General features: G+C 63.1%; 233 protein-coding genes and 10 tRNA genes (2 of these 243 running past the window's edge). 117 read left to right on the top strand and 126 right to left on the bottom strand.

Annotated features, from left to right (window positions below; genetic code table 11):
* Together ACFQJC_RS13885 and gap are read right to left on the bottom strand one after the other, a co-directional pair.
* On the bottom strand, window positions 1–1,121 hold the 5' portion of the coding sequence (locus ACFQJC_RS13885; protein WP_390224448.1) for a phosphoglycerate kinase. 85 nt of this gene lie to the left of the window's left edge; the window shows 1,121 of its 1,206 coding nt (coding positions 1–1,121); its start codon is at window positions 1,119–1,121; the stop codon falls past the left edge of the window.
* Window positions 1,122–1,215: 94 nt separating this feature from the next.
* Window positions 1,216–2,268, bottom strand: a complete 1,053-nt coding sequence (gap, locus tag ACFQJC_RS13880) for a type I glyceraldehyde-3-phosphate dehydrogenase (RefSeq protein ID WP_390224446.1) — start codon at window positions 2,266–2,268, stop codon at window positions 1,216–1,218.
* 248 nt (window positions 2,269–2,516) lie between these two features.
* On the opposite strand from gap, the gene ACFQJC_RS13875 reads away from it, so the two are divergent.
* Window positions 2,517–2,879 carry an Hsp20/alpha crystallin family protein gene (locus tag ACFQJC_RS13875; protein ID WP_390224445.1) on the top strand — a complete coding sequence of 121 codons (363 nt, stop codon included), beginning with the start codon at window positions 2,517–2,519 and terminating at the stop codon, window positions 2,877–2,879.
* A gap of 11 nt (window positions 2,880–2,890) precedes the next feature.
* On the opposite strand, the gene ACFQJC_RS13870 is transcribed toward ACFQJC_RS13875, so the two are convergent.
* Both ACFQJC_RS13870 and ACFQJC_RS13865 read right to left on the bottom strand, forming a co-directional pair.
* Entirely contained in the window at window positions 2,891–3,766 is an 876-nt protein-coding gene (locus ACFQJC_RS13870; protein WP_390224444.1) for an ATP-grasp domain-containing protein, read from the bottom strand.
* Window positions 3,767–3,812: 46 nt separating this feature from the next.
* Entirely contained in the window at window positions 3,813–4,343 is a 531-nt protein-coding gene (locus ACFQJC_RS13865) for a 50S ribosomal protein L16 (RefSeq protein WP_390224443.1), read from the bottom strand.
* Window positions 4,344–4,495: 152 nt separating this feature from the next.
* Between ACFQJC_RS13865 and ACFQJC_RS13860 the strand changes: the two genes are divergently transcribed.
* Complete coding sequence (locus ACFQJC_RS13860; protein WP_390224441.1) at window positions 4,496–5,146, top strand: type 1 glutamine amidotransferase; 651 nt, start codon at window positions 4,496–4,498, stop codon at window positions 5,144–5,146.
* Here ACFQJC_RS13860 and nucS read toward each other — a convergent pair whose 3' ends face one another.
* Entirely contained in the window at window positions 5,147–5,941 is a 795-nt protein-coding gene (gene nucS, locus ACFQJC_RS13855; protein ID WP_390224439.1) for an endonuclease NucS, read from the bottom strand.
* 123 nt (window positions 5,942–6,064) lie between these two features.
* Here nucS and ACFQJC_RS13850 point away from each other — a divergent pair, with 123 nt between their 5' ends.
* Window positions 6,065–6,520 (top strand): pyridoxamine 5'-phosphate oxidase family protein, encoded by a 456-nt coding sequence (locus ACFQJC_RS13850; RefSeq protein ID WP_390224437.1) that lies wholly within the window; start codon window positions 6,065–6,067, stop codon window positions 6,518–6,520.
* A gap of 82 nt (window positions 6,521–6,602) precedes the next feature.
* Entirely contained in the window at window positions 6,603–7,793 is a 1,191-nt protein-coding gene (locus ACFQJC_RS13845) for an MFS transporter (protein ID WP_390225627.1), read from the top strand.
* Between the two features lie 266 nt (window positions 7,794–8,059).
* Here ACFQJC_RS13845 and ACFQJC_RS13840 read toward each other — a convergent pair.
* The 7 genes from ACFQJC_RS13840 to ACFQJC_RS13810 all read right to left on the bottom strand — a co-directional run bounded on the left by ACFQJC_RS13840 (window position 8,060) and on the right by ACFQJC_RS13810 (window position 12,739).
* Window positions 8,060–8,133, bottom strand: a tRNA-Phe gene (locus tag ACFQJC_RS13840).
* A 44-nt stretch (window positions 8,134–8,177) separates the two neighbouring features.
* Entirely contained in the window at window positions 8,178–8,903 is a 726-nt protein-coding gene (locus ACFQJC_RS13835) for a DUF2270 domain-containing protein (protein ID WP_390224435.1), read from the bottom strand.
* Between the two features lie 170 nt (window positions 8,904–9,073).
* Window positions 9,074–9,268, bottom strand: a complete 195-nt coding sequence (locus ACFQJC_RS13830) for a cold-shock protein (protein WP_390224433.1) — start codon at window positions 9,266–9,268, stop codon at window positions 9,074–9,076.
* A 348-nt stretch (window positions 9,269–9,616) separates the two neighbouring features.
* The gene (locus ACFQJC_RS13825; protein ID WP_390224431.1) at window positions 9,617–10,630 is read right to left on the bottom strand and encodes a hypothetical protein; all 1,014 of its coding nucleotides are present in this window, start codon (window positions 10,628–10,630) and stop codon (window positions 9,617–9,619) included.
* Between the two features lie 843 nt (window positions 10,631–11,473).
* Window positions 11,474–11,547: transfer RNA gene (locus tag ACFQJC_RS13820), tRNA-Phe, on the bottom strand.
* 61 nt (window positions 11,548–11,608) lie between these two features.
* The gene (locus ACFQJC_RS13815) at window positions 11,609–12,280 is read right to left on the bottom strand and encodes a hypothetical protein (RefSeq protein ID WP_390224429.1); all 672 of its coding nucleotides are present in this window, start codon (window positions 12,278–12,280) and stop codon (window positions 11,609–11,611) included.
* Window positions 12,281–12,343: 63 nt separating this feature from the next.
* Window positions 12,344–12,739 carry a VanZ family protein gene (locus ACFQJC_RS13810; RefSeq protein ID WP_390224427.1) on the bottom strand — a complete coding sequence of 132 codons (396 nt, stop codon included), beginning with the start codon at window positions 12,737–12,739 and terminating at the stop codon, window positions 12,344–12,346.
* A 978-nt stretch (window positions 12,740–13,717) separates the two neighbouring features.
* Between ACFQJC_RS13810 and ACFQJC_RS13805 the strand changes: the two genes are divergently transcribed.
* Entirely contained in the window at window positions 13,718–14,200 is a 483-nt protein-coding gene (locus ACFQJC_RS13805) for a hypothetical protein (RefSeq protein WP_390224426.1), read from the top strand.
* Between the two features lie 127 nt (window positions 14,201–14,327).
* Here ACFQJC_RS13805 and ACFQJC_RS13800 read toward each other — a convergent pair.
* Window positions 14,328–14,401, bottom strand: a tRNA-Val gene (locus tag ACFQJC_RS13800).
* Between the two features lie 92 nt (window positions 14,402–14,493).
* On the opposite strand from ACFQJC_RS13800, the gene ACFQJC_RS13795 reads away from it, so the two are divergent.
* The 4 genes from ACFQJC_RS13795 to ACFQJC_RS13780 all read left to right on the top strand — a co-directional run bounded on the left by ACFQJC_RS13795 (window position 14,494) and on the right by ACFQJC_RS13780 (window position 18,078).
* The gene (locus tag ACFQJC_RS13795) at window positions 14,494–14,988 is read left to right on the top strand and encodes a DUF192 domain-containing protein (RefSeq protein ID WP_390224424.1); all 495 of its coding nucleotides are present in this window, start codon (window positions 14,494–14,496) and stop codon (window positions 14,986–14,988) included.
* 40 nt (window positions 14,989–15,028) lie between these two features.
* A complete protein-coding gene (locus ACFQJC_RS13790) occupies window positions 15,029–15,298 on the top strand; it encodes a DUF7538 family protein (RefSeq protein WP_390224422.1) in 270 nt (89 codons plus the stop codon).
* A gap of 71 nt (window positions 15,299–15,369) precedes the next feature.
* A complete protein-coding gene (locus ACFQJC_RS13785; RefSeq protein WP_390224420.1) occupies window positions 15,370–17,307 on the top strand; it encodes an ABC transporter ATP-binding protein in 1,938 nt (645 codons plus the stop codon).
* Between the two features lie 48 nt (window positions 17,308–17,355).
* The gene (locus tag ACFQJC_RS13780) at window positions 17,356–18,078 is read left to right on the top strand and encodes a creatininase family protein (RefSeq protein ID WP_390224419.1); all 723 of its coding nucleotides are present in this window, start codon (window positions 17,356–17,358) and stop codon (window positions 18,076–18,078) included.
* A 12-nt stretch (window positions 18,079–18,090) separates the two neighbouring features.
* Here ACFQJC_RS13780 and ACFQJC_RS13775 read toward each other — a convergent pair whose 3' ends face one another.
* The 3 genes from ACFQJC_RS13775 to ACFQJC_RS13765 all read right to left on the bottom strand — a co-directional run bounded on the left by ACFQJC_RS13775 (window position 18,091) and on the right by ACFQJC_RS13765 (window position 19,497).
* Window positions 18,091–18,609, bottom strand: a complete 519-nt coding sequence (locus ACFQJC_RS13775; protein WP_390224417.1) for a DUF5790 family protein — start codon at window positions 18,607–18,609, stop codon at window positions 18,091–18,093.
* 88 nt (window positions 18,610–18,697) lie between these two features.
* On the bottom strand, window positions 18,698–19,156 hold the full coding sequence (locus tag ACFQJC_RS13770) for an NUDIX domain-containing protein (protein ID WP_390224415.1): 459 nt from the start codon (window positions 19,154–19,156) through the stop codon (window positions 18,698–18,700).
* Window positions 19,153–19,497 carry a dihydroneopterin aldolase family protein gene (locus tag ACFQJC_RS13765; protein WP_390224413.1) on the bottom strand — a complete coding sequence of 115 codons (345 nt, stop codon included), beginning with the start codon at window positions 19,495–19,497 and terminating at the stop codon, window positions 19,153–19,155. The genes ACFQJC_RS13770 and ACFQJC_RS13765 overlap by 4 nt, the downstream gene beginning before the upstream one ends.
* A gap of 100 nt (window positions 19,498–19,597) precedes the next feature.
* Between ACFQJC_RS13765 and azf the strand changes: the two genes are divergently transcribed.
* On the top strand, window positions 19,598–20,386 hold the full coding sequence (gene azf / locus ACFQJC_RS13760; protein ID WP_390224411.1) for an NAD-dependent glucose-6-phosphate dehydrogenase: 789 nt from the start codon (window positions 19,598–19,600) through the stop codon (window positions 20,384–20,386).
* Here azf and ACFQJC_RS13755 read toward each other — a convergent pair.
* Window positions 20,383–21,000: a DUF309 domain-containing protein gene (locus ACFQJC_RS13755; RefSeq protein ID WP_390224409.1), complete on the bottom strand. Its 618-nt coding sequence runs from the start codon at window positions 20,998–21,000 to the stop codon at window positions 20,383–20,385. The two genes, azf and ACFQJC_RS13755, sit on opposite strands and share 4 nt — an antisense overlap.
* 146 nt (window positions 21,001–21,146) lie before the next feature.
* Here ACFQJC_RS13755 and ACFQJC_RS13750 point away from each other — a divergent pair, with 146 nt between their 5' ends.
* On the top strand, window positions 21,147–21,362 hold the full coding sequence (locus ACFQJC_RS13750; RefSeq protein ID WP_390224407.1) for a DUF7564 family protein: 216 nt from the start codon (window positions 21,147–21,149) through the stop codon (window positions 21,360–21,362).
* A 255-nt stretch (window positions 21,363–21,617) separates the two neighbouring features.
* Here ACFQJC_RS13750 and ACFQJC_RS13745 read toward each other — a convergent pair.
* Window positions 21,618–21,690: transfer RNA gene (locus ACFQJC_RS13745), tRNA-Arg, on the bottom strand.
* 156 nt (window positions 21,691–21,846) lie between these two features.
* Between ACFQJC_RS13745 and ACFQJC_RS13740 the strand changes: the two genes are divergently transcribed.
* The 4 genes from ACFQJC_RS13740 (at window position 21,847) to ACFQJC_RS13725 (ending at window position 25,519) form a co-directional block, all read left to right on the top strand.
* Complete coding sequence (locus tag ACFQJC_RS13740; RefSeq protein ID WP_390224405.1) at window positions 21,847–22,347, top strand: hypothetical protein; 501 nt, start codon at window positions 21,847–21,849, stop codon at window positions 22,345–22,347.
* 200 nt (window positions 22,348–22,547) lie between these two features.
* Complete coding sequence (locus tag ACFQJC_RS13735; protein ID WP_390224404.1) at window positions 22,548–23,990, top strand: single-stranded DNA binding protein; 1,443 nt, start codon at window positions 22,548–22,550, stop codon at window positions 23,988–23,990.
* Between the two features lie 84 nt (window positions 23,991–24,074).
* Window positions 24,075–24,506: a histone gene (locus tag ACFQJC_RS13730; RefSeq protein ID WP_390224402.1), complete on the top strand. Its 432-nt coding sequence runs from the start codon at window positions 24,075–24,077 to the stop codon at window positions 24,504–24,506.
* On the top strand, window positions 24,506–25,519 hold the full coding sequence (locus ACFQJC_RS13725; protein WP_390224400.1) for a histone deacetylase family protein: 1,014 nt from the start codon (window positions 24,506–24,508) through the stop codon (window positions 25,517–25,519). The genes ACFQJC_RS13730 and ACFQJC_RS13725 overlap by 1 nt, the downstream gene beginning before the upstream one ends.
* On the opposite strand, the gene cca is transcribed toward ACFQJC_RS13725, so the two are convergent.
* Window positions 25,498–26,859: a CCA tRNA nucleotidyltransferase gene (gene cca / locus ACFQJC_RS13720; RefSeq protein ID WP_390224398.1), complete on the bottom strand. Its 1,362-nt coding sequence runs from the start codon at window positions 26,857–26,859 to the stop codon at window positions 25,498–25,500. The genes ACFQJC_RS13725 and cca overlap by 22 nt on opposite strands.
* Window positions 26,860–26,992: 133 nt before the next feature.
* Between cca and ACFQJC_RS13715 the strand changes: the two genes are divergently transcribed.
* A tRNA-Asn gene (locus ACFQJC_RS13715) sits at window positions 26,993–27,096 on the top strand.
* Window positions 27,097–27,109: 13 nt separating this feature from the next.
* Here ACFQJC_RS13715 and ACFQJC_RS13710 read toward each other — a convergent pair.
* The gene (locus tag ACFQJC_RS13710; protein WP_390224397.1) at window positions 27,110–27,592 is read right to left on the bottom strand and encodes a group I intron-associated PD-(D/E)XK endonuclease; all 483 of its coding nucleotides are present in this window, start codon (window positions 27,590–27,592) and stop codon (window positions 27,110–27,112) included.
* Window positions 27,593–27,675: 83 nt separating this feature from the next.
* On the opposite strand from ACFQJC_RS13710, the gene ACFQJC_RS13705 reads away from it, so the two are divergent.
* The 6 genes from ACFQJC_RS13705 to ACFQJC_RS13680 all read left to right on the top strand — a co-directional run bounded on the left by ACFQJC_RS13705 (window position 27,676) and on the right by ACFQJC_RS13680 (window position 31,629).
* Window positions 27,676–27,779: transfer RNA gene (locus ACFQJC_RS13705), tRNA-Asn, on the top strand.
* Window positions 27,780–27,868: 89 nt separating this feature from the next.
* Window positions 27,869–27,943 (top strand) — tRNA-Ile (locus tag ACFQJC_RS13700).
* A 172-nt stretch (window positions 27,944–28,115) separates the two neighbouring features.
* Window positions 28,116–28,535 (top strand): class I SAM-dependent methyltransferase, encoded by a 420-nt coding sequence (locus ACFQJC_RS13695; RefSeq protein WP_390224395.1) that lies wholly within the window; start codon window positions 28,116–28,118, stop codon window positions 28,533–28,535.
* Between the two features lie 160 nt (window positions 28,536–28,695).
* Window positions 28,696–29,964 carry a multicopper oxidase domain-containing protein gene (locus ACFQJC_RS13690; RefSeq protein ID WP_390224393.1) on the top strand — a complete coding sequence of 423 codons (1,269 nt, stop codon included), beginning with the start codon at window positions 28,696–28,698 and terminating at the stop codon, window positions 29,962–29,964.
* Window positions 29,965–31,197 carry a ZIP family metal transporter gene (locus ACFQJC_RS13685; RefSeq protein ID WP_390224391.1) on the top strand — a complete coding sequence of 411 codons (1,233 nt, stop codon included), beginning with the start codon at window positions 29,965–29,967 and terminating at the stop codon, window positions 31,195–31,197. It abuts the gene before it with no gap.
* A gap of 24 nt (window positions 31,198–31,221) precedes the next feature.
* The gene (locus ACFQJC_RS13680) at window positions 31,222–31,629 is read left to right on the top strand and encodes a plastocyanin/azurin family copper-binding protein (RefSeq protein ID WP_390224389.1); all 408 of its coding nucleotides are present in this window, start codon (window positions 31,222–31,224) and stop codon (window positions 31,627–31,629) included.
* A 7-nt stretch (window positions 31,630–31,636) separates the two neighbouring features.
* Here ACFQJC_RS13680 and ACFQJC_RS13675 read toward each other — a convergent pair whose 3' ends face one another.
* The 3 genes from ACFQJC_RS13675 to ACFQJC_RS13665 all read right to left on the bottom strand — a co-directional run bounded on the left by ACFQJC_RS13675 (window position 31,637) and on the right by ACFQJC_RS13665 (window position 32,867).
* On the bottom strand, window positions 31,637–32,062 hold the full coding sequence (locus ACFQJC_RS13675) for a DUF6069 family protein (RefSeq protein WP_390224387.1): 426 nt from the start codon (window positions 32,060–32,062) through the stop codon (window positions 31,637–31,639).
* Window positions 32,063–32,135: 73 nt separating this feature from the next.
* On the bottom strand, window positions 32,136–32,396 hold the full coding sequence (locus ACFQJC_RS13670; protein WP_390224385.1) for a glutaredoxin family protein: 261 nt from the start codon (window positions 32,394–32,396) through the stop codon (window positions 32,136–32,138).
* 45 nt (window positions 32,397–32,441) lie between these two features.
* Window positions 32,442–32,867, bottom strand: coding sequence for a CopG family ribbon-helix-helix protein (locus tag ACFQJC_RS13665; protein ID WP_390224383.1), 426 nt, complete (start codon window positions 32,865–32,867; stop codon window positions 32,442–32,444).
* Between the two features lie 259 nt (window positions 32,868–33,126).
* On the opposite strand from ACFQJC_RS13665, the gene ACFQJC_RS13660 reads away from it, so the two are divergent.
* On the top strand, window positions 33,127–33,633 hold the full coding sequence (locus ACFQJC_RS13660) for a DUF7344 domain-containing protein (RefSeq protein WP_390224381.1): 507 nt from the start codon (window positions 33,127–33,129) through the stop codon (window positions 33,631–33,633).
* Between the two features lie 202 nt (window positions 33,634–33,835).
* Here ACFQJC_RS13660 and ACFQJC_RS13655 read toward each other — a convergent pair whose 3' ends face one another.
* The 7 genes from ACFQJC_RS13655 to mutS all read right to left on the bottom strand — a co-directional run bounded on the left by ACFQJC_RS13655 (window position 33,836) and on the right by mutS (window position 42,800).
* Entirely contained in the window at window positions 33,836–34,429 is a 594-nt protein-coding gene (locus tag ACFQJC_RS13655; RefSeq protein WP_390224379.1) for a class I SAM-dependent methyltransferase, read from the bottom strand.
* Between the two features lie 135 nt (window positions 34,430–34,564).
* Window positions 34,565–35,230, bottom strand: a complete 666-nt coding sequence (locus ACFQJC_RS13650) for a DUF6663 family protein (RefSeq protein ID WP_390224377.1) — start codon at window positions 35,228–35,230, stop codon at window positions 34,565–34,567.
* 102 nt (window positions 35,231–35,332) lie between these two features.
* Window positions 35,333–36,463 carry a PGF-CTERM sorting domain-containing protein gene (locus tag ACFQJC_RS13645; protein WP_390224375.1) on the bottom strand — a complete coding sequence of 377 codons (1,131 nt, stop codon included), beginning with the start codon at window positions 36,461–36,463 and terminating at the stop codon, window positions 35,333–35,335.
* 147 nt (window positions 36,464–36,610) lie between these two features.
* Window positions 36,611–37,567, bottom strand: coding sequence for a bifunctional 2-dehydro-3-deoxygluconokinase/2-dehydro-3-deoxygalactonokinase (kdgK1, locus tag ACFQJC_RS13640; protein WP_390224374.1), 957 nt, complete (start codon window positions 37,565–37,567; stop codon window positions 36,611–36,613).
* A 54-nt stretch (window positions 37,568–37,621) separates the two neighbouring features.
* Window positions 37,622–37,924 carry a hypothetical protein gene (locus tag ACFQJC_RS13635; RefSeq protein ID WP_390224372.1) on the bottom strand — a complete coding sequence of 101 codons (303 nt, stop codon included), beginning with the start codon at window positions 37,922–37,924 and terminating at the stop codon, window positions 37,622–37,624.
* Between the two features lie 26 nt (window positions 37,925–37,950).
* Window positions 37,951–40,122, bottom strand: coding sequence for a DNA mismatch repair endonuclease MutL (gene mutL, locus ACFQJC_RS13630; protein WP_390224370.1), 2,172 nt, complete (start codon window positions 40,120–40,122; stop codon window positions 37,951–37,953).
* Window positions 40,119–42,800 carry a DNA mismatch repair protein MutS gene (gene mutS / locus ACFQJC_RS13625; RefSeq protein ID WP_390224368.1) on the bottom strand — a complete coding sequence of 894 codons (2,682 nt, stop codon included), beginning with the start codon at window positions 42,798–42,800 and terminating at the stop codon, window positions 40,119–40,121. The genes mutL and mutS overlap by 4 nt, the downstream gene beginning before the upstream one ends.
* A gap of 230 nt (window positions 42,801–43,030) precedes the next feature.
* Here mutS and ACFQJC_RS13620 point away from each other — a divergent pair, with 230 nt between their 5' ends.
* The 3 genes from ACFQJC_RS13620 (at window position 43,031) to ACFQJC_RS13610 (ending at window position 48,565) form a co-directional block, all read left to right on the top strand.
* Window positions 43,031–44,275: an ABC transporter substrate-binding protein gene (locus tag ACFQJC_RS13620; RefSeq protein WP_390224366.1), complete on the top strand. Its 1,245-nt coding sequence runs from the start codon at window positions 43,031–43,033 to the stop codon at window positions 44,273–44,275.
* Window positions 44,272–46,713: a methyl-accepting chemotaxis protein gene (locus ACFQJC_RS13615; RefSeq protein ID WP_390224364.1), complete on the top strand. Its 2,442-nt coding sequence runs from the start codon at window positions 44,272–44,274 to the stop codon at window positions 46,711–46,713. Before ACFQJC_RS13620 ends, ACFQJC_RS13615 begins: the two co-directional genes overlap by 4 nt.
* 184 nt (window positions 46,714–46,897) lie before the next feature.
* Window positions 46,898–48,565 (top strand): methyl-accepting chemotaxis protein, encoded by a 1,668-nt coding sequence (locus tag ACFQJC_RS13610; protein WP_390224362.1) that lies wholly within the window; start codon window positions 46,898–46,900, stop codon window positions 48,563–48,565.
* Window positions 48,566–48,596: 31 nt separating this feature from the next.
* Here ACFQJC_RS13610 and ubaA read toward each other — a convergent pair whose 3' ends face one another.
* Window positions 48,597–49,409, bottom strand: coding sequence for an SAMP-activating enzyme E1 (gene ubaA, locus ACFQJC_RS13605; RefSeq protein ID WP_390224360.1), 813 nt, complete (start codon window positions 49,407–49,409; stop codon window positions 48,597–48,599).
* Window positions 49,410–49,504: 95 nt separating this feature from the next.
* On the opposite strand from ubaA, the gene ACFQJC_RS13600 reads away from it, so the two are divergent.
* On the top strand, window positions 49,505–49,849 hold the full coding sequence (locus ACFQJC_RS13600) for a rhodanese-like domain-containing protein (protein WP_390224358.1): 345 nt from the start codon (window positions 49,505–49,507) through the stop codon (window positions 49,847–49,849).
* A 117-nt stretch (window positions 49,850–49,966) separates the two neighbouring features.
* Here the strand turns inward: ACFQJC_RS13600 and ACFQJC_RS13595 are convergent, their stop codons facing one another.
* Window positions 49,967–50,557, bottom strand: coding sequence for a 50S ribosomal protein L15e (locus ACFQJC_RS13595; protein WP_390224356.1), 591 nt, complete (start codon window positions 50,555–50,557; stop codon window positions 49,967–49,969).
* A gap of 245 nt (window positions 50,558–50,802) precedes the next feature.
* Between ACFQJC_RS13595 and ACFQJC_RS13590 the strand changes: the two genes are divergently transcribed.
* Window positions 50,803–51,681: a hypothetical protein gene (locus ACFQJC_RS13590; RefSeq protein ID WP_390224354.1), complete on the top strand. Its 879-nt coding sequence runs from the start codon at window positions 50,803–50,805 to the stop codon at window positions 51,679–51,681.
* 62 nt (window positions 51,682–51,743) lie between these two features.
* Here the strand turns inward: ACFQJC_RS13590 and ACFQJC_RS13585 are convergent, their stop codons facing one another.
* From ACFQJC_RS13585 to ACFQJC_RS13575, 3 genes are read right to left on the bottom strand one after another with little or no spacing between them, the layout of a single operon-like run.
* Window positions 51,744–52,820: a sugar ABC transporter permease gene (locus ACFQJC_RS13585; RefSeq protein ID WP_390224352.1), complete on the bottom strand. Its 1,077-nt coding sequence runs from the start codon at window positions 52,818–52,820 to the stop codon at window positions 51,744–51,746.
* A complete protein-coding gene (locus ACFQJC_RS13580) occupies window positions 52,817–53,752 on the bottom strand; it encodes a carbohydrate ABC transporter permease (RefSeq protein WP_390224350.1) in 936 nt (311 codons plus the stop codon). Before ACFQJC_RS13580 ends, ACFQJC_RS13585 begins: the two co-directional genes overlap by 4 nt.
* A gap of 3 nt (window positions 53,753–53,755) precedes the next feature.
* The gene (locus ACFQJC_RS13575; RefSeq protein ID WP_390224348.1) at window positions 53,756–55,054 is read right to left on the bottom strand and encodes an extracellular solute-binding protein; all 1,299 of its coding nucleotides are present in this window, start codon (window positions 55,052–55,054) and stop codon (window positions 53,756–53,758) included.
* A 225-nt stretch (window positions 55,055–55,279) separates the two neighbouring features.
* Between ACFQJC_RS13575 and ACFQJC_RS13570 the strand changes: the two genes are divergently transcribed.
* Window positions 55,280–56,422, top strand: a complete 1,143-nt coding sequence (locus ACFQJC_RS13570) for an ABC transporter ATP-binding protein (protein ID WP_390224346.1) — start codon at window positions 55,280–55,282, stop codon at window positions 56,420–56,422.
* Between the two features lie 37 nt (window positions 56,423–56,459).
* Here ACFQJC_RS13570 and ACFQJC_RS13565 read toward each other — a convergent pair whose 3' ends face one another.
* Complete coding sequence (locus ACFQJC_RS13565; RefSeq protein WP_390224345.1) at window positions 56,460–58,487, bottom strand: DUF7997 domain-containing protein; 2,028 nt, start codon at window positions 58,485–58,487, stop codon at window positions 56,460–56,462.
* Window positions 58,488–58,630: 143 nt separating this feature from the next.
* On the opposite strand from ACFQJC_RS13565, the gene ACFQJC_RS13560 reads away from it, so the two are divergent.
* Complete coding sequence (locus ACFQJC_RS13560; RefSeq protein ID WP_390224343.1) at window positions 58,631–59,680, top strand: TrmB family transcriptional regulator sugar-binding domain-containing protein; 1,050 nt, start codon at window positions 58,631–58,633, stop codon at window positions 59,678–59,680.
* A gap of 25 nt (window positions 59,681–59,705) precedes the next feature.
* Here ACFQJC_RS13560 and ACFQJC_RS13555 read toward each other — a convergent pair whose 3' ends face one another.
* The 3 genes from ACFQJC_RS13555 to ACFQJC_RS13545 form a co-directional block, all read right to left on the bottom strand.
* Window positions 59,706–61,985 carry a methyl-accepting chemotaxis protein gene (locus ACFQJC_RS13555; protein ID WP_390224341.1) on the bottom strand — a complete coding sequence of 760 codons (2,280 nt, stop codon included), beginning with the start codon at window positions 61,983–61,985 and terminating at the stop codon, window positions 59,706–59,708.
* A gap of 246 nt (window positions 61,986–62,231) precedes the next feature.
* The gene (locus ACFQJC_RS13550; RefSeq protein ID WP_390224339.1) at window positions 62,232–63,143 is read right to left on the bottom strand and encodes a serine/threonine-protein kinase RIO2; all 912 of its coding nucleotides are present in this window, start codon (window positions 63,141–63,143) and stop codon (window positions 62,232–62,234) included.
* A 179-nt stretch (window positions 63,144–63,322) separates the two neighbouring features.
* Window positions 63,323–63,967 carry a VOC family protein gene (locus tag ACFQJC_RS13545; protein ID WP_390224338.1) on the bottom strand — a complete coding sequence of 215 codons (645 nt, stop codon included), beginning with the start codon at window positions 63,965–63,967 and terminating at the stop codon, window positions 63,323–63,325.
* An 82-nt stretch (window positions 63,968–64,049) separates the two neighbouring features.
* On the opposite strand from ACFQJC_RS13545, the gene ACFQJC_RS13540 reads away from it, so the two are divergent.
* Window positions 64,050–64,871 (top strand): lipoate--protein ligase family protein, encoded by an 822-nt coding sequence (locus tag ACFQJC_RS13540; protein WP_390224336.1) that lies wholly within the window; start codon window positions 64,050–64,052, stop codon window positions 64,869–64,871.
* A 16-nt stretch (window positions 64,872–64,887) separates the two neighbouring features.
* Here ACFQJC_RS13540 and ACFQJC_RS13535 read toward each other — a convergent pair whose 3' ends face one another.
* Window positions 64,888–65,412, bottom strand: coding sequence for a redoxin domain-containing protein (locus tag ACFQJC_RS13535; RefSeq protein ID WP_390224334.1), 525 nt, complete (start codon window positions 65,410–65,412; stop codon window positions 64,888–64,890).
* A gap of 95 nt (window positions 65,413–65,507) precedes the next feature.
* Here ACFQJC_RS13535 and ACFQJC_RS13530 point away from each other — a divergent pair, with 95 nt between their 5' ends.
* The 3 genes from ACFQJC_RS13530 to ACFQJC_RS13520 are packed head-to-tail and all read left to right on the top strand — an operon-like array spanning window position 65,508 to window position 68,596.
* A complete protein-coding gene (locus ACFQJC_RS13530) occupies window positions 65,508–66,389 on the top strand; it encodes a deoxyribonuclease IV (protein WP_390224332.1) in 882 nt (293 codons plus the stop codon).
* 56 nt (window positions 66,390–66,445) lie between these two features.
* Window positions 66,446–67,753, top strand: a complete 1,308-nt coding sequence (locus ACFQJC_RS13525; RefSeq protein WP_390224331.1) for an endonuclease/exonuclease/phosphatase family protein — start codon at window positions 66,446–66,448, stop codon at window positions 67,751–67,753.
* A gap of 48 nt (window positions 67,754–67,801) precedes the next feature.
* Entirely contained in the window at window positions 67,802–68,596 is a 795-nt protein-coding gene (locus tag ACFQJC_RS13520) for a class I SAM-dependent methyltransferase (RefSeq protein WP_390224330.1), read from the top strand.
* 46 nt (window positions 68,597–68,642) lie between these two features.
* Here the strand turns inward: ACFQJC_RS13520 and ACFQJC_RS13515 are convergent, their stop codons facing one another.
* Window positions 68,643–68,858, bottom strand: a complete 216-nt coding sequence (locus ACFQJC_RS13515) for a zinc ribbon domain-containing protein (RefSeq protein ID WP_390224328.1) — start codon at window positions 68,856–68,858, stop codon at window positions 68,643–68,645.
* Between the two features lie 74 nt (window positions 68,859–68,932).
* On the opposite strand from ACFQJC_RS13515, the gene ACFQJC_RS13510 reads away from it, so the two are divergent.
* Window positions 68,933–69,121 carry a hypothetical protein gene (locus ACFQJC_RS13510; protein WP_390224326.1) on the top strand — a complete coding sequence of 63 codons (189 nt, stop codon included), beginning with the start codon at window positions 68,933–68,935 and terminating at the stop codon, window positions 69,119–69,121.
* Here ACFQJC_RS13510 and ACFQJC_RS13505 read toward each other — a convergent pair.
* Window positions 69,118–69,762 carry a DUF7095 family protein gene (locus tag ACFQJC_RS13505; protein ID WP_390224324.1) on the bottom strand — a complete coding sequence of 215 codons (645 nt, stop codon included), beginning with the start codon at window positions 69,760–69,762 and terminating at the stop codon, window positions 69,118–69,120. The two genes, ACFQJC_RS13510 and ACFQJC_RS13505, sit on opposite strands and share 4 nt — an antisense overlap.
* A 102-nt stretch (window positions 69,763–69,864) precedes the next feature.
* On the opposite strand from ACFQJC_RS13505, the gene ncsA reads away from it, so the two are divergent.
* Window positions 69,865–70,842: a tRNA 2-thiolation protein NcsA gene (gene ncsA / locus ACFQJC_RS13500; protein ID WP_390224322.1), complete on the top strand. Its 978-nt coding sequence runs from the start codon at window positions 69,865–69,867 to the stop codon at window positions 70,840–70,842.
* A gap of 115 nt (window positions 70,843–70,957) precedes the next feature.
* Here ncsA and ftsZ (ACFQJC_RS13495) read toward each other — a convergent pair whose 3' ends face one another.
* The 3 genes from ftsZ (ACFQJC_RS13495) to ACFQJC_RS13485 form a co-directional block, all read right to left on the bottom strand.
* Window positions 70,958–72,142 (bottom strand): cell division protein FtsZ, encoded by a 1,185-nt coding sequence (ftsZ, locus tag ACFQJC_RS13495; protein WP_390224321.1) that lies wholly within the window; start codon window positions 72,140–72,142, stop codon window positions 70,958–70,960.
* 4 nt (window positions 72,143–72,146) lie between these two features.
* Window positions 72,147–72,332 carry a ribbon-helix-helix domain-containing protein gene (locus tag ACFQJC_RS13490; protein WP_390225625.1) on the bottom strand — a complete coding sequence of 62 codons (186 nt, stop codon included), beginning with the start codon at window positions 72,330–72,332 and terminating at the stop codon, window positions 72,147–72,149.
* A 205-nt stretch (window positions 72,333–72,537) separates the two neighbouring features.
* Window positions 72,538–73,119: a double zinc ribbon domain-containing protein gene (locus ACFQJC_RS13485; RefSeq protein WP_390224319.1), complete on the bottom strand. Its 582-nt coding sequence runs from the start codon at window positions 73,117–73,119 to the stop codon at window positions 72,538–72,540.
* Window positions 73,120–73,235: 116 nt separating this feature from the next.
* On the opposite strand from ACFQJC_RS13485, the gene ACFQJC_RS13480 reads away from it, so the two are divergent.
* Window positions 73,236–73,309: transfer RNA gene (locus ACFQJC_RS13480), tRNA-Tyr, on the top strand.
* 410 nt (window positions 73,310–73,719) lie between these two features.
* Here the strand turns inward: ACFQJC_RS13480 and ACFQJC_RS13475 are convergent.
* Entirely contained in the window at window positions 73,720–74,748 is a 1,029-nt protein-coding gene (locus tag ACFQJC_RS13475) for an AI-2E family transporter (RefSeq protein ID WP_390224317.1), read from the bottom strand.
* Window positions 74,749–75,017: 269 nt separating this feature from the next.
* Here ACFQJC_RS13475 and ACFQJC_RS13470 point away from each other — a divergent pair, with 269 nt between their 5' ends.
* Window positions 75,018–76,001, top strand: coding sequence for an aldo/keto reductase (locus ACFQJC_RS13470; RefSeq protein WP_390224315.1), 984 nt, complete (start codon window positions 75,018–75,020; stop codon window positions 75,999–76,001).
* 48 nt (window positions 76,002–76,049) lie between these two features.
* Here the strand turns inward: ACFQJC_RS13470 and ACFQJC_RS13465 are convergent, their stop codons facing one another.
* Both ACFQJC_RS13465 and ACFQJC_RS13460 read right to left on the bottom strand, forming a co-directional pair.
* A complete protein-coding gene (locus ACFQJC_RS13465) occupies window positions 76,050–76,805 on the bottom strand; it encodes a potassium channel family protein (RefSeq protein ID WP_390224313.1) in 756 nt (251 codons plus the stop codon).
* 256 nt (window positions 76,806–77,061) lie between these two features.
* On the bottom strand, window positions 77,062–77,541 hold the full coding sequence (locus ACFQJC_RS13460) for a peroxiredoxin family protein (RefSeq protein ID WP_390225623.1): 480 nt from the start codon (window positions 77,539–77,541) through the stop codon (window positions 77,062–77,064).
* Between the two features lie 122 nt (window positions 77,542–77,663).
* On the opposite strand from ACFQJC_RS13460, the gene ACFQJC_RS13455 reads away from it, so the two are divergent.
* The 12 genes from ACFQJC_RS13455 to ACFQJC_RS13400 all read left to right on the top strand — a co-directional run bounded on the left by ACFQJC_RS13455 (window position 77,664) and on the right by ACFQJC_RS13400 (window position 87,287).
* A complete protein-coding gene (locus ACFQJC_RS13455; protein WP_390224311.1) occupies window positions 77,664–78,299 on the top strand; it encodes an HAD family hydrolase in 636 nt (211 codons plus the stop codon).
* Window positions 78,290–79,192: an adenosylcobinamide-phosphate synthase CbiB gene (gene cbiB / locus ACFQJC_RS13450; protein WP_390224309.1), complete on the top strand. Its 903-nt coding sequence runs from the start codon at window positions 78,290–78,292 to the stop codon at window positions 79,190–79,192. The genes ACFQJC_RS13455 and cbiB overlap by 10 nt, the downstream gene beginning before the upstream one ends.
* Window positions 79,183–79,947, top strand: a complete 765-nt coding sequence (gene cobS, locus ACFQJC_RS13445) for an adenosylcobinamide-GDP ribazoletransferase (RefSeq protein ID WP_390224307.1) — start codon at window positions 79,183–79,185, stop codon at window positions 79,945–79,947. Before cbiB ends, cobS begins: the two co-directional genes overlap by 10 nt.
* Window positions 79,932–80,585: an NTP transferase domain-containing protein gene (locus ACFQJC_RS13440; RefSeq protein WP_390224305.1), complete on the top strand. Its 654-nt coding sequence runs from the start codon at window positions 79,932–79,934 to the stop codon at window positions 80,583–80,585. The genes cobS and ACFQJC_RS13440 overlap by 16 nt, the downstream gene beginning before the upstream one ends.
* Window positions 80,576–81,577, top strand: a complete 1,002-nt coding sequence (locus tag ACFQJC_RS13435; RefSeq protein WP_390224303.1) for a nicotinate-nucleotide--dimethylbenzimidazole phosphoribosyltransferase — start codon at window positions 80,576–80,578, stop codon at window positions 81,575–81,577. Before ACFQJC_RS13440 ends, ACFQJC_RS13435 begins: the two co-directional genes overlap by 10 nt.
* A complete protein-coding gene (gene cobD / locus ACFQJC_RS13430; RefSeq protein WP_390224302.1) occupies window positions 81,567–82,574 on the top strand; it encodes a threonine-phosphate decarboxylase CobD in 1,008 nt (335 codons plus the stop codon). The genes ACFQJC_RS13435 and cobD overlap by 11 nt, the downstream gene beginning before the upstream one ends.
* Window positions 82,567–83,292, top strand: coding sequence for an adenosylcobinamide amidohydrolase (locus ACFQJC_RS13425; RefSeq protein WP_390224300.1), 726 nt, complete (start codon window positions 82,567–82,569; stop codon window positions 83,290–83,292). The genes cobD and ACFQJC_RS13425 overlap by 8 nt, the downstream gene beginning before the upstream one ends.
* Before the next feature lie 98 nt (window positions 83,293–83,390).
* Window positions 83,391–84,404: an aminotransferase class I/II-fold pyridoxal phosphate-dependent enzyme gene (locus ACFQJC_RS13420; protein ID WP_390224298.1), complete on the top strand. Its 1,014-nt coding sequence runs from the start codon at window positions 83,391–83,393 to the stop codon at window positions 84,402–84,404.
* A 41-nt stretch (window positions 84,405–84,445) separates the two neighbouring features.
* Window positions 84,446–85,132 carry a cob(I)yrinic acid a,c-diamide adenosyltransferase gene (locus tag ACFQJC_RS13415; RefSeq protein WP_390224296.1) on the top strand — a complete coding sequence of 229 codons (687 nt, stop codon included), beginning with the start codon at window positions 84,446–84,448 and terminating at the stop codon, window positions 85,130–85,132.
* Between the two features lie 267 nt (window positions 85,133–85,399).
* A complete protein-coding gene (locus ACFQJC_RS13410; RefSeq protein ID WP_390224294.1) occupies window positions 85,400–86,173 on the top strand; it encodes a nucleotide-binding protein in 774 nt (257 codons plus the stop codon).
* The gene (locus ACFQJC_RS13405) at window positions 86,170–86,724 is read left to right on the top strand and encodes a DUF8054 family protein (protein ID WP_390224292.1); all 555 of its coding nucleotides are present in this window, start codon (window positions 86,170–86,172) and stop codon (window positions 86,722–86,724) included. Before ACFQJC_RS13410 ends, ACFQJC_RS13405 begins: the two co-directional genes overlap by 4 nt.
* 86 nt (window positions 86,725–86,810) lie before the next feature.
* The gene (locus tag ACFQJC_RS13400; protein WP_390224290.1) at window positions 86,811–87,287 is read left to right on the top strand and encodes an OsmC family protein; all 477 of its coding nucleotides are present in this window, start codon (window positions 86,811–86,813) and stop codon (window positions 87,285–87,287) included.
* Window positions 87,288–87,335: 48 nt separating this feature from the next.
* Here ACFQJC_RS13400 and ACFQJC_RS13395 read toward each other — a convergent pair whose 3' ends face one another.
* From ACFQJC_RS13395 to ACFQJC_RS13360, 8 genes are all read right to left on the bottom strand, one after another.
* Window positions 87,336–87,854: a chemotaxis protein CheD gene (locus ACFQJC_RS13395; RefSeq protein WP_390224288.1), complete on the bottom strand. Its 519-nt coding sequence runs from the start codon at window positions 87,852–87,854 to the stop codon at window positions 87,336–87,338.
* Window positions 87,851–89,149 (bottom strand): chemotaxis protein CheC, encoded by a 1,299-nt coding sequence (locus ACFQJC_RS13390; RefSeq protein WP_390224286.1) that lies wholly within the window; start codon window positions 89,147–89,149, stop codon window positions 87,851–87,853. Before ACFQJC_RS13390 ends, ACFQJC_RS13395 begins: the two co-directional genes overlap by 4 nt.
* On the bottom strand, window positions 89,146–89,799 hold the full coding sequence (locus ACFQJC_RS13385; RefSeq protein WP_390224284.1) for a chemotaxis protein CheC: 654 nt from the start codon (window positions 89,797–89,799) through the stop codon (window positions 89,146–89,148). Before ACFQJC_RS13385 ends, ACFQJC_RS13390 begins: the two co-directional genes overlap by 4 nt.
* A complete protein-coding gene (locus tag ACFQJC_RS13380) occupies window positions 89,796–92,846 on the bottom strand; it encodes an ATP-binding protein (RefSeq protein ID WP_390224282.1) in 3,051 nt (1,016 codons plus the stop codon). The genes ACFQJC_RS13385 and ACFQJC_RS13380 overlap by 4 nt, the downstream gene beginning before the upstream one ends.
* A gap of 55 nt (window positions 92,847–92,901) precedes the next feature.
* Window positions 92,902–93,279 carry a response regulator gene (locus tag ACFQJC_RS13375; RefSeq protein WP_390224280.1) on the bottom strand — a complete coding sequence of 126 codons (378 nt, stop codon included), beginning with the start codon at window positions 93,277–93,279 and terminating at the stop codon, window positions 92,902–92,904.
* Between the two features lie 67 nt (window positions 93,280–93,346).
* Complete coding sequence (locus ACFQJC_RS13370) at window positions 93,347–93,850, bottom strand: chemotaxis protein CheW (RefSeq protein ID WP_390224279.1); 504 nt, start codon at window positions 93,848–93,850, stop codon at window positions 93,347–93,349.
* A 46-nt stretch (window positions 93,851–93,896) separates the two neighbouring features.
* Window positions 93,897–95,759: a methyl-accepting chemotaxis protein gene (locus tag ACFQJC_RS13365; RefSeq protein ID WP_390224277.1), complete on the bottom strand. Its 1,863-nt coding sequence runs from the start codon at window positions 95,757–95,759 to the stop codon at window positions 93,897–93,899.
* A gap of 323 nt (window positions 95,760–96,082) precedes the next feature.
* Window positions 96,083–96,631, bottom strand: a complete 549-nt coding sequence (locus tag ACFQJC_RS13360) for a heme NO-binding domain-containing protein (RefSeq protein WP_390224275.1) — start codon at window positions 96,629–96,631, stop codon at window positions 96,083–96,085.
* Window positions 96,632–96,869: 238 nt separating this feature from the next.
* Here ACFQJC_RS13360 and ACFQJC_RS13355 point away from each other — a divergent pair, with 238 nt between their 5' ends.
* Together ACFQJC_RS13355 and ACFQJC_RS13350 are read left to right on the top strand one after the other, a co-directional pair.
* Window positions 96,870–97,235, top strand: a complete 366-nt coding sequence (locus ACFQJC_RS13355) for a group I truncated hemoglobin (RefSeq protein WP_390224273.1) — start codon at window positions 96,870–96,872, stop codon at window positions 97,233–97,235.
* 295 nt (window positions 97,236–97,530) lie between these two features.
* Complete coding sequence (locus tag ACFQJC_RS13350) at window positions 97,531–97,986, top strand: MaoC family dehydratase (RefSeq protein WP_390224271.1); 456 nt, start codon at window positions 97,531–97,533, stop codon at window positions 97,984–97,986.
* 19 nt (window positions 97,987–98,005) lie between these two features.
* On the opposite strand, the gene ACFQJC_RS13345 is transcribed toward ACFQJC_RS13350, so the two are convergent.
* The 8 genes from ACFQJC_RS13345 to ACFQJC_RS13310 all read right to left on the bottom strand — a co-directional run bounded on the left by ACFQJC_RS13345 (window position 98,006) and on the right by ACFQJC_RS13310 (window position 105,688).
* A complete protein-coding gene (locus ACFQJC_RS13345; RefSeq protein ID WP_390224270.1) occupies window positions 98,006–98,452 on the bottom strand; it encodes an ester cyclase in 447 nt (148 codons plus the stop codon).
* A 117-nt stretch (window positions 98,453–98,569) separates the two neighbouring features.
* Window positions 98,570–99,097 carry a DUF7261 family protein gene (locus tag ACFQJC_RS13340; protein WP_390224268.1) on the bottom strand — a complete coding sequence of 176 codons (528 nt, stop codon included), beginning with the start codon at window positions 99,095–99,097 and terminating at the stop codon, window positions 98,570–98,572.
* Window positions 99,094–99,522 (bottom strand): DUF7262 family protein, encoded by a 429-nt coding sequence (locus ACFQJC_RS13335; RefSeq protein ID WP_390224266.1) that lies wholly within the window; start codon window positions 99,520–99,522, stop codon window positions 99,094–99,096. The genes ACFQJC_RS13340 and ACFQJC_RS13335 overlap by 4 nt, the downstream gene beginning before the upstream one ends.
* On the bottom strand, window positions 99,509–100,204 hold the full coding sequence (locus ACFQJC_RS13330; protein WP_390224265.1) for a DUF7263 family protein: 696 nt from the start codon (window positions 100,202–100,204) through the stop codon (window positions 99,509–99,511). The genes ACFQJC_RS13335 and ACFQJC_RS13330 overlap by 14 nt, the downstream gene beginning before the upstream one ends.
* Window positions 100,194–100,736, bottom strand: a complete 543-nt coding sequence (locus ACFQJC_RS13325; RefSeq protein ID WP_390224263.1) for a DUF7266 family protein — start codon at window positions 100,734–100,736, stop codon at window positions 100,194–100,196. Before ACFQJC_RS13325 ends, ACFQJC_RS13330 begins: the two co-directional genes overlap by 11 nt.
* The gene (locus tag ACFQJC_RS13320) at window positions 100,729–101,472 is read right to left on the bottom strand and encodes a DUF7289 family protein (protein ID WP_390224261.1); all 744 of its coding nucleotides are present in this window, start codon (window positions 101,470–101,472) and stop codon (window positions 100,729–100,731) included. Before ACFQJC_RS13320 ends, ACFQJC_RS13325 begins: the two co-directional genes overlap by 8 nt.
* Window positions 101,469–103,394, bottom strand: coding sequence for a type II secretion system F family protein (locus ACFQJC_RS13315; RefSeq protein ID WP_390224259.1), 1,926 nt, complete (start codon window positions 103,392–103,394; stop codon window positions 101,469–101,471). The genes ACFQJC_RS13320 and ACFQJC_RS13315 overlap by 4 nt, the downstream gene beginning before the upstream one ends.
* Window positions 103,391–105,688 (bottom strand): type II/IV secretion system ATPase subunit, encoded by a 2,298-nt coding sequence (locus ACFQJC_RS13310; protein ID WP_390224257.1) that lies wholly within the window; start codon window positions 105,686–105,688, stop codon window positions 103,391–103,393. The genes ACFQJC_RS13315 and ACFQJC_RS13310 overlap by 4 nt, the downstream gene beginning before the upstream one ends.
* 284 nt (window positions 105,689–105,972) lie before the next feature.
* On the opposite strand from ACFQJC_RS13310, the gene ACFQJC_RS13305 reads away from it, so the two are divergent.
* A complete protein-coding gene (locus ACFQJC_RS13305) occupies window positions 105,973–106,473 on the top strand; it encodes a VOC family protein (RefSeq protein ID WP_390224255.1) in 501 nt (166 codons plus the stop codon).
* A gap of 25 nt (window positions 106,474–106,498) precedes the next feature.
* On the opposite strand, the gene ACFQJC_RS13300 is transcribed toward ACFQJC_RS13305, so the two are convergent.
* A complete protein-coding gene (locus tag ACFQJC_RS13300; RefSeq protein ID WP_390224253.1) occupies window positions 106,499–107,383 on the bottom strand; it encodes a halocarboxylic acid dehydrogenase DehI family protein in 885 nt (294 codons plus the stop codon).
* Between the two features lie 77 nt (window positions 107,384–107,460).
* Between ACFQJC_RS13300 and ACFQJC_RS13295 the strand changes: the two genes are divergently transcribed.
* The 4 genes from ACFQJC_RS13295 to mobA all read left to right on the top strand — a co-directional run bounded on the left by ACFQJC_RS13295 (window position 107,461) and on the right by mobA (window position 113,123).
* Window positions 107,461–107,589: a hypothetical protein gene (locus ACFQJC_RS13295; protein ID WP_390224251.1), complete on the top strand. Its 129-nt coding sequence runs from the start codon at window positions 107,461–107,463 to the stop codon at window positions 107,587–107,589.
* 89 nt (window positions 107,590–107,678) lie between these two features.
* The gene (locus ACFQJC_RS13290) at window positions 107,679–109,235 is read left to right on the top strand and encodes an NADH-ubiquinone oxidoreductase-F iron-sulfur binding region domain-containing protein (RefSeq protein ID WP_390224249.1); all 1,557 of its coding nucleotides are present in this window, start codon (window positions 107,679–107,681) and stop codon (window positions 109,233–109,235) included.
* Between the two features lies 1 nt (window position 109,236).
* Complete coding sequence (gene fdhF, locus ACFQJC_RS13285; protein ID WP_390224248.1) at window positions 109,237–112,503, top strand: formate dehydrogenase subunit alpha; 3,267 nt, start codon at window positions 109,237–109,239, stop codon at window positions 112,501–112,503.
* Window positions 112,500–113,123, top strand: coding sequence for a molybdenum cofactor guanylyltransferase (mobA, locus tag ACFQJC_RS13280; RefSeq protein WP_390224246.1), 624 nt, complete (start codon window positions 112,500–112,502; stop codon window positions 113,121–113,123). Before fdhF ends, mobA begins: the two co-directional genes overlap by 4 nt.
* 39 nt (window positions 113,124–113,162) lie before the next feature.
* Here mobA and yqeC read toward each other — a convergent pair whose 3' ends face one another.
* The gene (gene yqeC / locus ACFQJC_RS13275; RefSeq protein WP_390224245.1) at window positions 113,163–113,897 is read right to left on the bottom strand and encodes a selenium cofactor biosynthesis protein YqeC; all 735 of its coding nucleotides are present in this window, start codon (window positions 113,895–113,897) and stop codon (window positions 113,163–113,165) included.
* 114 nt (window positions 113,898–114,011) lie between these two features.
* On the opposite strand from yqeC, the gene ACFQJC_RS13270 reads away from it, so the two are divergent.
* Window positions 114,012–114,434: a MoaD/ThiS family protein gene (locus ACFQJC_RS13270; RefSeq protein ID WP_390224243.1), complete on the top strand. Its 423-nt coding sequence runs from the start codon at window positions 114,012–114,014 to the stop codon at window positions 114,432–114,434.
* Window positions 114,435–114,516: 82 nt separating this feature from the next.
* Window positions 114,517–115,122, top strand: coding sequence for a class I SAM-dependent methyltransferase (locus ACFQJC_RS13265; protein ID WP_390224241.1), 606 nt, complete (start codon window positions 114,517–114,519; stop codon window positions 115,120–115,122).
* Between the two features lie 76 nt (window positions 115,123–115,198).
* On the opposite strand, the gene ACFQJC_RS13260 is transcribed toward ACFQJC_RS13265, so the two are convergent.
* Complete coding sequence (locus ACFQJC_RS13260) at window positions 115,199–116,590, bottom strand: hybrid sensor histidine kinase/response regulator (RefSeq protein WP_390224239.1); 1,392 nt, start codon at window positions 116,588–116,590, stop codon at window positions 115,199–115,201.
* A gap of 263 nt (window positions 116,591–116,853) precedes the next feature.
* Window positions 116,854–118,086: an orc1/cdc6 family replication initiation protein gene (locus ACFQJC_RS13255; RefSeq protein WP_390224237.1), complete on the bottom strand. Its 1,233-nt coding sequence runs from the start codon at window positions 118,084–118,086 to the stop codon at window positions 116,854–116,856.
* A gap of 625 nt (window positions 118,087–118,711) precedes the next feature.
* On the opposite strand from ACFQJC_RS13255, the gene ACFQJC_RS13250 reads away from it, so the two are divergent.
* From ACFQJC_RS13250 to ACFQJC_RS13225, 6 genes are all read left to right on the top strand, one after another.
* A complete protein-coding gene (locus ACFQJC_RS13250; protein ID WP_390224235.1) occupies window positions 118,712–119,731 on the top strand; it encodes a DUF4129 domain-containing protein in 1,020 nt (339 codons plus the stop codon).
* Window positions 119,728–120,348, top strand: a complete 621-nt coding sequence (locus tag ACFQJC_RS13245) for a DUF7269 family protein (RefSeq protein ID WP_390224233.1) — start codon at window positions 119,728–119,730, stop codon at window positions 120,346–120,348. Before ACFQJC_RS13250 ends, ACFQJC_RS13245 begins: the two co-directional genes overlap by 4 nt.
* Window positions 120,345–121,610: a DUF58 domain-containing protein gene (locus ACFQJC_RS13240; RefSeq protein WP_390224231.1), complete on the top strand. Its 1,266-nt coding sequence runs from the start codon at window positions 120,345–120,347 to the stop codon at window positions 121,608–121,610. The genes ACFQJC_RS13245 and ACFQJC_RS13240 overlap by 4 nt, the downstream gene beginning before the upstream one ends.
* Window positions 121,598–122,104, top strand: coding sequence for a DUF7519 family protein (locus tag ACFQJC_RS13235; protein WP_390224229.1), 507 nt, complete (start codon window positions 121,598–121,600; stop codon window positions 122,102–122,104). The genes ACFQJC_RS13240 and ACFQJC_RS13235 overlap by 13 nt, the downstream gene beginning before the upstream one ends.
* Before the next feature lie 48 nt (window positions 122,105–122,152).
* Window positions 122,153–122,548, top strand: coding sequence for a hypothetical protein (locus tag ACFQJC_RS13230; RefSeq protein ID WP_390224227.1), 396 nt, complete (start codon window positions 122,153–122,155; stop codon window positions 122,546–122,548).
* A 203-nt stretch (window positions 122,549–122,751) separates the two neighbouring features.
* Entirely contained in the window at window positions 122,752–123,216 is a 465-nt protein-coding gene (locus ACFQJC_RS13225) for a GNAT family N-acetyltransferase (protein WP_390224225.1), read from the top strand.
* A 5-nt stretch (window positions 123,217–123,221) separates the two neighbouring features.
* Here ACFQJC_RS13225 and ACFQJC_RS13220 read toward each other — a convergent pair whose 3' ends face one another.
* On the bottom strand, window positions 123,222–124,172 hold the full coding sequence (locus ACFQJC_RS13220) for an AAA family ATPase (RefSeq protein ID WP_390224223.1): 951 nt from the start codon (window positions 124,170–124,172) through the stop codon (window positions 123,222–123,224).
* A 103-nt stretch (window positions 124,173–124,275) separates the two neighbouring features.
* Between ACFQJC_RS13220 and ACFQJC_RS13215 the strand changes: the two genes are divergently transcribed.
* Window positions 124,276–124,360 (top strand) — tRNA-Ser (locus tag ACFQJC_RS13215).
* 185 nt (window positions 124,361–124,545) lie between these two features.
* A complete protein-coding gene (locus tag ACFQJC_RS13210) occupies window positions 124,546–124,713 on the top strand; it encodes a hypothetical protein (protein ID WP_390224221.1) in 168 nt (55 codons plus the stop codon).
* A gap of 138 nt (window positions 124,714–124,851) precedes the next feature.
* Here the strand turns inward: ACFQJC_RS13210 and ACFQJC_RS13205 are convergent, their stop codons facing one another.
* Complete coding sequence (locus ACFQJC_RS13205; protein ID WP_390224219.1) at window positions 124,852–125,181, bottom strand: DUF8081 domain-containing protein; 330 nt, start codon at window positions 125,179–125,181, stop codon at window positions 124,852–124,854.
* A 174-nt stretch (window positions 125,182–125,355) separates the two neighbouring features.
* On the opposite strand from ACFQJC_RS13205, the gene ACFQJC_RS13200 reads away from it, so the two are divergent.
* Entirely contained in the window at window positions 125,356–125,532 is a 177-nt protein-coding gene (locus tag ACFQJC_RS13200) for a hypothetical protein (protein ID WP_390224217.1), read from the top strand.
* Between the two features lie 20 nt (window positions 125,533–125,552).
* On the opposite strand, the gene ACFQJC_RS13195 is transcribed toward ACFQJC_RS13200, so the two are convergent.
* Both ACFQJC_RS13195 and ACFQJC_RS13190 read right to left on the bottom strand, forming a co-directional pair.
* Entirely contained in the window at window positions 125,553–127,094 is a 1,542-nt protein-coding gene (locus tag ACFQJC_RS13195; protein WP_390224215.1) for a (R)-citramalate synthase, read from the bottom strand.
* Between the two features lie 249 nt (window positions 127,095–127,343).
* A complete protein-coding gene (locus ACFQJC_RS13190) occupies window positions 127,344–127,691 on the bottom strand; it encodes a DUF192 domain-containing protein (protein WP_390224213.1) in 348 nt (115 codons plus the stop codon).
* Window positions 127,692–127,841: 150 nt separating this feature from the next.
* Here ACFQJC_RS13190 and ACFQJC_RS13185 point away from each other — a divergent pair, with 150 nt between their 5' ends.
* From ACFQJC_RS13185 to ACFQJC_RS13175, 3 genes are all read left to right on the top strand, one after another.
* Window positions 127,842–128,363, top strand: a complete 522-nt coding sequence (locus ACFQJC_RS13185) for a DUF7097 family protein (RefSeq protein ID WP_390224211.1) — start codon at window positions 127,842–127,844, stop codon at window positions 128,361–128,363.
* 87 nt (window positions 128,364–128,450) lie between these two features.
* A complete protein-coding gene (locus ACFQJC_RS13180; protein WP_390224209.1) occupies window positions 128,451–129,002 on the top strand; it encodes a GMP synthase subunit A in 552 nt (183 codons plus the stop codon).
* A 135-nt stretch (window positions 129,003–129,137) separates the two neighbouring features.
* Entirely contained in the window at window positions 129,138–131,051 is a 1,914-nt protein-coding gene (locus ACFQJC_RS13175) for a DUF2070 family protein (RefSeq protein WP_390224207.1), read from the top strand.
* A 45-nt stretch (window positions 131,052–131,096) separates the two neighbouring features.
* Here the strand turns inward: ACFQJC_RS13175 and ACFQJC_RS13170 are convergent, their stop codons facing one another.
* The 6 genes from ACFQJC_RS13170 to ACFQJC_RS13145 all read right to left on the bottom strand — a co-directional run bounded on the left by ACFQJC_RS13170 (window position 131,097) and on the right by ACFQJC_RS13145 (window position 132,766).
* A complete protein-coding gene (locus tag ACFQJC_RS13170) occupies window positions 131,097–131,303 on the bottom strand; it encodes an HVO_0649 family zinc finger protein (protein WP_390224205.1) in 207 nt (68 codons plus the stop codon).
* A gap of 82 nt (window positions 131,304–131,385) precedes the next feature.
* Window positions 131,386–131,640 carry a DUF3194 domain-containing protein gene (locus tag ACFQJC_RS13165; protein ID WP_390224204.1) on the bottom strand — a complete coding sequence of 85 codons (255 nt, stop codon included), beginning with the start codon at window positions 131,638–131,640 and terminating at the stop codon, window positions 131,386–131,388.
* Entirely contained in the window at window positions 131,641–132,015 is a 375-nt protein-coding gene (locus ACFQJC_RS13160) for a prefoldin subunit beta (RefSeq protein WP_390224202.1), read from the bottom strand.
* Window positions 132,016–132,058: 43 nt separating this feature from the next.
* On the bottom strand, window positions 132,059–132,328 hold the full coding sequence (locus ACFQJC_RS13155; protein ID WP_390224200.1) for a KEOPS complex subunit Pcc1: 270 nt from the start codon (window positions 132,326–132,328) through the stop codon (window positions 132,059–132,061).
* 1 nt (window position 132,329) lies between these two features.
* On the bottom strand, window positions 132,330–132,464 hold the full coding sequence (locus ACFQJC_RS13150; protein WP_151110295.1) for a DNA-directed RNA polymerase subunit P: 135 nt from the start codon (window positions 132,462–132,464) through the stop codon (window positions 132,330–132,332).
* A gap of 32 nt (window positions 132,465–132,496) precedes the next feature.
* Window positions 132,497–132,766 carry an eL43 family ribosomal protein gene (locus ACFQJC_RS13145; RefSeq protein WP_390224198.1) on the bottom strand — a complete coding sequence of 90 codons (270 nt, stop codon included), beginning with the start codon at window positions 132,764–132,766 and terminating at the stop codon, window positions 132,497–132,499.
* A gap of 102 nt (window positions 132,767–132,868) precedes the next feature.
* On the opposite strand from ACFQJC_RS13145, the gene ACFQJC_RS13140 reads away from it, so the two are divergent.
* The 3 genes from ACFQJC_RS13140 to ACFQJC_RS13130 all read left to right on the top strand — a co-directional run bounded on the left by ACFQJC_RS13140 (window position 132,869) and on the right by ACFQJC_RS13130 (window position 135,678).
* Entirely contained in the window at window positions 132,869–133,861 is a 993-nt protein-coding gene (locus ACFQJC_RS13140) for an NAD-dependent epimerase/dehydratase family protein (RefSeq protein WP_390224197.1), read from the top strand.
* A gap of 75 nt (window positions 133,862–133,936) precedes the next feature.
* The gene (locus ACFQJC_RS13135; protein WP_390224195.1) at window positions 133,937–134,296 is read left to right on the top strand and encodes a hypothetical protein; all 360 of its coding nucleotides are present in this window, start codon (window positions 133,937–133,939) and stop codon (window positions 134,294–134,296) included.
* Window positions 134,297–134,424: 128 nt separating this feature from the next.
* Complete coding sequence (locus tag ACFQJC_RS13130; protein ID WP_390224193.1) at window positions 134,425–135,678, top strand: outer membrane protein assembly factor BamB family protein; 1,254 nt, start codon at window positions 134,425–134,427, stop codon at window positions 135,676–135,678.
* Between the two features lie 6 nt (window positions 135,679–135,684).
* Here the strand turns inward: ACFQJC_RS13130 and ACFQJC_RS13125 are convergent, their stop codons facing one another.
* Complete coding sequence (locus tag ACFQJC_RS13125; protein ID WP_390224191.1) at window positions 135,685–136,416, bottom strand: DUF2103 domain-containing protein; 732 nt, start codon at window positions 136,414–136,416, stop codon at window positions 135,685–135,687.
* Window positions 136,417–136,517: 101 nt separating this feature from the next.
* Here ACFQJC_RS13125 and ACFQJC_RS13120 point away from each other — a divergent pair, with 101 nt between their 5' ends.
* Window positions 136,518–137,279, top strand: coding sequence for a hypothetical protein (locus ACFQJC_RS13120; RefSeq protein WP_390224189.1), 762 nt, complete (start codon window positions 136,518–136,520; stop codon window positions 137,277–137,279).
* A gap of 34 nt (window positions 137,280–137,313) precedes the next feature.
* On the opposite strand, the gene truD is transcribed toward ACFQJC_RS13120, so the two are convergent.
* Entirely contained in the window at window positions 137,314–138,654 is a 1,341-nt protein-coding gene (truD, locus tag ACFQJC_RS13115) for a tRNA pseudouridine(13) synthase TruD (RefSeq protein WP_390224187.1), read from the bottom strand.
* On the bottom strand, window positions 138,654–138,992 hold the full coding sequence (gene pth2, locus ACFQJC_RS13110; RefSeq protein WP_390224185.1) for a peptidyl-tRNA hydrolase Pth2: 339 nt from the start codon (window positions 138,990–138,992) through the stop codon (window positions 138,654–138,656). Before pth2 ends, truD begins: the two co-directional genes overlap by 1 nt.
* 86 nt (window positions 138,993–139,078) lie before the next feature.
* On the opposite strand from pth2, the gene ACFQJC_RS13105 reads away from it, so the two are divergent.
* The 5 genes from ACFQJC_RS13105 to ACFQJC_RS13085 all read left to right on the top strand — a co-directional run bounded on the left by ACFQJC_RS13105 (window position 139,079) and on the right by ACFQJC_RS13085 (window position 143,711).
* Entirely contained in the window at window positions 139,079–139,819 is a 741-nt protein-coding gene (locus ACFQJC_RS13105) for a Yip1 family protein (protein ID WP_390224183.1), read from the top strand.
* A gap of 40 nt (window positions 139,820–139,859) precedes the next feature.
* On the top strand, window positions 139,860–140,447 hold the full coding sequence (gene dcd / locus ACFQJC_RS13100; protein ID WP_390224181.1) for a dCTP deaminase: 588 nt from the start codon (window positions 139,860–139,862) through the stop codon (window positions 140,445–140,447).
* Complete coding sequence (locus ACFQJC_RS13095) at window positions 140,444–141,343, top strand: thiamine-phosphate synthase family protein (RefSeq protein ID WP_390224179.1); 900 nt, start codon at window positions 140,444–140,446, stop codon at window positions 141,341–141,343. The genes dcd and ACFQJC_RS13095 overlap by 4 nt, the downstream gene beginning before the upstream one ends.
* Window positions 141,343–142,032 (top strand): class I SAM-dependent methyltransferase, encoded by a 690-nt coding sequence (locus tag ACFQJC_RS13090; RefSeq protein WP_390224177.1) that lies wholly within the window; start codon window positions 141,343–141,345, stop codon window positions 142,030–142,032. The genes ACFQJC_RS13095 and ACFQJC_RS13090 overlap by 1 nt, the downstream gene beginning before the upstream one ends.
* A 77-nt stretch (window positions 142,033–142,109) precedes the next feature.
* Window positions 142,110–143,711, top strand: coding sequence for a 2-oxo acid dehydrogenase subunit E2 (locus ACFQJC_RS13085; RefSeq protein WP_390224175.1), 1,602 nt, complete (start codon window positions 142,110–142,112; stop codon window positions 143,709–143,711).
* 3 nt (window positions 143,712–143,714) lie between these two features.
* On the opposite strand, the gene ACFQJC_RS13080 is transcribed toward ACFQJC_RS13085, so the two are convergent.
* Genes ACFQJC_RS13080 through ACFQJC_RS13070 form a run of 3 tightly spaced genes read right to left on the bottom strand, consistent with a single transcriptional unit; the run spans window position 143,715 to window position 146,752 of the window.
* Window positions 143,715–144,710, bottom strand: coding sequence for an NAD(+)/NADH kinase (locus ACFQJC_RS13080; RefSeq protein ID WP_390224173.1), 996 nt, complete (start codon window positions 144,708–144,710; stop codon window positions 143,715–143,717).
* Window positions 144,711–145,721, bottom strand: coding sequence for an alpha-ketoacid dehydrogenase subunit beta (locus ACFQJC_RS13075; RefSeq protein WP_390224171.1), 1,011 nt, complete (start codon window positions 145,719–145,721; stop codon window positions 144,711–144,713).
* Window positions 145,718–146,752 carry a thiamine pyrophosphate-dependent dehydrogenase E1 component subunit alpha gene (locus tag ACFQJC_RS13070; protein ID WP_390224169.1) on the bottom strand — a complete coding sequence of 345 codons (1,035 nt, stop codon included), beginning with the start codon at window positions 146,750–146,752 and terminating at the stop codon, window positions 145,718–145,720. Before ACFQJC_RS13070 ends, ACFQJC_RS13075 begins: the two co-directional genes overlap by 4 nt.
* 233 nt (window positions 146,753–146,985) lie before the next feature.
* On the opposite strand from ACFQJC_RS13070, the gene ACFQJC_RS13065 reads away from it, so the two are divergent.
* The gene (locus tag ACFQJC_RS13065) at window positions 146,986–147,963 is read left to right on the top strand and encodes a glutathione S-transferase family protein (protein WP_390224168.1); all 978 of its coding nucleotides are present in this window, start codon (window positions 146,986–146,988) and stop codon (window positions 147,961–147,963) included.
* A 28-nt stretch (window positions 147,964–147,991) separates the two neighbouring features.
* Here ACFQJC_RS13065 and ACFQJC_RS13060 read toward each other — a convergent pair whose 3' ends face one another.
* Window positions 147,992–148,471, bottom strand: coding sequence for a putative immunity protein (locus ACFQJC_RS13060; protein ID WP_390224166.1), 480 nt, complete (start codon window positions 148,469–148,471; stop codon window positions 147,992–147,994).
* A 122-nt stretch (window positions 148,472–148,593) separates the two neighbouring features.
* On the opposite strand from ACFQJC_RS13060, the gene ACFQJC_RS13055 reads away from it, so the two are divergent.
* Entirely contained in the window at window positions 148,594–149,664 is a 1,071-nt protein-coding gene (locus ACFQJC_RS13055; RefSeq protein ID WP_390224164.1) for a molybdopterin-dependent oxidoreductase, read from the top strand.
* Here ACFQJC_RS13055 and ACFQJC_RS13050 read toward each other — a convergent pair.
* The 4 genes from ACFQJC_RS13050 to ACFQJC_RS13035 all read right to left on the bottom strand — a co-directional run bounded on the left by ACFQJC_RS13050 (window position 149,661) and on the right by ACFQJC_RS13035 (window position 152,127).
* Window positions 149,661–149,915, bottom strand: a complete 255-nt coding sequence (locus ACFQJC_RS13050) for a hypothetical protein (RefSeq protein ID WP_390224163.1) — start codon at window positions 149,913–149,915, stop codon at window positions 149,661–149,663. The two genes, ACFQJC_RS13055 and ACFQJC_RS13050, sit on opposite strands and share 4 nt — an antisense overlap.
* A gap of 42 nt (window positions 149,916–149,957) precedes the next feature.
* A complete protein-coding gene (locus ACFQJC_RS13045; protein WP_390224161.1) occupies window positions 149,958–150,707 on the bottom strand; it encodes a 4-phosphopantoate--beta-alanine ligase in 750 nt (249 codons plus the stop codon).
* A gap of 82 nt (window positions 150,708–150,789) precedes the next feature.
* Window positions 150,790–151,623 (bottom strand): pantoate kinase, encoded by an 834-nt coding sequence (locus ACFQJC_RS13040; protein ID WP_390224159.1) that lies wholly within the window; start codon window positions 151,621–151,623, stop codon window positions 150,790–150,792.
* Window positions 151,624–151,692: 69 nt separating this feature from the next.
* A complete protein-coding gene (locus ACFQJC_RS13035) occupies window positions 151,693–152,127 on the bottom strand; it encodes an SHOCT domain-containing protein (RefSeq protein WP_390224157.1) in 435 nt (144 codons plus the stop codon).
* 243 nt (window positions 152,128–152,370) lie between these two features.
* Here ACFQJC_RS13035 and ACFQJC_RS13030 point away from each other — a divergent pair, with 243 nt between their 5' ends.
* On the top strand, window positions 152,371–153,399 hold the full coding sequence (locus ACFQJC_RS13030; RefSeq protein WP_390224156.1) for a sensor histidine kinase: 1,029 nt from the start codon (window positions 152,371–152,373) through the stop codon (window positions 153,397–153,399).
* Window positions 153,400–153,846: 447 nt separating this feature from the next.
* On the opposite strand, the gene aspS is transcribed toward ACFQJC_RS13030, so the two are convergent.
* Window positions 153,847–155,151 carry an aspartate--tRNA(Asn) ligase gene (aspS, locus tag ACFQJC_RS13025; RefSeq protein ID WP_390224154.1) on the bottom strand — a complete coding sequence of 435 codons (1,305 nt, stop codon included), beginning with the start codon at window positions 155,149–155,151 and terminating at the stop codon, window positions 153,847–153,849.
* A gap of 128 nt (window positions 155,152–155,279) precedes the next feature.
* Between aspS and ACFQJC_RS13020 the strand changes: the two genes are divergently transcribed.
* Window positions 155,280–155,825, top strand: a complete 546-nt coding sequence (locus tag ACFQJC_RS13020) for a cupin domain-containing protein (protein WP_390224152.1) — start codon at window positions 155,280–155,282, stop codon at window positions 155,823–155,825.
* A gap of 75 nt (window positions 155,826–155,900) precedes the next feature.
* The gene (locus ACFQJC_RS13015) at window positions 155,901–156,635 is read left to right on the top strand and encodes a DUF4013 domain-containing protein (RefSeq protein ID WP_390224150.1); all 735 of its coding nucleotides are present in this window, start codon (window positions 155,901–155,903) and stop codon (window positions 156,633–156,635) included.
* A 20-nt stretch (window positions 156,636–156,655) separates the two neighbouring features.
* On the opposite strand, the gene ACFQJC_RS13010 is transcribed toward ACFQJC_RS13015, so the two are convergent.
* Window positions 156,656–157,381 (bottom strand): phosphoglycerol geranylgeranyltransferase, encoded by a 726-nt coding sequence (locus ACFQJC_RS13010; protein ID WP_390224148.1) that lies wholly within the window; start codon window positions 157,379–157,381, stop codon window positions 156,656–156,658.
* 368 nt (window positions 157,382–157,749) lie between these two features.
* Between ACFQJC_RS13010 and ACFQJC_RS13005 the strand changes: the two genes are divergently transcribed.
* Window positions 157,750–159,324, top strand: coding sequence for an AAA family ATPase (locus tag ACFQJC_RS13005; protein WP_390224146.1), 1,575 nt, complete (start codon window positions 157,750–157,752; stop codon window positions 159,322–159,324).
* Between the two features lie 490 nt (window positions 159,325–159,814).
* Complete coding sequence (locus ACFQJC_RS13000; RefSeq protein ID WP_390224144.1) at window positions 159,815–160,663, top strand: hypothetical protein; 849 nt, start codon at window positions 159,815–159,817, stop codon at window positions 160,661–160,663.
* On the opposite strand, the gene ACFQJC_RS12995 is transcribed toward ACFQJC_RS13000, so the two are convergent.
* The gene (locus tag ACFQJC_RS12995) at window positions 160,660–163,182 is read right to left on the bottom strand and encodes a DNA topoisomerase I (RefSeq protein ID WP_390224142.1); all 2,523 of its coding nucleotides are present in this window, start codon (window positions 163,180–163,182) and stop codon (window positions 160,660–160,662) included. The genes ACFQJC_RS13000 and ACFQJC_RS12995 overlap by 4 nt on opposite strands.
* 164 nt (window positions 163,183–163,346) lie before the next feature.
* Complete coding sequence (locus tag ACFQJC_RS12990; RefSeq protein WP_390224140.1) at window positions 163,347–164,042, bottom strand: hypothetical protein; 696 nt, start codon at window positions 164,040–164,042, stop codon at window positions 163,347–163,349.
* A 97-nt stretch (window positions 164,043–164,139) separates the two neighbouring features.
* Here ACFQJC_RS12990 and ACFQJC_RS12985 point away from each other — a divergent pair, with 97 nt between their 5' ends.
* Both ACFQJC_RS12985 and ACFQJC_RS12980 read left to right on the top strand, forming a co-directional pair.
* The gene (locus tag ACFQJC_RS12985; RefSeq protein WP_390224138.1) at window positions 164,140–165,570 is read left to right on the top strand and encodes an MATE family efflux transporter; all 1,431 of its coding nucleotides are present in this window, start codon (window positions 164,140–164,142) and stop codon (window positions 165,568–165,570) included.
* A 75-nt stretch (window positions 165,571–165,645) separates the two neighbouring features.
* On the top strand, window positions 165,646–165,825 hold the full coding sequence (locus tag ACFQJC_RS12980) for a hypothetical protein (RefSeq protein WP_390224136.1): 180 nt from the start codon (window positions 165,646–165,648) through the stop codon (window positions 165,823–165,825).
* A 36-nt stretch (window positions 165,826–165,861) separates the two neighbouring features.
* Here the strand turns inward: ACFQJC_RS12980 and gatB are convergent, their stop codons facing one another.
* The gene (gene gatB, locus ACFQJC_RS12975) at window positions 165,862–167,352 is read right to left on the bottom strand and encodes an Asp-tRNA(Asn)/Glu-tRNA(Gln) amidotransferase subunit GatB (protein WP_390224134.1); all 1,491 of its coding nucleotides are present in this window, start codon (window positions 167,350–167,352) and stop codon (window positions 165,862–165,864) included.
* A gap of 120 nt (window positions 167,353–167,472) precedes the next feature.
* Here gatB and ACFQJC_RS12970 point away from each other — a divergent pair, with 120 nt between their 5' ends.
* The 4 genes from ACFQJC_RS12970 (at window position 167,473) to ACFQJC_RS12955 (ending at window position 173,998) form a co-directional block, all read left to right on the top strand.
* Entirely contained in the window at window positions 167,473–168,837 is a 1,365-nt protein-coding gene (locus ACFQJC_RS12970; RefSeq protein WP_390225621.1) for an amidohydrolase, read from the top strand.
* Window positions 168,838–168,974: 137 nt separating this feature from the next.
* Window positions 168,975–169,262 carry a DUF7518 family protein gene (locus tag ACFQJC_RS12965; RefSeq protein WP_390224132.1) on the top strand — a complete coding sequence of 96 codons (288 nt, stop codon included), beginning with the start codon at window positions 168,975–168,977 and terminating at the stop codon, window positions 169,260–169,262.
* 76 nt (window positions 169,263–169,338) lie between these two features.
* On the top strand, window positions 169,339–172,932 hold the full coding sequence (gene smc / locus ACFQJC_RS12960; RefSeq protein WP_390224130.1) for a chromosome segregation protein SMC: 3,594 nt from the start codon (window positions 169,339–169,341) through the stop codon (window positions 172,930–172,932).
* The gene (locus ACFQJC_RS12955) at window positions 172,925–173,998 is read left to right on the top strand and encodes a segregation/condensation protein A (protein WP_390224128.1); all 1,074 of its coding nucleotides are present in this window, start codon (window positions 172,925–172,927) and stop codon (window positions 173,996–173,998) included. The genes smc and ACFQJC_RS12955 overlap by 8 nt, the downstream gene beginning before the upstream one ends.
* Before the next feature lie 26 nt (window positions 173,999–174,024).
* On the opposite strand, the gene ACFQJC_RS12950 is transcribed toward ACFQJC_RS12955, so the two are convergent.
* The 4 genes from ACFQJC_RS12950 to ACFQJC_RS12935 all read right to left on the bottom strand — a co-directional run bounded on the left by ACFQJC_RS12950 (window position 174,025) and on the right by ACFQJC_RS12935 (window position 177,168).
* On the bottom strand, window positions 174,025–174,399 hold the full coding sequence (locus ACFQJC_RS12950; RefSeq protein ID WP_390224126.1) for a CBS domain-containing protein: 375 nt from the start codon (window positions 174,397–174,399) through the stop codon (window positions 174,025–174,027).
* Between the two features lie 96 nt (window positions 174,400–174,495).
* Window positions 174,496–175,356, bottom strand: a complete 861-nt coding sequence (gene mtnP / locus ACFQJC_RS12945; protein ID WP_390224124.1) for an S-methyl-5'-thioadenosine phosphorylase — start codon at window positions 175,354–175,356, stop codon at window positions 174,496–174,498.
* A gap of 45 nt (window positions 175,357–175,401) precedes the next feature.
* Window positions 175,402–176,373, bottom strand: a complete 972-nt coding sequence (locus tag ACFQJC_RS12940) for an AEC family transporter (RefSeq protein WP_390224122.1) — start codon at window positions 176,371–176,373, stop codon at window positions 175,402–175,404.
* A gap of 84 nt (window positions 176,374–176,457) precedes the next feature.
* Window positions 176,458–177,168: a phosphoribosyltransferase gene (locus tag ACFQJC_RS12935; RefSeq protein ID WP_390224120.1), complete on the bottom strand. Its 711-nt coding sequence runs from the start codon at window positions 177,166–177,168 to the stop codon at window positions 176,458–176,460.
* Window positions 177,169–177,379: 211 nt separating this feature from the next.
* On the opposite strand from ACFQJC_RS12935, the gene ACFQJC_RS18250 reads away from it, so the two are divergent.
* Window positions 177,380–177,550, top strand: coding sequence for a DUF7563 family protein (locus ACFQJC_RS18250; protein WP_465261514.1), 171 nt, complete (start codon window positions 177,380–177,382; stop codon window positions 177,548–177,550).
* Window positions 177,551–177,649: 99 nt separating this feature from the next.
* Entirely contained in the window at window positions 177,650–178,549 is a 900-nt protein-coding gene (locus ACFQJC_RS12930) for a PhzF family phenazine biosynthesis protein (protein ID WP_390224118.1), read from the top strand.
* A gap of 18 nt (window positions 178,550–178,567) precedes the next feature.
* Here ACFQJC_RS12930 and ACFQJC_RS12925 read toward each other — a convergent pair whose 3' ends face one another.
* The 5 genes from ACFQJC_RS12925 to ACFQJC_RS12905 are packed head-to-tail and all read right to left on the bottom strand — an operon-like array spanning window position 178,568 to window position 180,855.
* Window positions 178,568–179,329 (bottom strand): proteasome assembly chaperone family protein, encoded by a 762-nt coding sequence (locus ACFQJC_RS12925; protein WP_390224116.1) that lies wholly within the window; start codon window positions 179,327–179,329, stop codon window positions 178,568–178,570.
* Window positions 179,330–179,379: 50 nt separating this feature from the next.
* Window positions 179,380–179,559 (bottom strand): RNA-protein complex protein Nop10, encoded by a 180-nt coding sequence (locus tag ACFQJC_RS12920; RefSeq protein ID WP_390224114.1) that lies wholly within the window; start codon window positions 179,557–179,559, stop codon window positions 179,380–179,382.
* Complete coding sequence (locus ACFQJC_RS12915) at window positions 179,559–180,359, bottom strand: translation initiation factor IF-2 subunit alpha (protein ID WP_390224112.1); 801 nt, start codon at window positions 180,357–180,359, stop codon at window positions 179,559–179,561. Before ACFQJC_RS12915 ends, ACFQJC_RS12920 begins: the two co-directional genes overlap by 1 nt.
* Before the next feature lie 18 nt (window positions 180,360–180,377).
* Window positions 180,378–180,569, bottom strand: coding sequence for a 30S ribosomal protein S27e (locus ACFQJC_RS12910; protein ID WP_390224110.1), 192 nt, complete (start codon window positions 180,567–180,569; stop codon window positions 180,378–180,380).
* A 4-nt stretch (window positions 180,570–180,573) separates the two neighbouring features.
* Window positions 180,574–180,855, bottom strand: coding sequence for a 50S ribosomal protein L44e (locus tag ACFQJC_RS12905; RefSeq protein ID WP_390224108.1), 282 nt, complete (start codon window positions 180,853–180,855; stop codon window positions 180,574–180,576).
* Window positions 180,856–181,026: 171 nt separating this feature from the next.
* On the opposite strand from ACFQJC_RS12905, the gene ACFQJC_RS12900 reads away from it, so the two are divergent.
* Window positions 181,027–181,290, top strand: coding sequence for an HAH_0734 family protein (locus tag ACFQJC_RS12900; protein WP_390224106.1), 264 nt, complete (start codon window positions 181,027–181,029; stop codon window positions 181,288–181,290).
* On the opposite strand, the gene ACFQJC_RS12895 is transcribed toward ACFQJC_RS12900, so the two are convergent.
* A complete protein-coding gene (locus tag ACFQJC_RS12895) occupies window positions 181,287–183,623 on the bottom strand; it encodes a DUF2298 domain-containing protein (protein ID WP_390224104.1) in 2,337 nt (778 codons plus the stop codon). The two genes, ACFQJC_RS12900 and ACFQJC_RS12895, sit on opposite strands and share 4 nt — an antisense overlap.
* 92 nt (window positions 183,624–183,715) lie before the next feature.
* Between ACFQJC_RS12895 and ACFQJC_RS12890 the strand changes: the two genes are divergently transcribed.
* From ACFQJC_RS12890 to ACFQJC_RS12880, 3 genes are all read left to right on the top strand, one after another.
* Entirely contained in the window at window positions 183,716–184,498 is a 783-nt protein-coding gene (locus ACFQJC_RS12890; protein ID WP_390224102.1) for a glycosyltransferase, read from the top strand.
* Window positions 184,491–184,958 (top strand): GtrA family protein, encoded by a 468-nt coding sequence (locus tag ACFQJC_RS12885; protein WP_390224100.1) that lies wholly within the window; start codon window positions 184,491–184,493, stop codon window positions 184,956–184,958. Before ACFQJC_RS12890 ends, ACFQJC_RS12885 begins: the two co-directional genes overlap by 8 nt.
* 60 nt (window positions 184,959–185,018) lie before the next feature.
* Window positions 185,019–185,093: transfer RNA gene (locus ACFQJC_RS12880), tRNA-Met, on the top strand.
* Window positions 185,094–185,452: 359 nt separating this feature from the next.
* Here the strand turns inward: ACFQJC_RS12880 and ACFQJC_RS12875 are convergent.
* Window positions 185,453–186,049 (bottom strand): hypothetical protein, encoded by a 597-nt coding sequence (locus ACFQJC_RS12875; RefSeq protein ID WP_390224098.1) that lies wholly within the window; start codon window positions 186,047–186,049, stop codon window positions 185,453–185,455.
* A 321-nt stretch (window positions 186,050–186,370) separates the two neighbouring features.
* On the opposite strand from ACFQJC_RS12875, the gene ACFQJC_RS12870 reads away from it, so the two are divergent.
* Together ACFQJC_RS12870 and ACFQJC_RS12865 are read left to right on the top strand one after the other, a co-directional pair.
* Window positions 186,371–186,982, top strand: coding sequence for an alpha/beta hydrolase (locus tag ACFQJC_RS12870; RefSeq protein ID WP_390224097.1), 612 nt, complete (start codon window positions 186,371–186,373; stop codon window positions 186,980–186,982).
* A gap of 78 nt (window positions 186,983–187,060) precedes the next feature.
* Window positions 187,061–187,477 carry a Rieske (2Fe-2S) protein gene (locus ACFQJC_RS12865; RefSeq protein WP_390224095.1) on the top strand — a complete coding sequence of 139 codons (417 nt, stop codon included), beginning with the start codon at window positions 187,061–187,063 and terminating at the stop codon, window positions 187,475–187,477.
* On the opposite strand, the gene ACFQJC_RS12860 is transcribed toward ACFQJC_RS12865, so the two are convergent.
* The 5 genes from ACFQJC_RS12860 to ACFQJC_RS12840 are packed head-to-tail and all read right to left on the bottom strand — an operon-like array spanning window position 187,478 to window position 192,072.
* On the bottom strand, window positions 187,478–188,353 hold the full coding sequence (locus tag ACFQJC_RS12860; RefSeq protein ID WP_390224093.1) for an aminotransferase class IV: 876 nt from the start codon (window positions 188,351–188,353) through the stop codon (window positions 187,478–187,480).
* Complete coding sequence (locus tag ACFQJC_RS12855; protein WP_390224092.1) at window positions 188,350–189,051, bottom strand: anthranilate synthase component II; 702 nt, start codon at window positions 189,049–189,051, stop codon at window positions 188,350–188,352. The genes ACFQJC_RS12860 and ACFQJC_RS12855 overlap by 4 nt, the downstream gene beginning before the upstream one ends.
* Window positions 189,051–190,553 (bottom strand): aminodeoxychorismate synthase, component I, encoded by a 1,503-nt coding sequence (gene pabB, locus ACFQJC_RS12850; protein WP_390224090.1) that lies wholly within the window; start codon window positions 190,551–190,553, stop codon window positions 189,051–189,053. Before pabB ends, ACFQJC_RS12855 begins: the two co-directional genes overlap by 1 nt.
* 54 nt (window positions 190,554–190,607) lie before the next feature.
* On the bottom strand, window positions 190,608–191,219 hold the full coding sequence (locus ACFQJC_RS12845; RefSeq protein ID WP_390224088.1) for a helix-hairpin-helix domain-containing protein: 612 nt from the start codon (window positions 191,217–191,219) through the stop codon (window positions 190,608–190,610).
* Window positions 191,220–191,265: 46 nt separating this feature from the next.
* On the bottom strand, window positions 191,266–192,072 hold the full coding sequence (locus ACFQJC_RS12840) for a shikimate dehydrogenase (RefSeq protein WP_390224086.1): 807 nt from the start codon (window positions 192,070–192,072) through the stop codon (window positions 191,266–191,268).
* A gap of 150 nt (window positions 192,073–192,222) precedes the next feature.
* Here ACFQJC_RS12840 and ACFQJC_RS12835 point away from each other — a divergent pair, with 150 nt between their 5' ends.
* The 6 genes from ACFQJC_RS12835 (at window position 192,223) to ACFQJC_RS12810 (ending at window position 198,164) form a co-directional block, all read left to right on the top strand.
* Complete coding sequence (locus tag ACFQJC_RS12835) at window positions 192,223–193,194, top strand: calcium/sodium antiporter (RefSeq protein ID WP_390224084.1); 972 nt, start codon at window positions 192,223–192,225, stop codon at window positions 193,192–193,194.
* Window positions 193,195–193,341: 147 nt separating this feature from the next.
* Window positions 193,342–194,694, top strand: a complete 1,353-nt coding sequence (locus ACFQJC_RS12830; RefSeq protein WP_390224082.1) for a sodium:calcium antiporter — start codon at window positions 193,342–193,344, stop codon at window positions 194,692–194,694.
* An 83-nt stretch (window positions 194,695–194,777) separates the two neighbouring features.
* Window positions 194,778–196,097 (top strand): D-aminoacyl-tRNA deacylase, encoded by a 1,320-nt coding sequence (locus tag ACFQJC_RS12825; RefSeq protein WP_390224080.1) that lies wholly within the window; start codon window positions 194,778–194,780, stop codon window positions 196,095–196,097.
* Between the two features lie 155 nt (window positions 196,098–196,252).
* Window positions 196,253–197,386, top strand: coding sequence for a cell division protein FtsZ (gene ftsZ / locus ACFQJC_RS12820; protein ID WP_390224078.1), 1,134 nt, complete (start codon window positions 196,253–196,255; stop codon window positions 197,384–197,386).
* A 150-nt stretch (window positions 197,387–197,536) separates the two neighbouring features.
* A complete protein-coding gene (locus ACFQJC_RS12815; protein WP_390224076.1) occupies window positions 197,537–197,710 on the top strand; it encodes a protein translocase SEC61 complex subunit gamma in 174 nt (57 codons plus the stop codon).
* A 1-nt stretch (window position 197,711) separates the two neighbouring features.
* Window positions 197,712–198,164, top strand: a complete 453-nt coding sequence (locus ACFQJC_RS12810; RefSeq protein WP_390224074.1) for a transcription elongation factor Spt5 — start codon at window positions 197,712–197,714, stop codon at window positions 198,162–198,164.
* Window positions 198,165–198,198: 34 nt separating this feature from the next.
* On the opposite strand, the gene ACFQJC_RS12805 is transcribed toward ACFQJC_RS12810, so the two are convergent.
* Window positions 198,199–198,501: a DUF7565 family protein gene (locus ACFQJC_RS12805; protein ID WP_390224072.1), complete on the bottom strand. Its 303-nt coding sequence runs from the start codon at window positions 198,499–198,501 to the stop codon at window positions 198,199–198,201.
* A gap of 97 nt (window positions 198,502–198,598) precedes the next feature.
* Between ACFQJC_RS12805 and ACFQJC_RS12800 the strand changes: the two genes are divergently transcribed.
* The gene (locus tag ACFQJC_RS12800; RefSeq protein ID WP_390224071.1) at window positions 198,599–199,363 is read left to right on the top strand and encodes a PHP-associated domain-containing protein; all 765 of its coding nucleotides are present in this window, start codon (window positions 198,599–198,601) and stop codon (window positions 199,361–199,363) included.
* 19 nt (window positions 199,364–199,382) lie between these two features.
* Here the strand turns inward: ACFQJC_RS12800 and ACFQJC_RS12795 are convergent, their stop codons facing one another.
* On the bottom strand, window positions 199,383–199,910 hold the full coding sequence (locus tag ACFQJC_RS12795; RefSeq protein ID WP_390224069.1) for a metal-dependent hydrolase: 528 nt from the start codon (window positions 199,908–199,910) through the stop codon (window positions 199,383–199,385).
* A 57-nt stretch (window positions 199,911–199,967) separates the two neighbouring features.
* Window positions 199,968–200,495, bottom strand: coding sequence for a CinA family protein (locus ACFQJC_RS12790; RefSeq protein ID WP_390224067.1), 528 nt, complete (start codon window positions 200,493–200,495; stop codon window positions 199,968–199,970).
* Between the two features lie 96 nt (window positions 200,496–200,591).
* Between ACFQJC_RS12790 and ACFQJC_RS12785 the strand changes: the two genes are divergently transcribed.
* Window positions 200,592–201,809, top strand: coding sequence for an ArsA family ATPase (locus ACFQJC_RS12785; RefSeq protein WP_390224065.1), 1,218 nt, complete (start codon window positions 200,592–200,594; stop codon window positions 201,807–201,809).
* Between the two features lie 31 nt (window positions 201,810–201,840).
* Here the strand turns inward: ACFQJC_RS12785 and ACFQJC_RS12780 are convergent, their stop codons facing one another.
* The 4 genes from ACFQJC_RS12780 to ACFQJC_RS12765 all read right to left on the bottom strand — a co-directional run bounded on the left by ACFQJC_RS12780 (window position 201,841) and on the right by ACFQJC_RS12765 (window position 205,126).
* Window positions 201,841–202,683, bottom strand: coding sequence for an SDR family oxidoreductase (locus tag ACFQJC_RS12780; RefSeq protein WP_390224063.1), 843 nt, complete (start codon window positions 202,681–202,683; stop codon window positions 201,841–201,843).
* 81 nt (window positions 202,684–202,764) lie between these two features.
* Window positions 202,765–203,541, bottom strand: a complete 777-nt coding sequence (locus ACFQJC_RS12775) for an endonuclease V (protein WP_390224061.1) — start codon at window positions 203,539–203,541, stop codon at window positions 202,765–202,767.
* Window positions 203,542–204,459 carry a rhomboid family intramembrane serine protease gene (locus tag ACFQJC_RS12770; RefSeq protein WP_390224059.1) on the bottom strand — a complete coding sequence of 306 codons (918 nt, stop codon included), beginning with the start codon at window positions 204,457–204,459 and terminating at the stop codon, window positions 203,542–203,544. It abuts the gene before it with no gap.
* Window positions 204,460–204,592: 133 nt separating this feature from the next.
* On the bottom strand, window positions 204,593–205,126 hold the full coding sequence (locus ACFQJC_RS12765) for an inorganic diphosphatase (protein WP_390224057.1): 534 nt from the start codon (window positions 205,124–205,126) through the stop codon (window positions 204,593–204,595).
* A gap of 335 nt (window positions 205,127–205,461) precedes the next feature.
* On the opposite strand from ACFQJC_RS12765, the gene ACFQJC_RS12760 reads away from it, so the two are divergent.
* A complete protein-coding gene (locus tag ACFQJC_RS12760) occupies window positions 205,462–205,821 on the top strand; it encodes a PadR family transcriptional regulator (RefSeq protein ID WP_390224055.1) in 360 nt (119 codons plus the stop codon).
* A 15-nt stretch (window positions 205,822–205,836) separates the two neighbouring features.
* Here the strand turns inward: ACFQJC_RS12760 and ACFQJC_RS12755 are convergent, their stop codons facing one another.
* Together ACFQJC_RS12755 and rnhA are read right to left on the bottom strand one after the other, a co-directional pair.
* Window positions 205,837–206,400, bottom strand: coding sequence for a DUF7108 family protein (locus tag ACFQJC_RS12755; RefSeq protein WP_390224053.1), 564 nt, complete (start codon window positions 206,398–206,400; stop codon window positions 205,837–205,839).
* The gene (rnhA, locus tag ACFQJC_RS12750; RefSeq protein ID WP_390224051.1) at window positions 206,393–206,986 is read right to left on the bottom strand and encodes a ribonuclease HI; all 594 of its coding nucleotides are present in this window, start codon (window positions 206,984–206,986) and stop codon (window positions 206,393–206,395) included. Before rnhA ends, ACFQJC_RS12755 begins: the two co-directional genes overlap by 8 nt.
* 108 nt (window positions 206,987–207,094) lie before the next feature.
* On the opposite strand from rnhA, the gene ACFQJC_RS12745 reads away from it, so the two are divergent.
* The 4 genes from ACFQJC_RS12745 to ACFQJC_RS12730 all read left to right on the top strand — a co-directional run bounded on the left by ACFQJC_RS12745 (window position 207,095) and on the right by ACFQJC_RS12730 (window position 210,353).
* On the top strand, window positions 207,095–208,075 hold the full coding sequence (locus ACFQJC_RS12745) for a transcription initiation factor IIB (RefSeq protein ID WP_390224049.1): 981 nt from the start codon (window positions 207,095–207,097) through the stop codon (window positions 208,073–208,075).
* 60 nt (window positions 208,076–208,135) lie between these two features.
* Entirely contained in the window at window positions 208,136–209,398 is a 1,263-nt protein-coding gene (nreA, locus tag ACFQJC_RS12740) for a DNA repair protein NreA (protein ID WP_390224048.1), read from the top strand.
* A 63-nt stretch (window positions 209,399–209,461) separates the two neighbouring features.
* The gene (locus tag ACFQJC_RS12735; protein ID WP_390224046.1) at window positions 209,462–210,127 is read left to right on the top strand and encodes a hypothetical protein; all 666 of its coding nucleotides are present in this window, start codon (window positions 209,462–209,464) and stop codon (window positions 210,125–210,127) included.
* A 61-nt stretch (window positions 210,128–210,188) separates the two neighbouring features.
* Window positions 210,189–210,353, top strand: a complete 165-nt coding sequence (locus ACFQJC_RS12730) for a hypothetical protein (RefSeq protein ID WP_390224044.1) — start codon at window positions 210,189–210,191, stop codon at window positions 210,351–210,353.
* A gap of 24 nt (window positions 210,354–210,377) precedes the next feature.
* Here ACFQJC_RS12730 and ACFQJC_RS12725 read toward each other — a convergent pair whose 3' ends face one another.
* The 4 genes from ACFQJC_RS12725 to ACFQJC_RS12710 are packed head-to-tail and all read right to left on the bottom strand — an operon-like array spanning window position 210,378 to window position 212,451.
* Window positions 210,378–210,833 (bottom strand): DUF302 domain-containing protein, encoded by a 456-nt coding sequence (locus ACFQJC_RS12725; RefSeq protein ID WP_390224042.1) that lies wholly within the window; start codon window positions 210,831–210,833, stop codon window positions 210,378–210,380.
* 57 nt (window positions 210,834–210,890) lie between these two features.
* Complete coding sequence (locus tag ACFQJC_RS12720) at window positions 210,891–211,499, bottom strand: GrpB family protein (RefSeq protein ID WP_390224040.1); 609 nt, start codon at window positions 211,497–211,499, stop codon at window positions 210,891–210,893.
* Window positions 211,496–212,167, bottom strand: a complete 672-nt coding sequence (locus ACFQJC_RS12715; protein ID WP_390224038.1) for a CPBP family intramembrane glutamic endopeptidase — start codon at window positions 212,165–212,167, stop codon at window positions 211,496–211,498. Before ACFQJC_RS12715 ends, ACFQJC_RS12720 begins: the two co-directional genes overlap by 4 nt.
* A 2-nt stretch (window positions 212,168–212,169) precedes the next feature.
* Window positions 212,170–212,451, bottom strand: coding sequence for a DUF5789 family protein (locus tag ACFQJC_RS12710; RefSeq protein WP_390224036.1), 282 nt, complete (start codon window positions 212,449–212,451; stop codon window positions 212,170–212,172).
* A 148-nt stretch (window positions 212,452–212,599) separates the two neighbouring features.
* On the opposite strand from ACFQJC_RS12710, the gene ACFQJC_RS12705 reads away from it, so the two are divergent.
* Entirely contained in the window at window positions 212,600–213,583 is a 984-nt protein-coding gene (locus ACFQJC_RS12705; RefSeq protein WP_390224034.1) for a cell division protein CdpA domain-containing protein, read from the top strand.
* Window position 213,584: 1 nt separating this feature from the next.
* Here the strand turns inward: ACFQJC_RS12705 and ACFQJC_RS12700 are convergent, their stop codons facing one another.
* The 3 genes from ACFQJC_RS12700 to ACFQJC_RS12690 are packed head-to-tail and all read right to left on the bottom strand — an operon-like array spanning window position 213,585 to window position 216,300.
* Window positions 213,585–214,118, bottom strand: a complete 534-nt coding sequence (locus ACFQJC_RS12700; protein ID WP_390224032.1) for a Mut7-C RNAse domain-containing protein — start codon at window positions 214,116–214,118, stop codon at window positions 213,585–213,587.
* Entirely contained in the window at window positions 214,115–215,863 is a 1,749-nt protein-coding gene (polX, locus tag ACFQJC_RS12695) for a DNA polymerase/3'-5' exonuclease PolX (RefSeq protein ID WP_390224030.1), read from the bottom strand. Before polX ends, ACFQJC_RS12700 begins: the two co-directional genes overlap by 4 nt.
* The gene (locus ACFQJC_RS12690) at window positions 215,860–216,300 is read right to left on the bottom strand and encodes a DUF5788 family protein (RefSeq protein WP_390224029.1); all 441 of its coding nucleotides are present in this window, start codon (window positions 216,298–216,300) and stop codon (window positions 215,860–215,862) included. The genes polX and ACFQJC_RS12690 overlap by 4 nt, the downstream gene beginning before the upstream one ends.
* 141 nt (window positions 216,301–216,441) lie before the next feature.
* Between ACFQJC_RS12690 and ACFQJC_RS12685 the strand changes: the two genes are divergently transcribed.
* Both ACFQJC_RS12685 and ACFQJC_RS12680 read left to right on the top strand, forming a co-directional pair.
* Complete coding sequence (locus ACFQJC_RS12685) at window positions 216,442–217,284, top strand: hypothetical protein (RefSeq protein ID WP_390224027.1); 843 nt, start codon at window positions 216,442–216,444, stop codon at window positions 217,282–217,284.
* Between the two features lie 174 nt (window positions 217,285–217,458).
* Window positions 217,459–218,632, top strand: partial view of an alkaline phosphatase family protein gene (locus tag ACFQJC_RS12680; protein WP_390224025.1) — the 5' portion only. 176 nt of this gene lie beyond the right edge of the window; the window shows 1,174 of its 1,350 coding nt (coding positions 1–1,174); it begins with the start codon at window positions 217,459–217,461; its stop codon lies off the right edge, out of view.

Genomic DNA, 218,632 nt, shown 5'->3' with positions numbered 1-218,632 from the left:
CCGAAGTCGTCCTCACTCATGCCGTACATCTCGATCGCGCGCGAGGTGTCGCCGCCGCCGACGACGGAGAAGCAGTCGGTCTGCGCGATGGCTTCGAGGACGCCGACGGTGCCGACAGAGAAGCGCTCGTCTTCGAACAGGCCGAGAGCGCCCTTCACGAAGACGGCCTCGGAGTCGCGGATGATGGGGTCGTACTGGTCTACGGTCATCGAGCCGACGTCGAGGTACGGGCGGTCCTTCCCGGTGATGTTGGCGACGGCGATTTCGCCGCGTTCCTCCGTCTGGTCTTCGTAGGCGAGGTCAACGGCGAGTTTGATTTGGTCGCCGCGTTCGTCCAGCAGTGACTCGATAGTCTCTCGGTTCGCTTCCCACTGGTCGTCGAAGAAGTCCATGCCTTCGAGGTCGTAGCCGACCTCGTTGCCCGCGGCCCGGAGGAACAACTCGCCCGCGATGCCGCCGAGTAAGAACTGGTCCACCTTGTCGCCGAGGTTGTTCATCACGTCGATGACGTCGGTGGCTTTCGTCCCGCCGACGACCATCGTCACCTGTCCGTCGAACTCCCGCGTCGCAATCGAGGAGTTCGCCTGATACTCGGATTCCATCACGCGACCTGCGAAGGCGGGCAGTTCGAGCGCGAACCCGACGAGCGAGGCGTGCGAGCGGTGGGCCGCCGAGTAGGCGTCGTTGATGTAGGCGTCGAAGTGGGGCGCGAGCGTCTGGACGAACTCGGTGTCGGCTTTCACCTCGGGGTCTTCTTCGGGGAGTTCGTCGTCGCACATGCGGACGTTTTCGAGGAGGAGTACCTCGCCCGAATCGAGCGATTCGATGGCCTCGATGGCCTCGTCGCCGTAGGTGTCGGCGACGAACTGGACCTCGCGGTCGATGTGTCCAGAGAGGATGTCGGCGTGCTGTTCGAGCGAGACGAAGTCGTCGCCGCCGGGGCGGCCCTGGTGCGCCATGAGGACGACGCGATGGCCCTCGTCGGCGAGTTCGCGGACCGTCTCAGCGTGGCGGTCGAATCGTCGGTTGTCCTGTACCTGTCCGTCTTCGACCGGCGAGTTGAGGTCGAGGCGGACGAGCACGCGTTGCTCCGGGTCGAGGTCGTCGAGCGTGTTGAACATAGTTTGGAAAACGTGGAGGTGTTACTTAGTGGTGGGGAGGTTGGCCCGGAAACCGGGCCGGGTCAGTCAGTCCGGGGAACCAGTGGTGTGGTGCTTACTGGTGGGTGATGAAGTGGGCGACGTCGAGCATGCGGTTGGAGAAACCGTACTCGTTGTCGTACCACGTCAGAATCTTGTAGAGACCGCCGTCGTTGACCTGGTTGGTCGTGTTGAGGTCCACGGTGCTGGAGAAGGGCAGGCCGAGGATGTCACGCGAGGTGACTTCGTCGTCGGTGTAGCCGAGGACGCCCGCGAGCGGGCCGGAGTCGGCCGCGGCGCGGAAGGCGTCGTTGATTTCATCGACAGACGGCTTGTCTTCGAGTCGGACGACGAGTTCGGTGAGCGACCCGTTGACGACGGGGACGCGAATCGCCATGCCGTCGAGTTTGCCGTCGAGTTGTGGCAGAATCTCGGTGGCGGCCTGTGCGGCACCGGTCGTCGTCGGGACGATGTTCTCGGCGGCCGAGCGGCCACGGCGCTGCTTCGCGTGGGGTCCGTCGATGAGGTTCTGGCTGCCCGTGTAGGCGTGGACGGTCGTCAAGAGACCGTTCTCGATGCCGAACTCCTCGTCGAGGACCTTTGCGATGGGCGTGACGGAGTTCGTCGTACAGGAGGCGTTCGAGACGATGTCTTCGCCCTCGTACTCGTCGTGGTTGACGCCGTAGACGAGTTGCTTGACGGGTTCGTCGCCTTTCGGTGGTGCCGAGATGACGACCTTGTCAGCGCCCGCTTCGAGGTGCGCGGAGGCGTCTTCTTTCGTCCGGAAGATGCCGGTACACTCCAGTGCGACGTCCACGTCGAGTTCGCCCCACGGCAGTTCAGCGGGGGACTGAACGTTGTAGAGACTCACCGAGGTGCCGCCGATGGTCAGCGTGTCGCCGTCGAGTTCGAGTCCATCGAGACGGCCGAGGACCGAGTCGTACTTGGCGAGGTATCGCATGTCCTCGAAGTCCATGACGTCGTTGATGCCGACGAGTTCGACCTTCGGATTCTCGAGGACGGCACGGAAGATGTTCCGGCCGATTCGTCCGAATCCGTTGAGTCCGACCCGCACCACGTCCGATTCGTCCACGTTCGCGCCCGCACTAAGGTAGGATTTTTCACTCATGTTCGAGTAGTATCCACCTAGCTATCGGAGAGGAATCAGTATATCTGTTTCGGTAAATCCGGCGTAATCGAACGTTACCTTTCAAACACAGTCATGAATCTCACTCAAACAATCATATTCGCGCACCAACCGGCGGTGTGTGCCAGTTCGACCCCAGTAAATGGGCGGGTTCAGGGCATATGGCGGCGTTCTTTCATGTGATTGTCGTAGCCAGAAGCGTTATAGCCTCAGATTTCATAGCGCCCCGCATGGTCAGAGACGACCGTGACGACCCGTTCGATAACATCTTCGACGAAATCGAACGGATGATGAATGACATGACCGGAGGCAACGCCGGGTTCGCCTCCGATACCCACATCGACGTCTATGATGAGGGTGACACACTCCGACTCGTCGCGGACCTCCCGGGCATCGATAAAGACGCTATCGACCTCAAGTGCGATGGAGAGACGCTCACGATTAGCGCCGCTGGCGACCTTCGAGAGTTCGACGAGCGCATCCGCCTGCCGGTCCGCGTGGACGAACACTCCGCCAAAGCGACGTACAACAACGGCGTGCTACAGGTCACACTCGACCGGGCAGAAGACTCCGCCGCAATCGACGTCGAGTAACGAATCGCGTCTCACGCTGCATTTTTCGCAACCCGCTCGATGAGCGCCGCGAGCGCGTCGAAAAAACCGTCTTCGTACTTTCCGGCGTCGTCGATGGTCGGCCGGGCGTTCGTCTCCGAGACGACGAGCCGGCCGTTCGATTCGAGCAAATCGACACCGAGATAGCGAATCCCCAACGTCTCGGCCACCGCCTTCGCCAACTCCCGGTGCTCGTCGGGCACGTCGATACCGACCGCGTCGGCCCCGCGATGGACGTTGTGTTTCCAGCGCCCGTCCGCTCTCGCCTCGTCGGAGAGTCGCCGTTCGACACCGCCCACGATCTCGCCGTCGAGCAGCATGATTCGGTAGTCGCGGGCGTCAGGAAGCCACTCTTGGACGAGATAGGACTTGTCGCCTGTCGCCCGGAAGTCGTGGACGAGGTTCTGGTGGTCCACGATACCGAGCAGTGAGTCCACGTCGTGGGCTTTTGCGATGCCGACGCCTCGGGTAGTCGAGTTGGGTTTGACGACGAGCGGAAAGTCGAGACCGGCGGACTCGACGGCAGAAACGAGTTCGTCGTCCTCGACTGGGTTCGAGACGGCGACGGTCTTCGGGACGGGGATGTCCGCGCGCGAGAGCGCCGCGATGACGCCCCCTTTGTTCCGCGACGCCAGGATATCTTCGCGCGTGTTGACCCACGGGATGTCGTATCGCGCGTCGATGACGCCGCCTTCCATCATCCGCGAGGGGTAGACGAATCCGACGTCGAACTCCTCGGTGGGCGGGCGAGTGAGGTCGAGCGCGAACTCCTTGGCCGGGAGGTGTCCGACCTCGATGCCGCGCGCTGCGAGCGGGCCGCGCATGCGCGCGAAAGTTTCGCTCGAAGTCGTCACTGCGAGTCGGCGCATACGCTACGAGAGAAGCGGTGACAGAAAAGTTGGATGGTTCGTGCGATTACGCGACGAGGAGTTCCTCACCACGCTCGACGGTGATGCGGCACGGCGGCGACATCTTGTTGTAGGCGCGGCGGAGGGCGTCCTTCGCGGTTGCGGCGTCTTCGACCTTGCAGTAGATGCTGAAGACGGTCTCGCCGCGTGGGATGCGGGCGGCCGTCCCGACGACCTTACCGAACGACTGGCGCATCCCGTCGGAAACACGGTCTGCACCTGCGCCGGTCGCCTGCTTGTTCTCGCGGATGACGTGGTGCGGGAACTTGCGCAGAATCATCTTGTACTGCTTCTCGCCCGCGTGCTTGAGCATGAGACGGTTTGCCGACAGACGTGCGGATTCGAGCGAGCCGTGGCGAATCTGGACGTCTTCGTCCACCTTCAGGCTGATCTCGACTGGGTAGTCTTCGGCGTCCGCCTGCAGGTCGCCCATGTTGTGCTGTGCGATTTTGGAACCGGGAATGCCCGTGATGTACTCGCGTCGCGTGTACGCCGGGTTCTTGATTTCCCGGTACATAGAGGCGGGTTTGTCTGACATAGTTACTTGTGAGGTCTGAGGGTCACACGGGCTAAAAACGCTTCGAAGCATCGTTCCGAAAACGCCGTCTGCGACCGCACGGCACCTCGGTTTTATCCGCCTCGTGGTACCAAGAGACATACTTATCAGACCGGTTCGCTTCGATTCACCCGATGATTCTCGTCTGCGATACGATGCCGACCGACGGCCCGCAGTACTTCACCGACGCGCTCGCCGCCCTCGCGCTCGACGGCCGCGAGGGAGTGGTCCACTCCATCCCTCAAGACGGGATTCCGGACCTCTCGGGCGTCGATGCGGTCGTCATCACTGGCAGCACCGCGGGCGTCTACGAGACGGCCGACCGACCGTGGATAGACGACGGTCGCCGACTCGTCCGCGAACTCGTCGAACGCGAGATTCCGACCTACGGCGTCTGTTTCGGCCACCAACTCGTCAACGACGCACTCGGCGGAACCGTCGAAGCAGGCGAGCAAAAACGCGGTATCGTCGATGTCGAACTCGCGGACGACCGGATTTTCGACGGCATCTCCAGCCAGATTCCGATGGTTCACGGCGACTACGTCCGCGAACCCGGTGACGAGATGGAGACCATCGGCTCCGCATCGTACTACGAGCACCTCGCAACGCGACACGCCTCCGCGCCAATCTGGACCACGCAGTACCATCCCGAGTTTACCGTCGCGCTCCTCGACCGCATCGCCGACGACTTCGGGTGGCCCGAAACTGACACCGACCGCGACTTCACGGGCGTCACCGCCAACGAGACAGTCGCCAACTTCGCTCGACTCGCCGGACTCGACTGATTAGGACGTGTCTTTGCTTTCTTCGTCCACTTCGTTTCGTTCGTCTTCGTCACCCTCCAATTCGACCGGTGGCGTTCCAGTTCCGGGGTCGAGTGCGACGAACTCCAGTCCTTCGCGCTCCAACATGGCCGCCGCGCGGTCGGTGAGCGAGGGCGCGACGAGAATTCCGCGAATCGGTTCGTCGTCGCCGAACTCGCGTTTGAGCGCGTCAACGTACCGCCGGAGCTGACTCGCCGCGGAGGGGCCGACGCGCCGCCGCTTCAACTCCACGACGACCGGCACACCATCGCTGTCTTCGCCGAAGATGTCGAGCGCGCCGGCGTCGCTCTGACGCTCGGTTTCGAGCGGTTCGAAGCCGGCTTCGAGAATCGACGGGTCGGCGAGGATGTGCTGGCGAAGGTCCTCTTCGCTTCCGGCGAGTTCGAGGTCGCTGCGGTCGTTGACGGCGTAGGCCGAACACTGCTCGATTCGGTCGAACCACACGTCCAGTCGCTCGTCGGGAGTCGAGCGCGTGCTCCGGACTCGCAGTTGCCCATCCCTGACGTTCGCCGTGTGGGTACACCCCGGTGGTTGCCAGTTGACCGGCGTGCGCTTCTCGTCGGTGTGGACGAGAATCGAGCCGTCCGGCTTCAAAACGACCAACCGGTCGCCCGGACCGAGTTCGCTCGTCGCTCGACCGTCGTACTCGACCGTACACCGACCGAACATCGTGATGAGGTCGCCGCGCTCGATGGCCGCTTCCAGATGAACGAGTGCGTCTCGATGCGTCGGTCGATGGAGTGTGTTCACCGTCATCCGGGTGTCGGCTTGCGCTTTGTCGCCGCCGGAGATAAGCCCCTCGTCGCAAGCGGTACCACGGTCTGGTCATCTTCCGGCAATCGTTGTCATGTTTATGCCGATTCCGTGCGTACCTTTCCCATGGTCCCGGATTTCGCAGAACTCAGTGGTACCGAGATGGACGACGAGGACATCGCACGCCTCCTCCGTGACGAGGGCGTCGGCGTCCTCTCGCTCGCCGACGAGGGTGTCGCCTACGGCATTCCGCTGTCGTTCGGGTACGACGAAGCGAACGGGTCGCTCTATTTCGTCTTCCTCCGGCCCGGCGAAACGTCGAAGAAGGTCAGTTTCGCCGAGCAGACCGAACGCGCGTGTTTCACCGTCTGGACCGCCGCATCTCGACACGAGTGGCGGAGCGTCGTCCTCGACGGCACACTCCACCCCATCGAAGACCACGACTGGGACCGCGTCCAAGAGACGCTCGGCGACAACGCGTGGTACCCGAGTCTCTTCTCTGAGGTCGAACCGATGCAGGACATCCTCGGGTGGGAGTTCCGTATCGAAGAACAGTCCGGCCAACAGAGTCGAGAGATATAACGCGGCCACACCGATGCACACCCGTGATTTCCACTCGCTTCGCACAGCCATTACTGCGGGTGTGAACGAACCGAAGTGGCGGATGCTCGCGCTCCTCTCGCTCGCGGAGTTGTTTGCGATGTCTCTGTGGTTTAGCGCGAGCGCCGTCGCGCCGCAACTCGCCACGGTGTGGGGACTCTCTTCGACGCAAGCGGCGTGGTTGACCACCGCCGTCCAGTTCGGGTTCGTCGTCGGCGCGCTCGCGTCTGCCGCGCTCACGCTGTCGGATGTCATCCAGACTCGCTACCTGTTCGCCGGGTCGGCGCTGATTGGCGCGGGCGCGACAGTGGCTCTCGGGACGGTCGTTCAGTCGGCTCTCGTCGCAGTCGGACTTCGGTTCCTGACTGGCGTCGCGCTCGCAGGCGTCTACCCACCGGGCATGAAACTCATCGCGGGATGGTTCGAACAGGGCAGAGGGCTAGCGATTGGCGCACTCATCGGTGCGCTCACTATCGGCACGGCGCTCCCGCATCTCTTGCGCGCTGTCGGCGGCATCGACCAGCCGCGACTCGTTCTCGTCGGCGCGGCCGGGTTCGCCACGCTCAGTGCGATTCTCGTCCTTCGCGTTCGACCGGGTCCGTATCAGTCGCCCGCCGCACCGTTCGACCCGAGTGCCGTTCGCCGCATCCTCGGCGACCGACCGACACTCCTCGCCAACATCGGCTACTTCGGCCACATGTGGGAGTTGTACGCCGTCTGGACGTGGATTCCGCTCTATCTGACGATTTCGTACGGGGCGTCTGAGAGCCCACTCGCCACGCCGACGACCGCTGCGTTGACTGCCTTCGGGACGATTGCCATCGGCGGACTCGGCGCGCTCGTCGCCGGGCGGGCCGCCGACCGATGGGGGCGGACGACCATCACTGCCGCGAGTTTGCTCCTCAGCGGGTCTGCCTGCCTCCTCGCGGGGTTCATCTTCGGGGCATCTCCGCTCGTCGTCGCTCCGTTCGTCCTCCTGTGGGGCTTCGCAATCGTCGCCGACTCGGCACAGTTCTCGACTGCGATTTCCGAACTCGCGGACCCGAATTACATGGGTACCGCGCTCACCCTACAGACCGCGCTCGGGTTCCTCTTGACCGTCTTCTCGATTCAACTCACGCCCATCGTCGCCGAGCGAATCGGCTGGCAGTGGGCGTTCGCACCCCTGATTATCGGACCCGTCGTGGGCGCACTGGCGATGTGGCGACTTCGGGGCCTTCCGGCGGCAGCGAAGTTGGCGGGCGGACGCGGGTAATCGCTGCCTTGATTCAAATCCGTCCGTTTCTGCACTCACAGACTCCGCCACGCTCGCTTCGCTCGATGGTCGGCCTCAGAGAAGTATGCCGCCTCCCGCATTTGAACGCCGTGAGACGCGCCTCTCACGTATTCACGCTCACTCCGTTCGCGTGAACCTCACTCGCAACGCTTCGCGCTGCTCGCTGGTTCAGAATCCGTCCGAGGGCAGATTTCCTGCTCATAGACTCAGTCGCTTCGCTCCTTCGTCGAATCGCAGAGAAATCATGCCGCCTCCCGGATTTGAACCGGGGACAGCTCGATCTTCAGTCGAGTGCTCTCCCAGTCTGAGCTAAGGCGGCGCATCCACACAGAGGCGAAGGGCAGTAAAAAACGATTCGAATCTCTATGCGTCGTCGCGGTCCGGTCGGGTCCACCCGGTCACTTCGCTCGGGATGAGTTCGCCGTTGACCTTCCAGTCGCGCGGTCGGAACGTGATCGCCATGATCCCCACGTAGAACAGGGCCACCAGAGTGGTGACGACGACCCCGGAGACACTTCCGATTCCCGCACTCACGAGGAGGTTCGACGTGTCTGCATACGCCGTGAGTTGGATGACCCACGCCGCGAGCATCACGACGAAGAGCGGGAGGTACACCCGTCGGAGACGGTGTGCTAACGCCTCTTCGAAGGACATCTTCATGTTCGGCATCCGGTAGTCGTTTCCGAGTTTCTGCCGCCAGTTCTCGTCTACGACACCACCGTCCGGGTCGAGCGCGTAGGCGAAGACGTTCTGTTGGAACATCCGCACGCGTGACCGCCAGATGTCGTAGGCGCGGAAGCGCCGGGCCTCGATACACAGGAAGATGCTGAGCGTGACGACGCCGAGCAAGATGATGTAGTGCGGGTGCGTTTGTGCGGAGAACGACCACGTCAGGATACCGGCCATGAGCGTAATCGCCCAGTTGCTCGTTCTGTCGAGGCGCTCTCGCCACAACTTCATTCGGTGGATTTCTCCACGGTAGAGGTGTGCAAAGGACGAACCGGGACCCATCGACTCCTCGAACAGGCCCTTCCCAATGTGTGAATCGTCGTGACCAAGGGCGTGTTGTTGCTCCTGCTCGTCGGGCATTGTTGTTCATTTCATGCACAACTGCCAATGGATATGAGCCTTCTGACTCGTCCGAAATTATCGGCGCGAGAGACGGCGGTCTATCCAGACCCTGTCTCGCCAGTAGTTGGTGTGAAAAACGGAAGAAAGTTCGTCAGTGTGTGAGATTCAGCGGTGGAACGTCGGCCTGTTTAGAGGCGGGTGACGTTCTTCGCGCGGGGGCCCTTGGGGGCCTGTTCGATGTCGAATTCGATTTCCTGACCCTCTTCGAGGTCTGGACCGCCAACATCTTCCATGTGGAAGAAAACGTCGTCGTCCGCGTCCTCAGTCGAGATGAAACCATAGCCGCCAGTGTCGTTGAAGAAATCAACCGTACCTTTCGCCATTGCTTTTGAACAGTGCCGGGTGAGACGGATAAGTCTTGTGCAATTTCGTGCCAACGAACAGACGTGTGTTGGATGGAGTTTCCAAAACAGCCTGAAACGGCCATACTTGTGCCTATTCGAACGTAATTCGGCACGCCGACCTAGATATCTCTTATAAGTTGTTTGTCCTGCCTCAGAATTTCTATTTTCGGTTTTGGGAGTCGCTTCGATTTCTCTTCACTTATCTTCGCACAGAAAGTGCCCGTAGTGTGCTCGAACCGCGAGAGGGCAATCGACGCTCATAGACGAGCGTCCGGAGACGCAGTCTGTCACACCTGAGGTACATTCAGCGTGTTTCGAAGTGGATCTCTACGATTGGACTTCGCAGATTTCACCACCGTCGTCTCCGTCATCTTTCCCGTCTTCTTCGTCTTTCTCGTCGTCGTCGTCGTTGTTGTTGCCACCGTCGTTATCGTTGTCGTCGTCGTTGTTGTCGCTGCCGTTGTCGTTGTCGTCGTTGTTGTCGTTGTCGTCGTTACCGTTCCCGTTGTCTTCCCCATTCTCGCCTTCGTCGTCGGAGGGTTCCTCACAGGTGATGGTGATTGGCTCGTCCAAGTCGAGCGAGATACGGTTGGGTGATTCGAGGTCACCGGAGAGGATTTCCCATCCAGTGAAGTCGGCAAACCCGTCTTGGTACAGCGAGGCGTCTTCGTTGAAGAACGGGGTGACGGTGATGGAGAACGGGCCATCGAAGTATCCGAGGACGCCACCGTCGGTTCGGGCCGCCGCCCAGCGCCAGTCGATTAGTCGGGTCGCTCCAGTCGTGTCCCAGTTGTCGTAGTTCGTACTCGCGCGTTGGCCGGTGTTGGGGTTGATGTAGTAGTCGTCTCTGACGAGCCATTCGAGGTCGGTCGGGAGGTTGGCGTACTCCATCGTGACCGCGCTCTCGCCACCTTCGTACAGCTTTCCGTGCACGATGACGAGGCTCAGGCCGTTCGGCCCTTCGTACAGGAACAGCACCGACGTGGCTTCACGCTGGAGGGACTCAGTCCCGACTGAGGCGAAGTACGGTCCCTCACCGGGGTCCGTTCCGCCGTTGTCTGCCGCATTCAACTCCGGGATTCGAAGGTCGTAGAACTCCTCGACTGGCTCGGTCCCAACCAACGGGGTTAGTTCGTACTCCGTGTCGCCTTGTGTTACCGTACACACGAGACCGTCCCCGTTCGACTGCTCGTCGAGCGAGAACAGAGTTCCTTGACCAGAGACCTTTCCGGCTACTTGGCCAGCGAAGAGACCACTGCCGAGCAGCACGCCGATTCCCTGCAGTAGTGTTCGCCTTCGAGCCGACGGGGTCCGTCCCGGCACTTGCTGTTCCTGAGACATACCCGTACTGTTGGTCTATCCTCACATTGTTATGGAGACTCCCAAAACACTGTATTTCGTGGTTACAATACTGATAAGATTCTTAATACCTACTTGCCGGCGTTCGGCAGCGACTTCCTCTGGCCGGATGTCACTGTTCGTTCTCTCCTGTTACGTCCGGGCTGAATTCGACTTACTTCGGCCTTGGAAGGTCTCACTCAGGAGAATTAAGCCGTGCCGAAGCGTTCCTTTGCGGGCCTAATCGATTATAGCCCCTTTACTAACTCTCCGTCAACGGACGGCCGATGTTTTTACCAGTTACTCACTCGTCGCATTACCCTCGGGGAGTGCGTTTTTCCTGCTCACCTCTCCTCGAATTGTCCCCGTTAAACGATGCTCTGTCCGTTTCCGTGGCCTGCTAAAAGCTCGTTAGTGACTGATTCAACTCCACCACCGATTCGTCCGAATTTATTCCTCAGTTGATGTTCTCGAATGAATCGATTTGGCAGGCTCTCTCACGGGTCGCTCTCATGAGAAGTATCGCCTCCCGGATTTGAACCACAGTCGCTCCTTGATTCAAATCCGCTCGGGAGCATTTTCACTGCTCACGTTGTTCGCAGGAAAATGCCGCCTCCCGGATTTGAACCGAGTCGAGACGGACCGCTCGTTGCACTCGCGGTTGCGACTCGCCGGGTTCAATCGGTCGTTTTCGCACTTACAGAACCCACCACGCTCGCTTCGCTCGGTGGGTGGGTTCAGAGAAGTACCGCCTCCCGGATTTGAACCACAGTCGCTCCCTGCGGTCGCTCTTTGATTCAAATCCGCTCGGGAGCATTTTCACTGCTCACGTTGTTCGCAGGAAAATGCCGCCTCCCGGATTTGAACCGGGGACAGCTCGATCTTCAGTCGAGTGCTCTCCCAGTCTGAGCTAAGGCGGCTTGCATTCACCCGAAGCCGGACAGAGGGAAAAAGACTTTCGAATCGACCGTCCGCGAAGGGTTAGCTTCGCCGGCCGCCGCGAGGGACTGACTGTGCCCGCTCTGCCCGTTCTCGGACGCCTTTGAGCAAGGCTCGCTCGCGCGCGAACTGGAGGGGTTCGCCCACGAGTCGGTTGCGCACTCGCTCTCGAACTGTCCGTGATTGACTCTGGAATCGAATGATGAGTCTCGTCGCACCGGGACCGACTCGCCGGAGTGCAAACGTCCACGTCGCCGCACTCGACCTCGTCTCCCACCCCGGCGTGCTCAGTACGAGGGTTCGACCCGGGTCGATAACCGCAACCGAGAACACCGGCAGCCCCGAAACTGCCGGCCCGAGTCGGAGTTCGTCTCCCAACGAGAGCTGTCCGTCCGCGCCGTGTGGGTTCTGTCTCCGAACAGAGAGACCGAGCCACTCGTCGAATCGAGTCGCGCCGACGGAGTCGTACGTTTCGTGCCCCAGTTGAATGATTCGCGCCCAAACCGCCAGCGGGGGTGCCGCAATCGTGATTGCCCGGGTCGTACTCGACGTCGCGTCCGCGACGAAGTCGTCGCCCGGAAGCGGAGTGCCTGTTTCGTCGTCCGTCGCGCCCCACCGGCTGTGCCACGGCCGGAGTGCCAACAGATACGTTCCAGCGGCAGCAGCGCCCGCGAGTCCCAGTGTTTTCGCCGTCCGTTTCGTGCCAATGCCCATTTGTTGCCCTCGCGTTGCGCCTCTTCGAGTGAGACCTTGATAATCCTACTCACGAGATGTTTATCATCTGTTTGATGTCCGACAGACGGCGACCCAAATCGCCACCCCCAGCGCGGCACCCAACGCGTTGGCCCCGAAGTCGGCGATACTGAGGCTCCGATACGGGAGGAACCCTTGAACGACTTCGATTCCCGCCCCGTAAATCACTGCACCTGCCGCGCTGGCCAGTAGCAGTCGTCGAGTTCGGGCGTCGAGCGCCGACGCGAGACCGACACTCAGAACGGTGTATCCAATCGCGTGGAGCCACTTGTCCACACCGACGAGACCGAAGGGACCTGTGGTCGCCATCTCTTGACCACCGCCGGGTGGGTTGACCACCGAGGCGACGAAGACCGCGAGGGCGTAGCCGACGACTGCGAGGGTTCGGCGTGGTCGTTGTTTGAGGGCTTTGGGTGTCACGATTGATGTGGGTCGGGGAGGGAAATAGGGTTGTTTGTGTGGAAATGGTAGGTGCGGGCGGATTCGACCCGCTTGACTCTAATCAATTCAAATGAATAATATTACAATTCTGAGTGTGCCAACGTTATGTGGTTTCGACATATCCTTATCGACTACAAAAACATCACGTGATTGACTTTGCAAAACAAATCAGATTTACTGGACAGGGTTCCTCCTCGGTACTTGGTATCGGTGTATGCAATTCTCAATATCCTCACCGAGACCCCATTACTTGTTTCGTCTCTTCTTGAGCGAATAGGGTTTGTTATAGGTCTCTCTGGTTCGCTTCTTCCGTTCGCAGTATTAGCATACCCCGAGTTTGAGACTGTGTTTTGGATACTTGAGTATGGAACCGTTCTGTGGATTTGTGCTGTCGTCACTAGGACTGTTACTATCAAAGCGAACTTCTTGCCCCAGCCACACTCTCAGCGTGGCTACGCACTACTAGTTTTTCTACAGTGGGTTGTTTTTTTCTACTTCACACTTACGTTGGGTCTCGTACCACCTCAGTTAGGTAGACTATCGTTTTTCGAGCAGACTATTCTAGTGTATTCATTGACTATTTTCTCCCAATGTGTGCTTATTGTACCGTTCTTTACTTTGGGACTACTAGAAGGAGTCTCAGACGAGATATACAATCAAACATCAGGGTTACGGGTAGGTCCAATCGCTAGCTACCTGTTTCTGTTTTCGGCCGCGGTTGCCCTCGTTACTCAGGTCAGTTTCTACGTGGAGATGGTCGTGATTTCCGCGCTAATTGTGAGCTGGGTATATGGGGATGCTTCGCTCCGAATTGGGGTCGAGCGTCGGCTAACGAATCTCATGGCTCAATTGGACTCTGGTCCACGTGGATTCGCATTGGGGGTTGTAGTACTCGCGGGTATCTACCTCGGAGCATGGGCTGAGTCGTATATCCGATTCCAGTATACATTCATGTACATGTTCTGGCAGAGCCCAAATCTCCGTTCAAATATGCTTCCGTTCATTTTCGCACTGGTGCTAACCTGGCTAATGATTATTTTCTCGTTGTGGTGGACTGGTCGCTACCAAAATGGCAATCCGAAAATTTCGAACCGTTTCCTATACTCGATGCTCGGGTTGCTTGTTCTGGAGGGCATCTGCGGATACTATCTCCAGTCATTTATTGATGGGTTTGAATTCGGAACCGGGTTGGCGAATCCTGTATTTTTTCCTGTAATTCTCTCATTTTTTGTCGTGATGTCCGCAATATCTCATGAATCGGATGCCGACCCGTTACTGGGGTATGTTGTTGCTGTAGCAGGGGCGATATTATTGCTTCCAGTCTATCTGCAAGAGCCGATTATGACTGATCTGACGGTATTGGCTTTCCCGGTGGTCGCATATGCCCTTGCTAAGCCTCTTCGCAAAGTTGGGATTATTTCTGGACTTCTTGTTCGCTGAATTTCAAATATCACGGGCGGATTCGAACCTCAGTCGCTCACTTCGTTCGCTCCCTGCTTCGAATCCTTGTCGCCCACTCAGACGACACAGACTCCTCGCTACGCTCGTCGTGTTGTGTCGTCAGAAGTGGGCTCGGGCGGATTCGAACCACCGACCTCAGCCTTGTAAAGGCCGCGTCATAACCAACTAGACCACGAGCCCTGCAATTCATTCGAACCGGTTCGCGCTCATAACGGTTTTTGTTTCGAACGCGCGCCGGAATCCTTAGACGGCAGGCACCCGTCACGTTCTATATGGCCCGCCTCCGCTCGTTCGCGTTCGTCGTCGGCATTCTCGTCGTCGCGGGCGTCGCCGTCTACGTCACCAACCCCGCGGCCGTCCCCGGTGCGACCGACGACTACAACCGAACCACCCTCACCGTCGTCGATGCCGAGACCAACGACACGCTGGCGACTGTCGATGCCCGCGTCGCCGACACCTACGCCAAACGGTACACCGGCCTGAGCGACACCGAATCGCTCGGCGAAGACGAGGGAATGTGGTTCGTCCACGACGAATCGGGCACCTACGCGTACGTGATGCGCGAGATGGCCTTCCCCATCGACATCGTGTTCGTCGCCGACAACGGGACGATTACGACCATCCATCACGCCGAACTCGACCCAGAGGGGACGAGCGAGTCGGACTTGGCGCGCTACCGCGGCGAGGGTCGATACGTCCTCGAACTCCCGTACAACTACACGACCGACAACGGAATCGAAGTCGGCGACCGAATCGTCACCGAGTGAAAGCGAAACCTCCGAAAGCCTCCGCCGAGAGGGAACACACATGGGCGAACACGTCACGGCGCTGGCTGAACTCGAAGGATGGAACGGCGAAGGATTCGCCGCGCGAGTCCACTATCAGGGTGCGGACGACATCTATAGCATCGAGTACTACGAGCCTTCGGACTGCGTGCTCTACTGGAAAGTGAAAGGCGACGGCGAGACGGCAGTTCCCGTCGGCCGCGAGACGGTCCCCGACCCGCTCCGAAAGCGGATTCGGCAGGACCTCGAAGAAGCAGGCATCGACGCCGAAATAGAGTCCAGAGTGCTGTAACTGGTGGTGAAAACCGGCGTCCCACGCCCACACCAGAGCATTTTACTGTAACGGTCCCCTGCAACAGTCTCATGCCTCCAGATACGGATGACGACCCGTTCGAAGTGCAGAAAGAGCGGGTCGATAATCCGATGCGTCGGCTCTTCGACGAGTACGGCCGCGAGAACACCGCGCAGTTCGTGGTCGGCGTGCTCGCAAGTGTCGCCGCGCGCATCCTCGACCTCCTCCCCCCCGTCGTTCTCGGCCTCGCTATCGACGCCATCATCCGGCAGGACAAATCGTTCGCCGCCGGGTTCCCCGTCATCCCCGAGGCGTGGGTCGCCCCGTTCGTCCCCGGTACGCGCGTCGGTCAGTTCTACTTCGCCGTCGGCATCATCGTCGTGAGTTTCCTCGGCGGCGCGGCGTTCCACTGGCTTCGCAACTGGGGCTGGAACTCCTTCGCCCAGCACATCCAGCACGCCATCCGGACCGACACCTACGACCAGATGCAGCGACTCAATATGGAGTTCTTCGCCGACAAACAGACCGGCGAGATGATGTCCATCCTCTCGAACGACGTGAACCGACTCGAACGGTTCCTCAACGACGGGATGAACTCCTTTTTCAGACTCTCGGTGATGGTCGTGGCTATCGCGGCGATTCTCCTCTCTTACAACTGGCAACTCGCGCTCGTCGCGCTCTTTCCGGTCCCGCTCATCTCGCTGTTCACGTGGAAGTTCATCCAAATCATCCAGCCGAAGTACGCCGACGTGCGCTCGTCGGTCGGCACGCTCAACTCCCGCCTCGAAAACAACCTCGGCGGGATTCAGGTCATCAAGACGTTCAACGCCGAGAACCACGAATCCGACCGCGTCGATGACGTCTCCGGCGACTACTTCGACGCCAACTGGGACGCCATCGACACGCGCATCAAGTTCTTCCCCGCCCTGCGAATCCTCGCCGGAATCGGCTTCACGCTCACCTTCCTCGTCGGCGGCCTGTGGGTCATCCAGGGCGAAGGTCCCGGTCCCTTCACGGGGACGCTCGCCGTCGGTGAGTTCGTCACGTTCATCCTGCTCACCCAGCAGTTCGTCTGGCCGCTCGCCCAGTTCGGCCAGATTATCAACATGTACCAGCGCGCTCGCGCCTCCAGCGCCCGTATCTTCGGCCTGATGGACGAACCCGGCCGCCTCGAAGAACAGCCGAACGCTCCCGAACTCGATATCACCGAGGGACGCGTCGAGTACGACGACGTCTCGTTCGGCTACGACAAGAACGAGAACATCATCGAAGACATCTCGTTCGACGTCGCAGGCGGCGAAACCTTGGCACTCGTCGGTCCCACTGGAGCGGGGAAATCGACCGTCCTCAAACTCCTGATGCGGATGTACGACACGGACGAGGGAGCCATCCGAATCGACGGACAGGACCTCCGCGAGGTGACGCTTCGGAGCCTCCGCCGACAGGTCGGCTACGTGAGCCAAGAGACGTTCCTGTTCTACGGGACGGTGAAAGAGAACATCGCCTACGGGACGTTCGACGCCAGCGACGACGACATCGTCGCGGCCGCCAAAGCCGCCGAGGCTCACGAGTTCATCACGAACCTCCCCGACGGCTACGACACGAAAGTCGGCGAGCGCGGCGTGAAACTCTCCGGCGGCCAACGCCAGCGTGTCTCCATCGCGCGTGCCATCCTGAAAGACCCCGAAATCCTCGTTCTCGACGAGGCCACCTCGGACGTGGACACCGAGACGGAGATGCTCATCCAGCGGTCGCTGGACGAACTCACCGCAGACCGAACGACGTTCGCCATCGCCCACCGCCTCTCGACCATCAAAGACGCCGACCAAATCGTCGTCCTCGAAGGCGGCCACATCGTCGAACACGGTACCCACGACGACCTGCTCGGCGACGGCGGACTGTACGCCCACCTCTGGGGCGTCCAAGCCGGCGAAATCGACCAACTTCCCGACGAGTTCATCGAGCGCGCCGCCCGCCGCCAAGCGGAGGTTGACGCCAGCGACGACTGACGCGCTGACGACAGCATACACTAAGGGACCGCCCTGCGTTCCTCCGCCATGCGACTCTCCGAGGCCACGTGGACGGACGTTTCCGACCTCGATACCGACCTCGCGCTCCTTCCGGTCGGGAGCACCGAACAACACGGCCCGCACGCCCCGCTCGGCACCGACGCGCTCAACGCCGAAACGATTGCAGAAGGTGGAGCAGACGCCTACGACGGCGACGTGGTCGTCGCCCCGACGATTCCGGTCGGCGTCGCCGAAGAACACCGGAACTTCGCCGGCACCCTCTGGGTCTCACCCGACACGTTCCGCGCGTACGTCCGCGAGACTATCGAATCGCTCGCCAGTCACGGCTTCGACCGTGTCGTCGTCGTCAACGGCCACGGCGGCAACGTCGAAGCCCTCGCAGAAGTCTGTCGGCGCGTCTCGCGGTCGGGCGAGGCCTACTCGGTCGCCTTCACGTGGTTCGACGCCGTCGGCGAGCACAGTTCGAAGATGGGTCACGGCGGCCCACTGGAGACTGCACTCCTTCGGCACACGCACTCCGAACTCGTGCGAGAAGACCGAATCGAGGAGGCACAGAAGGGCGCGGCCGACCGCTGGGGAGAGTGGGTCGCGGGCGTGAATCTGGCTCACGACTCGGACGAATTCGCAGAAAACGGCGTGGTCGGCGACCCCGGAGAGGGTGATTCGGCGCTGGGTGCGGAACTCGAGACGCGGGCGACGGAGGCCCTCGCGTCGCTCATCGGCGCGGTCGAAGACCGACCGCGTGTGTGAGCGTTCGCGTCGCTACTCTTCTTCCTCTTCCTCTTCCTCTTCCTCTTCCTCTTCCTCTTCCTCTTCCTCTTCCTCTTCCTCTTCCGCTTCCTCTTCTTCCACCTCGTCCTCGTCGGCGTCAGCCTCTGCTTCCTCCGCGGTCTCTGCGGCGTCCGCGAGTGCGCCTTTGAGCTTCGGCATCGTGTTCGTGAGTTCGCCGACGAGTTCGTGGGCCTCTTCGACGAGTTCGAGGAGTTCTTCGAGTTCCTCGATGGCTTCTTCGAGGTCTTCTGGGTCGTCGAAGGCGTCGGCGCGAGAGCCGATGACGTACCACTTCTTCGCCTGGTGGACGTGTTCAGAGGCATCTTCGACGTCGAGCGACGAGCGAAGGCCGTTGAGCACGCCGAGGACGTTCGTAGCGTCCGTCTCCCACACGTCGTCAGCATCGGGAAGGACCGCTCGCGCTTCGTCGAGGTGTTCTTCCACGTCTGCACGCATCTCTGCTGCTGCTTCTCCGAACAGGGCGTCGTCACCGAGTGTCGCTTGACTCATACGATAGTATTCAGTACGAGAGGGTTTAAAAACGAGCCCGAAAGTGAAAGTGAAATCGAGCGCCACAGGTGCGATCGAGCCCGAATTCTCACCGAACGTCTCCGAGATAACTCGCGTCCCGATTGCCGCTTTCGACCCGCGCCAACAGCGGGCCGACGAGTCCCGACGGGAAGAACGACACCACGGGGAGTCTGTCGAGCGAGAGCCACTCGACTCCGTCCTGCTTCCGGTCGAACTCGGTCGGGGCAGTCGGTTCGTCGTCGGCGAGTTCGCACCAGAAGAAGTGGTCTACGCGGTGATTGTCGTCGTCGCCGTCTCCGTGATGATTCGACGGAACGAGGTCTCTGACGAACGCGAGCGATTCGACGCCGACCTCGTAGCCCGTCTCTTCGCGGACTTCGCGTCGAACTGTTTCCGTGAGTGTCTCACCGAGTTCTTGGCCGCCGCCGGGTGTCAGAAACCACCGTTCGTCGTTAGATTCGTACCGTGTGGTCAGCAATCGGCCCTTCTCGACGACGAGCCCTCGTGCCGAGATTCGCGGCGTCATTCCTCGACGGAGACGAGTTTCATCAGCGGATAGCCGTCTTCCATCTCCATCTTCGTTCGGACCGTCACGCCCTCGTACTCGATGCGCATCTCGACTTCCATGAACTCGCCCGTGAGTTCGGTGTAGTCGGCCGACGACTCGTTGAGTTCGGCTTCCAGCGCGTCGTCGAGAATCTCGACGCGGACCGACTCGCAGTACGGTTGGTTCTCGATGGACTCGGCCATCGCGCGTTCGAGACTCCGGGCGCTCGACGGCGACAGCGGGGTGCCGGCGAACTGGTGATAGAGCGAACCGAACTTGATGCCCGCTTCGAAGCAGGCGGCTTGCGGGTCGGTGACCATAGGTCGCTGTCTGTCGGCCAACGGTAAAGTTCGCCGGTCGCGGGCGCCCTCGGGCGCGAACCGGTCCTTACTTATCTTCCCTTGTCGGACGTAGATTCGAATGGACCAGCCGGTTTTGTTGACGGGGGCTGGCGGGCGCGTCGGCCAGGCGATACTGAAACACATCGGTGACGCGTACGACTGGCGGTTGTTAGACCGCGAGCCACTGTCTGATGAGAAGATTCCCGACTCGGTCGATCCGACCGACGTGTTCGTTGCGGACATCACCGACGCAGTCGCAGTGAAGAACGCCATGGAAGGCGTCTACGCCGTGATTCACCTCGCAGGCGACCCGCGTCCCGAGGCACCGTGGGACAGCGTGCTCCGAAACAACATCGACGGCACGCAGAAGATGTACGAGGCGGCCGTCGATGCGGGCGTCGAGAAGTTCGCGTTCGCGTCGTCGAACCACGCCGTCGGCGCGTACGAGACCGAAGACCGAACGCCCGATATGTACCGCCCGGAACACGACTTCCGGCTCAACGGGTCGGAACTCCCGCGGCCGAGCAACCTCTACGGCGTGAGCAAGGCGACGGGCGAGACCATCGGCCGCTACTACCACGACCACTACGACATCTCGGTCGTGAACGTCCGCATCGGAAACCTCACCCAGCACCACCCGCCCAGAGAGTACGAGCGCGGCCAAGCCATGTGGCTCTCGTACCGCGATTGCGCCGAGCTGTTCAAGTGTTGCGTCGAGGCCGACTACGAGTTCGAAATCGTCTACGGCATCTCGGATAACGACCGCAAGTACTACTCTATCGACCGCGCCCGCGACGTGCTCGGCTACGACCCAATCGACAACTCCGCCGAGTACACCTTCGAAGGCGAACCTATCGAAGACGCCTAGTCGAACAGCCCAGATACGTCACTCTCTCGTTGTCGTTTTCTATCGACGTGCTCGCACAGTCGCTGATAGACGAGGGGACGGTGCGTCTCGTCGCCGACGAAGTCGAAGACCATCGCCGTGAACTGCGTTTTGACTCCCGTCGAAATCTCGTCGCGGGCGTAGTCGATTGCGTCCTCGACGACCGCGTCGTCGTACCCCGATAGCTCTTCGGCGAGCGTCTCGGCCGCGAGCGCGATAGCGTCGAAATCGAGGTCGTCGTACGTCACCGCGACGCCATCGACGTAGAGCGCTGTGACACCGTCTTCGACGGCCTGCTCGGGGTCTGATTCGAGACGTTCGAGCGAGTCGCGTACGTCGGCGAGGTTGAGTCCTCGGTAGTCCTCGTCGAGTCCGTCGAGGTACTCCTGTGCGCTCGTTGCGAGTCCCGTCGCCCCGGAGACGTTGCCCGCGTGGGCGTGGTGAACCGCGGCCGTGAACTGAATGAGTCCGTGGAGCAGGCGCTCGTCGTCGGAGTCTTTGTCGAGGGTTAGCCACACACTTTCCCACGCACCGTGGGCCGCTCGGTGTGCTCCCGCGTTGTAGATTGCGGCGCCGGCACGGAGCGCATCGTCCATGCAAAACAGTTCACCGCGGGCGAGTAAAGAGTCCGCGGAATGTCTGGCTAACCAGTCGTAGGGCGGGCATACTTATCCCTCTCGAAGACATATGGTGTGTGATAGCACATGACCACCCCCGCAACCCTCACACGAGGTGTCGCCCCATGACCCAGTCACCAATCTGCATCGGGTGTGGTGACAACTACCTGTTCACCCGAACGTACAAGGGCAACTACTGCCCCGAGTGCCACGCCGATTGGGCTGGGAAACCGCGGTCAGAGGAACGGCCACGGCCGCAGCGGACCCGGACGACACCCTCGATTGTCCGACGCGACGAGGAGGGCCCAACTGTGCCAGAACCCCCGTACGACGACGTGTAATCGGCGGGTTCGTTTTTCGTGGCTTGGCGTGAGCGGTCGCTCCGGTGGGAGGGGTTCGTGAGTGCGTTTTCTCGGGTCGTGAAGCGGGAGACAGAGGGCTGTTGATTTGGATGGTCCTGACGGAGATTTGAACTCAGTCACTTCACTCACTGCGTTCGCTTCGCTCCTTGCTCAAATCTCCTTGGAGAACGCATAACCGGAAAACAGACCGAGAGACACAGAGGTCTCTCGGAGGTTAGTTTTCCGGAAATGTAGCGTCCTGACGGAGATTTGAACTCCGGTCCCTGGCTCCGCAAGCCAGGAGGATAGTCCACTACCCTATCAGGACTTGATTGCTGCATTACTCCGTACCTCACGGTTACTTAAGACGGTTACGATGTGAACTGCCAGTGAACCGCGGGACCACGTCACGGGGAGGCGACCGACCCCGCGTGGCAACGGTCCGACGCAAGGACTTTTTTCGGCCCCTCCGTAGCCCTCGCCAGTGAAACGACGCACCCTGCTCGTCGCGGTCGGTGCCAGCCTCCCACTTGCGGGGTGTACGAGCGACTCCTCTCCCGAGACCGAGACGTCGCCGACTACGACGACGACATCGACGCCGACTGAGACACCAAGCGAGCCGATGCTCGTCGAAGCGAGTCTGACGCCCGAGGAAGCAGACCAGTGTAACGCGAGCGAGACCACGGTCGTCTTCAGCGAGTCGAAGATCGACGTTATCGGCTGTGTCGTCGGTCGAAACGGTTGTTCCGGGCTACGACTGGCGAGCGCGCGATACGACGAGGACGACGATTCGACGCGTCTCGTCGTCGAAACCGTCGAGAACCGCGAGGAGGGAGAAGAGTGCACAGAGGCGCTCGAACCACTCGGCTACCGGGTGGCGCTCACCTACGAGTACGGCGTGCCGGGTGAGATTGTCGTCGTCCACGACGACGCGAACGGCCGGCGAACCGTCGTCGAGGCGACACCGGCGGGACAGTCGAACTGAAGGTCCCGCTCTCGGGCGAATCTCGGGCGAAGGTTCATGTCCGAAGACGGCCCCAATCGCGCTATGTCGTTCGATTCCGGTGGCCGCCGAACCACGAGGAAAACAATGCTTAAGCGCCGGCCTTCCCTGTTCGAGCATAGTATGAATGCGACGTGTGGTCTCCGATGGGGTACGGTTGCAGAATGGGGTGGTGACGCCCGATGAGCGTCATCCGCGAGGTGTACGACGACCTCGATACGGACGTTCCGTTCGAGGAGTTCGAAGCCGCAGTAAACGACAAGGTCGAGCAGATGGGGGGACTCGCCGACGAGGAGACGGCGGCGATGCTCATCGCGCACGAACTCCGCGACGAGGAAGTAAACGGTATCGCCGATATCGAACCCGGCATGGAGGACGTGAAGTTCCTCGCAAAGGTCGTCAGCATCGGCGACGTTCGGACGTTCGAGCGCGACGGCGAGGACGAAGACGGTATGGTCGTCAACATCGAAGTCGCCGACGAGACGGGTCGGATTCGCGTCTCGCTGTGGGACGAGATGGCCGCCGGTGCCGAGGAGAACCTCGAAGTCGGAACGGTGCTTCGAATCGCGGGCCGACCGAAGGACGGCTTCAACGGCGTCGAAGTCAGCGCCAGCAAGGTCGAAGAGGACATCGAAGCGGAAGTCGATGTACAGGTACTCGACACCTACCGAGTCGAGGACCTCGCGCTCGGTCTCTCCGACGTGAACCTCAAAGGGAAGATTCTCGATACGGGGACGATTCGCACCTTCGACCGCGACGACGGTTCTGAGGGGCGCGTCTCGAACCTCTCGCTCGGTGACGCGACGGGTCGCGTGCGCGTGACGCTCTGGGACGAACGCGCCGACCTCGCCGAAGAACTCGAAACCGGCCAGTCGGTCGAAGTCGTGGACGGCTACGTCCGCGAACGCGACGGCTCGCTCGAACTCCACGTCGGTTCGCGCGGCGCGGTCGAAGTCATCGACGAGTCCATCGAGTACGTCCCCGAGACGACCGACATCGCGTCGCTCGAAATCGGCCAGACGGCCGATATCGCCGGCGGCGTCATCGAGTCCGACAGCAAGCGCACCTTCGACCGCGACGACGGCTCGCAGGGGCAGGTCAGAAACATCCGCGTCAAGGACGAGACGGGCGACATCCGCGTCGCCATGTGGGGCGACCACGCCGATAGCGACGTTGACCTCGCCGACTACGTCGTCGTCACCGACGTGCAGATCAAGGACGGCTGGCAGGACGACCTCGAAGCCTCCGCTGGCTGGCGCTCGACCATCTCCGTGATGGACGACGCGCCCGATACGAGCGTCACCGAAGAAGCCGAATCGAAGGCGAAAGCGACCTCTGTGAACAGCGAGGGTCTCGGTGCGTTCTCCGACGGCGACAAACCGAGCAGCACCGACACCAGTAGCTCCGATGACGACTCCTCGGCCGCGACGGGCGAGGCAGTCGAGTTCACCGGCACCGTCGTGCAGGCGGGCAACCCCGTCATCCTCGACGACGGCACCCAGACGAAGACGGTCGAGACGGACGCCGAACTCGGACTCGGCGACGAAGTGACCGTAGAGGGCATCGAAACCGACGGCCGAATCGCCGCCGACTCGGTCGAAGTCCACACCGGCGCACAGCGATAACTCGGCTCGACCGCGATTTCTGATAAAATCCCTGACGATTCAGTACGGAAAGGATTATACCCCGCACACTCCCGATATGTGGGTATGAGTGTCGAGCTACCGTTCGCCCCGGTAGACGAAATTATTCGGCAAAACGCTGGTTCCCTCAGAGTGAGTGCAGGGGCCGCAGAAGCGCTCGCTCAGCGGATTCAGGTCCACGGCTCGGAACTGGCAATCGACGCCGCGGAGCACGCGACGGCGGACGGGAGAAAGACGCTGATGGCCGAGGATTTCGGCGTCCAACAGATCGTTGACCGCGACGAACTCGAACTTCCTATCGCACCAATTGACCGTATCGCTCGGCTCAATATCGATGACCAATACCGTGTCTCAATGGACGCTCGAATCGCCCTCGCGGACATCCTCGAAGATTACGCCCACAACGTGGCGAGTGCGGCGGTGAAACTCGCCCACCACGCCGACCGCCGGACCGTACAGGCCGAAGATATCGAGACGTACTTTTCCCTCTTCGAATAATGCAATTTGGGTACAGCGAAACGTGTCTCGAACACGATACCGGGCCGCGTCACCCCGAGACGGCCGACCGCCTGCGCGCGATTAGGCGAGGGCTCGCCAAACGCCACGGCGTCGAGTACGTCTCGGCCGCCCCGGCGGACAAACCGACGGTGACCGCCGTCCACGACGATGCCTACGTGGACGAGTTCGAGCTGTTCTGCGAAGACGGCGGCGGTAACTGGGACCCCGACACGGTCGCCGTCGAAGCGTCGTGGGACGCCGCGCTCGCGTCTGCCGGTCTGTCGGTGTGGGCTGCCCAGTCGGCACTCGAAGGCGCGAGCGGCCGCCAGACCCCGTTCGCCCTCGGCCGCCCGCCGGGACACCACGCCGTCGAAGACGACGCGATGGGATTTTGCTTCTTCAACAACGCCGCCGTCGCGGCACAGGCCGTCATCGACGCCGGTGACGCCGACCGCGTCGCCATCTTCGACTGGGACGTCCACCACGGCAACGGCACGCAGGACATCTTCTACGACCGCGACGACGTGTTCTACGCCTCGATTCACGAAGACGGTCTCTACCCCGGTACCGGCCACGTGGACGAGACGGGAACCAACGGGGCCGAAGGAACGACGCTGAACGTGCCGCTTCCTGCTGGCGCGGGCGATGCCGATTACGTCTACTCCTTCGAGGAGACTATCGCCCCCGCAGTCGAACGATTCGACCCCGACCTGTTCATCGTGAGCGCCGGCTTCGACGCCCACCGTTACGACCCCATCTCGCGGATGCGCGTCTCCACCGAGGGCTACGCGATGCTCACCGAGTGCGTCCAGGCGGTGTGCGAGAACACCGACGCCGCGCTCGCGTACGTCCTCGAAGGCGGCTACGGTCTCGATACGCTCTCAGAAGGCATCGCAATCGTCCACGAGACGTTCGACGGCCGGGCCGCGATGGAACCGGACGAAGACCCGACCGACGAGACCGAAGAACTCGTCGCAGAAATCCGCGAGACTCACGGTCTCGGGTCGAAGTAGGCCCCGAATTCTGCGCCGAACTCTCCTGCGAGTTGGGCGACCGACTCACCGACGAGTACCTCGTACTCGCCTGCTCGAAGAATCTCCTCGACGTGTGTGCCGAGTGCGACGTCGAAGAGCGCCTCGCTCGTGAGGAACGCTTCGGCCGAGGTGAACTCGCGTTCTCGCTCGACCACGAATCGGTCGCCGTCGAGGAACGGCCCGTACGCCTCGTCGTCGTCCGCGTAGGCGTCGAAAAAGCCCTCTGCGTGCTGTCGCACGTGGACCGGCGGGCCGGTGTGGCGCTCGACTGTGGGGCGCTCCGCGACGGCCAGTTCGAAGAACAGCACTGCCCGATTCTTGGCGAACGCCGCCTTTCTGAACACGTCGAAGTCGCGTCGGTCGAGTTCGGCGGCGACGCCCGACACCGATTTGCGGAGCTGCGGGTACAGTTGGTCCTCGACGAGGTCCGGGGTGTCGAAGACGATTGCCGCGGGGGTCGTCTGCCGACGCTCCAGTTGTTCTCGGACGCCTTCAGAATCGAGCGGGTCGGGGTCGGCACGGAAGAAGAGCGACTCCCGAGGGTCGTCGAGGACGTCTCTGGCGTAGTGTTGGAGTCGGGCGACGTTCTCGGCCGAGCAGACCGCGGCGACATTTCGCTCGGGGTCGGTCGGGTCGATGACGACGAGCGGGTCCGAGAACGTTCGCGTCCCGTGGTCTTCCGGGTCGAACGAGACGGGGGGTGTCCAGTCGGCGGCGGCACGGAGCAACGACTCGAACCCACCGTATTCGAGAATCAGCAACTCGGCGAGGTAACCCGAAAAACCCTCAGTGCGGAGGTCGCTCCCGTACGCCCCGATGCCTTTCAAGAAGCGCTTGAACACGCGCACGTCGGCGGCGAGTTCGTCGTCGAGGTGGGAGACGAGATACGCGTTGTGGAAGGGCGTGCGGTCCACTGCGGAGCGGATATCGGGAGCCGTCGGCACGTCGTAGCACGGAACCAAATCCACGTCGAAGCCATCGTAGGTCCCCTTGACGTACGGGTGTTCGGCGTACTCCTCGTGCCCATCCGGGAGGACGGCGTGGCCGACTTCGAGGCCGTAGGTTTCGAGTTCCTCGCGCGAGAGGTCGTCGGGAAAGCGAACGAAGAGGTCGATATCTCGGTCACCCGAGAGCCACGTCCCCCGAGCGGTGCTCCCGACTTGGAGTACGTCGGCATCGACGGAGAGGTCGGCGAGGGCGTCGTGGACGCGGGATTCGAGTTCGCTCGCCGCGTCCGAGAGCGCCCGACGCTCCGCCTCGTCGGGGTCGATTCGCTCGCGGACCGCCGCGATAACCCTATCGAGGTCCGAGTCAGTCATTACCCACGCTTCCGGCCCGGACGGCGAAAGCGTGACGGTGCGCCCGTCGCATCGAGAGACGGTGGCACCTCTCAGCCGTCGGGCGAAAACGAAAGCCCTATGAATAAACGTCGAATACGATGGAGTGCAGAAAGCCGCCGTAGCTCAGTTGGTAGAGCACCTCGCTGTTAAGGAATCTCAGTTTCGGCTGGTTCCGCAGTCACGAGGTGGTCCCAGGTTCGAGTCCTGGCGGCGGCGCTTCTCTCTACGATTAATCGCTTCGAGCCGTTGGTTTATCGTACAATTTGGAAAGCACTGCATCGAGGGCGTAGTCTTCGTGCCAATTAATGCCGATTCGTTGGTTGTTTGCCGGCGGTTCGTATCTGAGTTGCATCTTTCCCGACGCAGCGTCGTCGATGTGGACGAGATATGTTTGTTCGACTTCTGGGCTGTACACTGCGAAATAGTCGATTGCGTCCTCGTAATGTGACCGTTCGTACCCGTTCGCACGAGAGCGGGTGCTCACCGTTTCGAAGGTTACAGTCCCTTCGTTTGAATCGTATCCCGTCTTGACCTGTAATCGGAGGAATTCGTCGCCCAATTGGATGACGAGGTCGTAGGGTTCGTTGTCGTATTCGGGGACGAGCACGGGTATTCCACGACGGAGAAAAGCGGCTTTGACGATTGCTTCTGCTGCTTGTCCACGGAGATGTGTCTCTCCTAACTGGTCGAAGTAGAACGCATCCTTGTGCATGTGGTGCTGTCACATTGCAACCACCTAGGTTTCGCGGAGAAACGAAATCCACTTCAAACTGTCTCCAATAGACTGGCGTGTAAGCCGCCGTAGCTCAGTTGGTAGAGCACCTCGCTGTTAAGAAATTTCAGTCCCGGCTGGTTTCGCAGTCACGAGGTGGTCCCAGGTTCGAGTCCTGGCGGCGGCGCTTCTCTCCGAACTCGATTGTCGAGCACTGGGTGTGCTCGACTCCGTTTGCTAAGACATAAGAATACGCCGAGAAAACCAACAGAGTGCGGGCCCTTAGCTCAGTCTGGTCAGAGCGCTCGGCTCATAACCGGGTGGTCATGGGTTCGAACCCCATAGGGCCCATGTGAGTGCCCTGAGTGACAACGAAGGCCGAACCTGCCGACCGAGGGGGTTCGAATCAGGGAGCAAGTGCGACATGAAGTGTCGCAATACGACGAACGGCGAAGCCGTGAGTCAGAGAGCGACCGTGGTTCGAACCCCATAGGGCCCATTTTCTGCCGACAGCGAGGCGAGGTTGCAGTACGACTCCGAAAAGTTCGAAGTCGTCAGGTTCGACCTGACGCGGTCGTTCGCCCACGGCGACATGCGAGCACTCCCGTTCGCAGACGACGCGTTCGACGGCGTCTGGAATTGTGTGTCGTTCCTCCACGTCCCGCAAGACGACGCCCGACGAACGCTCCGAGAGTTCCAGCGCGTCCTCACCGACGGGGGTGTCGTCTATCTCTCGGTGAAACGTGGGGAAAAAGCGGCTACAGCACTGATAGCCGGTACTTTGAGCGGTATCTGCCCGACGAAATTCGCTCGTTGCTCGTCGATACGGCGTTCGGCGCGGTGTCGTTCGAAGGAGAGAAAGATTGGTTGCAAGTCGTCGCGTGCGCAACTCGATGACCCAGCGTTTCCGACGTCACACAACGGTACCGTCTCGTCTCTCTGAGCCGTGACGGCGCATAACAAACTATAAATTTAGACCCGTCTAATTTTTTGTATGATAACATCGAAAGTAGGACCGGGCCTGAAGTTGGCACATCGACGTACGGGCGAACACTCCCCGACGACTCAGTCGTCGTCACCCTCCATCTGAGCGAGTTGCGTTAATGCCTTCACTAGATTACGAACGAGCAACTGAGCTTTCAGAACGACTAGAACAGCGATTAGTCGAGTCTCTCGAGACCGACTTCGAGACCACCCGCCGTGCAGTCCTCGGCGGATTGGGCCTCGCAGGAGGCGCAGCACTCGCCGGCGTCGGTCGCGGAAACAGCGGCGACCACGACGCAAGCAGTCACGGCGGCGACTCCCACGGGAACTTCGGCGCGGTCGGCGAGTACCGTGACCTCGATTTCGACCCGCACGAGTACCTCTACCAGTTCAACACCGGACGCGGCGAACAGGAGAACGTCCCGCAGGACATCTACGAGGAAGACGGTCGGACCGTCCGCGAGTTCACGTTCACGGCCGTCGATACGACCATCACCATCGCCCCCGGCATCGAGTTTCAGGCGTGGGCGTACAACGGACAGGTTCCCGGGCCGACGATTCGCGCCGTCGAAGGCGACCTGATTCGCGTCAAATTCGAGAACCTCGGCCGCCACGCACACACCATCCATCCGCACCTGCGAAACCTGAATCCCGATATGGACGGCGTCCCGACGAACGGGCCGGGCGTCCTCAACGCGGGCGAGTCGTTCACATACGAGTGGATTGCCCAACCGGCAGGGAGTCACTTCTACCACTGCCACTCGCTCCCGCTGAAAGAGCACATCCACCGCGGCCTGTACGGGGCAATCGTCATCGACCCCGACCCCGAACGCGTCGCCGAGCGACCCGAGGAGTACTGTGAGTTCCACCCCTCGCAGATCACCGACGAACTCCGGGCGGACCTCGTCGCCGAGGCGAAGAGCCGAAACCACGAGTACCCCGAGAACGACGCCGTCAACGAGATGGTGATGGTGATGAACGGGTTCGACACCAACTTCGACGGCGGCAACGAAGTCTACGCGGTCAACACCCGCGCGTTCGCCTACGGTGTCGGCCAGACCGACGGCCGCGGCAACTGGGAGGCGGGTGAGACCAAGCGCCCGATTCAGTTAGACAAGACACAGCGTCACCGGGTGTATCTCGTCAACGCCATCGAGTTCGACCTCATCAACTCGTTCCACACCCACTCGCAGTTCTTCGACTACTACGACCACGGGACGACGCTCCTGCCGACGCAGAAGCGGGTCGATACAGTCATGCAGTGTCAGGCACAGCGCGGTATCATCGAGTTAGACTACTCCAACCACGAGTCCGGTCTGTACATGTTCCACGCCCACCAGTCCGAGTTCGCCGAACTCGGCTGGATGAGTTTCTTCGAGGTGGTCTAAATGAGCAAAGCAAACACCGACGGCGGCACCGCAACCCAATCCTCACAGCCGTTCGGCCTTCCGAAGTGGGTCGTCGCCATCCTGCCGATTCTCCTGCTTGGACTCATCGTCGGCGGTTTCTTCGCGTTCAGTCCGTTGTCGTCGCTCGATTCTGGTGGCGAACCGCTCCCCGACGTGTCGGTCACGCACACGACCCTGCCCAACGACGAAACCGTCGTCGTCCACGTCACGAACAACGGGCCGAACGAGGTGACCATCTCGCAAGTCCTCGTCGCCGAAGCCTACTGGAACTTCGACGTCGAGGGGGCGGGCGGAGACAACACGCTCGCCCCGCGCGAGAGCGCGCAAGTCGTGATTCCGTACCACTGGAACCCCGGATGGGATCTCGAAGTCGCCTTGGTGCTCTCCGACGGCAGTACCGTCCACCACACCATCGTCGCCCCGAACCAGTCGCCCGGTCTGACGACCGACCTCTTGGTGACGATGGCCGTCATCGGGCTGTTCGTCGGCATCATCCCCGTCGTCCTCGGGATGCTGTGGTTCCCGTTCCTCCAGTCGATGAGCGACCGGTGGCTCCACGCGATTCTCGCGTTCTCCGCGGGTATCCTCGCCTTCCTCGCTATCGACGCCGGGTTCGAGGCGTTCGAGTTGGGTGCGGAGGTTCCGGGTGCGTGGGAGGGAACGGCCCTCGTCGCACTGGGAATCATCGGTGCCCTCCTCGCCGTTCAATCCGTCAGCGCGTGGCGGAAGGGCCGCGCAGAAGCGGGTGACGAGCGCGCACAGAGCGGCCTGTGGGTCGCCTACCTCGTCGCGCTCGGCATCGGCCTGCACAACCTCGCCGAAGGGTTGGCTATCGGGAGTTCGTTCGCGCTCGGGCGCGTCTCGCTCGGCGCGTTCCTCGTCGTCGGCTTCATGATTCACAACGTCACCGAAGGCCCGGCCGTCGTCGCTCCCGTCGCCCGCGGCGAGCGCCCGAGACTCGCTCACTTCGTCGGTCTCGGCGTCCTCGCCGGTGCCCCCGTTATCCTCGGTGGCTGGTTGGGAAGCCTCGCGTTCTCGCCGACGCTCGGCGCGTTCTTCCTCGCTATCGGCGTCGGTGCAATCCTGCAGGTCGTCTGGGAACTGCGCGGCATGATTAGCCGGAACGGTCGCGCCGGAACGGCACTGAACCTCGTGACGTTCCTCGTCGGACTCGTCGTGATGTACGTCACCGACCTCTTCGTCGCACTCTAATCCCCCCGACCGAATCTTCTCACAATGAATCGACGACACGTGCTCCGTCTGAGTGGTGCCGCCCTCGTTGCGACCGCGACCGCTGGCTGTCTGGGTGGCGGTGGCAGCGATACCAAGCGCGTCACGATGGGCGACGATTTCGCCTTCAGTCCGAAGCGACTCACCGTCTCCGCGGGGACGACAGTCGAGTGGACCAACGACAGCGACGTTCCGCACACCGTCACCGCCTACGAAGACGAGGTTCCCGACGCCGCGTCGTACTTCGCCAGCGGCGGGTTCGACTCGGAGAAGGCCGCCCGAAACGACGTGCAAGGCGGACTCTTCGGCCCCGGCGAGTCGTACGAACACACGTTCGAAACCAGAGGAACCTACGAGTACTTCTGCGTCCCGCACGAGAGTTCGGGGATGGTCGGGACCGTCGTCGTCGAGTAAAAACGATTCAGACGACTTCTGGTGCCCGCCCGACCCGCGTCAACGTGCCCACGCAAATCCCGGCGACGATAGCGTGCATCACCATGAGGACGACGACACCGGGAACGGTCGCCAGCGGGTCGCCGAACAGAAGTCCGATATCCGGAACGAACGAGACGACGAGCACGGCGGCCGCGACACGGGTGAACGTTCTATCGGGGTTCTCGACGCGAGACGAGAGAATCGCGTACACGAGGACTGCACCGAGCGCGCCGAGTGCCGAAAAGAGCACGACAGGCGGGTACGAAAGCGGCGCGAACGGCTGGACGGCCCCGCTGGCGAGGACGACTGCGAGAACGAGCGCGTTGGCGACGACCGAGAGCGCAATTGCGACCGCGCCCCGCCGAGCGAGCGTCGCTCGCGGCAGGGTCGCTGTGGGGGTGACTGTGGACATGCCACGGTAGATACGCTGTCTCAGAACATGAGCGTGTACGTCGCCGTTGACAACAGAGCGGGTTCGACGCCGTTCAGCGAGACGCGGCGATTAGTTTCTCGCGCAGGCGCGCTTCGTCCACCTCGAATTTGAACGCGGGGCGGCCGTCGATGTAGACGTACGGGACGCGCTCGCCGTATCTCTCCCGTAGGTCGTCGTCGGCATCGACATCGACCAGCGAGAGGTCGATTTCGACATCTTCGTCCGCGGCGACGTCTCGAATCGTCGCTTCGGCCACGTCGCAGAGGTGACAGACTTCGCGGGTGTAGATGGTAATCGGAACCACGTCGCTCATTGATACTGTTCTCTGCTGGACGAAAATGAGCGTTCGCTTCCGTTCTCAGTCGCTGACGAATCCGGTGAACTGGTCGATTGGCATGACGGAGTAATCGACGCTCAGGGTGTCGCGCGTCGCGCGAATCTTCCCGACGAACGTCGAGATATCTTGGAGCGTGCCTTCGAGGATGAACAGTTCCATGCAGTAGTGGTTGCCCACGTGGTTGTGGAAGTTCGACTTGACGAGACCCTCGTACTCGTGGCGGAGGCGCATCATGCGCTCTTCGACGGCCGTCGTCTCGAAGTCGAAGATGACGGTGACGACGGCCATCAGTTCCCGGTCTTCGAGACGCTTGTCTTCGAACTCCCCGAGGAGGTTGCGGGCCGCCTCCCGGACGACCTCGCTCCGCCCGGTGTAGCCGTGGTCTTCGGCGAACGAGTCGATTCGAGAGAGGAGTTCTTCCGGCATCGAGACGCTGACGACGGTCATGTATTAATTCGTGGGTGCGAATATATTAAATATTGGCATCACGTGCTCGTGACGACCGTTCAACCACTCCTTTAGGTCACGTATTCGTACTACCACGTTCTTGGTTGAACGAAGGCTCCTGCCGAAGAAACGAAGCGAATACTAGCGCAGTCAACCGATTTCCAACTATTCGCTCAGTGAAATTCACCCCACACCGTATATTTATTATGACCTGTTGATATACATGAAGCACCCACTCCCGAGGTAATCGCACATTTATATGGCAACGACATCTAAATCCAGTTTATCTGAAACGCACATTCACGAAGTGCTCAGCAACGAGCGCCGTCGAATGGCTATCGAGTTACTCCAGGACCACGACCAACTCTCACTCCGTGACCTCTCGGAGCGAATCGCGGAACTCGAAACCGGCGAGTCACCCCCACCGCGTAATATCCGCCAGAGTGCGTACGTCTCGCTCCAACAGACCCACATCCCGAAACTCGACGAGTTGGATATCGTCTCCTACGACGACGAGTCGAAACTCGTCTCGCTGGCGCAGGCCGGCGACGTGACGGTGTACATGGAAGTCGTCCCCGAGGGCGAACTGTCGTGGAGCGAGTATTATGCCACCCTCGCGGGTCTCGGTATCGTCCTCATGATTGCCGTCGCGGCCAACGTCCCACTCCTCACGAACATCGGTGCGCCCGTCCTCGGTTCTGTCGTCTTTTCCGTCTTCGGTGCCTCGGCGATCTACCAGCGCTGGGCACAGCACAGCCAACAGTGACTTGGCCATCTCCCGGTTTCGCCATGCTACTTGAGTGACCCTCCCAGTCACGATCGAGTAGCCTCCATCGAACGAACAGATGGCGTCAGATACCAAGCGCGCCTTCGAGGGCGACGACCCGACCGGGCGCGTCGAACCGAGTTAGGACTGAGCGCAATCAGTCTGTCAGAACAGCTGTTCTGCTGAAATCCTCAGCGTGTGATTATCGGGTGGCCACGAGGACACCCGCCGATTCGGTGATGATCTCGACATCGGTGAGCGTGAAGCCTGCACCTGCGAGGAGAGTGGCGACAGTTCCCATCGATGGCAGCGTTTCGTAATCCGTCGGTGTCTGCGCCGGCCCGAAGTGCATCTTGTCGGCCACGACCATGCACCGCGGATTCACCCCCGCGAGCCCGTCGATGGCAGCGCGTAATTCGTCTTCGCCACCTTCGTCGTAGGCCATGTACAGCGCGTAGCACGCGACGACGACGTCCACCGGTTCCGAAACGTTCGGTTTACGAAACGACCCGTGGTCGAACGAGACGTTCTCGATACCGCGGCGTGCAGCCTTCTCGCGGGCATACCGGAGCCAGTCGTCGTAGATGTCTCTCCCTATCACGTGGTCACACTTCGACGCGAGTTCGAGCGCGACGATGCCCGTGCCCGTCCCGATATCGACCACGGTATCGTCGCGCTCGATTGGCGCGTGCGTGAGAAGAGCGGACAGACACCGCTGGTACACCTCGTCCGATTCGCAGTCTGCATCGTAGTCCAGCGGAGTGTAGCCGTTGGAGTCGCGCTTCGTGTTGCTCATCGGTACGACGAATAGGACATCCTGGACCATAAGGGTCTCAAGAATGATTGTTGACACGTACTCCCGACTCACGCCTCGTCTTCAGCACGCTCCGAAAACGCACCGGCAACGTGTCAACAGAGCCAGAACCGTCGGTCAGCAATACGTCTCGCGCATCGTCCGCGCGAACAGTCCGTCTCTGTCGAACGCGAGCGCGACGAGTACGAACGACTCGTCCAGCGGACGGAGGACGAACACTTCTCGCGGGGCGTCCGGAATCGCGTCGGCGTCCTCGCTATCCACCTCGCGGTCGATGCGGCACACGAGCGGGTCGAGCGGGAGCACGCCGTTTCGGAACTCGTCGAACAAGTCGCGCGCGCCGGCCTGCTTTGCGAACACGTAGAGCGCGGCGTTGGGGTCGCCGTCGGTGCCGTAGGTCACCCGCGAGCCAATCGCATCGCCTGCAGTTTCGGTCGCTTGCCACGTCTCTCGGGCCGCTTCGAACAGGCCGGTCGCCGCGCCGACGAAGCGAAATCGGGTTCGGTCGATGACCGCCACGGCCGTGAATCGCGGGACGCCGTCGTCCCACGTCAGGTTCGCTTCGACGACGTTTCCGGGTTCGAGCGAGGCGACAGTCTCGTCGAGTGCGCCGTCGTAGCCACTGGTCGAGACGTAGGTCGGTGAGAACGCGTCGTCGGCATCGACCGCGAACCCGTCGTCGGTCCAGTCGATGCGCTCGGCCGGACGTTCCAGCAAGAGGAGTTCGCTCTCGTCGCGTGGACTGCGATACACGCGGAACTCCCCGGCCGTCGTGACCTCCATACCGGCGGCTACTGGGTGGACGAAAATACGCCTACCGGTCGAAGCAGGCTGGTCGATTCAGTCGTCACCGACCGAAAAACCGCGTCAAAAGAGAGTTAGTCGTTACGCCTGTCGGCGGGCGAGGAGGGCCGCCCCAGCGAGGGCGACGACGGAGACGCCGACGCCGAATCCGGGGGCGCTCGAAGACGACGAGGACGTTTCGTCGGTCGTCTGTTCACTTCCAGCGTCGCCGTTCGTCATCGTCACCTGTCGTTCCGAGAAGTGGTTGACGGCGACGTAGACGTTCGACTCGGCGTCGGCGCTCGTTTCCTGGACGAGGTACGCCGAGTTGTCGCCGCCGTTCGCGGCCGACTGGAGCTCGCTGTAACTCTCGGCTTCGACGGCGGCCTCGCCATCGACGGTCACGGAGAGGTCGTCCGTCGCGGCGAGTGCCTCCTCGGAGACGGTGGTCATCACGATGGCTCCCTCGTGGACCGAGCGATTGACGGTCATCGTGACCGTGTCGTTCGCGTCCTTCGCGGTTTCGACCGTGGTGTGTTCGTCGTACGTCACCGTGTCGGTCACGGTCGAACCGTTCGCTTCCATCACGTAGACTTCGGCGGCCGCAGAGCCGTTGGCGATGAGTTCCTCTGCGCGCTCGTCCTCGGCAGTTCGCTCGCCGTCGTAGCTACGGAAGACGAGGCGGCTGTCTTCTGCGAGGTTCGCGCTGACGTTGCCGTCCTCGTTGACGGTCACGTCGCCGTCACCGACGACGATGAACGTCCCCGTTCGGCCGTCGTTCTCGACGACGACGCGGGAGTCGTCTACCTGCTCGGCGTTCGACGCTCCGCTGAGGTTCGCCGTCACGTACTGCGATTCGTCACCCGCCGCGACGACGAGCGTCCCTTTCGGGTTGTCGTGGGCCGAGACGGTCGCACCGCTGTCGGCGCGGACGGTCGCGCTCGTCTCGGTGGTCGTCTCGAGCGAGAGGGCGCTCGCGTCGATGTCGGTCACGGCCGAGAGGCCGACGTCGAGACCGATACCGGCCTCAGCCCGCGACGACGTGCTGACCGACTGGAGGACCGTCTCGCCGCCGACGGAGTAGTTCGTGACGGCGTTCTCGTTCGTCTCGAACGAAACGTGCGTTCCCGCGTAGGTCGAACTGTCTGTGCTCGACTGCTGGGCGGCGACCGACCCGACGGGCACGGCCGCGGTGACCAGCACGACTGCCAGAACGACTGCGATTCGTTTCATTGCAGTTCGACCGCAAATCCGGTCTCGGTAGAAAGTCTTGTGGCTAATCGCGGGACGGCGTCTCATCCCCTTTCGTGATAAATATGCACCCAGTGCATCGAATCGGCGGCGATGTGTGCGACAACTTCACACGAAAACTCGTCGGCCTTACCGAGAGATTCCGCGGCCGCCTTCGTCGATGACGCCCGCGACGTCGTCGGGGTTGACGACGGCGATGTCGCCTTCGATAGTTCGTTTGAACGACGCCGTCGCGGCGGCCCACTGGAGTGCTTCGGCGATGTCACCGCCGTCGAGGCGCTTTGCGAGGAAGCCGCCGACGAAGGCGTCGCCCGTCCCGATTGCATCGACGGTTTCGGCCTCGTAGACGCCCTGTTCGTACACGTCGCCGTCGTGGAGCGCGAGCGCGCCTTCTGCCCCGCGAGTGACGACGACGGTCTCGAAGCCGTAGTCTTCGGCGAGCCCTCGGGCGACGGTTTCGGCGTCGCCGTCGCGGCCGAGCACGGTCTCGGCGTCGCGTTGGGCCGTGAACAGCACGTCGATGTGTTCGAAGAGCGCGCGACACGCCGGACCGGCCACCTCGGGCGACCAGAGCTTTCCGCGGTAGTTGATGTCGAACGCCGTCTTCACGCCCGCATCCTGTGCCGCGGCGAGCACGTCCGCGGTGGTCTCGCGGAGCGTCTCGGAGAGTGCGGGGGTGATGCCGCTGGTGTAACACAGTTCGGCGTCACGGACGCGAGCGAGGTCGAGTTCGTCGGTTTCGAGCGTCGTCACCGCGGCGTCGGCGCGGTCGTAGATGGCGTTCGTCGGGCGGGGTTCCGCGCCGTGTTCGACGTAGTACAACCCCTGTCGATTGTCGGGGTCCCAGACGACGCCCTCGGTATCGACGCCGTGACTTCGAAGTTCGCCGACGACGCGACGGCCGAGCGGCGAGTCCGGGAGTTTCGAGAGCCACGCCGCGTCGTGGCCGAGGCGGTTCGCCACGATGGCGACGTTGCTCTCCGCCCCACCGGCTTGAATCTCCAGTTCGCGGGCCGTCTCCAGTCGCTCACCGCGCGGCGGCGAGAGGCGTAACATCGTCTCGCCGAAGGTCACGAGGTCAGTCATGCCAGTGCGTTCGCAAGCACCATATAAACGTCCGGCGTTGGCGTCCAACGTTTCTCAGGCGGACACGACGCGCCGCGAGAGGTAGACGAGCGCGATTGGCAGGCTCAGAACCGGGAGGCCAATCAGGTAGTACAGCGGCGACGGCTTCCACCCGGATTCGCGGGCGAGCGCGGTGCGGTCGAAGTGAATCGCGGCCGGGCCGACGAGCACCGACAGCGCCGTCCCCCACAGTCGAATCGCCAGTCCGACCGAATCGGCCCACGGCGGCACGCCCGGTCCCGTCGCCGCCGTAAAGAGATAGGACACGACGAGGACGAGCGGTCCGAACAGAATCCCGAGTGCGACGAGGGGGTTCATCGTCTTGCGGTCACGCGGTGATGACTTCAATCCTCGGCGCGCCGGCCACCGTGACCGGGGTAGTCGCGTTCGAACCGCGCTTCGATCTCCTCGCGGTCGAACTCGATGATGACGGGGCGGCCGTGCGGGCACGCGTAGGGGTTGTCACAGGCGTCGAGCGCCGAGAGCAAGTCCAAGACCGAGCCTTCACGGAGCGACGTGTTTCCCGTAATCGACGGGTAGCACGCGAGGTCGGCGAGCAACTCGTCGGCGACGGCATCGACCGTCTGCTGGCCGCCGTCGCGTTCTTCTTGGACGAAGGCAGTGAGTGCGTCTCGCAACAGGTCCGGCGCGAGCGCGGCGTCGAAGATTGCTGGAACCGTCCTCACTTCGACGGTTCGCTCGTCGGTTCGCCCGGCGTGGAAGCCGACTTGCGCCAGCGCGTCGCGGTACTCCTCGAACAGCGCCGCCTCTCGGGCGGTGAGTTCGAGTTCCACGGGGTCGGCGAGCGCCTGCGTCGGCGTCTCGCCCGCGACCTCCGACTGGAGGCGTTCGTAGTTCACGCGCTCGTCGGCCGCGTGTTGGTCGATGAGAACCAACCCGTCGCCCGTCTCGGCGACGAGGTAGGTGTCCATCAGTTGCCCGAGAATCCGCATCGGTGGGAGCGTCTCGAAGTCAGGTTCGAGCGTGGCCTCCTCGCCCGAGAGGTCCTGCTGGGTCGTCGGCGCGGAGATACGGCGGCCGGTCGAAGTCGGCGAGGCGGACGATTCTGCGTCTGTCTTCGACTCCCCAGACTCGTCGTTCGGTCCCGCCGACTCGTCGTCCGACCCCCACGACGCCGGCTTTCGCGCTCCGAACGACGACTGCTTGGGTCGGTCGGGACCGGGCGAGAGGTCGTACTTTTTCGGGGGTGTCGGCGGTGCCGAGGAGTCCGTGCGAGTCTGTGAAGTCGTCGTCTCAGTACTCGTCGATTCCGCAGACACGGATGCAGATTCACTCGACACACCCGAGGGCGACCGGCCGCTCGAATCGGTTTCGGCGTCAGACGCCACGTCAGTCGCAGTGTCGGTCCCCGCAGTCGGTGACTCGGTTCGGGCGGTCGAAACGTCAGGCTTCGACGCGTCCGCCTTCCCTGACTCGCCGTCCGGCTCTGTCGCTCCCGAACTCGGCGCGACTTCGGTCTGTTCGGCTTTCGACCGCCCGCGCGGGGCCGACGAGCGAACGAGACCGTTTTCGAGGAGCGCCCGTTCGATGGCGTCGGTGACGCCCTGCTTGACTTCCGTCTCCGAATCGAAGCGGACCTCCATCTTCCGCGGGTGGACGTTCACGTCCACGGCGTCGGGGGCCACGTCGAGAAAGAGCACGGCGAAGGGGTAGCGGTCGGCGTCGAGTTGCCCGCCGTAGGCGTCGAGGACGGCCTCGCGGAGCACGCGCGCGGTGACGTAGCGACCGTTGACGAACGTCGAGAGGTAGTCGCGGGTGCTTCGCGTCGTCTCGGGGTGGCTCACCAGTCCGGTGACCGAGACGCCCGGCGCGTCGTACTCGACGGGAACCATCGCTTCGGCGACTTCGCGGCCGTAGACCGAGAGCACCGTCGATGCGAGGTCACCGCGGCCTTCGGTCGAGAACACCTCTCGGTCGTCGTGTTCGAGCGTGACCGCCACGTCGGGATTCGCCAGCGCGTAGTGCGTGACGACGGTGTTCACGTGGTCGAATTCGGTCGCCGTCGTCTTCAGGAACTTTCGACGGGCGGGCGTGTTGTAGAACAGGTCTTCGACTTCCACGACGGTGCCTTCGGGACAGCCTGCTGGCCGCACTGCTTCTACGTCACCACCTTCGTACCGAAGTTCTGTGCCCACGTCGCCGTCGCGGGGTTTCGAGCGAATCGTCATCCGCGAGACGGCCCCGATGGTGTGGAGCGCCTCGCCGCGGAAGCCGAGGGTCCCGACACCGGCCTCCAAATCCTCGATGTCGCTAATCTTGCTCGTGGTGTGCTCGCGGACGCTCAGTTCGAGTTCCGATTCGCTCATCCCGACGCCGTCGTCGCGGATGCGGATTCCCTCCACACCGCCGCCGTCGATAGCGACCGAGACGCGCGTCGCGTCGGCGTCGAGGCTGTTCTCTACGAGTTCTTTGACGACCGACGCGGGGCGTTCGACCACTTCGCCCGCTGCGATTCGTTGGATGGTCTTCTCGTCGAGTTGCCTGATTTCGCTCATTCGTCGTCCTCCAGTTTCGACTGCCACGCCTGCACCTTCGCCATGAGGTCCAGCGGCGACGTGGCGTTCACGTCTGTCTTCGCCAATTCGTCCAGCACTGCTTGTTTCTGTGGGTCGATTTCGGGCGTCGCCTCGGCCCGTTGGACCGCGGCGGTTCCATTCTGTGCGGACTCACGCGGTTTGGACCGAGTTCCAGACTGCGACCCGGATGCGACGTTCATCTTCCCGCTCCCGATGTCGAAGACGGCTTGCACTGGTTCGGACGACCCGGAGCCTTTCGCTTCGATTGCCTTCTCGTCGCGCAGGCGGTCCAGCACGTCTGTCGCGCGCTCGACGACCGGACGCGGGACGCCGGCCAAGTCGGCGACGTGAATTCCGTAACTCCGGTCGGTCGGGCCATCGACCACGGTTCGGAGGAACGTCACGTCGCCATCGCGTTCGTCCGCCGAGACGTGGACGTTGGCGACTCGTGGTAAGTGGTCGGCGAGACTCGTCAGTTCGTGGTAGTGCGTTGCGAAGAGCGTCTTCGCGCGGACTTCGTTGTGCAGATATTCGGTTGCGGCCCACGCGATGGAGATACCGTCGTAGGTGGCCGTCCCGCGGCCGACTTCGTCGAGGATGACCAGCGAGTCTTCGGTCGCGGAGTGGAGGATGTTGCTCAACTCCTGCATCTCGACCATGAACGTCGAGCGACCCTGCGCGAGTTCGTCCAACGCGCCCACGCGCGTGTAGATACCGTCTACGACGCCGATGGTCGCCGAGCGCGCGGGGACGAAACTCCCCACCTGCGCGAGGAGCGTGATGAGCGCCACCTGCCGCATGTAGGTCGATTTCCCGGACATGTTCGGCCCGGTGACGATGAGAAAGCCGCGCTCGCGGTCCATATGGAGGTCGTTCGGGACGAAATCGGTCGTCGTCTCGACGACCGGATGGCGACCCGCTTCGATTTCTAATGGTCCTGCCTCGGCGAGTTCCGGTCGAACCCACCCGTTTCCGGCGGCGTGGGTCGCCAGCGACGCGAGTGCGTCAACCTCGGCGATGGTTCGACCGACGTCTTGCAGGACGGGCGCGTGCTCGGCCACCTGTTCGCGGAGTTCGCCGAAGAGTTCGTACTCCAGGTCGCCGCGCGCTTCTTCGAGTCGCAGAATCTCTCGTTCTTTCTCCTCCAACTCGTCGGTGACGAAGCGCTTGGAGTTCTTGAGCGTCTTAATCTGGCGGTAGTGGTCGGGCACCCGGTCGGCGACCGATTTCCCGACTTGGATGTAGTAGCCGTCGGTCTTGTTGCGGTCCACCGTGACGTGCGAGAGCCCGTGCTGTCGCTTCTCGCGGTCGTCAAGCGTCTCTATCCACTCATTGGCCGCTTCGTGACGCTCGATGAGTTCGTCGAGTTCGTCGTCGTAGCCCTTCTTCAGCAATCCGCCTTGCGTGACCGTCTTCGGCGGGTCCTCGGCGAGGGCGTCCGCGAGTGCCGTTCTGATTTCGGCGGCCGTCTCGCGGTCGGGTCGGGCAATCACGTCGGTCAGCGGCGTGTCGGCCAGCGACGACCCTTCGATTGCCTCGGCGAGCGCGGGAAGCAGGCCGAGCGTGTCGCGGACCGAGAGGAGGGCGTTGGCGTCCGCGCTCCCGGACGCGGCGCGGGAGGCGAGCCGTTCGAGGTCGTACGCGCCGTCGAGCGTGTCGCGGATTCGTTCTCGGTCGAGGGCGGCCGAAGAGAGCGCTTCGATGGTGTCGAGACGGCGGGTGAGTTCGGCCTGGTCGCGTCGTGGGCGAGTGAGCCATTCTCGGAGGAGTCGCCCGCCCGCGGCGGTGACGGTGTGGTCGATGGTGTCGAACAGCGACCCCGCCGTGTCGCCGTGCATCGTCTCGGTGAGTTCGAGGTTTCGCTGCGTCGTCGCGTCGAGTTCGAGGTGGTCGCTCGGTTGGTAGACGCGAAGGCGCGTCATCGACCGAAGGACGCCCGCGCCCGTCTCTTCGACGTAGGAGAGAATCCCGCCGGCGGCGCGAACGGCGAGGTCGGAGTCGAGGCCGACGCTCTTGACGGTCGAATCGCCGAACTGGTCCGTGACGGTGTGGCGTGCTCGGCCGGGGGCGAACGCTTCGGTAGAGAAGAGTGAGAACGACGCGTCGGTGGCCTCGCGGAGTCGGGCGAGCACGTCGTCGTTGGCGCGGAGGTCAGGGCCGGGGAGGACTTCGACGGGGGCGAAGCGATAGAGTTCGGCGGCCGCGGCATCGACGGAGTCCGTCTCGGTGACGAGGAACTGCCCGGTGGTGATGTCGGCGAAGGCGAGACCGATACCGGAGTCGTCGCCGACGAGTGCGGCGAGGTACTGCGCGTCGGACCGACTGGTTTCGAGGAGCGTCCCGGGGGTGACGACGCGCGTGATTCGGCGGCGCAAGTCACCGGATTCGGTCTCGTACTGGTCGGCGACGGCGACGCGATAGCCGCGTTCGACGAGCGTCTTCAGGTACGGCGTCAACTCCGTGAGCGGCACTCCCGCCATCGGATACGACGACCCGTGTGCCCCTTTCTGCGACACCTTCAGGTCGAGTTCTCGGCCGACGAACTCGGCGTCGTCGGCGAAAAACTCGTAAAAGTCGCCGCACTGCATGGCGAGGAGGTCGGCGTCGGTCTCCTCTTTGAGCGAGAGGAACTGCCCGACGATTCCCTGCGTAGTCATGTACGAACGTGGGACGGGGCGCGGATAAAACGCTACGATGATTGTAGCCGACGCGCCGACAGGGGGACGGCCGACACCACGGTTACGAGTGAACGGTGGGTGACTGTTTCACCCATGGTCTGTGGTATCAATTATATATAGAATTGTTAGCAATATGTATTCTTCTCTAGAATATAGATATTGATAATCGGCGGCGCAAAATTATATGGCGGCAAAAATAGCGGGCTGATGTGACTCTCTCGTACGATAGACGGAGGTTCCTCCGTGCAACCGGGGGTACCCTCGCGCTCGGGTCGCTCTCGGGGTGCGTCGGTGACCTCCAATCCCAAACGACCGAGCCCATCTCGTTCGGGGCTGTGTTGCCGCTCAGTGGCCCGCTCGGACAGATTGGGACGCACGGCCTGCGCGCGACACAGCAAGCAGTCGAGGACATCAACCGTGCGGGCGGCCTGCTCGGCCGACCGGTCGAACTTATCGAAGTCGATAGTGGGGCCAGCGCCGACGTCGCACTCGAGGGCTACGAGACACTCGTTGACGAGGGTGCCATCGGATTCGTCGGTGGTCTCGTCAGCGACGTGTCGCTCGCGCTCGCGCCGAAAGCCGCCGAAGACGGCATCATGGAGGTCAGTCCGTCGAGTACGACGCCGCAACTCTCGACCGCCGGCGTCGCGGACGGACGGAAGTACTTCGGGCGCACCGTCCCGAGCGACATCCTGCAGGCGATTGCGATGACGAAGATTCTCGATTCGCCGCAGTACGTCAACGCGGAGACGGTGTCGCTCCTCTATATCGACAACTCGTTCGGTGCCGACCTCGCGGCCGAACTCACTGCGAACCTCGATGCCGAAGTCGTCGCCGACGTCGCGTACGACCCGACCGCCGACTCCTTTGCTGGCCCGCTCGACGACGTGCTCGGACCGGAACCCGACGCGGTCGGATTCGTCAGCGTCCCCGGTCAGGAGACGGGCATCCTCGACGCCTACGGGTCGTCGCAACACGTCGTGCCGTGGGTGTTCGCCGCCGGGATGTTCGGCACCGAGAACCCCTCGTACTACGAAGGATTTTACAGCGCATCGCTCTCTTCGACCCGGACTGACGGCTACTTCAACCTCCAGCGGCAACTCTCCGATATCGCGCCGCTGGCGGTCTACGCCGTCAACGCCTACGACGCGATGTTTCTCATGGGCGCGGCAGTCGAAAAATCGGGGACGGCCACCGGCACCGCAATCGCCGAGACGATTCGGTCGGTCTCCGGCGGCACCGGCCACACCGTCTCTGTCGGCGAGTTCGACGCCGTCAAACCCCTTATCGAGGCCGGGCGCAACCTCAACTACGAGGGTGCCTCCGGTGGCGTAGACCTGACCGAGCAACTCGAACCGCTGAGTCCCTACGTCATCGAGCGCATCACGACCGGCGCCGTCGAGCAACTCGAACTCCTACAGACGCAGTTCTTCGCGTCCGGAGGCTCACAATGAGAAACCCTGTCTCCGCCGCGGTCGAACTCCTCGAACGGGCGCTTCCGAACGTCGTCCGCCGCAGTTACGCGGCGAAGTTCGGTCTCGCGTTGCTCGCCATCATCCTCGTCATGAGCGCCGCGGGCGCGTTCATCCACTTCGACACCAAGTCGCTCGTGGAGTCGCAGACCGAAGCCGAAATCCGCGGCATCGCCGAATCGCAGTCGCAGTCGGTCGCCGAGTGGGCCGAAGCCAAGCAATCGACGGCGACGTTCCTCGCCGAGACGCTCGCCGACCGCCCGGCGACGACGACGCCGGCCGAACACGAGCAGTGGCTCGAACAGAAACTCATCGACCTGCCGAGCGACGTGCGCTCGCTCCACTACGTCAACGTCGGCGCGGGCCGAGTCGAAGCCAGCACGATAGACGGCTACGGCGGAACCTCGCTCGATTCGGTGACCGCGCCGTGGGGAGACGACGCCGAGACGGTCGCCTCGGGTTCGGCGACGGGCATCTCGGACCCCTACCGAGCGAACGGCGAGGAAGTCGTCGCGTTCATGGCACCCGTCACGAACATGAACGGCTTCGTCGTGCTGACGGTGTCGCTCGAAGCGCGCTCGCACCACTTCGAATCGCCGTTCCCGACGGGCGACGTGAAAGTCGTGAACGACGACGGCACGATTCTGCTCGACAACCGGAAGACCAGCCTCCTCGACCAGTACGGCGCGAAAGACGGGTCGTCGGTGGCGGCCATCGATTCGGCGCTGTCGGGCGACACGGGCTATCAGGTCGTCTCCGAACGAACGGGCATGGCCGACGGCCAGTACGCGATGGCCTACGCGCCCATCGTCGGCACCGACTGGGTGCTGACCTACCACGTCCCCGCGGACAGAGCCTTCGCACTCCAGTCGAAGGTGACCCAGAACATCGGACTCCTGCTCGCGTTTGCCGTGGGCGCGCTCTTCCTCGTCGGCCTCACCATCGGCCGCGGGACGGCGAAGTCCCTCGCCGTCGTCGCCGACAACGCCCGCGACATCGCCGACGGAGAGGTCGATGGCGACGTCCCCGAGACGGCGCGAATCGACGAGATGGGCCAACTCTACGACTCGTTCGGCGAGATGCAGTCCTACCTCACGACGGTCGCCGGACAGGCCGAGGCCCTCGCGGACAAGGACTTCGACAACGCCGTCCTCGACGAGGACCTGCCGGGGTCGTTCGGGCGGGCGATGTCGAACACCCACCACGACTTAGAGACGCTCATCACCGAACTCGAAGCGAAAGCGCAGGAATTCAGCGACGTGATGGCAGAGGCCGCCGCCGGCGACCTGACGAGTCGGATGGCCGAAGACGCCTCGAACGACGCGATGAACGAGGTCGCCCGGTCGTTCAACGAGATGGCCGACCAGTTGGAGACGACCATCGCGGAAGTCGCCGCGTTCGCCGAAACGGTCGCCGCCGCGAGCGAAGAAGTGACCGCCAGCGCCCAGGAGATAGAATCCGCCAGCCAGCAGGTGAGCGAGTCCACGCAAATCATGGCCGAGGGCGCACACGAACAACAGCGCAGTCTCGAACAGACGACCGGCGAGACGAGCAACCTCTCGGCGAGTATCGAGGAAGTCGCCTCGTCGGCGACCGAACTCGAACGGACCGCGAAACACACGCTCGAAGCGAGCGAAGACGGCCACGTCGCCGCCGAGAACGCGATCGAGACTATCGAAGCCGTCGAGACGCGGACCGAGCAGACCGCCGAACGCATCGAAGCACTGGAGTCCGACATGAAGGAGATCGGCGAAATCGTCGAACTCATCTCCAGTATCGCCGACCAGACGAACATCCTCGCGCTCAACGCCAACATCGAAGCGGCACGCGCTGGCGAGGCGGGCGAAGGGTTCGCAGTCGTCGCCAACGAGGTGAAGGAACTCGCTGGCGAGACGAAAGAATCCGCCAGCGAAATCGAGGAGACAATCGAGACGGTGCAGACGAAGTCGTCCGAGTCGGTAAGCGAGATGCGCGAGACGCGCGCGGCCGTCGAAGACGGTGTCGAAGCCGTCGAACACGCACAGACGTCGCTCGATACTATCGTCGCCAACGCCCGCGAGACGGTCGATGGGGTAGACGAAATCAGTCGTACGACCGACGACCAGGCCGCTTCCACCGAGGAAGTCGCGTCGATGATGGACCGCGTGACCGACCTCAGTCAGGATGCGGCCGACCGAGCGGAGAACGTCGCTGCCGCCTCCGAAGAGCAGACTGCCTCGCTCAGCGAGGTCTCTCGCGGGGCGGACCAGTTAGCCAAACAGTCCGAGCGCCTCATGTCGCTCGTCGCCTCGTTCACCGTCGATGCCGAGCAGTACGCGGAGGCTGACGACTCCGCGTTCGAGTTCGGTGACGGGACCGTCGCCGAGGGCACCGATGCGAGCGCGCCGACGACCGATGGTGGGAGAACGACGCAAGACTAACAACTGACCTCCGGTTGTAGTTTTGATTCAGTTTTTGCCGGTAAAATCGAGCGACAGCAATCGATGTATCGACGATACATCGCGTATTTCCGCCTTTCGCTGATAAAATCGGACGATTAAAAAGATATCACGTCTGATAATATTAGCAACATCATTATTGTGTGTCATCTCATCACACGGACGCATGAACCTACGTTCGCGGCTTGCCGCGTTGGTTCCAGGGGTTCGTGGGAGGGCACGAACTGACGGCGGGACTCACACTGACGGGGCGAAGACGGTAACGGCAGCAGCAGAGAAACTTCCACTCGGGAGCATCCTCGATAGCGTGGGCACGCCGGTGTTCATCATCGACGCCGACAACCGAGTCATCGGGTGGAACGACCCGATTTCGGAACTCACCGGTGCGTCGGCCGAGGAGGCACTCGGGTCGAACCACGTAAGCGAGCTGTTCTACCCGGACGGCCGCCGGGCGAAGACGCTCGCCGACAAGGTGCTCGACGCGCCGACCAACGCGACGGCGGAGTACGGTATCGAACTCGCCGACGAGTCGCAACTGCTCTACGAAGACGCGAGTACGATGACCGACCGGAACGGCGTCGAACGACACATCTGGTTTACGGCACGTCCGCTGTTCGACGGTGACGAAGTCGTCGCCGTCGTCGAGACGGTCCACGACCGAACCGACGTGGTGAACAAACAGCACGCGACACAGGAACTCTTGGGTGCCGTCTCGGAGACGATTACCCAACTCACGACCGGCAACCTCGCGGCGCGCGCGTCCTACACCGACCACCGCGGCTTGCTCTCCGAGGACGAACTCTCGGTGATTTCGGACCTCAACGAGATGGCCGGTCGGTTCGAACGGGTCGCAACCGAAGTGGACGAAACTGCGGCAGAACTCGGGACGGCGGTCCATCACGCGACGACGGCCGCTGGCGACATCGAATCGAAGGTCTCCGAACAGACCGACCTCCTCTCGAAAGGTGCCGAAGAGATGCAGAACCTCTCGGCGAGCATGGAGGAAATCGCGGCCACGTCCGACGAAGTCGCCTCCGCGGCAGACCAGGCACGCGCCGCCGCCGAAAGCGGGCAGGAAGCTGGTCAGAGCATTCGAACGGCGACGGACCACGTCATCGACATCTCAGACGAACTCCTCGACAGCGTCATGGAACTCCAACAGCGGATGGGCGCTATCGAGGAAGTCGTCGAGGTCATCGCCGAAGTCGCCGACCGGACCAACCTGCTGGCGCTCAACGCGAACATCGAAGCGGCCCGCGCCGGCAAGGCTGGTGAGGGCTTCTCGGTCGTCGCCGACGAGGTGAAGCAACTCGCCAACCAGACGCACGAACACACCGAAGAAATCGCCAAGAGTATCGAGGAGATTCAAGAACAGGCCGACGAGACGGTGACCGCCTCCGAGCAATCGCACGAACAGGTGCAGGTCGCCTCCGGCGAAATCGAGGACGTGCTCTCGTCGCTCAACGAAATCGCCAACGCCGCGGATTCGGCCGCCAACGGCATCACCGAAGTCGCCGACGCCACCGACTCACAGGCGACGAACATCGAAGAGGTCACGAGCACGATTCAAATCGCACAGGAACACGCGCGCTCTGCCGAAGACGCGACCGACGAGATAACCGACGCGACCGACGCGCAGTCGGTCGCGCTCGACGAACTCACCCAGCGCGTGGACCAACTCGTCGGCGGCACGAACGCGTACGAAGAAACCGACGACCAGAACGTGCAGGCGGCGACCGACGGTGGCGAACCGCTCGGCGGTGACGACCCGCTTGGCGGTGACGACCCGCTCGACGACGACTCTCTCGGTGGCTTCCAGTTCGGCCGCGATTAGTCCCCTACGCAGCCCCTCCGAACTCACTTCTTCAGTCGAAACTCACTGCGCAGCTTTCGGTGTACTCGATATCGTCTATCGATTGGACGCCACCATCGCCGCACACCGGGCACTCTGGGTTCTGCCGGTACGGCACCGTCTCGAACGTCAAATCGAGCGCGTCGTAGAACAGTAACCTACCCTTCAGCGTCTCGCCGATATCGAGGACGACCTTCACCGCTTCGGTCGCTTGGATACACCCCACGGTGCCGGGAAGGACGCCGATGACGCCCGTCGTCGCACAGTCCGGGACCGTGCCCGGTTCGGGCGCTTCGGGGAACAGACACCGGTAACACGGCCCATCGGGATGCAGGGTCGTCGCCTGCCCCTCGAACTTGTAAATCGCGCCGTGGACGAGCGGGATTCCAGCGAATCTGCAGGCGTCGTTGAGCAGGTACCGCGTCGGGAAGTTGTCGGTGGCGTCCACGACGACGTCCGCCCCTTCGACGTAGTCGTAGACGTTCGAGGGGTCGAGTCGCGCTTGCACCGCCTCGACGGTCACGTCCGGGTTGAGTCCGCGGACGAACTCCGCGGCGCTCTCGGCTTTCGGGGTGCCGACGTCGCCGTCGTGGTGGATGACCTGCCGCTGGAGGTTGCTCCGTTCGACCACGTCGTCGTCAACGACGACCAACTCGCCCACGCCGACGGCGGCGAGATACTCGATGACGGGCGCGCCCAAACCGCCTGCACCGACGATGACCGCCCGAGCACCGAGAAGTCGGCCCTGTCCCTCGGGACCGACTTCGTCCATGATGATGTGTCTCGAATAGCGGTCGAGTTGGGTGGCGTCGAGCGAGAGTGTCATGCCCCGAGATTGGCAGGCGTGGCGAATAAACCCGCGGCCTGCGCCCACCTCGCCGGAAGCGACGCGCCTTTACTCTCGGACTCACAGGTGCGCATATGGTCGTGGAGACGACGCAGGACGAACTGCACGGAAAACTCGACGACGACTCGGTCGCGGTCATCGACATTCGGGACCCGTCGTCGTACTCGTCGGGGCACATCCCCGGCGCTGAGAACCTCCCCGCGCAGAGCCTCACACCGGCGGTGTTCGACCGCGAATGGCCCGACGAAGTCGTCGTCTCGTGCTACATCGGCAAGAGTTCACAGCGCGTGGCCTCCATCCTCGATTCGAACATCGACGCGGACGTGTCCAGCCTTCGCGGCGGATTCCAGGGCTGGGAGGGCGACGTCGAATCCGGTTCCGAGGGCGAAGCGGACCTCGGCCCGTCGTCACCGTTCTGATTCCTGTCTTCCCTTTCGACGCGTTCGCCTCCGAGAGCCATCGCTGATTTTCGCTCGAGTGCTTTCGAATAGAGCGCTGTCGCTCAGGCGTCGATAAACGAGAGAAGATTGGGGGCGTTACTTGCCGCGGCGGCGACCGGCGCGGATGGACGGGCGGACGTGTTCCGTGCCCTTGCCACGGTGCTGGAGACCGCGTCCGCGCTTGCCCGAGTTCGTGAGACCGCGGAAGGCGCGGCCGTCGTGGGCGTCGTCGCAGATCCAGTTGAGGTCGTCGTCGTTCTGGATGGCGGGGTGTTCGGGGTCCACGAGGATGACTTCCTGCCACTTCTGCGAACCGTCCTGACCGACGCCGTAGGAGTTCAGCACACGCATGTTGGGGTACTTGCGCGAGGCGCGTTCCTCGGCGATGCGCGGGATGGACTTGCGGCGGCCGATGCGGTTGACACCCTGGCGCTTGGAACGGCGACCTGCCTTGTGTCGCTGTTTGCGCGCGCCACCCTTGCGGACGGAGACGCGGACCACGACGATGCCCTGCTTGGCCTTGTAGCCGAGCTCACGGGCCTTGTCGAGGCGGGTCGGGCGCTCGATGCGCTCGATAGCGCCCTGCTGGCGCCACTCTTGCTTTCGCTGCCATTGAAGTTCGGCGAGTTTGCCTTCCTTCGGCGTCTTCCATGCCTCCTTGATGTGGGAGTAGAAGCTTCGTGCCATTGTAGTTCACCGCGGGCGCTTGCGATTCAGTCCTACGGGAACTCAGTCCCGGAGACCACATTTCGTCCCGTACGTGACGGGTGCCCACTGGCGGGCCCGCGTGCCAGCGAGTTGGCGAATCTTCCTTAGGGGGAGGGTTAAGAACTTCGGATTGGGGGCCGGTGTGCGAACGAGAACCAATGGATGGCGCTGGCGACGAATTCTGTCAACACATTATAATACGACGGCAATGTCGTATCGGAACGATGCCCTCCTCGGACCCTCCATCTACACAGAAACAGGCGCTCGTCACTGCCCTCCAGTGGGGCTTGGTACAGGCGTTCTTCTTGGATACCGTCGGCCGACTGCTCGAGAATTACTACGAAGCGACGACAGGTGCGTCCTTTCCACCGGACTGGGTGTTCTCGATTCAGGTCGCCGCTCCGCTCGCGCTCGTCGTCGGCGGATACGGCGGCTATCGCTGGGTGACGAGCGGACGGGCAAGCACGTCGGCCGCGGCACACCGAAGTCGAATCCTGTTCGTCGGCGCACTCGTCGTCGGGTGGGCACTGGCTATCGTTCCAACGATGGCCTTCCAATTGCTTCTCGGCGACCGGTTGCACACCGTCCCGTTCTTCCTGCTTCCGACACTCACCGCGATTTTCGTCTTTGCTGGGGCGTACCTGCTCGCCTATCGAGTCGATTCGGACTGGTACCGTCGCCATCGAAATCGGCTCTTGGGTACAGTTCGGGGTGCCATCGTCGGATTGATATTCGGAATGGTCGGGTTCAGCCTCTACGGTTCCTACCTCGTCGCCACGAGAACGAACTTCAGCCTCGACGGTGGCCCGGGAATCGTCGCGGCCGTCTGTCTCGGTGCGATTGCCGGCTACGGGTTCGCCGACAGAGAGCGCGATGAAAGTCAGATAGTCGAATTTCTCGTCGTCTTCGTGTCCGCGTTTCTGGTGCTCACACTTTTGCTGGGTCTCGGAATCACCGCTATGGCAATCGTTGGATTGTCAGTTCCGGACTTCGGCTTCTCGTTCGTCGTGACTGTCTTGCCGGCTGTCTGCGCGCTTGGACTGGCTGGCTATCTGACCTACCGCGTGGAGACTTCGTTCTCTCGGCGACTGTTTGGCCGGTAGTACGTAACCGACGGTGCAGGCGTCCGTAAAATGTAGAGAACCGAAAGTTGGCGAACCGACGCCTACCCTTCCATCCCACCGAACGACAGGCCACCCTCTATGTAGCGCTGTGCGAACAGGTAGATGAGCATAATCGGTGCGGCGAACGTGAGTGCGAACGCCGAGAACCGTGCCCACGGGATGGAGTACCGGCCGACGAGCGAGTACAGGCCCACGGGGAGCGTGTAGTTGTCCGTCGAGAGCAACGTCTGGGCGACGACGAACTCGGTCCACCCGGTGAGGAAGGTGAAGATGAACACCGTCGCCAGCCCCGCTTTCGAGAGCGGGAGAATGATTTCGGTGACGATTTTCCACGACGGCGCGCCGTCCATCATCGCGGCCTCCTCGTAGGACACGGGGATGCCGTCCATGTACGTCTTGAGGAGCCAGGTGTTGAACGGAACCGCGGTGGCGGCGTAGTACGCCGAGAGGGCGAGTTTGCTGTCGTTGAACCCGAACTGGACGAACAGGGCGTACAGTGCGATGAGCAGTGCGACGCCGAGCCCGCCGCCGATTTGGGTAAAGAGCACGTAGCCGTAGAGCACCTTCGAGCGCCCGATGAACTTCCGCCGCGAGAGGGCGTAGGCACCGGGGACGATGAGACACATCGCCAGCAGGACCGTCGGAATGGCGACGGTGAGGCTGTTGACGAAGAACTTCTTGAAGTCGGACGTCTCGGTGACGCCGTAGTTCGACACGTCGAGCAGTGCGAGTTCCGGCGTTTGAACGAACAGTTCGTACCCACCCAGACCGAGCGTAATCCGATAGCTCGGGAGGATGAGGTCGCCGACGACCCACAGGAACGGTTCGAACGTCGGGTCGGCGGGCCAGAGGCGAATCCCGCTCGACGAGTAGAGCGACGCGCCCGTTCCGGAGAACGCGCCGACCGCGACCCAGTAGAGTGGGAACAAGAGGATAGCCACCACGACGGCGGCACCGGCGGTGATACCGACTGTCTTGAGCACCTGATTCGGACTGACGTGCCCGTCGCGCACGCCTTCGAGCGTGTATCGGGCGTCTTTGACCGCTTCGATTGGTGCGTTCGCGGCCTCTCGCGCGTCCTCTGCGACTGCCCCGACGATTTCGGAGATGGCGCTCATGCGTCTTCGACCCCCTCGGCGAGACGGCCTTTCCAGACGTTCAGCATCATGAACGCCCCGATGACGAGGACGGCGATAATCATGATCGCCGCGCCCTCACCGTACTTCTGGAAGCGGAACGCTTCGCGGAAGCCGTAGACGATGAGGAGTTCGTTCGTCCGCGACGGGCCACCCTGATTGAACACATAGGGGATGAGGAACTGCTGGAACGACGCCGCGGCCGTGAGAATCGACGCGAACAGCACGGGGCGCTTGATAGACGGCAGCGTGACGTGCAGGAAACGCGAGAAGAACCCCGCGCCGTCAATCATCGCCGCCTCGTGGAGTTCCTCGGGCACGTCCTGGAGCGCGCTCACGGTGATGATGACCATAAAGGGGTAGGCCAGCCACGCCTCGGTGACGTTGTAGGCGAGAAACGCCATCCAGCGCTCGGAGAGCCACGCGACCGAACTCAGATTCGCCATCCGGAGGAACTGATTCATCAGTCCGAACTCCGCCGAACTGAAGATGCCGCGCCAGATGGTGATGGTGAAGATACCGGGCAACCCCAGCGGGATGATGATGAGCGCCCGCATGAATCGCTTGCCACGGACGCGCTTTCCGGTCACGACGAGACCGACGGCGAGACCGACGAGCACCTTCAGCGCGACGGACGTGGCGACGAAGAGCCACGTGACGCCCATCGAGTTCCAGAACTGGCCGTCGCTGAGTATCCGGATATAGTTCGCAATCCCGACCCACTGCTCTTCGCCCTGAAACAGGGTCGCCGGCTCTGCGTTCGTAAACGAGAGGTACACGAGGTACAGCACCGGAAAGAGCATGAACGCGAGGAAGACGAACAGCCCCGGCAACACGAGCAGTAACGGCAAGTCGTCTTTGTTCACCACGGGGTTGCCCGCGGCTTGCTCGGCGACACGTTCGACGACGCTCATAGCTTACTCCCAGTTGGACCGGATGTCTTGTTCGGCCTTCTCGAAGGCGGGCGCAATCTCCGCGTCGCCGTTCTTCACGCTGTTGAAGGCGTCTTCGAGCGGTCCCCACACGTCGCCCATCTTCGGGTGCGACGGAATCGGCGTGCCGAGCGCGACGGATTCGGAGAAGCCCTGCACGGCCGGCGGCAGGTCGCCCTCGCTGGCGAGTTCCTCGTAGACCGGGATGTAGCCGAAGTCCTCGGCGTTGGCCGAGAGCACGTCCGTGTTCGTGGTGTACCACTCGGCGAAGGCGCGGGCGGCCGCTGCCTTTGCCTCGTCGTCGTCGAGCGTGTTCGTGAAGTAGAGTTGCTTGACCGTGGTGTACGGCTTGGGTTCGGCCTCACCCTCGGGCGAGGGGAGACGCGTGACGCCGGCATCGATGCCGTTGGACTTCACGTCGCCGAGGAACCACGGACCGTTGATGGCGAACGGCGCGTTGCCTTCGAGGAAGACGGCCGCCTGCGGGTCGTAGCCCGTGTCCTTCGGCTGGTACGGCACGAAGTTGTCGAGGATGAACTGGAAGCCCTCCAGCGTGGCGTCGTTCGACAGGCCGAGTTCGACGTTCGACTCGTCGAAGTAGTAGCCGCCGAAGGCGTGTGCCCACGCGCTCATGAAGTAGGCGTTCAGCGGGTAGCTGAGACCGTACTTGCCGTTTTCTGGGTCGTGGTGCTCCTCCATGATGGCCTTCATGTCGGCGATGGTCTCCGGGGCTTCGTCCACCAGCTCCTCGTTGTAGATGAGACCCACCGTCTCCGCCGCGTAGGGGAGTGCGAGCGTCGCATCGTCGAACTGGACGGCGGCCTGCGCGGGTTGGGTGTACACCGAGAGGTCCACGTCGAGGTTGCCGCTCTGGTCCGAGAGGAAGCCGTTCTGGTAGTACTCGCCGGTCCAGTCGTGTGCCCAGTCGAACATGCCCGCGCCCTGTCCGGCCGGAATCGCCGAGGTGGTCTTCTGCCGAAGGTCGGCGATTTCAGCGGGTTCTGCGGTGTGGTCCGTCTGCTCGGTGAACGCCTCCGCGCTCGATTCGAGCGCCTTCTTCTCGGCTTCCGCGCGCTGGTGCCAGAGCGTGAACGTTCCGGACGGTCCGGCGGCCTCGGTCTGCTCTTGTGCGGTGGTCTCGTCGCCACCCTCGTCGCCGCTCTCTCCGCTCTCGTCGGGCGTTTGCGTCGAGTCAGTCTCCGAGACGCCGACGCACCCTGCGAGTGCGCCGACGGCCGTCGTGCCAGCCAGTTGCTTCAGTATCGTGCGTCGGTCGTATTCCATGACGAATCTATGATGAACTATGTGTTCATATATTTAATAGTTAGGAATACCGGCCGATTTCGACCGGGTCGAAGTCGGTGATTCGGGTCGTTCTACGCCACTGTCAGACCTTCTATTCCGCTCCTGTCTGTTGATTACACTCTTTGAAAATATACTACGAACTAATGCATCACACATTCCAAAAAGAGGAAAACGATTATGAACGATGCGCACAGACGGGGAGTAATGGCACGTCTCACGCTCGAAACATTGCGGAAGGAGTACGACAGAGGACACGTCGTGGCCGTCGATGACCTGTCGCTCGAAGTCGAAGACGGCGAGTTCATCACCGTCGTCGGTCCCTCCGGGTGCGGAAAATCGACTACGCTCCGGATGGTCGCTGGTTTAGAATCGCCGTCAGGCGGCACGATTACCATCGGCGACGAGGACGTCACCGACCAGAACGCGCGCAAGCGCGACGTGGCGATGGTGTTCCAGAACTACGCGCTCTACCCGCACAAGACGGTCGAACAGAACATGGCGTTCGGCCTGCGGATGAGTACGGACCTCTCGAAAGACGAGCGCGAGACGCGAGTGCGCGAGACGGCCCGCATGATGGGCATCGAAGACCTGCTGGAGGACAAACCGGACGAACTCTCCGGCGGGCAGAAACAGCGCGTCGCGCTCGGCCGCGCCATCGTGCGCGAACCCGACGTGTTCCTCTTCGACGAACCGCTCTCCAACCTCGACGCCAAACTCCGAACCACGATGCGCACCGAGATTCAGCGTCTCCAGAACGAACTCGGCATCACCTCGCTCTACGTCACCCACGACCAGGAGGAGGCGATGACGATGGGCGACCGCATCGTCATCCTCAAAGACGGCGAACTCCAGCAAGTCGGCCGCCCGAAAGACGTGTACGAGAACCCCGCGAACGCCTTCGTCGGCGGCTTCGTCGGGTCGCCGTCGATGAACTTTCTCACCGTCTCGCTCGATTCGTCGGGCGACCGCCTCGTCCTCTCCGACGACGAAGACGACGGCTCGTTCTCTTACCGACTCTCTCCCGAATTCTCGTCTCGAATCGAGGCTGCAACCGACGCCGAAACCGTCACGGTCGGCATTCGCCCCGAAGATATCGTGCCGAACGCGACGGGCGAGAATGCCATCGAAGCGGGCGTCGAAGTGGTCGAACCGGTCGGCTCGGACAACTACCTCCACCTCGATATCGGGGCGGAGTTCATCGCCCGCGTCGATTCCGATATCGACCCCGAACCGGATGAGACGATTACCATCTCGTTCGACGAGTCCGACCTGCACCTCTTCGATGCGCAGACGGGCGAGTCGCTCCTCCAGCGTGAGACCGGACGAAAAGTCGCGGCCAGTCAATAACGACTGACTCTGGCTTCGATTCTACTCTCTTCTCTTTCTACTCTCTCTGCACCACGTCCGTCGTGAGCGTCGCAATCGTCGCCAACCGAAGCGCGTGTGGCCACCCAAGGGGAGTAGCACTGTCCGGCGTGCCGTCGTCGAAGAACTGTTCAGCGAGGTAGCCCGCCTCGGTCGTCAGCGGGCCATCGGGCGAGACGAGCGACAACAAGGACTGGCCTTCGTCGGCAAACGTCTCGGCACGCGAATCGCCGTGGTCACCGAGCAGTGCGGCGAGTTCGACGGCGGCGTTCGCACCCCACGCGGTCGAGACCGTCCAAATCTTCTCGGAGTCTTGAGAGCGCTTCCGCCAGTCGTCGCCCTCGAAGCGGACGAGACCCTTCACGTCGCTCTCGGCGGGGTCGTGCCAGAGGCCGTCGAAGACGTGTCGCGTGTGGGTTGCGAGTCTGTCGAGCCGCTCGTCGCCCACGGATTCGAGTTCGTCGTAGGCGCGGTGTGCCGAGACGAGCGCGAGCGCGGCCGAATCGTACCGGTCGTCGAGCGAGCCGTCGGGCGCGATTCGGAGGGCGTAGCACTCGCGGTCATCGCTCCACAACTGGTCGATTGCGTCGTACACGTCGCGGGCGCGGTCAGCGGCGTGAGCGGTCAATTCATCGTCGAGGTCGGACAGCGCGAGCGCGGTGTACGCTTCGAGGAAGGTCGCCGTCGTATGGCTGAACCGGCCGGTCATGTTCTCCCACGCGTTCTGGCAGTCGAGAGGGAGGCCGTCGTCGCCGAGCGTCTCGTCCAGACTGTCGAGTGCGGTTTCGAGCGTCGATTCGATGTCGGCGCGAAGGTCGGCGTCTTCGCACTCGTCGTGGTAGGCCGCGAGGAAGGAGATGACGCTCCCGGTCTGGTCGGCTTGATAGTCGGTGTCTTCACCGGATTCGAGGCGGGCGTTCGCCCAGCCGGGTGCGAGCGACCCGTCGAACGGCCAGACGCGGTGGGGCCACGAACCGTCGTCGCGCTGGGTTCGGCAGTAGGCGCGGGCGCTTCGTTCGTGCCACGCGTCGAGTTCGAGGTCAAGACGCTCGTCGGATTCGAGGAGGAACCGCGAGATTTCGGCGTCGTCGCGGAACCACGTGTAGCCGTAGCCGCCGGAGTAGGCGTAGTAGGGGTCGAAGTCGGGACCGGCGATTCGAAGACCGAGGTTGCCGGAGAGTAGCGAGAGCACGCGGATATCTTCGCGCATCGCCCCCGAGTCTCCGTGGTCGGGAACCGAGCCTTCGAGGTCGGCGGCCGCCCGCGCGTCGAGTTCGTCGCGGTCGAGCGCGACGAGTGAGTGAATCGAATCGAGGGCCGCGGTTCGTGTCGTCTCGCGGCTATCGGTGAGGAGCGTGCCAACGGTCGCCGCGCCGGATTCGAAGGGGACGGTGCCGACGATGGCCCCGCTGAGTTGGCCCTCCTCGTAGCGATTGTCCGAGAGCGGACGCGGGAGTTCGACGTCTTCGGCGGCGAGCAACTCCTCGAACTTCTCGGGAACGCGCCCGCCGACGCTCGAAAACTCGGGAGCGGCCGCGACGAAGTCGTGTTCTTCGGCGTGGTAAACTTCCACCGCGTCGTCGTGGGAGAGTTGGCCGACGAGCGTATCGCGGCCGTCGGGTTGGAAGTGGACGAAGGCGACGAGTTCGAGGTCGGCGCTGAGTTCGCGGTCGGCGTCGCTCTCGAACCGCGTGACGTGGGCGTCGCCGACGGTCACGTCGTACTGGGTGACCGCGCCGAACGGCGTCTCGTGTTCGGTGACGACGGCCGAACCGTTACCCGTGTAGGATTGGTTCGCACCCGCTTCGAACCAGTGGATTGTCGCGGCGTCGTCGTCGGTCGGCCGAACGCCGAATCGAGAGCGCTCGACGCCCCACAATCCAGACAGTGGATAGCCGAAGTCACGAACCGCGCCGTCGGTTTCGACGTGAACGAGACGGCCGTCGCCCCCAGAGAAAAATCCGCTCGTCGTCCGTCGTTCACCCGGAAAGCGCGTCGGATGGTCGGCGTGGCGCTTGTAATCTGCGAGTGCGTCGCGTAGTTGCATTGCTACAGTCTGCGACGCCGCCGCTAATAATTGTGGTGTAATGTTCGTTCACACTTTCACACGATGCGGAGGACGCGTCCGGGAGTCGGTTTTGACGGGTCGAGATTCGAGTCATTAAGTAGCGTGGTCGTGACCAATCAATTATGGACGATGGGGAACTGGCTGACCGCTTGGAGCAGTTCGGGCTCTCCGAGAAGGTCATCGATACGTATCTCACTATCTTGGAACTGGGGGAAGCGAAGGCGAGTCAAATCGCCGACGCGGCGGGGGTGTCGAAGCGGTACGTCTACAGCGTGAGCAACGAACTCGAAGCGCGAGGATTCGTCGAAGTGAACGACCACGTCGTGCCCACGACGATTCGGGCACAGCCACCAACCGAGGTCATCGAGTCGCTCTCGGCGAACGTCGCGGCCATGCGCCCGGCGCTCGAAGAGCGATACACGGCGACCGCCCGCGACGAGGACCGCTTCGAGGTCATTAAATCGCGGGTGACCGTGCTCAAGCGAGTCTCGCAGTTACTCGAACGGGCCGACTCGGAGGTCGAACTCTCGCTTCCGTACAGTCTGCTCGACGAAGTCGCACCCGAACTTCGCGCCGCCCGCGAGCGCGGCGTGCTCGTCGTGCTCATCGTGACCGGCGTCTCTCCGAACGACGACCTCGACCTGGAGGGTATCGCCTCGGTCGTTCGAGTGTGGCACGAACCGATGCCGACGATGCTCGCAATCGATTCGCACACCGGGTTGGTCGCGCCGGGGGAGATGGTCGCGCGCTCGAACTCGGAGTCGCAGGCAATCGTCTTCGCCCAACCCCAACTCGGTCCCGTCATCGTCGGGTCGTTCTTCGGCAACTACTGGCCGATGGCCGCCGAGGCGTACACCGCCTCCCCCGATCCGCTTCCGGCGACGTATCACAACTTCCGGCACGCCGTCTTGCAGACGACGCTGTGCAAGCGGGCGGACGTCGGTCTCTCTGTCACCGCTCGCGGCAGGATGGTCCACACCGAGGGACCGACCGAACTCCACGGCAACGTCGTCGGAATCCGCCAGGGGTTACTCGAACCCGTGAACAACTCGTTCCCAGTCGAGAACACGCTCGTCATCGAGACCGAAGCGGGAACCTTCAGCGTCGGCGGCCCGGGTGCGTTCGTCGAAGACTTCGAAGCCGAATCGGTGACGCTCGCACCACTCGAATAACAAAAATCGCGTTTATTGAGGCCCGTTACTGGTTCCGCCCGCCGTCACTCACCGCTGCCGACTGGAACCCGCCGCTAAACTCGCCGGTCGTTCCGACCGGTTCGGGAGCACTCGCCTGCCCGCTCTCGTCGGCACTCACTTCGAACTGGCTGAGCAGTGCCTGCAGGTCTTGGGATTCTTCGGCGAGTTGTTCCGCACTCGCGGTGACCTGATTCAACGACGCGGCCTGCTCTTCGGCGGCCGCCGAGACGTTCTCGGCTTCGGCCGTCGTCTCTTCGCTCACGCTGGCGACTTCTTGGACCATCGACGACACCTCTTCCGTCGAGGAGGCCTGCGCTTCCGTCGCGTCGGTCACCTCGTGGACGCTCGCATTATTCGCCTCGACGCGCTCGGTGATTTCGTCCAGGGCGTCGATGGCCGTCTCGACCGATTCGGACTCCTCGGTGACTTTGGTCTCCATCTGCTCGACACCGGAGACGACCGCATCGCGCTGGGTGCGAACGTCTTCGATGAGCGATTCGATTTCGCCGGCCGACTCGGTCGTCGCTTCGGCGAGTTGCTTCACCTCGTCGGCGACGACGGCGAACCCTTCGCCCGCATCGCCCGCTCGGGCCGCTTCGATGTTCGCGTTGAGCGCCAGCAGATTCGTCTGATCGGCGATGTCACCGATGACGCCGACGATGTCGCCGATCTCTTGTGTGAGCGTGCCGAACTCCGCAACCTCGGCGACCGTCGTGTGCGTCTCTTCACGAATCGCTTCCATCCCATCGAGCGCTTCGCGCGCCGAAACTCGTCCCTCTTTGCCGGATTCTGCGGCCTTCGCGGAGTTGGTGGCCAACTCTTCGGCCGACGCCGCTATCTCTTCGACCGACGCCGAGAGCGTGTCCATCTCGCCGGAGACGGTGGTCAGTTGGTCGGCCTGCTCGCCCGCACCGTGAGAGATCTGTTCGACCGATTTGGCGACCTGTTCGCTCGCCGTATTGACCTCACGAGCGCCTTCGGCGACCTGGTCGCTTCGCGTCTGCACGCCGTCAGCGAAGTCCATGACGGTGCCGACGGTGGATTCGATATCGTCCATCATTCCGTTGAACGAGTCCGCGATGGTCTGCATGTCGGCAGCGTTGCTGTCGGCGTCCATCCGTGCGGTCAGGTCGCCGTCTGCAGTGGCTTGCATCACGCTACTGTAGCTCTTGGCATCGGCACGTTGGTCGAGGAGGTCTGTCCGCAGCGAGGCCACAGAGTCGAGGACCGACCCGAACTCGTCGCGCCGGTCCGTCCGAAGGTCGATGTCGAGGTTGCCTTCTCTGAGACTCGTCAACTTGGTTTCGAGTCCATCGAGCGGGTCGAGCATGCTTCGCTTGAGGACGAAGGCGATTCCACCTATCGTGATGAGCAACAAGAACAGCAAGGCGGCGATGTCGAAGGCGACCGTCTCTTGGATGTGATAGGCCGAACTCGTCGGTGCGTGGATGACGAGTACCATCTCGTCCACGCCTGCGTACGCGACGACGTGTCTCTCGTCGAGGACGCCGTTCGCGTCGGCCTCGTACGCACCCGCGCCGCCATCGAGGCCGTCGGTGAGCACTCGAGACTCTTCGACGGCGTACTGCTCGCCTTCGACTTGCTGGCGCTCGTCGAACTCGACGATACCCTCGCTGTCGATTATCTGCACGAACGACCCCTCGAACGGTGCGTGAAACACCTCTCGAAGGTGTGCGACCGACGAGACGACGACGATTGCACGGTCTTCGGACCCCGATACCGGGCTCACGAACGCCATGTAGCGCTCCCCACCGCGGTCGTACATCTCGGTAATGGCGACTTCGTCACTGTTAGTGAACGTCCCGGAACCGTGGACGTAGCGATGGGTCGTACTCTCCGCGGTCTCACCGATGCGGTCTTGGGAAGAACTGGCGAGAATCTCCCCAGTCTCGGTGTTCACGTAGTGTACCGAGTCGAAGTCCTCTGGCAGACTCGCCAGTTGGCTCTCCAAGAAGGCGGATATCCGCGTCGAGTCTTTCGTATCGAGCACGGCAAACTCAGAAATGAGCCTCGTAATCTCCGACCGTTCTTCCATCCACACCGAAAATTCATCGGCTTGGAGTGCTGCTGTCGATTGCAATTCGTTCTGGACCGAGTCGTGCAGTTCACCCGAGACGCCAACGTACGTGTACGCACCGATGCCCGCGGTGATGAGGACGAGCACTCCCAACATCGCAACGAGCTTGTACAGATACTGTTCGTGGAACCGGTCCGGTATCAACCGGAAACTGGTATGAATCACGAACGTACCTGCGTCTGACATCACATAAGACGGTCGTCCAAACTATCGCATAGAATACTCACAAACCAAATCCTTGATTGGGAAATATTGTTTATAAGTCAGGTTTTATTGCTTGTTTTTTAGATTTGAGAAAACAGGTGTCGAACGGATTCGGGCGTGAGTCCTCTCGCTCACTCAGGAATCCCAATTTCATATCGTGAGATACGATTCATCGCGGACCTGAGGCGGCGGTCGCTCTCCAAACCCACGTCCACAAAATCACCTCACTCAGGTCGTGTGAAGTCCGATACGTTCGAACTCGTTCGCCGCAACCGCGTTCGCAACCTCCTCGAAGTCGATATCGTCGGGCATCTCGGCGGGGTACTTGCGGTTGAAGTAGCCGACGATGTTCTTCACGTCGCGCGCGAGGAGTTCACGGGCGTTCTCGTGGTCGGTCGGGACTGCCTGCGGCCAATCGAAGATGGTGATTCCGTTCGAACTCACCGCGACGTTGTACTCCGACATGTCGGCGTGGACGTAGCCCGCCTCGTAGGCGGTGGCCATCTCGTCGAGGATGAGGTCCAGGACGCCCGTCACTTGCGCGGATTCGAGACGCGACTTTGCGAGTTCGACGCCGTCGAGTTTCGCCATCACGATTGCGTGCCGATTCTGGTCCACCGGGCGCGGGACCGACACCTTCGGGAAGAGTTCTTCCAGCGCCTCGTACTCGCGTTCGGCCGCCTTTCGGGCGGTATAAAGCCACGAGACGTGGCGATTCTCGGAGGTGTAGTCGCGTTCGCGGCGCACTTCGCGGAAGTTCGTGTAGCCCTCGCGGTGGAACTTGAGTGCCAGGGGTTTGAACGACTGCACCTCGAACACGTCGCTCTCCTTGCCGACGCCGAGCGGCGAGCCGAAGCCCTGAATCGTATCGCGCTGGGCGAACGTCCGCAGCGCGAGTACGTCGTATCCGGCCAGCGTGAGTTTGAAGCCCTCGTACTGGATGGTCTTTCGCTCGACGAGGTCACGAGACATACACCGGTCGAGTCGGTACTCCACGTCTTCCTCGGTCAACCCCGAGTTCTTCGGGAGTTTCTTCCGGTTGACCCACTCGCTAAAGCGCATCCCTTGCTCGACGCCCGAGAGGAGATAGAAGTCCTCGGTCTCGAGTTCGGTCATCACGCTGGCGACGTTCCGTACCATGATGCTTCCTCAGCGTGCGAGGCCTAAAAGGCCCGCGAGTCGGGAATTTGGGGAGCGATAAACTAGATGTGACGATATAAAATCGAGGTACAGGCGAAAACGGGCGCATAGTTTCGGTTTCGATGGAGGTCACTCGGTACCGAGCTGCCAGAGGAAAAGCAGAGGAGAAAAAGCGTGTGTTACTGGCCGACGTTCACCCGATACGGCAACCCCTCGGGTTCGAACACGCCCTCGGCATCACACTGCACGGACACGGGTGCGATTTCGGCGTCGGTGTCGGTCGGATACCACGGTCGCCCCTCCGCGGCGACGACGAACCGAGCGTGTTTGTCGCCGACGAATGCGACGTTGCCCTCGCCGAACTCGCTCCACACCTCGATATCGAGGGCGGCCGTGAGGTCCGAGAGGAACGATTCCACGTCGGGAACTGTGAGACCGACTTCCGTCACGCCCAGAACGTCCGTCTCGGGGTCGAACTCGCCGTCCGACCCGTCGTAACAGATGTACTCGACGACGTTGCCCGCCGGGTCTTCGAAGTAGACCGAGTCGCAGTCGAGGAAGTCGAATCGGATGCTCGGTCCCTCGTCGGTCGGGAGGACGCCGACGTGTTCGTCCACCCAGTCGATGACCGAGTCGAGACTCGCATCGACGGAGAACGCGACGTGGTAGGGGACCGAGTCGCCGAGTTCGAACCAGAGGGTCGTCTCGCCCGCCTCGACGGACCGTTGGGAACCGGGAACGGGGTCGAACCCGAGCGTTTCTGCATAGAAGTCACAGAGCGAAATCGGGTCGCGGGCGGCGAGCGCGAGGCGGGTGACGTGCATGGTTGGGCGTCACCGCCCGGAGAGTTAACGGAATCGCTCCCGGCGTCGAAACCGCTTTGCCTCGCTTCGGCAAATGCTGTGTATGAACGACTCGGAAGCACTCGCCGACCGCGAGTGGCGCGTAGTGCGGGAGGACACCCGCCCCGGCGCGATGCAGATGGCGCTCGACGAGGTCGCGGGCGAGACGGCCGCCACGGGCGGACCACGAACCGTCCGCGTGTATCGGTGGGACCCAAGTTGCCTTTCTCTCGGCTACGGCCAGAGACCCGAGACGGTCGATTGGGACTACTGCGAGTTCGAGGGAATCGACGTGACGCGCCGGCCGACCGGCGGCGGCGGCATCTACCACGACAACTACGGTGATGTTGCGTACTCCATCATCGCGCCGAAAGCCGAACTCCCCGGCGACCTCATCGACTGCTACCATCTCCTCTGTACGCCTATCCTCGACGCCCTCCGAAGCGTCGGCGTCGATGTCGATTTCGTCGAGGACGACGTGCCCGTCATCTGGCACCCGGCGTGCTACCTTCGGGCGCTTCATCCCGCCCACGACATGGTCGCCGAGGGCCGGAAAATCGCGGGCAACGCCCAGTACCGCCGCCGGGATGCAGTGGTACAACACGGGTCGATTACGTACTCGGTCGATGCGGAGACGCACCTCTCGGTGTTCGACGGCCACGACGTGACGCCCGAGGAGTTCCGCGAGCGCGTCGTCGGCATCGACGAACTCACCGACGTTTCGCGCGCGGAGTTCGTCGAAGCGCTCACCGACTCGCTCGTCGAGTTCGTGGACGCGAACGAAGGCTCGTGGACCGAGGAGGAACTGACGCGAGCGAGCGAACGCGTCGAAGAGAAGTACGAGTCGGCCGACTGGGTTCGTCGTCGTCCCGGGTCGAAGCGATAGTTGTCGAACCGGCGTCTTAGAAGCCGAACGTCTCCGGATTCTCTATCTCCAGTGCCTCGGTGACGCCCTCGTACACTTCCGAGAGCGGTGGGGTGTCACGAGTCGGGTCGATCCAGTGTTGGCCCAGCCACCGATACCGGACGGTGAGGTCCGAATCGAGCAGGAAACACGACCGACGAGAGCGTTTCGAGACGCCGAAGGTTCGGTAGACCACGTCGAACGTCTCGGCGAGTTCGAGGTCCGTATCGGCGAAGAGCGGGAACGAGAGGTCGTAGCGGTCGATGAATCGATGGTGCATTCCGACGCCGGACTTGCTCGAGCCGACGACCTGCACGTCGTGCCCCGCGGCGAACCAGTCGAAATCGCGGAACGAGCACCACTCGTCGGTACAGTCCGGGCTGAAATCGGCGGTGTAGAAACAGAGCAGCACCGGTTTCTCCTCGACGAGTTCCGAGAGCGACGTTTCAGTCACCGACTCGTCGGGTCGCACGAGCGGGACTGTTGTATCCTCGACTTGCGTACCGACGGGAATACCAGCCATGACTGTCTTTCCAACCGAGGGGCCATACTAGTTACGGGCGCTTGGGACTATCGCACTCCGAAGTCCCTTTGGTAGGGTACTACGTGGAGTCGCTCATGCGAGTAGGAGCACACGTCTCGATGTCTAGCTCGAAGGTTTCGTCCGACGACGAGACGCCACCGCACGGCAACGTCGCCAACGCCATCTTCCGACAGGTCGCCTTCGGTGGCAACTGCGGGCAGATATTCACCACCTCGCCGCAGGTGTGGCGGGACCCCGAAATCTCCGATGAGGAGGCCGAACTGTTCCGCGAAGAGACCGCCGACAAACTCGACGGCCCGTGGGTCATCCACACCTCGTACCTCGTCAACCTCTGTACGCCCAAAGACGGACTTCGACAGAAGTCGCTCGACTCCATGCAGACGGAAGTCGATGTCGCCTCGAAACTCGGCATTCCCTACGTGAACGTCCACCTCGGCGCGCACACGGGCGCGGGCGTCGAAGGCGGCCTCGACAACGCCGTCTCCGTCCTCGACGAAATCGACGTGCCGGACGACGTGACCATCCTCATCGAGTCCGACGCCGGCTCGGGAACCAAACTCGGCGGCGACTTCGAACACCTCGCCTACGTGCTCGAAGAGTCCGAACAGGACCTCGATATCTGTCTGGACACGGCCCACGCCTTCGCGGCGGGTTACGACCTCTCGACACCCGAGGGCGTCGATGAGACGTTCGAACAACTCGACGACGTGGTCGGGCTGGAACACCTCAAGTGCGTCCACCTCAACGACTCGAAACACGAGTGCGGGACGAACAAAGACGAGCACGCGCTCATCGGTGAGGGTCTCATCGGCGAGGACGGCATGCGCGCGTTCATCAACCACGACGCAATCGTCGAGAACGACGTCCCGCTCGTCCTCGAAACGCCGACGGAGGACGGCAAGGGCTTCGCGTGGAACATCGAGCGCGTCCGAGAATTCCGCGCCGACGAGAACTAATCCCGAACTGACGGGTCGAGCAAGGGTTAACAGATAGCCGTTCGAACCGCCGGGCGATGCCCTCCCCTGTTCGCCCCCTCCTCGCCGGGAGACCATCCACCCGGCGCGCCCTCCTTCGGTCGCTCGCGGTGACGCCGTTTGCGGCCAGTCTCACTAGTCTCACCACTCGCGCTAGTGCCAGCGTCGCCGAATCGTTCGCCGAATCGTCTCCCGTCCGAGTCGCAACGCAGAACCTCGGTCTCGGTGTCAGTCTCTACCCACTGTTCGTCGCCGACACCGAGCGCGAACGGCGGAGACTCGTCGGCGAGATGTACGAGTCGGTCCGGGCCAGTGACGTCCCCGGTCGAATGGCCGCCATCGCCGCCGAATTCGACGCGGTCGATGCCGACGTAATCGCCGTCCAAGAAGCCGCCTCGATAGCCGCCGAGGGTGACGAAATCGACTTTCTCGCCGAGCTTTCGGCGGCGCTCGACGCCCGCGACTCGGGCTATCGAGTCGCTATTTCGTCGGAGAACACCGACGCCGCACTGCCGGCCGAAATCGACGGCGACGAAGCGACCGTCCGACTGCGTGACCGAGACGCGCTGCTCGTCGCCGAGGACGTTTCGGTGGACGACACCTCGGAGACGACGTTCGACAGCGCGCTCGACGTGTCGTTCTCCGAGTCGGAGTCGTTTCGACTCGCCCGCGGGTTCGCCGCCGCGACGGTCTCTCTTCCCGACGCGCCCGCCTTCGACGTTCTCTCGACGCACCTCGAACGCGCCAGCGGAGCGATTCGAGGCGCGCAGGCCGACGAACTCGTCTCGTGGGTGCGCGAGCGCTCCGGTCCGGTCGTCGTCGCGGGCGACGTGAACGACGAACCCGGAACCGGTGCGTACGCGACCCTCTCCGAGGTGCTCGTTCCCGCGACGGACGGTATCGACGAGACGTGCTGCCGTGCCAGCGACCTCTCGGGTGGCGAGTTCTCGGAAGCAATCGACCACGTGTTCAGTCGTGGACTCACCCCCCTCTCGGCCGAGCGATTCACCCTCAGTTCGACCAGAGTCGAGACCGACCGCGGCGACCTCTGGCCGTCGGACCACGCGGGCGTCGTCGCCTCGCTCGAAGCGTCCGAGACGACGGCCACGGACACCACGACCACCGAGCGGCCGACTACCGGAACGACCGACTCCGTCTCGAATTCGACGGCCGAATCGCCGACCCAAACCGCGACGGAAGACGCGACCACGACAGTCGATTCGCCGGATTCGTCGGCTACCACGACGGACTCGACCCAGACCGGGACCGAAACACCCGGATTCGGGTTCGCCGCCGCACTTGTCGCGCTCGCGGCCGCCGCGGAACGAATGCGCCGTTCCGACTGACTTCCGCCGTTCCGACTGATTTTTGGTTCGCGCGAGTGGACTCCGGGTGTGCGACGTTTCTCGGAATCGTATCTCCGCCGGACGCGACGCGGCATGTGGGCGGACTCTCGCGCCGCCCTCGCGGACTTCGACCTCGACGGCCGAACGCGTATCCTCGACGTCGGGTGTGGAACCGGCGAGTTCACGCGGGTGCTCGCCGAGGAGTCGGACGCGCGCGTCGTCGGCGTCGATGCCGACCTCGAACTCCTCTCGGTAGCCGACGAACACCCCGACATCGAGGCAGTCGCGGGCGACGCGACCGGACTCCCGTTCGCGGACGGCAGTTTCGACCTCGTCGTCTGCCAAGCGCTCTTGGTGAACCTTCCGGACCCAGCCGCCGCAATCAGCGAGTTCGCTCGCGTCTCGTCGGACCTCGTGGCGACGGTCGAACCCGACAACGCCGCCGTCGGCGTCGATTCGACGGTCGAGTCCGAAGTCTCGCTCGAAAAGCGAGTCAGAGAGGCATTTTTGCATGGTGTTTCGACCGACGTGGCCCTCGGCGACCGAGTGCCGGCGTTCTTCGACTCGGCCGGTCTCGATATCGTCGGGACGCGGCGGTACCATCACCAGAAACTCACGGAACCACCGTACGACGAGGACGACGTTCGCAGTGCGGCACAGAAAGCGACCGGTGAGGGACTCGACAGACACGAACGCGACCTGCGGCGAGGCCTGGACGAGTCCTACGAGTCGGTACGCAGGCAGTGGCGACAGATGGGCCGCGAGGTGGTCCGACAGATGAAAAGCGAGGAGTATCGCCGCGCCGAAGTCGTTCCGTTCGACGTGACGACGGGGCAGGTCTGACTCGCGCCGACAAGGTGGCTCTAACTCACGCCGACGTGGCGCGGAGTTAGCCCAAGAAGAGGTCTACCATGTTGCCGCTCGAACGACCGCGGTAGAGTTCCGAGTAGCCGCAGTTCGTACACGAGACGACCGTGAACTGACGGTTCTGGATGTCGAACATCTTGGTTAAACCAGTCCCCGAGGTGGCGATGGAGTCCATCTCGGTCTCGGTGTGGCCACACTTCGGACAGCCGTCGCGGTTCGCTTCTGGTGGAGGGCTCATACTGAGACGTGTTCGTGAAGATGACATAAGTTTGATGCCCGAACACTGAGGGCAGTTCGGAGTCATGGGTTCGTATGGCCGTCGAAGGACTCGTCTTCGTGCTGTTTCTCGGTCTCGCCCTCGTGTTCCCACTCGTACTCTACTGGGCGATGGAGAGCGAGACGAAGGACCTCCCGCGGATGGACCGCGAAGAAGCAGAACGCCGTGCCCGCGAGGAGGGCGAGCGGTACAATCGACAGTCGAACGGGCAGCACCGCGACTAGACCACGTCGCCGCGAACGGTGGTGCCGGACTGTTCTGCGCGGTACGATTTGAGCGCCTCGACGGCGTCCGCCGCCTCCGATTCGTCCATCCCGAGCATCTCCAGTGCGGCCCCGAGCGTCGGGAACGCGAACTCGCCGTTCCGGAGTTTTTCGAGCGCGGTGGGCGAGCGCTGGCCCTCGGCGTAGAGACAGACGCCACGCGGGTCGAGAATCTGCTCGTAGGCGTCGCGGGCGAGTGCGCCCTTCAGTCGCTGGGTGACGTTGTCCTCGAACGAGGCGTTACACACTTCGAGGTGAATCGGCTCGTCGTCGGGAAGCAAGTGCGCGGCGAGGCACTTCTCGGGGGCGGCGTAGCCGTTCGAGTTGGCGCGGATCAGGTCCGGATGCTCGCGCGCCCACTCGGCGCGGACGCTCTTGCCGACGCCCTTCACGCCGTGTGACGCTTCGAACTCTTCGGCGGCGTCGGGGTCGCCGCGGAGGAGGATGTCTTTCGTCACGTACACGTCGAGTCGGTCGAGTGGGTCGAGACCGAGAGCGACGTCGCCGTAGACCCACACCTCACGGACGGGAACCGGGAGTGTGTCGGCTTCGACTGCATCGACGATGCGCTCCACGCGGTCGAGCGCGGTGTCTCTGTCCATTGGCTGTGGGTGCGTCTTCGAGGGGGAAACCGGTTGCGACCCGACTCGGCGGGTCGAGACGAGGCGAAACCCGTATCCCTCCTGCCAAGCAACCGACCGGCAATGGAGTGCGACAAGTGCAGTCTCGATGCGGTGATGCACGCGGCCTATTCGGGGGCACACCTCTGTGAAGACCACTTCTGTGCCTCGGTCGAGAAACGCGTGCGCCGCCGTATCCGAGAAGATAGCATGCTCCCCCGAGATGCCACGCCCGAAAACCCGCAAACGTGGGTCATCGGTCTCTCCGGCGGGAAAGATAGCGTCGTCCTCACGCACATTCTGGACGAGACGTTCGGCCGCGACCCGCGAATCGAACTCGTCGCGCTGACGATTCACGAGGGTATCGAGGGCTACCGCGACAAGTCCGTGGACGCCTGTGTCGAACTCGCCGCCGACATCGACATTCGCCACGAAGTCGTGTCTTACGAGGAAGAGTTCGGCGTGCGGATGGACAACGTCGTCGAGAAAGACCCCGAGAACATGGCCGCGTGTGCCTACTGCGGCGTCTTCCGCCGCGACCTGCTCGAACGCTTCGCCGACGAGTTCGGCGCGGACAAACTCCTCACCGGCCACAACCTCGACGACGAGGCGCAGACGGCGCTGATGAACTTCCTCGAAGGCGACGTGAAACAGGTCGCCAAGCACTTCGACGCCAGCATCGGCGACTTCGACAAGCGCCGCGATTCGGGCGAGTTCATCCCGCGTGCGAAGCCGCTTCGTGACATCCCCGAGAAGGAAGTCGCCCTCTACGCCCATCTCAAGAATCTCCCCGCCCACATCACCGAGTGTCCGCACTCGTCGGAAGCCTATCGCGGCGAGATTCAGCGACTGCTACTCGACCTCGAAGAGAACCACCCCGGCACGCGTCACTCGATTATGGCGGGCTACGAGGAGTTGGCCGAACTCACAGCCAAGGAGTACCGCGGCGACGAGGGTGGCGAAGGCTCGGTTGACCTCAACGATTGCGAGCGCTGTGGCTCGAAGACGGCGAGTACTATCTGTCGGAAGTGCCGACTCATCGAGTCGATAGAAGCAGTCTAACGGTCACTGTCGCTCGGCGCGTTCCGTCGGAAGGTTGGAAGAAAGATGGTGAGAAACCCATGCCGGCACTCGGGTCAGACGGGTGAACAGGCCGCCTGAACACCGTCTGCCGAGATTACCGAATCACGTCGAGTCCGTTGTTCTTTTCGGACTCGTCGCGGCCACCGTCAGACCACGTCGTGTTCTGCGGTGGTTGCGAGTTCGAATTGAACTCCGAAGATTGCTGCTGTGTCTGCGATTGCAGACTCTGTCTCGATTTGTCTGCCTGCTTTTGGGTTGTCGGTCCGAGGACCTGTGCCGACTGGACGCCGGTCATGATGGCCATCACGCGAACTTTGCCCTTGTACTCGTCTTGAATGCGTGCGCCCCAGATGACGTTCGCACTCGCTTCGAGTCGTTCGGTGATGTTGTTTGCAATCCCTTCGGCCTCCTTGAGTGTGAGGTCAGGGCCGCCCGTGATGTGGACGAGACCACCGGATGCACCGCGGTAGTCCACGTCGAGAAGCGGGTGGTTCATCGCGTCGTTGACCACTTCTTGGGTCTTGTTCTTGTCCTGTGTCTCACCGACGAGCATCACCGCGACGCCGCCTTGATTCATGATGGTGGACATGTCGGCGTAGTCGAGGTTGATGAGCGACGGTTGGGTAATCGTCTCCGAGATACCCTTGACGGTTTCGGCGATAATCTGGTCCATGACCGAGAACGCCTTGCCGATTGGCAGGTTCGGGACGTAATCGAGCAGACGGTTGTTGTCCAGCACGATGATGGAGTCGGCCTCGTTGCGGAGGTTCTCGAGCCCCTCTTCGGCCTTCACCGTGCGGGCGCGCTCGACGTTGAACGGCGTCGAGACCATCCCGACGACGATTGCGCCTTGCTCTTTTGCAATCTTTGCGACGACGGGTGCGGCACCGGTACCGGTTCCGCCACCCATGCCTGCGGTCACGAAGACGAGGTCGGCGTTGCCGAGGACTTCCTTGACGGTGCCCTGTGCCATCTCGGTGGCACGCTCGCCCATCGAGGGGTCGCCACCGGCACCGAGACCCTGCGTCAGGGACTTCCCGACGAGAATCTTCGTGTCGGCTTCGATCATCTTGAGGTGCTGCTTGTCGGTGTTGATCGCCACCGTGTCCGCACCTTCGACGCCGATGTTGTACAGGCGGTTGATGGTGTTGTTACCGGCACCACCACAGCCGACGATTACGATGCGCGGGTCTCCGAACTGGTCGTCGTCGTCCAGGTTCGAGAGTTGTTTGCGCTCGGCTTCATCACGCTCCATCGCTTCACGAACGATATCTTGCATGAGTTTACACCTTCGCCCAGCCGCGCTTGCTGGTAGATTCGCGCTGGCGTTGTTCTGGTGTCTGCTCGTTCAGCATTTCTCGAACAGCAGAGCGAATCGCTTCGGATCGGTTCGGGAACTTCCCCGTCTCGACCATGCGTTCGACTTCATCGATCTGCTGTTTCGGAATTCGTAGTGTCACACGCTCCATATTTGTGTATTCCCCCGGTAAGACGGTGCGTCGCACACACATGCGATGTCTTACACGCCAAAACCAACGGACAGCGCCGGATCCCGGGCCGTCGTTGGAGGGCTGTAAGACAACCGTCTTACGCGATAGTCAACACATAGGGACAGGATATAAATGTAACGGCGATTGTAAGACAGCGAATCGTAACTGTCTGAATCCTCTTGAATTAGGACTTCTCGAGCACGTCTGCGGCAGGTGTCCGACGACCGCATCCCGGACAGAACGCCCAGTCCGACCGAAGTTCGTCGCCGCACTCACAGAACGCTCGGTGCGACGCTTTCTCACCACAATTCGGGCAGTAGACGTGGTCACGGCTCACGTTTTCGCCACATTGACCACACGCAGATTCGTCCGTCTGACTCGCTGTCTTACGCGTCGAATCGGCTGTCGAATCCGTCATCGGTTCCGATTCGCTTTCGGCGTTTACGCTAGTTTGCGGGGCTCCTTCCAACGAAATGTTGACGTTGACATCTGTCGGCGACGGCTCGGACCGCACCGAAAGTTGTTCGTCGATGTACTTCGGGAGGAGTTCTGCCACGCGCGCCATGACGAGTTCATCGACGCGATTTTCGAGGGCTTCCTCGAGACCGGACGGTTCGTCGTCGTTCTCATCTTCGAGAAGAATCTCACGCTCCGCCCCGTCGAGATACGTGCGCAACGCTTCACGCATGACCTCGCTCTTCGAGGAGTCGAGCGTGTCTAAGCGCTCGACGAGTTCCTCGTCGGCACGAAACGTGATTTTCGACATTCGTGCGTGTATTCCTGTGACGGTATATCAATCTTACTTCGTGTCTGACGCGTGTCACCCGCCGAAGCGTGGCGAATGATAATGGTTAAAAACGTCCCTCGGCTACTCATCAGTGACCGCTCTTAGCTCAGCCTGGCAGAGCAGCCGACTGTAGATCGGCTTGTCCCCCGTTCAAATCGGGGAGAGCGGACTTCGTTTCTGACGCCGACTGCGAACGAAGTGAGCCAGCGGCGTCTGTCGAGTCCGACTCGACCCGATTTGAGCAGCGAGCAAATCTCTGATTTGCGAGTGAGTTCACGCGAGTGCCAGCGAGCGTGACCGTCTCACGGCGTTCAAATCGGGAAGAGCGGATTTACTTGTAAATCCGGTCGAACCGTTTGAGCAAGTCAGTCGCAGCGCGTGAACGGGGTGAACGCGTCGTCTGACTGAGTTCAAATCACCGTGACTTCGTTGTATTCGTCACGAGCCTTCGCTCACTCCGGTCGTGAAGACGGGGAGAGACGAATCATTCGCAGCCAAATTTCGAGTCTACTAGCTTGTCCCCGCTCCTCTCGACCCGTGGTCCGTGAGAGACGAAGCTCACGGTAGTTACAAACCTGGTCACGAACTGCGTGGGTCAGCGCGTTCGTCGGCCAGCAACTCAATGATGGTCTTCGTCAACCCGATGACGACGGGGCCGACGAAGAGACCGACGAATCCGAAGACGGCGACTCCCCCGAAGATACTGAGGATGAGAACACCGGAGTTGAGCTTCGCGCCGCGTTCCATTGCGAGAGGCCTGATGATGTTGTCCGACCCACTGATGATGAGAGAGCCGTAGATGAGGAGTCCGACTGCCTCCGGAATACTCCCCACGAAGACGAGGTAGACGACCGCGGGAATCCAGACGATGGATGCACCGATTACGGGCAGCAGTGACAGGGTGAACGTGGCGACGCCCCAGAAGATGAGGTTGTCGAACCCGATGACGAGGAAGCCGAGGACGGTTAGTATCGCTTGCACCGCGGCGACGATGACGTTCCCGATTACGGCCGCCCAGAGCAAGTCGTTCGTGCGCTCGAAGAGTTCGTCGGTCGTCTCTGTATCGAGCGGTACGACCGCTCGGAGCCAAGCGATGAACTTGTCGCCGTCTCGCAGGAGGAAAAAGAGGGTGAATAGGAAGATGAACGCTCCGACGAGAAACGCGGAGATGCCACCGAGAATGCCACCGATGTTGCCCAGCAGTCCTCCAATACCGGTTTGGACCGCGTTACTGACCAGCTCGGCGAGTGTCTCGACGGTGGGAGCGTTCGTCCCCAACTGCTCCTGTGAGAATGCGTCGAAGGCCTCGGAGTCGGGAAGTTCGGCACCCTGCAGCAGTGTGGCCGCCTGAGAGACTGCAGCGCTAAGGATGAAGAGGAGTGGAACGACGATGACGGTAATCGTCGCAAACATCGTCACGGTCGGCCCGACCGAGCGGCCCAATCTCGGAGTGAGCCGTCGGTTGACTGGGTAAACGAGGTACGCCAGCAAACCAGCCAAGAGGACGGCCTGGAGGAATGGGAGGACGAAGAAAAAAGAGAGTGACCCAAAGAGTATCAGCAGGAGGAGAAGGAACAACCGTGAGGGCGTGCTATCTGCGCTGTTCATACTGTATTCTCACGTTCGGTTCTCGTAAATCTATCATCTATCTATCACTCTCGGGCATCTCGCAGAACGCAGTGAGCAGGGAATCGAACCCGCTGATGCGCGTGACTGAACCACTCGGTATCGGATTTTTCGCGGCCAGTAGGTCGGGAGTCTCCTCGTTCAAATGGGGGAGAGTGGACTGAACTCCAACAGCCGCGAGCAACAGGAACTCCCTCGACACACATCGCCGTAATCAGGTGATTTACTGACATTCGTTTACTATCGGTCATATGGACGAACGACCGCTCGGTACGACAGGATTCGACGTCTCGGAAATCGGTCTCGGAACGTGGCAACTCGGGAGCGATTGGGGACCCGTGACCGACGAGGAGGCCGCCGACGCAATCGAGACCGCGCTGGACGCTGGCATCACGTTTCTCGACACTGCCGACGTGTACGGCGACGGCGACAGTGAACGGCGAATCGGCGCGGTGCTCGACGACCGCGACGACGACGTGGTCGTCGCAACCAAAGCGGGCCGCAGGCTCGACCCACACGAGGCGGATGGCTACAACCGCGACAACCTCGAACGGTTCGTGGACCGAAGCCGTGAGAACCTCGGTGTCGAGTCGCTCGACCTCGTGCAACTCCACTGCCCGCCTCGGGATGCGTACTATCGCCCCGACGTGTTCGAGGCGCTCGCGGACCTCCGAGAGACCGGGAAGATTGACCACTACGGCGTGAGCGTCGAGAAGGTCGAAGACGCGCTGAAAGCCATCGAGTACGACGGTGTCGAGACCGTCCAGATAATCTTCAACCCGCTCCGACAGCGCCCCGCAGAACTGTTCTTCCGGGAGGCACAGCGCCGAAACGTCGGCGTCATCGTTCGCGTCCCCCTCGCGTCCGGACTGCTCACCGGCGCGCTCTCCGCCGACGCCGAGTTCAGTGAAGACGACCACCGCAACTACAACCGCGACGGCGACGCCTTCGACGTGGGTGAGACGTTCGCCGGCATCCCGTTCGAAGACGGTCTCGCCGCCGCGGAATCGCTCGAAACCGTCGTCCCCGACGGCGTCTCGCTCGCGCAGTTCACGCTGCGCTGGATTCTCTCGTTCGACGCCGTGAGCACCATCATCCCGGGGTCGAAGACGCCGGCACACATCCGCGACAACGTCGAAGCCGCGTCACTGCCGCCGCTCTCGGCGGACCAGTTCGCGCACGTCGAAGACGTGTACGACACCTACGCACGCGAACACGTTCACCATCGGTGGTGAGTCGCTGACAAAATCCTTCCAACGGAGTAGACGACCAAAGCGGCGGTCCTATAACTTCGAAACGACGCGCTCGGCGCTCACAACCTCCGGGACGATGACCTCGTCGGCGCCGACGCGCCGGGCGACGGCCTCGTCCATCAGGTCGCCCGCGCGGACGACGACCCGCACTGTCGGGGCGAGTTGCGTGGCGGTGACGGCGATTTTCACGTTGGCGTTCGTGTCGTCGATGGCGGCGATGATGGTCGCCGCCTGTTTGATACGTGCTTCTTCGAGCGGTTCTTCGTAGCGGGCGTCACCCTGTACGACGAGGTGGCCGTCTTCGATTGCTCGGTCGTACTGCACGTCGCCCCGTTCGACGACCACCACCGAGGTGTCCGATTCACGGAGTCGCGCCGCGATGGTCTTGCCGAACGTTCCGTAGCCGCAGATGACGACGTGGTCCGTCTGGTCGTTGATTTGCTGGTTCATGTGCATTCGAGTAACTTCCGTCGAGAGTCGTCCGCCGAACACCGCCGAGAACACGGTTTCACCGGTCCAGAGACCGGCGACGACGAGTCCGGAGAGGACGACGATTGCGTAGGCCTTGACGACGGTGGCCGGCCCGGCGTGTTCTTGAAAGTAGAGTTCGATGCTCGTCGGGTCGAGCAACCAGAATAGCGCGTCGATGACGCCGACCCCGCCGAGGGTGGTGAATCCGACCACGCCAGCGACGACGACGAACGCAAACGCGAGCAGTGGTCGCAAGAGACTCCGTAACAGCGAACGCCGTCTAAACGCGGCGAGGAGTCCCGAGACCGGATTCATCGTTGTCCTCTGTCAGTAGCAATCGGCGTGTACACCCACGGCGTCCCCACATCGTTGGAGGTAGTGGCCACAACTGTGGTCAATGACCAACTAAGTCTGTCAATTTGTTCCATTGTTCTCGCTCCATCGAACTTTGAGTAGATATTTTGGCAGTGTCTATAGCATTTGCTACATCTTTTTCAATCATTATGGTACTGTGTCCGGACGAGTGTCCATCTTGGGGGGCGTGCGGAAAACGCGGACGCGCCGGAGTGAGTTACGCGAAGATGTCGGTGTAGCCTTTCCGAATGAAGTAGCGAACCCAGTTGCCGTAGGTTCGGTCGGCGGGATGGTCGGCGACCTGCTCGTACTGGACGATGCCGTCCTCGTCGATGACGTACGTTCCCGCGATTCCGGTCACACCGTGGCTGGTCTGTTCGGTTCCGCTGAACTGTTCTGCAACGTCGCCGTCCGGGTCGGCCGCGAGCTGGAAGTCGAGGTCGAACCGGTCGCGCATCTCCGTGAGGTCACCGAGGTCGCTCGTGACGACCGGAACGATGTCTACGCCGTCGTTGAACCAGAGGTCGTAGGCGACTTCGTCGAACGTCTGGAGTTGCTCGGCACAGAAGGAACACCAAGTGCCACGGTTGATGAGGACGACCGTCGGACCGCTTTCGAGCGTCTCCGAGAGCGTCACGTCGTCACCAGCGGTTCGTTCGAGTGTGAAATCGGGTGCCTCAGTTCCTTCGAGTGTCATCATCAGAGCCGACGGAACACTCGCATCTATAGCTCAGGTGGTTGGGTATGTCCGCCACATCGCCGCCGAGGATACAAGCGCGCTCCGCTAAATTCAAGTAGACTTTCACCGATGCAATCGTAGTGGGAGTATCGTTCGACCTCTTTGGCACGCTCGTCGATGTCGCGTACCCGACCGACCCCGGAGCAGCCGTCGCAGACGCGCTCTCCGACTACGGTGTCGCCGTCCCCGACGATTGGGACGACGCGTACCGCGAGGTCCACATCGACGCGCCGGACGGCGCGGAGGTTCCGCTCCCTGCCCACGTCGCGGCGGCACTTCGCTCCCGCGGCGTCGAATCGCCCGACAACGCGGCGCGCCGAGCAGTTATCACGGCGTTCGACCCGGAGGTGACGACTCGACCCGGCGCAGTCGAGGCCGTCGAGGCCGCCCGCGAGGCGGGACCTGTCGGTCTCCTCTCGAACTGTTCGGTCCCGGAACTCGTGGCCCGAACCCTCATTCGTTCCGACCTCGACCGCCGCGGCTTCGACACCATCGTCACGAGCGTCGCCTGCGGGTGGCGGAAGCCGCACGAGCAGGCGTTCGAAGCGCTGGCCCGCGGGCTCGATACCGACGTTTCGGCGGTGACTCACGTCGGCGACGACCCGGCGACCGACGGCGGTATCGAAGCAGTGGGCGGGCAGTTCCTCGACGTAAACGAGGTGTCGCTGTCGGAATTCGCATCGCGCGTACGCGCGGGTGAAACAACGTGGCGCTGACTGCGACGGTCGCTATCGCGCTCGCCGCGGTCCTCGACGAAGTCGTCGCCGAGCCGCCCCTCCGGGTTCACCCGGTCGCGTGGTTCGGCCGATTCGTCGCCGTACTCGACTGCGAGTGGACGCACCCGCTCGTCGCGGGCGGCACAATCGCGTTGGTCCTCCCGTTCGTCGCCGCGGCAATCACCGCGGGAACTGTCTGGGTCGCTGGTGGCCTCTCGCCGTGGGCCGGCGCGCTCGCCGCCGGTCTCGTCTTGTTCTCGACGACGAGTCGCCGGATGTTGCTCGATTTGAGTACAAAAATCGTCGCTGCCACCGAATCCGACCTCGAAACCGCGCGGGCCGAACTTCGGGCGCTCGCCGGCCGCGACGCGACGGACCTCTCCGCCGACGAGATTCGAAGCGCAGCAGTCGAGAGCGCGGCGGAGAATCTGGCCGACGGACTCGTCGGCCCGCTCCTCGCGTTTTCACTCGTCGCACCGGTCTCTCTGGCCGGCGCGGCCGGCGCTGCGGCGTGGGTCAAAGCCGTCAACACGCTGGATTCCATGCTCGGCTACCGGCACAAGCCGGTCGGAACCGTACCTGCCCGCCTCGACGACGTGGTGATGTGGCTTCCGGCGCGAATTTCGGCGGCGTTGCTCGCGCTCGTCGCGGGCGCACCGTCGGCACTCCACGAGAGTTCCCGACTCGCTCGCCGACCCGCATCACCCAACTCCGGGTGGCCGATGGCGACGCTCGCCGTCCTGCTCGATACGCGACTGGAGAAACCCGACAACTACCGTCTGGACGGCGGGACCGAGTTGCCGAACGTGGCGACCGCGACGCGAGGTATCAGTCTCGTCTCGCGCGCGGGCATCGTCGCGTTCGCCCTTGCTGGGGTGATTGCGTGGTTCTAACCGCCTTCCGTGGCGGCCTCGGCTTCCTCACGCGCCTCCCGGTCAGCGGGAGCGAGGAGACGTGGGACGCGTTCAGACGCTCGCCCGGCGTGTTCCCTCTCGTGGGCTACGTCGTCGGCGCGCTCGCTGCTATCCCGCTGTTCCTCCCGCTTCCGGTCGCCACGTCGGCCGCGGGCTACGTGGTCACGCTGTATCTCGTCACTGGCGTCACCCATGCGGACGGACTCGCGGACCTCGGCGATGCCGCGGTCGTCCACGGCGACGCCGACCGCCGCCTCGACGTGCTGAAAGACTCGCAAACCGGCGTCGGCGGCGTGCTCGCGCTGGGCGTGACGCTCGTGGTCCTCGCACTCGGCGCACTCGGACTCGCCGGCGCGAGCGGCCCTCTCGGTCTCACCGCGGGTGTCGCCATCGCCGTCGCCGCCGAAGTCGGCGCGAAAGCGGGCATGGCGACGCTCGTCTGCATCGGCTCACCGGCGCACGAAGGACTCGGCTCCGCGCTCGTCGGCGAAAACGGAACTGACCGCCTGCTCGGGGTCGCATTCGCCAGCCTCCCGCTCGCACTCCTCGCCGCGTATGCGGGCGGGTGGGCTATTCTCGCGGCGTTCGCCTGCGGGCCGCTCGTCGCGCTGGCGATGCGCTCGTGGGGTCGCAATCGACTGGGAGGCACCTCTGGCGACCTCATCGGCGCGACGAACGAACTCGCGCGCGCGAGCGCGATTCACATCGGAGTGGTGGTATGGACGCTCTCTTGATGTGCGGCGGCCGCGGCACGCGACTCGATACGGCCGTCGAAAAGCCGCTGGTCGAACTCTGCGGCCGGTCCATGTTCGACCGCGTGGTGGACGCACTCCGCGATTCGTGCGTAAACACAACCTACGCGGTCGTCTCGGAGCACTCGGCTCGGACGCGTGCTCGGGCGCGAGAACGAGGAGTTCGGGTCATCGACGCACCCGGCGAGGGCTACGTCGCCGACCTCGGGTTCGCACTCGAACGCGTCGATAGGCCAGTCGTGACGGTGGTCTCGGACTTGCCGTTGCTTCAAGCCCGCCACGTCGATGACCTCGTCGCGGCCGCTGACGGTGGTTCCTGCACCGCCTGCGTTCCCGTCTCGCTCAAGCGCCGACTCGGTGCGAGCATCGACGACTCGCTCGTGTTCGACTACCGCGGCACCGACGTGTGTCCGACCGGACTGGGCGTGGTCGCACCCGCTCCTCCCGAATCGACTCCTGATTCTGTATCGACTTCGGACCCTGTAACGACTCCCAACTCCGCATCGACACCCGACCACTCAGAACCTGATTCAACCGTGTACCTCTCGACAGACGACGCTTTAGCACTCAACGTGAACCGCCCGACAGACATCGAACTCGCGGAGGACCGATGCGCGTAGTCCTCGTCGCTGGCACGACCAAGACCGCGAAGATTCCCGGTCTCAGCGCCGCGGGAGCCGACCCTTCGCTCGTCGGCCACACGCCGAGCGCGGACGCCGAAATCATCGAATACGGTGACACCGTCCGGTCTCCCGTCACCCCGGTCAGTCCGACGGGCTGTCCGACGCCGGCGGCCATCACCCGCGCCGTCCGCGAACTCACTGGCTTCGACGCGCTCGTCGTCGATGCCGGGCTCGCCGAACCGACCGCCGCGCCGACTATCGACGTTGGTGCAAAGCCCGGCCGCGACATCCGCGAGGCCGACCCCGTACCGACCGCTCCCGGCGTGTTCGAGGCGGCCCGACAACTCGGCGTCGCGTTTCCCGAAGACGAACTCGTCATCGGCGAGACGGTCCCCGGCGGGACGACGACGGCGATGGGCGTGCTCCGCGCGCTCGGCGAAGACATCCCCGTCTCGTCGTCGCTGCCGGAGAACCCGACCGGCCTGAAAGAAGAAGTCGTCTCCGAGGCGTTCGACGCGAGCGGGATTTCGCCCGAACAAACCGCACACCAACCCGAGTTGGCCGCCCGTTTCCTCGGCGACCCCGTGTTGCCGGTCGTGGCGGGACTGACCGTCGGCGCGCTCGAAGCCGACATCGACGTGACCCTCGGTGGCGGCACGCAGATGCTCGCCGCGGCTGCGCTCGTTCGCCACGCCGGCGCACTCGGCGACGTGACGATTGCGACGACGAGCTACGTCGCCGACGACGTGCCCGCGTTCGCTACCGCGGCCGAGTCGCTCTCGTTAGACCTCGTCGTCACCGACCCCGGATTCGAGACGCACCCGCTCTCGCAGTACGCCGAGGGCGAGGCCAAAGAGGGCGCTGGCATGGGCGGCGCGCTCATGCTCGCCGACGAGATGGGCGTCCTCGACGACGTCGAAACCGCCGCACTCGACGTGCTCTCGCGGCTCGACCCCGCGGCGGTTGACGGAGTCGAAGATGGACCCTGAGTCGGTCGCACGCGCGAGTCGCGTTCCACACGGCGGCACGACCGACCCCGACCTCCTCGATTTCAGTGCGAACACCAACCCCGAGCGACCACCCGGCGTCGAGGCCGTCTACCAGGACGCCTTCGAGCAATCGACGCGCTATCCCGACGACGACTACCGCGACTTCCGCGAGGCCGCATCGGCGTACGTCGGATGCGACTCCTCGTCGGTGATTCCCACCGCGGGTGGTCTCGAAGCACTCAGACTGGCTTTCGAACTCACGCTCGCCCCCGGCGACACGGCGCTCGTTCCCGAACCCAGTTTCGGCGAGTACGAGCGCGAAATCGAGTTACAAGGTGCGACCCCGGTGGCCGTCTCACACGACGAACTCCTCGATTCCGACCCGACGGGCCACGCCGTCGCCGTCGTCTGTACGCCGAACAACCCGACCGGCGAGGTGGCACCCCGCGACGAGTTGGTAGCATTCGCCGCCCGATGCCAGGAGTCGGGAACTGTGCTCGTCGCCGACGAGGCGTTTCTGGATTTCACCTCGGTTCCCAGCATCGCGGGCGAACCCGGGACCATCGTCGCTCGCTCGCTGACCAAGATGTTCGGCCTGCCCGGGATTCGCGCGGGATTCGCAGTCGCCTCGGGCGAACTTCGGGACTCCCTCGCCGTCGCTCGCCGGGCGTGGTCGCTCTCGACGCCCGCGGCCGCAGTCGGCGCGCACTGCATGCGAGAGACCGAGTTCGTGGCGACGACCCGCGAGCGCGTCGAAAGCGAGCGCGAACGCATGGCCGAGCGACTCTCGGCGCGGTTCGACGTGTCGCCGTCGGACGCGCCGTTCTTACTCTGCGACGTGGGCGACGAAGCCGTCGAATCGCTCGTCGAACAGGCCCGCGAGCGCGGCGTCGCCATCCGCGACGCGACGACGTTCCCGACGCTCGATTCGCACGTTCGCGTCGCCGTGAAGCGCCCCGACGAGAACGACCGCCTCCTCGGAGCGCTCGATGTTTGAGACGACCGAACGAGACGGGGTGTGTCGGCTCTCACGGCCGGAGACGCGCTGGCTCTCGACTGGCTACGACGGCGGCGAGTCTCGCGGGCCAGTCGCCTACAACGTCACCGTCCCCGAGGGGTGGCCGGAGACCGACCTCGACGAGTACATCGCCGAACGACGCGCGAAGGCCGGGTTTTCGACGCCCGGACCGACGTTGCTCACCGGCGTCAGTCAGGAACACGCCCGTCGCGCTCGGTTCGGTCCCGTCGAGGCGGTCGTCACCGGCGGCGTGTCGAACCCGGCGGCGCTCCCGGTCGGAGACGAAGAGAGTACGGCCTCGACGCGGGCAGATTCGACCGATACGACCGATACGACCGATTCCAACACCCTCGGAACGGTCAACATATTCGTCGGGACGACGCGCTCGTTAGCACCGGGTGCGCTGTCGAACCTCGTCGCCGTCGCCGCGGAAGCGAAAGCCGCCGTGTTGCTCGCGCGGTGTGGTTCTCCCGGGACGACCACGGACGCAGTCGTCGCCGCGTGCGACCCGAGCGGCGAGTCTGCGGCCTTCTCTGGAAGTGCGACGGAGGTGGGGAACGCGACACGAATCTGCGTCAGAGACGCGCTCGCGGCGAGTCTCGACTCTCGGTACGCCGACGTGCCGATGCCCAGAAGTGTGAAAGATGCACAGTATGGCGTGGTCGCCGACGAGAACGCACGCGTCGATGTGATTTAGAAAGTTCGACTAATCACACGAACTGCTTGAAATCCATCGGTGGTATGTATATGGATGGTGAGGAAGCATTGATTATCGTTGAAATACTGTGAGGTTGTATGGACTCCGGTTCTATACCCGACGTTGACCACGTCTCTCACGGCGGGACCGCGGACCATACGCTGATTGACTTCAGCCTCGGTTCGAATCCGGAGCGTCCGGCGGGGCTGGCAAGCGTGTATGAGTCGGCCCTCTCTACCTCACGTCGGTATGCACTCGACGACTACGCAGCGTTCCGCGTCGAGGCCGCAGCGTACGTCGGTTGTGAGCCACAGCACATCGTCCCCGCAGCGGGTGTCGTCGAAGCAATCCGACTCGCACTCGGCGTCACGGTCTCTCCCGGCGACACCGTGGCGATTCCCGCGCCCTGCTGCGGTGAGTACGCGCGCGAGATTCGCCTGCAGGGAGGTATCCCGGTCGAAATATCGCACGAATCGATGCTCGCCGATACCGACCCGCAGGAACACGCCGCAATCATCTTGAGCAATCCGGGGAACCCAACCGGCGCAGCGTATCCCACGGAGGAACTGCGCTCGTTCGTCTGCGAGTGCCAGTACGCCGAGACACCGCTGCTCGTGGACGAATCGTATCTCGGCTTTACCGACCTGCCGAGCGTCGCCGGTCTCGACGGCGTCATCGCGCTTCACTCGGTGACCAACGTCTTCGGCGTCCCCGCACTCCGTGCGGGGTTTGCGGCGGCGACGGGAGAACTCGGTGACCGACTCGACCGTGCTCGCTGTACGTGGGTGCTCTCTGCTCCCGCGGTCGAGGTGGCAACGTACTGTCTCAAGCAGACCGACTTCCTCGCCGAGACCCGCGACCGCGTCAAAGCCGAGCGCCAGAAGGTCACCTCCGCGCTACGCGAACTCGGCTACGACCCGTATCCGGCCGATAGCTCACTCGTTCTTTTTCGCGCACCCGACGTCGATTACACCCTCGAAGTGGCTCGAAGCCACGGCTTCGCGCTCCGCGACGCCAGGTTCTACGAGGGGCTCGACTCGCACATTCGAATGAACGTCCGCCGCCCCCACGAGAACGACCAGTTGCTCGACGCGCTCGCCGAAGCGACCTGAGACTCCAACAGGCTGAAACGGGCGGCCGACCGTCTTCTCGTATGGACGACCACGACCCGGAATCGACACGTCGGCGGACGCCCGGCGGCGGCGTCACCCCGACCGCACACGACATTCGCCCGAGCGCACCGGACGAGTTCGGACTCGTCCAAGCGTGGTGGGGCGGCGGCAAAGGAAAGACGACCGCGGCACTCGGGATGGCGTTTCGCGCCGCGGGCCACGGCTACCGAGTCCACCTCCTCCAGTTCATGAAAGGCGGCGCGGACAGCGTCGAATCGGTCCGCGGCGAGTACAACGCGATTGCCGCGATACCAGGTCTCTCCTACGAGAACACGGGCCATTACGGCTGGCACGGCATGCGCGACGGGTCGAACGAAGACGACCACGCCGCCGAAGCGCGGGCCGGTCTCGAACGAACCCGAGCGCTCATCGATGCCGCCGCCGACGTGGACCTGACCGAACCCCTCCCGCTCGACGGCGACCCGGAAGACGGGATGCACATGCTCGTCCTCGACGAGGTCCTGTACGCCGTCTCCTCGGGTCTCTTGGACGAAACTGACGTGCTCGACCTCGTCGAGCGAAAGCCCGAGAACCTCGAACTCGTCCTCACGGGGAGTCACGAGGAACCGACGTACCTCTTCGAGGAGGCCGACCTCGTCACCGAAGTTCGGAAGCACAAACATCCGATGGACAGCGGCATCCGAGCGCGAAAAGGGACGGAGTACTGACCGATACCACCGCGTGCAGGCGTCGCAACAGCCCGCCGTTGGCTACCGATTCAGATAGACGATGAGTGCGATTGCCGTGAGCGTCGCGTATGCGACGACCGTAGACTCTTGGAGCACAAACGAAATCGATCGTGTGGCAATTTCAATCATGGCTGTACGTTTGGCCACACGACATCCGAATATGTATAACTTGTCGTCAAATCACAAACTGTCAGCGCTCGCATACGCTTCCGAACACTTATCAAACGACACTGGCGAGAAGTTCGCATGGTAGAGGCGTTCGCCGTCGCCAGCGGGAAAGGCGGCACGGGAAAGACGACGAGCACGCTCGCGCTCGGGATGGCACTCGCCGAGCGATACGACGTGACCGTCATCGACGCGGACACCGGGATGGCGAACCTGCTGTTTCACGCCGGACTCGACGACGCCGACGTGACGCTCCACGACCTGCTCATCGAAGACCGAGACGTCGCGGTCGAAGACGCCGTCTACGACCGATTCGGCATGTCGGTCGTCCCCTGTGGCACGAGTCTCGCCGCGTTCGAAGAGGCCGACCCCGAGCGCCTCCGCGACGTGGTCGCCGAACTCGCCACCGACACCGACGTGCTCTTGCTCGACTCGCCCGCGGCGCTCGGGTCGAAGAGCGCGGTCCTGCCCATCGTGCTGGCCGACCGCATCGTCGTCGTCCTCCAACCGACGGTGCCGTCGCTCTCTGACGGCCTGAAGGTACAGGAGTACGCCCACTCCTACGGCACCGAGACGGCGGGGGTCGTGTTCAATCGCGTTCGCCCCGACGAGGACGTCGAACGCATCGCCGAGCACGCCGGTCGCTACTTCGGCGGGCCACTCCTCGCCTCGATTCCCGAGAGCGACGAGGTTCGCGCCGCCCGTCGCGCCGGGAAACCGCTGCTCGCGCACGCGCCCGACGGTCCGGCGGCCGACGCCTTCCACGAGGCGGCCGCGAAGTTGGACGTTCGTGACGGCGACGGCGACGACATCGCCGACCGCTTCCGAAGCGCCGTCATTCCGGACCGGATATGAGAATCCCGCAAGGCGCACTCCTCCGCTCGCGCGTCGTCGATACACCGGCCGACGCACTCGAACGCGTGCTCGACGAGGAGTTGACGGGCTACGTCGTCTTCGAGCCACAGGACGCGCTGCTCCTCGGGTCGGCGACCCGCGGCGTCGTCACCTTCGAAGACGGCATCCCCGTGCTCGCCTACGACACCGAAGCCGACGTCGGTGGCCGAAACGGGTTGGACGGCTTCGCCGTCACCGGCCCGCATCGCGTCTCCATCCACGAAGTCGGGCCGGAGGATTTAGCCGAGGCCCACGAGACCACCGAGTTCCAGATTCCACCTGACGAGCCTGCACGCGTCCTCGCCGGCGACGACGCACTCGCGGAGCGAACGCGCGAGTTGGCTCCCGCCTCCCGCCTCGACGACGCCCGCGACCAGAGTTCCGTCGAAGCGTTTCTCGCGGACGCGGACGCCATCGAGGAGATTCAACGCGAGGCGCGCGAGGAAGCGCGCTCGCGTGCTGAAGAGTGGGGATTGTCCGGCGCGCTCTCGGATGCCGAATCGAACCAGTGACGACCGAGGACTGACTCACGAAATCGATTCCCGTGGCATGAGAGTCGTCATCCGGGATTATGCGTCTCTCTCACGTCTAGACAGCTATGTCCGCAGAAGACCGAACACAAGATAGTCGCTCCAACCTCGCAACGTACGCCGTCAGCGCGACGGCCGAATCGCCCATGCGAACGCGCGTCTCGACCCGCGGGTTCGAGTTCGTCATCGACGAACCCGAGAACTTCGGCGGGACCGACGAAGGACCGAACCCGCTCGAATACCTCCTCGGTGCGCTCACCGGGTGTCTGACCATCACCGGCCACCTCGTCGCCCGCGAGATGGGTCTCGACGTGAACGGACTCGAAATCAACGTCGAAGGCGACCTGAACCCGGCGAAGTTCATGGGTGCCAGCGACGACGCCCGCGCGGGTTACCAGGTCGTCCGCGTCGAGTTCGTCGCCGACATCGACGCCGACGAGGAGACCATCGAATCGTGGATTGCGGCGACCGAAGAACGCTGTCCCGTCACCGATAACATGAATCACGACACCCCCTTCGAATTCGCGTTCGTCTCCTCGTCGTAATTCGGCGGTCTCGTTTTCACACGCGCCGTGGCGTGCCTCGAAAATCAGTTACAGCAGTTCGACGTCTTCTGTGTGCGCAGTCGAGATTTCGAGCGTGCCGGTGGCCGTGTCGAACTCGACGGTCCGGCCGTGCTCGCCGCCGGTCGCTTCGCCGACGACGGGCACGTCGAGTCGCGCCAGTTCCTCGCGGGCGACCGCGAGGTTCTTCTCGCCCACGCCCTTTCCGAGCGCCGTGAGTTCGAAGATGTCCGCGCCGCCGACGAGTCGTGCCTCGATAGACGAATAGCCCGCACCGGCTTCGACCATCTCGCGGAGCATCGTCTGAATCGCCGCATCGACGTACTTGCCGGACGACGCGCCGAGACCGTCGTCCTGTCGCGGTAAGAGCGTGTGGGCCAGCGCGCCGACGGCGCTCTCGGTGTCCCAGAGGACGATGGCGACGCACGCGCCGAGACCGTAGGCGATGAGCGTCTCACCGTTGTCGCTGACGTGGTAGCCCGAGACGCCGACGAGTCGGCGCTCGCGTGCCTGTTCTTCTTCTTCGGACCCGAAATCGAACGTCTTCACAGGTTATCCACCTCCTCGAACGTGCCGGCGGCAATCTCTTTGATGACGTCTTCGTCGAACTCCTCGGTCTTGAACTCGGTGTCCTCCACGTCGTGTTCGAGCGACTCGTCGATGCGTTTCGCATCGAGCGTGTCGAGTGCCGCTTCGAGGTCGTTCTCGTCGGGGATCGCGTAGATGTCCACGTCGAACTCGGTGTCGAGCGCGTGGATGCGCGTATCGAAGACGAAGGCGAACTCCTGAAACTCGCTGAGACCGACGATGAGCGGGTCAACGACCGCCGCACCCATGTCGTGGCTGTAGGCGGGTGTCGAGTGGTCGATGGTCGCATCGAGCATGTTCGCCCAGCCGTCGAGGAGGCCGCTCGTCATGACGTTACTCAACTCTTTTATCGCATCTTGTTCGAACGCGCCGAAGCCACCACCGGGCGAGTCGCCGACCGTCGCATCGACGAGTTTGTTCGCCGACTCGGGGTCGAACAGGAAGAGGAGGTAGCCGCCGAGCGTCCCGCTGAAACTGAACGCGACGCTGACGAGCGGTTCGTTCGGCACCGTCTCCGGAATCGCATCGAGCGAGATGAAGTTGATACGGCGGATATCGACGCCCATCTCGATGCCGGTCATCCGGGTGAGGTTGTCCGCCACGCGCGTCGCACCGTGTTGGGCCATCTGGTCGAATCCGGTGAGTTTCTCGTACTCGATACCGTCGTCCGCGGACTGCGTCTCGAAGAGGCGAGCGATCGATTCGTGCTCGGGGATGAGGTAGTGTTCGAACCCGAACTCGGTCCCGCTCGTCTCGATTTGACTCTGAAACAGCAGTGCCAACTCCTCGTGCATGTTGGCGAACTCGTCCTCGTCGATGAACTCCGTGGCCGACTCGCCGATGACGTACTCCGGGGCGGCGACGTCGATTTCGGCTTGGAGCACGTCGGCCCAGCCATCGACGAACCCGCTGTTCATGATGTGACACAGTTCGATGACGGCGCTCGTCGCCAACTCGTTGGTCGGTTCTTCGTCCACGTCGTCGATGAGTTCTCTGACGACCGGCATCGCGCTCTCGCGGTCGAACAGGAGGAGCGAGGTTCCGGCGAGACCGCCGTTCAGCGTCACTCGAATACCGACTTTCTCGCCGCCGTCGTCGAGTTCGTCTCGAACCTTCGAGCGATGGGTGAAGTGGAGTCGGGTGACCCGCACGCGGCTATCGAACTCGGACATGGAGTTCAGCCGAGCGGCCGCCAGCCCGGCACCCTCGCGGGCCATCTCGTAGAACGTCCCCAGTGCGTTGACGTTTAGTTTCATCGCCGTTCGACACCCGCGATGGTCTCCACGTCGATTCTGTTCAGAATCTCGACGAAAATCCCGTTCTCGGGGAACATGTACAGTTCGACTTCGATGCCGTGACTCGTGATGTGGAACGTCGATTCGAGGTAGAGTCCCTGGTCGGTCTCGTCGGTGATGGCCTGCTCGATGATGTGGTCGAGTTCGTTGTTCTGGGTGACCGGCGGCCACGTGGCGATGTGCTGGTCGAACGTGTCCGCGAGCGCGTCGAGAAAGCCGTTCGCCACGATGCCGCCGAGTTCCACGATGGAACTGACCATCATGTCGTTCGAGACGTTCGTGACGTCCTCGTTCGTGTCTTCGAGCATCATCCGGACCGCACGTTTCGCACTCACCGGCGGGAACAACACCAGCATACAGCCGTGCGGAACGCCGTTGAGGCTCACCTGCACGCCGAGTCGCTTCTCGGCGGGAAAGGCCATCTCGACGCTCGATTCGTCTACGTACCCGCTTTTGACGACGTCAGACCGGACGGCGGTCTGCTTGCCGGCTAGCTTTCCGAGTCGAGACTCGACGCCGCTGACGCCCAACTCGCCGAGGTAGTTCAACACACCGAGTTTCTCGATGTCGATCCGATGCTGGTTGTCGGTCGTTTGGTTCATTTCGGTCATAGTGTGGTCACATCGATGATGTTCACCAGCGTTCCGTCGCCGCTCATCGTCGCACCGCTCATCCCCGGCACGTCGCCGAGGAGTTTCTCGTACGGTCTGACGACGACTTCGCGGGCGTCGTCCACCTCGTCGCAGAGGAACGCGAGTTCGCGCGTGTCCGGGTCGAGTCGGACGAGCACGGGTCTCTCTTCGCTCTCGTCGGCGGCGCTCGACGGTTCGATACGAGCGCGCTCGTCGTCGGATTCGACGCCCAACGCCGCTCCGAGGTGTCGATACGGAATCTGGTCGGGTCGGTCCACCGTCTGGTCGGGCCACTCGACGGTGACCAGGCCATCATCGGTGAGCGCCTCCTCGTCCACGTGTTCGACGTCGTCCACGACGCTCGCCGGAATCGCGTACTGTTCGGACCCGACGCCGACGAAGAGCATCTTTGCGACGGCCACCGAGACGGGCAGGCGGATGCGAACGGTCGTCCCCGAACCGGGGTCGCTCGTGATTCCCACCGTCCCTTCGATGGAGTTGACAGCACGCCTGACGGCGTCCATCCCGACCCCGCGACCGCTCACGTCGGTCACCGCTTCGGCCGTCGAAAAGCCGGGTTCGAAGACGAGGTCGTACACCTCGTCGAGCGAGAGTTGCTCTGCTCGCTCTCTGGTGACGATTCCGTGGTCGATTGCCTGCTGTCGGATTCGCGCCGCGCTAATCCCGCGGCCGTCGTCTTCGACTTCGATGACGACGCGCTCGCGGTCACGCCACGCGCGAAGTTCGATACTCCCCTCCGGCGGTTTGTCCTGCCGTCTGCGCGCTTCGGGCGGTTCGATGCCGTGGTCGATGGCGTTGCGGACGAGGTGGACCAGCGGGTCGCCGAGTTTCTCGACGATACTCCGGTCGAGGTGAACGCCGTCGTCGGAGACGTCGAACGCGACCTGTTTGTTCTGTTGACGGGCGATGTCGCGCACCACCCGCTGGAGACCACCGGTCGCAGTCGAAAGCGGCATGAGACGGAGGTTCATCACGGCGCGCCGGAGGTCGCCCGTCACGGACTCCATCGCGGCGAGTTGCTCGTCGAGGTCAGCCTCGTCTCCCTGTTTGATGCGCAGTTGCATCAGCGACAGTTCCTCGACGAGGTTCAACAGCGTGTCCGCGCTCTGAACATCGACGGTGAGCGACTGTATCTGGTCGGACTCGCTCGACTCGTTGAACTCGATTGGGTACTCGACTGGCCGACTCGGTTGGTATCTCGCGCTGTCGAGCGAACTCTCTTCGATGGTCGCGGCCGCCGCCTGCACGAGCGGTACCTCGTCGTCGTCACCTCGACTTCCGAATCGTTCGGCGAACCGGGATTCGAACGCCATCGTGTCCTCGTCGCGCTGGAACGATATCTCCGGAGCCGACTCGGTGGCATCGAAGTCCGTCTCGAGTGAAGACCCGGTCAGTTCGTCGATGTCGGGCAGGTCAACTTCGGCAAGGCCGGGTTCGGCGGATTCGTCGGCCGTCGAGTCGGCAGCCAACTCTTCCGAGTCGTTGACGGCAAAGTCAGTGTCGAGTGCCGTCTCGTCCGCCGCGTCGGAATCCGAGAGACCGAAGTCTTCGTCCGGGAAGCGCGGCACTCCCTCCCGAAGTCCACCTTCTTCGTCTGGGCGGTCACCCGCGAGTTCGACGTCTTGGACGAGGTCGAACGCGTCTTCGGAGGGTTCGAGTTCCGGTTCCTCCGGGTCTGCGTCACCTTCGGAGTCGTCGCCCCCGGGACCGAACGTCTCGCCGTCGGGGAACGAGATGTCGAATTCGTCGTCCACTTCGCTCTCTATCTCCATCGGCTCCTCGTCGTCGAGCGGCGCGGGGTCGCTCGAAAAGTCGAAGCTCTCGGCGGTAATCGCATTCGAACCGTCTTCACCCAGCACGTCGCCGTCTGCAGAGACTGCCGTGTCGGCCCGCGGTTCGTCGGGGTCGATAATATCGGCACCCTCGAACGGGTTCTCGTCTTCGGTATCGGCGGTCGCGGCGTCCGCTGGCGCTGCGGTCTCGTCGGCATCGACGGCTGGGGAACCGCCCGGCGTCGATGCGTCGTCTGCGGTCGCTTCGTCGGAGGCGGTGTATCCGAGGTCTGCTGGACTGATAGCGTCGGTCGGCCCGGACGAGTCTGTGGACGGTGACCCCGACGCTTGTGTGTCGTCGGCTGGGAGAATGTCTCCCTCAACCGGTCGGTCGTCAGCCTCTGCCAGCGGGTCTTCTTCGTCGAGTTCTCCCTCGATGAGGTCCTGTATCGAAAGTTCGTCGTCGTGGTCGAACTCGCCGAATTCGACGTCTACGAGTTCGCGGTCGAGGTCCGAGATGTCGTCGCGCTGGACGTCGTTCTTGATGGCCTCGAAGTCGTTCGTCACGTTCGGCTGTGCCCCGACATTCGGCGTCTCGTCCGCGGGCGCTTCCGACGTGGCATCGCCCGACGAATCGAACGTTCCCCACCGGTCTGGGTCGTCGTCCACCCCGGGGTCGTCCACGTCGGAGTCGTCCATCTCGGCCAAGAGACCTTCGAGGTCGTCGAACCCGCTGGCGGATTCGAGTGCGTCCACGACCGAGGAGTCGAACTCGTCTTCGAGGTCCGCCGGCATCGACGCCGAGGAGTCGGGCGTCTCGGGGCTGGAAGCTGTCGCCCCAGTATCTGCCGACTCGTCTCGGTGTCGTTCCATCGCCGCTCGAAGCATCGACGCCGAGGAATCGGGCGTCGTTTCCACGGATGCGTGGTCGCTCCACTCGTCGAGCATCGCATCGATATCGTCGGCGGCGGCGAGTCCGGCGTCTATCAGGTCCGGGTTCGGCGACAGCGAGCCATCCCGAAGGTCGCTCAGGAAGTCTTCGAGTGCGTGGGCGAGTTGGGCCGCGCCCGCAAGCCCGGCCATGCTGCAGTTGCCTTTCAGCGTGTGCGCCGTTCGGAACAACTCATCGACGAGTTCGCGGCTACTGCCGTCTCGTTCGAGTTCGACGAGACCGTTCGTCAGTCGCCGAAGGGACGCCCGTGCCTCGCGGACGAACTCGTCGTCGCGGCTCACGGCGGTCTCCTCCGGCCGTCGATACACGTGTTCAGTGTCGATTCGACTGGGTGACTCATGCTGGGTCTGCGAGGATGCTCTGAATCGCTTTGGTAATCTCTTCGTCGTCGAACGGTTTCGTAATGTAGCCGTCCGCGCCTGCACGGGCGGCCAGGTCCATCTTCTTTCGCTGGCCCACGCTCGTGCACATGATGACGCGGGCATCCCTGTCGAGATGTTTGATGGCGGCCGTCGCCTTCACGCCGTTCGCCTTCCGCATCACGATGTCCATCAACACGATGTCGATGTCCTCGCCGTGTTCCTTGTACTTCTGGACCGCCCACGCACCGTTCTGTGCTTCGGCGACGATTTCGTACGCGTCGTCGTCGAGCGCGCTCTTCAGCCGACTCCGCATGTAGTTCGAGTCGTCAACGATTAGAATTCCAATTGACATGTGTGCTTCCTCCGTGAGTGTTGATTCGATTGTGTTCGTCTGTCGTGGCCTGCGTGCGTCATCCGTCTCATCGTGTGGTCGCCGACTGCAGTGCAGCGAGGAGTTGATGGCTGTCGAAGACGGGGATATCCGGTCCCGTCTCGGAGACGATGCTGGCTCGGAACCAGTGGTCGTCCAACGGGGCCACGTCCTCACTCGGCGGCGACACCGTCTCGACGTGGTGGCGATCGATACCATCGACCGCTTCGACGAGTAGCCCGACGGGCTGGGGAGTCTCGCCGCGGTCCAATACGATGAGATAGGCGTCTTTCGGGTCCGAAAACGGGCGGGTGGAGCCAACCACCGCGTACGTATCGACGGCGACGACCACGTCGCCCTCGATGCTCGCCGACCCGTAGATGCCGTCTGGAGCGTTCGGAACGCGGGTCGTCGGCGGTCGCCAGACGACCTGCCCGACTCGGCCCACCTCCAGCGCGTACCGGTGTCCATCGAGTTCGAATTCGAGAAATTCGATGACCGACTCAGGGGGGATTGGCTCGCTGTCTTCCATCCCAATCGACCCTTCGCTCATCGAGACCCTCCCTCGGGAACGCGCTGTGCTGGCTTCGAATCCATCATCACTCTGCGGTGCTGTCTACGTGCGACTCCTGTGCTCTCCCGTCGTCAGTCTCTGACGATGCAGCGGCCTCTTCGTCGGGTTCGCCACCGAAGTCGAGGGGGTCGTCGGACACGTCTTCGAAATCGAACGTCTCGTCGTCGGCCACCGGTTCGTCGAGCGGGTCGGCTTCGAGTGGGTCCGCCGCGAGCGGGTCGTTCTCGTTCGCTTCTGGTTCGTCTGCTGGGAACTCGACTTCGTCTGGGTACTCAGCGTCGTCTGGCAACTCCGATTCTTCTGAGAGCTCAGCTTCGTCTGGGAACTCCGCACCGTCTACGAACTGCTCTTCGTCTGGGAACGCTGCTTCGTCTTCCAAGAACAGCTCTTCGTCGGGGCTGTCCGCCATCTGCGTCGTGAACTGACCGAGCGCCTCGTTCAGGCGATTCGCCTGGGTCGCAAGTGCGCTCGACCGTTCTGAAACTGCGGAGAGTGCGCGCGTGTGTTCCTCAGCACCGATTGCAGCCTCCGACGCCTCCTCGACGGTCTCGGCACTGATTTCGGTCGAGTCGTTGACCGATTCGAGCACCGTCTGTGTCGCGTCCGCCTGTTCGCTCGTCACCCGGCTAATCTCCTGCACGCCGGAGTTGGTCTCCTGTGCGTTCTCGGCGATTTGATTGAGCGCGTCGGCGGCGTTTTCCACCGAGGTGGTGTGTCGGGCGACCTGTTCGCGGGTCTCGCGCACTTCTTCCACCGTGTGCGAGGTCTGGGACTGAATCTCTTCGAGTCGCGTTTCGATGTCCGCCGCGGCGTCTTTCGTCCCCTCGGCGAGTTCCTTGATTTCGCGGGCGACCACTGCGAAGCCCTGTCCGGACTCGCCGGCGCGCGACGCTTCGATGTTCGCGTTCAACGCCAGCATGTTGGTCTGCTCGGCAATCTCTCGAATGAAGTCGATGAGGTCGTCGATCTGCTGGACTTCGGACTCCAGTCGCTCTATCTCTTCGACCGTATCGACGGACTCCCGCTCGATTTCTTTCATCCCCTCGATGGCTTCCGTCGCCGCCTGTCGCCCTTCCCGACCCGTTTCGACGGTCTGTTGGGCGAGTTGTGCGACGTCGCTCGAAGAGTCGTCTATCTCTTCGATGGTGGCAGAGAGGTTGCTCATGTCCACCGCGACCGACTCTAGGTTATCGTACTGGGTCTCTGCGACGTCGGAGATGCTGTGGAGGCTTCCGGAGACCTGCTCGCTCCCTTCACGAACTTCGGATGCGCTGACGGTCACTTCGTTACTGAGCGTCGCAACCTCCTTGGCGAAGTTGTCGGCTTCGACCATCGTCTGCTCGAACTCGTCCATCATCTCGTTGAACTGCGCGGCGAATCGTGCGGCGACTTCGTTCTCGACGTCTTCGTCCATCCGCTGTGAGAGGTCGCCAGCGGCACCGTCTTCGAGGACGGAGGCGTACTCCATCGCCATGGCTTTCAACTCTTCATTCTCCGCGCTCAGTCGCTCGCGTTCCTGCCGGACTGACTCCAACCGTTCGCGGACCGCTTCGAGGTCCTCGCTGTATTCGTCCGCGGTCGCTTCGAGTTCCCGGTGCTTCGCTTCGAGTCGTTCGTGGTCGGCCGACAGCTGGTTCAGTCGTTCTGCGACGGCGTCGCGGAGACCAGCGAGCGACGTCGAGAGTTGACCGACCGTATCGATGCGGTCCTCTTCGAACTCGACGTCGAAGTTTCCGTCGCGCATCGTCTCGGTGTTCGAGTGGATGGACCGGACTGATTTCATCGTACTTCGGACCATCAACCCGCCGAGAACGCCACTGACGACGACGCCGCCGACCGCCGCGGCGACGAGGTCTGTCGGTATCTGGTACGCCGTTGCTTGCCCCACTCCTAGTGCCACCCCACCGGTGGCGACGCCGATAATGCCTAGTTTCGCTCCGAATCGAAGCGAGTACCGTCGGCGTATGAATCTAGGTAGAAGCGCCCTGCGAATATCTACCATATGCCCCGAATGTCTCTGCAGAAACCATAAATCTTCGCACAATATTGACATTCTGATATACAGATCGGATTGTCATTATATGGTCTGTTAAGCGCCGATAAATGCCCAATTTTGGCGTCTAAGCTGTTATTCGACTGAGTGGATTCGGCGTCTGCCGCCGAGGTTCAGCCCCATCGAAAAAGTCACTTCTTCGACCACACGCGCGAGAGTCAGGCGTCAGCGACCTGTCGCACCAGGAATTCGCACTGCCCGTCTCCGTCGTGCATGCACGTCGGTTCGGTGATTTCGTACGGTTCGTCGAAGTGGTCGCTGACGCCGACGATGAGCCCACGCGCGAGGTGGCATATCTGCCGTTCGGACCGGTAGACGACGCTCACCGTCTCGCTGTCTCGCCATCCAGTTTGCACCTTCGGGGGTGTGTACGTTGCGATGTGTTTCTCCCGCAGGGCGAGGTGGAACGCTTTGATGTTGGCGATGAGTTCGAGTCCCGTCCAGTCTCGTTCGATGTGGACGCCGTACGTTTCGAGCAGGGGCGGCACCAAGTACTCGCCGAACGCTTCGAGAAGTTCGGGAACCGGTATCTCGGTGAGTTCAGACGCCGTCTCGAGGAGTGCGAATACGTCCTCGTCGGGGTACTCTTCGACGGGAACGTAGAGCCGCCCGGGGAGTCCGGCCTCTCGCTGTAACGTCGTCCACGTCTCTCGGTCGTACGTCTCGACGACGAAGTCTTTCAATTTGTTGAGAATGATTCCGTGCACGACTCACCACCCTCCGCCAGACCGCTTTCTTCTCCCGAGTAGTCGCTGTCCCGATGCACGCGCCGCACTTGTTGCGCTTCTAATTGGGAGGAGTAACCGACGCCGCCCACCCAGTGACGCAGTCGATGTGGTCGAAGTCACACGTGAGACACATATGACACGTAATGGTATAAAATAGTTTCAATCAATGAAATTACACTTGTTAAGACTTATCAAAGCTGGCCTAAATATGGGATTAATGTCGGGAGAACAATCGCTCTACGAGCGTCTCGGTGGTGAAGATGCACTCTCCGCGGTGGTAGACGAATTTTACGAGCGGATGCTCGCAGACGAGCAGTTGCAAGGGTACTTCGAGGATGTCGATATGAACTCGTTGCGCGCACACCAGGTGCAGTTCTTCAGTTCTGTCACCGGCGGCCCAGTCGAGTACACCGGGGAAGATATGGAGGCGGCGCACGCGCACCTCGACCTGTCGCACGATGACTTCGAGGCAACTGCGGTCCACCTGCAGAGTACACTCGAATCGTTCGACGTCGCCGACGAGAACGTCACGAGTGTGATGACCGCCGTTGCGAGTCTCGAAGACGATATCGTCGCCGACTGACGGTATCCGACCGAGTTGGCTCCGTTCGCTGGTCTCAGAGTGCTATCAGTCTCGTTCCCTGCCGTGGAAGTCACTACCAAAAAGTGACAGTCAAAAACTATTTCACCACGTGCGTATATTAACACGATTGCAGGTAACTACCTGCATTGGGTTGCGTATTGGGGATTTTCCCCAGTGTCCGTAGGACGCAGGCGGATGCCCGGCCGTCTGTGTTCTTCTCTTCAGTCTCTCGTTCTAGCGACGGTTCACGACGCTGACCTTCAGAGCTATGCTCGTAGCAGTCCAATCTCGTGGTATGGCCGACAGCGACACCTCCCATACGGTCTGGCCACGTGGTGTTCCTTTCGTCGGGCAATCCGCCGAACGGTCGCGCACCATCGAACCGACGTATATCGAACTATTCTCAGAACTGAGCGGCGACTACAACCCGCTGCACTACGACGAGGCGGCCGCCGAGGCGTCGTCGTTCGGCGAAATCGTCGTCCAGGGCGGTATCACGAGCGCGATTCTCAACGCCGTCGTCGCCGAAGACCTTCCCGGTCCCGGAACGGTGTTCCTCAACGTCAACTGGAACTTCGTCGCCCCGGTCCGGCCCGGTGATACGATTACCGGGCGAGTCGAGGTCACCTCGGTCCGTGAGGACAAGCCGATTACCGAACTCGCTACGACGGTCACCCGGGACGACGGCATGGTCGTCCTCGAAGGCACTGCCGTCTGTTACACGATGCCGCTCGTCGAGGAGTCGTCGTAAAAAAGGGCGTTCGGTGAACTCACATCTCGGGTTTTTCGACGATACCGAGTTGGTCGAGCATTCCGAGCATGTCCGGTTGGACCCACCGCTCGGCTATCAGGCCGTTTTCGATGCGAGAGAACACCATGTTCCCCACTTCGAACGTCTTTCCGGTCGCCTCGGTGCCCATGAATTCACCATCGTGGGTTCCTCGTAGCGTCACGTGCATGGCGACGAGGTCGTCGTTCGAGACGACGTCTTCGACCGTTGCCGAAAAGTCGCTAAACGCTTCACGAAGCCCTCGTATGTCTTCTTTGAGTTCTTCACGACCCTTCGTCTCTCCCAACGGACTGTGGTCGGCTACATCCTCGGTACAAATCTCGTCTATGGCGTCGATGTTCCCCTCGGTGGCGACTTCCTCTGGGAAGCGCCGAGCGACGAGCTCGTTCCCCTCGGGTGTCCCTGGTGGTGTGCTTGCTGATGCCATCGCTGTTTCTCCTGTGCACTCTCTCCGGCGGTGTTACCCCTTCGTCGCTGGTTCGAGTACAGTATATGAGTACGTCGAGCAGGGTGTTAGCAATTGCCATGGCTGAGTCGCCCGCGTCTACACCGGTCGAACGGCGAGCGTCAACTCCGCTCGTCGGTCCAGCGTGGCGATATCGATATCCACGAGCACGGCGACGATCGTCGTCTCTCCCGCTCGGTCTTGGACGACTACGCCGTCGTCGGCGACACAGTTGCCGAACGCACGATACGGTCCCGACGGGCAGTTCGAGAGCGCCCACCCGGCGGCCGCGGAGTCGTTTCTCGAAATCGAGACGCCGCCCGGGCCGGTGTAGGCGCGTTCGATACGCTCTAAGGACGGGTCGAGACGGGACGTGAAGTCGCTGACTGCGGCCTGTTGTGCACCCCAACTGAACCGCCCGCTCACATCGAGCGTCGCGGCCGCCACCGACTGTTCGGTCGCCGAAGAAATCTCATCGACGTTGGCGGACGTCGCCGCCTCGGTCGGGGCGTAAGCCAGTTGGGCGTGGACGAGAACGAGTGCGAGCAGTGCGACGGCGGCGACGGCACCCGAGACGAGGACGAGTTGTCCGCGGTCGGAGTCCGCCCCGTTCCGACGACGGCTCACGGGTACCACACCTCCAGCGTCGCAGAGCACTCCGGGACGACGACTGGTGCCGTCCCAACCCGTGCACTGTCCGGTGGTGGCGTTCCCACCGTGCCGACCGGCGTCTGAAGGTAGACGAACGCGCCATCGGGAAGACTCGACGCGAGAATCGAGCGGAGCTGGTCTTCGCGTGAGTCGAGTTCTGCTTCGGAGGAACACGCCGACCCGAGTACGGTTCCGGTGCCGTCGTTCGGAACGGTCGTGAGCAGGGCTGCAGCGTTGGCCGCCTCCGAATCGAGTGTCGATTCCGACGGTGGCGACGGCGTGAAGGCGAACGAAGCGGTCACCGCGAGGATGAGCAGCGTCGCAATCGCGGCTTCGACGACGGTCAACGACAGTTGCCCGCGGGCGGTGCCGGCGACTCCGTCAGCCTCACGCGTCGGCATCGACGGTCACCTCCATCGTCGTCGTCTCCACGTCGTAGACGGTCGCTTCGACGGTAATCGTCCCAGTCGGCGTCGAGCCGTTCACCTCGGCACGAACCAGTGGCGGGGCAGTGGTCGAGACGTTGACGACGTGCGTTCCCTCGATACCGGTCGGTCGGTGTAACTCGACGCGGTCGTTGATTCGAATCGTCTCGACGGTGGTGTCGGGGTCGGGGTCAACGTCGAGTCGGACGGAACCGGTTCGGCCGGGGATGCTCGCCGAGTCGTCGCTGTCCAGCGAAATCGTCTCCGATTCGATTCGAGGGGTTGCGACGGCGACACCGCGCGAGAGCGTGGTCCCGCCCGACACGTCGCCGCGTTCGGCGACGACGGTTCCGTTCACGCGGATACGGAACTCCAGTCCGCGAAGAATGGGGAGCGACGTTTCGAGCGTCGATACGTTCGTCTCGTTCAGCGTCGTCGCGTCGAGCGCACCGACCGGCGTGGTGAGCGATGGGTCGTCGGCGAACGCCGTCGCAACTTGTTCGGCACGCTGCTGTTCGAGCGAGTCGCCGGTCGCGCCGACCAACGCTCTGTCGGCGATGACGACGCCGGAGACGGTCGCGGCCGTGAGAAACACCAGCGCAATCGCCAGTCCGGCGAGGTTCGTCTGCGCGCGAGACCCGGGCGCGTTAGTTTTCATTCGACTCGCCTCCGTTGGTGAGTTCGACGACTACGTCACCGCCGTCTTCGCGCGAGGCGCGGACGAAGCAGTCACTCGCGCTGTTACACTCGCCACTCGCGTTCACCGATTCGGGGAGCGAGAGCGGGATTCGTCTCTCCAACCTGTCGGCGGGATGGTCGAGGACGACGACGGGTCCGGTCGCGTTCGTGCCCGTCCCGAGCGTCCCGTTTTCGACGTACCGAAGTCGATACGGGTCGCGCTGAATCGACCGCGGAACGTCGATTCGAGCGCGGTGGTCCACGTCAACTGCCGCGGGCGGGACACTTGCGGTGACCTCGATTTGGTCGGCCGCAGTCGCAACTGTTCGGTCTGCGAGTTCGTCGCCGACGGCCGCCCGATGGTCGGGGACGACACCGGCGAAGAGGACGGTGGTCAAGAGACCGATGAACAGCACCGCTATCGCGGCTTCGAGCGCCTTGCCGACGACCGGAACGACCGCCCGTGAGTCTCCACGAGGAGCCGCGGTGTACCTCGAACCTGACTCAGCCACGGGCGACCTCCAGCGCGTAGTCGTAGCGCGCGAGCGTGAGCGTGCGGTCCGCCGGGAGGGTGGCGACGACGCTTGGGACGCCGTCACCGTCGAAGTCGATTCTCGAAACCTCGAACCCCTGTTCTTCGAAGGTTCGTTCCCACGCGCTCGGCCGTTCGCTCTCGATAGCGACGCGGTAGGCGTCGCTCGGGAGGTCAGTCACCTCCCGTTCGGTTTCGACTCGAACGCCGGAGGCCGACCCGAGTGCGAAGCCGTCGGTCGCGTTCGGCTCGACCACTGGGAGCGTGAGAAACACCGCGTCGTCGGTGAGCGATATCGGAGTTGGCGTCACCAGATACGAGTTGTTTCGGCTCCCGCGAACGACGGCACCGCAGACGAACCTGACGGAGTGACTGCCGCGTTCGACCACGTAGCCGTCCGCGCTGTAGGTCCTGTTGGCTCCGTCTTCCGGCAGAATGCGGACGGTTCTGTCCACCCGCGAAACGTCACCGTCGGTGACTCGAACCGCGTGTGTGGTGTTCGACCCCGCGAGCACGCTGTCTCGTATCGATGCGAACCCGTCGGCCGTCGCGGACGCGTCCGCGGCACCGAGTTGCGCATCGACGAGTCCGCCGACGCTCGCGGTGAGCAGCCCGATAGCGACCACGCCGATTCCCAACAGGAGCGCCACGCCGACGACGTTCGACTGCGCGCGCGTCCGCGACTTCGACGCGGCGCTTTTTCGTCGTCTGTTCATACCAGCCCCACCCCCGCGTAGACGAGATAACAGGCGACGACGAGAATCGCCGAGTGGAGGAGCGCCTCGTATCGGCCGCGACTCGCGGTCCCCGAGAACCACCCCGAGGCGAGCATCGTCGCCTGCGTGACGACGTACATTCGGTATCTGTCACGAGAGAGGTTCACCGCGCCCGAGTCGATGGCGAACGACCCCGTCGAAGAGAGCGACGAGAGTTGTGCAAAGCCGTCGAAGACGTGTACGTTGACGGCGACGGTGATGCCGATGACGAGCAGCGCCGTCGTCCACCCGACCGCGACGTAGACGAGCAGACTCGACCGGAGCGCGCGTTTCTCGTGATAGAGTCGCCCGATTTCGGCCTGCAACGTGTCGAACACCGTTCCGGTGTCGCTCCCGCCGTCGAGCGCGCCGACGACGAGTCCAATCGTCTGTTCTGCCATCGGCGTGCCGACCTGTTCGACGAACCGTTCGAGCGCCGCGGTTCGGAGGTTCACGTCGGTTCCGGCGCTCGGGGCGGTCAGTCGAAGGTTGAGCGCGAGGTCCGCAACGTCGCCGTTCAGCGGGCCGAGTTCCACGTCTTGGGCGACGTGTTCGACCGCCGCCGCGAACGGCCGCCCGAGGCTGACGTGCCCCGAGACGGCGTGGACGAAGTCCTTGAGTTCGCGGTCTTTCGCGTCGTCGAGGCGGGCGCGACGGACGCCGACGAGTCCGACTGGAACGGCGTAGAACACGTATCCCGCGAGCGCCGTTCCCACGCTGTCGGCACCGACGAGGGCGGACAATCCAGCCACCACGAGTGCGGGGAGGACGAACACGACCGACGCGCTCGCCGGGTTGGTCGTCGCCGAGGCGAGGACGGCGAGGACGCGCTCGGGCCGTGCGTACGCTATCGACTGGTCCGGCGGCCGCAAGTCGGCGATGAGGATACTCGCACCCAGTCCGACGCCGATGATGAAGACGGCACTCGCGTAGACGACCACGCCGCGGACCGTCGTCTGGCCGAGCGGTGTGACCACCGGTTCGGAGAGACCGGGTGCGATGACGCTCATCACCGTGAGGACGATGACCAACAGCGACGGCAGGACGAGCAGGACGATGAACAGCTCTGCGAGCAGTTCGAGAAAGCCCTCGGCTCGGTCGCGGGCGCGGGCCTGCTGGTGGCCGAGCATCCGACTTTCCATCCGCAGATAGTTCCGAAGGGCGTCTTCGCCCTGTCCGGCGTGTTCTCTGAACTTGAGGAGGAACGGCGCGAGCATCCCCTCGGAGGGCGTGTCGCGGGCGACGCGGCGAAGCCCCTCGTTGACGTTCCCGGTCAGCGATGCGGTGTTGAGGACGCTCCGAAAGGCGACGGCCGATTCGCCGTACGCGTCGGTTTCGGCGACGCGACGGAGCATCTCGCGCGGGCCGTCGCTCCCCGAAGAGAGCACGTGAAGGTAGCGGACGGCACCCGGAAGGGTGCGTTCGATGTTCTCTCTGCGAGTCGAGGCGCGCCACCCGAGATATCGCCCAGCGAATGTGAGCACCGCGGCACGAACGCCCCACGCGACGACTGCGGCGAGGACGACGGCGATTGGGAGTCGCGGGAGCACGGGAATCTGTACCTGTTCGAACAGCGGGATGGCCGTCCGAAGCAATCCCAGCACCGCGTCGATGGTGCCGTCTGCGATTGCCAAGACGACGAGGATGGTGGGGATGGCGACGAAGAGTGCCGTCCCCCACGCGATGCCGTAGGAGCGGGCGAGAAAGAGGTCGAAGCTCACTCGCAGGTCGGTCCCGCGGTAGCGTCGCCGGTCTCTGTCGTGGCGGTCGGCGTCGGCGTGGCGAGCGAACAGCGCGTAGAGCGCTCTGTCGAGGACGGTCAGCGTCGGCCCGTTGCCGCCGCGTTGCCCGCGGCTACGACCCGTGGATTCGACGCCGCTCATGGGTCGCTATCGGCCGCCTCGCGTTCTGCCAACTTCCGACGGACGCGCTCGACGGTCGCCGCCTCGTCGGTCCGAAGGTCGGAGAGGAAGCCGAAGAGGCGGCCAACGTCGGTCACCTGCTCGCGCACCAGATACTCGACGTAGCGGTGCTTGCGATGGAACTCGCGTTCGACATCTTCCACGGTGCGGTCGGTGGCGTCGGCGATGCGCGTGAACAGTCGAAGCCCGAGTCGTCGGTGGTCGTCGCCGAGTTGCGGGTGCTCGTACGAGAGGTCGAACGACCCGTCCGGGTTTCGACGCGCGATGGAGTTCCAGTGGAGCGTCCGGCCGTCTTTCTCGATGACGCCGCGTCGGCCCCACGTCTCGCTGTACTCGGACTCGGGGACGAGTTCGACGACTTCCGAGACGTAGCGCTCGCCATCGACCTTGTGCGGGAAGACGACGAGGTCGAGTTCTCGCAGGAGGTACGGCGGAAGGCCTTGCTCGATGACGCGATTGACGAGCGTCTCGATGTCGGCGGCGTGGGTCGTGCCGATGACGCCGTGGCCGGTGTTGAGCGTCTCGGCGAACGTTGCGAACGACGCCGGCGTGTTGATTTCGGCGATGACCTCCACGTCGGGGTTGAGGTAGTTCGCCTCCGTCATCAGGTCCGCCATCGACACGCGCTTGTACTCCGATTCGTGGTCGCGGGTGGTGAGCGAGACGCCCGTCTCGTGCGGCAAGTGGACCTCGCGCGACCCTTCGTCGATGCTGATGGGTCGGTGGTCGTACGGGATGAACGGCATGTGGGCGTTCATTAACGTCGTCTTCCCGACACCAGTCGCCCCCGAGAAGAGCGCGACGCGGTGGTGCTCGTAACACAGCCACAGGAGCGTCACGAGTTCGGTCGAGAGCGACCCGCTCTCCACGAGGTCCACCGGGGTGAGCACGTCGCCGGTCTGCTTGCGAATCGAGACGTGCGGGCCGCCTTCGGAGATGACCGGCAGTGCGACCGCACACCGAATCGTCTCTTCGACTTCGCTCGCGTCGCCGGTTCCGGAACCGGGCCGGAGGTTGACTTTCGCGCTCGGGTTCGAGGCGTTCAACTCCACGCCGTCGGCCGCGGCGAGTTGGGTGACGACGTTCGTGAACTCGGTCTCGTTCTCGAACGCGAGGTTCGTCGGCACGCGCAGGCCGCCGCGACCGGTCACGCTCGCACGCGGGATGACCTTCACGCGCTCGCCGACGCGGTTGGCCTCGATGTCTTCGAGGTTCGGGTCGCGGATGGGAACGGTCAGAATCCCCTCGCCGACGTAGTCGCGCAGGACGTAGTACACGAGGTCGTCGAGTCGGTCTTCGGCGAACCGTCGGTCCACCGGCGGGAGCGCGAGACCGTACTCCGACAGCGCCGACTGCATGCGGAACTTCGTCGCATCGACCCACGCTTTCGTGTTTCGGGCGGTCAGTCGCCGCGAGAGAAACTCGCGTGCTCTGTCGCGGACGAAGTCGATACGGTCGGCGACGACGTTCTCGACGTTCGCCTCCCAGATGCGCTCTTTGCACTCCTCGATGAGTTCGGCGTCGCCGGGAAGCAAGTCCGGTTCGAGCACCGCGTACTTCGTTGCGAATCGGTCCTCGCCGAGCAGGCGGTCACGGTAGACGACGACGTCCACGTCGTACCCCGCGAAGGAGACGACGTAGTCTTCGATTCGCTCGGCGGCGATGCGGTCGGCGAACTCGACGCCGGAGTCGAACGCCGTCGTCGCGGGCGCGAAGTTCTCGGTGTGGACGACGAGGCGCTCGCTCCCGTCGCCGCGGCCGGCATCGACGACTTCGATAGACCCGTCGAGCGCCAGCGGCGTCACCTCGCCGAGCAGCCGGAGGTCGGCCAAGACGTGGTATTCGACGCGTCGTCGCGCGCTCGGCGAGAGGTCCAGTAATCTGTCGAGGACGCGCCGATACTTCGGCGACAGTCCGGCACTCGCCCGCTCTGCGGCACCCTCGCGGGTGAGCGGTCGGCGTCGGGCGACCGTCGAGAAGTAGTCTCGAACGGTCTCTAAGGCCGCTTCTTCCCTGTGGCCGAGCGTCGGTTCTCGAACGTCGTAGTCGAAGCCGTGGTCGGCGTCGCTGATGGTGACGACCGTCTCGGGTGCGACTTCGTACTGCGCTCGAACGTCGGGTGCGTACCACGCCGCCGGGTCGTCCGGTGGGGTCGGCGCGGGCACGTGACCGTCCTCGTGGGGCGTCGAGGCAGGTCCGAATTCGAGGGTCGGAGTGGGCTGCTCCGAGTCCTCATTCTCACCATGGGTAGGCATACTCGGTGTTGTCAGATTTTGGTATATAAAGTTTGACTGAGTGGTATCGGCCGCTGTTGAACCATTGAAAGTGCTGAAAATAGTGTCCTGTGGCCTCTAAATTGCTGTTTCTGGATCTGTGTATTCTCTAAATACAATTTCCCATTGACAACAACTCCAGAGGTAGTTTTCACATCTGAGATTCAACTATCGGCTAGGACCGTCCGAACCCGAACCAGTCCACTCTCCTGACTCTCACTTCTGTCGCCAATTTGATATTTGGTCGCCGCCAGCAAAATTCCCCCATGGCACCCATTTCAGACCTCGGTATCGAAATCCCCGAAATCAGCCAGATAGCGTTCGTGGTCGAAGACATCGACGACGGCATGGACCGCTTCGGCGCGCTCTTAGGACTCGGCCCGTGGGACGTCTTCGAGTTCGCGCCGCCGACGCTCCACGACACGACCTATCGCGGCGAAGAACACGACTATTCGATGACGCTCGCGCTCACTTACGCGGGCGATACGATGATAGAACTCATCGAACCGCAGGAGGGCGAGAGCATCTACACCGAACACCTCGACGAACACGGCGAGGGCCTGCACCACGTCGCGTGCTTCGCGTTCGAAGACACGGAGGGCGTCGTCGCGGCGTTCGAAGAGAACGGCATGCCCGTCCTCCAGAGCGGCATCTACGGCGAAGTGCCGTACTGGTACTTCGACACGGCCGACCAACTCAACGGCGTCATCTTCGAGACGGCGACCAATTTAGAGGCGATTCCGGAACCGGACAGACAGTATCCGTAGCTCTCCGGTTCTACATTTTCGACGATTATCCCAACCGACGCGGTCCGGTCGCCCCGAGGGTCGCCGCGTAGAGTGTTACCGCCGGCAACACCGTCTCTACAGGCCCGTGCCGGAACTGGTTCGCAAGCCCTTGCAAGTCTGAGATATCCTCGATGCTCAGGCCGATATCGCCGAGGTCCGACGGCGAGAGTCGCGGCGTGTACGAGAGCGACGAGACGTGTTCGGCTGCGAGATTCCACGACTCATCGCAGGCCGCCTCGAACGCTTCGGATTCCAACACGGGTTCGAGGTCATCCCACATCGTTTCGAGCAGCGACGGCCACTGCGCGAGACTCCGGTAGATGGTCGGCAGTCCCGAGTCGAACCCGTGGTACGCCTGAATCGAATCGACCGTCTCAGCCAGCGACTCCGGTACGTCTTCGAACGGAATCATCGTCACCGGTTGCCCCACCTCCCGGCCGAGGTTGGGGAACGGCGCGGTGGCTTCCCAGTCGTCAGTCGGCGACTCTCCAATCGGTTCGTCCGAGAGCGCCCGGTCGAGCAGTTCGAAGGTAAAGGAGAGTCGCGGCATCATCGTATCGAGGGTGACCATCTGGCCGCGCGCCTCGCGGAACTCTGCCGGTGCGGTCTTTGTCGATGCGGGGTTGTAGGTCGGAATCCCGTGGTCCTCCAAAATCGAAACCACCGTATCCCGGTATTCGACCTCGTAGCGGGCGAACGCCCGGGTCTCGAACTCGGGCTTGAGTTGCCCCCACGCGTAGCGCAGGAATTCGGGCTGATTTGCCATGAGCGTCCGGAAGAACCAGTTGACGACCGGTGCCCGAAACGTGGTCGTCAGGTCGTCGTAGAGGCCGCGTTGCCACCCAGTCGCCTCGGATTCGTACACCTGCTTGCTCGTGTCGAAGGCCATGGTACTACCCTACACAGCGATAGAGGAGATAGTCGTTCGGGCGGAGAGTCATACGTCCCCCGCTCGTATCGCATTGTATGACTCTCGGCTCTCGTAACGTCGCACGGCTCAGAGATACTGCTGCGTTCCTCGTCGTCGTCACAATCGCCGTGTTCCTCATCGTCAGGTGTCGTGACTACCCATCGAGGCTCGAACCACCGTTCTGAGTGCTCGTCTCGCTTCCCTCGCGTAATCCGGCAACTAACATGTTAACACACCACAATTCTTTCCTCCCGCGCCCGCGCATGTACACGAAATGGTGGAACGGAACGAACCGAGAGACGGGCCTGTCGTGCGCGTCAGCACCGGGTCGGCGTCCCTCGACGCCGCACGAGCGGTGTTCACTGCCGCCCGCGACGAGACCACGTCGGCGTCGATAGTCGAGGTCGGACCGACGGGTCTCGGCGACTTCGACCCGCTGGTACTCGTCACGACAGGTGGCGAGACGGCGTATCACCCCCACGCGAGTGCGGACGAGGTGCGCGAACTCGTCCGCCGACTCGAAGACGGGGACGTGTCGGCCGACGACGCACATGCCGTCGTCGAGCACGACCCGGACGAACCGTCGCTTCCCCTCCCCGACGACGGTCCGCTGACTGTCGGGCGACGACGAGTCCTCGGCCGAGCGGGGTGGGTCGGTGCCGACGAAGTCAGCGGCGAAGATTCAGTTGTAGAACTGGTCCGAGACGACCCCCGTGCGGCCGACGGCCGAGTACGAGAAGTCGGCTTGCTCGGTCGCGGACGCGGCGACGGGAGCACCGACGAATCGGTCATCGTCGAGTGGGACCGCGCCCGCGACACCCACGAATCGACGGGCGACGAACCAGTCCTCGTCGTCAACGCGAACGAGAGCGATAGTCGCAATGGAACGGACCGTCTCCTCCTCGAATCGGTCCCGGCCGAAGTCATAGACGGCGCGCTCGCGGTCGCCGAACTCGTCGGTGCCGAGGACGTCATCTGCTACTGCAACGAGTCGGACGCGCTCGCCCGCGAGCGACTCCAGACGGCGGTCGATGCGGTCTCGGAGCGACTCGAACCGCCAAAACGCCCCCAAGTCGTCGCGGGACCCGACCAGTACACCGCCGGCGAGATGACGATGGCGCTGGAGGCGATGGAAGGCAACGACCGACTCGAAGCGCGCCTTCGCCCGCCGACACCGGCCCAACACGGTCTCTACGGCCGACCGACCGTGATTCACACGCCGCGGACGCTCGCACAGATTCGTGAACTCCTCCTCCGTCCCGATTCGTTCGACGCCGACGACGCCGACCCGGGAACGCGCCTCGTCACCGTCTCGGGCGACGTTGCGGCACCCGCGACGGTCGAACTCTCCACCAGTGGGTCGCTCTCGGCGGTGCGAGATGTCGTGACCCTGAGCGGGTCACTGAAGATGGCCTGCGTCGGCGGGCAGTTCGGCGGTCTCACGCGGACGCTCGACCATCCACCGAGCGCGCCTGCCCTCCTCGGGGCCGACCTCGGCACCGAAGGCGCGGTCGAACTGTTCGGTGACTCGAAGTGTGCCGTCGCCATGGCGGGCACACGCGCCCGGTTCGCCGAGGACGAGAACTGCGGACGCTGCGTGCCGTGTCGAGAGGGGTCGGTGCAGTTGACCACGCTCCTTAGAAACGTCTACTCGGGCGACTACGACGACGGCGCGATACGCGAACTGACGCGGGTGATGCGAACCACGAGTACGTGCGACTTCGGGCGCGGGGCGGCCCGGCCCGTGACGACGGCGATGGACGAGTTCGAGACCGAGTTTTACGCGCACGCCGACGGACGCTGTCCGAGCGGCGAGTGCGAGGAGATGTGAGATGAGTACCGACGATACCCCCACAGAGAACGAATCGACACCCTCTCCCGCGATGCCTCACGTGCCGGACGTGGAGGACCCGCGGCCGAGCACGCCGCTCACGGAGGACTTCAACACCGGCACGGCCAACGACCCCGCGGTGGGGACGACCGGCGAGGAGATGACCCACCTCACCATCGACGGCACGCCGATAGCGATGCCGCCCGGTTCGACGATTATCGACGCGATGGAGGCGGTCGATACCGAAGAGGACGTGGCCGCGCTGTGCTACTACGACCGCGGCACCGAACAGGCCGAGAACATCGGCCCGCGGAGCGAGTGTCGGACCTGTATGGTCGAGACCGAAGAGCACGGACTCGTCCCCTCGTGTAGTTTCCCCGCCGAGGACGGCCTGACCGTCCGAACCGACGCCGAAGACGCGGCCGAAGCCCGGAGCGTCAACCTCGACCTCGTGCTCTCGAATCACAACCTTCGGTGTACGACCTGCGGGCAGAACGGCCGTTGTGAGTTGCAGGACACCGCCATCGACGCCGGTGTCGAAGAACCGCGGTACGGCGTCTTCGACGACCGCGACGCCTACGAGCCAATCGACGACACCTCGTCGGTCATCCAAATCGACCGGAACAAGTGCATCCTCTGTAACCGCTGCGTGGACGCCTGCAACGACGTGCAAGTCGAGGGCGTCCTCCGAATCGAGGGGTCCGGTTCGGACACCAGAATCGGCTTTCAGACCGACGTGGACACGATGCAGGACTCGACCTGCGTCTCCTGCGGCCACTGCGCCACCGTCTGTCCGACCGGGTCGCTCGTGGAGCAGGGGTTGGTCGATAGCGCGACCATCCCGTTGCCCGGATTCAACCAGAAAAACTCCATCGGCAAGGTGGTCGAAGGCGAACGCGCCACGACGGCCGACGAGAAAGGCAAGCCAAACTGGCGCGCGAAAGGTGGCGCGGGCGACGCTGGCGACGGCGAACTCGCAAACAAGTCTGGAGTCGCCCGGTTCATGGCGAAAGCCAGACAGCGCGCCCGAGAGACGACGACGCGCGTCGCCGGCGAGTCGCTGAAACAGGTCGAACACATCAGCGAGAAGGTGGCATCGGAGACACTCAACGTCGGTCGGATGTTCGACGTCGCCGGCGTCGTCAGCGACGCGAGATTAGGTCGAATAACGAAAGCCGAGACGACCTGCAACTACTGCGCCGTCGGCTGTCGATTCGAACTCTACGGCAAGGACGGCGACGTGCTCGGCGTCCGACCGGCCGACCCCGAGGCGACTCCGGCAAACGACTTTTCGACCTGCGTGAAAGGCAAGTTCGGCTACGACTTCGTCAACAGCGACGACCGATTGACGACGCCCCTGATTCGGGACGGTGACGGCTTCCGCGAAGCCAGCTGGGCGGAAGCCTACGACCGCATCTACGAGGAGTTGACGCGGATTCAGACCCAACACGGCACCGACTCCGTCGCGGTCACGTCCTCCTCGAAGTGTACGAACGAGGAGAACTTCCTGAATCAGAAGTTCGCCCGACAGGTGTTGAAGACGCCGCACGTGGACAACTGCGCCCGACTCTGTCACTCCTCGACCGTCGCCGGTCTCCAGCAGACCGTCGGATATGGCGCGATGACCAATCGCATCAACGAGGACATCGGCGAGACGGAGTGCTATCTCATCACCGGGTCGAACACCACCGAAGGGCACCCCGTGCTCGCCACGAGAATCAAGCAGAACGTCCGCGATGGGGCGGACTTGTTCGTCTTCGAACCCCGGAAGATTGGGCTCGCCGAGCACGCCACGCAGTACACGCGGACGAAACCCGGCTCGGACATCGCGTGGCTCAACGGGATGGTTCGCCACATCATCGACCAGGACCTCCACGACACCGAGTTCATCGACTCCCGAACGAAGCACTTCGACGAGTTGAAAGAGAAGGTCGAACCGTTCACGCCAGAACGAGTCGAGGAGTTGGCGGGTGTCCCACCGGAGGAACTGAAACGCGCTGCCGAGACCATCGCAACCGCCGACACCTGCATCTTCGGGTGGGCGATGGGCATGACCCAGCACGCCCACGGCACGCGAAACGTCCTCGCCATCACGAACCTCGCGCTCGTGACGGGGCACCTCGGTAAGCCCGGTGCCGGACTCTCGCCGTTCCGTGGCCAGAACAACGTCCAAGGTGGCGGCGGCGACATGGGCCCGGCCCCGCACAACTTGCCGGGATATCAAGACCCCACCGACGACGAAATCGCGGACAAGTTCGCCGAGGTGTGGGGCGAGCGTCCGCCGCAAGAGGTCGGACTTCGCCTCCCCGAGCAGTACGAAGCGATGTTGCGGGGCGACATCCGCGGCATGTACATCATGGGCGAGAACCCCGTGCTCTCGGAACCCGACATCAGCGAGGCCGAAGAAGCCCTCGAAGAACTGGAGTTCCTCGCCGTACAGGACATCTTCCTCACCGAGACGGCCGAGTACGCCGACGTAGTCCTCCCGGCCGCCTCGAACGCCGAGAAGTACGGCACCTTCACCAACACCGAGCGCCGCGTCCAACTGGTCCGGCCCGCTATCGACCCGCCGGGAATCGCCAGAACCGACCTCGAAATACTGTGCGACCTCGCCGACCGATTCGGCTACGAGTGGGACTACGACTCGGCGGCCGACGTGATGGACGAGATTGCCGAACTCGTCCCCATCTACGGCGGCATCAGCTACGACCGCCTCGAATCGACGCCCGAAGGCATCCAGTGGCCCTGCACGGACGCCGACGACCCCGGAACGCCCTACCTCTACGAAGAGCGGTTCAACTTCGACGACGGACTCGCCAGATTCGTCCCCGCCGACTACGCCGGGCCCGCAGAACTGCCCGACGAGGAGTACCCGCTGATGCTCACCTCGGGTCGCGTCCTGTACCACTGGCACACCGGGACGATGACGCGCCGGACGCAGGTCTCGATGGACCACGTCCCGGAGAGTTTCGTCACCATCCACCCGCGGATGGCCGACCAGTTGGGCGTCGAGGACGGCGAGTACGTCCGCGTCGTCTCCCGACGCGGCGACATCGTCGTCAAGGCGGAAGTGAACGACGTGGCCGACCCCGGCGTGGTGTTCATCCCGATGCACTTCGCCGAGGGCGCTATCAACGAACTCACCCAGCACGAACTCGACCCCGTGTCGTACATCCCCGAGTACAAGGTGTCGAGCGTCCGCATCGAACCGCTCGGTCCGGACCCTGACCGGGAGACGACTGACGCCGAACCGTCGAGCGACGAATGACCCACCTTCGCTCCGCCGTCATCATCGCCGGCGGTCGTTCGACTCGCTTCGGCGACGCCGACAAAGCAGTGGCCGAGTTGGCCGGAACACCGATGATTCGCCGGGTCGCAGACCGACTCGTCCCCGTCGTGGACGAACTCGTCGTCAACTGCCGAACGGACCAACGCGAGGCCATCGACTCGGCGATGAGCGGGTTCGAACTCCCAGTCAGGTACGCGCTCGATTCGGAACCGGACGCCGGGCCGGTGGCCGGCATCGGAACCGGATTGGGTGCGTGCCGCGGCGAGTACGCCGTCGTCGTCGCCTGCGACATGCCCTTCGTCGAGGCCGAACTCGTCCGGTACCTCTTCGAGCGTGCCGAGTCGGACGGAGTCGATGCAGTCGTCCCAAAACTCGAAGACGGCTGGTATCAGACGACGCAAGCAGTCTACCGGGCCGAGTCGATGGCCGCGGCTTGCGCCGACGCACTCGAACGCGGGGAACACAAGATTCTCGCGCCGCTCGACGAGTTGGAGTGGGTCGTCGTCAGTGAGGTCGAGGTGCGAGCACACGGCAGTCTCGACACCTTCGAGAACTGCAATACGCGAGAGGAGTTCGAAGCGGCCGAGGCGCGGTTCTGAAATCGTGTGGCAGCGGCTTTCCGCTCGGTAACTGAGGTTCTACTCCCGTTCGATGACGGCGACGACAGGACCCTCAGTATTCATCCGTGCGAGTACGACCCGGGGAACGTCGGTACGTTCGAGAACGCCGGCTGCAATCTCTCGGCCGACCGCTTCGAGTTCGTCGTCGTCCACCATGTTGACGAGCGGAATCACCGTGGCGTCCGGCGGGACGCCTTTTCGGCCACCGTCGGGGCTGGCGAGGACCGCGGCCACGTCGTCGGCATCGATTCTGTCGCCGAGTTCGAGACCCGTGAGCGCCGCGACTCGTTCCGGGCGATGGACGAACTCTTCGGTGAGCGACTCGCCGACGACTTTCGCGCTGGCGATTGGGACGACGATGTCGGCACTGGCCGGGATTCGCGGTTCGCTGTCGTTCGGCGCTTTGAGCCATCGGGTACGGGCACCGTCTGCTTTGACGAAGACGGCGTCGGCACGACCTGCGTTTTGGATGGCAGTCACCACCGACGGGTCGTATCCGCGGTAGCGGTCTTCGCGCTCCTGTTCGGGGACGAGTCCGAGTGGCCAGGCGTCGTTGTCGCGGAGGGCAGAGAGTGGGTCGTCGGTGACGGCGACTCGGGCGACCTGTTCGTCGAAGATGGGGATTCGAACCGTCGCGGTGAGGACGCTCTGCGGCACTGCGCGGGCGAGGTGGTAGAGCGTGGTCTTCTTGCCGCCCGCGCCGACGACGCAGAGCATCCCCGAGTCCGCGCCGAGCGCTTCGACGATATCCATACCGTCCTTTCTCTCGACACGCCGAAAAGTGTGCTGTGGCGGGTGGAACGAGACGTTCTCAGAGAGAGGGATTCAGGAACGGCGTTCATTCTACTGCTTCGCGTATCTCTCTGTATGGCCACAGACACACACGAACGGACTGCAGCGGAAGGGAGAGACCAGACAGCGAGACAGCGGCAGATAACGACGGTGAACCTTCGATTCACCGGGCACGTTCGGACGACGTTGGGGATGGCTCGAATGGCGTTCGCGTTCGAGGGCGACACCCTTCGGGAGTTCCTCGATGCGTTCTTCGAGGAGTACGACGTGCGCGAGTTGGTGATGGCAGAACGCGAGGCGGACGCGACGACTCGCGGGTGGGTGAAAGCCGACCACATCCCCGGAACGTGGCGCAAGAATCCCGAAGGCGAGCAGACGCGCGCCTACGCGCGAGTGATGGTGAACGGGAAGTTCAACGAGAACCTCGACGGGTTAGATACGACACTCGAAGACGGCGACCGAGTCGCGCTCGTCTACCCCTTCTTGTTCTGTCTGTGACGCTCGGCATCTCGTCTTTTGTCCGCGACAGCGGCGACAGCGGCGACAGCGCGATTATGCCGTGTCACTCCATAGACACTGCATGGACCGAAACGAGGTTCGTCGCGCGTGGGAGTCGGTGTCCGAGGCGTACGCCCGAAACCGAGACCCAACCGGGTCTGACGCGGCGTTACTCGCCGACCTCGTCGCAACACTCCCCGACAACCCGGTCGTCCTCGACGTGGGGTGCGGCGACGGCGCGCGGACGCTCTCGAACCTCCCGACGGGCAGTATCGGTCTGGACTTCGCTCGGCGGGGACTCGAACTCGCCAGCGCGGAGGTGCCAGAGGCACGACTCGTGTTGGCCGACATGCGCCACATTCCGCTTCGAGACGGCTCGGTCGATGCGATTACGGCCTACCACGCCGTGTTTCACATTCCACGAAGCGAACAGCCAGCGGTGTACGAAGAGTTCGCGCGTGTGCTCAAACCCGGCGGCGTCGTGTTGATGACGCTTCCCGGTGGACGATTCCAGACCGTTCGCCGTGGGTGGATGGGTGGCCGGATGTTCTTCTCGTCGCCCGGGCGAGAATCGACGGTGCGAGAACTTCGGGCCGCTGGATTCGACCGCTTGGAGACGCGTCTCGCGGACGACCCGCTCGGAACGAGTAGCGAGTTCGTGTTTGCGAGGCTGACCGACGGCCGATGAGGAAGGCGGTTGCTGTTGAACTCCTCTGAATGAAGTAGGTACGGCTGTCTCTGAAACAGACGCGAACTGAACTATCTCAGGGAAAATCCACGCCCGTCACCTCGAACCTCGCTCCACCAGATTGACTCTCTGTCACCCTCACTGTCCACCCGTGGGCATCGCAAACCTGAGCGACGATTGAGAGTCCGTATCCGGGACTCCCCTCGATTGTCGAATAGCCAGAGAGGAAAACCTCCTCTCGGTCGGACTCCGGGACTCCGGTTCCGTCGTCTTCGACGTAGAAGCCCGCCCCGGTATCGAGGATTCCGACGTGAATACTATCTGCGTCACCGTGTTTGCCTGCGTTTCCGAAGAGGTTCTCGAACACTCGGCGTAACTGGACCTCGTTCGCTACGACGGTCTCGCTGGATTCGATGGTCAGGTCCATCTCTCCGGTGTTCACCGTGGACCAGGCATTAGAGGCGATTTCCTCCAGTGAGAGCGGTTCTGCGGTGAGGCTCTCTCCGCGGGCTAACCCCAAGAGTTCCTCCAGGAGGTTTTCCATCCGGTTGTGTGCCTGTGCCACCTCTTCGAGGTAGGTCACGTCACCGGTTTCTACTGCCAACTCCAGATTCCCTTCTGCAACGTTCAACGGCGTCTTCAGGTCGTGCGAGAGGGTGCTTGCGAACGTTTCCAGTCGTTCGTTCCGCCACTGGAGTTCCTGTTTCCGTTCTACCTCGGACGTGATTTCGCGCGAGTGGACGAATAACCCATCTTCCATCGGGAAGACACGAATCTTCACCCAGTAATCGTGCGGTTCGTAGTAAGTTTTGAACTCGACCGACTCACCGCTCGCAGAGGCGTCCATGTACTGCTCTCCGAGTTCTGTACCGCCTGCATCCGGAAACGTCTCCCAGAAATGTTCACCGATGACGTCGTCGGAGGAATAGCCGGTCCGGGCTGCCATTTTCTGGTTCCAATACGTTATGTTCCAATCCGTGTCGAGGGCGAAGAACCCATCAACCTGCTCGAACATTTCGAGCAGTCGGTCCCGGGCGACTGTCGCCCGGATTTCTGCTTGGCGCTTAGTGACGAGAGTGGAAATTTGGTTAGCCAAGAGTTCGTAGGTTTCGGTCCCCCCTTTCTGAACGTACGCCGAGACTCCGGCAGTGATAGCTTCAGTAGCTACGTCCTCGCTACCCTGACCGGTGTAGAGGACGAAAGGGAGGTTCGGATACTCGTTTTTCACCGCATCGAGAAACTCTAACCCGTCCATCTCGGGCATTTGATAGTCGCTCACGATACAGTCGATGTGGTCGGTTTCGAGCCGGTCTAGACCGTCAGCGGCGGTGGGCTCCGTGACGACCGAGAGGTCGTCGTCGATCCGTTCGAGATACGTGGCTACCAGGTCGATCAACTGAGAGTCGTCATCGACGTAGAGAACACTAAATGATGAGTTACGAGATTGATTGGGAGTAGCCATGGTCATCTGTCATCTACCGAGAAACCTCATTCGGCGGTTAAAACAGTTGTTTCAGCTACTTTGACAGTTATGCGCGACACGGACGACACCAGCGCTATCGATTGGTACTTCGATTCACTATTCATCGTAGCCGAAGGCGACGTACGACGACTCTGCCCTGTATTCGACACTGCCTCGGTGAACTGCCGGAGACTAAAGATGTCAACAGAAACTGAATGTAGGAATTTATGATAATTTGGGTGAACCAGACGCGCAGGTTCGTGCCGATATCACGCCGAGAGCGACGTCGCCTCGTGTGCGGTCTTTCGAATCTCGTCCAGCACGGAGTCGAGCGCGAGCACGTCCGAGAGGGCGGTCATCGCGCTGTTGAACGGAACGTCGAGCGCATAGCTGTAGTAATTCCCGCGAGAGCCGGTTCGGTTCTCTTCGGCCGAGAGGATACCGAGCATGCGGAGGTCCGAGAGGTGGTTGTGGACCGAACGTTGGGCGAGCGGGTCGATGCCAGCGGAGTTACAGAGCCGAAGGTACTCCTGATACAGGTCGCGCATCCGACACGGCGTCTCGTCGTTGGCGGCCTTCGAGACGACGGCGAGCAGTGCGAAGTGCCCGTTTTCGGTGAGTTCGCGCATACCTTCGACGACGCGCTCTTGTTCGAGCTTCTGCCGGGCGATATCGACGTGGTCGAGCGTGATTTTCTCGTCGTCCTTGTTCTCGGCGTGTTCGCCGGCGAGACGGAGTAAGTCGAGGGCCTGGCGCGCACTTCCGCTGTCGCGGGCGGCGAGCGCGGCACAGAGATTGAGCACGCCCTCTTCGCAGGAGTCCTCGGCGATGGCCACGTCGGCGCGCGATTCGAGGATGTTCTGGAGTTCGGGGGCCTGATAGGGCGGGAAGTGGAGTTCGCGCTCGCACAGCGTGTCCTGTACGCGCGGGTCGAGTTGGTCGTGGAACTTGAAGTCGTTCGAGATGCCAATCAAGCCGACTTTTGCCTCTTCGAGTTTGCCGTTCGAGCGCGCCCGGGGAAGTTCGTAGAGGAGTTCGTCTCGGTCACCGATGGAGTCCACTTCGTCGAGGACGATGAGGATGGTTCCGCCGACGTCGTCGAGTTCCTCGAAGAGTTTCTTGAAGACGGTCTGTTGGGGATAGCCGGTCGAACTAATCTCCGCGCCCGTGGGTCGGAGTTCGTTGACGAGTTCGACCGCAACCTGATACGAGGAGTTGAGCGTCTTGCAATTGAGAGAGATGACGCTGAGAGAGACGTCGTCGTACTTCGATACGTCTTCGAGAAGCATCTCGAGGAGGAACTCCGTCACCGCCGTCTTCCCGACGCCGGTGTTCCCATACAGAAAGACGTTGTTCGGTTCCCACCCATCGACGACGGGTTGGAGGGCGTCCATGTATTCGGAGATTTCGTCGTCGCGCTCCTCGATGCGCTCGGGCTTGTAGGACTCGCCGAGAGCGTCCTTGTTGGTGAAGATGTTTTGTTTTCGCTCGAACCGGCGCATTAGCGTCGGGTCGTTGTGGCGTCCTGTTATTTAACACCCCGATTTCATCTGGTTCATGTGAACAGCCGCGCGTGACTAATGCTAACGTGTGTTAGTGTGTGGTGTGTCGTGAGTGAGTCGAACCACACAGACACACACCACTATCACAAGTGAACACCACTACACGCCAGTCCATCGTGAGATAGCTCCCCACGAGTTCATCTAAAGCGCTGACACGAAGCGGTGGTGCTGGTAATCGGTCGGTGTCGTTCTCCTTTGCCGAGTATGGTCGATTCAGCACGTCTACGGGGAGAATTCACTTGCACGTCTGGTGGGTCCCGTGGTCGGCTGCACGATACGCTCTGACCCATCTCGCTCTCTGTTCTCTCACCCCCCGTACTACTCCCCCACCACTTCACTTGCATCAGTGGTGTCTCTGGGTGGGAAACTCGCTGTCCGTGTCCATCTGTTCACTTGCATCGGTGGTGTGTGCGGACCGAAATCGCCCGGTTACCAACCGACTGATTCACTTGTAACTGGGGTCTGTCCCGGTATCACCGAAAGCGACAGACTGCGCTCGGTTCAGACGCCCGATTCGTCAGTTATCCTCGAAATACATATGCCGCGCATACTGGTATCTACCCACGTGGACTCCGCTTCCCTCCGTGCGCTCGCGCTCGCGCTCCTCGCGGTCGTTGCCCTCTCAGTCGCCGCGGCGACCATCGATACGACGGTCATCAGCGGTGGCGGTCCCTCCGGGTTCGGCGCTGGGGATTCCGGCGGAGTGGGTTCGGGCGCGACGGAGTCACCCGGGTTCCGGCCAACACCGGGAGACGGTGGCGACTTCAGTATTCCGACGCCATGTCTCCCGTGGCTTCTCTCTCCGACGTTCCTCGGGGCAGTCGTGCTCGCGTTTCTCGTCCTCGGGGGTCTCGCCTACCGAGAAACCGGGTCGCTGCTCCCACCGATTGCCATCACGCTCGCACTCGGCCCGCCGGTGATACTCTTTATCGCGTTGTTGACGACCTGCCAACGGGATATCTCGTTCCCGTCGCGTGTCGCCGCCGTCGCCGAAAACGCCTCGCTCTTCCCGGCCGGCGGTGGCGGTGCACTCGGTGACGGGAGCGCCGCCGCCCAGAACGTCCCGGTGCCGACCGCTCTCTTCGGCGTCTTCCTCGTCGTCGCACTCGCCGTCGCCGTCGTCCTGTTGTTCACTTCGACGGGCGACGACCGAGACGACGCCGACGACTCGCTCGACGCTGACGAAGCGGCCGTCTCTCCGGACGTGGCCGCGGTCGGACGCGCTGCCGGTGCCGCCGCACAGCGAATCGAAGCGGGCGACGGAGACGTGGAGAACGAAGTCTTCCGCGCGTGGTCGTCGATGACCGAACTCCTCGACGTGCCGAACCGGGCATCTGCGACCCCGGCCGAGTTCGCCGCCACCGCCGTCGATGCCGGCATGTCACGAGACGACGTGACCGCGTTGACGACGCTGTTCGAAGAGGTCCGGTACGGTGGGTTCGAAGCGAACACAGAGCGCGAAACCCGCGCCATCGACGCACTCCGAAACATCGAATCGACCTACGCAGATGGCAGCGCGGATGCGTCCGATGCAGATGACCCGCAGGACGCGTCTCACGGCGAATCGAGAGAGGACAGCCGATGACGCGAACACGACAACTCGCACTCCTCGTCGGCGTCGTCGCCTCGCTCGCGGGTCTCGGCATCATCGCGGGACTCCCGCTCGGTCTCGAACTCACCGACATCTTTCTGGGTCTCGTGGCGGCGCTCGCCGGGATTCAGTCGCTTCGGTACGTCCAACGACGCCGGGATACCGCGGTGCTCACCTCGTCCACCGACGACCCCGAGATGCGCGTCGGCGTCCCGCAACCGGGTGCCGATATCGACGCGGATATCGTGACAGCGATGGCGAACCGCTCTCGATGGGCCGCGCGCAACCGCGTCGTGGACCGACTCGAAGCGAGCGCAAAGCGCACGCTGATTCTTCGCGGTGGTCTCTCGGCCGACGACGCTGAATCGGCACTGGACGACGGCGCGTGGACCGACGATAGGGTGGTCGCCCGGTTCCTCGGTGCGAGCGTCTCGGTTCCGATTGCGACGCGGCTTCGACTCCTCCTCTCCGGCCAGTCGGCGCTCGTCGCCCGAGTCGGCCGGACTATCGACGCAATCGAACGAATCGGCGACGACGATTGGCAGTCGCGTGCCGACGATCCACCTTCTTCGACCCAACAAGCCGACCAAACTGGGGCGAATCATCGATGAAGGGGTTCGAGACGAGGCGCTGGGTCGGTCTCGAAGGGCTCGTCCTCGCGGCCGCCGCGGTGGGCGTGCTCACTCGCCGGCCGGCGCTCCTGTTCGTCGCCGGTCTCGGCGTCGCCCTCCTCGGCTACACGCGAATCGCTCGCGCGCCGGCGCTCGACCTCGAAATCGAGCGCGACCTCTCCGACTCGACGCCCGCCCCCGACGACGACGTGCACGTCACGCTCACCGTCACGAACACGGGGACAAGCACCGTCTTCGACCTCCGCGTCATCGACGGCGTGCCACCGGCGCTGGCAGTCGATGACGGAACCGCCCGTCTGGGAACGGCCCTTCGACCCGGCGCGACGGCGACGCTCACCTACACCGTCTCCGCCATCCGTGGCGAGCACACGTGGGAGGAGACGACCATCGTCGCCCGCGACCCGAGCGGGAGTATCGAGCGGCGCGAGACCATCGACGTCGAGACGACGATGCGGTGTGAACCGGTTCTCGCTGCCACGGCGAACCTTCCACTTCGGGGACTCACCTCGCAGTACGCCGGCCGGGTGGAGACGAGCGTCCCCGGTTCCGGCCTCGAATTCGCCTCGATACGCGAGTACCGCCACGGCGACCCCCTCCGCAGAATCGACTGGAACCGTCGCGCCCGCACCGGCGAACTCGCAACGGTCGAGTTCCGAGAGGAGCGCGCGGCGACGGTCGTTCTCGTTATCGACACGCGCACGGAGGCCCACGTCGCACCCGAGCGCGACGCCGAAACCGCCGTCGAGCGCGGTGTCGATGCCGCGAGCGTCGCCTTCCCCGCGCTCCTCGACAGCGGCGACCGAGTTGGTCTCGCGGCGTTCGGCCCGAAGCCGTGCTGGCTCGCCCCATCGACCGGTCTCGACCACCGAGCGCGAGCGCGACGGACGTTCGCAACCCATCCCGCGTTCGCGCCCGTCCCCAGCGAGGCGGCGTTCTTCCCGACGATTGCGCTCAAGCGACTCCGCCGCCGACTCCCGAGCGACGCGCAGGTAATCTTCTGCTCGCCGCTGTGCGACGATTACGCGGCCGAAGTCGCGCGACGACTCGAAGCCTACGGCCACGCGGTGACGATTGTCTCGCCCGACCCGACCACAGGGTCCACTGTCGGCGGCCGACTGGCGCGAATCGAGCGCGACCTGCGAATCCGTGACCTCCGGCGACACGGAATTCGGGTTATCGATTGGGGTGACGAGTCGCTCGCGGTTGCGCTCGACCGCGCGGCCACTGGGTGGTCGCGGTGAGCGAAATCACCCGCGCACCGACTCGCACGGGAACCGCGCTGTCGCTATCGGCCGCAGGGATTGCGACGCTCGCGCTCGCGTTCTCTGCGACGACTGCCGCACTCGGCGGGGTCGCGGCAGTCGCCTTACTCGCCGCCGGGTTGACCCGCGGGTCACGCCGACTGCTCGACGTCGCGGGCGGTCTGCTCTTCGTCGGTCTCCTCGCGGGCGGCGCACTCGGTGGAAGTACCGAAGCACTGCTCGTCGCCGCTATCGCGTCGATTCTCGCGTGGGACCTCGCCGAGAACTCGCTCACGGTGGGCGACCACCTCGGGAGAGAGACGGACACGACGAGGCTCGAACTCGTCCACGGGGCGACGACGCTCGTCGTTCTCACTCTCGGCGCTGCGGTGGTCTACGTGATTGGCATCGTCGCATCGGGCGGGCAACCCGTGGCCGCGGTGGTGCTCCTCGTCGTCGGCGCAATCGCGCTGGTTGCGGGGATTCGGCGGTAGCAGGGTAATTCTCACAAGACATTTACACCGTTATCGTAGTTTTATGACATGAAACGCCGAGGTGTCTTGGCACTGATTGGGGCAGTCGCTTTCCTTCCCGGCTGTCTGGGTGATGTGTCCGAAGGAGACGCCGAATCACCGACGGCAGACGCAGACGAGTGCGACGTGATGGAGATGTGTGAGGACTCGACTATCGTCGAAGTATACGTAGACCGCGACTATTCCCAGCAGGTGGTCCTCGATGCTGCGTGCCGTGCCGAGGAAGTCGAGGTCGAACCGGGTGAGACGGTTCGCATCGAACGCGAGACCAACGGCGAATCCTGTGATATCCGACTCTCTACCAATGGAACCGTGGTGTTCGACAGAGGGATTCCCGGCCATCAATCGACGAGGATTCGGGTCACGGGTGCGGGCGAAATCGACGAAGAGACCATCGTGATATAGCAGTTTGAGGTCTTCCGTGGAGAAATCAGGGCTGGAACGACCGTCGTCTGCGGGTAATCATCGACCCACACAGTTATGTGTCAACCCGAAGTCGGATTTGGCATGACCCTTTTCGTCTGTGCGTGATGGCTCGCCCCGTTGGGTGCCATCCTCTCGTTCGCTGTCCCGCTTAGCGACTACTCTCAGAGACTCACACAGACACGATGCAGATTCGACGACCAACAGACGCAGAAACGACCGTAGTAACGAACGAACTCCTGATTCCGGGGCTCAAGGATTCAGAAGCCAAAGCACCGGAGTTCAACGAGTTGGACGACGACGGCGTTGCGGACGCCTCGTGCGACTACTGGCTCAACGACGACGACAAAATTCTACTCGTCGCCGAAACAGACGACACGCTCGTCGCGCACATCTCGGCCGGACGATTTGACAGTCCACCCGTCTACACCCGCGGTCCCCGAACTCATATCGACGGCCTGTACGTCAAACCCGCCTATCGCAGACAGGGCGTCGCCTCGGCGCTCATCGAACGCGTCGAACAGTGGGCCGCAGAGAGGAACTGCGAACATCTCGGCATCACCGCTCACGTCGATAACGACGCGGCGACGTCGATGTACGACCACGACTTCGACCGCACGTACCTCAGCTACTACCGACCAATCGAATAACGAACTCAGTCCAGCGTCGGCACCGACACGTTCCCCAACACGTCTTCGACGACGGCCGACTTGGCCACATCCTCGACCCTCGCGTCGGGCGTCAGGACGAGGCGATGTGCGAGCACGGGTTGGGCGACGCGCTTGATGTCGTCGGGGGTGACGAATTCTCTCCCTTGGATGACTGCATGCGCGCGCGCGGCTTCGAACAGTCGTTGCGTGCCGCGGGGAGACACCCCAATCCGGACAAGGCGGTCGGTTCTGGTGGCGCGGGTGAGTTCCGCCATGTAGCTCAGTAGGTCGTCGTCCACGCGGACCTGCTCGGGTGCACCTCGGAGTCCGACCACGGCGTCTCGGTCGAGGAGCGTCTCGACGTGCGGACTCTGCTCGGTGCGTCCGGCGCGGCGGCGCAGGAGTTCTATCTCGCCGTCGAGGTCCGGATAGCCAATCGCCGATTTGACGACGAAGCGGTCGATTTGCGCCTCGGGGAGCGTGAACGTCCCCTCCTGTTCGACGGGATTCTGCGTGGCGATGACGAAGAACGGCGACGGGAGTTCGTGCGTCTCGCCATCGACGGTCACCTGCCCTTCTTCCATTGCTTCGAGGAGCGCCGCCTGCGTCTTCGGGGGTGCGCGGTTGATTTCGTCGGCGAGGACGACGTTGGCGAAGATAGGACCGGGCGAGAACTCGAAGTCTCGCTCGCGTTCGTCGTAGATGTTCGTCCCCGTCACGTCGGCGGGGAGGAGGTCGGGGGTGAACTGAATCCGGGAGAACGAGAGCCCCAACGCCGTCGCCACGCTTCGGGCGGTGAGCGTCTTCCCGGTTCCGGGGACGTCTTCGAGGAGGACGTGGCCGCGTGCGAGGACGCCGATGAGGACCGTTTCGAGAAAGGACCGCTCGGCGATGACCGCGGTCGAAATCGCGTCGAGCACGTCCGCGCACGTCTCGCTCGCGCGTTGGATTTCCATGAGGTGTGTGGCGCGTGGATACCACTTAGTCCTTGGTTCACCCCGACATGGGCTGTCGAAATCGAAACCGATTAAATGGTGCGCGAGGTACGAAGTAGTGGAAGCCGAGGTAGCCTAGCCCGGCCAAGGCGGTAGATTCGAAATCTACTGTCCATTCGGACACGTGAGTTCAAATCTCACCCTCGGCGCTTCTCTCGACACCACCCGGCGAGAGACGTTCATGTCTCTCGCCCAGCGTGTGTCGGTGTGTGCGACGACCGGTGAGTTTGAACCAGCGAGCAACGCGAAGCGTTGCGAGTGAGGTTCAAATCTCACCCTCGCCCCCTCATCACATGCCCACAATTTAATCAAATCTCTAACACGACCCGGTAGCATGGACGACGAACTCCGCCTCCGACTCGATGCGCTCATCTTCATGCTCCTCGCACTGCTCGCGGTGGAGGGGTTCCAACTCTTAGGGCCACCCGGTGCGGGATTCGGACTGCTACTCGGTATCGTAATCATCTACGCGTTCGGACCGGGGCTGGCGAATCGAACCTAATCGAAGTAGCTGTTTGGCCACCATCACGAACCTCAACCGATGAGCTACTCGCTGAAACAGAAATTCGATGCGCTCGCGCTGGTCGTCGCTCTCATGCTCGCCTTTCGAGGATTCCTGTTCGGCGGGTACGGCGTCCACCTAATCTAGAAACGCGTCCAGTGCCAACTCCGCGACTTCTACCCCGCCGCGAAGTCGTCGCCGACGCTTGTCGAATGCGCCGTCGAGTTGTCGCCCAGCAAGCCGACGCCCGACCAGATAGGCGTCCGCGTCACTCTCGTCGCGCGGGTCGGCACGGCGAATCCACACGCGGTTCTCGCCGTCGCTCGACAGTCCGCGCGCCCACAACGCGGCGTCGTCGCGGGAGGAAAAGACGTGCCGCGCGCCGCGTTGATTGACGAGTCGCCCGACTGCGCCGTTCCGTCGGCGGGCGGAGGGTTTGACGAGAACGACGAATCGCTCGGTGGGCACACTACCTCTAGGCGTTCAGCGAACTTGTACCGCCCGAAATCTGTGGCATTTTGCCCAACTCGGACTCGTCACCACCTGATTTGTCACACCGTGACACGACCCGCCGCAGTCTGTCGATTTCACTTTCACTCTCCTAGGATTCGATACATATCCCCTCGCATCGTCGCACAGAGTATGAGCGCGAACGTAGCAGAGAAAGCCACCTCGGACCGAGACACTCGCCGAATCGACGTGACGACCGTCAGCACCGGCCGCATCGCCGACTACGCGGAGACCGAACTCGGCGAGGACGCGATTGGATTCGAGCGCCGCGGTGGCTGGACGTACCTCGTCACCAAAGAGACGCGCTGAAAACGGGTTTTTCGAGTCGATTAGTCGTCCGCCGAGGAGACGTTCGGAACCGCTGGTTTCGACGCGAGCAGGCGGTCGAGCGCGTCCACCATCGCTTCGACGCTGGCGCGAGTGATGTCTGCGTCGGAGGCGGCGACAGAGACGCGCCGGTCACCACGGGACATCGCCACTTCGACGGTCACGACGGCGTCGGTGCCACCGGTAATCGCATCGACGTGGTAGTCGTCGAGTTGGGCGTCCGCGTCCGGTCCGAGTGCTTCTCTGACGGCTTTCACCGCCGCATCGACCGGCCCTGACCCCGTGCCAGAGGCGACGCGTTCCTCGCCTTCGACGCGGAGTCGGACGCTCGCGGTCGGGATTCCACCGCCGGAGGCGGCCGTGAGGTCGAGGAGTTCGACCCGGCGGTCGTGTTCGCGTCCCTGTACGTCCTCGGCGAACGCGAGCAGGTCGGCGTCGGTGACGCGCTTGCCCTTGTCGCCGAGTTCTTTGACGCGTTGGACGACGGCAGTCACTTCGTCGTCGGTCGCCTCGACGCCGTGTTCGTCGAGGGCGGCTTTGACGCCGGCGCGGCCAGCGTGCTTGCCGAGGACGAGACGGCGCTCGCGGCCGACCGTCTCCGGCGAGTACGGTTCGTACATCGCGTCGTCCTTCAGCGTGCCGTCGGTGTGGATGCCGCTCTCGTGGGTGAAGGCGTTCTCGCCGACGACGGCCTTGTTCGGCGGGAGGGCGATACCCGTCGCGTACGCGACCGTCTGGGCGAGACTGTACAGTTCGTCGAGTTTCACCGTCTCCACGTCGTAGCAGTGGTGGAGCGCGATTGCGACTTCTTCGAGTGCGACGTTGCCGGCGCGTTCGCCGATGCCGTTGACGGTGGTGTGGACGAGGTCAGCGCCCGCGGCGAGACTGGCGTGGACGTTCGCCATCGCCAACCCGAGGTCGTCGTGGGTGTGCGTGGAGGTCGGCCCGAGGTCGGCGAGTCGAGAGACGACGTCGTAGGTGTGCTCGGGACTCGTGTGACCGACGGTGTCGGCGAAACAGAAGCGGTCCGCGCCGGCGTCGTGGCTGACGCGCGCCAGTGATTCGAGGAACTCCGCCGACGCGCGCGACCCGTCTTCGCCGATGACTTCGACCCACAGACCGTGGTCTTTCGCGTAGGCGACGAGGTCGGCGGTCGTCTCGCGGACGCCGTCGCGGGTCGTCCCGACCTTGGACTCGATGTGTCGCTCGCTCGCGGGGACGACGAGCGTGATTCCGTCCACGTCGCAGTCGAGCGCGAGGTCAACGTCGCCTTGCACGCCGCGCGCGAAACTCGTGATGGTCGCGTCGAGACCGAGCGAGGTGACGCGCTTGATGGTCTCGCGCTCGCCCGGCCCGGTGCAGGCACTCCCCGCTTCGATGTAATCGACCTGCGCACGGTCGAGCGCACGAGCGATGCTCGCCTTCTCGTCGGGCGACAGCGAGACGCCCGGCGCTTGCTCGCCATCGCGGAGTGTTGTATCGAGGAACTGTACGGCATCGCCACTGAGCGTTCCGACTGGAACGCCCGAATACGTGTTGTTCACAGGAAAATCGCCTTTGGTATCACTCGCGTAGAATTTCACAGCCAGCCGTCTCACGACGACTTACTCTATCCTCCGTCGGTGTGGTAGGTTCCGACATAGTAATTGAACACATCTGTCGAAGAGTGTATAAAAGCGAGGGTTCAGACAGAATTTGGTGTCTACTCCGGACCGGCCCGACTCCATACTGGCGCGTACGTCTGGCGCGTTCGCGCCACGGATGGCGTATGAGTTGCGTGGTCGCCGAAGCGGTTACTCGTCGAGTTCGACGAGGTCGCCGGGTTCGATATCCTCGGCGGCACCTGCGGGGAGTTCGACGATGGTGTCTGCCATCCCGAAGCCGATGCCGGTCCACGCGGACAGGCGTTTCTTCTTTCTGACCTCACCACCGATTATCCAGAGGGCGTCGATGTCGAAGGGGACGAACAGCATGTGGAGGCTGTGTCGGTCCGCATCGTTGAACCGAAAGACGAGCGCGTAGTCGTCGGGCACGTCGCGGCGGAACATCAGGCCGCGCGTCTTCGAGATGAGCGAGTCTGCCGTCTCGACGGTTTTTGCGAGCGTCGTGTGGTCCCCGTTTCGACGGTGTACGAGTCTCACATACCCGAATAGCTCACCATCTCTCATCAATGCTCCGCTGAGCGTGCTGGATACGAACCAACTCGTTACGGGATGAATGCCAGACCACACCACGATGGACCGCCATCCGCGAGAGCAACGTTTTCCCCTCGTGCCAACCTCAGCGCGACCATGGAGCGAACGCCGACCGGCACGCCCGTTGGCGTGGACGACCCCTACGACTACGCCGACCGGTGCGACCACCTCACGGGCGACGGCCACTGTCGGTTGGCCCGCGAGTACGCCGACCGCGACCCGCAGTTCGCCCGCGAGCGCGCACGTGAGAACTACGAGTGTGTCGCCGCCGAAGACGGATGCGAGTTCACCGACTGTCCGCACTACAGCGCGACCACCGACGGCCGCGAGTGCGCTCGCTGTGGACTCGAAGAGATTCGACTCGCGCACGATTCGACCGCGAGACCGCTCCTCGAAGAACACCACCTCTCGTACGGGAGCAGCGACGGTCCCGAGCCGACCCACGAGATAACCGTCTCGCTCTGTCGGTGGTGTCACGCGAAGGTCCACAACTCCTTTGCCCGCATCGACGACGACGCCTCGCCAGACCCGGAGGCAATCGCCGCCCGAGAGTCACGACGAAGCAAAGAGATGGACGAGTTCGGCTTTCGCTCGGCACGTGACCGTCTCGACGAATGAGTCTGAAATGTGCCAATCTAATGCACAGATACGCGCATATCGGACAGTCTTCGATTCACTTTTAGGCACGGTGGTCCAACGCCGCACATGACCAGAATCGTCGTTATCGACAACCACGGACAATTCACGCACCTGGAACAGCGTGCGCTCCGTGACCTCGGCGTCGAATCCGAACTCATCTCGAACGACACGGACCCCGCGGACATCGACGCGGACGGTATCGTCCTCTCCGGCGGCCCGGACATGGACCGCATCGGCCGCAGTGCCGATTACCTCGACCTCGACGTCCCCGTGCTGGGAATCTGTCTCGGCATGCAGATTCTCGCAAACGAACTCGGCGGCCGCGTCGGCGGCGGCGAGTACGGCGGCTACGCCGACGTGGACGTGGAAATCCTCGACGAAGACGACCCACTTCTCGGCTCGCTCGCCCCCGAAACCCGCGTCTGGGCGAGTCACGCCGACGAAGTGAAGGAGGTTCCAGAGGGCTTCACCCACACTGCGACCAGCGACGTGTGCGACATCGAGGCTATCAGCAACACCGACCGCGACCTCTACGGCGTCCAGTGGCACCCGGAAGTCGCCCACACCGACGAGGGCGAAGAAGTCTTCGAGAACTTCATCGCGCTCTGCGAGCAGTAAGCCGGCGCTCGTCTGCGAGTCGCACCCTCTCACGCCCCGGTCGAATCGCCACACACTCCTCGGTCGAATCGCCGTATACCAGTTCGTGGCGAGAAGCCGAGACATTTACCCCCCTTCGTTTTGTCTGTTCGGCAAATGACCTCTACGCAGAGCGATCTCGCGGGGCTATCGCGGTTCATTTTCCGCGCCCCCAACTGGTACACGAGTCTCGGGTTCGCCCTGCTCGTCGCCGCCATGGCCGGGATTGCGGCGTTCGATTCGGGCGACCTCGCGCCCTCGTGGCGAGGTATCTTCTTTATCGGCAGAGACGCGTGGGAGGGAATCTTCTTCATCGGCATTCCCACCGTCGTCGCCGCGTTCGGGACCACTGGCGTGGACCGATTCGTCGGCGGGAAACTCACGCGAAACCGCTCCTCACTGCTGGCACTCGCGGGCGAGGTGCTCATCATCGCCATCCTCACGTTGGCGTCTATCGTGTCGGTCTTTACGGGTCTCGGTCAGCGCTTCATCTTCGACGCGCTCGTCGTCGCACTCGCATCCGTGTTCGCCTTCCGCCTGCTCATCATCATGGCCGTCTCGCGGTCGTCGATGCTCATCGCGGCGGTTCCGGCGAGCATTCAGACCGTCACCGCGGCCCTGCTGCTGTTCATCTACAGCGGCACGCTGCGATTCGTCTCCGTCGGCGGTCCCATCCTCGAAGCATACCTCCTCCCGTATCTCGCCCGCCCGGACCGCGCCCCGCCGGAACTCTCGGCCATCGCGCCGAGTCACTTCCAGTTCCTACTCATCATGTGCGTCGTCTACGCCTGTTCGGTCTACGGCTTCCTCTACGTCGTGGACCGCCCGTGGCGTCGAAGCCTCGGCGTCTCCGTCCTCGACTTCATTCGGGGCTTCATCGGCCACATCGCCGAGGGGACCCGCGAACTCGAAGACTTCTTCGAGCAACTCGGACAGGAAGCCATCGTCCCGGTGACGGTGCTCTCCTTCCAGCGCGACGACGGCACCGAGAAGGCGCGATTCGTCCTGCCGATGATTCACCCCGGTCCGATGGGTGAAATCGGCGGCGGCAACTTCCCCGAGCGAGTCGCGCGCCGGGCGGAGGGTATGGCCTTCCCGCCGCACGCGACCGCCGGTCACGACTTCAACCTCGTCACCGAGCGCGAGGTGGACGTCGTCCTCGACGCGGCCGACCGCGCCCTCGACAAAATCGAGTACAGCGACGCAGCGACCCGGAGCGTCCGGGTCGAATCCGGCGAGTCGAAGATGCTCGGCCAAGCGTTCGGCGACGACGCCATGCTCGTCTCGACGTACGCACCTCACTTCGCAGACGACGTGGAGTACGCCGTCGGCCTGTCGGCGGCGACCGAAGCCCGAACGACCGGTCTCAGGAACGTCCTGCTCGTGGACGCCCACAACTGTAACAACGGGTTGGAAGGGCCGGACCTCGGCCACGTCACGCCGGGGAGCACGCGCTCGTTCGACATGATAGAGGCCGCCGGTCTCGCGGGCGACGAACTCGCCAGCGGCGGACGCGGCACGTTCGAACTCGGGACCGCGTGGGACGAGACCGACTGGACGCCACGAGAGGGTATCGGCCCGCTCGGCATCCGCGTCGCCGTGACCGACGTGGACGGCCAGCGAACGGCGTACGTCCTCGTCGATGGCAACAACATGGAACCGGGTCTCCGCGACCGAATCGTCGAAGGACTCGTCCACGGCGAGGACGCCCCCGCCGACGTGGCCGAGGTGATGACGACGGACACGCACATCGTCAACACCGTCGAGGCCGACAACCAGGTCGGCGCGGCCATCGACCACGACGAACTCTGTGCGACTATCTCCCGACTCACCGCCGAAGCCGTCGGCGACTGCGAACCCGTCAGCGCGGGGATGGCAACCGAGCGAGTAGAAGTGACTATCTTCGGCAACGACCGAACCGAGACGCTCGCCAGTCATGCGAACGCAGTCGTCTCGATGGGCGGCGCGCTGGCACTGGCGACGATTCTCGTGGCGATGGCCGTGAGTCTGCTCGTGTTCTTCCTCGCGTAGCCTGCGCTCGGGGCTTCGAAGACGGACGCACACCCGTCGGACTTCTTATTTCAACGCCAGCGTGCGCGTCTCGATGGCACCACAGCTCGGACAGACGTGGCGGTAGAGGACGCGGTCACCGGTCGTCCTCGCGCTCCACTGTCCGCCCTGGTCGTCGTAGCCACACTGACGGCAGACCCGCTCGGCGTCGGTGTAGTGGTCGCGGAGTCGGTCTAACGCAGTCGTCCCTCTGGGTGCGCGTCTAATTGACATACGTTAACATACACCATCATTAACGATAGATGTTCCGGCGACTCACGGAGAAGAAAACACGGACCGAAAAAACGGTCCGAGGTTAGGCGTCGTCAGCGGCCGCGAACAGTTCGTCCACGGCCTCTTGTGCCGTCCGTGCCGCCTCTTCGGCGACCGCGTCGGCGTCGTCGGCGTCGTCGGGCGCGTTGATGTAGACATCAACGTCGAGGACGCCGTCTTCGAACGTCACGGTGACGTCGAAGTCTTTGACGTTCGATTGCTTGAAACGGGCGAAGATGAGACCCTCGGCCGCCTCGGCGGCGGTCGTGACCACGTCTTCGTCCGTCGGTTCAGCCATTTATGCGCCGCCGGGACCCATCGGGCCAGCGCCGCCCTGGAGCATCTCCTGCAGTTCCTGCTGGAGGCTCTCGAACTTCTCTTGGACGCGCTCGTCCTGCTTCGTCAGCTGTTCGACGCGGATTTCGAGCGTCTCGACCTTCTCTTCGAGGTCGGCCTTGGCCGTCTCGTAGTCCGTCTCGACGAGGAGTTCGCCGACTTCGCGGTACATCTTCGTCTCTCCGTCAACGCCTTCGAGCGTCTCGAGCGCCGTCTGGGCGTCCGCGAGCGCGCTCTCGGAGGACTGCTTCTGCTCGGTGACGTTCTGCGCCGTCTCCTGCAGATTCTGGAGTTCTTCGAGTTTCTCTTGTGCTTCTGGCGGCAGACTTCCCTGCATACCCGGACACTGGTGGTCCCGGGCCTAAAACACCCGCGGTCTCCTACGCAGAATGAGTGTGGCGGTCGCCCGCCTGTGAGACCGTCTCAGCAGTCTCCACGAGTCGAATCCAGGAGTTCATCCCGGCGCGGAGGGCGACCAAATCGCCGGCTTCGACGGTGACGACGACGGTCTCGCCGTCGCGGTGGACGCTCGCCCCCGAGCGCGCATCGTCGATTTCGCCGACCTCGACGGCGATACTCCGTTCGACGAGACGTGCGCGCCGCTCGTCGGGGTAGTCGAATTCGAGCGAAGCGCTGTGCGCGGGGCGCACGTTACTCGACGTTGACTTCTTTCACGTTGGGCGTGCGCTCTTTGAGGAGAACGCGGTGCCCACAGTACGGACAGCGAACGCCGCCGAACTCGTCGAGTTCGACGTCGCGCTTACATCGGGAACACTTGTAGCTCATTGTGAGATGTGAAGAATCGAAGCGTGAAGTGGTTACTCGTCCTCGCCAGCGAGTGCGGCGCGGATGGAGCGGCGGACCTGCTTGCCTGCGGGGGTCTGGGGACGGTAGGTGCCGCCAGTGAAGACCTCACCGGTCTTCTCGTTCTTCCAGATACCGGTTCCGACGCGGGTGACGTCGTCGCCGTCAACCTTCGAGTTTCGCATCTCTGCTTCGATTTCCTTGACGCGGCGGCGGGCGACGCGGCCGTACCGTGCACCAAAGCGCCCGGCACTGCCAACGGATCGTGCCTTTTTCTCGGCCATAGTGTCGGCAACTACCCCTTCGGCATGAATAAACCCTACGAGTCGTCTTCGTCATTGCGGGCCCTCGGCACGATTTTCTCCGTTCCCGGCGTAGTATGTGCTATGACAACTCACCTCGTCATCGGAGCGGGACCGGTCGGACAGGCAGTGGTCGAACACCTCCACTCGCGGGGTGAGCATATCGTCGTCGTCACTCGCCACGACGACGTGTCGCTCCCGGACGGTGTCGAGCACCGCCGCGCCAACGTTTCAGACCCCGACGCCGCAGCGGACGCGTTCGACGGCGCGGACGTCGTCTATCAGTGCGCCCAGCCGCCGTACGACCGGTGGCCCGAACTGTTTCCGCCGATGACTCGCGCCATCATCGCGGGCGTCGAGGCCGCCGACGCGCGCCTCGTCGTCGCCGAGAACCTCTACATGTACGGCCCGGTAGACGTGCGACTCACCGAAGACCTCCCGTACGCGGCGAGAGACCCCAAAGGGAAGGCCCGCGCCGAGTGCGCCGAACTCGTCTTCGACGCCCACGAGGCGGGGCGAATCGAGGCGACCATCGGCCGCGCCAGCGACTTCTTCGGTCCCGGCGTCCGCGAATCCGTCGTCGGCGAGATGGTCTTCAGTGCCGCCGCACAGGGCAAGCGCGCCCGCGTCCTCGGCGACCCGGCGCTCCCACACACCTACACCTACGTCCCCGACTTCGGGCGCGCGCTCGTCCTGCTCGGCGAACGCGACGACGCACTCGGCGAAGCGTGGCACGTCCCCAACCCGGAGACGGTCTCGACGCGACGATTCGTCTACCTCGTCTACGACGCCGCCGGTATCTTCCCAGACTACCCGCGCATCATCTCCGCGTCGGGATGGCTGCTCAGCGTCGGCGGAATCGTCAGCGACGAACTCGAAGAACTCGCCGAAATCAGCTACATCTACGAGAACCCCTACGTCGTGGACGACTCGAAGTTCACACGGGCGTTCGGCGACGCGATGACCGCGACACCGCTGGAGGAGGCTATCGAGACGACGCTCGACTGGTATCGTGAACACGGGATTCCGGCAGCGCCAATCGAGATTCCGACCGGCGAGGAAGGCGAGTCGGCCTGATTCGAACTGCCAACTCGAACGCCGTCGTGTCGATATTTCAAGAAGAATTTTCTGCGTGGCTCCTGACTACTGCGTATGTCCACGCTGGTACAGTCGGTCTCTGCGCGCGCTGTTGCCGGTGGCGTATTGGTCGCACTGTTGGCACTCGTCTTCGTCGGATATGGTTCCCCGCGGCTATCGCCGGTGGTCGTCCTCGCGGCGGCGCTCCTCGTCACCGTCGCCGGACTTCGCGGCGTCAAACCGCTCGGCGACACGGTCGGCTACAACCTCATCCTCTGGGCGACGTTCGGCGTGTGGGGACTCACGGTGACGCTGTTCGACCGCTTTACGGCCGTCGCCGCGGCGTTCGCCCTCATGGGTGTCGCCGGGGTGCTCATCTACGGACGGCAAGCACTCAAACGGGGATTGTGGGAACCGCTCGTGACCGAGGAATGAGAGTCAAACCCCGAACTCGACGTGTGTGAGGGCACCAGAGCTCGTGACTGATGCGCTGATGAGATTCCGAATCGAACAATCACATCAGTCAACTGGGATTTATTGTGGTCTGATTTGAGTTTCTTGCTATGCCCTCACGACGTGCCGTTCTCTCTTCTCTCGTTGCTGGCCTCGTCCCAATCACAGGGTGTGGGAGTAGCCAACGGACGGTCCCTACCGGAACTACCGATGCGCGAACGACAACCACGCGCTCGTTTGCATCTGATTCGTCCAGAACGACGGACACAGCCACACCGGAAGAAACGCCCCAAGATGTCCAGTGCGACAATCAGTGGGCGCAGGATGACGTGTGGCGATTTGACACCACTCGTAGACCGACAGCCGCTACCACCGACTCGAAAAAAGTGTACGTTGCAACCGAGCGTGAAATCTTCGCGCTCGGCGCTCTCTCGGGAGAACGACGCTGGCGAGCGTCGAACGATGCACTCGCTGAGGGATTCACACCAGCCAAACTGCTGGCTACTGAAAAATGGGTTCTGTGTATCGGATATCGACACGCCATCTCACTCGACAGGGAGAGCGGCCAACGAGGCTGGGTGTTCGAAGCTCCCGGAAAGAAAGAGACTGTGTCGATTATTGAGGAGGCGACGGCGCTCGTTGGAAAGACGCTCTTTGTAGGTATCGTAAACCTCGACACACCATCGTTCGAGGCTGACGAACCATACAGTCGCATATACAGTTTCGATACCGACACCGGGACGCCCCAAATCTTCACACAGTTCACTGCAGATGGTTCACGGCTTCCGATTCCACGCTACCTCGACGGAAACCAAGACGGGCTATTCTGTTCGATGGGTGGCAAACTGGTTGCACTAACACACAACGGCAGTACCCGGTGGCAAACTAGTAGAAGTAACCCAGGATATCAATCACCCGCTGTCTCTGACGAGCGAGTTCTCGCATCGACGAGAGAGGCGCTGGTGGCATTCGAGACAACGACCGGGGAACGAGTATGGCAAGATGAAGAGCTTCGAGGGGAGTTGACCATCACAGACTGCGTTGGATATGCGACCTCTAGAACGATTCCCGAAGGAGAGGGGCAACTGACGGCGTTCGACCCGGACGATGGCAGGCACCACTGGGAAGCAAAGACACGAGGACGAAGCAGTACACCGGTCATCAGCGACGAAGGGGCCTTTGTCGCTGTAGCAAGTACCGACGACGAATATCTCACAGCGTTCGATACCGAAAACGGGTGTCGTCTCGGGAGGTTTTCGTTCGACTCGGGCGTCGCCGGTACTCCTATCGTCGGTTCGAACCGAGTCACAATCCAGACTGGAAGCACGCGAGGTTCGACCTTCTGGTCGTTTGCCGCACCCTAAGCCCGTTCACTCCTCTTGCAACCCGTCTTCACGAAGCGCCTCGTTCAAATCGTCGCGGACGCGCTCGCCGGTCTCGCGGTTCATCGCCGTCGTCACCAGCCGATTCTCCTGCACGCTGGAGCCGTCTCTGAGAAGCAGCCGAACGTTGCCGTTGTCGTCGGCGCGCGTGACTTTCGCCCGCAACCCCTTCTGTGAGCCTTTTCCGCCCGCGTCGATGGGGCCGGGAATCACCTTCTTCACGTGCGGGTGGCCGGCGACGACGCCGATTGCGCGACGACCCTGTCGCCCGCCGATGACCGTCGTGTGCGACCCGCCCAGTTTCTCTGCGGGTGGGGTATCGACGACTTCCAACGCGCGCTCGCCGCGTTGGCTCAGGACCGTCGAAACCGGGTCGTCGGTGTCCGCGATGCGATAGAACTCGTAGTGGAGTTGCGCACGCGTCTCGCGGAGGGGTTCGCGCTCGCCCGCGGCGTAGACCGTCTCGGGACGCTTTCGTCGGATTTCGTCGGCGACGAGACCGGCGAAGTTGCGAAGTTGGACGACCTTGGTCTCGCCGTCGTCGTCCTCGGGAATCGTCGTGACCGTCGTCGTGCCCACCACGTCCTCTTCGTCGAGGAAGGTGAGCATCGCGCGAGAGAGTTCGAAGACGGCGATGACGGCGTCGCAGTTGGCGGTGTTGCAGGTGAGACAGTAGTCTCCGGGTTTCTCGAGCGTCGTGCCACACCGCCCACAGTGCATAGTCGGTGGTCGGATGTGGGCGTACAAAAGGTCGTTTATCTCTCAATCGTGACACGCGACGGGCGAAAACTATTGGTAATCCGTCGGATACGTCCTGTCATATGCGTCGCCGGGCACTCTTAGCATCCCTCTCTCCCGTCGCCTTCACCGGTCTCCTCGGACTCGTCGCGCTCGCGCTCGACCCCGAGACGACCGTGCGTCTCGCGCTCCAACTGTTCGATTCGGCCGTCACAACCGGCGAAGCGATTCTCTCGTATCTCCGGCGTGCGGCCCCGCTCTCGACGATGCTCTTCGCGGGACTCGCGTGGCTCTCGGCGAGCGGCTTTCGGCTCTTTCTCGATTCGAGCTCGGTCTCGAACACGCGGACGACGGCCGAGTACGTCTTCGCGCTCGTCTTTTCGGCCTGCCTGCCGCTCGTGGCCGTGTTCGCGCGCGACCGCCCCGCCGTCGTCGCGGGCGTCGTCGTCGCCTTTCTGGCCTCGCTCGGCGCAATCGTCGCCGGGCGAACACAGACGAAGTCGGTCATGGCCGGGGCGGCCTACACCGTCGGCCCGGTGGCCGTGAGTGCGGCCATCGCCTCCGTCCTCGTCGGACCGGTCGCCTCCCACGCGGTGACGCTCGTCCTCCCCGCCGTCGTCGGTTACTCACTCGGCACCGCGGCCGCTCGCGGTCTGTTCCGAACCGGCGCAATCGTCTCGGCAGCCTGTTTTGCGATTCCGGCGTGGCTGTACTTCCCGCCCGCCGCAGAGGCAGCAGGCTTCGACCTCGGCGCGGTCGGGTTCGCGCTCACGTTCGCCGTCGTCGCGGCGCTGTTCGCACTCCCGTTCGGGACGATTGGTTACATCGCAACGGCGACAGAGTAGAAGGCGGGTCGGCGAGAGTGAGAGTCGGCGAGACTCAGAGCGAGACGGGGTCCGTCTTCAGGTACTCGCGCAACACGGCCGTCGCGTACGACCCGTGCGGCAAGGAGAACTCGAACGTCGTGTCGTCGATATCGAGACCCGTCCGCACGAGAATCGCGCGTCGGGTGCCCGTCGAGTGGAACTCGCCGGGAAGGTCGAAGTCGGACTGTTCGAGGTCGAGTTCGTCGAGCACGCTCCGCTCGATGTCGCCCTGTTCTCCCTCGGCTAACTCCGTCTCGGTCCCCACGAGCGGCGCGGTGACGAACGCCCGGCCGCGCTCGGTGTGGCGGGCCATCACGTCCACGCGTTTTCCGGTCGCCGTCTGGAGACGGTCCACGTCGGGGAGTTCGAGACCCTCGGGCGCGTCCCGGTCGGCGAAGCAGACCACGTCGCCTTCGATTGGTCTGTCAAACGGCAGGCCGCGTTCGAGGCGCTCGGAGAGGACGCGATTGAAGACGTAGGACTGCGCGGCGTTGACGAACATGCGCTGGAGGTTCGACGGGACGGATTCCAGTGCGTTGCGCCAGTCGTCGTCGGTTTCGGCACCGTCTTCGGCCAGCCGGTGGAGCATCCCGCGCTCGTAGCCGAGATAGCCCGGCATCGCGTCGAGGGCGCGGTGCCAGTCGGGGTTCGCGGAGTCGGCTTCCTCGTCCACGATTCCGCGACCCTCCTGCGTCTCTGGGGGTTCGCGCTCGCTCGGATTGCCACAGTAGGCGAGCACTGCCTCGCGCCACTCGCCGCGGAGGACGTGCAGGCCGACGGTGTGCGTGCTCGGGCGGATGCTCCCGAATCGCTGGTGGCCGAAGAAGTTGGGGACGCCGACCATGTCGTCACGCCCGGCGAACGATTCGAGCGAGTCGGTAATCGCGTCGATGTTTTCTGGTGCATCTGGGTCGCGGACGCGAATGCCGAACCGATTGCCTGCGAGGTCACCGAAGCTCAGGTTTCGACCGAATCGGCCGACGACTTCGATATCTGCGTCGTGCAGTTCCGGTACGTCCTCTGCGTCGCCACCGTAGACGGAGAACAGTTGGGTGGTGACCGCGTGTTTGTCCTTCGTGCCCGCCCACGAGATGCGCTCTCTGCTCACGCCGAGTTCGTCCGAGAGGCGGCCGGCGAAATCGTTGGTGTCCCACCCGCGGAGGGTGGCTCGAAGGAGGAGGGTCGGGAAGTCACCCGTGGGCGCATCGACGGGACGAACGTTCAGCGAGTCGAGTTCGAGTTCGCGGACGTGGAAGTCCTCGGGTTCGACGCGGAGCGTGCCGCCGATTCCGTCGGCGTCGCTCACGTAGTAGTCGATTCCCACCTGCTGTTCGAGGGGGTGTGCCTCGCGCATCAGTAGAGCGAAAGGTCGCCCGTCACGCGGTCAACGAGGTCGTCTTCGGCGGGACCGACCGCGAGCGCGGTCACCGTCCCGGGGTCGAGTTGCGTGTGACCCGCGTCGCGGATAATCGCGTGCGGGAGACCCTCTCGCTCGGCTTTCGAGGCGAGGTCGAAGAGCGTCTGTTCGCCGTTGGCCTTCAGGACGACTTTCTTCTGGCCGACGCCTTTCCACTTGGTTCGCGTCTTTCTGTCCGCGTCTTCGTAGGCGGAGAGCGAGGCGTGGGCGACCTGTGCGGCGAGTTTCCCCCGACCCATGCCGAGGTCCGCTCGTGCGACGATGGCCTGTTTCATGCGGTGTACTCCCCGGCGACGGCCTAAATGTCCTCCCATCACGAACGATGACAAGACATTTATTTGATAGGTGGATGCTTCCGCCAATGGCTGGTCCCCGAACGCCTCTCCTCAAGCCGCGCGCGTACTTCGATTCGAAGTCACCACCGCTCGACCTCCAACGGGCGGCGCTCGTCGTCGCGGTCGCCACGCTCGTCGTCGCGGTCAGCGCCGGTGGCATCCTCTGGACGTTCACCCAACAACTCGACCAAACGGTCGCGGTCGATAACCCGAACCACTGGCCCGACCACATGTGCGAAAACTACGAAGCGGGCGGCGGGTTCGAAGACATGCCAATGCCCAGCGGCTGTGACTCGTCGGTCCCCGAGACGCTCGACAAACGCCTCGGCGACTTGGTGTGGGAAGAAATCGGCTGGATTCCGTGGGCGGTCCTCGTCGGGACTCCCCTCGTGTGGCTGTTCGAAGCGGTCGTCCTCCACTTGGGCGGCACCCTCGTCGGCGGGTCGGGGCGGTTTACTGACACGCTCGCCGTCGCAGGCTGGGGGATGGTTCCCAGTGCGGTTCGTGCCGTCGTCGTCGGGTCGTATCTCGTCTACCAATTCGGCAGTCTCGACCTCCCGTCGAACCCCGATAGCGCGCTCAACGTAGTACAAGCCGCGCTCGCCCCGCTGGACCTCGTCAGCACTCTCGTCGCCCTCGTCGTCGTCGCGTGGGCGACGTACGTCCGGACCTACGGGTTGGCGCGTGCTCGGGATATCTCGGTGGGCGATGCGGCCGTCGTCACGGTGAGTCTGAGTTTCGTCGGGTTCCTCATCAGTCTCGCGTAGAACTGGAGGATTTACGTTGTCCCATCGCGCTCTTTCGCGCATGATACTCTCTGACGCCGACATCCTCCGCCGCCTCGAAGAAGGAGACCTCGTCGTAGACCCCATCGACGACATCGATATGCAGGTCCAGCCCGCGAGCATCGACCTTCGACTCGGTACGGAGTTCTTGGAGTTCCAGCGGACGAACATCTCGTGTATCCACCCGAACCGCGAGGACGAGATTTCGAAGTACGTCCGCGAGAGTCACGTACCAGAGGGCGACGACTTCATCCTCCACCCCGGCGACTTCGTCCTCGGGACGACCAAAGAGCGCGTCGAGATTCCGGCCGACCTGCTCGCAACCGTCGAGGGTCGCTCGTCGCTCGGTCGTCTCGCCGTCGTCATCCACGCCACCGCGGGAATCGTGGACCCCGGCTACGAGGGCCAGATTACGCTCGAACTCTCTAATCTCGGCACCGCGCCAGTCGCGCTCACCCCCGGCATGCGCATCTCGCAACTCGTCTTCACCGAGATGAAGTCGCCCGCGGACCGTCCGTACGGTGTCGAGCGCGGGTCGAAGTATCAAGGCCAGCGCGGTCCGCAGGCCTCTCGTCTCAGTTCGGACCCCGAGTTCGGTGGGACGAAATGAGGTTCATCGAAGAACTCGTCGTCGAGGAGTTCTTGCCCACCTTCCGCGCACTGCTCGCCGAAGACCTGCGCAGTCGCGGGTTCACACAGGCCGAAGTCGCGGACGTACTCGGCATCAGTCAGAGCGCCGTCTCGAAGTACGCCCACGGAGAGGTCGGCGTCAACGACCGAATCGCCGGCGACCCGCGCGTCGAAGACCTCGTCGCTCGCGTCGGCAAGGGACTCGCCTCGGGCGATATGTCGCCCGTCCAAGCACTGGTCGAAGCCGAAGTCCTCATCCGACAACTCGAAGAGGGCGACCTGCTCGCCGACCTCCACGAGGAGGCGATGCCCGAACTCGCCGACTTCGACGGCTTCGAGAGCATCCACGACCCCGACAGCGAAATCCGAACCGTCGAACAGGTTCGCTCGTCGGTCCGCCGCGGCCTCCGAACCCTCGTCAACACCTCGGGATTCGCCGGTCTCATCCCGAACGTCGGGTCGAATCTGGTCGAGTGCCTGCCCGGTGCCGAGAGCGTAGACGACGTGGCCGCGATTCCCGGCCGTATCTTCGACATCAAGGGTAAGGCGACGGTCCCCGGCGACCCGGAGTTCGGCGTCAGCGAGCACGTCGCGTCGGTCCTGCTCTCTGCGCGCGCCGCCGGGTCGGACGCTCGCGCCACGCTCAACATCGTCTACGACGCGGGCGTCATCGAGGAACTCGAAGCCGCGGGCTACGAGTGCATCGAGTTCGACCCCGACGCGCCGACCGACCCCGTGCGCGAGGTACTCGCAGACCGCGACCTGCCGGAGACGTTCGTCGTCTACCAGTCGGGTAGCTACGGTATCGAACCCATCACGTACATCGTCGGTCCCGACGCACCGACCGTCGCGTCGGTCGCTCGCGTCCTCCTCTGATGGCGGACCCCGCCACCGTCGCCCAGTCGTTCTACACTCGTTGGGCGCGGGTGTACGACACGATTGCCCGTCGCGCCCCGTGGATTCACGCGGTGCGAACCGAGGCAGCAGACGCGCTGTCGCTCGCTCCCGGTGAGACGGTCGTCGAGATGGGCTGTGGAACCGGTGCGAACCTCTCGTACCTCGCCGACCGCGTCGGCCCCGAGGGAACCGTCGTCGGCATCGACTTCTCGCCCGGCGTACTCGATGTCGCCCGCCGACGTCTCGCCGCGTACCCGAACGTCCACCTCGTCCGCGCCGACGCGACGGACCCGCCGATTACCGACGCCGACGCCGTCCTCGCAACGTTCGTCTCCGGCATGTTCGCCGACCCCGCCGCGGTCGTCTCGTCGTGGACCTCGCTCGTCGGCTCCGGCGGTCGGCTCTGTCTGGTTGACCTCGCGCGAACGACCCACCCCGTCTGGCGTTCGCTGAATCCGCTCTTTCGCGCCCTCGTCCGGGTGAGCGCCCCGCCCGGGTCGCGGACGATGCGCGACTCGCCGACCGAACTGCTGGACGCGCGACTCGTGGCGGCACACCGCGCGCTCGAATCGGCCTGTCGCGTCACCCACAGCGCGACCCACGCACTCGGCTTCGCTCGGATTCGTTCGGGCGTCGTTCAACAATCGATTACAATCAGCGATTCTTGAATATTCGGACGTTTTGGGCCTTCTACAGCCAGAATAGTGGTCAAATTATATCATGATATGTCGTGTACTATGCTACCATGACGTACACGGTCAAGATGCCGAAACTCGGTCTCGAAATGAAAACCGGAACGCTCAGCGCGTGGCTCGTCTCCGAGGGCGACGACGTCTCGGAAGGCGACACGATTGCGGAAATCGAGTCCGAGAAGACGACGGCCGAGATTTCGGCGAAAGAAGACGGTGTTATCCGACGGATTCTCCTCCCCGAGGGGGAGTCCATCGCCCCCGGCGGCCAACTCGCCATCATCGCCCCGGCCGACGCCGACATCTCGGACCTCGAAGCCGCCGCGAGCGGGAGTTCTACGGCCGAAGCGTCGGCGAGCGAGTCGGACGAATCGGCGTCGGCAGCCACACCGACACCGGAAGCGAGCGCCGAATCCGCCGCAGAGTCGGGGACGGGGTCAGAGTCGGCGACCGCCCCCTCCGAAGTTCGGGCCTCACCCCGTGCGAAACAACTCGCCGACGAGGCGGGTGTTGACCTCACGACCCTCTCCGGCAGTGGCCCGCAGGGTGCGATTACCGAGTCCGACGTCGAGGCGGCCGCCGGGTCGGGTGGCGGTGGCGCGGCGATGGCAGAACCCGTACGCGCATCGCCCCGCGCGAAGAAACTCGCCGACGACCTCGGCGTTGACCTCTCGACGGTCGAGGGCACCGGCCCGCAGGGTGCAATCTCGGAGCGCGATATCGAGGCCGCCGCAGAGACCGGGACGGCAGAGTCGGCAGCGACGACCGGCGAGCGTCAGCGCGTCTTCGCTCCCCCGACGGTCCGCCGTCTCGCCCGCGAACTCGGCGTCAAAATCGAGCGACTCGAAGGCACTGGCGATAACGGACGAATCACCGAGTCTGACGTGCGCGCGGCGATTGGCGGCCAACAGGAGGCTGGCGGGACCGCCGCGGCCGAGGAAATCGACCCCGGCGTCGAGGAGATAGAGATGGAACGCCCGCTGACGGGCATGCGCCGGACGATTGCCGACCGACTCGGCCAGAGTTACCGCGAGTCGGTCCACGTCACGGTCAATCGGAGCGCGGAAGCAGAGGAACTCCTCACGGCGAAGGACGTCGCGGCCGAAGCGTTCGACGCGCCCATCTCGCTCTCGGACCTCCTCTTGCTCGCCACGTCGGCGGCGCTCGATGCGCATCCGGAGTTCAACGCGACGTTCGAAGACGAGACGCACACACTCCACGCCGAGCACAACATCTGCATGGCCGTCGATATCGACGAGGGACTCGTCGCGCCCGTCGTCCGCGACGTCGATAGCCTCTCGCTTCCCGAACTCGCAGAGCGCCGCACGGAAGTCACACGACGCGCCGTGGACGGGACTTACTCGATGGACGACCTGACGGGCGGCACGTTCACCATCTCGAACCTCGGCGTCCTCGGCGTCGAGTCGTTCGACCCCATCATCAACCCGCCGCAGATTGCGATTCTCGGCGTCAACACCATCGAAAAACGGGTCGTTCCGCTGGAAGACGACGGCGTTGGCGTGAAAAAACACATCTCGTTCTCGCTGTCGTTCGACCACCGCATCGTCGATGGCGCGGACGCGGCGCGCTTCCTCGCCACGCTGTGTGAGCACGTCGAAAATCCGTGGCCGCTCGTCCTCGCCGCCGCGGGACGCTGACCCTCACTCGACGAAGTGGCCCTCTCGGGCCGCTCGTTCGACCACGGTGTCGATTTCGACCAGTCGCGGGCCGACCGATTCGGGACGAAGCGAGATATGGCCCTCTGTGACCTCTCGCTCGCGCTCGCCATCGACGCTGACGACGCCGCGTTCGACCTCGAAGGTGTACGGTTCGGCCGCTTCGAGGACGCGGTAGTCGGCCACGTCGATTCGTGAGAGCACGCCGGGAACCGTAATCGCGCGAGCGACGGTTTCGGTCGTTCCTTCCCGCGAGAGTCTGAATCCGACACCACCGGGTTCGTCGGGGCGGAGCGAGACGAGCGCGCCGGCGATTCCCGAGATGCCGATTTCGGTCGGTGACGCGCGCGAGACGACCCCGCCGAGGATGTGGGAGGGGTCGAGGATAGCGCGCGTCCCGATGAAGGGGTCGGCGAGGACGCCGACGGTCGCCAGGCCGCGAATCGTGTCTTCGCCGTGGTTGTCATCGACTTCCGCGACGACCGTTCCGTGGGTCATCGTCGCCTCGTCGGCCGGGACGACGCCGGTTGCGACGAACGCCGCGGCCGCGCCAGCGACGGTGCCATCGACGGGCGTCGGAACCACGTTGTTCGTCCCGGTGGAGATGCTCACCACGGGCACGTCGCCAATCGTCTGGGCGACGTCTCTGGTCGTCCCGTCGCCGCCGAGGACGACCACGGCGTCGGCGATGTCGTTGAAGCGTGCGGCGGCGTTGCGACTGTCTCTGTTCGATGCGCTGACGGGCATCTCGAGTGGCTCGATATCGAGTCCGTCCGGCGCGTCTTCGACGATGCGACTCGCCAGCCCCGCGTTGTCGGGCATGATGCGAACGTCGATGTCGTCGCAGACGCCGAGTCCGGCGAGGACACAGCCAGCGGTTCGTCGCTTCGCGTAGTTGTTACTGACGCTCGCGCCGCCAGTCAGCCGCCGGATGTCGCGTCCGGCGGCCGGGTTGACGACGAGTCCAACGGTCGTCGCCACTTACACGACTCTGTTGATGGCGGCTTCCACGTCCGAGGCGCTCGGGAGGACTTCCTCTTCGAGCGCCGGACTGAACGGGATGTGCACGTCGGCGACGCCGACGCGTTGAATCGGCGCGTCGAGGCTGTAGAACGCGTTCTCCATGACGCGTGTCGCAACCTCGGCGTGCGTCCCGTAGGAGAGCGGACTCTCGTCGGCGATGACGAGACGGCCGGTCTTCTTCACGCTCTGGACGAGCGTGTCGGTGTCGAGCGGGTAGAGCGATTGCAGGTCGATGACCTCCATGTCGGTCTCGCCGTCGAGTTCCTCCGCGAGGTCGAGCGACTCTTTGACCATCCGCTGCGTGGCGACGACGGTCACGTCCTCGCCCTCGCGTTCGACGCTCGCCGTGCCGAGCGGGATGGTGAAGTTCTCGTCTACCGGGACCTCGCCGCGCTGTTCGTACATCATCTTGTTCTCGAAGACGATGACGGGGTCGTTCGACCGGATGGCCGATTTGAGAAGGCCCTTCGCACCGGCGGGACTGCCGGGTGCGACGGCCATCACGCCGGGCAGGTGGGCGAACCACGTGTGGAGCGTCCCGGAGTGCTGGCTCGCGGCACCCATGCCGCCGCCCTCGGTCGTTCTGACCGTGACGGGCATCTCCGTCTTGCCGCCGAACATGTAGCGGTTCTTCGCCATCTGGTTCAGAATCTGCTCCGAACAGACGCCGATGAAGTCGGCGAACATGATTTCGACGACCGGGCGCGTGCCCGTCGCGGCCGCGCCGACGGCGGCACCCATGAACCCGGCTTCGCTGATTGGCGTGTCGCGGACGCGGTCCTCGCCGAACTCGTCTACGAGGTCACCCGTGACTTCGAAGACGCCGCCGAAGCGACCCACGTCTTCGCCCATGAGGAACACGTCGGGGTCGTTCTGGAGTTCCTCGCGGAGTGCGAGACGAATCGCCTCGCGGACGGTCATCTCTTTGGTCTGTTCAGGTCCTGTGCCCGGGGCGGATTCGGTGCTCATCGTACCTCACCCCCGTCGGCCCGCATCTGGCTGGAGAACTGACTAATCTCTGGGACTGTCGCGTCGAACATATCTTCGTAGGCCTCGGTTGGGTCGGGGTAGTCTGCTGCTTTCGCCGATTCGACGGCGGCGTCGATCTCCGCCTCGATGTCGGCTTGCAGTTCGTCGAACTCTTCTTCGGTGATGGTGCCGGCGTCGATGAGACGTTCTTTGAACGACTCGATTGCGTCGCGGCCGCGCCACACTTCGACGTCCTCTTCGGTGCGGTAGGGCTGTTGGTCGCCCTCGAAGTGGCCGTGATATCGGTAGGTCTCGGCTTCGATGAGGGTCGGACCCTCGCCCTCTGCGGCCCGCTTTCGCGCCTCTTTCACCGCCTCGAAGACGGCGGTGATGTCCATCCCGTCGATGGTGAAGCCGGGGATGTTGTACGCCTCTGCGGTCTCGCTGAGGTTCTGGACGTTGTGCTGTTTCTCGACGGGTGTCGCCTCGCCGTACTGGTTATTCTCGACGACGAACACCGCCGGGAGGTCCCACGTCGCGGCGATGTTGATGGCCTCGTGGACCTGTCCTTGGGCGACTGCGCCGTCGCCGAAGAACGCCAGTGCGACCGTATCCTCGCCCTTGAGTTTCGAGGTGAGTGCGGCACCTGTCGCCAGCGGCGGCCCCGCGCCGACGATACCGTTCGCGCCGAGCATGCCAGCATCCACGTCCGCGATGTGCATCGAGCCACCCTTGCCGTTGCAGTACCCGTCTCGCTTGCCGTACAACTCGGCCATCATCAGTTGCGGGTCCAGCCCCTTCGAGATGCAGTGACCGTGGCCTCGGTGGGTGCTCGTGATGTAGTCTTGGTCTTCTAAGGCGGAACACGCGCCGACGGCGACCGCCTCCTCGCCGACGTACAGGTGTACGAAGCCCGGGAGTTCGCCATCCGCGAATAACTCACCAGCTTTCGTATCGAACGCACGGATGGTCATCATCCGCTTGAGCGCCTCTCGCTGTCCCTCTTCCGTTTCGATGTCAATTACTACCATACCTCAGTACAGAATCATCACAAACTATAATCATTGTTGTGCAAATTGTCGGCATTACTGCACCGAAACGCTTGAAAATCACTCGTTTGTCAATTTCTCTCGTGTGTGACTGTCGGCGACGGGTGAACGTCTATCGCTCGCGGATGTGGGTTCGTCCCCCGGTTACACCGGTGTCGCCTGTCTCTTTTTGTCTCCGAGTCCCTAACGAACGAGGTACCTGAGGTCGCATCCGCATGAATATGCTCTACAACGGCGAGTGGCGCACTGACAAGTTCGTCGCCACCAACGACGACGGCGAGTTCGAGCGACAGACCACCAGTTTCCGCAACTGGGTCGGCGAGGACGACCGCTTCCCCGTCGAGGCCGACCGGTATCACCTCTACATCTGTCGGGCGTGCCCGTGGGCACACCGCACGGCGATGACGCGCGCGCTGAAGGGTCTCGAAGACGCGATTTCGCTCTCGCTGGTCGAACCCGTCCGCATCGACGACGGGTGGGAGTTCTCCGAGGACCTGCCGGACCCACTCTACGGCGAGGAGTACCTCCGCGACATCTACACCCGCGCGGACGACGAGTTCACCGGACGCGTCACCGTCCCCGTCCTCTGGGACAAAGAGCGCGAGACCATCGTCAACAACGAGTCGCGCGAAATCATGCGCATGCTCGACGAGGCGTTCGACCCCCTCGCCGAGAACGACGTGGACCTCAACCCCGACGGGTACGAGGACGAGGTGGAACGCCTCATCGACGAGATTTACGAACCCATCAACAACGGGGTCTACCGCGCCGGGTTCGCAACGACTCAAGAAGCCTACGAGAACGCCGTCGGCGAGTTGTTCGACGCGCTCGACCACTGGGAGGAAGTCTTGGACGACCAGCGATTCCTCGCGGGCGACCGACTCACCGAAGCCGATGTCGCCATGTTCGTGACGCTGATTCGCTTCGACCACGTCTACCACACCCACTTCAAGTGTAACAAGAAGGCCATCCACGAGTACGACAACCTCTGGAACTACACGAAGGAACTCTACCAACTGCCCGGGGTCGAAGGGACGGTCAACATGGACCACATCATCCGTCACTACTTCGTCAGCCACGACGACATCAACCCCAAGCGCATCTACGCGGTCGGCCCGGACCTCGACTTCGACGAGGCGCACGACCGCGACCGCCTGCCTGCGGAACTCGCACCGGCACTCGCGGACGACTGACCGCGGACTCTTCTACGGCGAACGCTTCTCACTTCGCCCGTTCTTCGAGGAACACGACCGCACGGAGGTCCGACGGTAGCTGTCCCATCTGCCAGTTCGCCTCGGTTTCGGCAGCACGTTCGTCCCGAGGATTGGCGGCGACAGCGGCTTTTATCGCGTAATTCGCCGCGGCCTTGGCGTGTCTATCGACCTCGGCGGCTCCGACAGCGTGTTCGGCGGCGCGAGCGACCTCGCTCGCGGCGGTCGTGCCTGCGTCGCGGGCGGCGGCCTGTGCCGCGAGGGCGTACGCTCTCGTCTCGCCGACTGCCACCTCGCCGCGGTGCCACGCACGGGTCGCCTCGATTGCGTCTCGCGGTCGGTCGTCGTCCGGTCGTTCCCCCTCGAAAAACTGGAGCACGTGTTCGGCACAGTCGGCGGCCCACAGCGCGAGCGCTCGATGACGCTCGTCGTCGAGGCTGTTGTCGCCGTTCCACTCGGGTCCCATCTCCCACCAGATTGCGAACTCCATATACAGTACACGTGCACGAGACGTATCAACGTCGGCGTCAACGGCCGACGCCGTTTGCGACATCGGATTCTCCGATTCCCCTCCGCGACGCCTTCTTGCCCGCCCGATTGATAGTACACCACATGGGCCGACTCGAATCGCTCCGCAGACGGGTCGAACCGCCGCCCCGCGCGGTCGATTGGAGTATCCTCCTGCTCACGCTCTTCGAAGCCCTCTCGGGGACGCTGAGCCTCGGCGCTGGCCACCCGGCGAACGGTCTCCTCTTCGTCGCCCACGGCGTCGCCGGACTCACGCTCGTCGCGCTCGTGGGCTTCAAACTCTACCGCGTCCGCCACAGAGTCCTCGATTCACGACTCCACGACCGCAACACACCCGTCTCGGTCCTGCTCGCTCTCGTTGTGCTCCTCGCACTCGGAACCGGCATCGCGTGGGTCGCGGGATTCGAGGTGCGTATCGCGTTTTGGACGCTTCTCAACGTCCACATCGGCTTCGGTCTCCTCGTGATTCCGGTCCTCCTCGTCCACCTCCGCTCGCGGTTTCGAACGCCCACAAAGGCTGATTTCGCGGGTCGCCGTCGCGCCCTCCAGTACGGAGGGTTACTCGTCTTCGGCGCGCTCGCCTACCGCGCGACTGAAGCCGTCGGCGAGGTTCGAGGCGCGAGTCGGCGGTTCACAGGCTCTCGGCCACTGCCCGAGGGCGAGGGCAACGACGCGTTTCCGGTCACGAGTTGGGTCTCAGACGACCCTGACCCAATCGACACCGACTCGTGGGAACTCTGGATTACGGGACTGGTCGATTCGCCGGTCTCGCTCGACGCCGCGGACCTGACTTCCGACCACTCGCAGACCACGCTCCTCGACTGTACGAGCGGCTGGTACACCGAACAGGAGTGGTCCGGTCTCAGACTGGGCGAGGTGCTCTCTGCGGCCGGTGTTCACTCGTCGGCACGGTGGGTGACAGTCAGGTCGGTGACGGGGTTTCGGTGGTCGTTCCCCATCGAGGAAGGAGACGGAATGCTGCTGGCGACCCACGTCGGCGGCGAACCGCTTTCACACGGGCACGGCGCTCCCGTGCGGCTGGTCGCGCCGAATCGTCGCGGGTTCCAGTGGGTCAAGTGGATAGAACGCATCGAGGTCCGTCGCCACCGCGACTCGGCGCAGTGGCTCGCGGTGTTGGTGAGCGGGTTCGATTAAATCACGACCAGTGCGAGGAGTCCAACCGTCCCGGCGACGACGGCCCAGAAGCCGACGGGTCCCACGTCGAACTCCGACGGCGACCGTTGGTTGAGTTCGTACCCCGAAGCGCCAACCAATACGAGTCCACAGACGGCTTGGACGACCGCGGGGACGCTCACCGCCTCGCTCGCAAGCGTCGTGAGCGCCATCGATGCGAACACCACCCCGACGAGTATCAGACACGAGTGGTAGACGTGAAATCGCTCCATCGTCCCACGTTACGGGTACCGCCGAAAAAAACAAGCGGATCGTCAGTCGATGTCGCCGCCGCGAATCGCTCTTTCTGCGGCTTCGAGCGCCGCCTCGGCGTCGAACGCGTCGATGATGGCTTCGAGTTCTTCGCGGGATGCTCCGTTCAGGTCGCGGGCGTGCTTCGTCATATTCGGGAGTGCGCGAATCACGTTGTCCACGATTGGGACGGTGGCCGTCTGCGCGGACCGAGACATGGGATTGAGGTCGATGACGAGTTCGGTCTTGCCCATCTCGCCGAGGGCTTCCGCGCGGTCACCGTCTTCGAGAGGGACGACCACGACGTCGGCGCTGCCGATGCCGTCCGAATCGACCTTCGCACGTTCGTGGTCCAAGCCGGGAATGCGACCGTCCGCAGTCAGGCCTTTCACCTCCTCGGCACCGTGTTCGCGGAGGTGCGAGACGATTGCTTCCATGCGTTCGTCGGTTCGGTTGAACAGATTGACTTCGAGGTCCGCACCGACCGCTTCGGCGAGTTCGACCATCTCCTCGGGGCAGAGTGCGGCGACGTTGCCGTTGACCGAGATGACGGGATGGTCGGCGAGAAGGAGGTAGGCCGCCGCGACCCGTTCTGCCTCGTCGGCGCTCGGGATGGTTCGCTCGCCGAGCAGGTAGTCGAACGCCTCGCCGCGGCCCTGCGCGATGAGTCCCTGTTTACTCGTGATTCCGTTCTCCACGCCCTCTTCGATTCGGTGGCGGGTGAGCAACGATTGGTAGCGTGGGTGGCTCTCGGGAATCTCGATATCGCTCATTGTCGTGCTTCTTCGCTCCGAGGATAATTCAGTTTCCCATCCGGAATCGCCTGCACTCGACTGGCTTACAGCACCCGGCCGGCTACTCGTGATTCAACGTCGCGCCCGCGGGGTGCACGTCGCAGACGACGGGGTCGTATCCGGCGTCGGAGAGGCCCGTTCCGACGGCGAACACCGTCTCGCCGAGCATCGCCATCGCGGCGCTCCCGCCCGCATCCGCGACGTCGCCGATGGCGGACTCGACGCGTTCGGTGAGCAACCCTGCGTCGCGGGCGAACTGCCGCGACTCCTGCATGAATCGGTCGAGCGTCGGTTCGTCGCGGATATGTTCGAGCGCCGCCTCGCCCGCCGCGGTCAGTGCGGTCGTATCGCCTGATAGAATCTCTGCGGTCGAAAGCCCGCCGAAGGCGACGTACTCGATACGCGGGCGGGCCGGGATGCCGTCCATCGTGCCGTGGGCGGGCGCGCCGGGTTCGACGCGAATCGGGATGCCGCCGCGCGCCTGTGCGACCACGTCGCCGAGACCGGTTCCGGCGCGGACTTCCGCCTCGTGGGCGAGCGTAATCAGGTCGTTCTCGGAGCGCTTGCAGGAGAACACGGCGTTCGCGGCGAGTGCGGTTCCGAGAGACATGGCACCCGAGACGCCGAACCCCGCGCCGAGCGGGAGGTCGGTTTCCGCGCGAACGGTCGCGGTCACGTCGAGCGAATCCAACACGTCTTCGACCGGCGGCATCGACACGTCCTCACCGTCGAGGCGGACGCGTGACTCAGAGGCGGATTCGACCGTCACGGCCACGCCCTGGGAGAGCGTCACGCCAGCACCGCGCGACCCGGCGAGAGATGCGTCGTCGTCCGGATGTGCGCTGAAAAAGCCCGTGATGTGGCCCGGAACGAACGCCGTCGCGTCGTCACTCATCGGTCTTTCTACGAGTAGGGTCAGGTATCGGTGTTGCGTTTCGTCGCGGTCGTTCGTGTCGAATCGAGGTCAGGAACGCTCGTATTCGACCGACTCGTTCTCGCGTGCCGTCCGCCGCGACTCGTTCGTCTCGCGGGCGTCGGCGACGGTTTCGGTCTCCAGCAGGCGCTCGACCTTTCGTTCGAACTCTGCTTCGGAGAGTTCGCCCGTCGCGTAGCGCCGGCGGAGTGTTTCGAGCGCGTCTTCCGTCTCGTCGGCCTTCTCGGACTCCGCTTCCTCCCGTCGAGACTCGTAGATTCTCACCAGTGCGATGGCCGCGGGGAGCACGCCCGCAAAGCCGACCGGGAACGCAATCCAGAACCACGGGTTGCCGAGCGCGAGGAGGCCGAACCCGACGAGGAAGACGAGCGCCATCACGACGCCCGCGACCAGTTCTTCGAGCGGTGATTCGTCTTCTTCGTCCGCTTCGACGACGGTTTTCACGGTGCGTTCGATATCGTTCATTGTCTCTTTGCGCGGCGAGGTTTCCACGTTAAGTGTTCTCTCTCCGACGACGTAATCGTTGTCGCCCTGGTATCGAGCCTGTTCTAAACGGGGCTGTGTCTACACTCCGAGTCGTGTGTGGGAACATCATTCACAATTGTGGCTTTTCGAACCAGTATGGCCTCTATATGTCACTAATTGTGGTGTTTTGGTTGCTGCATTCCCAATATTTGATACCGCTTAGTTACTTTTATCGTCTCATGCATGGTGTGGGACCAGAGCGAAACAGAGTCTGAGCGGTTGTTCAGTAACTTCGCGCAGAGAGACCCCGATGTGTTCTTTATGTTCTCTCCTGATTGGAGCGAGTTGAAGTACGTAGACGACATCTACGAGAAGATTTGGGGCCGACCAGTGAGTTCGCTACAATCGAACCCAACGAGTTTCCTCGAGGGTGTTCACCCCGCAGACCGGAACGGTGTGAAAGAGCGAATGGAGAAGCTCTCACGCGGCGAGCACACTGAACAAGAGTTCCGGGTCATCCCCGAGAACAACAGCGCAGAGTTGCGCTACGTCTGGGTTGAAGGAAGACCCGTCTACGAGGGTGATGAGCTACTCGCTATTGCGGGGTTCGTCCGTGACATCACCGAGCGTAAACAACGTACAAAGGAGTTGGAGCGCACAAACGAGCGGCTGAAAGTGTTCACTAACTTCCTCTCCCACGACCTTCAGAACCAGCTCAATATCGCAAACGGTTGGCTTCAGATCGAACAACAAGAGAGGGAGAGCAAGAACCTGAACACGGTTTCCGACGCACTCTCGCGGATGGCCGAACTGACAGACGATGTCCTCGCTCTCGCTCGCCTCGATTACGGTTCTCTGGACCGCGAACCGCTCTCGCTCGCGGCGATTGCCAGCGATTGCTGGCAGCCAATGGCGACAGATGGGGCTGAGTTAGTCGTCACGGGTGACGTGACGATTCACGTTGACCGTGGCCTATTCAGAAACGTGTTCGAGAACCTCTTCCGGAATGCAATTGAACACACTGAGGGTCGTCTCACTGTTCGCGTTGGGCCGATAGCGGATGGTGCTGGTGTCTACGTTGAAGATGACGGGTGTGGAATCCCGGCCGACAAACGAGACGCAGTGTTCAAACTCGGGTACTCGACCGACGGCACTGGCCTCGGACTCGCACTCGTCAGAGAAGTCATCGATGCACATGGCGGCGAAATTACTGCTACAGAAGGTGAACGAGGCGGGGCGAGATTTGAGATGACGAGTCTCGAACTCTCGTGAGAGGTTCTTCGTAACACTGTTTTATCATTTCTGTCGAACAGTGACGGTCTGGACGAGTAGCTCTCTCCAAACCAGGAGCTCACTCATCTGCCCTTCGCTCACACGACGAGCGCTGCACTCACACGCCAGCGATTCTAAAAAGTGATTGCCGGTCCGACGAGCTGACGCTCCTCTCGTTGGTCCGTCAGGTCTTCGTCTAGGGACTCAGACGCTGTCGGTCGCGCAGGAACTCACTCACAAATCAGAGATTTGCTCGCTGCTCCCACGCTCGTGTTGCGTCGTCGCCTACGGCGACAGACGCTGTCGGCCTGACGAGAGTCGCTGACGCTCCTCTCGTTGGTCCGTCAGGTCTTCGTCTAGGGACTCAGACGCTGTCGGTCGCGTGGGAATACCGTCGGACTCACTTCGTTCGCCCGACGAGTTCCCGCTCGCCAGAAACGCCTTCGTCTACGGACTCAGGCGTTGTCTGTCTCGCGGGAACAACACAGCTTCCCGAATGTTCCCAAGTCCGAGCATCGTCATGATGAGACGCTCGCCACCGAGACCGAACCCGGCGTGCGGGGGCATGCCGTACTTGAACATCTTCGTGTAGTACTCGAACGCGTCGGGGTCGAGACCCTGCTGTTCGAAGCCGGCGATGAGGTTGTCGTAGCGGTGTTCACGCTGGCCGCCGGAGACGAGTTCCATCGTCGGGTGCATCATGTCGAAGCCCGTCGAGAGCGTCTCGTCGTCGTCGTGGTCCTTGATGTAGAACGGCTTGATCTCGCTCGGCCAGTCGGTGATGAAGTAGTGCTCGCCGACGTCTTCGCCGAGTGCCTTCTCGCCTTCCGTGGGCAGGTCGTCGCCCCAGACGAGTTGCTCGTCGAGTTCGCCCGTCGCGTTGATGCGCTGGATGGCCTCCTCGTAGGTGAGACGCGGGAAGTCGCCCTCGGGAGCTTCGAACTCGTCGGCGAGGCCGAGTGCTTCGAGTTCGTCCTGGCAGTTCTCTTCGACTGCCTCGTAGGCGGCCTTGACGACCGCTTCGCACACGTCCATCGCTTCGGTGTGGTCGGCGAACGCCGACTCGAAGTCGATGGAGGTCGCCTCGTTGAGGTGGCGGGGCGTGTTGTGCTCTTCGGCGCGGAAAATCGGGCCGATTTCGAAGACGCGTTCGAGACCGGAGCCGACCATCAGCTGCTTGAACAGCTGTGGCGACTGGTTCATGAACGCCTCTTTGCCGAAGTACGTGATGGGGAACAGTTCCGTCCCGCCCTCGGTACCCGTGGCGACGATTTTCGGCGTGTTGATTTCGGTCGCCATGAGGTTGCGGAACTCCTCGCGGACGGCGCGGAGGACTTCGGCGCGAATCTCGAAGATGGCCTTGACTTCGTCCTTGCGCAGGTCGAGCGTCCGGTTGTCGAGGCGCGTCGAGAGTTCGGCATCGACCTTCCCCGACGGGTCGAGCGGAAGCTGTGGGTCGGCCTCGGCGATGACTTCGACGCTGTCGGGCGTGATTTCGACGCCCGTCGGCGCGCGCGGCTCTTCGGCGACGTCGCCGGTGACCTCGATGACGCTCTCGCGGTGGACGCCGAGTCCCGTCTCGACGAGGTCGTCGTCCATCTCGTCTTTCTCGAATTTGACCTGAATCTTGCCGGTCGTATCCCGCAGAATCAGGAACGCGATGCCGCCGAGGTCACGCGTCTCGTGAACCCACCCGGCGACGGTAACCGTCTCGCCAGGCTTGGCGTCGGCTGTGTACGTTCGGTCTCGCATACGACCTGATTCCTGACCGTTGGTCTTAAACACAGTGTCTTCGGTTTGCTGGACAACTGCGGCTTTTCTGCCGCATTTCCTGTCAGTGTGTCCCATGCGACTATGGCTATCGAGACCAATCGTGTCGTATGGCTGACTCACCAACGCCGACTGCTGACGAGCCGTCGCCTCGCGCCATCGACGAGCACGACCACGACTGGGTCGAAGCCGAGACGGGCGACCGATTCGCCTTCCGCCGCAAGCAACTCGGCGCGCTCGCCGGCGGCCGCGACATCGGGTGTTCGCTCTACGAAGTCCCGCCCGGAAAACGCCCGTGGCCGACGCACTACCACGAGGGGAACGAAGAAGCGGTGTACGTCCTCTCTGGAACCGGGACGCTCCACACCCGCGAGGGCGCGGCCGACTGCTCGCTCTCACCCGGGACGTACGTCGCGCTCCCGACGGGCGAGGAGTTCGCCCGACAAATCGAGAACGACGGCGACGAACCGCTCCGGTATCTCGCCATCTCCACGATGAACGACCCCGACGTGGCGGTCTATCCCGACTCGGACAAAGTCGGCGTCTTCTGCGGTGCTCCCCCCGGCAGCGACAAGGACGCACGAACGCTCCACGGCTACTTCCCGCGCGGAGCGGCGGTGGGATACTGGGACGGCGAACAGACGAGCGACGAATGAGGGTCGTTTCGAGTTGCGTAGCGCACCCAGCGAGCTGAGGTTTATATACGAACCCGCGACCACTGCGCCTCGACCATGGACGCTTCAGACTTCGAATCCGCATTCGCACTCCCGTTCGCCAACGACACTTCCTTCGACACCGTCGTCGCGGGCGTGCTCTTGACGCTCGCCACGCTTTCGACGCCGCTCGCCGGCGTGCTCCTCGTCGGCTACCTCGCGCGCCTCGTCCGCGGTGGCGAGAGGAACGCGAGTTCACTCCCCGCGTTCGACGACTTCGTCGGCATGGCCGTCGAAGGGACGCGCCTCTCGACGGTTCTCGTCGCACTGCAACTCCCCGCCGTGGCCATCGCGGCTGGCGTGTTCGAACTCACCGGAGCGCGACTTGCGGCGCTCTCGTTCGTGGCCGACCCGACCCTGCTCTCGTACGTCAGCCTCTCGGCGGTCGCCGTCGCCGGCCTCGTGGTGGCCGGTCTCGCCGCGCTCGCCGGGATGTACGTCTCGGCCGCGATGCTGGTCGCAGTCGCTCACGAGCGGTCGCTTCTCGCTGCGCTCCCGGCCGCGCGAACGCTCGTGTTCGACACGTCGTTCGCAACGGTCGTCTCCGCCGCGGTGCTCGTCGGCTTCGGTGGTCGGCTGCTCGAAGTCCTGTTCGGGACCTTCCCAGTCGTCGGTGTCGTGCTCGCGGCCGTCGTCTCCTTCCTGACGCTCGTCGCGGCCGCGACGCTCCTCGGACGGGGTGCGCCTGACTGTTCGCAGGAGAGCCTTCGTACGAACGCCGAGTCGAATCCCGACGCTCTCGGGTCGGCATAACGAGAAGCGAGAACTGGTGATTATTCGGCGTTGAGGAGTTCGGCCTTGGCGTCCTTCGCGCCCTCGACCGTCTCGCGGACCGCATCAACGCCCTCGTCGTGCAGGAGGTTGCCGACGATGACCACGTCGGAGTGACTCGCCATCTCGTAGGCCGAGTCGTAGTCGTGGATGCCGCCGCCGTAGAAGAGCGTCGCCTCGTCGAGCGCGTCGTGGGCCGCCTGGACCTTCTCCGGGTCGCCGTAGGTGCCGGAGTATTCGAGGTAGATGATCTTCTGGCCGAACATCTTCTCGGCGACGCGGGCGAACGACGCCACGTCTTCGGCCGACTGGTCCGTGTCGGCGTCGGTGTACTCCGCGACGGAGGAGTCGGGGTTCATCACGATGTACGCCTCGGTGTGGGTGCGGTCCCAGTCCAGCCCGTCTTCGATGCGAACCCACTCTTTGTGCGCGCCGGTAATCCAGAAGGAGTCGCTGGCGTTGAACACCGTCGGGATGAGATAGCCGTCCAGTCCGTCGTGGTCGATGACGACCGCGGGGTTCGACGGTTCCTGATAGATTGGCACGTCGTACTTCGCCGTCGCTTCGATGACGCGTTCCATCTTCTCTTCGGTGATGTCGAGCGTGCCACCGATTTCGAGCGCGTCGGTTCCGGTCTGGCACACGTCTTCGAACGTCTCGCCCTCGACGAGGTCCTTGTCAGGGTCGATTTTCGTAATATGGTCCCAGTCTTCCCACGGATGACTCATTGGTGCAGGTATGCCGGAGGGGGCCTAAAAAGCGTGCGGAAATTGTGGCTCTCTTAGCTGTTTAATCGCACATTTGGCTTAGTTGTCATCAAACATCATTGCCGCACGGTCGAACGCAGCAGTGGGGTTCTCTGCTTCCGTCTTCGGAATTCTGCCGACGAAACGTTCGAATCCACATCCACCTCGCGGGGGACAATTGTACCAGACTTTCCACAGAGCGCCATCGTTTTTGATTCCATACCAGAGTAACTGACCACACTCTGGACAGGTTGCAGTTTGGTGTTTGCGTGCAATCACAGAGACGCTGGTCCCGTCATCTAATTTGAGTTTGAGGAGGGTTTTTGTAGAGTAGGTAGAATGTCTGTGTTATGGGATATGATGGCCCGAAGGTCTTTCTCGCTCCATACGGAAATGATGCCGCCCAAGAGAACTTTGAGCGGACTGTCCGAGATGGTCTTTCTCTCGTTGATTTAGAGGAGTATACGGACGTTGCCTCGACTGCTGACGATGACCGAGTTCACGTTTGGGGAACAAAAGCATCTGTTGAAGGGTCGTGGAAGAAAATCGATGTTGGTGACTTCCTGTTTTTCTATCGGTCTGGTTCATACGAAGTCGCCGTCGAGGTGCTTGGGACCGAGAAGAATGAGCCACTTGGACGAGAAATTTGGCCAAACCACGAGGAGGGAAAACCGTGGTCGTGTATCATCTACACCTCTGAGCCAATCGACCTCGATCTCTCTTCTGCAGAACTCCACGACTATGCCGGTCACGATATCACGTACGTAATGGGTTTCAGTAAACTCAACGACCTCGGCCTCGGCGGTATTCGAGGCCGCTATGGCTCAGTCGAGAAGCTCGTGTATGGTGACCAGACGGACCGCGACGACGCCCAGCAGACACTTCCAGTGACCGGTGCTTCTCTCGACGTGCAGGCTGAGCCGGAGCTCTCGATTCCCTCGAAGGTTCTCGATGAGCTGTACTTCCCCGGTGAGCTAGCACAGGAACTACGTCAACAGATTACTGCGGCCTTGAATTCGGGAAAGCACATCATCTTTACTGGTCCGCCGGGGACCGGAAAGACAGAAATCGCCGAACGTGTTTGTCGATACCTTGCAGCAGCACACGACGACGTCTACACTGGGTACCAATTGACGACCGCGACTGCTGATTGGTCGACGTTTGAGACTGTGGGAGGATATATGCCGTCCCAGAGTGACGGAGAGAGTCTTCGTTTTGAACCCGGCCAAGTCCTCCGCCGATTCAAACAACAGGGTACTCAGCGAAACGACCTTTTCGTCGTCGACGAAATCAACCGAGCAGACATCGACAAATCGTTCGGACAACTGTTTACCCTCCTCTCCGGCCAGTGCATTCGACTCCCGTACACCGTCGACGGAACTGAAGTCGAAGTCGTCCCCGGTGATGAGTTCGGTGGGACACTCAAAACCCACACCTACGTGATGCCCGAATCGTGGCGTATTCTGGCGACGATGAACACCTACGACAAGACGTCGCTCTACGAGATGTCGTACGCATTCATGCGACGGTTTGCATTCATTGACGTTCCGGCACCGAGGATTCCTGCAGAAGAAGGCGAAGCAATCGAGCTACTGGCGGAGTACGCCGACCGATGGTCTGTCACTGCTGATGACGACGCTTTACGAGCCGTCGCTGACGTTTGGCGTGCGACTAACACCGCAGTCGACGACCGGGCAATCGGGCCGGCAATCGCCAAAGACATTCTCGAGCACGTCGTCTCGATCGATAGCGTCGAACTCACCATCCTTCTGACGCAGGCAGTCTCAAACTATATCTTCCCGCAGTTAGAGGGTGTGCCCCGAAGACAGACAATCGTTGCAAAAATCGCGGGTGTGAATGCTGTCGATGAGCAGAAACTCTGGAACGCAGCGGCGAGTGTTCTCGGCGTGCAACGAAATGGATAGAGAAGAACTTCTCTCGTCGCTCACGCAGGACATCTTGACCTACGTGATGCACGGCGAAGTGTCTGAGCGGCACGTCGTCAACAGTCTCACACGTGACGACCTTCACGAGCGGTTCGAAGATTTCGATCGTCTCGTTCGAATGCACTTTATTCTTCGACCGGATGTCGTCGAGTTCGTCGAACAACTTCCCGAGCGACTTCGGAGCATAAAGACACAGACACGAAATGTCGCCTCCCGTTCGCGTGGCCGCATCGACGGTCGGGTCGATTGGCACGCGACGACTCGAGAGAGAACTCGATCTGCACCCTCTGACCCGACACTATTCGTCTGTCAGCATCGGTCAGAGGATTACGACATCCCTGAGAATCTCGTTCTCAAGTCGTTGCTCTCGGTTATTTACCGCGCACTCGAAGAGTGTGAACCGTACTTCTCCCGAGAGTATGACTGGGTGACTGACCAGTGGGCCGATGGGACAAAATTGGCAGACTCGATGCGCGATATCTTCGAGCGGAACGTCCACGTCTCTCGAATTCGAGACCCGAGTTCGTACGAGCCTACTGAGCGGATGCTCGAGAGGGCACAAGCGTCACGACAGCCAATTTATCGTGAAGCTTCGGCATTGCTCCGGCAGTACCAGTCGGCAGTTCGAGGCCAGCACGATGCCATCGAACGCCTCTTGAAGGATACCGCAATCACACCTGACGACGACGATACGTTGTTCGAACTGTTCGTTCTCTTCAGATTTGTCGAGACAATCGAATCGTTTTCAGACGACGAGTTCCGCCTCAAACCAATCGAGCGTGGAACACAGAAAATTGCACACCTCTCGAACATTACGCGTGAGGTGACGCTCTACCACGACAACTCCGGCGGCAGTGGACTTTCGTTTCGGCCCAACGTTCCAGAGAAACCCGACGAGGAACTCACTCGAACAGAGTTCATCAACAGGGCTGCACTCGAAGTCGCAAACAATTATTTCAAAGAACAAACGTTTCGAACTGTTACTGGTCGCCCTGACGTGATTCTTCTCGAAGTCTCGACGGAGAACAAGCGGCAATACCTCATCACGGAGGTAAAAAACTCGACGCAAACAGAGACGATTCGCCGCGGCATTCGGGAGACAATCGAATATCTAGCGTTCATGCGGCAAGACGAAGAATTCGTGTTCGACGAGGGGACCAACTACGTCGGTTCCGGGTGGAATGGCCTACTTGTCGTCCAAGACCTTCCGGGGAGAGAGACCACAAGCCTCGACCAACAACAGTCGATTAAGATTCTTCAGGCGAAGGAAGTCGCTTCGCACCTCGAAGACGTGGTGAAAGCGGCTCTCGATATCTAGTCCGCGGCCGCCTGCCACTTCCGAATCGTATCTGCGCCCACACCCTCGACTTTCGCCGCGATGTCGTCGGGTTCGGCCTCCTTCAACGATTGCACGTCGTCGAAGCCGGCTTCTTTCAGCTTCTCGGCCGTCTTCGAGCCGATGCCTTTGATGCTCACTAGGTCGCCGTCGTCGGCACCCTGCTGCTGGGCTTGGTACTCGCGGTAGTTGCAGATGGGACAGCCGAGTTCCCACGGTTCGCGGTCGCCGTCGTACGTGATTCGAAGCTCGGGAAGTCCGTGCTCGTCGCACGAGTCGTCGGTGACCTCGATATCGCCGCGGCGGGGGAGCGGCAGCGAGTAGTCGCAGTCGGGATAGCGCGTACACCCGACGAGCCGAGAGCCGGAGCGGAGGCGTTTGATAGCTAACTCTCCGCCTTCTTCCGAACCACATTCGGGACACGGCCCGATGACGAGGTCGTCCTCTTCGTCTGCCTCTTCGGCCTTGCAGAGCGGACAGCCGTGGACGAACGTCTTGCGTCCGGCGAGCATCTTGATTTCCCGGAGGTCGTGCTCGTCGCAGGTGTCCTCCATGATGAGGGGCTTGCCAGTGGAGGGAAGCGGGAGCGTGTTCGTACAGTCGGGATAGGAGTCACAGCCGATGAAGTACGACCCCCGGCGGCTCTTTCGAACCACGAGGTCGCCGCCGCACTCGGGACACGGACCCACGGTCTTGTCGGCCTTGAGTGACTTCTGGAGTTGGTCGCCGAGTTCTTCGCGCGACTCCATGAGGCCCTCGAACACGTCTTCGAGAATCTCTTTGGACTCGGCGGTGACCTCCTCCAGCGTGGCCTCGCCGCGGGTGATGGCCATCATGTCGGATTCGAGTTGCGAGGTCATCTCCTCGCTGACGATGAGTCGCGCGAAGTCTTCGGACGCGGTGACGACGGCGCTGGCGAGACGTGTCGGCCGCGGCGGGTCGGACTCGATGTAGCCGCGGTCGTAGAGCTTCTGAATCACGTCGTGGCGGGTCGCTTTCGTCCCGATGCCCATCTGCTCCATCGTCTCGATGAGTCTGGATTGGCCGTACCGACGCGGCGGTTGGGTCTGCTTGGCGTCGAGGTGGGTGTCGGTCAGCGCGAGCAGTTCGCCCTCTTCGACGTCGGGGACGAACGACTCGCTGGAGTTGAAGTACGGATACACGTCGTGGTAGCCGGCTTCGAGCAGGCGCTTGCCGTTGGCCTTGAGCGACAGGCCGGCGGCCTCGGCGACGACGCGTAGGTGCTCCCACACGGCGTCCTCGGCGACGGTGGCGAAGAAGCGCCGGACGACGAGTTCGTACACGTCGTACTCGTCGGCCGAGAGGTCCGAGGCGCTCGGCAACTCGCCGGTCGGGTGAATCGGCGGGTGGTCGGTCGTCTCGTTGTCACCCTCGGTCTGCTCGATTTCCTCCTGTTCCAGCAGGCTCTTCGCGTCGTCTTTGAACCGGCGGTCGGCCTCGAACGCGCCGAGCAGTTCGCGGGGGTCGAGGTCCTCGGGGTAGACGGTGTTGTCGGTCCGGGGGTAGGTGATGTAGCCCGCCGTGTAGAGGTCTTCGGCGATGCTCATCGCCCGCTGGGCGGAGTAGCCGATAGACCCGGCGGCGCGGATGAACTGCGTGGTGTTGAACGGTGCCGGCGGCTTGTCGGTGCGGGTGCGACGCTTGACCGCGGAAACCTCCGCGCCCTCGGCGGTGAGGAGCGTCTCGTAGGCTTCGTTCGCGTCGTCCTCGTCCCAGATGCGCTCGGCTTCGGTGCCGTCGTCGTCGAGATAGAAGTACTGGGCTTCGAAGGACTCGGCGTCGCCGTCGGCGTCCTTCGTGAGTTTCGAGAAGAGTTCCCAGTAGTCCTGCGGGTCGAACGCTTCGATTTCGCGCTCGCGGTCCACGATGAGCTTCAGCGTCGGCCCTTGCACGCGGCCGACCGAGATGAAGTCGTTGCCGAGTTGCCTGGCCGAAAGCGAGAGGAAGCGCGTGAGCGCCGCCCCCCAGATGAGGTCGATAATCTGGCGTGCTTCGCCGGCGGCGGCGAGGTTGAAGTCGAGGTCGTCCGGGTTGTCGAACGCCTCGGTCACCTCGCGCTGGGTAATCGAGGAGAAGCGCACGCGGTCCACGGGCACGTCCTCGTTCACGTCGCGGACGAGTTCGTACGCCTCCTTGCCGATGAGTTCGCCCTCGCGGTCGTAGTCAGTTGCGATGGTGACCTTACTGGCGCGGCGCGCGAGTCGCCGGAGTGCGGCGACGATGTTCTCTTGGGTAGGGTGCTTCTCGACGGGCGCAGAGATGAGTTCGACCGGCTCCACGTCGCGCCAGTCGTTGTACTCCGGTGGGAAATCGACGCCGACGACGTGGCCAGAGAGACCGATACAGCGCTTGCCACCCCACTTGTAGACGTTCACTCCGTTCATTCGCTCCGCGGAGGCGGACTCGCCGCTCAAGATGTCGGCGATACGCCTCGCGGCGTTGTCCTTCTCCGTGATGATAAGTTCGGGGCCCCGACTCATTGCCCGGCGATATGAGGGGGGATGTCCTAAACCTTTCGTGGACGAATTCTTCACGGAGAAGCCTCAGAACGCGCGTATATGGGTGGGCGGGCGTACGGGTGCGCACCTCGCGCGCGAGAGGTGAGCTAGACGCCCCACCTCGGGCACTACGCTTCGTCTCGGGGCTAACTCACGCGCCGCTGTTTGTACTTCACGTAGCTAAACCCGAGCCCCAGTGCGGCGACGACGACGCCCGCGAGTTCGATGAAGTCGCTACTCGTTAGCCCACCCCCGGTTCGCGGTGGTTCGCCGAGATTCGTCCCGCCGATATCGGCCGTCTCGACGGTGACCTGTGCGTCGGTTTCGGGTGTCGGATTCGTCTCGCCCGGCGTGTCGGTCGCCCCGAGCGTCAGTCGGTACGACCCCGCGCCGTAGGCTTCGATACCGGGGTAGTAGCCGCTGACGAAGACGCGGTGCCAGCCAGTCTCGCGGGCGACGACGCGAAGCGTCCGCGACTCGCCCGATTCGACCGTCACGGGATCAATCATCCCGACGTTCGACGCGTTGGTGATGACGACGGTCAACTCGCCCCAACTGTCGGTCGCCTCGAGCGTCGCCTCGACGTACTGCCCTTCGACGGCCCAGACGGCGATGTAGTCGTAGTCGATGTAGCGGTACTCACCGGTGTCCCAGTCGTAGTCGTAGGTAATCGTCCCCTCGACGGTCGTCCCGGACTCGACTTCCATCGGCCGCGCGGGGTCGTTGTTCGGCTCCTGTCCGGTCAGGGTCTGGCCGGCGACGACCACCGCTCCGAGTGGCGTGCTGAGGACTACGAGAAAGACGACGAAGACGACACAGACAGTCCCGACTGACGCACGCATTCGAAGGTACCAGTACGCGTTCTGGAATCATAATATCGCCGCTAATTCTGCAATTGCGACCCAATTCCTTTAACGCGATTCGAGCCAACCCACAGACGTGTCGAAGGACTCGCGTGTAGACATGACGACGGGGGCGATTGCGCCCAAACTCCTCACTCTGTCGTGGCCGCTCGTCGCGGGGAACCTCTTACAGACGCTCTACAACCTCGCCGACGTGTTCTGGGTCGGTCGCGTAAGCCCAGAGGCAGTCGCCGCAGTCTCGCTCATGTTCCCGACCACGTGGATGTTCATCTCGACGGCGATGGGTATCACGGCGGCGACGATTGCGCTCGTCTCCCAGCACGTCGGCGCGGGCGAGGACCGCGAGGCCGACCACGTCGTCGGCCAGACGATTCTCCTCACGCTCACGGTTTCGATAGCCCTCGCAGTCGTCGGATTCGTCTTCAGAGCGCCGCTGCTCACGCTCATCGGCGCGAAAGGCGCAGTGTACACCGAAGCCCTCGCCTACATCGAGGTCATCTTCCTCTCACTGCCGCTCACGTTCCTCTTCTTCGCCTTTCGAGCGGCGTTGCAGGGCGCGGGAGACACGAAGACGGCGATGTGGCTCATGGTCGTCTCCGCCGGACTCAACGTCGTCCTCGACCCGATTCTCATCCTCGGCTTCGGCCCAATCGTCGGGATGGGAACCCGCGGCGCGGCTATCGCCACGCTCATCGCGCGCCTCTTTGCGACGGGCGCTGGCATCTACATCCTGCTCCGCGGCGACTGGGGCGTCCAACTCCACGTCGAGGACCTCCGTCCCGACCGAGAGCGACTGGCGAAACTCGTCGATATCGGTTACCCCGCGACGCTCGACGGCTGGGCGCGGAGTTTCTCGGCCGTCGTGATGGCCGCGTTCGTCGCTCGGTTCGGTCCCGCCGCGACGGCGGCCTACGGCGTGGGCGTCCGTCTGATGTCCGTCTCGTGGACCGTCTCCGGAGCGGTCGGCCAGGCAACTGCGACGGGCGTCGGCCAGAATCTCGGCGCGAAGACGCCCGACCGCGCGGCCTCTGTCGCGTGGACGGCCACCGCCGCGACCATGGGCTTGCTCTTCGCCGCCGCCGGGTTCGTCCTCCTGTTCCCCGGCGAGGCGATTCGCCTGTTCGTGGACGACGACGCCGTCGTCACCGAGGGTATCACCTTCCTCCGAATCATCGCGCCGTCGTGGGCGTTCTTCGGCGGCGTCATGGTCATTCAGGGTGCCTTCCGCGGCGCGGGCATCACGAAGGCGTCGATGATTCTCTCCATCCTCTCGCGGTGGCTTCTCCGCGTGCCGGTGGCTATCGTCGTCGCCTTCTCGTGGACAGTCTCGCTTCCTGTCGTCGGGTCCATCTCGGGGTTCGGCTGGGGCGTCGATGGTCTCTGGTGGGCGTTCGTGACGGGTGCTGTCGGCTCCTTTATCATCGCCGTCTCGTGGTTCCGGCTCGGGACGTGGCGCGAGGGCATCTTGGACCGGCCCGAGGGGAAAGCGACGGCGGGCGACGACTGAGCGACCACCCGTCGAACCGAACATTCTGTTTTATGGCAACAAAGTATCATGTATGGTGGCCGCGAATGTACGGCTATGTCCCATACCCCAGAGTTGCCGGAACGATACGTCTGTGACAACTGCCACGTCATCTACGCGGGCACGGTGACACACGAAGACGAAGAGTTCCACTATTCGGAACCGACCGAGTGTGCGGCCTGCGGTTCGACGCACTTCGTCATCATCGAACAGTACGCCCGACACAAGACGCAGTAAAAACGGACGACGGAAGCGACCGACTCGCCTCGACGCTTACTCGTCGAGTCTCTCGCGGAGCAACTGGTTCGCGGTACCGGGGTCGGCGCTGCCTTTCGACTTCTGCATGACCTGTCCGACGAGGAAGTTGAGCGCGCCGCCCTCGCCTTCGTGATAATCCGAGACGGCGTCGGGGTTCTCGTCGATGGCGTCCTCGACGAAGCCGACGATTTCGTCGTCGTCGGCCTTCCCGAGTCCCTCGTTTTCCACGACCGTATCGGGGTCTGCACCTTCGTCGAGCATCTTGCGGAGAATTATCTCCTCGGCGTTCTTCGTCGTCACCTCGTCGGCGTCCACGAGTTCGATGAGTCGGGTGAACTCGTCGAGGCGGTCGGTCACGTCCGTAATTTCGAGGTCGCGGTAGTTGAGTTCGCCGAGGAGGTTGTCGGCGACCCACGTCGCGGCGAGGTCGGCGTCGAACTCGGCGGCGACGTTCTCGAAGAAGTCGGCGACTTCCTTCGTGGAGGTGAGCTTCGAGGCGGACTCCTCGTCGAGTCCGTACTCCTCGCTGAAGCGTTCGCGGCGGGCGTCGGGGAGTTCCGGAATCGGAATCTCCGCTTTCCAGTGGGCGACTTGGAGCGCCGGCAGGTCTGCCTCCTCGAAGTATCGGTAGTCCTTCTCCTCTTCTTTCGAGCGCATCGAGACCGTGATGCCGCGGGATTCGTCCCAGTGGCGGGTCTCCTGTTCGATGGCGCGGCCGCGCTTGACGGCGTTCTTCTGACGGGTGACCTCGTAGGCCAGCGCCTTCTCTGCGCCCTTGTGGCTGGAGATGTTCTTGACCTCGGTGCGGTTCGCGGCTTCGAGCGTCTCGATGGGAATCGTGCCGTCGTCTTCGACTTCGTCGGCGGGGACGAGCGAGATGTTGGCGTCCACGCGGAGCGAGCCGTCGCGGGTGGCGTCGAACACGCCGAGATATTCGAGTACCTCTTCCAGTTTGGCGAGGAACGCCCGCGTCTCCTGCGGACTGCGGAAGTCCGGTTCGGTGACGATTTCCATCAGGGGCGTCCCGGCGCGGTTGTAGTTCACCAGCGTGTAGTCGGCAGTGTCGATGCTGCCGCCTTTGTGCTGGAGGCTGCCGGGGTCTTCTTCGAGGTGGGCGCGCGTGATGCCGATGTCGCGGCGCTTGCCCTCGACGGAGACTTCGAGCACCCCGTCGGCGCAGATGGGCGCGTCGTACTGGGTGATCTGGAAGTTCTTCGGCAGGTCGGGGTAGTAGTAGTTCTTCCGGTGGAACCGGGTGTCTTCGGCCACTGAGGCGTTGAGTGCCTTGCCGATTTTCACTGCGGATTCGACCGCTTTCTCGTTGAGGACGGGGAGGGCACCCGGCAGGCCGAGACAGACGGGGCAGACGCGGGTGTTTGGCTCTTCGTCCTCAGCGGGCTCGGTCGAACAGCCACAGAAAATCTTCGTCGCCGTCTCGAGTTGCACGTGGACCTCCAACCCGATAACGACGGCAAGTTCACGCTGTTCGAGCGCTTGCGCAGTCATTGGCCGCGATTTAGCGGCGGGAGGCTAAAGAGTAACGGGAACGCCCGCGCCGAGGGAAGGGTCGAGTGCCGTCCCTTCCGGCAGGCGAGGTATCTAATAGGTGGCCGCGAACTGGCTGGCATGACCGATGCCGACGTTGCGGAACTCAAAGCCCGCGTGTGTGACGCCATCGACGCCCGGGCCGACGACATCATCGAATTCGCCAAAGACGTGCAGTCCGAACCCGAACTCGGGTACAAGGAAGTCGAGACGACGAAGAAAGTCGTCTCGCTCTTCGAATCGCTCGACCTCGACGTGGAGACCGAACTCGCCATCACCGGCGCCCGCGCTCGCGTCGGCGGCGAGAACGGTGACGACGGCGACGATTCGGACGACGAGTTCGTCGCGGCCGTCCTCGGCGAACTCGACGCGCTCGTCAACCCCGACCACCCGCTCGCCGACCCCGAGACGGGCGCGGTCCACGCCTGCGGACACAACGCTCAACTCGCCCACCTCGTCGGCACGGCCTTCGGACTGGTCGAAGGCGACGCCATCGACAGTCTCGACGCGGCCGTGGAGTTCGTCGCCGTCCCCGCCGAAGAGTATCTGGACCTCGACTACCGCCGCTCTCTCGTCGAATCGGGCGACATCGAGTTCTTCGGCGGCAAGCAGGAACTCATCCGCCGCGGCTACGTGGACGACTGGAACATGGCCGTCATGATGCACGCCGGCAGCGACGAACCCGAACGCGTCGTCACGAGCAACTTCTCCACGAACGGCTTCGTGGGCAAGTTCGTCACCTACCTCGGCCGCGAGTCCCACGCGGGCGCGGCACCCGAAGAGGGCGTCAACGCGCTCAACGCAGCGATGCTCGGCATGAACGCCGTCAACGCCCTGCGCGAGACGTTCGCCGACGAGGACTACGTCCGCGTCCACCCGATTATCACCCGCGGCGGCGACGGGGTCAACGTCGTGCCCGCCGAGGTGACCATGGAGTCCTACGTTCGCGCTAAATCCATCGAGGCGGTCGGCGAGGCGAACGAAGCCGTGAATCGGGCGCTTCGCTCCGGCGCGATGGCGGTCGGCGGCGACGTGGAAATCGAGGACTTCCCCGGCTACATGCCGCTCTCGACGGACCAGACCATCATCGACGCCTACGACGACAACGTCCGTGACCTCCTGGGAGAAACGGCGCTCAGCCCCGGCCAACCGCACCTCGCTGGTTCGACCGACATGGGCGATATCACGCAACTGGTGCCGGGAATCCACCCGTGGACCGGCGGCTTCGAAGGGGCCGTCCACGCCCGCGACTTCCGCGTCGTGGACGAGGAGATGGCCTACATCGTCCCGGCGAAACTCACCGCCTGCACGCTCATCGACGTACTCACGGACCCCGAGGCGCGCGAGCAACTCCGCGCGGCGAAGGCCGAAAAGCGGACGCGGGAAGAGTACCTCGACGCGGTCCGCGACTTCCGCGCGAGCGAAACCGAGTCGCACCTAACCTGATTCGACTGGACCATTCGCTCAGTTCGCCGCTCGTTTCGGGTGAATCGGTCGAGAATCGGCCGTACTCACGCACACGTATCACGTTTTCGGTGAATGTCTGACGCACATTTATGTCTCTCGCGGCGGGTAATTTGCCCATGAGCAATAGGGTGGAGGAACTCGAATCGAAGGTTGCAGAACTCCAAGCAGCAGTCAACGGTCTCACCGAAGAACTCGTCGAGACGAAAGAGCGACTCCGACAACTCGAAGACGCGAACGACGTGCAAGTCCCCTCGCGGGCCGCACAGCGTCGGTTCGAAGAGACGCCGGAAGAGGCAGAATCTCCAGACTCTCAGCCGGAGGGCGATGAAACTAAAACGGATGAAACCGAGGGTGCTGATAACGACGGAGAAGAGAGCCTCGGCGACGACATTATCGTTGCGTAAGGCCCTTCTCTCCTAGGCGCGCCCGTTGTCCAGACGGCGCGTTTACTGCGGGAACATCCCGCTCGAAAAATAACCTATGCACATTAAAGAAATCGTCCTCGACGGCTTCAAGAGTTTTGGACGACCGACGCGTATCCCGTTCTACGAGGATTTCACCGTCGTCACCGGCCCGAACGGGTCCGGGAAGTCGAACATCATCGACGGCGTCCTGTTCGCACTCGGCTTGGCCCGCACTCGCGGGATTCGCGCCGAAAAGCTGACCGACCTCATCTACAACCCCGGCCACGCCGACGGCAGCGGTGAGGAATCGACGAAGACGAAAGAAGCGAGCGTCAGCGTCGTCCTCGACAACTCCGACGGCACGCTCGACCGCTCGCAGGTCATCAACGCCGCGGGCACCGACAACGTCGGCGACGTCGAGGAGATAAAAATCAAGCGCCGCGTCAAAGAGACCACGGACAACTACTACTCGTACTACTACCTCAACGAGCGGTCGGTCAACCTCTCGGACATTCAGGACCTGCTCGCACAGGCCGGCATCACGCCGGAGGGGTACAACGTGGTCATGCAGGGCGACGTGACCGAGATTATCAACATGACGCCCTACCAGCGACGGGGCATCATCGACGAAATCGCGGGCGTCGCCGAGTTCGACGCGAAGAAAGACGCCGCGTTCGAAGAACTCGAAGCGGTGCGAGAGCGCGTGGACGAGGCCGACCTGCGCATCGAAGAGAAGGAAGGCCGACTCGACCAACTCTCCGACGAGCGCGAGACGGCACTCCAGTACAAGGGACTCCGCGACGAGAAAGAAGAGTACGAGGGCTACCTCAAAGCCGCCGAACTCGAAGACAAGCGCGACGACCTCTCGCGGACCGAATCCCGCATCGACTCGACCGACTCCAAACTCGCGGAGTTGAAAGTCGAACTCGACGAGCGACAGGGGAAGGTCACCCGATTGGAAGAGGACCTCGAAGACCTCACCCACGAAATCGAGCGCAAGGGCGAAGACGAGCAACTCAAGATAAAGTCCGAGATGGAGGAGATAAAAGGCGACATCTCGCGCGCCGAGAACTCCATCGAAGCCGCCGAAGAGAAGATAGACGACGCCGAGGCCGAACGACGCAAGGCGTTCGTCGATATCGACCGCAAGCAGGAGAAGATAGACGACCTCGAAGGCGACATTCGAACCATCAAGGTCGAAAAGGCGTCGGTCAAGAGCGACATCCAGTCCAAGCGGGTCGAACTGAGCGAAGTGCAGGCGGAAATCGACTCCGTCGATACCGAGTTCGACGAACTCAAATCCGAGCTTTCGGAGAAGAAATCGGCCGTCGAGGAACTGAAGACGGAGAAGAACGACCACCAGCGCGAGAAGGACCGCCTCCTCGACGACGCCCGTCGCCGCTCGAACGAACTGTCCGAGACGCAGGCCGAAATCGAGCGGACCCGCGAGCAGATTCCGGAGCTCAAGGCACGTCTCTCGGACCTCCACAGCGAACTCGACACGGCCGAGAAGAACAGCGCCAAAATCGACGGCATCATCGACGACCTGCAGGCCGAAAAACAGGAGTTGCAAGACCAACTCTCGGACGTGACCGACGAACTCCAGTCGAAGCAGTCGGAGTACGCGCGCCTCGAAGCGCGCGCCGGACGCGACGGCGACACCTCGTGGCCGCGTGCGGTGACGACGATTCTCAACGCCGGCAAATCCGGAGTCCACGGCGCGGTCGGCGAACTCGCATCCGTCGATGGCGAGTACGCGAAAGCCTGTGAGACCGCCGCCGGTGGCCGTCTCGCCAACGTCGTCGTCAGCGACGACCGAGTCGGTTCGGACTGTATCGACTACCTCAAGTCCAGAAACGCGGGCCGTGCGACGTTCTTGCCCATCACGAAGATGGACAACCGTAGCCTGCCGCGAAAGCCGAACAACCCGGGCGTCGTGGACTTCGCCCGCAATCTCGTCGAGTACGACTCCCAGTACGAGTCCATCTTCTCGTACGTCCTCGGTTCGACGCTCGTCGTCGAGGACATGCAGACCGCGCGCTCGCTGATGGGCGACTACCGCATGGTGACGCTCGACGGCGACCTCGTCGAACGCTCCGGTGCGATGACCGGCGGGTCCGGCGGTGGCTCTCGGTACTCCTTCTCCAAGTCCGGCGAGGGTCGCATCGAGCGCATCGCCAAGGAGATAACGAAACTCGAAGACCAGCGCCGCTCGCTCAACAGCGAGATTCGAGACATCGACTCGGACCTCGAAGACGCCCGCGGCCGCGCGTCCGACGCCGCCGACCGCGTTCGCGCCATCGAGCGTGACATTGCGGACGCCGAAGAAGACATCGAAGAGACCGAAGACGAAATCGGTGAACTCGAAGACAGAGTCGCCGAACTCCGCGACGAACGCGAGTCGGTGGACGAGCAGATGTCCGCTCTCGACGACGAAATCGCCGACCTCGACGACGAAATCGAGGGCATCGAGGCCGAAATCGAAGAGATAGAGACGGAACTCGCCGACTCCGAGATTCCGGAACTCACGAGTCGGGCGGACGAGATTCGCGCCGATATCTCCGAACTCGAAGAGCGTATGTCGTCGCTCGACGGCCGCCTCAACGAACTCCAACTTGAGAAGCAGTACGCCGAAGAGGCGGTGGACGACCTACACGACACCGTCGAATCCGCACAGAACCGCAAGGCTGCGGCACGCGAAGCTATCCGTGAGGCGGAGGCCGATATCGAAGCCAGCGAGGAGAAACTCGAAGAAAAACGCGAGGCGGTCGCCGAACTCGAAGAGGAGTTGGTGGACCTCAAAGACGACCGGAAGGAACTCCAGTCCGAACTCCGCGAGGCGCGCACGAAGCGCGACGAGAAGAAAGACCGGGTGACTGCGGTCGAATCGAAGTTAGAGAGCCTCCAATCGGCCGCCGAGCGCCTCGAATGGGAGATAGACGAACTCGAATCGCAGGTCGGCGACTACGACCCCGAGGAGATTCCCGACCACAGCACGGTCGAATCCGAAATCGAGCGCCTCACCGAGGAGATGGAGGCGCTCGAACCCGTCAACATGCTCGCTATCGACGAGTACGACGACGTGAAGGCGGCCCTCGAAGACCTCACCGAGCGCCGCGACGTACTGGTCGAAGAGCGTGATGCGATTCGAGAGCGCATCGAGCAGTACGAGTCCCAGAAGAAGGCGACGTTCATGGAGTCGTTCGACGCCATCGCCGAGAACTTCACGGACATCTTCGAACGCCTGTCGAACGGGACCGGACAGCTCCACCTCGAAAACCCCGAAGACCCGTTCGAAGAGGGCCTGACGATGAAGGCACAACCGGGCGACAAGCCGATTCAACGCCTCGATGCGATGTCCGGCGGCGAGAAGTCGCTGACGGCCCTGGCGTTCATCTTTGCCATCCAGCGGCACAATCCCGCGCCGTTCTACGCACTGGACGAGGTTGACGCCTTCCTCGACGCGGCGAACGCCGAACGCGTCGGCCAGATGGTCGATGACCTCGCGGGCGACGCGCAGTTCGTCGTCGTCTCGCACCGCTCGGCGCTGCTCGAACGCGCGGAGCGCGCCATCGGGGTGACGATGCAAGGCGACAACGTCAGTGCCGTCACGGGCATCAGATTCGGCGACGACGAGGAAGAAAAGCCAGAGGTCCCGGCGGATGACTGACGACATCCCCGAACTCAACCTCACGAGCGAGCGCGACACGTCTGCGGACGACGTGTTCAGTTTCGACCGCGACGGGGATGACGAACAGACTGCGGGGGACGAACAGGTCGCCGATGCCGACACCGACGACGGCGACGCCCTCGACGCCGAGATGGACGAGTTACTCCCCGAGTCGGCCGACTCCGACGAGGACGAGGTCGAACCGGTCGAACTCCTCGTCCAACTCGCCAAGGAGGGCCGTATCGACCCGTGGGACATCGACATCGTGGACGTGACCGACGCGTTCCTGACGCGCCTCGACTCGATGGACCTGCGGACGACCGGTCGCGCCCTCTTTTATGCGAGCGTCCTCCTGCGGATGAAGTCCGACGAGTTGCTCGCACCGGACGAACCCGAGGAAGACGAACTCGAACCGTGGGAACTCGCCATGCAGGGCGGGCCAGAGGAGGGCCCCCCCGGCGACGACGCGCCCGGATTCGACCCCATCGCCGAACTCGAAGACGAGATGGACCGCCGGCTGGAGCGCAAGAACGCCCGCGGGTCGCCGAAGACGTTGGACGAACTCGTCCGCGACCTGCGAGACGCGGAACGCGGCTCGTGGTGGAAAGACCGCCGCGAGTACGATACGTCGCGCTCGCCACGCGGGTTCTCCCGGGGCACGCAGACGCTCGACTACCACGCCGCGGGCGAGATGCGCGGTGCGGGCGAACCCACCGAGAACGACGTGACCGGAACCGCGCACGACGAACACATCGAAGACGTGGTCGAAGAAGTCGGGAGCGTCCTCAACACCCACTACGAGAACGGCCGCGACGAAGTCCTGTTCGCGGAGATTCGAGACGTGGCCGACACGGTGATGACGACGTATCTCGCCCTCCTCTTTCTCGCCCACCGGAGTTTCGTCACGCTCCAACAGGACGAGATATTCGGCGACCTGTGGATTCAGGACCCCGAAGCGTTCGCGGAGGAAGATGACGTAGACGACGCCGACGAAGACGAAGTCGCCGGCGACGAGACCGACGAACGAGCGGGCGAACTCGAAGCAGAAGCCGTCGCCGACGACTGAAGACGGTCTACTTTCTGCGGTCGGCGTTACGAGAGATGTGCAGTGACGTCGGTAGACGAAATCATGCCGACGTAGTCGTCGTCAACGACGGGGAGATGTTTGATACCGTAGTTGGTCATCATCGCCGCGACTTCCTCCATGTAGAGGTCCGGGGTGGCGGTCTCGACGTCCGTCGTCATCACTTCGGTCACTTTCAGTTTCGAGACGTCTCGTCCGTCGGCGACGGCGTCGAGCACGTCCGTACTGCTGATTATCGCTCGTGGTGAGGTCCGAACGACCAGTGCGTTGATGTCCTTCTCGCGCATCTGCTGTACCGCCTCCATCACTGTCGCGTCCTTCGAAATCATCTCCAGCGGCGTGGACATGACGTCTTTGACGGTGACTCTGTCAGTAGAACTCATACTATCTATAACTGGTACGCAGGGTTAAGAGTGTTAATCGACGGGGAGTACGTTTTCGGCCGCCAGTAGGGCCCCGACAATCCCGAGAGACGGGGATTACTCGACGTAGTTCTCGATGAGCGGCGCGAGTTTCTCTTTCGTCTCTTGCGGGATGGCGTCGTCGGGCGTGTTGATGGTGCCCTCCAGTGCGGAGTGACTCGGCGTCTCGTGGTCGTCGGGAATCTTTCGAATCGCGGCTTCGACCGTCTCCTTGATGGCCTCCTCGTTGGCGGCGGCGTTCTTCAGGACTTCGTCGAGGGTGACCTCACTCGATTCTTTCCACACGTCGTAGTCGGTGACGCCGGTGATGGTCGCGTAGGCGATTTCTGCCTCGCGGGCGAGTTTCACCTCCGGAATCGTGGTCATACCGATGATGTCCCAGCCCTGTGCGCGGTAGTGCTCGGACTCGGCTTTCGTGGAGTAGGAGGGACCTTCGATACAGACGTAGGTGCCGCCCTCCTGGACTTTCGCGTCGGTCGCTTCTTCAGCGGCTTCTGCGAGGATGGAGACGAGTTCCTCGTCGTAGGGCATCGCAAAGGGTTGGTGGACGACGATACCTTCGTCGAAGAACGTCAGCGGGCGGTGTTTGGTGCGGTCGTAAATCTGGTCGGGGACGACGAGCGTCTGCGGCGGCAGGTCCTCTTTGAGGCTCCCGACGGCGTTGCTGGCGAGGATGTGGGTGACGCCGAGTTGCTTGAGCGCGAAGATGTTCGCGCGGTAGGGGAGCGTCGTGGGCGAGTGTTGGTGGTCGGGACCGTGTCGCGGGAGGAAGACGACTTCGCGGCCGGTATCGCCGAACTCACCGACGATGGGCGTGGTCGATGGCTCGCCGAACGGTGTCTCGACGGGTTCCTCACGGGTGTTTTCGAGGGGCAGTGCCTCGTAGATTCCGCTACCACCGATAAATCCAATCTTCATACCCGAACGAGGGCGAGGGCGCACAAAATCGTGGCGAATCGCCCGCTATACGACCATCCCGGATTCGAGGAGGAAGATGAGCACCGAGAGCGTCGGGATGCTGATGAGCGTCGTCACGAACACCGCCGCGGAGACGAACTGCGCGAGCGGAACGCCACCCATCTCGCTGTCTCCGAACTCGGCGACGAGGATGAGGGGTGTGACGGCGGCGGGCATGGCCGCTTCGAGGACGAACGTCCGGGCGACCACGGGGTCGCCGAAGCCGACGACCAGTGCGATTCCGACCGCGACGGCGGGAGCGACGACCATCTTCAGCCCGGCGACGAGTCCGACTCGTGACAGGGTCGAACCCAAGTCGGCGCGTGCGAGTTGAATCCCCAGAATGAGGAGCATGATTGGAATCGAGGAGTCGCCGACGAGTTTGAGCGTCTGCATGGCCGCGAGGTCGGTCGGCGGAACGAGACCGAGATACCGAGCGAGCAAGGCGGCGACGACGGCGTAGACGAGCGGGATTCGGAGGACGTTTTCGAGGCTCGCGCGCCACGTCGCGCGGCCGCCGTCGGCTCTCGTGTTTCCACGACTCGCAATGTAGACGCCGAGCGTGTAGATGACGATGCTCTGGACGGCGAGAAAGATGACCGCCGTCGAGCGCCCGCCGTCGCCGAAGGCGAACGACGAGACGGGTATGCCGTAGTTGCCGGAGTTCGGGAAAGCGGCGACGAGGACGAGCGCACCGAGGAGGGGTTCGGAGACGCCGACGACGCGAGCGACCGCGCCCGCGACGAGAATCATGGCGACGTGATAGACGACGACGCTCCCGGTGAGCGAGACGAGCGTCGAGCCGTCGAGGGTGGTCGTGGCGAGGCTATAGAAGACGAGGGCGGGCGCGAGGACGTACACCGTGACCGTGTTGAGCGGGTCGGGGTCGATGTCCTTCACGCGTCCGAGGACGAAGCCGACGGCACCGATAGCGAGGATGGGGAGGAGCGCCGTCACGAAGATAGAAAGGAGTGACATACTCGGGGCGACGGCGGTGTGACTCAGGAAGGTTTCGCTTCGGACGAACAGGAGTCGAGTCGGCGTGGAAACCGATGTCCCGACTTACGCGCCGAGACCGTCGTTCTCGACGAGTCGCCACGCGTCGCCGGTCGATTCGACGTAGTCGCGGCGCTCCATCTCCGCCAGCACTTCTGGGAGTCGGTCGGGTTGTGCGATTTCCATCTCGATGCGGTCCACGTCGTGGAACTCGGCGAGGTAGTGCCGAACGTCCTCTTCCTCGAACGTCTCTTCGTCGGCTTTCGCCATGACGCCCGAGACGAGGTCTATCATGTCTTCGATGAAGTTCCACGGGTAGACGACCCACGCCCACTCTTCGAGGCGTTCGCCCACGTAGTCGGGTTCGAACTCGCTCGTCTGGAGCAGTTGCAGGGTCGCCGTGCGAACCTCGCCCGCGTCGCGTTCGGTCACGTACTCGTAGGCGTGCTTGATAGAGCCGCCGGTGTCGGCGATGTCGTCGATGATGAGTACGTCTTTGCCTTTGACGCTCCCTTCCGGCATCGGGTAGCGTACTTCCGGTTCGTTCGATTTCTGGGCCGTACCGACGTAGTGCTCCATCTTCAGACTCGTCAGGTCGTCGAGTCCGAGGAAATCGCAGATACATCGACCCGCGAACCATCCGCCGCGCGCGAGCGCGACGATGACGTCGGGTTCGAATTCAGACTCTTTGACGTCGTTCGAGACGTCGCGGCAGAGTCCGTAAATGTACTCCCAGTTCGTGATGGTGCACTTAAACTCGTCGGGGAGGTCGCCCATATCTTCCGTTCACCGTCCGTATTCCGTACCTGAGTCCCTTTAATCTGTACGACTCGCTTCCGGTACGCGTTTCGTACCCACACCACGTGACTGTCGCCGTTAATGGTCTCTTAATGACGAAAACGGGAGTTTCAGGAACTGCATAACGCATGTTAACAAAGGGCATAGTTATGTCTGATGGGTGAGTAGCGGAGGGTGCTGGTGAACAACAATGCATACGTGTGGAAACTGCGGAGAATTCGTGTCCCGTGACTTCGTTCGAGTGTTCGGCAACGAAGCGAACGAAGTCATCGGTTGCCCAGCCTGTATGAACATGCGCGAGATGATGCACGGTGATGGTGCACGTCACGCGCCGTCCGGAGTCCGCTGGACCCGGGCGTGAGTGACTGTCGTTACAATCCCCGCTCATACCTACTCATCCTCTCACATTCCCTGACCCGCGACCAACAGGTTTGATAGGTCGCCACAGAGAGCGCAGTGCATGGATAGCCGACGCGCGCTCCTCGTCGATGCGTTCACGACAGAATCGCTCACAGGCAACGCCGCGGGTGTCGTCCCCGACGCGGACGGTCTCGACGAAGCCCAGATGCGCGCCGTCGCCGCCGAACTCGGTGCCAGCGAGACCGCGTTCGTCTGCTCGTCGCCGAGTGCCGACCTTCGCATTCGTTACTTCACGCCCACACAGGAAATCGACCTCTGCGGCCACGCGACCATCGCCGCGTTCGCCCACCGCTACGCCGAAGGCGCGCTCACGGCCGGTGACTACTCGCTCGAAACGAACGTCGGCACGCTCGACATCGCCGTCGAACCCTCCGGCCGAGTGTGGATGACGCAGGACGCCCCGACGGTCACCGAACTCGATATCGAATACGACCGCGTCGCCGACGCGCTCGGCATCGACCCCGCCGCGCTCCGAGACGTGGGTGCCGACCTGCCCATCGCCTGCGCCTCCACCGGCCTGCCGTTCGTCGTCGTTCCCGTCAACTTCCTCGAACACCTCTCAGGTGCGTCGCCCGACCAGCAGGCCCTCGCGGCACTCGCCGACGAGTTCGACGCCGCGGGCGTCTACGCCTTTACCTTCGACGCCATCGACGCCGAATCGACGCTCCACGCACGCTGTTTCTGCCCCGGTATCGGTATCCCCGAAGACCCCGCGACTGGCACTGCGAGCGGCGCGTGCGGGGCGTATCTCCGACACGTCGGCGCGTTCGACGAACTCCCGGACGAACTCCGGTTCGAACAGGGCCACTTCATCGACCGCCCGAGTGCCGTCTCGGTTCGCGTCGCAGAGCGCGTTCGCGTCGGCGGCACGGCGGTGCAGTCGCTCGACGGGCAGATTTCGATACCAGAATACGGTGACGACGACATCATCGAGGCGTAACCTCGACTCTCGGACCGTCTACCCGATGTAGCGCAGGTCGTCGTCGCTCGGCAGGCTCTGTTGCTGCTGCATCTCCTGAATCTTCTGTGCGACCTCTTTCATCTCGTCGGCGCGCTCTTCGAGCGCCTCGAAGCCGACTTCGAACGAGAGCAACTCCTGTAGCACTTCGATGACGACCTGTGCGCTGTGGGGGTCCACGAGGTAGCCGCTCGTCTCGCCCATCAGACACGCCGCGTCGAGACCGCGACGGCTTCCCATACCGAGCAGGAGGCCGGAGACGCCGACGATGCCGCCCGCGGGTTCGTCGTCGCGGAACTCCACGCCCGCGTCTTCGAGCGTTTCGACCTGCGACTCGTTGGCGACCGCACCGAGGACCGCGGGTTCGTCCACGAGTTCGCCGGTCGGCACACCACCGAGCGCGAAGAGGCGTTCGACGCCGAACTCCTCGGCGATATCGAGAAAGACGTCGGTGAGGTGGTAGTGGCCCTCGTTCGACTGGGCCTGGTGGTCACCGGTGAGAAGGAGCAGGTCGGGTCCCTCGCCCGGCGTCTCGACGGCGTGGAGTTCGACGTGGGTCAACTCGGCCGTGCCGTCTTCGATGGTGACCTGCGGCGGGAAGCAATCGGCGTAGACGCGTTTGACCAGCGTCGCGTCCTCGAACTCCTCCAAGAGGTGTTCGACGGCGAGTTTGCCGACGTTGCCGACGCCCGGAAGCCCCTCGATGAGCACGGGGTCCGAGAGCGTCGTCTCTTCGACAGCCTCGATTTCGATGTCGTCCATGCACGTACGACCGAACGCCCCGGTAAAGAGGGCGTCGGTCGCCCCGTCGATTATTCGACGCGACGTTTCCGTGCGCGGCGGTAGTCGCCGTAGGGGTCTTCGGGATTGAACGGGGCGGGTGCGCTGTTCTCGGTGTCTGCACCGCACTCCGGACAGGTAGAGGAAAGGGTGTACACCGGGCGGTCGTGGTGGTCGCGCCACGCACCACACACCCGGATGTCCGATTTCATTACTCTTCGTCGCCGCTGCGTTCGCGGTGGTACTCCGCGGTGCCGCCCGCCGCCTCGATGGACTCGCGGGCGCGTGCGACGCTCGCTTCGAGCGCCGACTCGGCGGTCTTGTAGTCGGGGGCCTTCACCTTGATGCGGTATTCGGGCGCGCCGACGTAGGTGACCGCGAGTTCGATTTCGTCGCTGACTTCACCGTCGCCTTCGGCGGCTTTCAGCGCCGCCTTCACGTCGTCAACGCCGTCGCCTGCGGGCGAGCGCAAATCGACGTAGCCGGTGACGTTGACGTACGGAACGGAGACGTTCTGTCGAGCGGTTTCGACGATTGTCTCGATTTCGTCGTCGTCGAGGTCAACGTCTGCGAGGGCTTCTGCGCCGTGAATTGCGGCTTGTTCGAAGCCATCGTAGAGCGACTCGAATTCGGCGAGCAGCGCGTTTGCGACGGCTCCGTACTCCTCGTCGGAGATGTCTTCTCCGAAGGCGAGCGCCATCCACTTGTCCGCTTTCTGCTCGTTCTTCCACTCCTGGATCTTCTCTTTCCGCTGGTGCTCGTTGACGTCCTTGATCGAGAGGTCGATCTGTTGTGAACTCTCGTTCACTTCGAGGACTTTAGCAACGACTGTCTGTCCTTCGCGGACGTGGTCGCGGACGTTCTTGATCCAGCCACTGGCGACTTCGCTGATGTGGCACAGTCCGCGCTTGTCTTCGTACTCTTCGAGGTCTACGAAGACTCCGAAGTCTGCGATTTCGTCAACCTTACCGACGACGAGTTCACCGGGGTCAGGCCATCCGCTGTACTTCATACGGGTTCCTCCGAAGCGTTATGCCTCGACCTTGTTGCCACGGTTCTCGACGGTCTCGACGACCTCTCCGTGGAATTCGGCGTTGCCGCCAGTCGGGGTCGCAAGCGTCGTGCCACAGACGGCACAGCTGACGACCGAGGAGGCTTTTCCGAAGACAATCTGTTCGTTGCCACAGTCGGGGCATGCGACTTTGTAGTAGTTTCCTGCCATGGGTTTATTCCTGGAATTCGAGTCGGCCTGCGCGCCATCCCTTTCGCATGTGGGCTTTGCCACAGTCCGAGCAGATGTACTTCAGGTGCGTCTTCTTCGTTGGCTTGTCGCCACCGGGCACCTTGGAGAACTTACCTGCGTTACCGATGGTCGCCTTCCCGCGGCGGGTCTGGCGAGCGTTCCACTTCATACCGGTCGGGCGTCCCGTCCGGACTTTCTCCACTTCGTGCTCGTGGTGAGCCTGGCAGTGGGGGCAATACGTGTTGAAACGGCGTGGCATCTGCATAGATATCGACCTTGTGGGGGATTCGACATGGTGCGTTAAAACCCGTTTGGTTCGCCGCGACCCCTAACGGGCCTTCTGTGCCCCGATTCGGTGTATGTCAACGTCCCGCATTACCGCCGAGGGAAACCCAAAGCCGAAGCGATTAAGCGAGGTGTGTACTAACTCGGGCGCATGAAGAAGCTCATCATCCACGGGGACCCCGGCGTGCGGCGCGATGGCGTCATCGAATACGACGGTGAGGAGTACGTGCTGTTCGCCATCGACAAACAGGGCGAGTGGCACGGTCCGGACCGCGTCCAACTGTGGTGCACCGTGGGCAGCGAAGACGAGCGCGAAGCCTTCGAAAAGCGTGAGTTCGTCCCGCACTGGCTGGAAACCGAAGGCGTCGATGCCGAAGCGGTCGAAGTCGTGCGCAAGAGCGGCGCGAGCGCCTAGAGCGCGTCTGCTTCTACTTCGTACACCACGACCGACCCCGAGCGGTGCACCTCTGTGAGCCACGGCACGTCCGTCTCGATGTCGCCGTAGCGAGCCTTCTCGCCGGGACCGACCCACACGTACTGCACGTCGTATTTCTCGATGAGTTCCCGTCGCGTCGCGTCGTCGCCGACGTACATCGCGTCCACGTCGCGCACGCGGTCGTAGTACGCGTCGGGGCCGCGGTAGCCGACTTCGTGTGCCCACCCCGCGACGGTCGGAATCCCCGTCAGACTCGATTCGGGGTTCGCGCGCCACGAGTACATGACGTACTCTCGTTGGTCGTCAACCGTCGCCGACCACTTCGTCCCCGGCGCGGTGAGAATCGTCGGGTTGCCCTCGACTTCGGCGTCGAGCCAGTCGATTGCCGTCGCCTCGTCGCCGTGCCACCATTCTGCAAAGGCCGTCGCATCGAGCGTCATCTCCTCGCGCGGCGACTGCGTGTGGTCGGTGACGGCGAGCGTGCCGTAGACCGACGTGGAGGCGACGAGGAGGACGACCACGACCACCGCAATCGTGTGGAGCGCGCGCGACGGAATCCGCAGGTCGAAGCGCGGAACCGAGAAGTCGGCCTTCGCGGCCGCGTCGTGGACGAGCGTGGCGAGCACGGGACCCATCGCCGCGCCCCACAGCACCCACACCTGCATGTACGTCTTGAACACCGTGTTCATCCGACCCGGTCCCGCCTGCTCGTTCACGTAGATGAGTTCGACGAGCGTGACCAGACCCGCGCCGGCGACGATGAGCACCGTCTCGAAACGCGGGTTCTCGCGTGCGCGAAGGACGACCCATCCGACGACGATGAACGGAATCACCAGCGCGAGCGCCGAGAACGACTGGAGCGCGGCGACGACGGCGACGACGAAGACGCCGAGACCGACCCGGAGCGAATCCTTGCTCCCGAGTTGGCTCGCGTAGTGGAGCGCGAACGCCGAGAGGAACGCGCCGTGGACGAGAAACAGCACGCCGAAGCCGCTTCGATTCGTAGGAAGGAGAATCTCGACGGTCCGCTCGCTCCCGCTCCCGGCGACGGTTCCGAGGAGGAACGGACTCGCCAGCAGGAGGGCAACAGCGCCCGCGACACCGACGAGCACCGTCGTCCCGAGGAGCCTCGACGCCTCGGAGGCGACCGGGTTGTCTTCGAACCGTCCGGCGACACGGGACGTGAACACGGTCCACGGACGCGCGGGCGCGAAGACGACACCGAGGAAGAGCACGCCGAACACCGAGGGGAAGCTCCACGTATCGACGACGAACTGGAACGCGCCGAGGAGAATCGTGGCGACGACGAGCAGGCGTCGTTCCCACACCGCCGTCTCCGGCGTTCGGAAGTACGCGAGCGTGAACCCCGCCGCGAGCAAGAGGAACGGCGTGCCCATCATGTGGGCGTGTAAGTCGCCGTTCAGCCACGCGAAGAGCGGGAACTCGTTGATAGTGCCGGGAATCACCCGACTCGCGCGCCAGTAGGAGAACTCGGCAGCGGAGGCGAGCACCTGCTCGGTGGTGTACTGGGTGTGGTCGGCGACTGCCTGCACGAGCGGTTGCTTGAGGCTCTCAGGGAGGACGCCGAGCGCGAAGCGACCGGCGGTCGCAAGGTTGCTGGCGAAACCGACGAAGAACGCCGCGAGCAACCCGCCGAGACGGCCGTTCGCGCCCCGAATGACCGACATCGACCGACCAAGCTCGTACGCGCCGGTGACGAGAATCCCGAAGAAACCGGCGAGCGCGAGGTTGTACGCGAACTCCGGGGTCGTTCCCGTGAGCCACGCGAGGACGATGGCGACGAGGTGGCCGCCGAAGTAGTACTTGATTGGCTCGCCGGCGAACCACATGTCTTCTGGCGGGAGCACGGCCGCACGCGAGAGCGACTTGAGAAGCCCGAAGTCGAGGAACTTCTCGCCGCCGCCGGCGTGAACCGCCGGGTCGAGCGCGCGAAGCATCACTGCGAAGAGGAACGCGATGGCGAAGACGACGGCCGCCTCAGCGAGTGCACGGCGGTCGATTTCGAGGTCGGATGCGAGTCGGACCGTTCCCGCTCGCAGCGCGTCGAGGTCGAGGCCGGCGAGCGCCGACACGCCGACGAGTAGCGGGACGCCGACCAGCAGTGTGACCGGACCGAAGACGAAGTGGCCGACGTAGTAGATTGGGAGGGCGAGCGCGACGAAGACGACGGGGAGCGTGAAGCCGGGGGCGTTTCCGGGGAGGCGACGGAACAGGCGAGTAGAGAGGGGCAACCCGACCACCCAGAGGGCCGCGAACACGACCAACCACCGGACCACAAGGGCGTATTCCATCTGTCAAGTGAACGTTCGTGCGGTGCTATACGTGTTATGGATGGTCGGCAACAAGCGGTTGGCTTTTTACTCAGTTTGGAGAATGTCTGTCTATGTCGCAGTCTGTCGGGGTCGTCGTTCCCGCGTATCGACCCGACCCCGAACGTCTCGTCCCCTACGTCCGCGACCTCGTCGAAGCGCTCGACCCGACGGTCGTTCGCGTCGAACTCGACGCGCCGCAGACGGAGACGCTCTCCGCCCTCGATGACCTCCCCGACGTCGCAACCGTGAACGCAGTCGATGCTCGCCGCGGCAAAGGTTCGGCCATCACCGCCGGGTTCGAAGCGCTCGATACCGATATCCTCGCCTTCGCCGACGCCGACGGCAGCACACCTGCATCGTCTATCGCAGACGTCGTCGCGGCCGTCCGCGACGGGTCGGACCTCGCAGTCGGGTCGCGCCGTCATCCGGAGGCGACAGTCGCATCGCACCAGACCATCGCCCGACGACACCTGGGCGACGGTTTCGCGTGGCTCGCTCGCCGACTCCTCGACGTGCCACTCTACGACTACCAGTGCGGCGCGAAGGCCATGAGCGCGGCCGCGTGGGCCGACGTGCGCGCCCACCTCTACGAACCGGGCTTCGCGTGGGACATCGAACTCATCGCCGTCTCGGGTGCGTTCGGCCACCGCGTCGCGGAGGTCCCCGTCGTCTGGGAAGACGCCCCGAACTCGACCGTCTCCCCAATCGAAACGACGTTCAACATGGGTCGCGGACTCCTCCGCTCTCGTCATCGCGCGCGGACGATTCGGAAGGACCGCCTGCACGAACTCATCGCGGCACGGCGGGACCAACACGCCCTCATCGAGGAGTTCGCAGAGGCGACGGATGACTAATCGGCTCAAGACACTCGCCTCGGGCGTCCGATTCGGGAAGTTCGCCTCGGTCGGTCTCGTCGGCGCGGCGTTCGACCTCACGGTGAGTAGTCTACTCATCGTCTTCTTCGGCGTCGTCGGCGAGGTTGCCAAACTCGCCGGTGCCGAGGTGGCGATTATCGTGATGTTTCTCATCAACGACCGCTGGACGTTCGCCGACGCTGGCGCGGCCGGTCTCGCTGCCAAACTCCGACGCTTCTTGAAGTCGAACTTCGTCCGGAGCGGTGGGTTGCTCGTGCAGGTGCTCGTCGTTCGCGGGTTTCGGACGGTTCCGATTTCGATTCCGCTCTTTGGAATCGACCTCTGGCAACTCATCCCGCTGCCCGTCGCAATCGGTGCCTCGATGTTCCTGAACTACGCCGCTGAGACCCTCTTTACGTGGCGGGTTGGAACCCATTCGGGTCAGGAAGAGTCACGGTGAAAATTGACACACGGCGGTCGAAACAGAAGCCTTAACAATAAACGTCGCTTTTGTTGATTCAGCGGGATGGGATAGCCAGGAGATTCCGCCGGGCTCATAACCCGGAGATCGGTAGTTCAAATCTACCTCCCGCTACTTCTCCTGAACTCACAATCCCAAGCGACGCGTTTTATCGCGTCGCTCCGACTTGATTCTGTGAGAATCGTGACGAGGTAGATTAGAACCAGCGAGCAACGCGAAGCGTTGCGAGTGGGGTTCAAATCTACCTCCCGCTATGTTCGTGCTGACCTCAACTCCTGAGCACCGAGTCTCGGCTCGGTGCGACCCACGAGGTCAGCATCATAGTTCGGAGTAATTTGAACTTGGGAGCAATGTGCGACACGAAGTGTCGCAGTAAGACGAACGGCGAAGCCGTGAGTCGCATTGCGACCTGAGTTCAAATCTACCTCCCGCTACTGCTCCTGAAAACTACCCTCCCAAGCGACGAACGCCGCTCAAAGTTCCTCGACGGCGGGCGGTTCGTGCGCCGCGAGTTCGCGCCCAATCGTCACGAGCGCCTCCGGCTTGAGGAACCCCTGTGCGACGATGTCGCCACCGGCGTCGAGTACCGCGTCGCGGAAGTCACGCGCCCACAGGTGTTCGACGAGGAGGGCGGCCGCGGCGGTGTCGTTCGGAAGCGTCTCAATCGTGGCCTCGATATCTTCGAGACCGAGACCGAAGTCGTGCTCGGCGACGGACAACGCACCTTCGAGTGCCCCGAGTGCTGCACCTTCCTCACCGCCCGCACCGTATCCGACGAGACTGCCGACGAGCGCGCCGAACTGCAGGCGTTCTTCGTCTCCCATCTCGGTCTCTTCGTAGGCCACCACGGTTCCTGCTTCGTCTTTGTATATGAAGTCGAGGTCGAGGACTCGAACGAGTCCGAACTCTTGCATAATCCGGACTTCAGATAGTATCTCTCCGGTGAACGTCGGTTCCGAAAACGTGGCGACGAGTAGCTGTATCGGGCCGTACTCCCGAAGTTCGTCGGAGAGCTTGGTTTCGAGCGATTCGCCGGTTGGTTCCTTGTCTCGTGTTTCGTCTGTAGCCATAGTCTCTCCTCGTTTCACACGCCGAGCGAACTCCCGTCGGGAGTGAGTCGAGTCACAGTAGACCACACCGTTCGAACGAACTCAACTCGACGCGGTCACTGTCGTGTTCGCTCGGTGAGATAATAATCGATTTTCACGAACAGAGTGATGCTCTTCTCGCAGTTAGTCTACAGAACCCCGACGAATCGTCTGTCACACACGCTTCGGCCTCTCGGCAGTCGTGAGCGGTTCTGACCGTGGATGAGACCGCTTCTGGCCACTATTTTTCCACACGCCACAGCCGACCGAACCTTTTTCAAGACGATTGTCAATATCAACTCGATGAGGGTTGAGTCGGTCACGCTCGACGTCGGTGGAAAGCGGTATCGTGGGAAAGTCAACAGTGTCGATGGCACTCCCGACGGCGGTGTGCTGGTCGTTCCGGGGGCGGGGCACGGGCCGTTCGGCGACGTGTTCGACCACTTCGCGTCGGCCGCGGCCGAAGAGGGGTACACTGTCGCGCGATTCGAGACGTGGGAGAGTCCGGAAGACGTCGCCGACAAGACCGACTCCGAGTTCGAGGCGGAAGTCGAAGCGGGAATCGACTTGCTTCGGTCTCGCGGCTGTGACGAAGTCGCGGTCGTCGCCAAGAGTTTCGGTGGCCGACTCACGCTCAGGAATCCCCCCGAATCGGCAGACAGGATAGTGCTCTGGGCACCGGCCGTCCGGTTCGGTAACCACGATGGGCCGTCGGTGTCCGCCGAGGAGTTGGCAGCCATCGAGACGCCGGTTCGGATTCTCCAGGGCGACGAAGACGAAGTCGTCTCTCCCGAGAACGCCGCGGCGTTGGCCGAACACCTCTCGAAAGGGTCGTGGGTCCGACTACGCGGGGAGGACCACTCCTTTACCACCGATGAAGCGCGAGTCGTCGAAGAGACGCTCAGATTCCTGTAATCCAGTCCGAACACACCTCGATTTCGGTACGCTCCGCAATCCGAAGCGCATTTTCACCCGCGTTCCAACACTCTGCCAATGACCGACCTCGAACGCATCTGCGCTCTCGACGACGTGCCGGCGGACACGACGTTTCTGTTTCGCGTCCGCGACGACGACGGCGAGGAGCGCGAAGCGATTCTCGTGCGAACGGACGGCGAACTCCGCGGCTGGCTCAACTACTGTATGCACCTGACGCACATCAAAATCGACAAAGGCTCCGGGGCACCCATGCGCAACGGCGAACTCATCTGCGAAAATCACGGCGCGTACTTCGAAGCCGACTCGGGCTACTGCAACTACGGCCCGTGCGAGGGCGCGTACCTCGACGACCTCGACATCGCCGTCGATGGCGACCACGTGTTCCTCGCCGACGAGAAGTTCGAGTTCGCCGGCAAAGGCGGCATCGAGAAGGACCCCGCCGACCGAACGTCGAGTTCGAACGTCGAATTTTAGCTAGTAGTGCCGCGATTCGACGTACTCGTCGTAGAGCCGCGAGAGCAACGTCGTCACCGGACCGCCGCCGACACCGATGCCATCGACCGTCTCGACGGGTCGGGGTTCCCACGTCGAGTTGGTCAAGAACGCCTCGTCGGCCTCGCGCACGTCGTCGGGCGTAAAGCGCCGTTCTCGAATCGGGATGCCCTCGTCGCGGGCTAAATCGAGGACGACACGGCGGGTGATTCCGGGGAGCACCGGCCCGTCCAAACTGGGCGTACAGAGGGCGTCGTCGTGGACGAAAAACAGGTTGCTCGTCGCGCCTTCGGTGACGTAGCCCTCGGCGTCGAGCATGAGAGCCTCGTCGGCCCCCGTGACGCGAAGTTCGAGACGCGCGAGGATGCCGTTGAGGTAGTTGTGGGTCTTCGCCCGCGCGGGAACCGACCGGTCGGGGATGCGCCGCGTCTTGACCGTCTGGACGGTCGCTGGGCCGTCCCACACCGACTCGGACCCGCGTCCACCGCGTTCGAGCGGTTCGACGATGACGACGACTCGGGGTTCGACGACGTCTGCGGGCGTCAACCGTCCCGCTTGGGTCCCGCGCGTAATCGAGAGTCTGACGTAGGCGTCTTCGAGGTCGTTTTCGGCGAGCGTCTCGTCGATGATGGCTCTCAGCTCACCATCACTCTGACCGTGGTCTAAGCCGAGTACGTCGCAGGTCTCGGCGAGTCGCTCGGCGTGGGCACGCCAGTGAAACACCGACCCGCCGTAGGCGCGAAGCGTCTCGAAAGCGGCGTCGCCATAGAGAAACCCGCGGTCGGTGACCGGAATCGACGCCTCGTCGGCCGGGGCGAACTCGCCATCGACGTAGTACCGGAGGCCGTCGTCGCTCACTGTTCACCCCGCGCCGCGGTTGCTGGTCCCGCTCTCGACGCGAGCGCGACGAAGTTTTGCACGATGGTCTTGCCTCCCTCGGTGAGGATGCTTTCGGGGTGGAACTGCACGCCGACGTGGGGTTTCTCGCGGTGGCGAACGCCCATGACGACGTTCTCAGTCTCGTCGTCTCCCGGCGTGCTCACCGTGCGGGCAGTGACGACCAGTTCGTCAGGAACGTCCTCGTCTTCGACCGCCAGCGAGTGGTATCGACCGACCTCGATTCGTCGTGGGAGACCCGAAAAGACACCATTCCCGTCGTGTTCGACGAGCGATGGTTTCCCGTGGACGACTTCTGGTGCGTGGCCGACGGGCGCGCCGAGGGCCGCACACAGCGACTGGTGGCCGAGACAGACGCCGAGCGTCGGATAGTCGAGTTCGGCGAACACCGACATCGAGACGCCCGCGTCGTCGGGGGTGCCGGGACCGGGCGAGACGACGATGCCGTCGGGGTCGAGTTCGCGGATGTCTGCGACCGTCAGCGCGTCGTTTCGGTACACTTCGACCTCCGATTCGTCGCTTGCGCCTTCGTCGCTATCGCCTCCGGCGCTGTCACCGCCGCCACTTTCGCCCGCCTGCGTTTCGACCGCCTCGCCGACGTACTGGACGAGGTTGTAGGCGAAGGAATCGTAGTTGTCGATGACGAGGATTCGCGTCATCACTCGGCCTCCGTCGTCTCCATCGTCAACGCCGCCCGGTCGCCGAGCGCGTCGTCGATTGCGGTGATGAGTGCTCGCCCTTTGGCCAGCGTCTCGTCGTACTCGCTGTTCGGGTCCGAGTCGTGGACGATGCCCGCGCCGACGCGCAGGTGGTACTCGTCGTCGTGGCGGACGAGCGTCCGGATGACGATGTTGCAGACGGCCCGGCCGTCGAAGCCCATTGCGAACATGCTCCCCGTGTACGGGCCGCGCCGGGTGGCTTCGAGTTCGTCGATAATCTCCATCGTCCGGGGTTTCGGCGCACCCGTGATGGTGCCGCCGGGGAACACCGCGGCGATTGCGTCGGCCAGCGACGTGCCGGGTCTGCGTCGGCCTTCGACCAGTGAGACGAGGTGCATTACCTCCGAGTAGCGGTCCACGCGGCGGTACTCGCTCACTTCGACGGTGCCGTACTCGCAGACTTTCCCGAGGTCGTTACGCTCTAAATCGACGAGCATCGCGTGCTCGGCGCGCTCTTTGTCGTCTGTCGTGAGATCGGCTTCGAGTTCGGCGTCCGCCTCGTCGGTGTCGCCTCGGGGGCGCGTTCCCGCGATGGGTTCGGTCTCCAATCGGTCGCCATCGACGCGGAGGAGGAGTTCCGGACTCGCGCTCACGAGGTCGGCACTGGGGAGTTCGAGCAGGCCGGAGTAGGGCGCGGGATTCACCCGGCGAAGGGCGGCATAGGCGTCGATGGGGTGTACCGCGGCGGGGGCGACCAATCGCTGCGAGAGGTTCGCCTGGAACGTGTCGCCGTCGCGGATGTACTGTTTCGCGGCACGAACGCGGTCGGCGAACACGTCGCGGCCGCAGTCGCTCTCGAATCGGGCTTCGTCGGCGGCGACAGGCGCGGTGACTGGGAGCGGGTCGCCATCGACAGCGTCGGCCGCGAGCGCGTCTGCTCGTTCGAGTGCGGCGTCGTACACCGAATCGAGGTCGGCGTCGGCCTCGACGCGCGGGCAACAGGTGATTCGCAGGAGGGCGTCTCCATCGCGGGGTTCTTCCCACGAGGCGACGAGGTCGTACGTCCCGACTTCGAGATTCGGAAGTCCTCGGTCGTCGAGGGCGCTTTCAGGGAGTGATTCGATTTCGCGCGCGACGTCGTAGGAGAGCCACCCGAACAGCCCGCAGGGATACGGTACGTCGCACGCACCGCGAACGAGCGTCTCCTCGCTGGCGAGCGATTCGAGTTCGGAGAGCGTCGGCGACGAGTCGTCGGTGGCCGAGTTCGAACCGGCGTGAAGCGTGACCTCTTCGAGCGGTTCGACACCGAAGGCACCCCACCCGGGTTGGCCGCCGGTCGTCTCGTAGAAGAAGCCCCCAGTCTCCCGTCGTGCGCGCAGATAGGCGTCGAAGGGGTCGGCGACACGAACCCGAACTTCGACGGGAACGCGCGCGCCGTCGGGGGCGTCCGCAGCAGTCGCAGAAAACTCGTCGCGGTCGGTCACGACGGTCGAGACAGTCATTACTCGAACCAGTCCGTCCGAGTGGTAAACGGTTTCGTGACGTATCAGCCCGCGTTATTGCTCGTTCGCGCGGTCGATCCAGCGCTGGACGCGCTTCGGCGAGACGTCGATGTCGTCGCCCACGGCGTCGGCGTCGGCGTCCACGAGGTCCGAGACGGTTTCGATACCGATGTTTTCGAGTCGCTCGGCGTACGCCGGCCCGATGCCGCGAACCGTATCGACAGACGGCGAGTCGGCGGCTTCCGCTTCGGGTTCGGACGCCTCGTCCTCGGTGGACTCTTCGACTTCGTCAGCGTCGGTCTCGGCGTCAGCGTCCTCCGGTTCAGGTTCAACCTCGGATTCTGCTGCGTCTTCGTCGCTTTCGTCGCTCACCGCGTCTTCGGCGACGTCTGCTTCGGCTTCCTCGATGACGACTTCCTCGTCGTCATCGGCCGCTTCTTCTTCAGGCTCGACTGCTTCTTCGTCGGCCGACTCGGTTTCTTCGACTGGCTCTTTGACGGCCGCCTCGGACTCGACGTTCGGTTCCGGCGTCGTCGTCTGTTCTCGGCGCGTGTCGCGCTCGACGGTAACCGTCGCATCCGCGTCACTTCCGTTCGATGCGTCGGACGACGTTCCGCGCCCAAGGAGCGATTTCAAGAGGGATGAGATACTGTCAAGCAAACCCATATGCGTGCACCTATGTGACGGTGTTATTTAAAAGCAAGCGGCCTGCTCAGGCGGTGAGACGGTCACGGAGGGCTTGATTCATCGCATCGATGGGTGCATCGATTCCCGTCCAGTGTTCGAACGCGACTGCGCCCTGCAAGAGGAGCATCCACGCGCCATCGACCGTCACCGCGCCCGCCTCGGCGGCGTCTCGCAGTAGTCGGGTTTCGAGCGGCGCGTACACCGCATCGAGGACGGCGAGATTCGCGTGTAGAAACTCGGCGGAGACCGGCGTCTCGTCAGGCGCTTCCATCCCGACGCTGGTCGCGTTGACGAGTACGTCGGCGTCGCGGATTCTGTCGAGCGTGTCGAGTCCGCCGCCGGTCGCATCCGGGACGACGGCCGCGAGGTCGCGCGCTCTCTCCGCGGTTCGATTGGCGATGTGGACCTGTGCGCCCGCGTCGGCGAGTGCGAAGGCGGCCGCCCGGCCCGCACCGCCCGCACCGACGACTACTGCGCTGGTTCCCGCCAACTCGACACCGTGGTGTTCGAACGCGCGGACGACGCCGGCGGCGTCGGTGTTGTACCCCCTCGGGGTGCCGTCGCCGAACGCGATGGTGTTGACCGCGCCGATGCGCTCGGCCAGCGGGTCGGGTTCCACGAAGTCGAGCACGCCCTGTTTGAACGGAATCGTGACGTTCAGTCCCGACACTCCGAGCGCGTCGGCCCCGTCGATGGCGCGGCCGATGTCGTCTCTCGCGGGTTCGAAGGTGACGTAGCGTGCGTCGATTCCGGTCGCCTCGTAGGCGGCCTCGTGCATCGGTGGCGACAGCGAGTGGCCGACAGGATTGCCGACAAGCCCGTACACATCCATAGCGTGGGTGACCTTCGCCACCGACATAACTCACCCGCCCGCGTCTGATTCCGCCGTTAATGGGTGGTTATCGTCGCCGAAATTGAAGAATAACTGACGACTTTACGGACCGGCGCGCTTTTAGTTCCCGGTAGTTCTACTGCCGCGTACATGCTTACACTCGCAACCGTCCTTTCTTTTGATACCGTCCTCCTCGTGGCCGGTATCGTCGGACTTTATCTCGGTGCGGAAGCGCTGGTCGAAGGCGCTGCGCGACTCGCTATCGGATTAGGATTGCGTGCGGCAATCGTCGGCGTCACTATCGTGGCGTTTGCAACGTCTACCCCCGAACTCTTCGTTGCGGTTCTCAGCGGACTCGGCTACAGTTCTGACCTCGGTCTCGGCGCAATCGTCGGTTCGAACATCGCAAATATCGGTCTCGTCCTCGGTCTCTCGGCGCTTATTCAACCGATGGACGTTTCTTCGACAACGCTCCGTCGCCACATTCCGTTCATGGTCACCGCCGCGGTTGCCGTCGTCGCACTCGGGATGGACGGAAACCTCTCCCCGACCGACGGTGTTGTTCTGTTGGTGATTCTCGTCGCCTTTACTGGGTATCTCATCTATCGCGCCCGTGCAACCCAGAGTGACGTGATGGGTGCCGACGAAATCGACATCGAAGACGAAGAAGAGGTAGCGGCGACGCCCAAGGACGTTCTCTACTTCGTCGTCGGACTGGTTCTGCTCTTCGTCGGGTCGCGCGCCCTCATTCAGGGAGGACAGGGACTCCTCGCGTCGTTCGGGTTCAGTCCTCGCTTTATCGGCCTGACCATCCTGGCTTTCGGTACTTCGTTACCCGAACTCGCCGCTTCGCTCATCAGTGCTGTTCGCGGCGAATCCGAATTCAGCATTGGCAACGTCGTCGGGTCGAACATCTACAACATCGTCGCCGTGTTGTCTATCTTCGCAATCATGGTTCCCGTTCCGGTCTCTTCGAGCACGATTTCGCTCGACTTCCCGGCACTCCTCGTGTTCACCTTCGGTGTTATCGCGTTGATGCTCCACAACCGGAATATCTCGCGCTTCGATGGCGGCATCCTCGTCGGGGGCTACCTCGTCTTCTTCTGGCTGATTCTTCCGTAGGCGGCCCGCGATTTCGGCGGTCTCGGTCGGCCATCGCAGTCTACCAGTCTCGGCAATCACACACCTACTCCGCACCGCTCGAATCCCGTGGCCGGGAGTACTCGAAGCAAAAGAGCTACTGACTTCCCACGCGCTTTTGTAAGCAGCATGGTACGAAGCCGATTGGGTCACCCGCTGGTCGCAGTCTTCGGTGCGGCCCTCCTGACAGCCCCGTGGCTCGGGCTACACACGATTTTCGGTGTCTCCCTTACGACTGGCGTCACCGTCGCACTGAGTGGTATCGCAGTGCTCGGCGCGTCGTTCCTCCTCGCGTGGGGTGCCGAGACCGCAGAAGCGGACGTGCCCCGGGCGTTCGCACTCGCCGTCCTCGCCGTCCTCGCGGTCGCCCCCGAGTACGCGGTGGACGCCCTCTACGCGTGGGAAGCCGGTATCAATCCCGGCACGCCCGAATCGGCCGAGGCGGCGAGCCTCGCCGTCGCAAACATGACCGGCGCGAACCGGATTCTCATCGGCATCGGCTGGTCGGCAATCGCGCTGTTCACCGTCTATCGCGCGAAAGCGACCGGCGACACCGCCGTCGAGAGTCGCGGAAGCTTCCTCTCGTCTGTCGTCAACCTCGACAAAGACATCTCGGTCGAGATTCTGTTCCTCTTCGCGGCGACCCTCTTCGCGTTCTTCGTCCCACTCGGTGGCGGCATCGGCGCGTTCGACATGATCGTGCTCGTCGGCTTGTACGTCGCGTACATCGTCGCGGCGCTGAACGCCCCGCACGAACACGAAGAGAACATCGGGGTCCCCGCGTACCTCCAATCGTACCCCAAACTCAAGCGCATCGCAACGACGCTCACGTTGTTCGTGTTCTCCGGGATGGTCATCCTCGTCGCGGTCGAACCGTTCGCACACGGTCTCGAAGACCTCGGGACGGCGGTCGGCATCCCGCCGTTCTTGATGATTCAGTGGGTCGCACCGCTCGCCAGTGAGAGTCCCGAACTCATCGTCGTCGCGTATCTGGTGAACAAGGCCCGTTCGACCGCTGGCTTCAACGCGCTCATCTCCTCGAAGCTGAACCAGTGGACGCTCCTCATCGGGACGCTCGTGCTCGTCTACAGCCTCTCGCTCGGCTACTACGCACCTCTCCCGCTCGACGTCCACCAACAGGGCGAAATCTGGCTGACCGCGGCACAGAGCTACTTCGCGCTCGCGCTGCTCATCACCTTCTCGCTCAGCGTCCGCGAGGCAATCGCGTTGCTCGTCCTGTTCTTCGCGCAGTTCGTCTACTCGGTCACCGGTATGGTCGTCACGCTCCCGATTCCGGGCGTCGGCATGGTGACTTTCGACGGGCCGACCGCGCTGTTCGGCTTCTCGGTCGTCTACATGGTCCTCGGGACGGTGCTGTTCGTGCTCCGACGCCGCGAACTCGCCGAAGTCGCCCGGTTGTCGGTCCGTCGCATCCGCGGCGACTACGAGCGAGAGGAAGCGACTCCGACAGCGGACGACTGACTTCGCGTCCGACCTCGTTCTCCTATCCCGCCTCGTTCGCCGTTTTCGAATCCCTTTTCGCGCCGCTCGGCGACCCACCAACCGTGATTGGAATCGTCGTCAGCCGAGCCGACAGCGCCTCCGCACACATCGGCGAACAGCTGTTGGACCTCGGCGACTGGACGGAGACGAACGACGACGAACGACCGGACGCCGACGGCGGTGGCACGTTCTACGAGTGTGAGGGCTTCGAACTCCGCGAGTTCGACGACCTCCACATCTACCTCGAAGACCCCACGGCGGCGTTCTCGACAGACCCCGACTTCGTCGCCATCGTCTCGCGCCACGCGGGGGACACTGGACCACTCCTGACCGCGCACTTCACGGGCAACTTCGGGCCTGCGGACTACGGCGGTGAGTCCGGTCGCTTCGCGCGGGCCTGTCCGAACGCCCAGCGGGCCGTCGTCGCCGCCCTCCGCGAGCACGCTCCCGAAGCGTACGAAGTCGGCATCGAAGCGACCCACCACGGCCCGACCGAGATGACCATCCCCTCGATGTTCGTCGAACTCGGGAGCGACGACCCGCAGTGGGAGGACCCCGACGGCGCGCGCGCAGTCGCCAAAGCCGTCCTCGATATCGCCGGTGTCGAACCCGACGCGGACCGTCAACTCGTCGGGTTCGGCGGCGGCCACTACGCGCCGCGCTTCGAGCGCGTGCTCACCGAGACGGACTGGTGTGTGGGCCACATCGGCGCGGATTGGCAACTGAAGGCGATGGGCGACCCCGACGAGAACCGCGACGTGCTCTGTCGGGCGTTCGAGGCCTCGGCGACCGACATCGCGCTCGTCGATGGCGACCGCGACGACCTCGCGGCCGTACTCGACGACATGGGCTACCGCGTCGTCTCGGAGACGTGGGTACGGGAGACGGCGGGTGTCGAACTCGAACGCGTCCGCGACCTCGAAGCCGCGCTCACGAGCGTGGAAAACGGCCTGCGATTCGGTGCGCACGTGTCCGCACCGGACTACGATATCGTGTCGCTCCCGGACGGTCTCCTCGGGGAGGCACAAGGTATCGACCTCGACCGCTCGCTCGACGTCGTCCACGCTTCGACGGTCGCGTTCCAGACGACCGAAGGCGGCACGCGCGCGGTCGGACGCGCGGCAGTTACCGAAGGCGGCTACGACCGACTCGTGACGGAGTTGTGTGACGTGCTCCGCGAGAAATACGACAGTGTGACCCGCGCGGATGGGCGCGTCCTCGCCGAAGTAACTGCGTTCGACCCCGCCGCAGCACACGAGTTAGGCGTCCCGGAAGGACCGAAATTCGGGATGCTCGCTTCTGGACAAGCGGTCGAAATCGACGGTGCGCGCATCATGCCCGCGGACGTCTCGCGCGAGGAGCGTGTGAGCTTCAAACTGTGAGAATCGTGGCGTCCTCCCGACATTAATGTGTGCATAATCGTGCACAATTCGGAAATTCCTCGACTTGCATAACTGAAATTATCTGCCCGCGTCAGACAGATGTCTGACGTGAGGGAGAAAGATAATTAGTCATCCTCCGAAAAGCGTCCACAAATATGGACTCTATCGTCGGTGACGCAATCGATGAGGCCGAGGACATGGGGGATGGGACTCCCGAGGTGGGCGACCCAACCGGTGTCAAACGGTCCGGAACCATGACGGACGACGAACTGAAAGCGGTCCTCAAGGACCTGCAAACGAACATCACGGTCGTCGGGTGTGGCGGTGCTGGTGGGAACACCGTCAACCGAATGCACCAAGAAGGCATCAAGGGCGCAAAGCTCGTCGCCGCCAACACGGACGTACAACACCTGGTGGAGATCGACGCCGATACGAAGATTCTGATGGGCGAAGAGAAGACCCAGGGCCGCGGTGCCGGGTCGCTCCCGCAGGTTGGCGAAGAGGCCGCCATCGAATCCCAAGAGGAGATTTACGACGCGATCGAAGGCTCGGACATGGTGTTCGTGACTGCCGGTCTCGGCGGTGGAACGGGGACTGGCTCCGCACCCGTCGTCGCCAAGGCCGCCCGCGAATCCGGCGCGCTCACCATCTCTATCGTCACGACGCCCTTCACCGCAGAAGGTGAAGTTCGACGCACGAACGCCGAAGCCGGCTTAGAACGTCTCCGAGACGTCTCCGATACGGTCATCGTCGTGCCGAACGACCGCCTCCTCGACGCCGTCGGCAAGCTTCCGGTCCGACAGGCGTTCAAGGTGAGCGACGAAGTGCTCATGCGCTCGGTCAAAGGTATCACCGAACTCATCACGAAACCCGGGCTGGTCAACCTCGACTTCGCCGACGTGAAGACGGTCATGGAACGCGGCGGCGTCGCCATGATCGGTCTCGGCGAGTCCGACTCGGAGTCGAAGGCCCAGGAGTCGGTCAAGTCCGCACTCCGCTCGCCGCTGCTCGACGTGGATATCTCCGGTGCGAACTCCGCGCTCGTCAACGTCACCGGCGGGTCGGACATGAGCATCGAAGAAGCAGAGGGCGTGGTCGAGGAGATTTACGACCGCATCGACCCCGACGCGCGCATCATCTGGGGGACCTCGGTGGACGACGACCTCGAAGGCATGATGCGGACGATGATCGTCGTCACCGGCGTCGAATCGCCGCAAATCTACGGCCGCAACCAACAGATGCAGCAGGCCGCACAGGGTCGTCTCGAGGACATCGACTACGTCGAATAACCCCCGTCCACACCCCACGTCGTTGGCACGTCCGTGCCGCGTCCAGCACGAAGCTTCTCTCTTTCATCGGTTTTGCGGCGACCACTGTTCCCGCGTCCGCTCAGACGCATCAATAGATAGAAAAAGCCCGAAGCCATAGGGCCGACTAACATGGATGTCAAGTACGACCTTACGAGCTACGTGCGGGTGCTGAAACTGGCGAGTACCCCGTCTTGGCAAGAGTTCTCTCAGATTGCGAAGATTGCCGGTGCGGGTATCTTCCTCGTCGGCCTGCTCGGGTTCATCATCTTCGCAGTGATGAGTTTCCTCCCCGGAGGCCTGTGAGATGCCAATCTTCGCCGTAAAGACGACCGCTCGCCAGGAGCGAACGGTCGCGGATATGATCGCAACGAAGCAGTTCGAGGACATTCACGCGGTGCTCTCGCCCGACTCGCTCACGAGTTACGTGATGGTCGAAGCGGAGGACTCCGCAATCGTCTCGCGCGTCCTCGAAGAGATTCCACACGCACGCGGACTCGTCGAGAGTGGCGGCCACGTCGGCACCTCCAGTATGGCCGAAGTCGAGCACTTCCTCTCGCCGACGCCGGACGTGGAGGGTATCGCGGAGGGCGACATCGTCGAACTCATCGCCGGACCGTTCAAGGGTGAGAAAGCGCGTGTCCAACGCATCGACGAGACGAAAGACCAGGTGACCGTCGAACTCTACGAAGCGACGGTTCCGATCCCGGTGACGGTTCGCGGGGACCAGATTCGCGTCCTCGACTCCGAAGAGCGGTAATCTCGTCTCTCTCGTTTCGGCTTTCTCTCTTCGCTCAGAGCGCCCCTCGCTCGCGGAGTTGCTCGACGACGTTGCCGAGGTCCGCCTGTGCTTCGATTTCTCCTTTCACGTCTTCGCGGGTTCGGACGGCCGTCGAGTCCGCCTCGTAGGCGCGGACGTACTCGGCGCGTGTGTGCTCGTCGAAGGCGTGACGGATGGCGAAATAACCCTCCGGGACGATGGTTCCACACACCTTGCACTCGTGACGCTCGTGCTCGACCGTCTGATGAATGATCGTACTCTCGACGTCTTCGAACTTGGCATCGCACCCCTCGATGCCGCATTTCCACCGGGACATAGTTGACCCACGAAGGTGAGCACCAAAATCGTTTCTTCGGCTGTCTTTCGTCTTCCAAATAGCAATCACTAACTGGGACCTGTTCGGACAGAGGAACGTGACAGCGCGCACGGCGACTCGGGTGGACATGCACGTGAAAATCCTCGACGAGCGCGTGGTCAAGCGCGCGAAGAATCGAGATATCGACGTTCTGGTGTTCGCTCCCCACTTCGTCCGCCTTCCCGACATCCGTGCCCGCGCCGAGGCGTTCTCCGACGACGAGTTGCTGGTCGTCCCCGCCCGCGAAGTCTTCGCCGGACCGTGGCACGACCGGTCGCACCTGCTCGCAATCGGTCTCTCGGACCCCGTGCCGGATTTCATCACGCTCGACGGTGCACTCGCCGAGTTCGAGCGACAGGGTGCGGCCGCGCTCGTTCCGCACCCCGAACTGCTGAACGTCAGCCTCTCGGAGGCGCAAATCCGCGAACATATCGACCGTCTCCACGCCGTCGAGACGTACAACACGAAGGCCTTCTCCAGACACAATCGCCGCGGCCGGGAAATCGCTCGGGCGACTGGTCTCCCCGGGTTCGGGTCGTCGTACGCGCACCTGCGGAGTAGTATCGGTGAGTCGTGGACCGAGTTCGACCGCCCGATCGAGTCCGCATCGGACCTCGTAGCGGCGCTCAGAGAGGGAGCGAACCGTCGCGTCATGCACCGGTCGGGACTCGGCCACACGGCGCGCGGGTTACTGGAGTTCGCCCACCTCGGCTTCGAAAACTCGTGGGGAAAAATCGACCGTCTGCTTCTGTCGGGGATGGAGCCGACGCATCCCAACCATATCGCCTACCGCGGCGCGTTCGAAGACGTGAGCGTCTACTGAGTTGGCTCTGGCTTCGAACTCATATCATCAACGCGCCGAGCGCCGTCGTCGCCGACGAGAGCGACGTGTCGAGCGAGAACAGGTAGTAGTGGATTCCGGCGAGCACCGCGAGTTCTGCGACTGTGACGACGACGGTCACGATGTCGGCGTACTTCGAACTCGTTGCGACGCCAGTCGGCAGGTCGTACTCCTGTGGCGACAGCGGGTAGAACAAGGCGATACCGCGTTTCGACCCGACCATATCGAGGACGTAGTGGGTAGCGACGCCGATCCAGACGTACTGGAGGTTGCCGAAGATGAGCGGGAACGCGAGGAAGATGGCGAGCACCGGCAGGTTGTGGAGCGTCTTGCGGTGCTTGCCGAACGCGGTGTCCACGTCGGGAAAGAGTGCCCCGAGGACGACCGGGAGTGAGAGCATGGCGACGTTCTCGGCCAGTGCGAACGCCGAATCTGTCGTCGGCTGGAAGTTTCGCGGGTCTACGGTGAGGATGAGTCCGAGTCCGAGTGCGAGGAGAATCGCGTTGAGCACGTGGCCCTTTTTGTTCATGTATGGTGACTGGTTGCGCACCCGATACAAAGGTTTCTCACGTGCGCCGGCCCACCGTCACGATTCGTGTTCGAGTGTTGAGACTTCGTCGGCGAGCAGTTCGAGCGCGCCGCGAGCAATCTGTTCTTTCACCTGCGTGCGCGACCCGTCGTACTCGAATCGCTCGACGCGTGCGTACGAGTCGTTGCTCCCCCACGGGGCGGCGTAGGCGACGCCGACGAAGACGGTCCCCACGGGCTTTCCCGGGAGGCCGCCGTCTGGACCGGCGATACCAGTCGTCGCCACCCCCCACGTCGTGTCGGCCACGTCGCGGACGCCTGCGGCCATCTCGCGGGCGACCGGTTCGGAGACCGCACCGTGTTCGTCCAGCGACTCTCTCGACACGGCGAGTTCGGCGCGCTTGGCGTCGTAGGAGTAAGTGACCAGTCCGCGGTCGAAGTAGTCACTCGACCCCGGAACGTCGGTGAGCAGCGAGCCGATGAGACCGCCGGTACAGGATTCGGCGACGGCGACGGTGTGGCCTGCGTCGCGGAGCAGGTCGCCGACGCGTGCTTCGATAGGTGGGTCGCGTGCGAACTCGCGCATACAGGGGATGGCACGCCCCGAGACAAAAACCCGCCTCACGTTCGCCGACGTTCCGAGACCGAGAAGTACACAAAGCCCCGCCGTGCACGGTCAGGCATGGACATCGACGTCGAGCCGACCGACCCCGCCGAGACGGACGACGAAGACGGACCCGCGGAGATAGAAGTCGAAGCCACCTCACCCGACGAGACGACGCCCGAAGAGACGGCGACCACCGAGCGAACCGGACTCCCGAAGGGCATCGACGCGCCCGACTACGTCCTCTACGGTGGGAAAGGCGGCGTCGGGAAGACGACGATGGCCGCCGCGACCGGTCTCGCCAGCGCCGCCGACGGCACGGCGACGCTCGTCGTTTCGACCGACCCCGCCCACTCGCTGTCCGATACGCTCGGCGTCTCGATTCCCCCCGAACCGACGCGTATCCGCGACGATATCCCCCTCTACGCCGCCGAAATCGACCCCGATACGGTGATGGAAGGACCGTTCGCGGGCGGCGACGGCGAGGACTTCGACACCGACGACCCCGACTACGACACCAGCGAGTACGACGACGACAACCCCTTCGTCGGCGACGACCAGAACTCGCCGTTCGGCTCGATGGGCGACGCGATGGGCGGGTTCGAGGACTTGCTCGGCGGCGACGGCCCGATGGGAATGGGCGGCTCGATGCCCGGCGCGGACGAGGCCGCGGCGATGCAGCAACTCCTCGAATACCTCGACGACCCGCGATTCGAGCGCGTCGTCATCGACACCGCGCCGACGGGCCACACGCTTCGCCTGCTCGAACTCCCCGAGATGATGGACTCGATGCTCGGGCGAATCGTCCGCATGCGCGACCGCTTCTCGGGCATGATGGACAACATCAAAGGCATGTTCGGCGGCGGTCCCGACGACCCGCAGGCGGGCATGGCCGACCTCGACGACCTCCGCGAGCGCATCGAGCGCCTCCGGGCCGTCCTCCGGGACCCCGCGAAGACGGACTTCCGCGTCGTCATGATTCCCGAGGAGATGAGCGTCGTCGAATCCAAGCGCCTCGTGGACCGTCTCAACGAGTTCGGCATCCCCGTCCAGACGCTCGTCGTCAATCGCGTGATGGAACCGGTCGAGGACATCGCAGACGTGGACGAGCAGTGGATTGTCGCGCCCGACTTGGACCACTGTGAGTTCTGTAAGCGCCGCTGGCAAGTCCAACAAGAGGCGCTCAGAGAGGCAACGGACCTCTTCCGCGGGCGCGACGTGAAGCGCGTCCCGCTGCTCGCAGACCAGGTGCAGGGCGAGGACGCACTGCGCGTCGTCGCCGCCTGTCTCGACTGAGCGACGAAGAGCGACGAAGTGCGAGGGAGAATTAGGGAAGTTTTCGGGCGAACTCGAACAGCGTGTCGCGCCACTCGTCGGGCACGAACCGAGCGAGGACGCCGAATCGGGCGACGGTGCCGGGTTGGTAACGCGCTCGCGGCTTGGTCGAACTCGCGGCGTTGACGATGTCGTCGGCGACGCGTTCCGGTGGGATTGCGCCCGGACCGCTGCCGCCGAGTGCCTGTCTGTCCTCGAAGAGTTTGTAGAGAGATTCGTAGGCACCCGAGCGGTCGAGTCCGTCGTCTTCCTCGCCGCCATCGACCTCTGCGCGGACCCGAGAGCCGAACTGGGTCTCGACCGGGCCGGGTTCGACGAGCACGGCGTCGATACCGTACTCGCGGACTTCGGCGCGGAGCGCGTCGGTCATGGCTTCGAGGGCGAACTTCGACCCGGAGTAGACGCCCGACCCGGGGAAGGAGATGCGCCCGGCGACGCTGGAGACGTTGACGATGGTCCCGTCTTCCTGTGCGCGCATGTGGGGCAAGACGGCGCGCGTGAGGCGATGCGGGCCGTAGACGTTCACGTCGAACTGGCGCTCGACGCGCTCTGTCGGCACGTCCTCGATGGGACCCATCTGGCCGTAGCCCGCGTTGTTGACGAGACAGTCGATGCGGCCGTGTTCGTCGATGATTCGGTCCACGACCCGAGCCACGTCTTCGTCGTCGGTCACGTCCAGCGTGGCGATGGTCGCCCCGCGCTCACCGAGCGTTTCGATGTCTGCCGGGTTGCGAGCGGTCGCGTAGACCTCCCACTCCTCGTCGAGGAATTCGAGCGCCGTGGCGCGCCCGATTCCAGACGAACAACCAGTGATGAGAACCGTCTTTGGATGCACGTCCGTAACTCGGGCGCGTCGCTGTTAAGTGTAGGCGATTCGGTACGATTCGATTCCGTCGAAATCTGGGTCCGAAGACTGTCAGGTCCTGTAGGACGCTTTGGCTTCGTCGGCGTAGGCGTCCGCCTGACGCGTCGGTTCGGGGAGTTTGTAGTCGCCCGAGAGATTCGCAATCAGTTCGACCGCCGTCTCGGCCGAGAGTCGATGGCCGGGGCTGACGTACAGGGGATTGACGATGGGCCGCGAGTCGTACTGCCGCGACTGGTAGGCGTAGCCGATGACCGTCTCAGAAGTCGCCTCGTGGTCGCCGACGGAATCGACCGAGCGGTTGGCGACGATAGGCGTCTGCCACCCCTCAGGACGCCCGTCGGTGTCGGTCTTCGGCGTGCCGCACAACAGCGATTTGGCGACGCCGATGCTCGGCGTGTCGAAGACGACGCCCATGTGGGTGGCGAGGCCGGCCTGCCGGAAGTGGATGCGACCGGAGCCATCGAAGACGAGGAGGTCCGGGTCGGAGTCGAGCGATTCGAGCGCGTCGATAATCGGCCCGCCCTCGCGGAACGAGAGCAGGCCGGGAACGTACGGGAGGTCGAGCGGTGAGACCGCGGCCGTGCGCTCGACGACGGTGCCGCCGCGGAAGACGACGACAGCGCTCACGGCTACGTCATCCAGAAACGCTTGGTCGATGCCGGCGACGAGAGGCGCGTCAACCGCGGGCGAATCGAGCGAGACGCTCGCGGGGTCGAAGTCGAAGTCGTCTTCGAACGTCGCGGCCGCGGCGACGTCGGCCTGCAAGGATTCCATCTCGCCGCGGGAGAGACCCGGACGAGGCGCGAACTCGGGGTGGACCTGCCGCATTCAGAACCGGCCGCCGGGACCGCCGCGCCGTCCGCCGAACGACATCTGACTCGGGACCCGGTGGCGGCCTTTCACTCGCTGGCCGTAGGCGAGTCCGATGACGAGTCCGACGAGGTGGGCGAAGTGAGCGACGTTGCCCTGGCCGACCGTCGCGGCAGCACCCGGTGCGAGGAAGAACACCGTCGAGAGGATGGCGAAGCCGAAGGTGAAGAGCCACAGGGGGATGGGGATGACGAAGTAGAGGTAGATTTTCAGGCCGGGGTTGAGGACGGTGAGGACGCCGAGGATGGCGAACACCGCGCCGGATGCGCCGAGCACGTACGTCGGCACGCCGGGTGTCAGAATGATACTCGACAGGATGTGGGCGAGACCCGCTGCTGCGCCCGCGCCGACGAAGAGGATGGCGAACGCTCTCGACCCGATGTATCGTTCGACCGGCGGGCCGAAGAAGTACAGGACGATGGAGTTGCCGACGATGTGGAAGAACGACACCGGACTGTGCGAGAACACGGAGGTGACCCACGTCCAGACGTACAACGGCTGGTCGCTGCCCAGCGTGAACAGCGCGTTGAACGTTCCCGTCGGGAAGATGCCGGCTTGCGTCCCGAGGATGACACCCCATTCGAGCGCGTACGTCACCCACATGAGCGCGAGGAAGAGGTAGGTGAGGTTGCCACGGAAGTAGCCGAGGACGCCGCCCGTCTGGGTCACGCGGTTGAGGACGCTCTTCGAGCGACCGGAGGCGCTCACGGAATCGTCGAAGTCGCTGGCGAAGACGCCTTCGGGGTCGTTCCAGTTGCTTAGCCCGGCGCACTCGTGATTTTCAGGAAGGCGGTGTTCGGAGCAGAACGTGCCCCCACACCGAGAGCAGCGGTACGGCAGATTCTCGTGCCGTCCGCAGATATCGCAGGTAGCCATTACTGACGACTAACAGTGGCGAGATAAAAAGGGGTTCCCTCGCGCGCGCCGTGGTTGCACAGCCCACGATGGCCGATTGCCGGTGCCGTGGCTCTGGGATTCGCGGCGTGAAAAGTGCGTAGGAGTAGGAGAGTTACGCGAAGTTCTCTTCGTACAGGTCCATCGCGTGCTCGATGGCGTCCTTCGCGGCCTCCTTGTCTTCCCAGCCGAGGGTCTCGACTTCCTTGCCCGCTTCGAGGTTCTTGTAGGTCGAGAAGAACTCGTCAATCTCGTCTTGGGTCTGCTGTGGGATGTCGTCGAGGTCTTCGATGTGGTCGTAGCGTGGGTCCTCGGTCGGGACAGCGATGACCTTGTCGTCCTGCTCGCCGTCGTCGTCCATCTTCATGAGGGCGACCGGGCGGGCTTCGATGACGCAACCGGGGAAGGTCTGGTCTTCGACGAGCACGAGCACGTCGAAGGGGTCCTCGTCGTCGTAGTAGGTCCGCGGCATGAAGCCGTAGTCAGAGGGATAGTGCACGTTGGAGTGGAGCACGCGGTCGAGGACGACGCCGGGAATGTCCTTGTCGTACTCGTACTTGTTGCGCTCACCTTTCAGGCACTCAACGACTGCGTAGATGGTGTCCGGTGCGTCGGGTCCGGTCTCCATGTCTTCCCAAAGATTTGCCATACGTGGTTCAACCGCGAAGCGAGCAAAAGGCCTTTCGGCATCGGTTGAGACCGATATTGAGTGCGCCCTAACCGGACGCAAAAATTTCTCGGAAAAAATAGGTATTCTCTGAAGAATCTTCAGGCACCATTTTGAGTATTCCTATGAGATTCTCCCTAGGCTCTCTGTATCATATGTTGGATAGACGTATCGTTACTGTGTAGAATAAACCCGTTCGATATTCTGCAGTCTTGTACGCTGTCGCTCGGTTTATACTCACTTAACGGTGAATTACTAGTCGTGAAACCGACTGCGCGTTGACAAAGGTTAAATAGGTAGGTGACATTTCCACTACTATGTCAGAGGCACAAACAATTAGCAGTGAATCTGGTGTGGCTCGGGACCTCACCGCATTCCAGCAGAACATCCTCGTCATCCTTGCCGAGGAACCAATGTACGGGCTTGCTATCAAGCGCAACCTCGAATCCTACTACGGCACCGAAGTCAATCACGGTCGCCTGTACCCCAACCTCGACGACCTCGTCGAGATGGGTCTCGTCGAAAAGAGCGAACTCGACAAGCGTACGAACCAGTACGAACTGACCGACGACGGTCTTCAGGCCGTCCTCGACCGATTCAACTGGATGCTCTCGAAGTTCGTCACCGAGTCCGAGCGCGGCGAGATGGTCTCGGACCTCATCGACGCACAACTGTAAGGGATCGAACTGACTTCACCGGGCTGGTTCGGGAACATCGACGCCGGCGGCGTCGAACAACAGTTCGAGTGATTCCCCCACAATCGACCGTTGTTCCTCGGTCGGCCACGCGTTGCGTGGATAATATTCTTCGAGAAACTCACGGACTTCGGGAGCGCCGGCTGTCTCTATCTTCCGGACGTAGTGGTTACCGAGGAAGTCGGCGAAGGCGCGGGCGTTCTTCCCGTGGTCGGGGCCGTGTTCGGCTTCGACCGATTCGACGAGGCTGGCGTTGTGCGCCTCGATTTCGTGCCACGCGCTCTCGGTGCCGGTTCCGGAGAGCGGCCGCTCGATACCGCGGTCGGTGTCGTCGATGCGAGTCACATCGACGTTGCCGTCCGCGTCGAGCCAGTCGTCCGGGTAGAGCACGAGCACGTCGTCGTCTTCGCGGTGACGCGCGACGAAACCGTGCTCCGAGAGTATCTCGTCGCGGTCGGTGAGGTAGGCCGCCCGTTCGTTCGAGTCGAGTGCGTCGCGGGCGAGGCGGGTCAGTCGTGCGGCTTGCTGTTGGATATCCTCGGGGAGTTCGGGCTCAGGCATTGTCGAGGGCCTCGTTTGCCAGTGAGTCTGCGCGGTCGTTTATCTCTCGCGGAACGTGCTCCAGGGACCAGCGGTCGAAGTTCTGTAGGAGTTCGTGGGCTTTCACGCGGCGCTCTCGCAACTCGGGGTTGTTCGTGTTCCACTCGCCGCGAACCTGTTTGACGATGAGTTGGGAGTCGCCGCGGACGTCCACCTCGTCGTAGCCGTACTCGACGGCCGCGGTCAGCGCCGCGATGAGCGCTTCGTACTCGGCTTGGTTGTTGGTCATCGTCCCGAGTCGTCGGGAGCCTTCGGCGACGATGCCGTTGCTCGTGACGATTGCCCAGCCGACGGCGGCGGGACCCGGGTTGCCGCGACTCGCCCCGTCGAAGTAGACGTGAGCGCGGCCGCCACCGGGTTGGATGAGTCCCAACAGACTCGCCGGTTGGGACCCCTGGACCACCACTTTGTCGTCGTAGGCGACGGCGGTCGCACCGTCTCTCGTCGCGCGCCACTGCTCGTGTTCGGTGTTTCCGGGCGTCACCGAGACGCCCGCCTCTTCGAGTCGTCGTCGGGCCTCGTTGGGGTCGCACTCGACGGTCGGCATACTCCCATGTCGCCGGGGGGACGGTTTAGCACGTTCGTTCGCCCGTCAGCGACCGCCTCACCCCGGCCCAATTTTTAAGTGGCAGTAAACAGACAATATATAAATGCGATGAAACGGCCTACTCGCCAGCGGGAACGTGAGTCCAACCGGACTCGGTGGGGAGACGAGTCTGAAGACAGCGACGAGGGGTACGACGACATCGACCTCGACGACCTCGACCCCGAAGAAGTCGTCCGGACGGGCGACGGAGAACTGATTCACAAAGAGACCGGTATCGTCATCGAAGAAGAAGAGATAGACCGCGGTCCGGAGTGGCGCGCGTTCAACCACTCCGAGCGCCAGTCCAAGTCGCGCGTCGGTGCGCCGATTACGGAGACGATGCACGACAAGGGGCTGACGACGACCATCGACTGGAAGGACAAAGACGCCTACGGGCGGTCGATTTCCTCGAAGAAGCGGTCCCAGATGCATCGCCTGCGCAAGTGGCAAGAGCGGATTCGCACGAAAGACGCCGGCGAGCGCAACCTCCAGTTCGCGCTCAGCGAAATCGACCGCATGGCGTCGGCGCTCGGCGTTCCGCGCTCGGTCCGCGAAGTCGCCTCGGTCATGTACCGACGCGCACTCAGCGAAGACCTGATTCGCGGGCGCTCTATCGAGGGCGTCGCAACCTCGACGCTCTACGCCGCCTGCCGGAAGGAGGGCATTCCGCGCTCGCTCGAAGAGATTGCGGAGGTCTCACGCGTCGAGCGAAAGGAAATCGGGCGGACGTATCGCTACATCTCTCAGGAACTCAGTCTGGAGATGCGGCCGGTAGACCCGAAGAAGTACGTCCCTCGATTCTCGTCCGAACTCGACCTCTCGAAAGAGGTCCAGTCCAAAGCCAACGAGATTATCGAGACGACCGCCGAGAAGGGACTGCTCTCGGGTAAGTCGCCGACTGGCTACGCTGCCGCGGCCATCTACGCCGCCTCACTCCTCTGTAACGAGAAGAAGACCCAGCGGGAAGTCGCGGACGTGGCACAGGTGACCGAAGTCACCATCCGGAATCGCTACCAAGAACAGATCGAAGCGATGGGCATCCACAGCTAACGTCCTTCGATTTCCCTCTTCAGTCGCAGAACTCATTGTACCTGAGCGCCGACTCCGAGTGTGAAGCTCGACGAGTACATGGACATCGAGCGAGACGAGCGCGCAGAGCGCCGCCGCCTCGCCCAAGAGAAGTCCTACGGCATCCTCGACCACCTCGAAACCTTCCAGGACCGGTTCGAGGAGACGGTCCAAGGTGACTCGCTCTACGGCGGCGTTTCACCCTCGATTTTCGTCGGGCGCTCGAACTACCCGCGCGTCTCGACGGGCATCCTCTCGCCCGTCGGCCACGACGAAGACGCCGGGAGCTTCGAGACGAGCGCCGGATGGTACACCGAGGGCGTGAGCATCTCGGACGTGTTCGAGCGCCGCACCTCGCTTCTCAACTCGAATCAGAGTACGAAAGTGACCAACGTCGCCGACTCGTGGGACGGCTTTCTCGGCACCCAGCGCGAAGTCGCCATCAGCGACAGACCCGTCACTGTCGAAATCGGTCTCGACGGCACGCCGAATCTGGACTTCGACGCGACGTCGGACGACGTGGCGACGCCGGTCGGTCCGCGCGCCCGAGCGACCTCCGCCGACCTCGCCGAGAACCCGCACGTCCCGAAACTCGTCCAGAAGACGCTCGAAGACGACGACTGGAACGCGCAGGGGGCGATGACCTACCTCTATCGCCGCGGGTTCGACGTGTACGACATCAACACCATCCTCTCGGCGGGCGCGCTGGGCCAGACCCAACAGCGCCGACTCGTCCCCACGAGATGGTCGATTACGGCCGTGGACGACACCCTCGGCAAGTACCTCAGAGGGACAGTCAAACACAGCGACACCATCGACTCGGTGGAAGTCTACCGCAACGAGTTCATCGGCAACGCCTTCTGGGTCATCCTCGCCCCCGGTCGCTGGGAGTTCGAGTTGGTCGAGATGAAAGCCCCCGGAAGCGTCTGGAATCCCGACCCGCAGGCGGGGATGTACCTCGCGGCCGACTCGGAAGGCTACGAGGGTCGCTCCGGCTACGTGAACGAGACGGCAGGTGCGTATCACGCCTCCCGACTCGGCGTCCTCGAACACCTGCAAGACCGTGGCAAACAGGCCAAGGCGCTCGTCCTCCGCCACGTCTCGGACGAGTACTGGGGTCCCGTCGGCGTCTGGCAGATTCGTGAGTCGATTCGCCACGCCTTCGAGGGCGACCACGCGACGGCAGAGACGTTCGGCGACGCAGTGCGGGACGTGGTGAACTACCTGCCCGTCTCGCTGGCCGACCTCCGACGGAAGTCCACGATGGCCGCCGGATTACAGACGAACATCTTCGACTTCGAGTGAGTCTATTTTTCGAGACGTTCACGGCAAGTAGCTATTAGAGCCGTTGGCTGGATAGTCACGCAAATGGTCCAACGAAAGACGGCAGCCGTCGCGGGTCTCGCACTCTTGCTCCTTCTGGCTGGCTGTGCACAGGTGTCGGTCCACTCCACGGTCAACGCCGATGGCAGCGTCTCCGAACTCACGTATCAAATCAACACCTCTCGGACGGCCTACGGATACCTCGAAGAGGCCGCCGAGGAAGAGGGGTACGAGAGCGTCGAAGACCAGATTCTGAGCGACTTCAACGAGACCGAACGCGAGCAAATCGAGTACAGCGAAGAGTACAACGGCGATACGGTGACGATGACGCTCACGCGGGTCGATTTCGTCCCCGGTGAAGACAGCGGTATCAGCGTCACCACCGAGGACGGCGAACTCGTCTACGAGGACCTGAACTTCGTCGATGAGGCGGCGGCGGCGGAGACAGAGTCCGAGTTGTCGCAGTCGATTACCAGCGGCATGTCCGTCGATTACTATCTGACGATGCCCGGCGAAATCACCGATTCGAACGCCGACGTGGTCGATGGCAACACCGCCGAGTGGCACGAGAGCGGGTCGGAAGCGTTCAACGACAACCGCATCTACGCCCGCAGTGAGAAACCGACGTTCTCGATGGCACCCGGATTCGGGCCCGCCACTGCGCTGGTCGCAGTTCTTGCCATGGCGCTGGTTGCGCTTCGGCGGGAGTAGTCCGGTCACTCGTTCTCACTGTTGCCGAATCTTTTTGCTATCTGACCAACCTGTTTCGACTATGGTTCCCCTCCAGATGGTTCCCGGCGGTCCCGAACTGCTCATCATCTTCCTCCTCTACGGCATCGGCTTCTTGCTCCCCGTCGCCGCCGCAGTCGCAGGACTCTATCTGCTCTACAAGATTCGCGGCGATATCGGACGCATCGCGGACGCGCTGGAAGAATAAGGTCGATTCTGCGTACGCTCCCGCTCAGGCTTCGACGGCGTCGAGGTTGGCGAACGCCTTCTCGACGAGTTCGCCCGTATCGGCGATGATGTCGGCCATCGTGTCGTCGTCGGGGGCCATCCCGACGAGGCGAGCGACGCGCATGATGCTCACGTGGTAGACGACCTGCCTTCCCGGCTCTTCTTCCCAGACGACGACGTTGCAGGGGAACAGCCCGCCCATCTTCTTGTTCGTCGCGTCGAGAGCGCGGTCGGCCATCGTCGGGTTGCACGCGCCGAGGACGTAGTACGGGTCGCGGTCGGCATCGATTTTCTCGTTGAGCATCTCGGAGGGCGAGAACTCAGTTGCGACGCCGAACCCGGCGTCCGTGAACGCCTCGCGGACGTGTTCGATGGCGTCTTCGTGGTTCATTTCGAGCACGGCGCGCTCTTCACCGATGTCTTCCGGGGCGATAGCAGCGGGGTCGATTGGAAGTGCCATAGCGACCATTGAACCCGGAGCGACCAAAAGGTATGGTAGTGTGCAGAGTGTACACAATCACGGCGGGTCGAAGTCGTCGCTCGCCCCGTCGATGACCGACTGGACGAACGACGACTTCGCGCTCGTGTAGGCGCTCCGATTCTCTCGATGCGACGATTCGAGGGCACGCTTGAGTGATTCGTACTCGTCTCGTCGGTCCGAATCGGCGCGCAGTGCGTCTCGAAACGCGACCTGGTCGCGGTGGCACTCGCTCCCGCGTTCGGTCACACTCAGGTAGTGTGTCCGGCGCGACTCGGGACCGCGAGCGAAGAACCGTCGGTCCGGTACCTCGTCGTTCGGTCGCTCTTCGTAGCCCAGTTCTTCGAGTTCGCGGGCGAGTGCGTCCGTCTCGCCGAGGTCCGAGACGAGCGCCAGTATATCGAGAATCGGCTTGGCGGCGAGACCCGGAATCGACGTACTGCCGACGTGTTCGAAGCCGAGGACGTACTCGTCGATTCGTGGGTCGAGTCGGGCCACTTCTCGGTCGTACGCGTCGCGCCAACGCGGGTCGTACGAGACGAGTTCGACCGTTCCGCGAGCGAGTCCGAGCGCGGGTTCGTCAGTCGGTCTGCCGGCCGATTCGTCGGCCGGTTCGCTGAACGACTCGTCGTCCCACTCGTCGCTCATATCGGAATCGGAAGCCACTGCAACGCGGCGACGACGTCGTCCGGGGGGAACAGCGGCGGGTGGAGCACCAACCAATCGAGGAGAATCAAGCCGAACCCGTGGGCGACGATGGAGGGGAGAATCGAGTTGCTCTCGTAATCGACCAGTCCGAACAGCACGTCCGTCGGGGCCGAGAGGACGACCTCGATTGGCGGTTTGCCGAAGTGGTGGAAGGCGTAGAGAACCGGGCTGATGAGCGCGCTCTTCCGGCCGATATCGCGGATACCGACGCACAGCAACCCTCGATAGTACGTCTCGGCCGCGACGACGACCAGCAGTTGCTGGGCGGCGTGCGGGAGAAACTCGACGAGGTCCGTCGAGGTGTGCCACATCGGGTAGTACGACCGAACGGAGGGGAGCGACGACCCGACGAGGTAGAACGGAAGGACGAACAGCGCGAGAAGCAGGGTGTTTCGGAGCGCGGCGCGGTCAACGTTCCAGCCGAGGTTGCGGCCGTGAGAGACGGCGAGCGCTCCGGGGATGAGGATGAAGAGTAGTGCGTCGTGGACCGCACGGTAGGTGAGACTGCCGCCGGGAATCGGCCAGAGACTCCACGCGGCACCGACGATTCCCCCGACGAGCAGGGCGCGATGGAGCCACGGGAGGTCGGAGAGCCGGCGGCGGAGCACCGTTATTCCGTCTGGACCGGCTCGCGTCCGATAACGTCCAGCACGTCGTTGACGAACGTCTGGCGGGTATCGAAGTAGGTCTCGTCAACCTGTTCGAGCAGGTCTTCGAGCGTCTGCGGGCCGGCGGGCGTCCGAACGACGGCGTCGCCTTCCTTGTTCAGGATGCTACTCGTCTCTTGGGGCCAGGTGAGTCGAGAGGCGACGCGTGCGAGGGGTGCGCCCTCGACGGACTCGCCCTCTCCAAGCTCAACAGCGGGTGCCTCGTCTGCTTCCTCGTCAGCCATATGGGCGGGGGTTGGCTACCGCGCATGATAATCCCTTCGAGATTCGCATCGAATACGGACGCGACTGGCCGAATCTGCGGCAAAATGTGTTTGTATTCGGACAAATGTCTGACGCATCGTTTTAGGGTCCGGTTTCGTAGGCAGGGCTATGACCAGTCTTTCGGAGGCGTATCACGGTGGCCGCGGTGGGCCGAGTCTCCGACGGCTGTCCCTGGGACTCGGTGTGTTCCTCGCCGGGGTACTGCTCGTCGTCGCGGGCATCGTGGTCGCAACGACGGACCTCTACACGTCTGGCGGGGCCACGCTCGGTGAAGCACGAGAGCTTGGGGGCATCCTCGGAGGTATCGGCGTTCCCGCGGTGTTCCTCGGAGTGTTTACTGTACTCCCCGCGAGCGCGCGAACCCGCGCCGCGGCGGTTATCGGAGCGAGTGTCGCCGTCCTCGGCGTCGCGCTGTTCTCGCACGCCTACCCGTGCCAGTGGTCGGGTGCGACCTGCGGTGCCGGGCTTGCTGACCTCACCTTGGAGACGGTCGCCGTCTACTTCTTCGGCACGCTCACGACCTTCTGGTGTCTGTTCGTCGGCGTCGCCAACTTCAAGACGCGCAACGACCCCGGCGGCACGGCGACGGTGCAGGTCACGAAGAAAGGCGAGACGCGCGTCGTCGAAGTCGAAAAGACGGTTCGCGGCGGTCTCGGCGGCATCGGCTTCCTCGGCGGCACGCCCGACGGCGAAGTCGAGACGCAGACCAACAAGCCGACGGCGAACGCGGCCGACGGCGGCGTCGAAGCCGAGCGAATCACCTCGCCGCTCGACGACCAGCAACAGGCGTCGGCGACTCCCGAACAGGCCCAGTCGGTCGATAAAATCGGGTCGTCGCCCTCGACACGCCCGGTTCAGCGAAATCAACCGTCCCAGAACGGCCCGCAGCAGACGAGCCACCAGCAGGGACAGAGTCGCCGCGTGCAGGCAGAAGAACAATCCGAGGAAGTCGGAGACCGCTACTGCGGCAACTGCACCTACTTCGAGTACGTGCGGACCTCCAGCGGCCTGCAACCGTACTGCTCTGCCCACGACGAGATGATGCAGGACATGGAAGCCTGCGACGCGTGGATTCCCCGCGGCCGAGAGTAGTTTACTCGCCCGTTTCGAGCGTTTTTAGTGTCGTTTCGACGTCGTCCCAGTGACTTCCCCGCCAGAACACCTGCCCGCAGTCTCGACATTTCCACAATCGAACCGCGTCGGCGTCGGGCGCGTACGCCGGCACCGACTCTCCCTCCTCGATTGGGTTGACGACTCCATTACACGACCCACAGCGTGCCGGCTTATCACTCAGCGAGAGTTCGAACCCGACGGCGAGTAGTTCCGAAAGCTGGTCGGGCGGCGACCGCCCCGTCAGCAGCACGCTCCTTGCGGCGCGTTCTGCGAGCGCCACGTCGCGGGTGAGAAGCACGCGCTTTTCTTCTTCGGCCCGTTCGAGCAACGCATCGTCGCCGGGGTCCTCGCCATCAGAGTCGAGTGCGTAGGCAGTATCGTAGCCACACATCCGCAGGTAGACGGCGAGTTTGCCGAGCATCACGTCGAGGAGGAGCGCGGTGTCTGCCGGTGCGGCCGATTCGATTCCAGACGCGGCGGTTCCGGGGTGGCCGTCGCCCACGTCGTCGGTCAATGGAGGAACGATTCGAGGTCTGCGACCGACCGCGTGTTCAACACGTCCGCGGTCTCGACCCATCCCCGTCGCGCCGTGTGGATGCCGTAGCGCACGTCGTCCAGTTCGCCCGGGCGGTGAGCGTCGGTGTCGATGACGACGGTCGCGCCCGCGTCGATAGCGATGCGGAGGGCGTCGCCGTTCAGGTCCAGACGGTAGGGACTCGCGTTGAGTTCGAGCGCGACGTCGTTTTCGACGGCCGCCTCGGCCAATCGCCCGTAATCGAGCGTGAGACCCGGACGTCGGTTGATGATGCGGCCCGTCGGGTGGCCGAGAATATCGACCGCCGGATGCTCCATCGCCCGGACGAGTCGGGTCATCGCGGCCTCGCTGTCCTGGTCGAGCGCGCTGTGCGGCGAGGCGATGACCACGTCGAGTTGGTCGAGCACGTCGTCGGCGACCGAGAGGTGCCCCTCTGCGTCGATGTTGGCCTCGACGCCGTGGAACACGCTGATGTCGGCGTTCTCGGCGACAGCACGGACTTCGTCGGCCTGTTCGAGCAGTTCGTCGTCGTCGAGTCCGACGCCGCCGACCATCCCCGGACCGGTCGCGTGGTCAGAGACGACGTGGTAGTCGTAGCCGCGCTCGGTCGCGGCCTGGACCATCTCCTCGATGGTGTTGTCGCCGTCGGACCACTCGGTGTGGGTGTGCAGGTCGCCGCGGATGTCGCCCTCGTCGATGAGGTCAGGGAGGGTTCCGTCGCTCGCGGCCTCGATTTCACCCGTGTCCTCGCGGAGTTCGGGTGCCACGAGCGGGAGGTCGAGGGCGGCGTACATCGATTCCTCGGTCGCGCCCGCGACGCGAGTTCCGGCGCGCGGGTCGCTGTCGGGGTCGTCCACGTCGCTGATGTCGAACATCCCGTACTCGTTCATCTTGAGGCCGCGGTCGATGGCGACGTTGCGGAGGTGGACGTTGTGGTCCTTGCTCCCCGTGAAGTACTGGAGGGCCGCGCCGTACTCGTCGGGAGTGATGACACGCAGGTCCACCCGCATGTCGTTCACGCGGACGCTCGCCTTCTGCGTCCCCGCTTCGATGGTCTCGCCGACCGGGTCCCACGCGACGAAGCGGTCGATGACGGCCCCGGCGTCGTCACTCTCGACCAGCACGTCGATATCGCCGACCGTCTCGCGCCAGCGACGAAGCGACCCGGCGGGTTCGGCACGCGAGACCGCACTGCTCGCTTCGAGATACGCGATGAGGTCGTCGGCGACCGGTCGCGCCTTGCCAATCGTCTCGCGTTGGTGCGACTCGCGGGCGAAGTCGATGCCGTCGAGGATGTTCTGTTCGGTCTTCGCGCCGAAGCCTTTCACCTCCTGAATTCGTCCCTCGCGGGCGGCGGTTTCCAACTCGTCGAGCGTGGTGATGCCGAGTTCCTCGTAGAGCGCCCCGACCGTCTTCGGGCCGACGCCCTCGACGCTGGTGAGTGCGGCCATCTCGACGGGCAACTCCTCGCGGAGTTCCTCTAGCTCCTCGATTTGGCCCGTCTCGAAGTACTCGACCACCTTCGAGGCGATGGCGTCGCCGACGCGGTCGATCTCCATCACGCTGTCTTTGCCTTCCTCGGCGAGTCGCTCGATTGCGTGGGGGGACTCGCGGATGTTCTCTGCGGCGCGGCGATAGCTCGACGGCTTGTAGGCGACGCCCTTCGCGTCGAGCAAGTCCGCGAACTCGTCGAACAGCGCGGCGACTTCGGCGTTTCGGCTCATCGACCGCCTCGCTTGCTCTTACCGCCGTCTCGACCAAGCGCCTGTTTCAGGAAGTTCATCCAGCGTTTTTGGTCGGCGGCGTGCTTGAGTTTGGCCTCCTGTTCGAGGTCCACGGGGCGGAGTTGTTCGAGCGCGTTGAGCGCGCGGTCGATGCCGATGATGTCCTGGACGAGTTGCCTGCCCTCCTCGTAGCTCACCTCGTTGTCCTCGATCTTCTGGAGGCGCTCGATTCGCTCCCGACGCAAATTGCGCTTCGCTTGGTCCACGCGCTCTTGCTCGCCGGTGGGAATCGTGTCTCGGCGTTTAATCTCGAAGACGAACTGCTGGAGGTCCACCTGCTCTCCTTGTACCTCGATGGTCTCTGGAATCTGTGCGCCCACCGTCGCCCCCTCGCGGTTGACGCGTTCCAAGAGTTGCTTTCGTTGGAACTCTTTCACAATGGGTGTTCTCTCGCGCGACACTTTGCTCCATCGCCCTCGGACCGTCGTCTGTCACGAATCGGGTCGAGCGGAGCTGAATCGTCCTGTTTCGCTGAAAAACGATTATCGATAATTCGTGCGTATTAGTAGCCTGTACTCATGTCTTTCAACGACCAACCTACCGTGGGAGAACCGTCTCCAGAGACTCCAACGCTGTTCAAACGCGCTCGGTTGTACGCGTTCTACCTCCTCGCGCTGGTGACATTAGCGATGGCCGCGGCGTTCACGGCGGAACTCCTCACGCTCTCGCTCACCGGCTGGGGCTCGGCCGGCGTACTCCTCGCAGAGCATCGTCTGCACGTGATGACGATTGCCGCGCTCATCTGGATTACCGTCCTCGGTGTCGCGGCCCAACTCTACAGACCTCGGAGACGCGCGGCACTGCTCCAAGCCTCCTTCGGCGTCGTGACGCTCGTTCTCCTCGGGACGGTCCTCGGGGGCGGGCCACTCCAAGAAGTCCTCCCCTTCTTCATCCTCATCGGTCTCATGACGCTGTTGCACCCGGAGGGCCTGAACGTCCTCGCGTCGGGTGACGACTACAGTCCGGTACTGCTCGCACTCGTCGGCGTCGCGGCGATTCCGCTCCTCGCGTTCGCAGCGAACCAAGTTCTCTTACAGGGGTCGGGAGACTCACACGCCCTCCTCGGTCACTACGCAGAGATGGCCGTCATGTCCATCGCGCTGTTGATGATGGGTCTCATCGCCTCGGCGGGTGCGACGGGCCACCGCTACGTCGCGTGGGAGACCGCTGGTCTCGCCGTCTACGTCGGGTCGCTGTCGATTGCGTTCCCGGCGCAGGCGTCGGCGGTCGGCCTCATCTGGGGGTCGTTGCTCATCGTCTGGGGCGTCTCGTTCGTCGCCGTCAGCGAACTCCGGACTGCGGGGCGGACGACGCTCGGCCGCGAACGACAACTCGACGTTGACCGGACGTTGCGGGTGTAACCACTCTAGCTGCGTCTCTTCCCAGTTGGGTGGCACACTTAGCTTCCAGTAGTTTGCCACATCTAACGGACAATGTTGTCGCCGTCTGGGACGCCACCCGACGCGCGTCCGATATTGACGCAAAGAGCCGTCAAGAGACGAACTTTCTTATGGCTATCTGGGATATCGTTGTGCATGGGTTTGTTCGACCGACTCCGCGGCAAGGACCATCCGCGTGTCGCCTTCATCGGTATCGATGGTGTGCCGTTTAGTCTCCTCTCTGAGCATCCTGAGGAGTTTCCGAACGCCGCCGCACTCGCTTCTGAGGGTGCTGCAGGCGCTATCGACAGTATCGTTCCCCCCGAATCCAGCGCGTGTTGGCCCGCCCTGACGACGGGCGTCAACCCCGGTGAGACGGGCGTGTACGGCTTCCAAGACCGCGAAGTCGGCTCCTACGAGACGTACGTCCCGATGGGCCGCGACGTGCAAGCGACCCGTCTCTGGGACCGCGTCACCGACGCCGGCCGCAAGGCGACCGTGATGAACGTCCCCGTCACGTTCCCGCCCCAGCGCAACGTCCAGCGCATGGTTTCGGGATTCCTCTCGCCGAGCGTCGATAGCGCGGCGTTCCCCGACGACTTCCGCGACTACCTCGAATCCATCGACTACAAGATAGACGTGAACGCCAAACTCGGTCACGACGACGACAAGTCGGCGTTCATGGAAGACGCCCACGAGACGCTCGACAAGCGCTTCGAAGCCTTCCAGCACTACTTCGAGAAGGACGACTGGGACCTCTTTTTCGGCGTCTTCATGACGACCGACCGGGTCAACCACTTCCTCTTCAAGGACTACGAGCACGACGGCGAGAACAAGGAGGCGTTCCTCGAATTCTACCGCAAGGTGGACGACTACATCGGCCGCCTCCGCGACCAACTCCCCGAGGACGTGACGCTCGTCATCGCCTCCGACCACGGCTTTACCACGCTCAACTACGAGGTCCACTGCAACACGTGGCTCGAACAGGAGGGCTGGCTCTCCTACGAGAGCGACGACCACGACTCGCTCTCCGACATCGCCAGCGATTCGAGGGCCTACTCGCTCATCCCCGGTCGGTTCTTCATCAACCTCGAAGGCCGCGAACCGCGCGGGTCGGTCGCCCAAGAGGACTACGAAGCCGTGCGCGCCGAACTGAAAGCAGAACTGGAAGCGCTCGAAGGGCCGGACGGCAAGAAGGTCGCAGAGCGCGTCGTCGTCAAGGAAGAGGCCTTCCGCGGCGACCACGACGACATCGCACCCGACCTCGTCGTCATCCCGAACCACGGCTTCGACCTCAAGTCCGGGTTCAAGGGTCACGACGACGTGTTCG

Origin of the sequence: Haloferax namakaokahaiae (assembly GCF_042663225.1) — an archaeon.
Classification (GTDB): domain Archaea; phylum Halobacteriota; class Halobacteria; order Halobacteriales; family Haloferacaceae; genus Haloferax; species Haloferax namakaokahaiae.
This window is presented reverse-complemented; position numbering and strand designations above follow the sequence as displayed.

Coding starts and splice junctions, on each gene's coding strand:
- gap (WP_390224446.1), bottom strand. CDS start 2,268: ATGAGTGAAAAATCCTACCTTAGTGCGGGCGCGAACGTGGACGAATCG.
- ACFQJC_RS13875 (WP_390224445.1), top strand. CDS start 2,517: ATGGTCAGAGACGACCGTGACGACCCGTTCGATAACATCTTCGACGAA.
- ACFQJC_RS13870 (WP_390224444.1), bottom strand. CDS start 3,766: ATGCGCCGACTCGCAGTGACGACTTCGAGCGAAACTTTCGCGCGCATG.
- ACFQJC_RS13865 (WP_390224443.1), bottom strand. CDS start 4,343: ATGTCAGACAAACCCGCCTCTATGTACCGGGAAATCAAGAACCCGGCG.
- ACFQJC_RS13860 (WP_390224441.1), top strand. CDS start 4,496: ATGATTCTCGTCTGCGATACGATGCCGACCGACGGCCCGCAGTACTTC.
- nucS (WP_390224439.1), bottom strand. CDS start 5,941: ATGACGGTGAACACACTCCATCGACCGACGCATCGAGACGCACTCGTT.
- ACFQJC_RS13850 (WP_390224437.1), top strand. CDS start 6,065: ATGGTCCCGGATTTCGCAGAACTCAGTGGTACCGAGATGGACGACGAG.
- ACFQJC_RS13845 (WP_390225627.1), top strand. CDS start 6,603: ATGCTCGCGCTCCTCTCGCTCGCGGAGTTGTTTGCGATGTCTCTGTGG.
- ACFQJC_RS13835 (WP_390224435.1), bottom strand. CDS start 8,903: ATGCCCGACGAGCAGGAGCAACAACACGCCCTTGGTCACGACGATTCA.
- ACFQJC_RS13830 (WP_390224433.1), bottom strand. CDS start 9,268: ATGGCGAAAGGTACGGTTGATTTCTTCAACGACACTGGCGGCTATGGT.
- ACFQJC_RS13825 (WP_390224431.1), bottom strand. CDS start 10,630: ATGTCTCAGGAACAGCAAGTGCCGGGACGGACCCCGTCGGCTCGAAGG.
- ACFQJC_RS13815 (WP_390224429.1), bottom strand. CDS start 12,280: ATGGGCATTGGCACGAAACGGACGGCGAAAACACTGGGACTCGCGGGC.
- ACFQJC_RS13805 (WP_390224426.1), top strand. CDS start 13,718: ATGTTCTGGCAGAGCCCAAATCTCCGTTCAAATATGCTTCCGTTCATT.
- ACFQJC_RS13795 (WP_390224424.1), top strand. CDS start 14,494: ATGGCCCGCCTCCGCTCGTTCGCGTTCGTCGTCGGCATTCTCGTCGTC.
- ACFQJC_RS13790 (WP_390224422.1), top strand. CDS start 15,029: ATGGGCGAACACGTCACGGCGCTGGCTGAACTCGAAGGATGGAACGGC.
- ACFQJC_RS13785 (WP_390224420.1), top strand. CDS start 15,370: ATGCCTCCAGATACGGATGACGACCCGTTCGAAGTGCAGAAAGAGCGG.
- ACFQJC_RS13780 (WP_390224419.1), top strand. CDS start 17,356: ATGCGACTCTCCGAGGCCACGTGGACGGACGTTTCCGACCTCGATACC.
- ACFQJC_RS13775 (WP_390224417.1), bottom strand. CDS start 18,609: ATGAGTCAAGCGACACTCGGTGACGACGCCCTGTTCGGAGAAGCAGCA.
- ACFQJC_RS13770 (WP_390224415.1), bottom strand. CDS start 19,156: ATGACGCCGCGAATCTCGGCACGAGGGCTCGTCGTCGAGAAGGGCCGA.
- ACFQJC_RS13765 (WP_390224413.1), bottom strand. CDS start 19,497: ATGGTCACCGACCCGCAAGCCGCCTGCTTCGAAGCGGGCATCAAGTTC.
- azf (WP_390224411.1), top strand. CDS start 19,598: ATGGACCAGCCGGTTTTGTTGACGGGGGCTGGCGGGCGCGTCGGCCAG.
- ACFQJC_RS13755 (WP_390224409.1), bottom strand. CDS start 21,000: ATGGACGATGCGCTCCGTGCCGGCGCCGCAATCTACAACGCGGGAGCA.
- ACFQJC_RS13750 (WP_390224407.1), top strand. CDS start 21,147: ATGACCCAGTCACCAATCTGCATCGGGTGTGGTGACAACTACCTGTTC.
- ACFQJC_RS13735 (WP_390224404.1), top strand. CDS start 22,548: ATGAGCGTCATCCGCGAGGTGTACGACGACCTCGATACGGACGTTCCG.
- ACFQJC_RS13730 (WP_390224402.1), top strand. CDS start 24,075: ATGAGTGTCGAGCTACCGTTCGCCCCGGTAGACGAAATTATTCGGCAA.
- ACFQJC_RS13725 (WP_390224400.1), top strand. CDS start 24,506: ATGCAATTTGGGTACAGCGAAACGTGTCTCGAACACGATACCGGGCCG.
- cca (WP_390224398.1), bottom strand. CDS start 26,859: ATGACTGACTCGGACCTCGATAGGGTTATCGCGGCGGTCCGCGAGCGA.
- ACFQJC_RS13710 (WP_390224397.1), bottom strand. CDS start 27,592: ATGCACAAGGATGCGTTCTACTTCGACCAGTTAGGAGAGACACATCTC.
- ACFQJC_RS13690 (WP_390224393.1), top strand. CDS start 28,696: ATGCCTTCACTAGATTACGAACGAGCAACTGAGCTTTCAGAACGACTA.
- ACFQJC_RS13685 (WP_390224391.1), top strand. CDS start 29,965: ATGAGCAAAGCAAACACCGACGGCGGCACCGCAACCCAATCCTCACAG.
- ACFQJC_RS13680 (WP_390224389.1), top strand. CDS start 31,222: ATGAATCGACGACACGTGCTCCGTCTGAGTGGTGCCGCCCTCGTTGCG.
- ACFQJC_RS13675 (WP_390224387.1), bottom strand. CDS start 32,062: ATGTCCACAGTCACCCCCACAGCGACCCTGCCGCGAGCGACGCTCGCT.
- ACFQJC_RS13670 (WP_390224385.1), bottom strand. CDS start 32,396: ATGAGCGACGTGGTTCCGATTACCATCTACACCCGCGAAGTCTGTCAC.
- ACFQJC_RS13665 (WP_390224383.1), bottom strand. CDS start 32,867: ATGACCGTCGTCAGCGTCTCGATGCCGGAAGAACTCCTCTCTCGAATC.
- ACFQJC_RS13660 (WP_390224381.1), top strand. CDS start 33,127: ATGGCAACGACATCTAAATCCAGTTTATCTGAAACGCACATTCACGAA.
- ACFQJC_RS13655 (WP_390224379.1), bottom strand. CDS start 34,429: ATGAGCAACACGAAGCGCGACTCCAACGGCTACACTCCGCTGGACTAC.
- ACFQJC_RS13650 (WP_390224377.1), bottom strand. CDS start 35,230: ATGGAGGTCACGACGGCCGGGGAGTTCCGCGTGTATCGCAGTCCACGC.
- ACFQJC_RS13645 (WP_390224375.1), bottom strand. CDS start 36,463: ATGAAACGAATCGCAGTCGTTCTGGCAGTCGTGCTGGTCACCGCGGCC.
- kdgK1 (WP_390224374.1), bottom strand. CDS start 37,567: ATGACTGACCTCGTGACCTTCGGCGAGACGATGTTACGCCTCTCGCCG.
- ACFQJC_RS13635 (WP_390224372.1), bottom strand. CDS start 37,924: ATGAACCCCCTCGTCGCACTCGGGATTCTGTTCGGACCGCTCGTCCTC.
- mutL (WP_390224370.1), bottom strand. CDS start 40,122: ATGAGCGAAATCAGGCAACTCGACGAGAAGACCATCCAACGAATCGCA.
- mutS (WP_390224368.1), bottom strand. CDS start 42,800: ATGACTACGCAGGGAATCGTCGGGCAGTTCCTCTCGCTCAAAGAGGAG.
- ACFQJC_RS13615 (WP_390224364.1), top strand. CDS start 44,272: ATGAGAAACCCTGTCTCCGCCGCGGTCGAACTCCTCGAACGGGCGCTT.
- ACFQJC_RS13610 (WP_390224362.1), top strand. CDS start 46,898: ATGAACCTACGTTCGCGGCTTGCCGCGTTGGTTCCAGGGGTTCGTGGG.
- ubaA (WP_390224360.1), bottom strand. CDS start 49,409: ATGACACTCTCGCTCGACGCCACCCAACTCGACCGCTATTCGAGACAC.
- ACFQJC_RS13600 (WP_390224358.1), top strand. CDS start 49,505: ATGGTCGTGGAGACGACGCAGGACGAACTGCACGGAAAACTCGACGAC.
- ACFQJC_RS13595 (WP_390224356.1), bottom strand. CDS start 50,557: ATGGCACGAAGCTTCTACTCCCACATCAAGGAGGCATGGAAGACGCCG.
- ACFQJC_RS13590 (WP_390224354.1), top strand. CDS start 50,803: ATGCCCTCCTCGGACCCTCCATCTACACAGAAACAGGCGCTCGTCACT.
- ACFQJC_RS13585 (WP_390224352.1), bottom strand. CDS start 52,820: ATGAGCGCCATCTCCGAAATCGTCGGGGCAGTCGCAGAGGACGCGCGA.
- ACFQJC_RS13580 (WP_390224350.1), bottom strand. CDS start 53,752: ATGAGCGTCGTCGAACGTGTCGCCGAGCAAGCCGCGGGCAACCCCGTG.
- ACFQJC_RS13575 (WP_390224348.1), bottom strand. CDS start 55,054: ATGGAATACGACCGACGCACGATACTGAAGCAACTGGCTGGCACGACG.
- ACFQJC_RS13570 (WP_390224346.1), top strand. CDS start 55,280: ATGGCACGTCTCACGCTCGAAACATTGCGGAAGGAGTACGACAGAGGA.
- ACFQJC_RS13565 (WP_390224345.1), bottom strand. CDS start 58,487: ATGCAACTACGCGACGCACTCGCAGATTACAAGCGCCACGCCGACCAT.
- ACFQJC_RS13560 (WP_390224343.1), top strand. CDS start 58,631: ATGGACGATGGGGAACTGGCTGACCGCTTGGAGCAGTTCGGGCTCTCC.
- ACFQJC_RS13555 (WP_390224341.1), bottom strand. CDS start 61,985: ATGTCAGACGCAGGTACGTTCGTGATTCATACCAGTTTCCGGTTGATA.
- ACFQJC_RS13550 (WP_390224339.1), bottom strand. CDS start 63,143: ATGGTACGGAACGTCGCCAGCGTGATGACCGAACTCGAGACCGAGGAC.
- ACFQJC_RS13545 (WP_390224338.1), bottom strand. CDS start 63,967: ATGCACGTCACCCGCCTCGCGCTCGCCGCCCGCGACCCGATTTCGCTC.
- ACFQJC_RS13540 (WP_390224336.1), top strand. CDS start 64,050: ATGAACGACTCGGAAGCACTCGCCGACCGCGAGTGGCGCGTAGTGCGG.
- ACFQJC_RS13535 (WP_390224334.1), bottom strand. CDS start 65,412: ATGGCTGGTATTCCCGTCGGTACGCAAGTCGAGGATACAACAGTCCCG.
- ACFQJC_RS13530 (WP_390224332.1), top strand. CDS start 65,508: ATGCGAGTAGGAGCACACGTCTCGATGTCTAGCTCGAAGGTTTCGTCC.
- ACFQJC_RS13525 (WP_390224331.1), top strand. CDS start 66,446: ATGCCCTCCCCTGTTCGCCCCCTCCTCGCCGGGAGACCATCCACCCGG.
- ACFQJC_RS13515 (WP_390224328.1), bottom strand. CDS start 68,858: ATGAGCCCTCCACCAGAAGCGAACCGCGACGGCTGTCCGAAGTGTGGC.
- ACFQJC_RS13510 (WP_390224326.1), top strand. CDS start 68,933: ATGGCCGTCGAAGGACTCGTCTTCGTGCTGTTTCTCGGTCTCGCCCTC.
- ACFQJC_RS13505 (WP_390224324.1), bottom strand. CDS start 69,762: ATGGACAGAGACACCGCGCTCGACCGCGTGGAGCGCATCGTCGATGCA.
- ncsA (WP_390224322.1), top strand. CDS start 69,865: ATGGAGTGCGACAAGTGCAGTCTCGATGCGGTGATGCACGCGGCCTAT.
- ftsZ (WP_390224321.1), bottom strand. CDS start 72,142: ATGCAAGATATCGTTCGTGAAGCGATGGAGCGTGATGAAGCCGAGCGC.
- ACFQJC_RS13490 (WP_390225625.1), bottom strand. CDS start 72,332: ATGGAGCGTGTGACACTACGAATTCCGAAACAGCAGATCGATGAAGTC.
- ACFQJC_RS13485 (WP_390224319.1), bottom strand. CDS start 73,119: ATGTCGAAAATCACGTTTCGTGCCGACGAGGAACTCGTCGAGCGCTTA.
- ACFQJC_RS13475 (WP_390224317.1), bottom strand. CDS start 74,748: ATGAACAGCGCAGATAGCACGCCCTCACGGTTGTTCCTTCTCCTCCTG.
- ACFQJC_RS13470 (WP_390224315.1), top strand. CDS start 75,018: ATGGACGAACGACCGCTCGGTACGACAGGATTCGACGTCTCGGAAATC.
- ACFQJC_RS13465 (WP_390224313.1), bottom strand. CDS start 76,805: ATGAATCCGGTCTCGGGACTCCTCGCCGCGTTTAGACGGCGTTCGCTG.
- ACFQJC_RS13460 (WP_390225623.1), bottom strand. CDS start 77,541: ATGACACTCGAAGGAACTGAGGCACCCGATTTCACACTCGAACGAACC.
- ACFQJC_RS13440 (WP_390224305.1), top strand. CDS start 79,932: ATGGACGCTCTCTTGATGTGCGGCGGCCGCGGCACGCGACTCGATACG.
- ACFQJC_RS13435 (WP_390224303.1), top strand. CDS start 80,576: ATGCGCGTAGTCCTCGTCGCTGGCACGACCAAGACCGCGAAGATTCCC.
- cobD (WP_390224302.1), top strand. CDS start 81,567: ATGGACCCTGAGTCGGTCGCACGCGCGAGTCGCGTTCCACACGGCGGC.
- ACFQJC_RS13425 (WP_390224300.1), top strand. CDS start 82,567: ATGTTTGAGACGACCGAACGAGACGGGGTGTGTCGGCTCTCACGGCCG.
- ACFQJC_RS13420 (WP_390224298.1), top strand. CDS start 83,391: ATGGACTCCGGTTCTATACCCGACGTTGACCACGTCTCTCACGGCGGG.
- ACFQJC_RS13415 (WP_390224296.1), top strand. CDS start 84,446: ATGGACGACCACGACCCGGAATCGACACGTCGGCGGACGCCCGGCGGC.
- ACFQJC_RS13410 (WP_390224294.1), top strand. CDS start 85,400: ATGGTAGAGGCGTTCGCCGTCGCCAGCGGGAAAGGCGGCACGGGAAAG.
- ACFQJC_RS13405 (WP_390224292.1), top strand. CDS start 86,170: ATGAGAATCCCGCAAGGCGCACTCCTCCGCTCGCGCGTCGTCGATACA.
- ACFQJC_RS13400 (WP_390224290.1), top strand. CDS start 86,811: ATGTCCGCAGAAGACCGAACACAAGATAGTCGCTCCAACCTCGCAACG.
- ACFQJC_RS13390 (WP_390224286.1), bottom strand. CDS start 89,149: ATGAAACTAAACGTCAACGCACTGGGGACGTTCTACGAGATGGCCCGC.
- ACFQJC_RS13385 (WP_390224284.1), bottom strand. CDS start 89,799: ATGACCGAAATGAACCAAACGACCGACAACCAGCATCGGATCGACATC.
- ACFQJC_RS13375 (WP_390224280.1), bottom strand. CDS start 93,279: ATGTCAATTGGAATTCTAATCGTTGACGACTCGAACTACATGCGGAGT.
- ACFQJC_RS13370 (WP_390224279.1), bottom strand. CDS start 93,850: ATGAGCGAAGGGTCGATTGGGATGGAAGACAGCGAGCCAATCCCCCCT.
- ACFQJC_RS13355 (WP_390224273.1), top strand. CDS start 96,870: ATGTCGGGAGAACAATCGCTCTACGAGCGTCTCGGTGGTGAAGATGCA.
- ACFQJC_RS13350 (WP_390224271.1), top strand. CDS start 97,531: ATGGCCGACAGCGACACCTCCCATACGGTCTGGCCACGTGGTGTTCCT.
- ACFQJC_RS13345 (WP_390224270.1), bottom strand. CDS start 98,452: ATGGCATCAGCAAGCACACCACCAGGGACACCCGAGGGGAACGAGCTC.
- ACFQJC_RS13335 (WP_390224266.1), bottom strand. CDS start 99,522: ATGCCGACGCGTGAGGCTGACGGAGTCGCCGGCACCGCCCGCGGGCAA.
- ACFQJC_RS13330 (WP_390224265.1), bottom strand. CDS start 100,204: ATGAAAACTAACGCGCCCGGGTCTCGCGCGCAGACGAACCTCGCCGGA.
- ACFQJC_RS13320 (WP_390224261.1), bottom strand. CDS start 101,472: ATGAACAGACGACGAAAAAGCGCCGCGTCGAAGTCGCGGACGCGCGCG.
- ACFQJC_RS13315 (WP_390224259.1), bottom strand. CDS start 103,394: ATGAGCGGCGTCGAATCCACGGGTCGTAGCCGCGGGCAACGCGGCGGC.
- ACFQJC_RS13310 (WP_390224257.1), bottom strand. CDS start 105,688: ATGCCTACCCATGGTGAGAATGAGGACTCGGAGCAGCCCACTCCGACC.
- ACFQJC_RS13305 (WP_390224255.1), top strand. CDS start 105,973: ATGGCACCCATTTCAGACCTCGGTATCGAAATCCCCGAAATCAGCCAG.
- ACFQJC_RS13300 (WP_390224253.1), bottom strand. CDS start 107,383: ATGGCCTTCGACACGAGCAAGCAGGTGTACGAATCCGAGGCGACTGGG.
- ACFQJC_RS13295 (WP_390224251.1), top strand. CDS start 107,461: ATGACTCTCGGCTCTCGTAACGTCGCACGGCTCAGAGATACTGCTGCG.
- ACFQJC_RS13290 (WP_390224249.1), top strand. CDS start 107,679: ATGGTGGAACGGAACGAACCGAGAGACGGGCCTGTCGTGCGCGTCAGC.
- fdhF (WP_390224248.1), top strand. CDS start 109,237: ATGAGTACCGACGATACCCCCACAGAGAACGAATCGACACCCTCTCCC.
- mobA (WP_390224246.1), top strand. CDS start 112,500: ATGACCCACCTTCGCTCCGCCGTCATCATCGCCGGCGGTCGTTCGACT.
- yqeC (WP_390224245.1), bottom strand. CDS start 113,897: ATGGATATCGTCGAAGCGCTCGGCGCGGACTCGGGGATGCTCTGCGTC.
- ACFQJC_RS13270 (WP_390224243.1), top strand. CDS start 114,012: ATGGCCACAGACACACACGAACGGACTGCAGCGGAAGGGAGAGACCAG.
- ACFQJC_RS13265 (WP_390224241.1), top strand. CDS start 114,517: ATGGACCGAAACGAGGTTCGTCGCGCGTGGGAGTCGGTGTCCGAGGCG.
- ACFQJC_RS13260 (WP_390224239.1), bottom strand. CDS start 116,590: ATGACCATGGCTACTCCCAATCAATCTCGTAACTCATCATTTAGTGTT.
- ACFQJC_RS13255 (WP_390224237.1), bottom strand. CDS start 118,086: ATGCGCCGGTTCGAGCGAAAACAAAACATCTTCACCAACAAGGACGCT.
- ACFQJC_RS13245 (WP_390224233.1), top strand. CDS start 119,728: ATGACGCGAACACGACAACTCGCACTCCTCGTCGGCGTCGTCGCCTCG.
- ACFQJC_RS13240 (WP_390224231.1), top strand. CDS start 120,345: ATGAAGGGGTTCGAGACGAGGCGCTGGGTCGGTCTCGAAGGGCTCGTC.
- ACFQJC_RS13230 (WP_390224227.1), top strand. CDS start 122,153: ATGAAACGCCGAGGTGTCTTGGCACTGATTGGGGCAGTCGCTTTCCTT.
- ACFQJC_RS13225 (WP_390224225.1), top strand. CDS start 122,752: ATGCAGATTCGACGACCAACAGACGCAGAAACGACCGTAGTAACGAAC.
- ACFQJC_RS13220 (WP_390224223.1), bottom strand. CDS start 124,172: ATGGAAATCCAACGCGCGAGCGAGACGTGCGCGGACGTGCTCGACGCG.
- ACFQJC_RS13210 (WP_390224221.1), top strand. CDS start 124,546: ATGGACGACGAACTCCGCCTCCGACTCGATGCGCTCATCTTCATGCTC.
- ACFQJC_RS13200 (WP_390224217.1), top strand. CDS start 125,356: ATGAGCGCGAACGTAGCAGAGAAAGCCACCTCGGACCGAGACACTCGC.
- ACFQJC_RS13185 (WP_390224211.1), top strand. CDS start 127,842: ATGGAGCGAACGCCGACCGGCACGCCCGTTGGCGTGGACGACCCCTAC.
- ACFQJC_RS13180 (WP_390224209.1), top strand. CDS start 128,451: ATGACCAGAATCGTCGTTATCGACAACCACGGACAATTCACGCACCTG.
- ACFQJC_RS13175 (WP_390224207.1), top strand. CDS start 129,138: ATGACCTCTACGCAGAGCGATCTCGCGGGGCTATCGCGGTTCATTTTC.
- ACFQJC_RS13170 (WP_390224205.1), bottom strand. CDS start 131,303: ATGTCAATTAGACGCGCACCCAGAGGGACGACTGCGTTAGACCGACTC.
- ACFQJC_RS13165 (WP_390224204.1), bottom strand. CDS start 131,640: ATGGCTGAACCGACGGACGAAGACGTGGTCACGACCGCCGCCGAGGCG.
- ACFQJC_RS13160 (WP_390224202.1), bottom strand. CDS start 132,015: ATGCAGGGAAGTCTGCCGCCAGAAGCACAAGAGAAACTCGAAGAACTC.
- ACFQJC_RS13150 (WP_151110295.1), bottom strand. CDS start 132,464: ATGAGCTACAAGTGTTCCCGATGTAAGCGCGACGTCGAACTCGACGAG.
- ACFQJC_RS13145 (WP_390224198.1), bottom strand. CDS start 132,766: ATGGCCGAGAAAAAGGCACGATCCGTTGGCAGTGCCGGGCGCTTTGGT.
- ACFQJC_RS13140 (WP_390224197.1), top strand. CDS start 132,869: ATGACAACTCACCTCGTCATCGGAGCGGGACCGGTCGGACAGGCAGTG.
- ACFQJC_RS13135 (WP_390224195.1), top strand. CDS start 133,937: ATGTCCACGCTGGTACAGTCGGTCTCTGCGCGCGCTGTTGCCGGTGGC.
- ACFQJC_RS13130 (WP_390224193.1), top strand. CDS start 134,425: ATGCCCTCACGACGTGCCGTTCTCTCTTCTCTCGTTGCTGGCCTCGTC.
- ACFQJC_RS13125 (WP_390224191.1), bottom strand. CDS start 136,416: ATGCACTGTGGGCGGTGTGGCACGACGCTCGAGAAACCCGGAGACTAC.
- ACFQJC_RS13120 (WP_390224189.1), top strand. CDS start 136,518: ATGCGTCGCCGGGCACTCTTAGCATCCCTCTCTCCCGTCGCCTTCACC.
- truD (WP_390224187.1), bottom strand. CDS start 138,654: ATGCGCGAGGCACACCCCCTCGAACAGCAGGTGGGAATCGACTACTAC.
- pth2 (WP_390224185.1), bottom strand. CDS start 138,992: ATGAAACAGGCCATCGTCGCACGAGCGGACCTCGGCATGGGTCGGGGG.
- ACFQJC_RS13105 (WP_390224183.1), top strand. CDS start 139,079: ATGGCTGGTCCCCGAACGCCTCTCCTCAAGCCGCGCGCGTACTTCGAT.
- dcd (WP_390224181.1), top strand. CDS start 139,860: ATGATACTCTCTGACGCCGACATCCTCCGCCGCCTCGAAGAAGGAGAC.
- ACFQJC_RS13095 (WP_390224179.1), top strand. CDS start 140,444: ATGAGGTTCATCGAAGAACTCGTCGTCGAGGAGTTCTTGCCCACCTTC.
- ACFQJC_RS13090 (WP_390224177.1), top strand. CDS start 141,343: ATGGCGGACCCCGCCACCGTCGCCCAGTCGTTCTACACTCGTTGGGCG.
- ACFQJC_RS13085 (WP_390224175.1), top strand. CDS start 142,110: ATGACGTACACGGTCAAGATGCCGAAACTCGGTCTCGAAATGAAAACC.
- ACFQJC_RS13075 (WP_390224171.1), bottom strand. CDS start 145,721: ATGAGCACCGAATCCGCCCCGGGCACAGGACCTGAACAGACCAAAGAG.
- ACFQJC_RS13070 (WP_390224169.1), bottom strand. CDS start 146,752: ATGGTAGTAATTGACATCGAAACGGAAGAGGGACAGCGAGAGGCGCTC.
- ACFQJC_RS13065 (WP_390224168.1), top strand. CDS start 146,986: ATGAATATGCTCTACAACGGCGAGTGGCGCACTGACAAGTTCGTCGCC.
- ACFQJC_RS13060 (WP_390224166.1), bottom strand. CDS start 148,471: ATGGAGTTCGCAATCTGGTGGGAGATGGGACCCGAGTGGAACGGCGAC.
- ACFQJC_RS13055 (WP_390224164.1), top strand. CDS start 148,594: ATGGGCCGACTCGAATCGCTCCGCAGACGGGTCGAACCGCCGCCCCGC.
- ACFQJC_RS13050 (WP_390224163.1), bottom strand. CDS start 149,915: ATGGAGCGATTTCACGTCTACCACTCGTGTCTGATACTCGTCGGGGTG.
- ACFQJC_RS13045 (WP_390224161.1), bottom strand. CDS start 150,707: ATGAGCGATATCGAGATTCCCGAGAGCCACCCACGCTACCAATCGTTG.
- ACFQJC_RS13040 (WP_390224159.1), bottom strand. CDS start 151,623: ATGAGTGACGACGCGACGGCGTTCGTTCCGGGCCACATCACGGGCTTT.
- ACFQJC_RS13035 (WP_390224157.1), bottom strand. CDS start 152,127: ATGAACGATATCGAACGCACCGTGAAAACCGTCGTCGAAGCGGACGAA.
- ACFQJC_RS13030 (WP_390224156.1), top strand. CDS start 152,371: ATGGTGTGGGACCAGAGCGAAACAGAGTCTGAGCGGTTGTTCAGTAAC.
- aspS (WP_390224154.1), bottom strand. CDS start 155,151: ATGCGAGACCGAACGTACACAGCCGACGCCAAGCCTGGCGAGACGGTT.
- ACFQJC_RS13020 (WP_390224152.1), top strand. CDS start 155,280: ATGGCTGACTCACCAACGCCGACTGCTGACGAGCCGTCGCCTCGCGCC.
- ACFQJC_RS13015 (WP_390224150.1), top strand. CDS start 155,901: ATGGACGCTTCAGACTTCGAATCCGCATTCGCACTCCCGTTCGCCAAC.
- ACFQJC_RS13010 (WP_390224148.1), bottom strand. CDS start 157,381: ATGAGTCATCCGTGGGAAGACTGGGACCATATTACGAAAATCGACCCT.
- ACFQJC_RS13005 (WP_390224146.1), top strand. CDS start 157,750: ATGGGATATGATGGCCCGAAGGTCTTTCTCGCTCCATACGGAAATGAT.
- ACFQJC_RS13000 (WP_390224144.1), top strand. CDS start 159,815: ATGCGCGATATCTTCGAGCGGAACGTCCACGTCTCTCGAATTCGAGAC.
- ACFQJC_RS12995 (WP_390224142.1), bottom strand. CDS start 163,182: ATGAGTCGGGGCCCCGAACTTATCATCACGGAGAAGGACAACGCCGCG.
- ACFQJC_RS12990 (WP_390224140.1), bottom strand. CDS start 164,042: ATGCGTGCGTCAGTCGGGACTGTCTGTGTCGTCTTCGTCGTCTTTCTC.
- ACFQJC_RS12980 (WP_390224136.1), top strand. CDS start 165,646: ATGTCCCATACCCCAGAGTTGCCGGAACGATACGTCTGTGACAACTGC.
- gatB (WP_390224134.1), bottom strand. CDS start 167,352: ATGACTGCGCAAGCGCTCGAACAGCGTGAACTTGCCGTCGTTATCGGG.
- ACFQJC_RS12970 (WP_390225621.1), top strand. CDS start 167,473: ATGACCGATGCCGACGTTGCGGAACTCAAAGCCCGCGTGTGTGACGCC.
- ACFQJC_RS12965 (WP_390224132.1), top strand. CDS start 168,975: ATGAGCAATAGGGTGGAGGAACTCGAATCGAAGGTTGCAGAACTCCAA.
- smc (WP_390224130.1), top strand. CDS start 169,339: ATGCACATTAAAGAAATCGTCCTCGACGGCTTCAAGAGTTTTGGACGA.
- ACFQJC_RS12955 (WP_390224128.1), top strand. CDS start 172,925: ATGACTGACGACATCCCCGAACTCAACCTCACGAGCGAGCGCGACACG.
- ACFQJC_RS12950 (WP_390224126.1), bottom strand. CDS start 174,399: ATGAGTTCTACTGACAGAGTCACCGTCAAAGACGTCATGTCCACGCCG.
- mtnP (WP_390224124.1), bottom strand. CDS start 175,356: ATGAAGATTGGATTTATCGGTGGTAGCGGAATCTACGAGGCACTGCCC.
- ACFQJC_RS12940 (WP_390224122.1), bottom strand. CDS start 176,373: ATGTCACTCCTTTCTATCTTCGTGACGGCGCTCCTCCCCATCCTCGCT.
- ACFQJC_RS12935 (WP_390224120.1), bottom strand. CDS start 177,168: ATGGGCGACCTCCCCGACGAGTTTAAGTGCACCATCACGAACTGGGAG.
- ACFQJC_RS18250 (WP_465261514.1), top strand. CDS start 177,380: ATGCATACGTGTGGAAACTGCGGAGAATTCGTGTCCCGTGACTTCGTT.
- ACFQJC_RS12930 (WP_390224118.1), top strand. CDS start 177,650: ATGGATAGCCGACGCGCGCTCCTCGTCGATGCGTTCACGACAGAATCG.
- ACFQJC_RS12925 (WP_390224116.1), bottom strand. CDS start 179,329: ATGGACGACATCGAAATCGAGGCTGTCGAAGAGACGACGCTCTCGGAC.
- ACFQJC_RS12920 (WP_390224114.1), bottom strand. CDS start 179,559: ATGAAATCGGACATCCGGGTGTGTGGTGCGTGGCGCGACCACCACGAC.
- ACFQJC_RS12915 (WP_390224112.1), bottom strand. CDS start 180,359: ATGAAGTACAGCGGATGGCCTGACCCCGGTGAACTCGTCGTCGGTAAG.
- ACFQJC_RS12910 (WP_390224110.1), bottom strand. CDS start 180,569: ATGGCAGGAAACTACTACAAAGTCGCATGCCCCGACTGTGGCAACGAA.
- ACFQJC_RS12905 (WP_390224108.1), bottom strand. CDS start 180,855: ATGCAGATGCCACGCCGTTTCAACACGTATTGCCCCCACTGCCAGGCT.
- ACFQJC_RS12900 (WP_390224106.1), top strand. CDS start 181,027: ATGAAGAAGCTCATCATCCACGGGGACCCCGGCGTGCGGCGCGATGGC.
- ACFQJC_RS12895 (WP_390224104.1), bottom strand. CDS start 183,623: ATGGAATACGCCCTTGTGGTCCGGTGGTTGGTCGTGTTCGCGGCCCTC.
- ACFQJC_RS12890 (WP_390224102.1), top strand. CDS start 183,716: ATGTCGCAGTCTGTCGGGGTCGTCGTTCCCGCGTATCGACCCGACCCC.
- ACFQJC_RS12885 (WP_390224100.1), top strand. CDS start 184,491: ATGACTAATCGGCTCAAGACACTCGCCTCGGGCGTCCGATTCGGGAAG.
- ACFQJC_RS12875 (WP_390224098.1), bottom strand. CDS start 186,049: ATGGCTACAGACGAAACACGAGACAAGGAACCAACCGGCGAATCGCTC.
- ACFQJC_RS12870 (WP_390224097.1), top strand. CDS start 186,371: ATGAGGGTTGAGTCGGTCACGCTCGACGTCGGTGGAAAGCGGTATCGT.
- ACFQJC_RS12865 (WP_390224095.1), top strand. CDS start 187,061: ATGACCGACCTCGAACGCATCTGCGCTCTCGACGACGTGCCGGCGGAC.
- ACFQJC_RS12855 (WP_390224092.1), bottom strand. CDS start 189,051: ATGACGCGAATCCTCGTCATCGACAACTACGATTCCTTCGCCTACAAC.
- pabB (WP_390224090.1), bottom strand. CDS start 190,553: ATGACTGTCTCGACCGTCGTGACCGACCGCGACGAGTTTTCTGCGACT.
- ACFQJC_RS12845 (WP_390224088.1), bottom strand. CDS start 191,219: ATGGGTTTGCTTGACAGTATCTCATCCCTCTTGAAATCGCTCCTTGGG.
- ACFQJC_RS12840 (WP_390224086.1), bottom strand. CDS start 192,072: ATGGATGTGTACGGGCTTGTCGGCAATCCTGTCGGCCACTCGCTGTCG.
- ACFQJC_RS12835 (WP_390224084.1), top strand. CDS start 192,223: ATGCTTACACTCGCAACCGTCCTTTCTTTTGATACCGTCCTCCTCGTG.
- ACFQJC_RS12830 (WP_390224082.1), top strand. CDS start 193,342: ATGGTACGAAGCCGATTGGGTCACCCGCTGGTCGCAGTCTTCGGTGCG.
- ftsZ (WP_390224078.1), top strand. CDS start 196,253: ATGGACTCTATCGTCGGTGACGCAATCGATGAGGCCGAGGACATGGGG.
- ACFQJC_RS12815 (WP_390224076.1), top strand. CDS start 197,537: ATGGATGTCAAGTACGACCTTACGAGCTACGTGCGGGTGCTGAAACTG.
- ACFQJC_RS12810 (WP_390224074.1), top strand. CDS start 197,712: ATGCCAATCTTCGCCGTAAAGACGACCGCTCGCCAGGAGCGAACGGTC.
- ACFQJC_RS12805 (WP_390224072.1), bottom strand. CDS start 198,501: ATGTCCCGGTGGAAATGCGGCATCGAGGGGTGCGATGCCAAGTTCGAA.
- ACFQJC_RS12795 (WP_390224069.1), bottom strand. CDS start 199,910: ATGAACAAAAAGGGCCACGTGCTCAACGCGATTCTCCTCGCACTCGGA.
- ACFQJC_RS12790 (WP_390224067.1), bottom strand. CDS start 200,495: ATGCGCGAGTTCGCACGCGACCCACCTATCGAAGCACGCGTCGGCGAC.
- ACFQJC_RS12785 (WP_390224065.1), top strand. CDS start 200,592: ATGGACATCGACGTCGAGCCGACCGACCCCGCCGAGACGGACGACGAA.
- ACFQJC_RS12775 (WP_390224061.1), bottom strand. CDS start 203,541: ATGCGGCAGGTCCACCCCGAGTTCGCGCCTCGTCCGGGTCTCTCCCGC.
- ACFQJC_RS12770 (WP_390224059.1), bottom strand. CDS start 204,459: ATGGCTACCTGCGATATCTGCGGACGGCACGAGAATCTGCCGTACCGC.
- ACFQJC_RS12765 (WP_390224057.1), bottom strand. CDS start 205,126: ATGGCAAATCTTTGGGAAGACATGGAGACCGGACCCGACGCACCGGAC.
- ACFQJC_RS12760 (WP_390224055.1), top strand. CDS start 205,462: ATGTCAGAGGCACAAACAATTAGCAGTGAATCTGGTGTGGCTCGGGAC.
- ACFQJC_RS12755 (WP_390224053.1), bottom strand. CDS start 206,400: ATGCCTGAGCCCGAACTCCCCGAGGATATCCAACAGCAAGCCGCACGA.
- rnhA (WP_390224051.1), bottom strand. CDS start 206,986: ATGCCGACCGTCGAGTGCGACCCCAACGAGGCCCGACGACGACTCGAA.
- ACFQJC_RS12745 (WP_390224049.1), top strand. CDS start 207,095: ATGAAACGGCCTACTCGCCAGCGGGAACGTGAGTCCAACCGGACTCGG.
- ACFQJC_RS12735 (WP_390224046.1), top strand. CDS start 209,462: ATGGTCCAACGAAAGACGGCAGCCGTCGCGGGTCTCGCACTCTTGCTC.
- ACFQJC_RS12730 (WP_390224044.1), top strand. CDS start 210,189: ATGGTTCCCCTCCAGATGGTTCCCGGCGGTCCCGAACTGCTCATCATC.
- ACFQJC_RS12725 (WP_390224042.1), bottom strand. CDS start 210,833: ATGGCACTTCCAATCGACCCCGCTGCTATCGCCCCGGAAGACATCGGT.
- ACFQJC_RS12720 (WP_390224040.1), bottom strand. CDS start 211,499: ATGAGCGACGAGTGGGACGACGAGTCGTTCAGCGAACCGGCCGACGAA.
- ACFQJC_RS12710 (WP_390224036.1), bottom strand. CDS start 212,451: ATGGCTGACGAGGAAGCAGACGAGGCACCCGCTGTTGAGCTTGGAGAG.
- ACFQJC_RS12705 (WP_390224034.1), top strand. CDS start 212,600: ATGACCAGTCTTTCGGAGGCGTATCACGGTGGCCGCGGTGGGCCGAGT.
- polX (WP_390224030.1), bottom strand. CDS start 215,863: ATGAGCCGAAACGCCGAAGTCGCCGCGCTGTTCGACGAGTTCGCGGAC.
- ACFQJC_RS12685 (WP_390224027.1), top strand. CDS start 216,442: ATGTCTTTCAACGACCAACCTACCGTGGGAGAACCGTCTCCAGAGACT.